General features: G+C 45.1%; 197 protein-coding genes and 1 pseudogene (2 of these 198 only partly in view). 111 read left to right on the top strand and 87 right to left on the bottom strand.

The window, feature by feature from the left end; genetic code table 11:
- Positions 1-1,063, bottom strand: the 5' portion of a protein-coding gene (locus AACU28_RS01240) for an alpha/beta hydrolase (protein ID WP_121602154.1). 35 nt of this gene lie to the left of the window's left edge; 1,063 of the gene's 1,098 nt are visible here — the first part of the coding sequence; its start codon is at positions 1,061-1,063; its stop codon lies off the left edge, out of view.
- 279 nt (positions 1,064-1,342) lie between these two features.
- Between AACU28_RS01240 and AACU28_RS01235 the strand changes: the two genes are divergently transcribed.
- The 9 genes from AACU28_RS01235 to AACU28_RS01195 all read left to right on the top strand — a co-directional run bounded on the left by AACU28_RS01235 (position 1,343) and on the right by AACU28_RS01195 (position 14,032).
- Positions 1,343-2,047 carry a response regulator gene (locus AACU28_RS01235; RefSeq protein WP_026012327.1) on the top strand — a complete coding sequence of 235 codons (705 nt, stop codon included), beginning with the start codon at positions 1,343-1,345 and terminating at the stop codon, positions 2,045-2,047.
- A gap of 36 nt (positions 2,048-2,083) precedes the next feature.
- Positions 2,084-3,403 (top strand): sensor histidine kinase, encoded by a 1,320-nt coding sequence (locus tag AACU28_RS01230; RefSeq protein ID WP_121602153.1) that lies wholly within the window; start codon positions 2,084-2,086, stop codon positions 3,401-3,403.
- Between the two features lie 135 nt (positions 3,404-3,538).
- Positions 3,539-3,814 (top strand): hypothetical protein, encoded by a 276-nt coding sequence (locus AACU28_RS01225; protein WP_004732471.1) that lies wholly within the window; start codon positions 3,539-3,541, stop codon positions 3,812-3,814.
- 564 nt (positions 3,815-4,378) lie between these two features.
- On the top strand, positions 4,379-6,763 hold the full coding sequence (locus tag AACU28_RS01220) for a M4 family metallopeptidase (protein WP_121602152.1): 2,385 nt from the start codon (positions 4,379-4,381) through the stop codon (positions 6,761-6,763).
- A gap of 152 nt (positions 6,764-6,915) precedes the next feature.
- Complete coding sequence (locus AACU28_RS01215) at positions 6,916-8,472, top strand: M28 family metallopeptidase (protein ID WP_121602151.1); 1,557 nt, start codon at positions 6,916-6,918, stop codon at positions 8,470-8,472.
- A 758-nt stretch (positions 8,473-9,230) separates the two neighbouring features.
- Positions 9,231-9,683: a methyl-accepting chemotaxis protein gene (locus tag AACU28_RS01210; protein WP_108085777.1), complete on the top strand. Its 453-nt coding sequence runs from the start codon at positions 9,231-9,233 to the stop codon at positions 9,681-9,683.
- Between the two features lie 200 nt (positions 9,684-9,883).
- Complete coding sequence (locus tag AACU28_RS01205; protein WP_121602150.1) at positions 9,884-12,481, top strand: hypothetical protein; 2,598 nt, start codon at positions 9,884-9,886, stop codon at positions 12,479-12,481.
- 12 nt (positions 12,482-12,493) lie between these two features.
- The gene (locus AACU28_RS01200; protein WP_121602149.1) at positions 12,494-13,243 is read left to right on the top strand and encodes an ADP-ribosyltransferase; all 750 of its coding nucleotides are present in this window, start codon (positions 12,494-12,496) and stop codon (positions 13,241-13,243) included.
- A gap of 15 nt (positions 13,244-13,258) precedes the next feature.
- The gene (locus AACU28_RS01195; protein WP_121602148.1) at positions 13,259-14,032 is read left to right on the top strand and encodes an ADP-ribosyltransferase; all 774 of its coding nucleotides are present in this window, start codon (positions 13,259-13,261) and stop codon (positions 14,030-14,032) included.
- Positions 14,033-14,179: 147 nt separating this feature from the next.
- Here AACU28_RS01195 and lhgO read toward each other — a convergent pair whose 3' ends face one another.
- The 4 genes and pseudogenes from lhgO to AACU28_RS01175 form a co-directional block, all read right to left on the bottom strand.
- The gene (gene lhgO / locus AACU28_RS01190; protein ID WP_102486893.1) at positions 14,180-15,397 is read right to left on the bottom strand and encodes an L-2-hydroxyglutarate oxidase; all 1,218 of its coding nucleotides are present in this window, start codon (positions 15,395-15,397) and stop codon (positions 14,180-14,182) included.
- Positions 15,398-15,423: 26 nt separating this feature from the next.
- The gene (locus AACU28_RS01185) at positions 15,424-17,601 is read right to left on the bottom strand and encodes a TRAP transporter permease (RefSeq protein ID WP_121602147.1); all 2,178 of its coding nucleotides are present in this window, start codon (positions 17,599-17,601) and stop codon (positions 15,424-15,426) included.
- Between the two features lie 152 nt (positions 17,602-17,753).
- On the bottom strand, positions 17,754-18,767 hold the full coding sequence (locus AACU28_RS01180) for a TAXI family TRAP transporter solute-binding subunit (protein ID WP_121602146.1): 1,014 nt from the start codon (positions 18,765-18,767) through the stop codon (positions 17,754-17,756).
- Between the two features lie 320 nt (positions 18,768-19,087).
- Positions 19,088-20,427, bottom strand: a pseudogene (locus tag AACU28_RS01175) (sigma-54-dependent transcriptional regulator).
- A 229-nt stretch (positions 20,428-20,656) separates the two neighbouring features.
- Between AACU28_RS01175 and AACU28_RS01170 the strand changes: the two are divergent.
- Complete coding sequence (locus tag AACU28_RS01170; RefSeq protein ID WP_121602145.1) at positions 20,657-22,720, top strand: ATP-binding protein; 2,064 nt, start codon at positions 20,657-20,659, stop codon at positions 22,718-22,720.
- A 120-nt stretch (positions 22,721-22,840) separates the two neighbouring features.
- Here AACU28_RS01170 and AACU28_RS01165 read toward each other — a convergent pair whose 3' ends face one another.
- From AACU28_RS01165 to AACU28_RS01140, 6 genes are all read right to left on the bottom strand, one after another.
- Positions 22,841-25,291, bottom strand: coding sequence for a family 20 glycosylhydrolase (locus AACU28_RS01165; protein ID WP_121602144.1), 2,451 nt, complete (start codon positions 25,289-25,291; stop codon positions 22,841-22,843).
- Positions 25,292-25,470: 179 nt separating this feature from the next.
- The gene (locus AACU28_RS01160) at positions 25,471-26,106 is read right to left on the bottom strand and encodes a bifunctional 4-hydroxy-2-oxoglutarate aldolase/2-dehydro-3-deoxy-phosphogluconate aldolase (RefSeq protein WP_121602143.1); all 636 of its coding nucleotides are present in this window, start codon (positions 26,104-26,106) and stop codon (positions 25,471-25,473) included.
- 19 nt (positions 26,107-26,125) lie between these two features.
- Positions 26,126-27,094 carry a sugar kinase gene (locus AACU28_RS01155; protein ID WP_121602142.1) on the bottom strand — a complete coding sequence of 323 codons (969 nt, stop codon included), beginning with the start codon at positions 27,092-27,094 and terminating at the stop codon, positions 26,126-26,128.
- A 129-nt stretch (positions 27,095-27,223) separates the two neighbouring features.
- Positions 27,224-28,738, bottom strand: coding sequence for a sodium:solute symporter family protein (locus AACU28_RS01150; protein WP_108175218.1), 1,515 nt, complete (start codon positions 28,736-28,738; stop codon positions 27,224-27,226).
- A gap of 205 nt (positions 28,739-28,943) precedes the next feature.
- The gene (locus AACU28_RS01145) at positions 28,944-29,336 is read right to left on the bottom strand and encodes a RidA family protein (RefSeq protein WP_004732497.1); all 393 of its coding nucleotides are present in this window, start codon (positions 29,334-29,336) and stop codon (positions 28,944-28,946) included.
- 139 nt (positions 29,337-29,475) lie between these two features.
- Positions 29,476-30,909, bottom strand: a complete 1,434-nt coding sequence (locus tag AACU28_RS01140; protein ID WP_108184968.1) for an N-acyl-D-amino-acid deacylase family protein — start codon at positions 30,907-30,909, stop codon at positions 29,476-29,478.
- A gap of 176 nt (positions 30,910-31,085) precedes the next feature.
- On the opposite strand from AACU28_RS01140, the gene AACU28_RS01135 reads away from it, so the two are divergent.
- Both AACU28_RS01135 and AACU28_RS01130 read left to right on the top strand, forming a co-directional pair.
- Positions 31,086-32,360 carry an amino acid deaminase gene (locus tag AACU28_RS01135; RefSeq protein ID WP_121602141.1) on the top strand — a complete coding sequence of 425 codons (1,275 nt, stop codon included), beginning with the start codon at positions 31,086-31,088 and terminating at the stop codon, positions 32,358-32,360.
- Positions 32,361-32,477: 117 nt separating this feature from the next.
- The gene (locus tag AACU28_RS01130; protein WP_017082877.1) at positions 32,478-33,341 is read left to right on the top strand and encodes a MurR/RpiR family transcriptional regulator; all 864 of its coding nucleotides are present in this window, start codon (positions 32,478-32,480) and stop codon (positions 33,339-33,341) included.
- On the opposite strand, the gene AACU28_RS01125 is transcribed toward AACU28_RS01130, so the two are convergent.
- Positions 33,338-33,877, bottom strand: coding sequence for a hydrolase (locus AACU28_RS01125; RefSeq protein WP_121602140.1), 540 nt, complete (start codon positions 33,875-33,877; stop codon positions 33,338-33,340). The genes AACU28_RS01130 and AACU28_RS01125 overlap by 4 nt on opposite strands.
- A gap of 364 nt (positions 33,878-34,241) precedes the next feature.
- On the opposite strand from AACU28_RS01125, the gene AACU28_RS01120 reads away from it, so the two are divergent.
- The 8 genes from AACU28_RS01120 to AACU28_RS01085 all read left to right on the top strand — a co-directional run bounded on the left by AACU28_RS01120 (position 34,242) and on the right by AACU28_RS01085 (position 42,168).
- Positions 34,242-34,817, top strand: coding sequence for a porin family protein (locus AACU28_RS01120; protein WP_370736660.1), 576 nt, complete (start codon positions 34,242-34,244; stop codon positions 34,815-34,817).
- A gap of 252 nt (positions 34,818-35,069) precedes the next feature.
- Positions 35,070-35,654, top strand: coding sequence for a porin family protein (locus tag AACU28_RS01115; RefSeq protein WP_121602139.1), 585 nt, complete (start codon positions 35,070-35,072; stop codon positions 35,652-35,654).
- Between the two features lie 232 nt (positions 35,655-35,886).
- Positions 35,887-37,509 (top strand): phosphoethanolamine transferase, encoded by a 1,623-nt coding sequence (locus AACU28_RS01110; RefSeq protein WP_102491273.1) that lies wholly within the window; start codon positions 35,887-35,889, stop codon positions 37,507-37,509.
- A gap of 328 nt (positions 37,510-37,837) precedes the next feature.
- Positions 37,838-38,773, top strand: coding sequence for a CorA family divalent cation transporter (locus AACU28_RS01105; RefSeq protein WP_102453981.1), 936 nt, complete (start codon positions 37,838-37,840; stop codon positions 38,771-38,773).
- Positions 38,773-39,348 (top strand): mechanosensitive ion channel family protein, encoded by a 576-nt coding sequence (locus tag AACU28_RS01100; protein WP_017078430.1) that lies wholly within the window; start codon positions 38,773-38,775, stop codon positions 39,346-39,348. Before AACU28_RS01105 ends, AACU28_RS01100 begins: the two co-directional genes overlap by 1 nt.
- 265 nt (positions 39,349-39,613) lie before the next feature.
- Positions 39,614-40,459, top strand: coding sequence for a GNAT family N-acetyltransferase (locus AACU28_RS01095; RefSeq protein ID WP_121602138.1), 846 nt, complete (start codon positions 39,614-39,616; stop codon positions 40,457-40,459).
- Between the two features lie 121 nt (positions 40,460-40,580).
- Positions 40,581-41,420 carry a helix-turn-helix domain-containing protein gene (locus tag AACU28_RS01090; protein WP_121602137.1) on the top strand — a complete coding sequence of 280 codons (840 nt, stop codon included), beginning with the start codon at positions 40,581-40,583 and terminating at the stop codon, positions 41,418-41,420.
- A 115-nt stretch (positions 41,421-41,535) separates the two neighbouring features.
- Positions 41,536-42,168, top strand: a complete 633-nt coding sequence (locus AACU28_RS01085) for an esterase/lipase family protein (protein WP_004732520.1) — start codon at positions 41,536-41,538, stop codon at positions 42,166-42,168.
- A gap of 196 nt (positions 42,169-42,364) precedes the next feature.
- On the opposite strand, the gene AACU28_RS01080 is transcribed toward AACU28_RS01085, so the two are convergent.
- On the bottom strand, positions 42,365-43,339 hold the full coding sequence (locus tag AACU28_RS01080; RefSeq protein WP_004732521.1) for an arginine deiminase-related protein: 975 nt from the start codon (positions 43,337-43,339) through the stop codon (positions 42,365-42,367).
- Between the two features lie 645 nt (positions 43,340-43,984).
- Between AACU28_RS01080 and AACU28_RS01075 the strand changes: the two genes are divergently transcribed.
- The gene (locus AACU28_RS01075; protein ID WP_017078427.1) at positions 43,985-45,835 is read left to right on the top strand and encodes an ABC transporter ATP-binding protein; all 1,851 of its coding nucleotides are present in this window, start codon (positions 43,985-43,987) and stop codon (positions 45,833-45,835) included.
- A gap of 297 nt (positions 45,836-46,132) precedes the next feature.
- Positions 46,133-46,837 carry a hypothetical protein gene (locus AACU28_RS01070; RefSeq protein ID WP_017078426.1) on the top strand — a complete coding sequence of 235 codons (705 nt, stop codon included), beginning with the start codon at positions 46,133-46,135 and terminating at the stop codon, positions 46,835-46,837.
- Between the two features lie 135 nt (positions 46,838-46,972).
- Here AACU28_RS01070 and AACU28_RS01065 read toward each other — a convergent pair whose 3' ends face one another.
- Positions 46,973-47,461, bottom strand: a complete 489-nt coding sequence (locus tag AACU28_RS01065) for an Lrp/AsnC family transcriptional regulator (protein ID WP_004732526.1) — start codon at positions 47,459-47,461, stop codon at positions 46,973-46,975.
- Between the two features lie 279 nt (positions 47,462-47,740).
- Here AACU28_RS01065 and AACU28_RS01060 point away from each other — a divergent pair, with 279 nt between their 5' ends.
- Positions 47,741-47,911, top strand: coding sequence for a hypothetical protein (locus tag AACU28_RS01060; protein WP_017078425.1), 171 nt, complete (start codon positions 47,741-47,743; stop codon positions 47,909-47,911).
- A gap of 615 nt (positions 47,912-48,526) precedes the next feature.
- Here the strand turns inward: AACU28_RS01060 and AACU28_RS01050 are convergent.
- From AACU28_RS01050 to AACU28_RS01025, 6 genes are all read right to left on the bottom strand, one after another.
- On the bottom strand, positions 48,527-49,381 hold the full coding sequence (locus AACU28_RS01050; RefSeq protein ID WP_017095828.1) for a nuclear transport factor 2 family protein: 855 nt from the start codon (positions 49,379-49,381) through the stop codon (positions 48,527-48,529).
- Positions 49,382-49,503: 122 nt separating this feature from the next.
- Positions 49,504-50,394, bottom strand: a complete 891-nt coding sequence (locus tag AACU28_RS01045; protein WP_102533911.1) for a helix-turn-helix domain-containing protein — start codon at positions 50,392-50,394, stop codon at positions 49,504-49,506.
- Between the two features lie 281 nt (positions 50,395-50,675).
- Positions 50,676-52,166, bottom strand: coding sequence for a sodium/proline symporter PutP (gene putP / locus AACU28_RS01040; RefSeq protein WP_026012326.1), 1,491 nt, complete (start codon positions 52,164-52,166; stop codon positions 50,676-50,678).
- Positions 52,167-52,352: 186 nt separating this feature from the next.
- Positions 52,353-53,057, bottom strand: coding sequence for a 1-pyrroline-5-carboxylate dehydrogenase (locus tag AACU28_RS01035; RefSeq protein ID WP_004732537.1), 705 nt, complete (start codon positions 53,055-53,057; stop codon positions 52,353-52,355).
- An 11-nt stretch (positions 53,058-53,068) separates the two neighbouring features.
- Positions 53,069-56,206: a bifunctional proline dehydrogenase/L-glutamate gamma-semialdehyde dehydrogenase PutA gene (gene putA, locus AACU28_RS01030; protein ID WP_065680944.1), complete on the bottom strand. Its 3,138-nt coding sequence runs from the start codon at positions 56,204-56,206 to the stop codon at positions 53,069-53,071.
- 181 nt (positions 56,207-56,387) lie between these two features.
- Positions 56,388-57,212 (bottom strand): AraC family transcriptional regulator, encoded by an 825-nt coding sequence (locus tag AACU28_RS01025; RefSeq protein WP_017075637.1) that lies wholly within the window; start codon positions 57,210-57,212, stop codon positions 56,388-56,390.
- 482 nt (positions 57,213-57,694) lie between these two features.
- On the opposite strand from AACU28_RS01025, the gene AACU28_RS01020 reads away from it, so the two are divergent.
- From AACU28_RS01020 to AACU28_RS01010, 3 genes are all read left to right on the top strand, one after another.
- Positions 57,695-58,798 carry a PEGA domain-containing protein gene (locus AACU28_RS01020; RefSeq protein WP_004732542.1) on the top strand — a complete coding sequence of 368 codons (1,104 nt, stop codon included), beginning with the start codon at positions 57,695-57,697 and terminating at the stop codon, positions 58,796-58,798.
- A 185-nt stretch (positions 58,799-58,983) separates the two neighbouring features.
- On the top strand, positions 58,984-60,813 hold the full coding sequence (locus AACU28_RS01015) for an SUMF1/EgtB/PvdO family nonheme iron enzyme (protein WP_121602136.1): 1,830 nt from the start codon (positions 58,984-58,986) through the stop codon (positions 60,811-60,813).
- Between the two features lie 439 nt (positions 60,814-61,252).
- Positions 61,253-61,975 (top strand): helix-turn-helix transcriptional regulator, encoded by a 723-nt coding sequence (locus AACU28_RS01010; protein WP_029405024.1) that lies wholly within the window; start codon positions 61,253-61,255, stop codon positions 61,973-61,975.
- 133 nt (positions 61,976-62,108) lie between these two features.
- Here AACU28_RS01010 and pdxH read toward each other — a convergent pair whose 3' ends face one another.
- Positions 62,109-62,744 carry a pyridoxamine 5'-phosphate oxidase gene (gene pdxH, locus AACU28_RS01005; protein WP_121602135.1) on the bottom strand — a complete coding sequence of 212 codons (636 nt, stop codon included), beginning with the start codon at positions 62,742-62,744 and terminating at the stop codon, positions 62,109-62,111.
- Positions 62,745-62,910: 166 nt separating this feature from the next.
- Here pdxH and AACU28_RS01000 point away from each other — a divergent pair, with 166 nt between their 5' ends.
- The 6 genes from AACU28_RS01000 (at position 62,911) to AACU28_RS00975 (ending at position 72,508) form a co-directional block, all read left to right on the top strand.
- Positions 62,911-64,833, top strand: a complete 1,923-nt coding sequence (locus AACU28_RS01000) for a sensor histidine kinase (RefSeq protein WP_121602768.1) — start codon at positions 62,911-62,913, stop codon at positions 64,831-64,833.
- Positions 64,834-64,931: 98 nt separating this feature from the next.
- Positions 64,932-66,227 (top strand): sigma-54-dependent transcriptional regulator, encoded by a 1,296-nt coding sequence (locus AACU28_RS00995; RefSeq protein ID WP_121602134.1) that lies wholly within the window; start codon positions 64,932-64,934, stop codon positions 66,225-66,227.
- Positions 66,228-66,339: 112 nt separating this feature from the next.
- On the top strand, positions 66,340-67,731 hold the full coding sequence (locus tag AACU28_RS00990) for an HlyD family type I secretion periplasmic adaptor subunit (RefSeq protein ID WP_004732554.1): 1,392 nt from the start codon (positions 66,340-66,342) through the stop codon (positions 67,729-67,731).
- A gap of 59 nt (positions 67,732-67,790) precedes the next feature.
- Entirely contained in the window at positions 67,791-68,459 is a 669-nt protein-coding gene (locus AACU28_RS00985; protein ID WP_183091168.1) for a transglutaminase-like cysteine peptidase, read from the top strand.
- A 5-nt stretch (positions 68,460-68,464) separates the two neighbouring features.
- On the top strand, positions 68,465-70,375 hold the full coding sequence (locus tag AACU28_RS00980) for a bifunctional diguanylate cyclase/phosphodiesterase (protein WP_102455539.1): 1,911 nt from the start codon (positions 68,465-68,467) through the stop codon (positions 70,373-70,375).
- A gap of 18 nt (positions 70,376-70,393) precedes the next feature.
- On the top strand, positions 70,394-72,508 hold the full coding sequence (locus tag AACU28_RS00975; RefSeq protein WP_017084947.1) for a type I secretion system permease/ATPase: 2,115 nt from the start codon (positions 70,394-70,396) through the stop codon (positions 72,506-72,508).
- A 149-nt stretch (positions 72,509-72,657) separates the two neighbouring features.
- On the opposite strand, the gene AACU28_RS00970 is transcribed toward AACU28_RS00975, so the two are convergent.
- The 4 genes from AACU28_RS00970 to AACU28_RS00955 all read right to left on the bottom strand — a co-directional run bounded on the left by AACU28_RS00970 (position 72,658) and on the right by AACU28_RS00955 (position 79,138).
- Positions 72,658-74,328 carry a DUF342 domain-containing protein gene (locus tag AACU28_RS00970; protein ID WP_121602133.1) on the bottom strand — a complete coding sequence of 557 codons (1,671 nt, stop codon included), beginning with the start codon at positions 74,326-74,328 and terminating at the stop codon, positions 72,658-72,660.
- Positions 74,329-74,747: 419 nt separating this feature from the next.
- Entirely contained in the window at positions 74,748-76,847 is a 2,100-nt protein-coding gene (locus tag AACU28_RS00965) for a GNAT family N-acetyltransferase (protein WP_121602132.1), read from the bottom strand.
- Positions 76,848-76,940: 93 nt separating this feature from the next.
- Positions 76,941-77,915 carry a ParB/RepB/Spo0J family partition protein gene (locus tag AACU28_RS00960; protein WP_004732564.1) on the bottom strand — a complete coding sequence of 325 codons (975 nt, stop codon included), beginning with the start codon at positions 77,913-77,915 and terminating at the stop codon, positions 76,941-76,943.
- 5 nt (positions 77,916-77,920) lie between these two features.
- Positions 77,921-79,138 carry a ParA family protein gene (locus AACU28_RS00955; protein WP_004732566.1) on the bottom strand — a complete coding sequence of 406 codons (1,218 nt, stop codon included), beginning with the start codon at positions 79,136-79,138 and terminating at the stop codon, positions 77,921-77,923.
- Positions 79,139-80,397: 1,259 nt separating this feature from the next.
- On the opposite strand from AACU28_RS00955, the gene AACU28_RS00950 reads away from it, so the two are divergent.
- A complete protein-coding gene (locus AACU28_RS00950; RefSeq protein ID WP_004732568.1) occupies positions 80,398-82,377 on the top strand; it encodes a replication initiator protein RctB domain-containing protein in 1,980 nt (659 codons plus the stop codon).
- A 445-nt stretch (positions 82,378-82,822) separates the two neighbouring features.
- Here the strand turns inward: AACU28_RS00950 and AACU28_RS00945 are convergent, their stop codons facing one another.
- The 3 genes from AACU28_RS00945 to AACU28_RS00935 are packed head-to-tail and all read right to left on the bottom strand — an operon-like array spanning position 82,823 to position 85,131.
- Positions 82,823-83,368, bottom strand: coding sequence for a transcriptional regulator (locus AACU28_RS00945; protein ID WP_102496281.1), 546 nt, complete (start codon positions 83,366-83,368; stop codon positions 82,823-82,825).
- The gene (locus AACU28_RS00940) at positions 83,365-84,297 is read right to left on the bottom strand and encodes an ATP-binding cassette domain-containing protein (RefSeq protein WP_121602131.1); all 933 of its coding nucleotides are present in this window, start codon (positions 84,295-84,297) and stop codon (positions 83,365-83,367) included. The genes AACU28_RS00945 and AACU28_RS00940 overlap by 4 nt, the downstream gene beginning before the upstream one ends.
- Before the next feature lie 9 nt (positions 84,298-84,306).
- Entirely contained in the window at positions 84,307-85,131 is an 825-nt protein-coding gene (locus AACU28_RS00935) for an ABC transporter ATP-binding protein (protein WP_108175208.1), read from the bottom strand.
- A 363-nt stretch (positions 85,132-85,494) separates the two neighbouring features.
- On the opposite strand from AACU28_RS00935, the gene AACU28_RS00930 reads away from it, so the two are divergent.
- Both AACU28_RS00930 and AACU28_RS00925 read left to right on the top strand, forming a co-directional pair.
- Positions 85,495-85,689 (top strand): PA3496 family putative envelope integrity protein, encoded by a 195-nt coding sequence (locus AACU28_RS00930; RefSeq protein ID WP_004732575.1) that lies wholly within the window; start codon positions 85,495-85,497, stop codon positions 85,687-85,689.
- Positions 85,690-85,954: 265 nt separating this feature from the next.
- Positions 85,955-86,440: an NADAR family protein gene (locus tag AACU28_RS00925; RefSeq protein ID WP_004732576.1), complete on the top strand. Its 486-nt coding sequence runs from the start codon at positions 85,955-85,957 to the stop codon at positions 86,438-86,440.
- A gap of 182 nt (positions 86,441-86,622) precedes the next feature.
- Here AACU28_RS00925 and AACU28_RS00920 read toward each other — a convergent pair whose 3' ends face one another.
- On the bottom strand, positions 86,623-87,381 hold the full coding sequence (locus AACU28_RS00920; RefSeq protein WP_004732578.1) for a substrate-binding periplasmic protein: 759 nt from the start codon (positions 87,379-87,381) through the stop codon (positions 86,623-86,625).
- Between the two features lie 88 nt (positions 87,382-87,469).
- Here AACU28_RS00920 and AACU28_RS00915 point away from each other — a divergent pair, with 88 nt between their 5' ends.
- Positions 87,470-89,899 (top strand): response regulator, encoded by a 2,430-nt coding sequence (locus tag AACU28_RS00915; RefSeq protein ID WP_121602130.1) that lies wholly within the window; start codon positions 87,470-87,472, stop codon positions 89,897-89,899.
- A 130-nt stretch (positions 89,900-90,029) separates the two neighbouring features.
- Here AACU28_RS00915 and AACU28_RS00910 read toward each other — a convergent pair whose 3' ends face one another.
- The gene (locus AACU28_RS00910; protein ID WP_004732583.1) at positions 90,030-90,758 is read right to left on the bottom strand and encodes a UTRA domain-containing protein; all 729 of its coding nucleotides are present in this window, start codon (positions 90,756-90,758) and stop codon (positions 90,030-90,032) included.
- A gap of 211 nt (positions 90,759-90,969) precedes the next feature.
- Here AACU28_RS00910 and AACU28_RS00905 point away from each other — a divergent pair, with 211 nt between their 5' ends.
- The 6 genes from AACU28_RS00905 (at position 90,970) to AACU28_RS00880 (ending at position 96,410) form a co-directional block, all read left to right on the top strand.
- A complete protein-coding gene (locus AACU28_RS00905) occupies positions 90,970-92,073 on the top strand; it encodes an ABC transporter substrate-binding protein (RefSeq protein ID WP_121602129.1) in 1,104 nt (367 codons plus the stop codon).
- Positions 92,074-92,134: 61 nt separating this feature from the next.
- Entirely contained in the window at positions 92,135-93,055 is a 921-nt protein-coding gene (locus AACU28_RS00900; RefSeq protein ID WP_121602128.1) for an alkaline phosphatase family protein, read from the top strand.
- Positions 93,052-93,945 (top strand): ABC transporter permease, encoded by an 894-nt coding sequence (locus tag AACU28_RS00895; protein ID WP_004732590.1) that lies wholly within the window; start codon positions 93,052-93,054, stop codon positions 93,943-93,945. The genes AACU28_RS00900 and AACU28_RS00895 overlap by 4 nt, the downstream gene beginning before the upstream one ends.
- Positions 93,945-94,730, top strand: coding sequence for an ABC transporter permease (locus AACU28_RS00890; RefSeq protein ID WP_121602127.1), 786 nt, complete (start codon positions 93,945-93,947; stop codon positions 94,728-94,730). The genes AACU28_RS00895 and AACU28_RS00890 overlap by 1 nt, the downstream gene beginning before the upstream one ends.
- Complete coding sequence (locus AACU28_RS00885; RefSeq protein ID WP_017094154.1) at positions 94,730-95,749, top strand: ABC transporter ATP-binding protein; 1,020 nt, start codon at positions 94,730-94,732, stop codon at positions 95,747-95,749. Before AACU28_RS00890 ends, AACU28_RS00885 begins: the two co-directional genes overlap by 1 nt.
- A 1-nt stretch (position 95,750) precedes the next feature.
- A complete protein-coding gene (locus AACU28_RS00880; RefSeq protein WP_121602126.1) occupies positions 95,751-96,410 on the top strand; it encodes an HAD family hydrolase in 660 nt (219 codons plus the stop codon).
- Positions 96,411-96,504: 94 nt separating this feature from the next.
- On the opposite strand, the gene AACU28_RS00875 is transcribed toward AACU28_RS00880, so the two are convergent.
- Complete coding sequence (locus tag AACU28_RS00875; RefSeq protein ID WP_121602125.1) at positions 96,505-96,687, bottom strand: hypothetical protein; 183 nt, start codon at positions 96,685-96,687, stop codon at positions 96,505-96,507.
- Positions 96,688-96,770: 83 nt separating this feature from the next.
- On the opposite strand from AACU28_RS00875, the gene hppD reads away from it, so the two are divergent.
- From hppD to maiA, 4 genes are read left to right on the top strand one after another with little or no spacing between them, the layout of a single operon-like run.
- Positions 96,771-97,844, top strand: coding sequence for a 4-hydroxyphenylpyruvate dioxygenase (hppD, locus tag AACU28_RS00870; RefSeq protein WP_054542003.1), 1,074 nt, complete (start codon positions 96,771-96,773; stop codon positions 97,842-97,844).
- A complete protein-coding gene (locus AACU28_RS00865; protein ID WP_076667470.1) occupies positions 97,837-98,997 on the top strand; it encodes a homogentisate 1,2-dioxygenase in 1,161 nt (386 codons plus the stop codon). Before hppD ends, AACU28_RS00865 begins: the two co-directional genes overlap by 8 nt.
- 9 nt (positions 98,998-99,006) lie before the next feature.
- The gene (locus tag AACU28_RS00860) at positions 99,007-100,044 is read left to right on the top strand and encodes a fumarylacetoacetate hydrolase family protein (RefSeq protein ID WP_121602124.1); all 1,038 of its coding nucleotides are present in this window, start codon (positions 99,007-99,009) and stop codon (positions 100,042-100,044) included.
- Positions 100,045-100,065: 21 nt separating this feature from the next.
- Positions 100,066-100,770 carry a maleylacetoacetate isomerase gene (maiA, locus tag AACU28_RS00855; RefSeq protein WP_121602123.1) on the top strand — a complete coding sequence of 235 codons (705 nt, stop codon included), beginning with the start codon at positions 100,066-100,068 and terminating at the stop codon, positions 100,768-100,770.
- Positions 100,771-101,005: 235 nt separating this feature from the next.
- On the opposite strand, the gene AACU28_RS00850 is transcribed toward maiA, so the two are convergent.
- A complete protein-coding gene (locus tag AACU28_RS00850; RefSeq protein WP_012601290.1) occupies positions 101,006-101,935 on the bottom strand; it encodes a carbamate kinase in 930 nt (309 codons plus the stop codon).
- A gap of 603 nt (positions 101,936-102,538) precedes the next feature.
- A complete protein-coding gene (locus AACU28_RS00845) occupies positions 102,539-104,590 on the bottom strand; it encodes an acetoacetate--CoA ligase (RefSeq protein ID WP_121602122.1) in 2,052 nt (683 codons plus the stop codon).
- A gap of 199 nt (positions 104,591-104,789) precedes the next feature.
- Between AACU28_RS00845 and phhA the strand changes: the two genes are divergently transcribed.
- The 6 genes from phhA to AACU28_RS00815 all read left to right on the top strand — a co-directional run bounded on the left by phhA (position 104,790) and on the right by AACU28_RS00815 (position 109,264).
- The gene (gene phhA, locus AACU28_RS00840; RefSeq protein WP_121602121.1) at positions 104,790-105,584 is read left to right on the top strand and encodes a phenylalanine 4-monooxygenase; all 795 of its coding nucleotides are present in this window, start codon (positions 104,790-104,792) and stop codon (positions 105,582-105,584) included.
- Positions 105,574-105,912, top strand: coding sequence for a 4a-hydroxytetrahydrobiopterin dehydratase (locus AACU28_RS00835; protein WP_121602120.1), 339 nt, complete (start codon positions 105,574-105,576; stop codon positions 105,910-105,912). Before phhA ends, AACU28_RS00835 begins: the two co-directional genes overlap by 11 nt.
- A gap of 143 nt (positions 105,913-106,055) precedes the next feature.
- Complete coding sequence (locus AACU28_RS00830; RefSeq protein ID WP_102454008.1) at positions 106,056-107,156, top strand: Fic family protein; 1,101 nt, start codon at positions 106,056-106,058, stop codon at positions 107,154-107,156.
- 166 nt (positions 107,157-107,322) lie between these two features.
- Positions 107,323-108,078: a hypothetical protein gene (locus AACU28_RS00825; protein ID WP_121602119.1), complete on the top strand. Its 756-nt coding sequence runs from the start codon at positions 107,323-107,325 to the stop codon at positions 108,076-108,078.
- A 163-nt stretch (positions 108,079-108,241) separates the two neighbouring features.
- On the top strand, positions 108,242-108,451 hold the full coding sequence (locus AACU28_RS00820; protein WP_004732615.1) for a DUF3283 family protein: 210 nt from the start codon (positions 108,242-108,244) through the stop codon (positions 108,449-108,451).
- A gap of 96 nt (positions 108,452-108,547) precedes the next feature.
- Positions 108,548-109,264, top strand: a complete 717-nt coding sequence (locus AACU28_RS00815; protein ID WP_004732617.1) for a YebC/PmpR family DNA-binding transcriptional regulator — start codon at positions 108,548-108,550, stop codon at positions 109,262-109,264.
- 178 nt (positions 109,265-109,442) lie between these two features.
- On the opposite strand, the gene AACU28_RS00810 is transcribed toward AACU28_RS00815, so the two are convergent.
- Positions 109,443-109,694, bottom strand: coding sequence for a DUF2798 domain-containing protein (locus AACU28_RS00810; protein ID WP_121602118.1), 252 nt, complete (start codon positions 109,692-109,694; stop codon positions 109,443-109,445).
- Between the two features lie 85 nt (positions 109,695-109,779).
- Here AACU28_RS00810 and AACU28_RS00805 point away from each other — a divergent pair, with 85 nt between their 5' ends.
- The 3 genes from AACU28_RS00805 (at position 109,780) to AACU28_RS00795 (ending at position 112,836) form a co-directional block, all read left to right on the top strand.
- Complete coding sequence (locus tag AACU28_RS00805; RefSeq protein ID WP_121602117.1) at positions 109,780-110,682, top strand: LysR family transcriptional regulator; 903 nt, start codon at positions 109,780-109,782, stop codon at positions 110,680-110,682.
- 12 nt (positions 110,683-110,694) lie between these two features.
- Positions 110,695-111,570, top strand: a complete 876-nt coding sequence (locus AACU28_RS00800; protein WP_121602116.1) for an NAD(P)-dependent oxidoreductase — start codon at positions 110,695-110,697, stop codon at positions 111,568-111,570.
- Between the two features lie 405 nt (positions 111,571-111,975).
- Positions 111,976-112,836, top strand: a complete 861-nt coding sequence (locus tag AACU28_RS00795) for an endonuclease/exonuclease/phosphatase family protein (RefSeq protein WP_102496256.1) — start codon at positions 111,976-111,978, stop codon at positions 112,834-112,836.
- A gap of 160 nt (positions 112,837-112,996) precedes the next feature.
- Here the strand turns inward: AACU28_RS00795 and AACU28_RS00790 are convergent, their stop codons facing one another.
- Complete coding sequence (locus AACU28_RS00790; protein WP_017082937.1) at positions 112,997-113,353, bottom strand: nuclear transport factor 2 family protein; 357 nt, start codon at positions 113,351-113,353, stop codon at positions 112,997-112,999.
- Between the two features lie 45 nt (positions 113,354-113,398).
- Complete coding sequence (locus AACU28_RS00785) at positions 113,399-114,310, bottom strand: DMT family transporter (protein WP_121602115.1); 912 nt, start codon at positions 114,308-114,310, stop codon at positions 113,399-113,401.
- A 103-nt stretch (positions 114,311-114,413) separates the two neighbouring features.
- On the opposite strand from AACU28_RS00785, the gene AACU28_RS00780 reads away from it, so the two are divergent.
- Together AACU28_RS00780 and leuA are read left to right on the top strand one after the other, a co-directional pair.
- On the top strand, positions 114,414-115,307 hold the full coding sequence (locus AACU28_RS00780) for a LysR family transcriptional regulator (RefSeq protein WP_121602114.1): 894 nt from the start codon (positions 114,414-114,416) through the stop codon (positions 115,305-115,307).
- Between the two features lie 278 nt (positions 115,308-115,585).
- Complete coding sequence (gene leuA, locus AACU28_RS00775; protein WP_121602113.1) at positions 115,586-117,268, top strand: 2-isopropylmalate synthase; 1,683 nt, start codon at positions 115,586-115,588, stop codon at positions 117,266-117,268.
- Here leuA and AACU28_RS00770 read toward each other — a convergent pair.
- Positions 117,265-118,041: an AraC family transcriptional regulator gene (locus tag AACU28_RS00770; protein WP_102496251.1), complete on the bottom strand. Its 777-nt coding sequence runs from the start codon at positions 118,039-118,041 to the stop codon at positions 117,265-117,267. The genes leuA and AACU28_RS00770 overlap by 4 nt on opposite strands.
- Before the next feature lie 288 nt (positions 118,042-118,329).
- Here AACU28_RS00770 and AACU28_RS00765 point away from each other — a divergent pair, with 288 nt between their 5' ends.
- The 12 genes from AACU28_RS00765 (at position 118,330) to rlmJ (ending at position 133,044) form a co-directional block, all read left to right on the top strand.
- Complete coding sequence (locus AACU28_RS00765) at positions 118,330-119,010, top strand: hypothetical protein (protein WP_121602112.1); 681 nt, start codon at positions 118,330-118,332, stop codon at positions 119,008-119,010.
- An 86-nt stretch (positions 119,011-119,096) separates the two neighbouring features.
- A complete protein-coding gene (locus AACU28_RS00760; RefSeq protein WP_108150024.1) occupies positions 119,097-119,795 on the top strand; it encodes an ABC transporter ATP-binding protein in 699 nt (232 codons plus the stop codon).
- A complete protein-coding gene (locus tag AACU28_RS00755; RefSeq protein ID WP_121602111.1) occupies positions 119,783-121,081 on the top strand; it encodes an ABC transporter permease in 1,299 nt (432 codons plus the stop codon). The genes AACU28_RS00760 and AACU28_RS00755 overlap by 13 nt, the downstream gene beginning before the upstream one ends.
- Positions 121,074-121,868, top strand: a complete 795-nt coding sequence (locus AACU28_RS00750; protein WP_108209225.1) for an outer membrane lipoprotein-sorting protein — start codon at positions 121,074-121,076, stop codon at positions 121,866-121,868. Before AACU28_RS00755 ends, AACU28_RS00750 begins: the two co-directional genes overlap by 8 nt.
- A 9-nt stretch (positions 121,869-121,877) precedes the next feature.
- The gene (locus AACU28_RS00745; RefSeq protein WP_121602110.1) at positions 121,878-123,170 is read left to right on the top strand and encodes a hypothetical protein; all 1,293 of its coding nucleotides are present in this window, start codon (positions 121,878-121,880) and stop codon (positions 123,168-123,170) included.
- On the top strand, positions 123,170-124,204 hold the full coding sequence (locus AACU28_RS00740; protein WP_121602109.1) for a sensor histidine kinase: 1,035 nt from the start codon (positions 123,170-123,172) through the stop codon (positions 124,202-124,204). The genes AACU28_RS00745 and AACU28_RS00740 overlap by 1 nt, the downstream gene beginning before the upstream one ends.
- Positions 124,205-124,276: 72 nt before the next feature.
- Positions 124,277-125,143: a LytR/AlgR family response regulator transcription factor gene (locus AACU28_RS00735; protein WP_121602108.1), complete on the top strand. Its 867-nt coding sequence runs from the start codon at positions 124,277-124,279 to the stop codon at positions 125,141-125,143.
- 237 nt (positions 125,144-125,380) lie between these two features.
- Complete coding sequence (locus tag AACU28_RS00730) at positions 125,381-128,161, top strand: M16 family metallopeptidase (RefSeq protein ID WP_121602107.1); 2,781 nt, start codon at positions 125,381-125,383, stop codon at positions 128,159-128,161.
- A gap of 285 nt (positions 128,162-128,446) precedes the next feature.
- Positions 128,447-128,929: a hypothetical protein gene (locus AACU28_RS00725; RefSeq protein ID WP_029405019.1), complete on the top strand. Its 483-nt coding sequence runs from the start codon at positions 128,447-128,449 to the stop codon at positions 128,927-128,929.
- Between the two features lie 272 nt (positions 128,930-129,201).
- Positions 129,202-131,001, top strand: a complete 1,800-nt coding sequence (gene secD / locus AACU28_RS00720; RefSeq protein ID WP_121602106.1) for a protein translocase subunit SecD — start codon at positions 129,202-129,204, stop codon at positions 130,999-131,001.
- A gap of 2 nt (positions 131,002-131,003) precedes the next feature.
- Positions 131,004-131,942: a protein translocase subunit SecF gene (secF, locus tag AACU28_RS00715; RefSeq protein WP_004732672.1), complete on the top strand. Its 939-nt coding sequence runs from the start codon at positions 131,004-131,006 to the stop codon at positions 131,940-131,942.
- Positions 131,943-132,177: 235 nt separating this feature from the next.
- Complete coding sequence (gene rlmJ / locus AACU28_RS00710) at positions 132,178-133,044, top strand: 23S rRNA (adenine(2030)-N(6))-methyltransferase RlmJ (RefSeq protein ID WP_102496244.1); 867 nt, start codon at positions 132,178-132,180, stop codon at positions 133,042-133,044.
- A 270-nt stretch (positions 133,045-133,314) separates the two neighbouring features.
- On the opposite strand, the gene AACU28_RS00705 is transcribed toward rlmJ, so the two are convergent.
- The 4 genes from AACU28_RS00705 to AACU28_RS00690 form a co-directional block, all read right to left on the bottom strand.
- On the bottom strand, positions 133,315-134,136 hold the full coding sequence (locus AACU28_RS00705; RefSeq protein WP_004732676.1) for an HNH endonuclease: 822 nt from the start codon (positions 134,134-134,136) through the stop codon (positions 133,315-133,317).
- A gap of 200 nt (positions 134,137-134,336) precedes the next feature.
- On the bottom strand, positions 134,337-135,425 hold the full coding sequence (locus tag AACU28_RS00700; protein ID WP_121602105.1) for an alkene reductase: 1,089 nt from the start codon (positions 135,423-135,425) through the stop codon (positions 134,337-134,339).
- Positions 135,426-135,509: 84 nt separating this feature from the next.
- Positions 135,510-136,748, bottom strand: coding sequence for an MFS transporter (locus AACU28_RS00695; protein WP_054541985.1), 1,239 nt, complete (start codon positions 136,746-136,748; stop codon positions 135,510-135,512).
- Between the two features lie 90 nt (positions 136,749-136,838).
- Positions 136,839-137,522 (bottom strand): SDR family oxidoreductase, encoded by a 684-nt coding sequence (locus AACU28_RS00690; protein ID WP_102441050.1) that lies wholly within the window; start codon positions 137,520-137,522, stop codon positions 136,839-136,841.
- Between the two features lie 173 nt (positions 137,523-137,695).
- Here AACU28_RS00690 and AACU28_RS00685 point away from each other — a divergent pair, with 173 nt between their 5' ends.
- Positions 137,696-138,625 (top strand): LysR family transcriptional regulator, encoded by a 930-nt coding sequence (locus AACU28_RS00685; RefSeq protein ID WP_121602104.1) that lies wholly within the window; start codon positions 137,696-137,698, stop codon positions 138,623-138,625.
- 132 nt (positions 138,626-138,757) lie between these two features.
- Here AACU28_RS00685 and AACU28_RS00680 read toward each other — a convergent pair whose 3' ends face one another.
- Both AACU28_RS00680 and AACU28_RS00675 read right to left on the bottom strand, forming a co-directional pair.
- Entirely contained in the window at positions 138,758-140,785 is a 2,028-nt protein-coding gene (locus AACU28_RS00680) for an alkyl sulfatase dimerization domain-containing protein (RefSeq protein ID WP_241909098.1), read from the bottom strand.
- Positions 140,786-141,022: 237 nt separating this feature from the next.
- On the bottom strand, positions 141,023-141,862 hold the full coding sequence (locus tag AACU28_RS00675) for a LysR family transcriptional regulator (protein ID WP_017091916.1): 840 nt from the start codon (positions 141,860-141,862) through the stop codon (positions 141,023-141,025).
- A 214-nt stretch (positions 141,863-142,076) separates the two neighbouring features.
- On the opposite strand from AACU28_RS00675, the gene AACU28_RS00670 reads away from it, so the two are divergent.
- From AACU28_RS00670 to AACU28_RS00660, 3 genes are all read left to right on the top strand, one after another.
- A complete protein-coding gene (locus AACU28_RS00670) occupies positions 142,077-142,469 on the top strand; it encodes a GFA family protein (protein ID WP_017077078.1) in 393 nt (130 codons plus the stop codon).
- 29 nt (positions 142,470-142,498) lie between these two features.
- On the top strand, positions 142,499-142,966 hold the full coding sequence (locus AACU28_RS00665) for an OsmC family protein (RefSeq protein ID WP_121602103.1): 468 nt from the start codon (positions 142,499-142,501) through the stop codon (positions 142,964-142,966).
- A 168-nt stretch (positions 142,967-143,134) separates the two neighbouring features.
- Complete coding sequence (locus tag AACU28_RS00660; protein ID WP_004732696.1) at positions 143,135-143,479, top strand: ribosome recycling factor family protein; 345 nt, start codon at positions 143,135-143,137, stop codon at positions 143,477-143,479.
- Positions 143,480-143,627: 148 nt separating this feature from the next.
- Here AACU28_RS00660 and AACU28_RS00655 read toward each other — a convergent pair whose 3' ends face one another.
- The 16 genes from AACU28_RS00655 to AACU28_RS00580 form a co-directional block, all read right to left on the bottom strand.
- Positions 143,628-143,867 (bottom strand): RNA recognition motif domain-containing protein, encoded by a 240-nt coding sequence (locus AACU28_RS00655; RefSeq protein WP_017084996.1) that lies wholly within the window; start codon positions 143,865-143,867, stop codon positions 143,628-143,630.
- A 112-nt stretch (positions 143,868-143,979) separates the two neighbouring features.
- A complete protein-coding gene (locus AACU28_RS00650) occupies positions 143,980-144,654 on the bottom strand; it encodes an SDR family NAD(P)-dependent oxidoreductase (protein WP_121602102.1) in 675 nt (224 codons plus the stop codon).
- Between the two features lie 246 nt (positions 144,655-144,900).
- The gene (locus tag AACU28_RS00645; protein ID WP_004732701.1) at positions 144,901-145,164 is read right to left on the bottom strand and encodes a hypothetical protein; all 264 of its coding nucleotides are present in this window, start codon (positions 145,162-145,164) and stop codon (positions 144,901-144,903) included.
- Positions 145,165-145,494: 330 nt separating this feature from the next.
- Positions 145,495-146,037, bottom strand: coding sequence for a DUF3833 domain-containing protein (locus AACU28_RS00640; RefSeq protein WP_017082957.1), 543 nt, complete (start codon positions 146,035-146,037; stop codon positions 145,495-145,497).
- Positions 146,034-146,621 carry a chalcone isomerase family protein gene (locus AACU28_RS00635; protein ID WP_121602101.1) on the bottom strand — a complete coding sequence of 196 codons (588 nt, stop codon included), beginning with the start codon at positions 146,619-146,621 and terminating at the stop codon, positions 146,034-146,036. The genes AACU28_RS00640 and AACU28_RS00635 overlap by 4 nt, the downstream gene beginning before the upstream one ends.
- A 3-nt stretch (positions 146,622-146,624) precedes the next feature.
- Positions 146,625-147,146 (bottom strand): DUF2878 domain-containing protein, encoded by a 522-nt coding sequence (locus AACU28_RS00630; RefSeq protein ID WP_121602100.1) that lies wholly within the window; start codon positions 147,144-147,146, stop codon positions 146,625-146,627.
- Entirely contained in the window at positions 147,124-148,404 is a 1,281-nt protein-coding gene (locus tag AACU28_RS00625) for an SAM-dependent methyltransferase (RefSeq protein WP_121602099.1), read from the bottom strand. The genes AACU28_RS00630 and AACU28_RS00625 overlap by 23 nt, the downstream gene beginning before the upstream one ends.
- A gap of 118 nt (positions 148,405-148,522) precedes the next feature.
- Positions 148,523-149,329, bottom strand: coding sequence for a DUF1365 domain-containing protein (locus AACU28_RS00620; RefSeq protein WP_017077069.1), 807 nt, complete (start codon positions 149,327-149,329; stop codon positions 148,523-148,525).
- A complete protein-coding gene (locus AACU28_RS00615) occupies positions 149,326-150,597 on the bottom strand; it encodes an NAD(P)/FAD-dependent oxidoreductase (RefSeq protein ID WP_121602098.1) in 1,272 nt (423 codons plus the stop codon). The genes AACU28_RS00620 and AACU28_RS00615 overlap by 4 nt, the downstream gene beginning before the upstream one ends.
- 2 nt (positions 150,598-150,599) lie before the next feature.
- Positions 150,600-151,331, bottom strand: a complete 732-nt coding sequence (locus tag AACU28_RS00610; protein WP_054546096.1) for an SDR family NAD(P)-dependent oxidoreductase — start codon at positions 151,329-151,331, stop codon at positions 150,600-150,602.
- Positions 151,331-151,762, bottom strand: a complete 432-nt coding sequence (locus AACU28_RS00605) for a nuclear transport factor 2 family protein (protein ID WP_009846086.1) — start codon at positions 151,760-151,762, stop codon at positions 151,331-151,333. The genes AACU28_RS00610 and AACU28_RS00605 overlap by 1 nt, the downstream gene beginning before the upstream one ends.
- A gap of 14 nt (positions 151,763-151,776) precedes the next feature.
- A complete protein-coding gene (gene phrB / locus AACU28_RS00600; RefSeq protein WP_121602097.1) occupies positions 151,777-153,222 on the bottom strand; it encodes a deoxyribodipyrimidine photo-lyase in 1,446 nt (481 codons plus the stop codon).
- Positions 153,219-154,166, bottom strand: a complete 948-nt coding sequence (locus tag AACU28_RS00595; protein WP_004732716.1) for a YbgA family protein — start codon at positions 154,164-154,166, stop codon at positions 153,219-153,221. The genes phrB and AACU28_RS00595 overlap by 4 nt, the downstream gene beginning before the upstream one ends.
- A 144-nt stretch (positions 154,167-154,310) precedes the next feature.
- Positions 154,311-155,021: a ChrR family anti-sigma-E factor gene (locus AACU28_RS00590; protein WP_121602096.1), complete on the bottom strand. Its 711-nt coding sequence runs from the start codon at positions 155,019-155,021 to the stop codon at positions 154,311-154,313.
- Positions 155,014-155,661 carry a sigma-70 family RNA polymerase sigma factor gene (locus AACU28_RS00585; RefSeq protein ID WP_017077063.1) on the bottom strand — a complete coding sequence of 216 codons (648 nt, stop codon included), beginning with the start codon at positions 155,659-155,661 and terminating at the stop codon, positions 155,014-155,016. Before AACU28_RS00585 ends, AACU28_RS00590 begins: the two co-directional genes overlap by 8 nt.
- Before the next feature lie 110 nt (positions 155,662-155,771).
- Positions 155,772-156,392: an LON peptidase substrate-binding domain-containing protein gene (locus AACU28_RS00580; protein WP_121602095.1), complete on the bottom strand. Its 621-nt coding sequence runs from the start codon at positions 156,390-156,392 to the stop codon at positions 155,772-155,774.
- A gap of 277 nt (positions 156,393-156,669) precedes the next feature.
- Between AACU28_RS00580 and AACU28_RS00575 the strand changes: the two genes are divergently transcribed.
- The gene (locus AACU28_RS00575) at positions 156,670-157,056 is read left to right on the top strand and encodes a tautomerase family protein (RefSeq protein ID WP_004732720.1); all 387 of its coding nucleotides are present in this window, start codon (positions 156,670-156,672) and stop codon (positions 157,054-157,056) included.
- Between the two features lie 140 nt (positions 157,057-157,196).
- Here AACU28_RS00575 and AACU28_RS00570 read toward each other — a convergent pair whose 3' ends face one another.
- Entirely contained in the window at positions 157,197-157,994 is a 798-nt protein-coding gene (locus tag AACU28_RS00570; protein WP_121602094.1) for a DUF4344 domain-containing metallopeptidase, read from the bottom strand.
- 428 nt (positions 157,995-158,422) lie between these two features.
- On the opposite strand from AACU28_RS00570, the gene AACU28_RS00565 reads away from it, so the two are divergent.
- Complete coding sequence (locus tag AACU28_RS00565; RefSeq protein WP_004732722.1) at positions 158,423-158,779, top strand: YibL family ribosome-associated protein; 357 nt, start codon at positions 158,423-158,425, stop codon at positions 158,777-158,779.
- A 316-nt stretch (positions 158,780-159,095) separates the two neighbouring features.
- A complete protein-coding gene (gltS, locus tag AACU28_RS00560; RefSeq protein WP_004732723.1) occupies positions 159,096-160,322 on the top strand; it encodes a sodium/glutamate symporter in 1,227 nt (408 codons plus the stop codon).
- Between the two features lie 98 nt (positions 160,323-160,420).
- Here gltS and norW read toward each other — a convergent pair whose 3' ends face one another.
- The 4 genes from norW to AACU28_RS00540 all read right to left on the bottom strand — a co-directional run bounded on the left by norW (position 160,421) and on the right by AACU28_RS00540 (position 165,260).
- Positions 160,421-161,590, bottom strand: a complete 1,170-nt coding sequence (gene norW / locus AACU28_RS00555; protein WP_121602093.1) for an NADH:flavorubredoxin reductase NorW — start codon at positions 161,588-161,590, stop codon at positions 160,421-160,423.
- A gap of 1 nt (position 161,591) precedes the next feature.
- Positions 161,592-163,097, bottom strand: a complete 1,506-nt coding sequence (norV, locus tag AACU28_RS00550) for an anaerobic nitric oxide reductase flavorubredoxin (RefSeq protein ID WP_102504372.1) — start codon at positions 163,095-163,097, stop codon at positions 161,592-161,594.
- A gap of 315 nt (positions 163,098-163,412) precedes the next feature.
- A complete protein-coding gene (locus AACU28_RS00545) occupies positions 163,413-164,069 on the bottom strand; it encodes an NAD(P)H-dependent oxidoreductase (protein WP_004732726.1) in 657 nt (218 codons plus the stop codon).
- A 324-nt stretch (positions 164,070-164,393) separates the two neighbouring features.
- Positions 164,394-165,260, bottom strand: coding sequence for a hypothetical protein (locus tag AACU28_RS00540; RefSeq protein ID WP_017077056.1), 867 nt, complete (start codon positions 165,258-165,260; stop codon positions 164,394-164,396).
- A gap of 570 nt (positions 165,261-165,830) precedes the next feature.
- Here AACU28_RS00540 and AACU28_RS00535 point away from each other — a divergent pair.
- The 3 genes from AACU28_RS00535 (at position 165,831) to AACU28_RS00525 (ending at position 169,641) form a co-directional block, all read left to right on the top strand.
- The gene (locus tag AACU28_RS00535; protein ID WP_102454051.1) at positions 165,831-167,723 is read left to right on the top strand and encodes a PTS mannitol transporter subunit IICBA; all 1,893 of its coding nucleotides are present in this window, start codon (positions 165,831-165,833) and stop codon (positions 167,721-167,723) included.
- Between the two features lie 182 nt (positions 167,724-167,905).
- Positions 167,906-169,054, top strand: coding sequence for a mannitol-1-phosphate 5-dehydrogenase (locus tag AACU28_RS00530; RefSeq protein ID WP_121602092.1), 1,149 nt, complete (start codon positions 167,906-167,908; stop codon positions 169,052-169,054).
- Between the two features lie 50 nt (positions 169,055-169,104).
- Positions 169,105-169,641 carry an MltR family transcriptional regulator gene (locus tag AACU28_RS00525; RefSeq protein ID WP_193835446.1) on the top strand — a complete coding sequence of 179 codons (537 nt, stop codon included), beginning with the start codon at positions 169,105-169,107 and terminating at the stop codon, positions 169,639-169,641.
- A gap of 264 nt (positions 169,642-169,905) precedes the next feature.
- On the opposite strand, the gene nagB is transcribed toward AACU28_RS00525, so the two are convergent.
- Complete coding sequence (gene nagB, locus AACU28_RS00520) at positions 169,906-170,706, bottom strand: glucosamine-6-phosphate deaminase (RefSeq protein ID WP_004732731.1); 801 nt, start codon at positions 170,704-170,706, stop codon at positions 169,906-169,908.
- 603 nt (positions 170,707-171,309) lie between these two features.
- Positions 171,310-171,663, bottom strand: coding sequence for a DUF413 domain-containing protein (locus AACU28_RS00515; protein ID WP_009846107.1), 354 nt, complete (start codon positions 171,661-171,663; stop codon positions 171,310-171,312).
- Between the two features lie 156 nt (positions 171,664-171,819).
- On the opposite strand from AACU28_RS00515, the gene AACU28_RS00510 reads away from it, so the two are divergent.
- Positions 171,820-172,710, top strand: a complete 891-nt coding sequence (locus tag AACU28_RS00510; RefSeq protein WP_004732733.1) for a LysR family transcriptional regulator — start codon at positions 171,820-171,822, stop codon at positions 172,708-172,710.
- 214 nt (positions 172,711-172,924) lie between these two features.
- Here AACU28_RS00510 and AACU28_RS00505 read toward each other — a convergent pair whose 3' ends face one another.
- Positions 172,925-173,128, bottom strand: coding sequence for a hypothetical protein (locus AACU28_RS00505; protein ID WP_004732734.1), 204 nt, complete (start codon positions 173,126-173,128; stop codon positions 172,925-172,927).
- 236 nt (positions 173,129-173,364) lie between these two features.
- Here AACU28_RS00505 and AACU28_RS00500 point away from each other — a divergent pair, with 236 nt between their 5' ends.
- From AACU28_RS00500 to AACU28_RS00490, 3 genes are all read left to right on the top strand, one after another.
- Positions 173,365-174,741 (top strand): AlkA N-terminal domain-containing protein, encoded by a 1,377-nt coding sequence (locus AACU28_RS00500; RefSeq protein WP_121602091.1) that lies wholly within the window; start codon positions 173,365-173,367, stop codon positions 174,739-174,741.
- Between the two features lie 64 nt (positions 174,742-174,805).
- The gene (locus AACU28_RS00495) at positions 174,806-175,288 is read left to right on the top strand and encodes a methylated-DNA--[protein]-cysteine S-methyltransferase (protein ID WP_102489209.1); all 483 of its coding nucleotides are present in this window, start codon (positions 174,806-174,808) and stop codon (positions 175,286-175,288) included.
- Positions 175,289-175,458: 170 nt separating this feature from the next.
- Positions 175,459-175,845: a hypothetical protein gene (locus AACU28_RS00490; protein ID WP_102489210.1), complete on the top strand. Its 387-nt coding sequence runs from the start codon at positions 175,459-175,461 to the stop codon at positions 175,843-175,845.
- Positions 175,846-175,859: 14 nt separating this feature from the next.
- Here the strand turns inward: AACU28_RS00490 and nhaD are convergent, their stop codons facing one another.
- The gene (gene nhaD, locus AACU28_RS00485; RefSeq protein WP_017085016.1) at positions 175,860-177,299 is read right to left on the bottom strand and encodes a sodium:proton antiporter NhaD; all 1,440 of its coding nucleotides are present in this window, start codon (positions 177,297-177,299) and stop codon (positions 175,860-175,862) included.
- 298 nt (positions 177,300-177,597) lie between these two features.
- Positions 177,598-177,774 (bottom strand): hypothetical protein, encoded by a 177-nt coding sequence (locus AACU28_RS00480; protein WP_004732739.1) that lies wholly within the window; start codon positions 177,772-177,774, stop codon positions 177,598-177,600.
- A gap of 529 nt (positions 177,775-178,303) precedes the next feature.
- Between AACU28_RS00480 and AACU28_RS00475 the strand changes: the two genes are divergently transcribed.
- From AACU28_RS00475 to AACU28_RS00460, 4 genes are all read left to right on the top strand, one after another.
- Positions 178,304-179,041: a nucleoside recognition domain-containing protein gene (locus AACU28_RS00475; RefSeq protein WP_017082976.1), complete on the top strand. Its 738-nt coding sequence runs from the start codon at positions 178,304-178,306 to the stop codon at positions 179,039-179,041.
- The gene (locus tag AACU28_RS00470; RefSeq protein WP_004737023.1) at positions 179,041-179,508 is read left to right on the top strand and encodes a YjiG family protein; all 468 of its coding nucleotides are present in this window, start codon (positions 179,041-179,043) and stop codon (positions 179,506-179,508) included. Before AACU28_RS00475 ends, AACU28_RS00470 begins: the two co-directional genes overlap by 1 nt.
- Positions 179,509-180,185: 677 nt before the next feature.
- The gene (locus tag AACU28_RS00465) at positions 180,186-180,572 is read left to right on the top strand and encodes an MAPEG family protein (protein WP_004732742.1); all 387 of its coding nucleotides are present in this window, start codon (positions 180,186-180,188) and stop codon (positions 180,570-180,572) included.
- Between the two features lie 8 nt (positions 180,573-180,580).
- The gene (locus AACU28_RS00460) at positions 180,581-181,111 is read left to right on the top strand and encodes a hypothetical protein (protein WP_017085018.1); all 531 of its coding nucleotides are present in this window, start codon (positions 180,581-180,583) and stop codon (positions 181,109-181,111) included.
- A gap of 33 nt (positions 181,112-181,144) precedes the next feature.
- Here the strand turns inward: AACU28_RS00460 and AACU28_RS00455 are convergent, their stop codons facing one another.
- Both AACU28_RS00455 and AACU28_RS00450 read right to left on the bottom strand, forming a co-directional pair.
- The gene (locus tag AACU28_RS00455; RefSeq protein ID WP_102489212.1) at positions 181,145-181,780 is read right to left on the bottom strand and encodes an START domain-containing protein; all 636 of its coding nucleotides are present in this window, start codon (positions 181,778-181,780) and stop codon (positions 181,145-181,147) included.
- Positions 181,781-182,040: 260 nt separating this feature from the next.
- Positions 182,041-182,517: a YHS domain-containing (seleno)protein gene (locus AACU28_RS00450; protein ID WP_017077045.1), complete on the bottom strand. Its 477-nt coding sequence runs from the start codon at positions 182,515-182,517 to the stop codon at positions 182,041-182,043.
- Between the two features lie 110 nt (positions 182,518-182,627).
- On the opposite strand from AACU28_RS00450, the gene AACU28_RS00445 reads away from it, so the two are divergent.
- A complete protein-coding gene (locus AACU28_RS00445) occupies positions 182,628-183,467 on the top strand; it encodes an AraC family transcriptional regulator (RefSeq protein ID WP_102489213.1) in 840 nt (279 codons plus the stop codon).
- A 231-nt stretch (positions 183,468-183,698) separates the two neighbouring features.
- A complete protein-coding gene (locus AACU28_RS00440; protein ID WP_121602090.1) occupies positions 183,699-184,577 on the top strand; it encodes a 6-pyruvoyl trahydropterin synthase family protein in 879 nt (292 codons plus the stop codon).
- Between the two features lie 116 nt (positions 184,578-184,693).
- Here the strand turns inward: AACU28_RS00440 and AACU28_RS00435 are convergent, their stop codons facing one another.
- Positions 184,694-185,734 carry an acyltransferase gene (locus AACU28_RS00435; RefSeq protein WP_121602089.1) on the bottom strand — a complete coding sequence of 347 codons (1,041 nt, stop codon included), beginning with the start codon at positions 185,732-185,734 and terminating at the stop codon, positions 184,694-184,696.
- A gap of 123 nt (positions 185,735-185,857) precedes the next feature.
- Positions 185,858-186,814, bottom strand: a complete 957-nt coding sequence (locus tag AACU28_RS00430; protein WP_121602088.1) for an AEC family transporter — start codon at positions 186,812-186,814, stop codon at positions 185,858-185,860.
- Between the two features lie 160 nt (positions 186,815-186,974).
- On the opposite strand from AACU28_RS00430, the gene AACU28_RS00425 reads away from it, so the two are divergent.
- A complete protein-coding gene (locus AACU28_RS00425) occupies positions 186,975-187,568 on the top strand; it encodes a TetR/AcrR family transcriptional regulator (protein ID WP_004732750.1) in 594 nt (197 codons plus the stop codon).
- A 193-nt stretch (positions 187,569-187,761) separates the two neighbouring features.
- On the top strand, positions 187,762-188,610 hold the full coding sequence (locus AACU28_RS00420; RefSeq protein ID WP_076648613.1) for an alpha/beta hydrolase: 849 nt from the start codon (positions 187,762-187,764) through the stop codon (positions 188,608-188,610).
- Positions 188,611-188,768: 158 nt separating this feature from the next.
- Here the strand turns inward: AACU28_RS00420 and AACU28_RS00415 are convergent, their stop codons facing one another.
- Together AACU28_RS00415 and AACU28_RS00410 are read right to left on the bottom strand one after the other, a co-directional pair.
- Complete coding sequence (locus tag AACU28_RS00415) at positions 188,769-191,303, bottom strand: glycosyl hydrolase family 18 protein (protein WP_121602087.1); 2,535 nt, start codon at positions 191,301-191,303, stop codon at positions 188,769-188,771.
- A 468-nt stretch (positions 191,304-191,771) separates the two neighbouring features.
- Positions 191,772-192,236 carry a DUF2850 domain-containing protein gene (locus tag AACU28_RS00410; RefSeq protein WP_004732753.1) on the bottom strand — a complete coding sequence of 155 codons (465 nt, stop codon included), beginning with the start codon at positions 192,234-192,236 and terminating at the stop codon, positions 191,772-191,774.
- A gap of 307 nt (positions 192,237-192,543) precedes the next feature.
- Here AACU28_RS00410 and ppnP point away from each other — a divergent pair, with 307 nt between their 5' ends.
- Positions 192,544-192,825 (top strand): pyrimidine/purine nucleoside phosphorylase, encoded by a 282-nt coding sequence (ppnP, locus tag AACU28_RS00405; protein WP_017089998.1) that lies wholly within the window; start codon positions 192,544-192,546, stop codon positions 192,823-192,825.
- 230 nt (positions 192,826-193,055) lie between these two features.
- On the opposite strand, the gene AACU28_RS00400 is transcribed toward ppnP, so the two are convergent.
- Positions 193,056-193,928 carry a pirin family protein gene (locus AACU28_RS00400; RefSeq protein ID WP_017085025.1) on the bottom strand — a complete coding sequence of 291 codons (873 nt, stop codon included), beginning with the start codon at positions 193,926-193,928 and terminating at the stop codon, positions 193,056-193,058.
- A gap of 177 nt (positions 193,929-194,105) precedes the next feature.
- Between AACU28_RS00400 and AACU28_RS00395 the strand changes: the two genes are divergently transcribed.
- Complete coding sequence (locus tag AACU28_RS00395) at positions 194,106-194,387, top strand: hypothetical protein (protein WP_029221923.1); 282 nt, start codon at positions 194,106-194,108, stop codon at positions 194,385-194,387.
- A gap of 28 nt (positions 194,388-194,415) precedes the next feature.
- Here AACU28_RS00395 and AACU28_RS00390 read toward each other — a convergent pair whose 3' ends face one another.
- On the bottom strand, positions 194,416-195,606 hold the full coding sequence (locus AACU28_RS00390; RefSeq protein WP_050546407.1) for a GGDEF domain-containing protein: 1,191 nt from the start codon (positions 195,604-195,606) through the stop codon (positions 194,416-194,418).
- A gap of 352 nt (positions 195,607-195,958) precedes the next feature.
- Between AACU28_RS00390 and AACU28_RS00385 the strand changes: the two genes are divergently transcribed.
- The 7 genes from AACU28_RS00385 (at position 195,959) to AACU28_RS00355 (ending at position 206,313) form a co-directional block, all read left to right on the top strand.
- Entirely contained in the window at positions 195,959-196,297 is a 339-nt protein-coding gene (locus AACU28_RS00385; protein ID WP_017082989.1) for a DUF1840 domain-containing protein, read from the top strand.
- A gap of 402 nt (positions 196,298-196,699) precedes the next feature.
- A complete protein-coding gene (gene uhpT / locus AACU28_RS00380; protein WP_004732760.1) occupies positions 196,700-198,094 on the top strand; it encodes a hexose-6-phosphate:phosphate antiporter in 1,395 nt (464 codons plus the stop codon).
- 147 nt (positions 198,095-198,241) lie between these two features.
- Complete coding sequence (uhpA, locus tag AACU28_RS00375) at positions 198,242-198,850, top strand: transcriptional regulator UhpA (RefSeq protein ID WP_102504386.1); 609 nt, start codon at positions 198,242-198,244, stop codon at positions 198,848-198,850.
- Positions 198,850-200,346, top strand: coding sequence for a signal transduction histidine-protein kinase/phosphatase UhpB (gene uhpB, locus AACU28_RS00370; protein ID WP_032545887.1), 1,497 nt, complete (start codon positions 198,850-198,852; stop codon positions 200,344-200,346). The genes uhpA and uhpB overlap by 1 nt, the downstream gene beginning before the upstream one ends.
- Before the next feature lie 8 nt (positions 200,347-200,354).
- Positions 200,355-201,695 (top strand): MFS transporter, encoded by a 1,341-nt coding sequence (locus AACU28_RS00365; RefSeq protein WP_102504387.1) that lies wholly within the window; start codon positions 200,355-200,357, stop codon positions 201,693-201,695.
- A gap of 294 nt (positions 201,696-201,989) precedes the next feature.
- Positions 201,990-203,195, top strand: coding sequence for a mannose-6-phosphate isomerase, class I (gene manA / locus AACU28_RS00360; RefSeq protein WP_121602086.1), 1,206 nt, complete (start codon positions 201,990-201,992; stop codon positions 203,193-203,195).
- 202 nt (positions 203,196-203,397) lie between these two features.
- Positions 203,398-206,313, top strand: coding sequence for an alkaline phosphatase family protein (locus tag AACU28_RS00355; protein ID WP_121602085.1), 2,916 nt, complete (start codon positions 203,398-203,400; stop codon positions 206,311-206,313).
- Positions 206,314-206,329: 16 nt separating this feature from the next.
- On the opposite strand, the gene AACU28_RS00350 is transcribed toward AACU28_RS00355, so the two are convergent.
- The 6 genes from AACU28_RS00350 to AACU28_RS00325 all read right to left on the bottom strand — a co-directional run bounded on the left by AACU28_RS00350 (position 206,330) and on the right by AACU28_RS00325 (position 210,822).
- Entirely contained in the window at positions 206,330-206,863 is a 534-nt protein-coding gene (locus AACU28_RS00350; protein WP_121602084.1) for a GNAT family N-acetyltransferase, read from the bottom strand.
- Between the two features lie 96 nt (positions 206,864-206,959).
- Complete coding sequence (locus tag AACU28_RS00345; RefSeq protein ID WP_010432560.1) at positions 206,960-207,217, bottom strand: YdcH family protein; 258 nt, start codon at positions 207,215-207,217, stop codon at positions 206,960-206,962.
- A gap of 201 nt (positions 207,218-207,418) precedes the next feature.
- Positions 207,419-208,408: an oxygen-dependent tRNA uridine(34) hydroxylase TrhO gene (trhO, locus tag AACU28_RS00340; protein WP_017082996.1), complete on the bottom strand. Its 990-nt coding sequence runs from the start codon at positions 208,406-208,408 to the stop codon at positions 207,419-207,421.
- 268 nt (positions 208,409-208,676) lie between these two features.
- Complete coding sequence (locus AACU28_RS00335; RefSeq protein WP_121602083.1) at positions 208,677-209,108, bottom strand: GNAT family N-acetyltransferase; 432 nt, start codon at positions 209,106-209,108, stop codon at positions 208,677-208,679.
- A gap of 75 nt (positions 209,109-209,183) precedes the next feature.
- On the bottom strand, positions 209,184-209,519 hold the full coding sequence (locus AACU28_RS00330) for a hypothetical protein (protein ID WP_017089988.1): 336 nt from the start codon (positions 209,517-209,519) through the stop codon (positions 209,184-209,186).
- Between the two features lie 154 nt (positions 209,520-209,673).
- Positions 209,674-210,822, bottom strand: coding sequence for an aminotransferase-like domain-containing protein (locus AACU28_RS00325; protein WP_017082999.1), 1,149 nt, complete (start codon positions 210,820-210,822; stop codon positions 209,674-209,676).
- 115 nt (positions 210,823-210,937) lie between these two features.
- On the opposite strand from AACU28_RS00325, the gene AACU28_RS00320 reads away from it, so the two are divergent.
- The 7 genes from AACU28_RS00320 to AACU28_RS00290 all read left to right on the top strand — a co-directional run bounded on the left by AACU28_RS00320 (position 210,938) and on the right by AACU28_RS00290 (position 218,898).
- On the top strand, positions 210,938-211,807 hold the full coding sequence (locus tag AACU28_RS00320; RefSeq protein WP_017085035.1) for an AraC family transcriptional regulator: 870 nt from the start codon (positions 210,938-210,940) through the stop codon (positions 211,805-211,807).
- A gap of 245 nt (positions 211,808-212,052) precedes the next feature.
- Positions 212,053-213,387 carry an MATE family efflux transporter gene (locus tag AACU28_RS00315; RefSeq protein WP_121602082.1) on the top strand — a complete coding sequence of 445 codons (1,335 nt, stop codon included), beginning with the start codon at positions 212,053-212,055 and terminating at the stop codon, positions 213,385-213,387.
- A gap of 201 nt (positions 213,388-213,588) precedes the next feature.
- Positions 213,589-214,347, top strand: a complete 759-nt coding sequence (locus AACU28_RS00310; protein ID WP_102447853.1) for an ATP-binding cassette domain-containing protein — start codon at positions 213,589-213,591, stop codon at positions 214,345-214,347.
- Positions 214,344-215,195, top strand: coding sequence for an ABC transporter ATP-binding protein (locus tag AACU28_RS00305; protein WP_017081293.1), 852 nt, complete (start codon positions 214,344-214,346; stop codon positions 215,193-215,195). The genes AACU28_RS00310 and AACU28_RS00305 overlap by 4 nt, the downstream gene beginning before the upstream one ends.
- Positions 215,196-215,242: 47 nt before the next feature.
- Positions 215,243-216,754: an ABC transporter substrate-binding protein gene (locus tag AACU28_RS00300; protein WP_121602081.1), complete on the top strand. Its 1,512-nt coding sequence runs from the start codon at positions 215,243-215,245 to the stop codon at positions 216,752-216,754.
- Between the two features lie 4 nt (positions 216,755-216,758).
- Positions 216,759-218,495 carry an ABC transporter permease subunit gene (locus AACU28_RS00295; protein WP_121602080.1) on the top strand — a complete coding sequence of 579 codons (1,737 nt, stop codon included), beginning with the start codon at positions 216,759-216,761 and terminating at the stop codon, positions 218,493-218,495.
- Positions 218,496-218,655: 160 nt separating this feature from the next.
- Entirely contained in the window at positions 218,656-218,898 is a 243-nt protein-coding gene (locus tag AACU28_RS00290; protein ID WP_102501619.1) for a hypothetical protein, read from the top strand.
- Positions 218,899-219,028: 130 nt separating this feature from the next.
- Here AACU28_RS00290 and AACU28_RS00285 read toward each other — a convergent pair whose 3' ends face one another.
- The 3 genes from AACU28_RS00285 to AACU28_RS00275 form a co-directional block, all read right to left on the bottom strand.
- Entirely contained in the window at positions 219,029-221,884 is a 2,856-nt protein-coding gene (locus AACU28_RS00285) for an FAD-binding and (Fe-S)-binding domain-containing protein (RefSeq protein ID WP_121602079.1), read from the bottom strand.
- A 171-nt stretch (positions 221,885-222,055) separates the two neighbouring features.
- Positions 222,056-223,195: an FMN-dependent L-lactate dehydrogenase LldD gene (gene lldD, locus AACU28_RS00280; RefSeq protein WP_121602078.1), complete on the bottom strand. Its 1,140-nt coding sequence runs from the start codon at positions 223,193-223,195 to the stop codon at positions 222,056-222,058.
- 313 nt (positions 223,196-223,508) lie between these two features.
- Positions 223,509-225,203, bottom strand: coding sequence for an L-lactate permease (locus AACU28_RS00275; protein WP_076648578.1), 1,695 nt, complete (start codon positions 225,201-225,203; stop codon positions 223,509-223,511).
- Between the two features lie 247 nt (positions 225,204-225,450).
- Here AACU28_RS00275 and AACU28_RS00270 point away from each other — a divergent pair, with 247 nt between their 5' ends.
- Entirely contained in the window at positions 225,451-226,368 is a 918-nt protein-coding gene (locus AACU28_RS00270) for a LysR family transcriptional regulator (RefSeq protein ID WP_017081288.1), read from the top strand.
- A gap of 11 nt (positions 226,369-226,379) precedes the next feature.
- On the top strand, positions 226,380-228,440 hold the full coding sequence (locus AACU28_RS00265) for a prolyl oligopeptidase family serine peptidase (protein WP_121602077.1): 2,061 nt from the start codon (positions 226,380-226,382) through the stop codon (positions 228,438-228,440).
- Between the two features lie 119 nt (positions 228,441-228,559).
- Here the strand turns inward: AACU28_RS00265 and AACU28_RS00260 are convergent, their stop codons facing one another.
- Positions 228,560-228,760, bottom strand: coding sequence for a hypothetical protein (locus tag AACU28_RS00260; RefSeq protein ID WP_121602076.1), 201 nt, complete (start codon positions 228,758-228,760; stop codon positions 228,560-228,562).
- Positions 228,761-228,813: 53 nt separating this feature from the next.
- Here AACU28_RS00260 and AACU28_RS00255 point away from each other — a divergent pair, with 53 nt between their 5' ends.
- Both AACU28_RS00255 and AACU28_RS00250 read left to right on the top strand, forming a co-directional pair.
- Positions 228,814-230,103: a carbohydrate porin gene (locus AACU28_RS00255; RefSeq protein ID WP_121602075.1), complete on the top strand. Its 1,290-nt coding sequence runs from the start codon at positions 228,814-228,816 to the stop codon at positions 230,101-230,103.
- Positions 230,104-230,333: 230 nt separating this feature from the next.
- Positions 230,334-230,686, top strand: the beginning of a protein-coding gene (locus AACU28_RS00250) for a methyl-accepting chemotaxis protein (RefSeq protein WP_121602074.1). The gene runs 1,666 nt beyond the window's last position; only the first 353 of its 2,019 coding nucleotides appear in the window; it begins with the start codon at positions 230,334-230,336; its stop codon lies beyond the right edge, outside the window.

Genomic DNA, 230,686 nt, shown 5'->3' with positions numbered 1-230,686 from the left:
AATCGGTCTTAGTCACCCAGTGTTCACCATCAGATGGCGCAGAGTCTAAAGTGAAGATGTAAAAATCAATCCCTGTATCTCCCATCACCTTCTTAAAATACGTCGCTTGCTTACGGTGGCTCTCCTCAGTATACGGGAAATCTTTTGCGGTCTTATCGCCCGTCCCCCAACTGTGCACGCCGATTTGTTTGTTTAATTCAATGGCCTGCTTGGTGTTAGAGCGCTGTAAGATACGTGGATTACCAGCAGCAAATAGATCGGTACCACCCGAGAAAACCGAACCCGTTGGGGTCACGATTGTCGTCATCTTGTTGTTCTTAATCATGCGCCCGGTGTACATATTGATATCATCGTCGGCACTGCCACCGATGTGGTTAGTGAACTTCAATGTCATCTCACTGCCTCGGTATAACTTTACGATATCAAAAAGCTGAGAATAGGTTGATGCACCCAGAGTCGAATTAATGCGCTCAACAGCGCCAGTCTCTTTAAGCACATCTCGGTAAAAAGCGTTGAAGGCAAACGAGGTGGTTATCGTTACCTTGTTCCCACTTTTAGTGTTGCTCAAAATCGTCGAACCCAGGCTCGTCACGTATTGCGACAACTCATTGTGGTATTCAAGCTTAACGGCTTTTGCACTGTTCGCTGTTGTTTGGATTAACGTGGTCTCATTAGAAACAGAGCGTAACGCGGAGCTGCAATCAAACACGTCCAAACCCTTGCTCTCGGTGTAGATACCACAGCTATCAAACCCTGCATCAGGAAAATACAGGTCAACGCTTTGACCTAAACTATCCGCAAGCCTCACCACTTTTTGCTTATCACTAATGTCTTCCGCAAACAGAATAGTTTCATACTGCACACCATCGTAAGTCAGCTCCATTGACTCTTGGACCTCTTGTCGCTCTTGATACAACTCGCCAAACTTAGCTGATGAAAACACGTAATCTGCCTTAGGTTTCACTTGTGCTTTAGTCGCCGCTTTGCTTGAGTTAGAGCTTGAATTACAGCCCGCTAATAGAACCAAAGGTAATGCCAGTAGCGTTTTTCTATAACTATTCATGTGATAATTCCCAAAATTGTTTGATGGGAAAATTCTATTATTTAAAGACAAAAACATCTGTCGTGCGAATGTATGAGAATGTATATCTTTTTGAACATTGTTTTTTATTTTCGCACAAATTAAAAATCATCATTGAACTGGCGTGGAAAGTGTTTAATCATTCATGTCAGGTATTTTACGTAAAGCATGCAAATTGGAGATGCCACAATAGCTAACCACTAGATAAGGCTCCCTCACGTAATCTCAATGATTGAAACGCACGACAAGGCTGATAATGGAATGACAAAACCTAAAATGATCATCGTGGAAGACGATTTAAAACTTCAGAAAATGCTGCAGGACTACTTTGTCACGCAGGATTTTGATGTCACCACGTTAGATGACGGTAGTGATGCTGCGAAAACGATCCTTGCCGAACAACCTGACATCGTGTTGTTGGATTTAATGCTCCCTGTAACCGATGGACTGACAATCTGCCGACAGACGCGTACACACTATAAAGGTAAAATCTTGATGCTCACCGCTAGCGATGACGACTTTGATCACGTCGCTGGTTTAGAGACAGGGGCTGATGACTATGTCACCAAGCCAATCAAACCAAGAGTTCTGCTGGCCAGAGTTCGCTCGTTATTACGCCGTCAAGACGCTAATACCACTTCAGTCGATGACTCAGACAACCTTCAGTTCGATCAACTGGTTCTGAAAAACACCTATAAGAAGTGTGAACTTTCAGGTGCCGTTTTATCACTCACTGACAGTGAATTTGACCTACTTTGGTTATTAGCGAGTAACCCTGATACGCCATTATCACGTGACTATTTGACGCAAACACTGCGCGGGATTGAGTACGACGGGATTGATCGAACCATTGATAACAAAGTGGTGCGCCTAAGAAAGATTCTTGGCGACGATCACGCACCAGCAGAGAAAATTCAGACCATTCGCGGTAAAGGCTATTTGTTTGTTTCAACCGCCTGGCACTAACCTCGCTCAATACGAGCGTAATGAAAGAGATCAATTATGCGACGTATCTATTTGGAGTCCTTGTTAGGGCTATTAGTTTGCTTTATGACCGGCCTTGTCGCCTACGAGATCTGTGTCTATCAGCTCAACACCGACTACGAATATGTACTGCAAGATTACGAAGCGACGGCCCACCAGCAACTGATAGAAAACATCGCTAAGAATCAAGGTCTTGAAGCCGCTCATCAAGCGATAAACCAGTTTGTAGAAACCACACGAAATAAACTGGTCACGTTCAGCCCAGACGATGAAATACCAGGCCCAGTTTCAGAATTTTTCAGTACCAACCCAAATACCTTTATCTTTCACGATGATGAACGTGACCTATGGTTTCGATTAGCCAGCAGTGGCGATACCTATCACTACCTACCCAACAGTGAAGCGTTCGTTAGGCAAAAGATAGAGCTAGAGGATGACCTCATTTGGTTGTTCTTTTTAGCAAGCTTTATCTTGTACGGCTTATGCCACCTGTTAATCATCTTCCGCCGAGTTAAAAAGCTTGAATCTGCCACTCTGCGTTTTGCTGAAGGGGATCTCTCCTCGCGAGCCGAGACTTCAAGCGGCATTGCGATTGGGTCACTGAACAAATCCTTCAACCTAATGGCCGACCGAATTCACCGCTTGATTGAGAGTAATCGCTCACTCACTAATGCCGTCGCCCATGAACTGCGCACGCCAATATTCCGTATTCAATGGCAAGCTGAAATGCTCAAAGACACCCAGCTAAACGAAGATCAAGAGAGAACGATTGAGAGTATTGTCGAAGACACAGAAGAAATGGAAAAAATGGTTGATGAGCTATTGTATTACGCCAAACTCGATAGCACTGACCTAGAAAACTTACAAAAACCATTAGAGATTCGAGATTTTCTCGACCACGCAATGGCGCGTTGGAACAAAGACACTCAGCTCAACATCGACCTATCGCTACCAGAGCAATCTAGCTCAATAATGGCGGATGAAACGCTACTTAACCGAGCACTAGATAACCTAGTGCGTAACGCAATGAAATTCGCACGCTCACAAGTGTCGATTGCAGCAAGCGTGCATCAAGATCAGCTACAAATCGCGGTACACGATGACGGTGATGGTGTGGCAAAGGAGCATCAAGCTCGCCTGTTTGAACCGTTTTACGTTGGCGACAAAGCGCGTAACAAAGCCAAGAGCGGTCATGGTTTAGGGCTGTCTATCGTTGAGAAGATCTGTGCTCAACACAACGCAACCGTGGAGGTAGGTCAGAGCCAAGCCTTAAAGGGTGCGGTATTCACCATTACCATTCAGCTGTGTAATGATTCAACTGACAAACCCATACAGTAACTACAAAACACCTCTGGAATAATGTTCAACATCGGTCGGGAGATGCTGTCTCCCATGAACTTATTGAATCTAGATAATCACGACACTGCTTTTGTGGCTTGCCATCTCGATTCCAATCATTCTTAAGGTATTTTTATGAAAAAGTTATTAGTTGTTTTAGGCATTGTTTCTCTAGCAGGTTGTTCAGGTATTAACCACAATGAAGAAGTTTACACAGCGCACGCTGAGAGCTTCAACATTGTAGGCTTCCAAGTTCCGGGCAACACTCAAGATCGTGCAATGGAATTGGTTCCTGAAGGCGCAACCGTCGATACCGTTACATCAACAAATTCTGATACGACCTCTGTTTTGGGTGTTATCAACCGTATTATTGGTATTGAATATGTTCAAGTTGGCGGTAAAAAGCAGTAATTCGCTTTAGTCGCAGACCATAGCTAAGTGTATTAGTTACGTACCTTTAATCAGTAGCCTGCACAAACTAAGTTAATCTAAGCCAGTGACCCGTCGCTGGCTTTTTTCATCCAGCAGTTTTTGTGCTCTGTGCCAAATAAAGCCCCATTTGGCTAACTCTCTTGTAACTAACAATTCAGAAAATAAGCCCCAAAATCGTCAATTTCTTATCAAAATTGCCTTTAAACTCGCTTAATAGTCTTTCGCTCAAAATGACACTTCCAAATCGTTGATCCTTCTATCAACCCAGAGCCCGCTAATTGAGGCACAGATCAATTTACCTAGAAATCTTAATTTCCAATAAAAAACAACACCTAATAAAATTGTCATGATTTTATAAATAAAACCTATGAGTGCGTTCAAAAATAAACAGAAACGATAACTATCTGTAAATACGAGAAATATAAGTTTCATGAATAAAAGAGATCATTGCCATGCTACTAATTAATCAGATCGAATGATGTAAATTCGTTGTGATAATTTTGTTACGTTTTCATGGATTTTACATGGAAAGAGAAAATAACAATGAAAATGAAAAAGCGTTTAGTTGCCGTTGCTATAGCGAGTGCTATGTCTTTATCAGTACATGCAAGTGAATCCGTTAACATCGATCAACCGATCAACTTTACTAGCTTTTCTGGGTTGAACGCTCAGTTAGGTGTCAGTAACGCCTCTAGCTTTAAGATGGTAAAGGAAGTTAACCTCAAAAAGCGTGGTATCTACAAAGTTAAGATCCAACAGAACATCTGGGGAACACCCGTTTGGGGGCATTACCTAAATGCCACCCAAAGTGTACAAGGTGGCGCACTTAAGTCTGTTCAAGGCAGCTACCTTAAAACGACGACCCTAGAGCGATCTTTTGTTAAGCCATCGATCAACAGCTCTCAAGCGGTTGAGCTTGCGAGTAAAGATCTCAAAGTTCAGGGCTTAACCAGCAAATCTTTAGACAACGTACAACATCAGCTGTTTATTTATCAGGGCGCCTCTAAGCAAGGAGCTGATAAACAAGGCATTGGCTCACAAGGTGCAGATAAAACACGCCTAGTCTACGTTGTCTCTTACCTTGTCGAGGGTAGCGAACAGCCGACTCGACCATTCACCATGCTAGACGCACACACCGGCGAAGTCATCGACCGTTGGGAAGGTATTGCTCACGCACAGATCGGTACAGGCCCCGGTGGCAACGAAAAAACAGGCATGTACGAATACGGCACCGACTACCACTACCTTGATGTGGTAGAAAATGGCACAGAGTGTGTGATGGAGTCTGAAAATGTCGTTACCGTTGACCTGAATGGTGCGACAGACGGCGACACCACTTACAGCTATGAATGTCCTCGTAACGAACATAAAGAAGTGAACGGAGCCTTCTCTCCACTCAACGATGCGCACTACTTCGGTAACATCGTATTCGACATGTATAAGAACTGGTTCGACACTGCGCCACTCTCTTTCAAACTCATGATGCGTGTTCACTACGGAAATAACTACGAGAACGCATTTTGGGACGGCAAGGCAATGACTTTTGGCGATGGTGAAAGCTTCTTCTATCCACTTGTTAGCCTAGATGTGTCAGCCCACGAAGTGAGCCACGGTTTCACTGAGCAAAACTCAGGTTTGGTTTACGCGAACCAATCCGGTGGTATGAACGAAGCTTTCTCTGATATGGCAGGTGAAGCTGCAGAATACTACATGAAAGGCACCAACGACTGGATGGTCGGCCGTAATATCTTTAAAGGCGACGGCGCTCTGCGTTACATGGACGATCCATCACGAGATGGTTCTTCAATCAACAACGCATCCGAGTACTACGATGGCTTGAATGTCCACTACAGTTCTGGTGTGTTCAACAAGGCCTTCTACCATCTTGCAACCACACAAGGCTGGGATACCAAAAAAGCGTTCGAGCTTTTCGTGCTATCCAACCAAATTTACTGGTCGGAAAACAGTGACTTCTGGCAAGGTGCTTGTGGCGTGAAAAACTCGGCAACCGACCTTGGCTACAATGCCGATGATGTTGTTTCTGCGTTCGGTCTGGTGGGTGTTACCCCATGTGCCGAGCCACCACTGCCGCCAGAACCGGAATATCAACGCCTTGAAAACGGTGTTGAAGCTGCGGTTGCTGGTGAAACCGGCTCAAAAACTTACTTCGATATCGAAGTACCAGAAGGCCAAGACAAGCTAACGATTGATCTTGCTGTCTCTACTGGTGACCCAGATATGTATGTCGGTCTAGATTATGCGCCAAGCTCTCAAGAGAATATCTGTAAGAGTGAAAGTGTAACCGATGAAGTGTGTGTGATTGAAAACCCAACGGCCGGTCGCTACACGGTGAACATTCTGGGTTACTCAGATTACGCAGGTGCAAATCTGAAAGCATCGTACGAATCAGGCAATGCTAACGTACCGCCAGTTTCTTCTTTCGAACACACCATTGTCGGCAAAGAAGTAGAACTGCGCAGCACAAGTTCGGACAGCGATGGTCAGATCGTCTCTTACCAATGGAACCTTGGCGATGGCAACACACAAACAGGTGAAGTGACTCGCTATACCTACGCTGAAGCTGGCGACTACGTGATTACCCTAACCGTGACTGACGATGCAGGCGTTGCAACATCAACAAGCAAATCTATTACGATTGAAGGTGACTCAGCGGAAGGCTTCCCACTAAAACTGAAGTTTGGTAACAAAAACCCGAATGGCAAAGCTCGCGTTAAGCTGGCATGGGATTACAACACCAACGACTACTTCGTGATTAAGCGTAATGGCAAAAATGTTGGTGCTACAGACTTCAACTCATACGTCGACAAGTTCCGTCACAACGGCACAGTAGATGTTGAGTACCAAGTATGTACCTCAAGCGATATCTGTTCAGAAACCAAGCACTACCGTTTCATTAAAACTCAATAATCGAAAGTAGATTCAGGGCTCCTTATGGGAGCCCTTTTCGCGATTGAGCTACTTGGCTAATGAGCTAATGAAACGCCTACATGAAAAAACCACGCATTACACAAAAATCACCCCCATCAACATAACAATACTCACCATAAAAAGGACGACAAATGGCTATTCAAAAAAGCATGCTAGCTTTGGCTGTACTCGGAGGTTCTTTAGCCTTAATCAACAGTACTTCGGCTTACGCATCACTAGGCATCACACCACCAGCGAACGAAGAAGTTTGGATCACCACCGATGCTGACGCACAGCATATAATGACTCAGCATGGCGCAACAGTTTACCCAAGCGTGACTGGAAACAAGCATTCCATCGTCGCGAAAATCAACCAGAAAGAGCTCGCTAAACTATCCAGCCACATGCACGAAGAAACTCACCGTTGTGGTGGCTACATGGTGCACGAAGACAAAGCAAGCGCACTCAAAGCCGCAGCAATGCCACTGACAATGAGCAGCTTCGAAAAGCCGGTGATCAGCCATCAAGATACGGTGAACGACCTACTCGCTCAGGTCGAGCCGAACAACATGGTCACGACCATCGAAAATCTAACCAACTTCACCAACCGTTTTTATACTACTTCTACTGGTGTCGCTGCTTCAGATTGGCTTTTAGAACGTTGGGAAACAGAAATTAAGGATGTGCCGTATGCGTCTGCACGCCAGATCACGCATGCCGAATATCCGCAAAAATCCGTTGAAGTGACACTGCTTGGCGCTAAATATCCTGAAGAGATCGTCGTTGTTGGTGGGCACCTTGATTCGACCGTTGGATCTTGGACAAGCGAAGGCACCATCTCACCGGGAGCCGATGATGATGCGTCTGGCATTGCAACGGTAACAGAGTCGCTTCGCCTGATGATCGCCAGCGGTATTCAACCAGATAAGACCATTAAGTTCTATGGTTATGCTGCAGAAGAAGTCGGGCTGCGTGGCTCACAAGATGTCGCCAACGCTTTAAGAGATGAGCAAGCAAACGTTGTATCGGTACTGCAATTGGACATGACCAACTACAACGGTTCAGCGCACGATATCACCTTCATCACAGACTATACCGACAGTAACCTCACCGCCTACTTAAGCGAGCTGATCGACACTTACGCTAGTGAGATCAGTTACGGTTTCGATGATTGTGGCTATGCCTGTTCTGACCACGCCTCTTGGCACAATGTTGGCTACCCAGCTGCCATGCCATTCGAGAGCATGTTCAATGATTACAACCCAAGTATTCATACCCAGCACGACACGCTTGAGAACTCCGACCCTACGGCGACACACGCGACCAAGTTCGCCAAACTAGCCATTGCTTACCTTGTCGAAACCAGCCTTGATTCACCCGTTGCTGGCCCTAAAGAGCTGCAAAATGGCGTGCCTGTTGAAGGACTTACTGCTGGATATGGTGAAGAGCAACTATTCACATTTACGATGGAAAGTGCAGGTCAGTTAACGGTAACATTAACAGGCCCTCGTAGTGGCGATGCCGACCTTTACGTGAAACACAACGGCACCGTATCGAAAGCGAGCTACGATTGCCGTCCATACCAGAACAGCAGCAACGAACAGTGTGTATTGAACAAACCAGCGGGTGAATTCAATATCATGGTGCGCGGCTACCGTAACTTTAACGATGTCACCATCGTCGCTAACTTTGTGCCGGGTTTGCAGTAACTAATCACTAGCAACTGGCAACCAACGAGCCTTGGTGGTAGGTTTCAATTGAGCATCCACTAGGTTTACTCGGCCAACCTATTGGCAAACCACTTAGGCAAAAAACATAACGCAGCTGAACTGGCTGCGTTTTTTGTTAGTGGCAACATAGATGTAGATGTAGATGTAGATGAAAATAGTTACTTCACCAAAAGCTAATTAAGCATCCCTAAATATAAATAAAAAGTTATATTTTAATTAAGTAATTAGCCCCCTTCCCCCAACACACCCACCTTATATTCAATTCTATAAATAACCAACACGAATAATAAAGCGGTCACTTATTTAGTTAATGCTTATTCTATTGCTCTCTAACCCGTTAAAAAATACCTAGCACCCAAATCCAAACGCCAATTTAAATATAATTTCACAAACGATCATTTAATTACTTATTTAACGAAGCTCAACATCATACCCATATAATAAAAGAGGGTAAATACTAGAAAAGGAGTAAGCAATAAGAAAGACATAGCCAACAAAAACAACAAGTAAGGCCAGAACAACAGCATAAAGAAGAACTGGTTCAATTAAATCCAGCACTCCACATAATCATAAAAACAGACAACCAATACATATAATAAATATTGCATATATCAAACGGATGTATATTATCTATAAATTATTCGAGTTTATACGTACATTTTATAAGTTTTGTTTTCAGTTCAACAGGGACAACCCTGAATTATACAAATCAAACACTACTTATATTGGGATTAGTTATGAGTAATAAACTAAAAAACATTATTTATTTTACGGGATTAACTGTCATTTTAATCATGACGACGAGCTTATTAAATTGGAAGAATTTAAAAAAATCGTCAACCGTAAGTAACAGAAAACCATTGGGGTACAAATTTAATGCCCCCATCGAAGCTGCACTCGCTGGTGTTCAAGGACTTGGCTTTGCCATCTTAGCCGATGAGGTTCGCCACCTCACTAACCGTACTCAACAAATTACCACCAAAGTTAAAGAAGTTACCACCTCACTTCAACACGAGGCCAGCAACTCAATCACCACTATTGAAGATATGAAGGCTCAAATAACCACCGCGACGGTCGAGCAAACGCTTGTCGCTGGAGAGATTAATCAGAGTCTTGCGGACATCCATCACAAGGCTCCCGTAAGCGGTAAGCACGTTCAAGATAAACGGTTAAAACCTGTGTTCATTTAACGCTAAGTAGGAGAAGCAGTTCCCCCTACTGACAACATCGAAGTTAAACAATCAAGCCACCTCTAAAGAGGCTTGATTCAACGATTTATCGCATCAACCAACAAACTAAATCCCTAGCGTTCTCTTTGCCATATTGGCAAGGAGAGGCTTTTTGCTTTCTAAAATAAGCAAATAACTCCACAAACAATAAGGATAACTCTATGAAATTAAATAGATTAGCGCTCATTTCGGCCATAATTTCATCTAGCGCCGGTGCTTTTGAAATCTGTAAGATCGGGGACGAATATAACGTCTTAGATAGTGAAGGCTTCCACCAAATCCGCAAAAAAAATTACGATGCATTTAGTGATGGCATTACCCCTGAAAACCTTTTCCCATCGGCGCCGGAACACATTATCGACTTAAAGCCATCTCTATCCGAAGTCAGTGATATTTTGCCAGAAACTGCCACATTACTGGATACAGGGCCAGCCTCGGCGATTGCAATTGAATCGGTAGAAGCGACACGATTAATGGAAACCTTGGGGCGTTCAACCAGTAGCCTGGCAAAAGGCGCGTTAGAAGCTTTGGGGCCAATTGGTGATGCAGTTGCGGTCGGCCTTTGGGCAAATGACGTGGCCAATAGCTTTCAGGACGAATCGCGCACCTCTTATGACAGGTTCGCCACCGTTATGGGGTTAGTCGATTGGTTTGGCGTATTAAAGCTTCCAGCCAGAGAAATAGATCGTCAAATATTGAGTAGCCGTTGGGATAGGGTTGCGGCGGGTGACCATTATAGTTATCGCGTTCATGATGACCTGATTACTCAGCAAGATCTAAGAGACAAAAACCATTGGGCTGAACTCGCATCCAAACAGCAGACCATGTTAAACGCGGTAGCACGAGGCTTCGCGACCGATCTTGCACTCAAATACCAACAGCATTATCAAGAAGTCGTTCAAGCTCAAACCATCATGGCAGAAGAGCTGATTACAGGTGTCGAGCATGAACTGCGCAAAACCCTCTTTAGCCAGCTTGCAATCGACCATCAAGGCTCTCTCCTTTTCGCATCAGACATTGCCTTAAGCTGTAACGAAGAAACCCAAGCATTGGCAGAGCTGTACCCTCAACAAGATGTTGAAGAAAACAATAACCGTCCACCAGCGGTGCCGTCAAAACGCCAAGCCAATCGAGCTCTTACCAAACTCCAACACTGCCAGCAGCAGCTATTGGATGAAGCTATTGCCAAACTGGATGCCTTACGAGCGGGACAAATTCCGGGCCTTGACCAAGCGGCTGTTGAGCAACTTTATACCCAGACGCTAGCGGCCAAGACGCAGATCATTGAAACCGCGGACAACCATGTCAATTTGCTCAAGAGTAAGCTGCAAAAAGAGATGTTTACACAAGGTGAAATCGCCGTTGAACAACTATTCAGTTCAGGCTCTGTAGACACCATGCATAACTTCTTCAAGGCGCAAGCGGAACGAAACGCTATCGACGAAATGACACGCAGCATTCTTGGCCGCCCTGCGAGCACACAAGAAATACGCAACAAAGAGATTGTTCTCCAAAGCGGTTACAGAAAGTGCGTCCGTATTGGTATTCTCGGAGGAGACCCGAATTTTCGCGGCTGTGTCGAATATGCTTGGATACCAGCGGAAACTCGCCCGTTTAATCCATCTGAAGATACGGTTATTGCGCAAATCTATCCGCCGAATAAAGAAGCGGTGAAGCGAGTTCTTTTCGATACGCTAAGCACCTTGATTGCCAATGGCTGGAACGCAGACAACGAGGAGCATTGGTTAGAGCAACAGATCTTGAACTTTTCTGCGCAGCAGCGCCTAAAACAACAAGCCGAATTCGATAAACAACAGGTTTATCACTGGTTACTGGACTCAAGCGCAATGCTTGAAGGTGAATGTGGTGGCGGTAGCGCATGTGCTGGGTGGAGCTTGTCTTACCTTCAAAAAGAGAATCTTTCACGACAAGCGTCGCTGCATTACATCAACAATTGGCACGCAAACTACTCAGGCAAAGGCGCCTATGTGCACTCAAAGCGCTATCAAAAGCTTGGTGGCTTAATTACCGCTGCGCTAGAAAGCGAATGGCAAGCTAAGAGAGCTGTCGAATTTTATAGCTTCACTTACCCAGGTAGCATTGATCTTCAAAAAAATGCACCACTAATTTATTCCGCACTGAAATCATCCTCACTGGATCTTGCTCATCTGGAAGGCAACACGCTGCAACTCGCGAAAGGGATCGTAAAAACTCGACTTGCGGAGGCGATAAGCGTTTCAGACAGCAACGGTATTGAGTGGCTACATTCGCAAGTGGGTCAATTCCAACGCTACACGTCAATCATCCACTCACAGCACATTTCTACAGGGCATTACGCTTCTGGATCAGAGGATGTTCCCGCTCTATTCTCTGAAATGCTACCCGCGCACCTAATGCGATACCTGATTTCAGACATTATCCCTGATAGCTATGATGCCCGTTTGGAGCGCTCAATTGAGGCACTGTTTAACCCAGCTTCAGAACTCAACCAAAAACTAGACAGCTTAAGCCGCACCAATGAAAGCTTTACCAATAAACCGGGTCGCAGCTGCTTGATCTACTATCCGCACCTTAAGAGCGCTCTTCTCAGTGTGGCTGAAGAAGAAAATCTGTACTGGCTTTCACCTATCTCAGAATGGTACGACGCAGTCACTCGACAACAACTTAATACGTTTCGTGCACTTCAGTCTGCCGTAATCAATCAGAGTACTTTCGGCATTCCTTGCGACTTAAGCCCAAACAGTTACCGATACCAATAAAGGACGACCACTATGAATACTCGTTTTTTATTACTTCTCTGTTGTTTGAGTTTTGCTAGCTTCTCTCAGCCCTTTGATTCCCTAAAACAACCGGGTCGCTCGCCAGAAGAAATTGCGAAGCTGGCACAAGACTTCAAAGACTGGTCAAACGCTTCAAATGGCTGGCGTCATACCCTAATGACATCCGCGGAGAAAGAAGCCATAGAGGACTTTTCCGTTTCTGGTTATCTGACCGCTAATGACTATCTACGGGCTGCCGAAACGTCGACTTGGGGAGTGGCAGGCGTCGATGCTCGACAATATATCCGCACGGTCAAATCTGCGCTCAATAAGCTGCCGAAATACAAAGGTATCGCCTACCGAGGTAGCTGGGTAAAACAATCGCTACTCAATCGAGTCGAAGTCGGAGATATCTTGATCGAGCCTGCTTTTACTTCGACGACGACCATTCCAGAGGTAGCACGACGTTTTACGGCTGCGCCACCAAGCTCACCAGGCCAATTAAAAAGAGTCGTCTTTGAGGTCAAGGTCAGTAAAGGGGGACACACCATAGCTGGGCTTTCGGAATACAGTAACGAGGCAGAGGTTTTGTTTGCTCCCAACGCCCACTTTCGAATTACGGAGATAGAACGAACTTCGGGCTCCACCTATATCGGAATTGAAACAATCAGTTCTTCCTCAATGAAAAGTGGAGGTACGTACAACCTCTTTTCAGGTGAAGAAGTAGAAATGCCATTTTGGCATTCTCTCATTTGCAAATAAGCCAAGGAGCTAACAATGAAAAAAATACTTTGGATGTTTTGTCTCTCTTTACTGGCAAGCTACTCCGCGTACGGAGAAGAGTTTGCCGAATTTAAAGGACGTTCACTCTCCCATGAAGCTCAGCAACAAATCGCTGACAACTTGATGGACTGGGCTACCACTCATCATGTCAACGCAGAAAAAAAGATGGTGCCAGAAGAGTATTCCGCAATCAAAAACTATGGCCGAGTGGATCACGACGTGGTCAATGAATACATGAGGGCGGGAGAACCTGAAGGGTATTTGTCAGAAATGTTTGGTCGTACATTAAAGTCGCGAGTCTTTCATATGCGGAATGTGATGAATAAATTACCCAACTACAAGGGTACCGTTTATCGAGGTTCATCAATCAAGAACTCGCTACTGGAAAAGCTCAACATCGGTGATATTCTGCATGAGAAGGCGTTTTTATCGACATCAACTCTACCAAGTGTTGCCAAGAACTTTTCGTCGGCTGGCGTTTACGAAGGCGCCTCTGCAGCTCAATTCAAAATTGAGTTAAAGTCAGCAGGTCGAGCGATCAATGCTTACACGTTCAAACCGGATGAAGCTGAAATACTCGCTAAACCCAACACTTACTATCGAGTAGAAGCGATTGAAAAAATATCGCCAAACAGAAACTACATCAAAATGAGAGAGGTTAAGAATCCTAGTCGTTATCTTAAAGCTGAACCCGATATCCATATATACGACAGCTTTAATGGTGAAGAAGTCTCCCTTCGAAATCGCAGTTCCCTCTACTGCCTGTAGCGTGATGCACCTGTCGATGGCGTAATGCACCAGTCTATAGCGTAATGCACCGTCTTCTTAGATTATGTTCTTAATGAACGATTAAATACAAAAAGACCATCATTATGATGGTCTTTTTTATTACTGATATTTGCTAATCTAGCGCTATTAACTGGCGGTTTTACGCATCACCTTGCCACAAATATACTCACCAATCGGCATTGCCGAAGTCGCTGCCGGCGATGGCGCGTTACATACATGCAAGCTTCTTGGGCTTTCGGCAAACAGAAAATCATGAACCAAGGTGCCATCTTTGAGTACCGCTTGGGCACGAATGCCTGCTGGGTAAGGTTTGAAATCTGACACCGTAATGCTCGGGCAATATTTGTTCACTAACTTTAGATAGCCCGGCTTCCACCACGAGTTCTTAAACTCGACCAAACCGGTTTTCAGATTATTCGCAGTCACCTTCCAAAAGCCCGCAAAACTCAGCATCTGCCAAGTGTCTTTGAAACTAAAGTTAAGCTTGCCATAGCCTTCTCGCTTCCAACCTTGAACTGCATTTGGCCCTACTGTTACGGAACCATCAATCATACGTGTTAAATGCACGCCCAAGAAAGGCAGTTCTGGGTCAGGGATCGGATAGATAAGGTGATTCACCACTTGGTTGTGTTTGGCGTCCAACTGATAATATTCACCGCGATATGGGACAATTTGGAAGTCGGTTTCAATGCCAAGCATGCTGGTCATTCTGTCGGCCATCAAACCAGAGCAAGTGATCAAGAATCGGCTGTTCAGTTGTAGAGTTTGACCATCGACTTTGCACGTTAACTGCACCTCATCCTCTTGCTCATCGGCCAAGATCACTTCCGTGCCTAGACTGAGCTTACCACCCGCTTCAACAAACTCTTGAGCCATCACTTCGGTGACTTTTTTGTAGTCGACGATACTGGTGGTTTTGACATAAATCGCGCCCAAGCCCGTGATGTTCGGCTCGGCAAGTTTCAGCTGCGCTTGATCCAAGAGGTCGACATCAATGTCGTTATCATGACAACGTTGATAGAGCGCGTTCATGCGCTCCACTTCCTGCTCATTGGTCGCGACCAACAGCTTGCCACAGTTTTCGACAGGGATATCGTGCTGACTGCAAAAGGCGATGGTGCGCTCTACGCCACGCTTACAAAAATCCGCCTTTAAACTGCCCGGAGCGTAGTAAACACCTGCGTGAATCACACCACTGTTATGACCCGTTTGGTGCTGCGCGAAGCCACGCTCCTTTTCGACTAAAAGGATGCTTTTATCAGGGTGAGCTTGCTGTAATTGCCATGCCGTCGACACACCAACAATGCCACCACCAACGATAATATAGTCGTATGTTGAGTTCATAATATTCCTACATTCAATCCTTTTAATTATAGGGAAGACGCGACAGTGTCAGGTTCGGTTTGAGGCAAAGATTCTTGCTCATCTTCTGATTCCTTTTTCACTTGATTAGCATCGTATTGACGAGCCGTGTGAATAAAGAGACCAACGAAAAGTGCAACGCACACTAGGCGAATCATGACTGAAATGTCAGGCCAAACCAATGCCACACCCAGCACGATTAACACTGCACGAGTCAGCAGATTAATTTTATTTTCTAGATAGCCTTCAATCGCAGCAACAAACGCGTAAGTACCAATAATAGCAAAACCACCCGTGACCAAAACCGAGGTCACATCCCAACTTACCAAGTTAGTGTAGGCAATCAACAATGGCACTAAGTACAAGCCTTTGGCGATCTTCCAAGCCATTAAACCGGTTCTCATCGGCGGCGTTTTAGCAATGGTCGCGGCGGCAAATGCGGTTAAACAAACCGGTGGAGTCACATTGCTGTCTTGCGATAACCAAAAGATGATCAAGTGTGCAGAAAGCAGCGCAAGGCTGATTGCTTCCAAGCCTAAGCTTTGCTCAAGTAGCGTTTCGACAAAATCAGCAGGGACTAACGCAATCATCTCTTTGGCTGTTTCAAGAGCCATAGGCGCATTCAGTAAGTCTAACTTGTCTGGTGCCGCCAACATGAAGATGGCTTTCGCCTGTTCAGGTAACTGACCTGAAACCAGCAAGTCGAGCAACTGGCTTTCAGCAATCAGTTTGTACAAAGCTGGAGCCGACAGAGTACCCAACACGATGTAAGCCGCGGTCACTGGTAAGCCCATGCCCAGAATCAAAGATGCCAGCGCGATTAAGGCTATCATCACCAACAAGTCGCCGTTCGCCCAGCTGTTGATCATCAATGAGAAGGTGTTACCAATTCCGGTCGTGCTGATCACGTTGATAACTAATCCAATACCCACCAACAACACCGCCGTGGTCGCCATGTTTTTTGCGCCTTGAGAAAGCGCTTCAATGATCGCCTTTGGACCCATCTTGTGATTTTTAGAGAACCATGAAGCCACGACGACAGACAGAATCGAGATACCCGCTGCGTAAGTCGGCGTGAAGCCCTTCACCAACAGAGTCACCAACACCGCTAATGGGATCAGGTTGTGCCAGCCCGACAGCAATACCTTCAATAGAGGTTCACAGCCAGAAGTGACTTTTTGCACGCCACTGCGTTTTGCTTCAATACGCACAAAAAATGCCACAGACAAAAAGTAGATAAGCGCAGGTAAGAAGGAAACCGCAATAATGTCGACATAAGGGATCTGGGTGTAAGACGCCATGATAAACGCCCCCGCACCCATCACTGGTGGCATCAACTGCCCGCCCGTCGATGCCGCCGCTTCAACACCGGCCGCGAAACGCGAAGGGAAACCTGCCTTTTGCATCAAAGGAATACTGATCACGCCCGTCGATACGGTATTTGCTACGCTCGAACCGGACACTGAACCCATTAAGCCTGAGCCAATTACCGCGATGAAGCCGGGGCCACCAATCACCTTGCCAGCCGCTGCGCGAGACACATCAATGATGTAATCACCGACACCCGAACGCACTAAGAATGCACCAAACAGGATAAACATAAAGACGAAGGTCCAGCTGATTCTTGAGATAGAACCGAACATCCCTTCTGATGAGTAAAAGCTTCGATAAAGAAGTGTTTCAAGGCTCAGACCCGGGAAGTGGAAGATGCCACTAGTCCATTGCCCCCACAGCACCACATAGCTCAAACACACTAAGATAAGCACCGGAATAAACCAGCCCATGGTGCGGCGAATCAGCTCAATAACGATGGCAATCGCCAAGATAGAGAAGAACCAATCACTGGCGATAAACTTCACGCCTCGCTCATACAAAGCATCTTCTGCAAAGGGGATATAGATAAGACAAGCCAGAGCCGCCAAAGCGATTCCGATATCGACCGCCAGAGCGATCTTGCTCTTTTTCAGCGAGATATGGGCGGGATACCAAAGTGCACAAATGATCGCAAAGCCAGCAAAGTGGGTCGCCGAGATCCAAAGCTCTGGCAAAGTAGATAAGGTGTTAAACCAAATGTGTAATAGGGAGAGGATTACTCCCATTGTCGTTATCGATTTGCCCACCCACGGAAAATCCGTTCGGGTCGGCAGTTCAAATTTTTTCAGTTCCTGCTGCAGCGAATCGCTCATAGAAAACTCCTGCTCTCCGCAGCAAACACGAAGAGAAAATCCATAAAGTAAGCAAGTGCACGAACACATTCTTGAGCGAACGTGCACCAAGCAATTAAGTCACGAAGGGTGTCTTTGTTTAACTAACGTAAACCGTCATTCGGCGAAAGCCGTTAGTTAACGATCAACTCAGAAGGGACATCGATGCCCACTTCTTGGTAGTAACGTGCAGCGCCCGGGTGAAGTGGAACAGGCAGACCTGCGATTCCCTTCTCGAGAGCCATTGCTTTGGTTGCTTTGTGGATACCTTGTAGGAAAGGTAGGTTTTCGTAGATCGCTTTAGTCAGCTGATAAACATCCTCTTCTGAGATGTCTTCACGAACCGCTAGGAAATTGGGTTGAGCAATAGTGGTAATCGGCTTATCAACACCTGGATAAGTGTTTGCAGGGATCTCATATTTAGTCCAAATGTTGTAATCGCCGTTCGCTTGTTTGATTTGCGCATCGGTAAATGACAGGATTTGAATGTCTTCACCCAAGGCTGCAAACGCTTGAGTTACCGCGCCAACAGGCACGCCAGCGGGCGTATTCATACCATCGATGGTACCATTTTGTAGTGCGCTGGCACTGCCGCCGTAACCCATAAAGGCGAGTTTAAATTGTTCTGGGTTAACCGACAGGCCTTGCATGATCTGGCGTCCTGAATTCTCTGTACCTGAGTTCTTCTTACCGATAGAGAATTTTTTGCCGTTTAGATTTTCTAAATCACTCATGGTGCCCGTTTCTGTCAGATCAGAACGCACAATAAAGTGTTCAACGTTTTGCCATAGCATAGAAACTGAACGCAGTTGTTTTTGACTGCCTGACTTCTCATATGGACCAAGCCCTTGCCACGCCCACGCGCCATACAAACCTTGCAGAATGGCAAACTGTGCTTCGTTCTCATTGAGAAGTTTCACGTTCTCGCCCGATCCTGCTGAGCTGATAGCCGCCAAAGAAAAGTGCTGCTTTGGCGCAAGCTTAACTTTACTCAATGTCGCTAAAGCCACACCCACTGGGTAGTAAGTACCACCCGTTGAGGCCGTCGCTAAAATGTAGCTGCGATCTTCTTGAGCTGAGGCATTGCTGATAAGGCCGATAGAGACCATTGCGATTGCTAAAGTTTTAACTAGCTTGTTGTATTTCATTATTACTCTCCATGTAGAGTTATTCACGTTATATTTTTGTTAACAACAATTGCTAGATAGCAAGCACAATGCCAATTTTCAAATATCTGTTTTTATTAGCTTTTATTTAAAAACCCACCTAAAACAAGCCATTTTTTGCTTATTTGACTACGAATCAATGAGCTATTTTTTGCTTATCCCAAGCAGCGAATAACATCGGTTTAAAGGTAGCCAAGTCACACTGTGTTACATTTACGTGATCAATGTTTATAAAATGATAAATATCTGATGAGCCATTTTTTGCTCATTGATTCAGACAGCATCTCTAATCTCATCATCAATTATGAATCGACATAATCGCTTCGGTTCAACGCATAACGCACCATCTTTTGGTTCAACGTTCGACGGGTAAATCCAAATCTTGCATCACATCATTGATGCGCCCTTGATAACGTACTAACGCATCATGAATCACTTTTCGCTCAAAGCTCTGTACTTGAACCGCCAACGGGATGCCCGCCGTTGTGGACTCTGTGACAGAGTTGGGGCGACACGCCAAAATATCGCCAACAGTCAGGCTTTCATCCAGTGCGAAACGAATCGCGACATTACGCAGTTCACGCACATTGCCCGGCCACGCATACGACAACAAGGCATAACGATCGGCCTCACTGGCAACTCGGGTTTCACTGTTCGCTTCTTGAGTGAAGTGTTCGAAAAGGATCAAAGCATCGTCTTCTCGTTCGCTAAGGGGAGGCAGATGCAGTTGGGCAACGTTCAAACGATAGAAAAGGTCTTGGCGAAAATCGGGGTGATTCAATAGATCGCTTTTCGAGGCAGAGACCACTCGCAGATCAACATGTTGTTGCTGATTACCACCCACGCGTTCGACAACATTATCTTGCAAGGTACGCAGCACTTTGACCTGCATCGACAGCGGCATACTCTCTATTTCATCAAGGAACACCGTGCCTTTGTCGGCAAATTCAAGCTTACCAATGCGTCGTTTGGCCGCACCAGTAAATGCTCCGGCTTCGTGTCCAAACAGCTCGCTTTCAAAGAGGTTTTCTGGAATCGCGCCACAATTTAGCGGCACAAACGGATGGGTTTTACGCAGGCTAAACTCATGCAGACAAGAGGCGACTAGTTCTTTACCGCAGCCGGTTTCACCATAAATGATCACATTGGTATCAATCGAGGCGACTTTTTGTATTTGCTCTCGCAATTCACACATCACTTTACTGCGCCCAATCAGCACCTGCTCAATACCCTTCAGGTTATCCAGATAGTTCTGACGACTGTTTCTGTCTTGGCCACTTTGATGTTTGTCGACCGCTTCCGATACCGTTTGAGACAAACGTTCTGGGTCGAATGGCTTTTCAATAAAGTCATACGCGCCTTGCTGTAATGCTTTCACCGCCATATCGACATCACCATGACCCGTGATCAAGATGACAGGCACCTCAGGTACTAACTGCTTAAATCGCGCAAGCAACTCAACGCCGTCTATATCAGGTAAACGAACGTCGGTGATGATGGTTTGGAAATCACCCTGCTCTACCGCGTTTAACGCATCTTGCCCAACCTCAAATGCGGTGACATCGAAGCCAGCTAATTGTAACCATTGGCTGGTTGCTTGACGCACAATTGCATCATCTTCAATCAAAGCTATACGCTGCATAGTTTGGTTCCGCTACTTACATCAGAATAATGTCGCCCACGGTATGTAAAAAATCCGCAGACGAAAAGGAGCTAGCTCCCACTTTGAATAACACTCCTTTAACAGTTTTCTAATGTTTGTTAGCTTCAACTTGTCTCACTCTCCATTCGCTTAAAAAGCAAACAGAAAACCTTGTCAAACCACTAGCTCAAAGAGGCAAGCCACTAATTTTAAAGGAATTTGTTCAGCAATGATGAATAACAATCGATATTGGTTGTTCCTATGTGCCTGTTTATTAATTGGTTTGGTTCAGGTAACCACCAAAAGTGGCATAAGCCAATGGAAGCTCGAACAAGCCCAGCGCTATGCCGAACAGCGCTTCCTCGGATACATTGCCGAAGCCAGACGTACCCTGAAACGCTTCTATTATCTGCCCTACCTAGTAACCAATGATGAAACCAGTGTGCGTTTCATTGATGGTGAAGCCCGCCTAGAAAGACGCATTAAGAAGCAGCTGATTCAATTGGATAAAGCCGCCAATACCAAGGGCTGGTATCTGCTTTCTGGCGAAGGTAATTTATTGGTATCGAGTGTCGAAAGAAGCAAGCTGAGCAAAAAGAACGCCAGCACGATTGTCTCTAAGATCCACCAGCAAGGTGGTGCGATTTCGGTAGTGACCAAAAATAAAGGCGTGACACCCGATTATTTTATTGCCGCGCCGGTTTATCGAGCCTCTGATGTGGTGGGTATTGTCGCGGTGCAAATCGATTTGTCATTGTTAACCGATCAATGGTTTGCCGATGGTGAAGCGATTCTGTTCCAGAACCCTCGCGATCAGTTCTTTCTCTCCAGTGATCACCGGCTGAGTGCCGACTGGTTCAATGACACATTCAATTCTCAGCCCACAGCGATAAAACGTGAGCTGTATGACCAAACCCATATTCGCGTGTGGCGACTGCAAGATAAAGACTACCTTATCCAATCCATCAAGTTAGATGACCTCAATTGGCGTTTAACCTACCTCACCCCATTAACCAGCCTCAACCAGACCACGAACTGGATCAGCTGGAGTGTGGCGGTTGGCTGTCTTTTCATTCTGCTGTTGCTGGTTATTCTTTATCAAAGACGTCAGAAAAAGCTCAGTAATCTGCGAATCCAAAAGCTTATCGAAGAGTCTGAGAAACGACTGTCTGGGATGATCAATAAAACCCATGTTGGGTTGATACTGATCGATAAACACGGTCGCATCCACGATATCAACCTGATGGCGAAGAACTACTTTTCCCTATCTGATTCAATGATCAGCAATATCAAGGCGTGGCAGTTATTTGAAGCCGGCAACCCGAATTCAACCAGCTTACAATTGCTCAAGAACTTGGAACAACACCAAGAACTGGCTGAGATCACCAGCGTCGAAACCATGGCGAGGCGCAGCGATGGCAGTTACTTCCCGGTGTTGTTCTCTATTAGTGCCTTTCCTTGGCATGCCACGACTTATTACCTGTGTACCGTGATTGATATCAGTAAACGTAAGAAAGCGGAGATCGCAGTTCAGGAAGCCAATAAAACGCTGCAACTGCGCGTCGAAGAGCGAACACAAGACCTCAAAGATGCGCAGCAAGAATTGGTGGAATCAAGCAAACTTGCCGCATTAGGGCGGATGTCGAGTGCGATCACTCATGAGCTAAATCAACCGCTTACTGGTCTAAAAACCCTGCTTTCAAGTAATCAATTGCTGATGGAAAGAGGCGAGACCAAGATGTTGAAAGCGAACATGGATCTCGTGATGTGCCTCATCGACAGAATGGCCAACATGACCAGTCAATTGAAGTCGTTCGCCTTTAAAAGACTTGAGAAGCCCTATCCAGTTTCACTCACCGAAGCACTGCAAGAAACCCTACGAATTCACCAAGCCGAATTAGACAACGTCGATATTCGCGTGCGTGTCGCCTCTAATGTTTCGATGGTGATGGGAGAAGAGGCACGACTTCGCCAAGTGCTTGGCAACCTAATCAGAAACGCTGTAGACGCTACGCAGAATCAAACACTCGCGACCATTGTTATCAGCGCACACACCGATCGACAACGTGTGATCATCAAGGTGCAAGATAATGGCTGTGGCGTGTCAGAAGACCAACTCGAAACCATTTTCGAACCCTTCCATACCAACAAAAAGATGGGCGAAGGTTTGGGTCTAGGCTTGGCAATCACAGCAAACAACGTGCGAGATATGCAAGGTACCTTGATAGCCAAGAACAACCCAGATCAAGGCATGACATTCACGTTAACGCTACAGAATAGTGATAGTGAGTAGTCGCTTACATTGGGCGAGGAATCGCACCCGATTGAGAAGCGAAAACTAAAAAACCGCCCACAGAGGGCGGTTTTGATTCATTTGTTAGCGTGTGACTTACTTCGTTAATCCGTTAACAGCTTACTCCGCTAACTGCTTCAACAAGAGCTCTGTCGGGCGAACAATCGCGATGATCGATTCGTCGTAGATCTTCGCTGATTCAGACAGTATCGCTTGATAGGCGTTCGCGTCTGATGCTCTAACTTTTTCACCCGCTTGTGCTTTAGCAATCAAGGTTAACGCCAAGTCTGCGACTTCCGCGGTTTTCTCAGCGACAATCACAGTTTCTACTGAGGACACATTGCCAGCGAAGACAGTTTTAGCCGCAAGTGCAGCCGCTTTTGCTTGATGATAATGCTGTGCAAGTTGCTCTAGTGCTTGTTGATTGCCTGTCGCGACTTCGTTGACCAAATCTTGCATCTCATACACCGCGTAGCTTTCCACTGGCAGTGCATCCACGAAGCGGTTTAAGCGCTCGTATTGGCTGTATAAAGTGCCCTTAGGTTCAGTAGAGTTCCACTTCTCCCAGTTGCGCGCGTAGTACTGTGCTGGCTCGGTGTACTTGGCAAGCACGCGTAGGTCGTGGATATCTTGGCCTTTTGCAATACGCTTCAACAACATGTCAGCATCCGCATGATGACGCAGCCCAACCGACACTTCAGACCAAGTATCCATCGCTTTCATACGTTTGTACATGCTGCGTTCGTCCGTCAATTCTGCATCAGACCAGAAGCGCTCTGCAATCGCATAGCTGCGTGGCCATAGGTAGTTTTCAACCGTGAGGCTGTCTTTATTCTCTAGCCACATGGTGATCTCGCCGCCCAAGATAAGCTCTTTTTCTTTATCCGTTAATTCTGCAGGGTAACCACCATTTGGTTCAGGAATCACGCTGCCTTCAACATCACTGCTCGCAATCACTTCACCTGTAGTTGGCCAACGCACATTACCGACCAATTGGTAACTGCCTTCGGCAAAACCCTTTTGATTCAAGTTTAGGTTGAACTCGGTGTACGACATGAAGTTATCGAAGTGACCAACAAAGGTTTTACCCGGCACATAATCAAGGATGTAAATCTCTTCACGAGACTTGCCGTTGTAATCACTGAATGCGCGGAAAGTGCCGTCTTTCGCTTCAATGATAGTCAGTGTTCCCTTACGTGGACCGCCTTTTGAACGTGGCTTCTCCCATTGATACGTGACGAACTTTTCGCCACTGTGCAGCTTATCGTCAACAGTAATGCCACTTGGCATTGGGTCATTGCGATAATGGTAGCTAGTCGGCTGAGGTTGATCTAGGTAATAACCCGTAGAAAGAATACCTGTGTAGCCCTCTTTAGCCGCACGACCAATGCTATCGTGCCCTTGCCAGCTTTGAATCACGATCGAAGTCGGCAGATCTTTATGCCAAATTTCATCCCAACCAGTCATCTTCTTACCACGCTCTTCGAGCATCTTCTCAACTTTTACATTGAGGTAAGACTGCAGACCACGCTCGCCATCGATATTGTTTTCTTCAATGAACTGTTGGTGCTTTTCACTGTTTTTCCACTGTGCATAATTCGGCTCATCGCCACCAATGTGGAAGTACTCATCAGGGAACAGCTCGGTCACTTCATCAAACACATCACCAAGCATCTCATAGACTTCTGGGTTCAGTGGATCCATGAGCGGTTCAAACACACCCCACCCTCTTTCTTGATCGTAGTTTTGCCCTTCACCACCCGACATCAAACGCGGGTAAGCGTGAGCCACGGCAGAAGAGTGCCCCGGAAGAGAGACCTCAGGGATAACACGGATACCAAGATTACGGGCGTATTCAACTAGGTAGCGAACTTGGTCTTTGGTGTAGTAATTACCATCAGCGGTTTCAGACCACAGACGCGGCCATGATTCGGTTTGAATACGAATGCCTTGATCGTCCCAGAAGTGCCAATGGAACACGTTCATCTTCGCCGACGCCATCGCATCTAGTTGACGAATCAACACATCGAATTCAATGAAGTGGCGTGACGTATCGTAAGAAACACCACGCCAGCGGAAGCGAGGCTCATCGACAATGGTTACGGCAGGAATATGGTAGCCAGTCGCTGTGGTTTCAACGAGCTGTAAAAGGGTTTCGATGCCGTGGATAGCGCCATATGGGCTTGGAGAACTCAGCGTGATTTGTTCACCCTGAGTGGTAATTTTGTAGGACTCTACAGAGTCGATGTTCTGTACTTCAGACTTTGGTGCTGCGTCGATATCTATGATCAGGTTCGCTTCGTCTGCACTACCAACCTGCCAATTTAGAATCGGCACACCCGTCTGGCGCTCAAGGCGATCAATAAAGCGTTTCGCCGTGTATTCAACGCGATCAGAATTAAAGCCTTTGATGTAAACCTTGAAGTTACCGTCGACCTTAACTTGCCCAGCTTGCAGCTCGACCGTTTGTGGGTACGGCATTAAATTTAGATCGGTATTTGGAGCCATTGCTAACGCCATTGGGGACACTACTGAACCTGAAATCAATAGGGATAATATAGTTTTTTTCATTATTAGTTTTCCTATATAAATATGGTTCTGTTTTGTTTATCGGAGACGATTCACAAAACAGAACCATCAGCCACTGCTGTTACTCGTTATCTCTGATTCGAAAGCTTGTTATCGCTAGTTCAAAAATTGTTGCAAGCTCAAAGCTTGTCACCTGTTAAAAAACGAATGAGCGCACAAGCTTATTGCTCGTTAACAAGAGCGACCGCTTCTCGAACCAATACCGCAATCTCGTCCCATTGCTCGTTTTCGATCATTTTTGGCGACACCATCCAAGTACCACCACAGCACACCACGCGATCCACTGCTAGGTAGTCATTCACGTTGTGTTTACCGATACCGCCCGTTGGCATTAAAGACACATCAACGTATGGCGCTAGCAGAGACTTCACCATGTTGATGCCACCAGACGCTTCTGCAGGGAAGAACTTCAAGAAGTTAAGGCCAAGCTCTAGCGCTTGCTCGACTTGGCTTGGATTGTTTACGCCCGAAACGATTGGCATACCGATTTCTTGGCAGCGTTTTACGGTGTTTGGATTCAGGCCCGGAGCCACGATGAATTCGCTGCCCGACTCTTTCGCAAGGTCGATCTGCGCTGGCGTTAATACTGTGCCGGCACCGATACACATCTCTGGGTACGCATCGCGCATCGCACGAATCGCGTCAGCTGCCGCTTCAGTACGAAATGTTACTTCAGCAACTGGCAGGCCGTTTTCTACCAACACTTTTGCCAGTGGAATTGCGTGCTCAACCTTGTTGATTTGGATAACAGGGATAACTTTGAATTGCTTAAGTGTGTTGATCATTTCTTGAGACATAATAATTCCGCTTTTTATTTTATTTTTTAATCAGTTGGCTCATAGCGCTCACGGGGATGATTGCGCCAGAGTATTGAATAACGATGGAAGCCAGTTGGTGGCCAAGTTCGGCTGCGTCGGTGGCGCTCTCGCCAGTAAGACGCGCAGCTAAATAACCCGCAGCGAATGAATCGCCCGCAGCGCAGGTGTCGACCACGTTAGAAACACGAGTCGCTGAGACATAATTCTCAACAATGTTGCCCTGTTCAACTTGAACAATCTTGCATGGCTCACAGCCACGTTTGATGACGATCTCTTGGCACCCCAAACGAAGGCAGCGTTGTTGAACGTTCTCTGAGTTACCCCAAACCAGCAGGTCGTCGTCTTCAGTAATCAAGGCGATGTCCACCAGCGGCAGTAACTTGGCGTACCAATGTTGAGCTTGTTCGGTGCTCCAAAGTTGCGGGCGATAGTTGTTATCAAAAATCACCTTGCCGCCTTGGTTTGAGAACACGCTAATGGCTTTGAATAAACGCTCGCGAGAGGCATCATCCAAGATCGCGATACTGATACCGCTGATGTAAACCGCGTCGACTTGCTTCTCTGTCAGAGCGATTTCAAGCTTATTCAGGTTGTCGGTTTGCTTGTTTAAGTTATCAATTTGAAAGTAAGATTTTACTGCCGCATCGTTGCGCCAGTAATGAAAGTGTCGCTCGCCTGTCTCGTCGGTTTCGACCATGTAGAGCCCAGGAAGCTTGTTCGCGATGCGTTCGACGAAATTGGTTTGAATACCTTCTAACTGCCAGCTATCAATCATATTTTGAGACAGTTCATCGCTACCAAGGCCCGTCGCGTAATGAACAGAGAGGTTTTGATGCTGGGTTAAGCGGGAAAGGTAAAGTGCGGTATTGAGCGTGTCACCGCCGAATTTTTTGGTTAATGGAGAGCCGCTGATTTCGACCATGCACTCGCCAAAGAACGCAATATTTAAGTTAGAAGATGCAGGCATAGCAGATCCTAAAATAGAGAGAGAAGTGGGGAAAAAGGCCCTACCGAGAAGCAGAGCCCGAGCTAGCTAAATCACTCCACAACGTGTTGTACTAACTTTGTTGTACTAACTTGCTGTGGAGCATTGAGATTAGCTTGTTTGATTTGCAGGACGTTGAGGTGCCGTTTCTTCTTCAAGTACGCCAGTCTCAGACATTTCCATCTCCATCAGAGCGCGCTCGTCATCAAGAATTGCTTTTGCCATTTCAGGTGTCACTTGGTTAGCCGGAGTACATAGGCTCACAATCACACCAGCCGTTAATGCCACTAGACAAGAAGGAATCACAGGGTTACCCCAGAAAGCCGTGTAGTCTGCATTTAGCATTACGACAAATGAAGCCACAGATGCACCCGCTAGCGTAGCAAGCGCACCTTGCCAGTTGTAACGTTTCCAGAATCGACCCAACATACCGCACACAAACATGCCCGACATTACGGTTGAAATCATTTTCGTGATGTAGCCAATGATGTCGTTTGACGTTAGTGCGAACAACAGTGCAAAACCAATCACCACAATCAGTGCCAAGCGAGAATAGTTCACCATTGACTCTTTGTTTGGTACGCGGCCCGTGAACATCACGTAAACATCACGAAGTAGGATAGAAACACCGGCTATCGCATCTGAGCTTGCGCTCGACATCGTTGCAGAAAGACCCGCGATAAGAACAATCATGCCAACGCCAACCGGAAGGACCGTTGCAGCTACGTAAGGGAACGAGTAGTTCGCGTTATCCAATGTTGGGTCAATGGCATGTGCTGCCATACCGATGATTGCAGGGATGATTGAGAAGAAAAGGTACAACACACCCGATGCAACAAATGAGCGACGAACGGTTGATACGTCTTTACCTGAGTAGATACGTTGGCGGAATGAAGGCGTCGCAAGAACACCCACACCAATAACCACAGCCAGAGAAACAGCAGGCAGAAGACCCAGTTTATCGATTGCTAAAAAGCTTGTAGCAGCAGGGTCCATTGCAGCGTAAAGGTTATCCATGCCGCCGATGTAATCAACTGACATTACCGCCATCAAGATGAAGCCAGCAAAAAGAATGATAGCTTGAATGGTATCGGTCCACACCACCGCCGTGTAACCACCGATCACCACATAAATAGTGAATGCTGCAGCAATAATGATTTTCGCTAGGTTGAGATCGATGTCTGCAATCCACGCTAAGTACATGCCGCCACCTAGAATGTGGGCGCCTAACCAACCAATTGAAGCAACAAAGATCAGTACACCTACAACGTTTTTCACGATGCGGTTAGCGCCAACATAATAAGCCAGCTCTTCACTCATGGTCATGAAGTTCAATTTACGAACCGGAGCAAACCAAAGTGCAAGTAATAGGATGCCTATCGCACCACCAATGCCGTACAGAGCACCTGCCCAGCCATTTGCGTAGCCGAAGCCAACCGCACCCATACTTGAACCCGTACCGACCATCGTCGCTACTGTTGTACCAAGTACTAAGAACATAGGTAGGCCACGGCCACCTAATAAGAAATCTTCGCCAGATTTTTGATTACGCGAGACAAACCAGCCTAACCAAATTAAAAATAATACGTACACGCCGAAGCCTGTAAGAAAAAGTGTGCTGTTCATTTGACACCTCTCAGTGAAATATTGAGTTCATTCCTGAACTTTATTTATGATTCATTCATTTTATATTTCATATAATTACTTTATTGATTTTATCTTTTTTAATTAAAGTAATTTTTATAAATGTAGGGTGAGAGTATTAAAGGATAATAACAGGGATGACTAACCCCTAATACTCTCTAAGTAGGTAATTGTGATTAGGTTATTACTATCCGCGATCGGCGCGGTAGCAAGTCACATCTACTTCAACCTTCACGTCTACAACTAAGTCGCAAACCATGCAGATACGGGCCGGTGGGTTAGCACCGAAAAACTCTTTGAATACCTTATTAAAAGATTGGAAGTAACGAGAATCCGTTAGCACAACCTTTACGTGCATTACGTCTTCTAGGCCGTAGCCCGCTTCAGTCATGATATCGACACAGTTTTGGATCGCTAGGCGAGACTGGTCAACAATGCCACCCTCAACCACTTCACCATCTGTCATCGGTGTCTGGCCAGAAACGTATAGGAAACCACCTGCTTCAGTTGCACGTGCAAATGGTAAATGTTGTCCGCCTGTACCTGTACCGCCTTCAACACCGTAACGTTTAATAGTCATTTTTTAACTCCACTTATTTATAGATAATATTGGATTTATAGATAACATTGGCTTTATAGATAAAACAGTTTCTATTCCAATATATTTAAATTAATTCGCCGTCTTTATAATTACCTGAATTTAATAAATAATTTAAACTCTAGTTTCGGTAAATAAAAACGCCTGAACGATTATTTCTTACTTTTCCTTGCTGGTAAGTTAACTCACCATTTACAAATACACTTTCTATTCCTTCAGCAACTGAAATAGGGTTTTCAAATGTTGCTGTGTCTTTAATATTCTTTGGATCAAATAAAACTAAATCGGCAAAGGCACCACAGCGAACTTCGCCTCGGCCCGCTAAGTTGTAACGCTGAGCCGACATTCCGGTCATCTTGTGAATCGCTTCGGGCAACGAGAACAGTTTTTCGTCTCGGCAGTAGTGACCTAGCACTTTCGGGAAGGTGCCCCACAATCTTGGGTGTGGATGCGGGTCATTAGGTAAACCGTCTGAACCAACCATGGTCAGTTTGTATTTCAATACGCGCTTTACGTCGTTCTCATCCATGCAGTGATACACCGCACCCGCTGGTTGAAGCGCTTTTGCTGCGTCCATCAGAGGTAGGTTCATTTCATCAGCAATCTGCTTCAGCGTTTTGCCTGCGTGTTCTGGTTTTGCTTCAGACCAAGTGATGAAAATGTCGAAATCGTCGGTAACTTGTTTCAAATCTAATGTCGAAGAGCTCGCAGAGTATGGGTAGCAGTCGCAAGACACATCTTGGTGCTCAGAGACCTTGTCCATCAAATCAAGCACTTCAACGGTTCTGCCCCAATTGCCCGCACCTGCACATTTAAGGTGAGAGATAACAACCGGCACTTTTGCGTATTGTCCTGTCTCAAACGCCTCTTCCATCGCGCTTAAGATCTCTTCAAATTCGGTACGCATATGCGTGGTATAGATGCCGCCGTGACCAGAAAGCACTTTCGCTAACTGCATCACTTCGTTGGCATTCGCTTGTTTCGCGCTGGCGTAAGCCAAACCCGAGCTCAAACCTAATGCTCCTTGCGCCATCGCCAAATCAAGGTTGGTTTGCATCGCTGCGATTTCGTCTTCGCTTGCAGTGCGCTGCAGGTCGTCCATCACTTGGTTGCGCAATGTGGTATGGCCGACTAACGCTGCAACGTTTACTGCAGGTTGAGCTTGCTCCACCGCTTGTGCATACGCGGCGAAAGTTGGGTATTTGAAATCAGCCTGAGCGCCTAAAAGATTCATTGGGTCAGGTGGATCGCCAGCCAAAACGGTTGGTGATGCGCTGATACCACAGTTACCAACAATCACGGTTGTGACACCTTGGCTGATCTTAGGCAGGCAGTCTGGGTAACGAATTACATTGGTATCGTCATGTGTGTGTACATCGATAAATCCAGGAGCCAATGCTAAGCCTGCTCCCTCAACCAACTGGCCACAATCTTCGTGATCGATTTGACCAATTTCGGCTATTTTTCCATCTCGGATTGCTACATCGGCACAAAACGATTGTTCGCCGGTGCCATCAAACACCTCTACATTTTTAATTATCGTATCGAACAACATTTTTCACTCTCTCAATCCACTGTGTTGATGGAGCTATATTAGAAATTCAGCCGATTATTTTCAGTGACAAAACACACATAATATTTTAATTTGTGTGATAGTTTCTACCACAAAACAGATTGTGGATATATTTAGACATTAAATAACAATAACTTAAATCATGTTAGGAATCAGCAATGAAACATAACCCTGCACATAAAGATGTTATAAAGTATCAAAAAGATAGTTTTATCTTGACTGAAAAAGGCCAAAAAGGGAGAGCAATATCACAATCTGAGAACGGTATTTACCGACTGGTTGATGAAGATATTTCGCTCCCGGTAGCAATTATCAAACAATCCGCCTTAACCAATAACCTGAATTGGATGCAATCATTCGCCGATCACCATCAGGTTAAATTGTCGCCACATGGCAAAACCTCCATGACACCTGCTTTTTTCCGCCAACAGCTAGAAAATGGCGCTTGGGGTATTACAGTAGCAACGCCTGCACAGGCAGAAGTTGCCGCTATGGCGGGTGCAAAACGAATCATCATGGCCAACCAATTGGTGGGTAAAACCAACATGGCGATCGTTGAACAGCTGATCAGTGAGTTTGATATCGACTTTTACTGTTGTGTGGATTCTTCGGTAAACGTGCAGCAACTTAACCAATATTTCTCTAATACAAAACAGACACTAAAAGTACTGATCGAATTTGGTGTACCGGGCGGTCGTTGTGGATGTCGTTCACCACAAGAAATTCTAGAACTGGCTCAAACCATCCAAGACACACCAACCCTTTCGCTGGCAGGTATTGAAGTGTACGAGGGTGTAATTCACGGTGACAATGCAGAACAAGACATTCGTACCTTCTTAAATCAGGCGCTCACTTCGGTCGAAAGCCTGGCATCAGATGGCCTAATTACAGGGCAACCTATCATCACGGGTGCCGGCTCTGCTTGGTACGATGTGGTTGCAGAATGTTTAGCAAACCTAACCGATTACTTGGCGATCATCCGCCCGGGTTGCTATGCCATTCACGACACAGGTATTTACCTAGACGCACAAAGCAAGGTGTTGCAACGTGCCCAAGTAAACCAAGGTTACGCGTGTGAATTGGGGGGTGATTTAGAATCGGCACTTGAGGTGTGGGCATATGTTATCTCTCGTCCGGAGCCAACCAAGTTAGTGGTTGGGCTAGGCAAGCGTGATGTGGCCTTTGATGCGGGTTTACCGATTGCCGAGCGCGGCTATCGCAATGGTGAAGCTATATCAGTGAAAGGCTTAACCTCTACTGCGGTGATGGATCAGCATACCTTTGTTGAAACTGACGGTTCTTCTGAGATTGAAGTGGGCGACATGATTGCTTTCTCCACCTCACATCCGTGTTTAACCTTCGACAAATGGCGCTACATTGCCATCAGCGATGACGACCATCAGGTAACAAACTGGGTGGAAACCTGTTTCTAAATCGAATTCTCGATAAGCTAGAATCAGCGAAACAATAAGATATACTAACGGGGCTAAGCTTTAGCGACCAATGACTAGGTATTAGCAAATAGCCCCATCAACAAAGGATCAGGATTCTTGAGTTTAGAAGTAGATATCATTTCACAGATAACGGAGCGTTTTCCCGTACTTCGTGATGCAGAGAAAAAAGTCGCCAAGCTGATCATGGATGACATTGATTTTGCTGCCAATGCCAGCATTACAGAACTTGCTGAAGGTGCTCAAGTGAGCGAAGCCACCATCACACGCTTTGCTAAAGCGATCGGTTGCAGCAACGTACGTGATATGAAGATTAAGTTGGCTCAGACGCTAACCGTTGGCCAGCGCTTTATCCTCGAACCTGTTGACCAAACGGGCTATCAAGGTATCTACGAATCGATCAAGCAGAGCCTAGACATCAACCGAACTCTGTTCAAAGAGCAAGACGTTGAAACTGCGGTGAGCTGGCTGCATAACGCCAGACAGATCATTGCTATCGGCATGGGCGGCGGTTCAACCATTGCTTCTCAAGAGCTGCAACATAGACTGTTTCGTTTGGGCTACCCAGTGGTGTCGTACAACGATGGCTTGATGTCACGTATGGTTGCTGCCACGGCCGATGCCAATGACGTGATGGTGATGATTTCAGCGACCGGTTTTACGCCAGTGATCACCGAAACGGCAGAGCTGGCCAAGCAATACGGACTTAAGATTATTGCGATTACCCCACAAGATACACCGCTAGCAAAAATTGCCGATATCTTGTTACCCATCAAGCATATGGAAACCGATTTCATCTACAAACCATCGGCTTCTCGTTACGCAATGTTGGCACTAGTAGATGTGCTTTCGATGGGGATTGCGGTCAATCATAAGAATCGTTCGCGCGACAAGCTGCGTCGTTTGAAGGTTGCGTTAGATTCCTACCGAGGCGGTGGCGACCGACAGCCTCTCGGTGATTAACGAATCAAGGATAGAATGAGCTTAAATTCACGCGCGCGGCAGTCCTTTACCAGTTCGTATAAGCTCATTTCCAATCCTGTGATTTCGATACCAGCATCCATTAGTCGACGGATTGCCAGATCCTTGTTGAGCGCCGTTCTTGAACTAATACAGTCGCCAACTACCTGAACCTTGTACCCAAGTTCCAACAACCCCATTGTGGTTTGATAAACACAAATGTGAGCCTCGATACCACACACTAACCAAGTATCCACGCCCTTGGCTTGCACCGCCTCAACAAACTTAGGCTCATCACACGCGTTGAAGGTAAATTTTGGTATCGGCTTAGCATCACTCAATAGGTCATTCAGTTCGTCGACCGTTGCACCTAGCTTCTCTGGGTTCTGCTCCAAACGAATAATTGGCAGCCCCAAAACCTGCGCTCCGTGAGCTAACTTTCCGCAATTAGCAATCAGCGTATCGCTCTCATCAACAAGGCGTGCGAGCTTGCCTTGTACGTCCACAACCACCAAACCTGTATTTGCTCGGTTTAACATCCAACTCTCCTTGTCATGATTAGAATCAGCGTACTGCTTTACTCTCAATAAACACCGCAATAAATACTACAATAGAACAAATTAAATATTTATTATGTTTTATTTTTCAATCAGTTATATAAACCCAATCTCACTTCAACTTTAAAAAACATCGTTTTATTTAGCAAATTTAACCATTTGTCAATATATGAATTTTATTTATAAACAATATAACCAACAAATATTTCGTTAGCTCTTGATAAATCAAGGGGCGCAGGTAATCACGTTATCAATGAAAAAATAGGTTTCATTTGTGAGGGTTTTATAAATCAATCATCAGCGATACCGTGATTTGCATCACAGGATGAGTAAACAAGGTATTATCATGAAAAAATCAGCATTAGCACTCGGCTTAATCGGTTTAGTTTCACTTCCAACTTTTGCAGCAGGTATCGATGGTGGCGCATACGTAGGTGGCGGACTTAGTGCCTATCAAGGTTCCGATACGGATGGAGCACCAAGTCTGGATTCAGACGGCATGGGCTACAACCTATACGGCGGTTACCAATTCAACCGTATCGTTGGTGTGGAACTTGGCTACAACGACTATGCAGATTACAAGAACAGCACAGACAAGCTTTCACCAACGTCTATCTCTGTATCAGCAAATGTCGGTTACACGTTCGACAACACCATTCGCCCATTTGTACTAGCAGGTTTAAGCTCAGTCGACCTCAATGCGAATAGCGGCGCTGGCTACAATGATGATAGCGGCACCGGCTTCCACTTTGGTGTTGGTGTTGAATACACGCCGGTTGAACACCTAACACTTCGCCTGATTTCTCAAGCTGACGCAGTAAGCGTAGAAGACTCTTATCAAATTAGTGGCTCTACGATCTCAACTGACGACCACACTCTAGCGTTCAACAGTGTGAGCTTCGGTGGTTCATACGACTTCTAATATACTCCCCAAACGACTAAGTCGTAAGTAAGTAGCTCAAATTCACTTTGCTACTCTGCCCTGTGATAAGGCAGCACAGTAAAGTGAATTTTTTGTATCTATGTAACGATTCAGCTTACAAAGCCATACAGTAATGAGCAAAAGACTCAGGGATAATTGTCACAACGGTCGAGAGGCGACGAGCCAACAACTAATAAAAATCGACAGTAACCGACAATCACATTTGAAGACATGACAGAGTGAGTAACAAAGATGAACAAGATAACGAAATCAGCATTAGCACTGGGTTTAATCAGCGCAGTTTCTCTTCCAGCTTTAGCCGCAGGTACTGACGGCGGTGCTTACATTGGTGGCGGTCTTGGCATATACCAAGATTCTGATACCGATGGTCAAGGCAGTTTAGATTCAGACGGTATGGGCTACAACCTATATGGTGGCTACCAGTTCAACCGTATCGTTGGTGTTGAGCTTGGCTACAACGATTACGCAGACTACAAAAAAGGTACAGAAAAAATGTCTCCAACATCTGTGTCTTTGTCAGCAAATCTTGGTTACACATTCGACAACACAATCCGCCCATTCGTTTTGGCTGGTTTAAGCTCTGTTGACCTAAACGCAAATAAGAGTGCTGGTTACGCTGATGACAGCGGTACTGGTTTCCACTTTGGTGTTGGTGTTGAATACACGCCAATCGAACACCTAACGCTACGCTTAATCTCGCAAGCGGATGCAGTAAGCGTAGACGACACGGTCCAATTTAAGAACTCTCAGATATCAGCTGGTGACCACACGCTTGCCTTCAACAGCATTAGCTTCGGTGGTTCATACAACTTCTAATGTGATTGAACCACATAGAATAAGCTGAACATACTAATTCACTTTGCTGTTCCACCTTGTCATGAAGGTCACTCAGTAAAGTGAATTTTTTGTATCTACACACCTTAGCGTCATTTCACTTTAGCCAGTTTATCGCTCAGCGCCTTCTATTTGAGCTTTATGCATTGATATTAGAGCTTTCTTGGTAGCGAGACTAAAATAAAGGGATAAGTGACACAGGAAGACAAGACCTATGAATCTACCACGCTTAAACATGTCGATAAACAAACTCCCTTTCGTTTTGGCAGTGTATTACCTGCTTGTCATTAACTTGCCTATCTCACGCGAACTGTTCAATATTCTTAGTGCCTCACAAGCCGAAAGCATTGGGTTTATCATCTCGATCCCATTTTTCTTTCTCGCCGCATTCAACTTTATCTTTCAAGTATTCAACTGGCCGATATTCGCCAAAGCTTTTTTTATCTTGTTACTACTTACTTCCTCTTTAGTCAGCTACAGCATGTTCAACTACGGCATTTTTGTAGACTATGGAATGATAGAAAACGTCTTCGAAACCAACAGCGGAGAGGCTGCTAGCTACCTAAGCAGCTATTCTATTTTATGGTTTGTTCTGATGGGAGGAGTCCCGTCACTGCTGCTTTTATTTACGGATCTTGAAAAAGAATCTTGGAAAGATTTTGCTATTTGGAAGGCGATTGGATTGCTCTCTTCGTTGATTGTCATAGCGATTATTGCTGGACTGTTTTACAAAGATTATGTGTCGATTGGTCGTAATAACTCTCATCTTAAAAAGATGATCATTCCGACCGAATACGTCGCTTCAACCGCAAAATACATCAACAATACTTACATCAAAGAACCGATTCCTTACCAAGAAATCGGCTTAGATGCGCAGCTAAAACCAGAAGCTAAACAAGCTGAAAAACCAACCTTATTGGTGTTTGTTCTTGGTGAAACAGCACGCGTATATAACTACCAATATTATGGCTATGAGAAAGAAACCAATGCTCATACCAAACCCTATAATCCGATCTTTTTCTCTGATGTTCAGTCATGCGGAACAGCCACTGCGGTTTCTGTGCCGTGTATGTTTTCTAACATGAATCGCAGCAACTACGATCGTGATAAAGCCTACAACCAAGATAACGTAGTCGACATTATGAACCGCGCGGGCATTCACTCTATCTGGCGAGAGCACGATGGTGGAGACAAGGCGGTCGCACATCGAATCAAAGAGATGACTCTCGTCGCCAAAGACAGCGACCCGCTGTGTAATAAAGATGTGTGCTATGACACAGCCATGCTAGAGAACTTCGAACAAGATACTCAAGATCTTAAACAAGATAGCATCATTTTCTATCATATCTCAGGATCTCACGGCCCAACGTACTTTGAGCGTTATCCAGAAGAACATAAGAAATTTACGCCTGATTGCCCTCGTGCAGATATTGAAAACTGCACCAAAGAGCAAGTGGTCAACACCTACGACAACACCATCTTGTACACAGATTTCTTTCTCTCACAGGCTATTCAAAAGCTAGAGAAACTCACCGATAAGTACAATGTCGCGCTGATGTACATTTCCGATCACGGAGAATCATTGGGAGAAAATGGCGTCTACTTACACGGCATGCCTTATTCATTGGCACCGAAAGAGCAAACCCATGTGCCTATGATCATGTGGATGTCTGATGGTTTCGCCGAGCAGAAAGGGATAAACCAGACCTGCTTAAGAAAGGCAGGCAAAGAACAGAGCTTCTCCCAAGACAACCTGTTCGACTCTTTACTCGGCCTAATGGATGTACAAACCAAAGAATATCGAGAGAACCAAGATATTTTTGCTGCGTGTCGGTAGTGTTTTTGCTTATGTAAACCATCGGAAAACTCGAGTTGCCTGAACAAGCTCTCCTCAACTTCCCCTAAAAAGAAAAGACCTCGGTCTTTTCTTTTTTTTCGTCGCTAACATGGAGCCAGAGTGCTAATTTATAACGACGAAACAATGAGCTACATTTAATAGACACAATAATGGAAGAGTCCGTCGTGCTCCAAAGACCAACTAGTCTTATTAGACTTTATCTCACTCACATCGCTCATTGAACTTACCACGATTAAGCTCAGTTCAATACGGCACCTGAATGGCGCCCCAATATCAATGTTTACGTCATATCATTAAGGACAAATGAATGGACGCTTTCATAATTTCAAGCTGGCAATTTTCTGAGGGTGTGGCACATGAACACACCACCAGCCCTGCCTCATTCGAGCAATCAACTTGGTATCACTGCCAAAGAGATGCTGACGGTTTGAGAGAATGGCTCCACAGTAATACGGTTCCAAATGCCATCATCGATTCATTACTCACCGATGACACCCGCCCTCGGTTCGAACAGTTTGGCCACGACTGTTTTTTGATGATTCTGCGAGGCATTAATCTAAACGAAGGTGCTAACCCTGACGACATGCTTAGCCTACGCATCTTATGGTACAAAGGCACTTTAATATCGACACGCAAAGTTCCTTCAAAAGCGGTCAGTAATCTGATATCTGATCTCAAACAAAACCAAGGCCCGACATCATTACCTGATGTATTACTGGGCATGATACGTGGAATCAACCACAGTATTTCAACCTTCCTAGTACCCGTCGAACTCTTGATTGACGAGTTAGAAGCTACATCCAATATCGACATAAGATCCATTAACGCTCTGCATTCAAGGCTACTTAGACTAAGGCGCTATTTGAAGCCACAGAAATACGTTTTTGAGGACTTAATGAGTGACCTGCCTGCACCATTGAGTAAGCACAACAGTCATATAAAGAACAGCCTTGATACCATCCTGAGAATTAATGAGTCTGTTGAGTTTTACATCGAACAAATTAATGTATTTTTAGCGAGCCTAAGTCAGCAACAAGCTGAAAAAATGAATAGAAATACGTACCTATTTTCTATCATTGCGGGTATTTTCCTCCCTGCTGGGTTTTTCACCGGTTTGCTGGGTGTCAATATTGCAGGAATACCCGGAACAGATAACCCAATAGCATTCCCACTATTTTGCGTTGGGCTGCTCGTGGTCATAGCGGCAGAGGTCATTATTTTGAAAAAATTGAGGTTTATTTAATGGTTGAGTTTTTGCAATCCAATATGTGGCTTAAACAAGTGGGTTTAGGCTTACTTCTTATCACTGTTTATTGGGTGATAAAACGCTTGGGGAAAAACTGGATAGAAACATTAGCGGAAAATAAGCGCGTCGAATTGAAGCGAAAGCAGTTCGTGATTAAGTGTTTCAATATCGTTCTGTTTCTACTCTTCATCGCTGTGTTTACGATTGTTCTTAACTTGGGTTTTGGTGATATTTCGCTGTTTTTATCATCCATATTTGCGGTGCTGGGTGTCGCTTTATTCGCGCAATGGTCGATTCTAAGTAACCTCACAGCCAGTGTACTAATATTTTTCGTATTCCCTTATCGCATTGGCGACAGAGTAAGAGTCGCGGAGAAAGACGAAGACATCAGCGGTGTGATCATCGATATCACCATGTTCCACGTTATTCTTCGACACAGTTCGGGTAACATCATCACCTACCCTAATAACCTGATCCTACAAAAAGGCGTGATAAAGGTATTAGTTGAGCCTGAGTTAAAGAGTGAAACTGTCGATACAAAACTCATCAAAGCTGAAGACTCAGGAAAGTAATGCGCCCTATTCAACGTCCCAATCAATAAGTTCAGCAGAGGGCAAAATATCTTGCCCTCTTTCAATTAACACCAGCTCTTCTGTTAACACCCACACACCTTTCAAAACTGTCGTTTTTATTCAATACCGGCCTCAAGCCGTCGCCTACAATTGCTGTTATTGAAACGTGGCTCAGCTAATCAATTATCTCATCGTCAATTGACGTACCTGAGAACAAGATGACGACCACGCACTCTACCGAATCAAAACAGCAGGAATTCAAGCGATGTTAGACATCAAAAAAATCTCAACACTTAGTGACCTAAGCGAACTTAAAACGGCTTACTTTACCGAATCAACAGCGCCACTTGATGGCATGTGGCATTTTGGCTTTGTGCTAATGTCTGACCATTTTGGTTTTTACGAAAACGGTAATCTTGTCGGTTATTGCGTATTGAATGGCGAAGGCTACTTACTTCAGTTCTACCTAGCACCAACAGCCAGCACTCATATTGAAAGCTTGTTCACCTTAATCATAGAGAACAACAGCTCTGTGATTGGTAATGTGAAAGGCGCATTCGTGAGCACCGCTGAACCACAATATTTATCACTGTGTGTCGACAACACAGAGTCATTTAAAGTGAATGCGATGATGTACCGCCAAAACTCTCAAGCCAGATCTGATTATGATTCAGACCACATTGAAGAGATAGAGATGAGCCTCGCGACAGAAGAACAACTGGAGCAGTTCGTTAAGTTTGCCTCATCAGCGATTGGCGCGCCAAAAGAGTGGCTCACCGGTTACTACGGTAATTTGATTGCCCGTCAAGAGCTATGGGGCTACTGGGAAAGTAACGACATTCTCGCTACTGGAGAGTGCCGTAAGTTCGATGAGCATCAAACACAGTTTGCCGACCTAGGTATGATTGTCGCACAACAAGAACGCGGTAAAGGCTTAGCGACGCGCGTTATTCACTTTCTAAAGCAACACGCTAATAGCCAAGGGTTAGAAGCTATGTGCTCTACAGAAAGCAGTAATATTGGCGCACAAAAGGCCATCACACGCGCTGGGTTATCATCAAAGCATCGTATCTTGCAGTTTGATTTTAGCGAATTAAAGGAAACTGATTAACCTTGATTCGGATTAACAAACATCAAGACTAAGTTCTAAAAATAGATACTGATAAAAACTGTCACCTCCAACGATATCCATATATAGTTGGAGGTAGCAGTCATCTGAAATAGAAGGTCTAATGATCAATTGGTTACAGTCTCCAAAATCCCCTGTAGTTGCTCAGTTCATTGATTGCTACTGGCTGATTGAAAAGACGCCCGACGCTCAAACTCATCAATTTCCGATACTCAATCCCGATCCATCGGCACACCTGATCTTATCGCCAAGCGAGCAGACATATCACTACACGATTGAGCAACAGGTCGATCAAGGCGTTGGTTGCCATCTACTGCTGCCACACCATAAAGCCATCGAATTGGACCACTCGCGGCCATTTATTCACTTGGGCATCAAATTCCATGTCGGTGCCTTGTATTCATTGGCTATCCCAGATAGTCCTCACCCTAGCTTAGACAGTGTTAGTCCAGTCGATCTCGCAGGTTTGCTAAACAACCCAAACGCCGATGCAACGCTACTGATCAAGCTCGCCCAAACCGATGTTGAGGCCTGCTGTCAGCAGTTAGATGATTTGCTACTTCCTTGGATATCGACAGGTAAAACGGATAGACACAGCGAACTGACACATAAGGTGTTGGGTGTGCTTGGTTCGACACCGATTGCAGAGCTTGGCGACAAGCTGTTTTGCTCGCAAAGAACATTGGAAAGAAGCTTCAACAAGGTAACAGGGCTGACATTAAAACAATGCGAATCGATGAACAAACTCGAAGCGATGTTGGAATACTTGTATAAGCGAAATTTGGATGACATCGACTGGATGGACGTCGCCTTTCAATTTGGGTTTAGCGACCAACCGCACCTGATTCGTTACCTAAAGAAGACCATCGGTCTAACACCCAATACTTACGCTAAACAAGGCGGTTTAACTATTGATGTGTATGGTGGAGTGAAATCGGACTAACCCACCCTTTACCCATCAAGCACTCTCTGTCTTTTGTGTCCCATTAGTAGCAAGTTTTATTGAGTTTAGATTTGCGACTAAATATACTGGGGATATCATCAGACGGAGGACAAAAATGAATAATAAAAACAAACATATAGTTTTAATTCATGGTCTATATATGCCTGCGTTGATCATGCAATATCTGGATAGAAACTTCAAAAAACGCGGCTTTACTACCCACAAGTTTGCCTACAACTCGCTGCGTTTCCCTTCGGCTGCTAAACGTCTCAATCGTTTCATTAATGCCCGTTTCGATGAGTACGATGAGGTCTACTTCTTTGGTCACTCACTCGGTGGCTTGCTGATTCGCCACTACTTTAAGTTCTACCAGCCCGACTTTGCAGACACCTGCATTATTACCGCAGGCACTCCGCACAATGGGGCAACCATCGCCAAAACGCTTTCGAATCATGGTCTTGGATTTATATTTGGTTCGAGCAAAATGATCTTAAGTGATGGCTTGGGTGACTACGATATTGATGTGCCGATTGGCGTGATTACAGGCACTTACGACGCCGGAGTTGGACGTATTGTACTGGGAAAAAATCCGGGGGATGGCACGGTAACACTCGAAGACGCAAACCTGAGAGGGGCAACGGATACTTACGCTCTCAAACTCAACCACACGGCGCTTGTCTACTCTAAGGAAGTCGTGGCACTGTCGGCTCAATTCATCGAACACAGAGCTTTTAAGGACGCTTCATAGCTTTTGTGTTAGCTGTTTTCCGTTAACTTTTGTGCGCGTTAGCTCGTGTATCTAGCTCTGGTTCTCTTATTACTGTTTTCTTACTTCTGGTAGACAGATACAGAGATAGATAAAAACAAAAATACCACTCTGCGATGAGAGTGGTATTCAAAAATTCAATGCTGGAAGTGAGTGCTTGTTATACTTTCTATACTTGTTACAGACGATTCACTCGCGTTGGTAAAAACACCTCACCCAACATGCATCGCACCGAACCACCACCAATGTCTTCAATCGTTTTCACGTTAAACGGTAGTAACTTTCCGTGTGTCGAAAGCTGAGCTAACTGAGCTGGAGAAAATGCATCGTAAGCCGACTGAGACATCGCGATTACTTTATCGCCATTCACGGTTTCCAATTGCAGAATGTTGCCGCAGAATCGGTTCATCTGATCGATCGAGATCGAGATAACTTGCTTGTCTTTGGCAAGAGATTTCACCACAAAGCGGCGTTCAAACTCAGGGATCACTTCATCACAGATCACGCAGAAGTTATCACCAATCGCCATCATCACATTGGTGTGGTAAATCGGCTGACCAGACGGTAACGCCGTTTGGAACGAAACCACGCGAGAATAACCAATACGCTTCGCATAATCTTCTAATACTTCACGGTCGCAACGCTGAGAAAGCGCAGCATAGATCGTCTTGTTGATGTGATCGATAACCATCACACCGGTGCTCTCTAGATAAGAACCTTGAGCAACGTACGACTCCATAGACTCACTGTGGTTAACAATGCGACCTGACGCTTCCAACACTTCAATAAGAGCAGTAGGCTTAACTTCATGCTGACGGTTTTCACAGGCCATAGGGAAAGTGAATAAACTTCCATCACTACAAGTACTGAACCAGTTGTTTGGGAACACTGCGTCAGGGGTTTCGACACCCAACTCTGGGTAATCAAACTCTACAACTTGCACACCTTCTTTACGCAACGAAGCCACCATAGCCTTAAATTCGGCCATCGTTTCTAGCTTCACCTCAGCTTCGGTCAGGTTGACTCTGTGCTGAAACTCGTTATCACGTGCTGTTTCTTCGTTAAATCGAAACTCTTTTGGCGGAACCATAACAACGCAATTGGCGTTTTGAACATTAGTAATATGAAGTGATTTTTTGTGTAGGTTTAACATCTCAACCGTCCCTATCTTTTATTTACCTCAGAATTGTAAACAACTTGTTACGACAAGATTCACTGAAAATAATAATGATTTGAATATTTATCCCAAACAATCACTGCAGATCTTAGATTAATCGGTAATTTTTACTGCGAGATAACAGCACATCAGAAAGAACCAACTGTATGCATATTCGTTAAGTCGCTTTATGGATAAATATTCCGATTTCATTTTCTCGCTCACCACGAGTTTTGGTTACAATTCAATCCATTTGACGTTAGGATTATCACCGTTGCATAACCATCAATTACGTTTGAAATAAGCTTAACTTTTCCTGTCTAATTCAATCTAAAATAAGCGTCATGAAAGACACTCTTTGGATCTTTCCTTCGTCACTTAAACAAAGTAATTAACTTTAAAACTAAGCATTAACGTTAAAACCAAGTGATTAAAGCTAAGTAATTAAAGCTAAGCGCTTAAACCAAGTACTTAGATAAGAGCTAGAACAACACCCATCGAATGACTCAATGCTTATAAGAACCCATGGGCGCTTATATAATTTCAAACTAAGACGGTAAAATTTCAAATCAAGACTATAAAAACAAAGCTGCACCAACGATGCAGTCGCTTATAGATGCACTAGTTTATAAAGGGAAATCTATGTACAAGAAATTTGAAGGCTTTACTGAAGCCTTTCCAAAGGGAGAGCCGATACAACCTCCTACTGGAATACTGGCATTCTGCCGCCATTACACTCGAGGTTTCGAAAAACCGTTGATCTTGCTCGGGTTGATGAGCATGACCATCGCGATCATCGAAGTCGCGCTGTTCGGCTACATGGGACAACTGGTTGACTGGCTATCAACAAGCAATCCCGAAACCTTCCTTGCTGATAATAAATCAACACTGATGGGGCTCGGCGTTCTACTGTTGGTCGTGATGCCAATCTTGATCAGCGTCTACTCGCTTTTGCTTCACCAAACTTTGCTGGGCAACTACCCAATGTCGATTCGTTGGTTAGCGCACCGCTACCTTTTGAAGCAAAGCTTGTCGTTCTATCAAGATGACTTTGCCGGACGTGTCGCCACCAAGGTGATGCAAACTTCGCTCGCAGTACGTGAAACCGTGACCAAAATGGTCGATGTATTCGTCTATGTGACGGTCTACTTTACGGCAATGTTATTCATACTCGCAGAATCAGATTGGCGCTTGATGGCTCCGATGCTGGTTTGGTTGTTCATTTACGTCAGCATTCAACTGCACTTCGTACCGAAACTCAAAGATGTGTCTTCTGAGCAAGCCGATGCTCGCTCGTTGATGACGGGTCGTATTGTGGATAGCTACACCAACATCGCAACGGTCAAACTGTTCTCACACAGCAAAAGAGAAACAGAATACGCCGAAGAAGGCATGGAAGGCTTCTTAGATACCGTCCATCGCCAAATGCGCTTAGTGACCGGCTTCAACATCTGCGTTGAGTTCGCTAACTACTTGTTGGTGTTCAGTATTGCCGGCATCTCTATCTACTTATGGCTAGACAACGCAATCACTGTTGGTGCAATTGCAATAGCGGTCAGCTTGGCTTTGCGTATTAACGGTATGTCGAAATGGATCATGTGGGAAATTGGTGGCTTGTTTGAAAACCTAGGCACCGTGATTGATGGCATTAAAACGCTGTCTAAGCCCATCGCTATTGAAGACAAAAAAGACGCTAAGCCTTTGGATGTGCCACAAGGTGGCATCAACTTCGATAACGTGAGCTTTAACTACGGCGAAAATAAGGGTGTGATTAACAACCTAAACCTCAACATCAAACCGGGTGAAAAAGTCGGCTTGGTTGGCCGTTCAGGTGCAGGTAAATCAACCTTAGTTAACTTGCTACTGCGTTTCCACGATGTAGAAAGCGGCCGCATCCTGATTGATGACCAAGTGATCTCAGATGTCACCCAAGACTCACTGCGCAGCAACATCGGCATGGTGACTCAAGACACCTCACTGCTTCATCGTTCAATCAAAGAGAACATCCTTTACGGTCGACCTGACGCGACAGATGAAGAAGTGTATGCCGCAACCCAACAAGCGCACGCGCACGAGTTCATTGAAACGCTCACCGACCCGTTTGGTAACATTGGTTACGATGCTCAAGTTGGTGAGAGAGGCGTTAAGCTTTCGGGTGGTCAGCGTCAACGTGTGGCTATCTCACGCGTACTTCTGAAGAATGCACCGCTGTTGGTTCTGGATGAAGCAACATCAGCACTTGATTCAGAAGTAGAAGCTGCAATTCAAGAAAGCTTAATAGAGTTGATGGAAGGTAAAACGGTTATTGCAATTGCACACCGTTTATCGACGATTGCAGCAATGGATCGCTTAATCGTACTCGACCAAGGCAATATCGTCGAAGAAGGCACTCACCAAGAGCTGATTACACAAAATGGCATCTATGCTCAATTGTGGAATCACCAGACCGGAGGCTTCATTGCCGATAATCTTGACCAAGCGTCGAGTGCTTAATTTATGTGCTACTTTAAAAGTGCGGCGTAATTCACACCAATTTGTTAATTAATGGTAAATTACACGTGGCAGAATGTTATGTCGTAATTATATAATGACATTAACACCAAAGACGCCTCGCTTGCGCGTTCTGGAATAAGGCTAGACTTCGAGGGGAGGCTAGCCTTTTTTATATCTGTTATTCTTCGCCCCTTTCTCATCTATTTTCGTCTGCCCCATAAACTTCATCGATCCTTTTGTTTTTTTCTTGGCGTTTTTTTCTTAAAATGCGCGCAGTATTCTTTCTAGAGATCAACCATGAACAAAAGTGTCTTAACTAACGTAATCGCGTTAGCACTGCTTGCTGGCGGCTATGCGACAGCAAACCAATACTTACTTTATGCAGGCCTATTCGCCTTTTCTGGTGCCATCACCAACTGGCTTGCGATTCACATGTTGTTCGAAAAAGTACCCGGCTTATACGGTTCTGGCGTTATTCCAGCACGCTTTGAAGAATTCAAGGCAGCCATCAAGCAATTGATGATGGAACAATTCTTTACCGAAGGTAATATCGACCGCTTCCTTAGCAGTGAGATGAGCGGTAAGTCGCTCAACCTAGAACCCGTGATTAAGAAGATCGATTTTAACCCTGCATTCGATTCGCTGGTGCATGTTATCGAGAACTCACAATTTGGTGGCATGTTAGCGATGGTTGGCGGAACTGAAGCACTACAGCCAATGAAAGCGCCATTCGTGGAGAAGATGCAAGAGTCTGTGATTGAAATCAGCAAGAGTGATTCTGTAAAAAATGCCATCAAGGATGAACTTGAATCGCCTGCAATGATGGATGAAATCAAAGAGAATATTGAAGCGATCATCGATCAGCGCTTGAATGAATTGACACCAAAGCTGGTTAAAGAGATGGTTCAAGCCATGATCAAGAAGCACCTTGGTTGGCTAGTGGTTTGGGGCGGTGTGTTTGGCGGTGTGATTGGCTTAATTTCTGCGGCAATTACGCTGTAAGCGGTTTATCTGTTCTCACTCTAACTGCTCTAACTTAATCTGATTGCCCTTTTCTCGGGCACTCAACAAAAAATGGAAGCTCACGAGCTTCCATTTTTTATATCTAAATAACCTTGGTAAAACGAAAGCAGGCCGCTATTTTAGGGTTGCTAATAGCTCAGGGTTCACACCAAAGCCCTTCTTATGCTCTTCAATCACCACTTCGCTGCGAGTCTGAATCACGCCCGGCAGTGTACCCAGCTTGGTTGCCATAAACGCTTGGTACGCCTTCATGTCTTTCACTCGAACCTTGATCATGGTGTCAAAATCACCCGACAGCGAATAACACTCTTCCACCTCAGGCATCATTTCAACCGCTTGGGCGAATTTATCGAAAATCGAGAAGCTGGTCTGGTCGAGACGAATATGGATAAAGACCTGGACATCGAGTCCCAGCTTTTCTGAACAGAGCTCGGCATGGTAGCCCGTTATGTAGCCTTCTTTCTCCAATCGCTTCAATCTATCAGAACAAGGGGACGTCGTTAGGTTGACCTGCTTTGCCAACTCAACAACAGGCAAACGCCCTTTCATATGCAGAATTCTTAGTATCTCTTTATCGATACGATCGAGTTGATGCTGAGACATAACATTCCTTAAACATTCTAAATTCCGCTCAGTATATTCCATACCACGAACAATCGAAGAAAACCTCGCTCACACATTTAAAAAACTAAATATGCCTTTAGTATTCACATCAAATATAAATCAATATGGAACGATAAGACCCCTTATAAATCAATCTTTGACTATTAACAAATTATTATAGAAATGACCCAGATAACAAATAAGTTGAGCCAGAAACGAAAGAAAGGATATAGGCCAAAGTGAATAATGGGATTATCAAAGAGAAAGGATAACTCTATTATGAAGACACAAGAACTCGCGTACAAACCATACGGTATTGGCTCATGGACACACGTAACGGTATCAAAAGATGTTGCTGAAGCACTCGCAAGTGAATACTCGAACTATGGATGGGAAGTGAAGATTGATGGCAACGCCATTGACACAAAACTTGCACTCAAAGCCGCATAGAAAGGAAAAAACCTCCATAAAGGAGGTTTTTTTATCTAGGTTGGTAAGCACTTACTATAAGTTAAGCCATTCCAACTTGGGGAACTGTACTTCCTGTTTCACAACGACAATTACACGTTCGACAGAAGTGCTGAGTTTCCATATCGTAATACAGGTTTCCACTAAATAGCTTTGACGTCCATTGCATCATACGGCCAGAGGTTGTCTCGGGCTCAGATTCACAACGTTTCATTATAGACTTATGTAGTGTTGTTTTTTTACATCCTTTGCAATAGAGATCAGGCATACCTTTGTCCTATAGGTCTTTAGTGGTTACTGACAATTGACACATCATGTCGAATTTGGTTGCACTATTCACCGAGCTAATCACAAAAGTGAGCGCCAAGTTCAAAAAATAGCCATTTTTCTCTTTCGTTTTTTGACATCAAACGCCATCAAGATCCTTCTTCTTCCATTTATCCTCCCTCGTTCATGCGGTTTCGATTTACATTGTAAAGCCCTATAGCGACAGTACTTCCCCCGTATTAGTCATCAAATTGATCGATAAAAAAACGGCACTTCCTCTGCGAAAGTACCGCTTAAGCAAACCATGTTTGGTTAAATTTAGCTCACAATTTAAAAGCCAAATTTACCATTGTCATTTTTCCACTCTGAACGAGCAGGAATAGTTTCAATGGTATCCCAGTGCTCTACGATTTTTCCGTTATCAACACGGAATAGATCATAAAAAGCAACGTGATTATTCATGAACTGGCCTTCACTGATCGACAACACAAAGTTACCTTGGCCTAAAATCTTATGGTTGGCGGTATAAACCATTGGCATACCCGCTTCTGCTAGCGCACCCAAAGCTTCACCCAAACCGCTTAGACCATCGGCTACTCCTGGGTTGTGCTGTAAGTAAGCACTGTCTTCATTATCGATATAGTTATTAATCTTCGCCATATCACCGCCGATCAGGATATCTTTAACGAAACCACTGACCAACTGCTTATTTTTGTCCGTTTGATCGAGATCTACGACTTTAGTCGCGCCATCTAATTGAGTTCGTCCACTTGCGTTTGGCTTGGCAATTTCTTGCAGGTTGTCCCAATGCTCAACTATCTGTCCATCTTCAAAGCGGAACACATCAAAGCCGACTTTCGGGCCAAAGAAGTTATATTCGGTATGAGCAACAACATAGTCGCCATCTTGAAATGAGCGCGTCACTTGCGCTTTCGCAGAGCCTTCTGGCAGCATTTGTAGCACTTCACCAAAGCCCGCTAAGCCATCGCCAACGGCTAGGTTATGTTGAATGTACTTTTCAGGGTTAATGTAGCTCACCGCTTTTGCGTCGCCCGTTTCAATACTCGAAATAACCGCTACCGCTTTTTCTTGAATTGACAGCTCTTGTGCAGTCGCAGTGGTTGCGAAAGTAGAAGCGCTAAATACGCTTGCCGCTAGTAATGTAGATTTAGTTATTGTTTTCATTTTTAAAGTCCTCTCGTTGGCTTGGAAACTATATTAATCAACGAGAGAGACTCACGGCAGAGTGGATTTAGGCAGAAAAATGGTAGATATCGAACCTTAGATGATTCATGCCGACCCATTCACTATTCAGAGAGGGAAGGCTTGGAATACTTCTTTTGAAACTCGCTAGGCGTCATTTGAGTATGATTTTTAAAGTACTTAACGAAATTACTGGCGTCTTCAAAACCAAAATCCGACGCCATTTTTTGAGACGTAATATTGGTTACCACCAGCTGACGCTTCATTTCTAAAACGGTAAAAGAATCGATGATTTGCTTGGCAGTTAACCCCGTTGCGACTTTGCACACTTGGTTTAACGTCTTGTAGGTGGTGTTAATTTGATTGGCGTACCAGTTTGCATCACGCACGCGCAGGTAGTTGTTTTGAAGAAGCTCAAAATAGCGGGCAAACTTAATGTTCTGCTGCAAGCTCAAGGCGTCTTGCTTCACTTCTGGTCGCAGGCGATGAAGAATCAGTGCTAGTGCTGAGAACAGGTACATCACAATCAAGGGATCGGATTCTGACTGTTTCAGTTCCGTCATAATTTGCTGTATGAGACTTCGCGTCCGATCTTGGTGGGACTCGTCTAGTGACAACAGTGCAGAATGTGCCTTGTTCAAATGAGTAGGCGTGTAGTTCGGCAACTTCATGTTAGCGTGAACGCTGTCTAAGAACGCTTGAGTAAACAAAACCGCAGTGCCTTGTGGCTTATTACTAAAATCAAAGGCGTGCACCTGCTCTCTTTGAATGAACAACACGCTCCCTTGGCTAAAAGGGTAGTCCTCAAAGTCGACCATGTGCGTGCCAGAGCCTTGCTCGATAAACAGAATCAAGAAAAAGCTGACACGATGTGGCAGTTGAGGGTCGTGATTAATATTGCTTTCTGAATAGAGCCGAGATAAGGGCACCAACTCCAGCTCAGCTTGCGCCGTTTTTTCATGGTTAAAGCCAATATTCGGGATTACTTGAGGCACTACTACCTTCCTATTCATTTACTCAACAGCTCTTAGCAAGAGTAATGTATCCCAGTGGGAACTGAAATGTTCCGAGCCTAGAAGTATGACTTAGCCAGCGTCACCAACAAGCTAAACATGCTTAATACTCTCAACTTGTCAGACGCAACAAAGGTCGAAAGGTCAAAGCATTGGGGTATAGTCAAAAAAATAGAGCCACCGAAGTGACTCTATTATTTTTATTTTTCAATTTCTTTTTAGCTAACGTTCTTTGCTAATTCACATCTGTTTTACAATGTAAATTAGTCTAGCTCAACTAGGTTCTTCTCGAACTCAGCGTGTTGCTTCTTAACTTCGTCTTCAGGTTCGCCAGTAATTAGGCTCACGATAACGATAGAAAGAGTCGATAGGATGATTCCCGGTACGATTTCGTACACATCGAACCAACCGCCCGTGAACTGCTTCCAAAGAACAATCGTAACACCACCAACCACGATACCCGCTAGAGCGCCGTTACGGTTCATACGAGGCCAGTAAAGGCTCAATACGATAGCTGGACCAAACGCAGCACCGAAACCAGCCCATGCGTAAGATACAAGGCCAAGAACTGAACTGTCCGGCGTCATCGCTAGCACAAGAGCAATCAGAGAAATTAGGATAACCGCGAAACGGCCAACACGAACAATCTCTTCTGACGTTGCGTCTTTCTTCAGAATTTGCTTGTACAAGTCTTCTGCCATTGCAGATGAAGAAACAAGAAGCTGTGAATCAGCAGTACTCATGATTGCCGCTAGGATTGCAGCAAGTAGGATACCGGCGATGACTGGGTGGAACATTGCGTTAACAAGAAGCATGAAGATCTTCTCGCCATCATCTAATTTAGGCGCGCCAGAGTTAGTCACGTAGATTAGACCAACAAGACCGACTAGCATTGCACCAACCATAGACAATGCAGTCCAGATAACCGCAATGCGGCGTGCTGTCACAAGATCTTTGTTTGAACGAGTTGCTTTAAAACGAGCCAAGATGTGTGGTTGACCGAAGTAACCCAAGCCCCATGCCGCTAGCGAGATGATCGCAATAGCAGACAGTGGCTCACCTTTCGCATCATTCCATAGCGTTAGAAGCTCTGGGTTGATGTTGTGCAGGTCGCTAGATAGCTGACCAAGGCCACCGTTCATTGCCGCGATTGGTACAATCAATAGCGCAGCAGACATTAGCAGGCCTTGAACTAAGTCAGTCCAAGATACCGCTAGGAAGCCACCAAACAGGGTGTACGAAACCACACATACCGTGCCGATGATTACCGCAGTTGTGTAATCTAGGCCGAATACCGTTTCAAACAATTTACCACCTGCTACCAAGCCTGAACTTGTGTAGAAAAGGAAGAATAAAAGGATAAAGAAAGCAGAAATTGTTTGGATCAGCTTAGAATTATCGTTGAAGCGACGAGATAGGAATTCAGGCAGCGTCAGTGATTCAGTCGTAATGCTGTAAGTACGTAGACGTTTTGCACTGATTAACCAGTTTGCCCAAGTACCAACAAGTAGGCCACCAGCAAGCCAAAATGCTTCAAAGCCAGCAGCGTAAGCGTAACCAGGCAGGCCAAGTAGCAACCAACCACTCATGTCTGATGCACCAGCAGAAAGTGCAGCAGGCCATGGGCCTAACGAACGACCACCTAGGAAGTAGTCAGTTGAGTTAGATGTACGTTTGTAAGCAATAACACCGATCGCTAGCATCATAATTAGATACGCAATGAACGTCGTCGTTATTGCAAAACTGTTTTCTATCATTTGATAGTCCTCATTTTGTAGAAAGCCTTCCATGCCTAATTCAATGCAAGGTACTCACCGTAAAGGCAAGCAAGTGCATTGAGTTAGGTATTGAGGCTCCAAAGCACTCAGGGAGTAAACCAAAAATGGGAAAACCCAAAAATGGAGAAAACCAAAAGTCTTTAGAGCCAATTTTACTGAAGGTTAGTGAGCTTCGCTTCCAAGTTCGAGCAAGGTCGCGTTACCGCCCACGGCTGTTATATTTATAGTTCGCGTACGCTCGGTAATGAAGCGCAGCGATAGGTGTGGATCATTGGCAACATTCATTGTCGCCAGATCCGTTTCAGCTACTAAACCGACGATTGCACCGTCACGCTTAGCAAGCTGTAAATTGATAGCTTGTGCCGTTTGTGAATTACCTACGTAACCCGCGCTTCGCACATCGCAAGACAACAACTGTTGAGCAGCGTCGTACGAGGCAACCTGCACCAGGTTGGTTGGTAGATTCGCTTGTTTCGCGGCATCTGCAATTAAGGTATTGAACTGCACGTCATCACTGCACAATTGAACGCTGTTACCTGCCAATAGTGCTGCAGTAATCATCGCTGTTGCGGTTTGCAGTGCGGGCACCTTCTCTTCGCAATCATCAACAATCACCAAAGCCACACCGCGGCCTGCGGCATACAACTCATTGGTTTCGCCCGTAGGACCTGCCATTAGGTGATGTTCAGAAAGCAGCGCAGACGCTTGCTCTAGATGATAAGTTGCCACTGCAGCCAAAGGCACAGATTGACTTTCGATCTCTGATTTCAGCGCAAGTACCTGAGCACTCTTGTAATCAAAGTCGGTAAGATTCCATTGTTCCCACGCTAGCAAAGCATCAGAAAAACCTGTCACTTGATGAACCATGATACTGCTCCTTATGCCTTGTCTTGTGATTGAGAGAAATGAACATCTGTAAAACGGTATAGGTAGTGAGGACCACCCGCTTTAGGGCCAGTACCTGACAAACCTTGGCCGCCGAATGGCTGAACCCCAACAACGGCGCCCACTTGGTCACGGTTGATGTAGCAGTTACCCACACGAACGTGTTTTTCGATCCAACGGTAAGTGGTCTCGTTACGGCTGTGGATACCCATAGTTAGGCCAAAGCCCGTTTGGTTAATTTGATCGACCACTTGCGTCAACTCACTCGCTTTGAAGCGAACAATGTGCAGCACAGGGCCAAACTGTTCCTCTTTCAAGCAGCTGATGTCATCGATTTCAAACGCACTTGGTGGAACAAAATCACCATGTTCACAATCACTACCTAGAGAAAGTTGAGCCACCTTCTTCTGGGTATTGGTCATGTTTTCTAAGTGCGCCAACAACTTCTGTTTCGCATTTTGGTCGATAACAGGGCCAACATCCGTTTTATGAAGATGTGGGATACCCACACTCAATTCGTCCATTGCACCGTGAATCAATGCAACCACGCGGTCTGCGATGTCTTCTTGAATGTAAAGCACACGCAGCGCAGAACAACGTTGACCTGCTGAAGCGAATGCAGAACGAATAACATCACGAACTACCTGTTCAGGCAGTGCGGTACTGTCGACGATCATCGCGTTCTGACCACCGGTTTCCGCAATAAACGGAACAGGCTTAGCGTTACGACTTGCCAATGAAACGTTGATGCGTTGTGCTGTTGGTGTTGAACCCGTAAAAGCAACGCCAGCAATTGCATCATGGCTGGTTAGTGCACTGCCGATCTCAGCGCCACGACCCGGTAGTAACTGAATGGTGCCAGCAGGGAAACCCGCTTCATTCATCAGTTCAACCGCGCGAGCTGCAATCAAGCTTGTTTGCTCGGCAGGCTTCGCCACAACCGTGTTACCCGCCACTAGTGCTGCAGTAATTTGGCCAAGGAAGATCGCTAGAGGGAAGTTCCAAGGGCTGATACAAACGAACACACCACGACCTTGTCGTGAAGCGATTCGTGTTTGGCCATCAAAACCTTTTAGTTCGAAACCTTGTAGGTTATCCGCTTGTTTTGCGTAGTAACGACAGAAGTCGACCGCTTCACGCACTTCATCAACGCTGTCGTGAATCGTCTTACCTGCTTCTTGATGACAAATTGCCACCAGCTCAGCAAGGTTGTCTTCCATCAGGTCAGCCAGCTTATCAAGCGCTGCCGCTTTGGTTTCAACTGAAGTTGCGTTCCAATCAGCAAATGCTGCATCTGCGCCAGTGATCGCTGCGGAAACATGATCAAGGTTAGCGAAAGCCACCTGACCGACATTAATACGACGATCATAAGGTGCAGTCACTTGCTCAACATTCTGATCAGCCTTGATCATGCTTTCGGCAAGAGATTCACCGTTGATCACAGGGCCCGCAGTCCATTGGTTGTTTAAGAAGCCTTTTACTTGCTCTTCAAACTGATGCGCTTCGCTTTCAATATCAATGTTCACACCGTAAGAGTTTTTACGCTCAGGGAATACCGCTGGAGGCAGAGGAATCTTAGTGTTGTGCAATGTATCGAACGCCAGAAGCATATCGACAGGGTGTTGAGTCAGCTCTGCTACAGGGCAACGTGCATCAACTAAACGGTGGACAAACGAGCTGTTTGCGCCGTTCTCTAGCAAGCGACGTACTAGGTATGGCAGTAAGTCTTTATGGCTACCAACCGGTGCGTAAATACGTACCGACTGTTGGTAAGCTTCCATCGCGTGGTTGTAAAGAGAATCACCCATGCCGTGTAAGCGTTGGAATTCAAAGTCTTTATGCTCTGTCATTACAGCGATAGCAGAAACTGTATGGGCATTGTGGCTCGCAAACTGCGGGAAGATATTGCCGCGAACACTTGGGCTCAATAGGTAACGCGCACAAGCAAGGTAAGCTACGTCTGTCGCTTCTTTACGAGTGTAAACTGGGTAATCAGTGAAACCAGCCTGCTGTGACCATTTGATTTCGCTGTCCCAGTACGCGCCCTTCACTAGGCGAAGCGGGATTAAATCACCCTGCTCTTTCGCTAGGCGGTTTAGCCATACTAGAACCGGTAGTGCACGCTTTGAGTAAGCTTGAATAACCAGACCAAATTTACCCCAACCTTTTACAAGGTCAGTGCGGTACAGTTTTTCGAATAATTTAAGAGAAAGCTCTAGGCGATCCGCTTCTTCAGCATCAATCGTAATCGCAACGTCTAGCTCTACTGCGCGGCGCAATAGCTGCTCTAACGTGTCGCAAAGTTCCGTCAATACGCGGTCTTCATTCGCCACTTCATAACGTGGGTGAAGCGCAGAAAGCTTGATAGAAACAGACGGTGCTGGGCTAGATTTTGAAGAGACGTATGTGTCTCGACCTACGGCTTCAATCGCCATTAGGTAATCTTTGAAGTATTTGTTTGCGTCTGCAGTAGTCAGTGCCGCTTCACCTAGCATGTCGTATGAGTAGGTAAAACCTTTGTCACGCATAGACTTACCGTTCTTTTGCGCTTCAGCAATGCTGCGGCCAAGAACGAATTGGTGACCCATCACCTTCATTGCTTGGTGCATCGCTTTACGAATCACCGGCTCAGAAAGCTTGTTCACTAAGCGATTAACGGCTTGACCCGCACTCTGCTCGTTAGATGAAAGTCCAACCACCTTGCCTGTTAGCATTAGGCCCCAAGTGGATGCGTTAACAAACACTGAGTCAGAATTCTTTAGATGAGATTTCCAATCCGCAACGCTGAGTTTGTCGCGAATCAGTGCATCAGCGGTTGCTGAATCAGGAATACGCATCAAGGCTTCCGCCAGACACATCAGCAAGATGCCCTCTTGAGTATCTAGACTGTATTCAAGCAACAGTGCATCGATCATCTGGATAGAAGTCTTATCCGCACGGATAGCTTCGATCAATGATGTCGTTTTGTCTGTGATTTGCTGCTTTTCAGACTCAGAAGGGGTAGCTAGCGGCAGAAGTTGCTCTAGCCATTGGGTTTCATCCACCATATATAATGGTGAGATAAGCGTCCAAAGATCAGCAAGCGACTGCTCGTTGAATTCTGGCTTTAACACATCAGTAGCTGTAAACATGCGTTTTCCTTAATCTCACACCCGAAAAGAGTTCGGGATCTCTACAATGGCTGCAGTGTATTTAGAGTATATAAGGATTACTTGTCAAAAACTCCGAGTTTTTTGCTAAAAACTCGCTTTATTAACAAAACAAACACAAGGTCACATATGAAACTTTAATATAATATGCCGTTTTGTTTTTTTATTTAACAGAAATTTGCTTTTTGTATTGAGATGGTGACATGCCTTGAAGGCGAGAAAAGGTGTGAGTAAAGGAGGATTGACCGGAAAAACCAGCAAGTTCTGCAACCTGTCCAAGGCTTAAATTACCTTGTTCGATAAGGCGTCGAGAGCGGTCGATACGCTTTCCTAAAACATATTGGTGAGGGGTAATGCCCATTTGATCTTTGAATAGCATGTGGAATTGGCTTTCGCCCAAGAACACACTGCCTGCAAGCTGCGCGACTGAGATCTTATTAGCCAAGTGTTGTTCGATGTAGCGATCCAACGACTCAAGATCGAAACGCGAATCTTTAATCGAGGTTTCAAATGCCGAGATGTGTCTTTGCATCAACGCAATCACCGTGTCATTACAAGCTCGACTCAACAACAGGTCATCAGGACTGGCCTGCATCTCTTGCACCAACATATGGATAAGCTTTTGAATTTGCGCATCTAATTGGAAGTAGACGTTCGATGATTCTAACTGGTTAATCTTCTCTAGCATCAGAGGGTCATCATCGGTTGGCATAGGCATGTTGAGTACGAGAATATCCGACTGACCAACCACTCCACCGAAAGCATGATCAGAGCGAGCCGTGACTACACAGCCTTGCCCTGGACCGACAAGATTACCTTTACCGCTCACTTCAAATTCCGCCTGACCTTTTAAACCAATGACTACCTGCGAATAATGGTGATCGTGACAATCCATATGCGAAGGCAAAGTAATGATCTCCGCAGGGCGAGGGCCAGTAAGGCTTAGCGGGGACAAGTCAAAGTTCGGAAAGGGTAACGGTTTAGGCATAACATCAAAATACTCAGGTCGACATAGTAAGAATAATACTCTGAAATCTACATAAGATGAATTTGTAAATGATCATGAGAGTCATTTCCTCACCTTAAACAAAAGATCATTATCGAGATCGTCTTGATCATGCCTCCGGAAAGATGATCAAGAGTGCACAAACTACGGGCATTGTAAAACCAATCGTTCCGGTGAGTTTAGGGGCTTCACAAGCAATCACACCGACAAGCAAACCATGCCACCAATAAATACTTTGTCGCCCCAACATAATGAATAAATTTTCTTATATAGCTCAAATAATTGGCGATAAACCTGCAAAAAGTGTATCCGAAGTACCGAAACTTGGCTTTTGAGTAGATTGGATAGCAATAAAACGGTATAAAGACGGGTACTGTGTTAATTGCTAATAACTAGTGACTCACAACTAGGAAGTAGACACTTTATTAACGAGCCAATTTTCAATCTACAAGTTGCAGGGACCTATGACTAACTTTCGAATTTCAGCGCTTTTACTCGCGCTATCCCCACTTTGGGTATCTGCATCGGTATCCGCTGAAGAACTGAATCAAGTCGATCCCGTTTCAGCTATCGATGCAAAGCTAACAGAGAAAAACTCAGATATTGAGCGTATTTCAGCAACCAAAGTATCGGCGACTGAAAACCTAAAACAACTTCAAAATAAGAACAGCAAGTTGTTACGCGAAGGTGAAGAACTTAAGGCAAAACGTAACAGAGCCAAGTCTGTACTCGACAAACAGTACAGTCGCTTGCTTGAAGATCCAGAAACGGATTTGGTCTCTTTCCAGAAAAGTTACCAAGACGCTTGGGCTGCGGTTAAAGAGAATCAATCGTCTCAGCTAGATAACGAACAAGCGATGAACGAGAGCGAAATTCACCTTTCTCAAATCAAGCAAAAGCAAGCTCGCCTAAATAATGAGCTGGCTAACTTGAGAGAGTCGAAAGTAGAAGCTCGCGTTAAACGTATTGCATCAGAACTTCGTGAAAGTGCCGTTCTTGAAACCAGCTACACCACCACATGTTCATCAACGATGACATTGGGTGAATGTACTGCTCAAGGTAAACACCTGACCAATCAAAAAGCGGTGAAAACGTTCAAGAGCCAATTACTTGAGCAGCTCACGGAAAGTTCATTAGCAAAACAGAACTTGCAAGGTGTTCAACTGAACATCCATGTTCAAGACAGCCAAGCGATCAAGAGTGGCTTTTCTGGTAACAACTCTTACTTCATGCAGATGCAGGCTCAGCTTCAAGCAAAACCTGAAGCGGTTGCAGCATGTAACTTATTGAACGTTTCAACGCGCTACTGTTTAACGGGCAGTGACGCGGCAGTCGTTAAGAAGAGTGACAAACAATGGGCTAACGTGACGGTACGTTCTGATCAGTACAATGACTCAGTGACCATCAACGGCATTAAGTATGGCAGCACCCCTCTTGAGGTTGCGCTACCAAGTGGTCGTCACCAAGTAACCATTTCAAAACAAGGTTACGAGTCTTACAACCGCACAGTTACCATCAACGGTAGCGACACTATTTGGGTTAAGCTTCTTCCTAGCAAGGAAAGCTAAGTCCAGTATGAATAGCTCAGCGCTCTAATTAATATAGCCGTGCCTATTTCACAAAGCTGAATGAATACTCGCCATTTTGTTGATAGTTATAAACTGTATGATCGTTATAAACAGTAGCTGCAGACGAAATGGCGTTTTCGTTTAGAATATTCGATTAACCTAAATTACGATTGAAGTAGCCCATCATGCGCCAAGGTCTTCCTACTCTATTATTTGCACTTGCTCCCTGCTTAATGACGCCAGCTGTTTTTGCTGAGGCAACACCACCAGCGATCGCGTCTTCTGTCACCGACATTGAAAGCTCACTTTTCGAAAAGCATGCCGACTTAACGGCTGTTGAGAAGAAATTGGCTGACAAACAAAACGAAGTCGACAATCAGGCGCAGAAAACGGCACGTCTAGCTGAGTTATCGGCTCAAGCAGAGCAAACACTCGCAAAGGCAAAAGCCAGCCTAGAGCAAGATTACTCGCGCATGATTGATGATCCCGATTTCGATATCTCGCCTGCTCAAAACCGCTTCCAAGACGCTTGGAAAACCGTAAAAGAGGGCAAGCTTGCGATTTCAGACTCAGAGCTGAAGCAACAAGGCTTGGTGATGGAGCTTGAGGCTATCCAAGCCGAGAAAGCAGCGGCAGAAGCTTCAATCGCTAATCTGAACCAAAATAAGCTAAGAGCAAGAGCTGAGCGACTCAGAAACGAGATCACTCAGACGGAAGAGCAAACCGTTAGCTTTACGAACCGTTGCAGCAGCGATATGACACTGGCGCAATGTTCAGACCAAACGGTGACCTTGGCACTTCAAAAAGCGGTAAAACAATTCCAGCACAGCCTGGTGGACAACGCGACCGAATCGAAAACAGTGAAAGAGCACCTTGCGTCTGCTTCATTGAATATTCACGTTCTGCAACACAAAGTGAAATCCTCGGGCTTCTCTGAAGATAACCGTTACCGAGCGGTGATTGCGGCGAACCTAGAAACTCGTCCAGATAAGAACACACCTTGTCGTCTACTTGGTATTCAGTCATCAAACTGTTTCACTCAAAGCGAGCAACAAGCCAACGACCAGCAAAAAGAAGTCGCTTGGGTTAACTTGGTGGTTCGTTCAAATCAATACAACGACAAGGTTTCTATCAACGGCGTGAACTATGGCAGCACACCCGTTGAAGTGATGTTACCAACAGGCCAGCACATGGTCACGATTGAGAAAGAAGGTTACCTTTCTTTCCACCAAGAGCTGAAGATAGCCCGCGATCACAACCTACGAGCCGTATTACAGGCCAAGCAGAACTCATTGAATGTCGGTACCAAGTTTGCAGACCCGATGGGAAACAACATTCAGAGCCCTGAAATGATTGTTGTCGGCTCAGGTCGCTACCTACTCGGTGAAAACAACGCACAACAAGTGACGATCAAACAGCCGTTTGCATTAGCCGCAACACCAACCCGTGTTCAAGACTTTAGAACATTTGTTGACAGCACTGGCTACCAAACAGACGCAGAGCTAATGAACACCTGCGATACATTCGTGAATGCAGAGATCACAACCGTTTCGGACAATGACTGGCAAAGCCCTGGCTTTAAACAAGCAGATAACTCACCCGTTGTATGTGTCAGCCAAAATGATGCAAAAGCGTATACTCGTTGGTTATCTCAGAATACCGGCTTCACTTACCGTTTACCTACACCACAAGAATGGGAAGCTGCAGCAAGAGCAGGTCAAGACACCAACTTCTGGTGGGGTAACGAGTTCCGCTCAGGTAAGGCCAACACTGGCTGGGCTGGTACGCCTTGGTCAAACGTTAGCACATCTCCAGTTAAATCATTCCTGCCAACACCAACAGGCTTCTACGACATGGTGGGTAACGTATGGGAATGGACAACCATTCAGAAAGGTTTAGCGAAAGGTGGCGCGTGGAGCTTCTCTCCAGAAGAAGCAAAAGTGTTTAACGAACTGTACGTACCGCCTTCAACGGCAGCGAACTATCTAGGATTCCGAGTCGTACGAGAGCTGTAGGCTTTCAATCACTGACTCAGCATCTCAAATATTTACTCTAGGTTCTCAATTATCACATTGAGCAGCATTTATAGGGGAATTCCCCCCTTATGCATAAGCATTCCTAGGAGTAGATTCGTCGATAGAGTAGTAAGTCACTCTGGGTATCAAATTGATGCCTCAGTTTAATTTACCTGACCCTCGTAAATTAAGCTGAAAATCTTCTACATGTCGACAAGGCATATCTTGTCTTTAGCCAGCCCCTCTTCAGGCTGGCTTTTTTTTGCCTGTTTATCACCCTTTCTGCCCACCTATTCCCCGTGATTGAAGCAGTTAGTCAACAATCTGTTTAACTGTCATTCACCCCCCTATTTTTCGAGCAGAGTACAAACTCTAATTGCCATTGCAGCGCTATAAGAAACTGATATTATTGCCATACCTCTGATTACGAGATGAAACCTTGCCAGATCCATTCAACTCCATACATCGTTCTTTATTTGAACAACTTCCAGGTTGCTGGGGCTGCAAAGATACTGATTCGGTCTTCGTGTACGCAAACCTTGCCTACAACAAACTGATTGGCTTAAAACCCGATGAGACTTGTACTGGTTTGACCGACTTCGACATGCCCAGTCAAACCATTGAGTGCGCGCAAGATTTCAGGGCTCAAGACAAACATGTGATGGATACACGCAGCACCCTTAAAATCCTCGATATTCACCCCTATCCAGACGGACGCTGGCACGCCCATATCTTTACCAAAACCCCTTGGCTTGATGATAACGACAATGTCCAAGGCACTATCTTCTATGGGCAAGAGCTCACTGATACTGCGATCTTAGAGGTCGGCCACTGGGTTTGTCAGGCAACAGGAGCGAAAGATAATCAAGCATCACTTGCGGGATCAGAGCCGCGCGTGTCTAAGCTGCAAAAGCGGCTGACTTCGCGAGAATCAGAGGTGTTGTTCTTACTGCTTTTCGGCAAGAAGCCTCAATACATTGCGTCTACGTTAGACATTTCAATCAAAACGGTCGAAGGTCATGTCGCGAGATTGAAACAGAAGTTCGATGCGCGCAGCAAAAGCCAATTAATTGAGTATGCACTGGACTCGGGCTTAGGCTCCGTGATCCCAGAAACTCTGCTCAATAAACAGATCTCCGTTGTGCTGCACAGTGATAAATGAGTTGAATGACCAACTCGTCGATGAATCTGGGAATGTACAGATAAAAAAATACCGCTGCTTGATGTTTCTAATCACCAAGTCAGCGGTATTTTTGTATGTTCTATTCGGTGTAAACCACTTAAGATCCATAAGCCTAAGGCGCTAGGCGATCAATATCCCAGCAGTTGTCTTGGCGTGAGAACAAGAAACGGTCATGCAAACGGTGTTCACCACCCTGCCAAAACTCAATGCTATCCACGCGAACTCGGAAGCCACCCCAGAAAGAGGGCACCGGAATCTCTCCTTTAGCAAACTTCTGTTTAAGCTCTAGATACTTACCTTCTAAAATGCCACGAGCAGAGATACGGCTACTCTGCTTACTTGCAATCGCAGCCAATTGGCTCTCTTTTGGGCGTGACGAGAAGTACTTCATGTTTTCCATTGCTGTCAGCTTTTCAGCGGTGCCAGTAATGTGAACTTGTCGCTCTAGAGGATGCCAAGGGAAATGCAGGCTTATCTTACTGTTGTGCTCAAGTTGGTGCGCTTTACGGCTACCTAAGTTGGTGTAAAAAACGAAACCGTCTTTATCAACATTCTTTAGCAAAACAATTCGTTGGAATGGCTGACCATTTTCATCAACCGTGGCAACTGTCATGGCAGTAGGGTCAGTCATCTTAGCTTCGATGGCTTGCTCTAACCATAGATTGAATTGCTCAATAGGGTCTGCGGCTAAGTCTTTACGTCTCAGTCCACCCTTAGCGTATTCACGACGAATATCTGTCAGTTCCATTTCGTTGCTCCTTTCAATTTTTTGTGATTTTGCGCTGTAATCCTTTGAAACACAAGTCTAAGCCATGGTTTTGTCTCACAGAAGGTGTTCGGTGTTAACAAGATCTCGGTACTCAATCAATCATATTGATAATCTTTATACAAACCGATTACACGCTGAGATCCAAGTGACCAAGATACTGCCTAACCTAATGACGCCCTTTGTTTTATTCTCATTGTTACTGGGAGCTTCAGGGCTGACTGCAACCCACTTTATGGCAGTACAATTCCAAGAAAAAATCGTCACTCAGCAACTCAATGAAGCGGCTAATAAAGCCAATCTACAAATCGATTCTGAACTGGATAAGTTCAAACAGATCCCGGATTTACTCAGCCATGACCCGCGTCTGCTCTCTTATTTTGACTCATCACCACAAACAGACAAGATTTCCGTCACTCAGCTCAATCAATTACTGTTTGAATGGTCAAACCAAAGCCAAGCTGACACCATCTATATTCATGACCCGAGCGGCACTGTAGTCGCTTCCAGTAATTACCAAAAGCCTCGTACTTTTGTGGGTGAGAACTTCTCGTTTCGTCCCTACTTTGCGTCTGCCATTCAAGGCAACAATACACAATATGTCGCGCTAGGCGCTCGCTCGAATGTACGCGGTTATTTTTTATCTTCACCACTGTATGTTGAGAATGACATTGTTGGTGTTATCACCGTAAAGGTGAGTTTAGAGAACCTCGAAAACATCCTAACCAGCGACGACTATGAAATCGTGGTACTCGACTCTAACCAAGTAGTCTTTCTATCGAGCCAAGCTCTATGGCTTTACCATTCATTGTTACCATTAACTCAGCAACAACAAACGGATATCGCACTTCAACGCCAATACGGTCAAAGCGAAATTTCGATCATCGAAGCCTTCCGTGCTTCAAGCTCTCAGTCAGAAGCTAGCAACGCCAATCAATCTAAGAACCTTCAATCCAATGAAATCCGAAAAGAGCTCACCGCTAACCTGCTATTCAAACTTGGTGCTTTTAATCTTTACCCTGCAACGGTCAGCAACAACCAGTACCAAGTCGTCGCCCTAAAAGAGACCAGAGCTGAGCTTATTAAAGTTTTGCAGATCGATGTCATCTTCGTGGTGATTTACAGCTTGGTGGTGCTCATCGCTTGGTCGTGGCGCCAGACTTATCTCGCGAAAGTGGCGTTGACCCGACTCAACCAAAACCTTGAGCAAACCGTTGATAAACGCACTCACTACTTGAAGCAATCCAATCAACAGCTGCAACAAACCCTTTTTCAATACCAAGAGTCGCAGTCGAAGTTGAAACAGACAGAACAAGAGCTGACACAAACCGCAAAATTAGCGGTACTCGGTGAGCTGTCAGCCAGCATTAACCACGAAATCAACCAACCACTTGCAGCGCTGCGAACATACAGTGAGAACAGCTTAAAGCTGCTTGAAATGGAACGGACTGACTTGGTCAAAAGCAATCTCGATAAAATGATTGCTTTGAATACCTCAATTACCGAGATCATCGCGCGTCTTAAAGTCTTCACTCGCAAGGTCACCAAGCAAGAACATCACGTCGCAAACCTGCATCAATCGATCAACAACGCGACCAGTATTCTTAGTGCGCTAATGATCAAACAAGGCATCACGCTAAGGTTAAGCACAGTGCCAGACGACATTAACATTGCGATTCACCCAACCGAGCTCGAACAAGTACTGGTTAACCTGATTCACAATGCGACTCAAGCGCTTCAACAGCAAGTTCTTGAACAGAAAGTCTTGCAGGAGCAACAAAACCTGGAAAACGTAGACCAACAGGCTAGCCCACAGGTAGGCATTGAATGGCAACTGCATCATGACTCTTGTCAGGTGATCATTTGGGATAACGGAATTGGCATGCAGGACGACAAATTAGAAAAATTGTTCGACCCGTTTTTTACCACTAAACCGGAAGGCTTAGGGCTTGGGCTCTCAATATCGAAACGGATTATTGAGGCGTATCACGGCACGATCAGCGCGAACCGATTAGAGCCTTCAGGCATGGTATTCTCGCTAAACATCCCGTTATATAACGATAAGGGCTGACGGGCCGTTGTTATTGTTGATTAGAAAACGAACGTTACATACTGCTCACCTGACATACAGCAAATCACATACTGTTAAGGACTCGACTTTTGCACTCTATGCCTAAACTCTATTTTGTCGACGATGAACCCGCAATCCGAGACTCCGTAGAACAAGCCATGCTCATTGAAGGCATCGATATCGTCTGCTTTCCTAATGCTATTGAGGCATTAAAGAAAATAGATACCGCGCAAGCTGGAATTGTCATCACCGATATTCACATGCCAGTGATGGATGGCATTCAATTGACACAAAAGTTGCTGAGCCAAAATCCTCATTTTCAGATCATCGTCCTTACTGGGCATGGTGACGTGCAAACCGCGGTGTCGGCAATGAAAGCTGGCGCTTACGATTTTCTGGAAAAGCCATTTGTGGTCGATGGCCTACTCACCGCGGTAAAAAAAGCCGCAGATAAACTCGCACTGGTTGAAGAGAACAACTTATTGCGTAAAGAGTTGGCGATGCAGAATCAGGTGGGACCAAAACTGATTGGTCAATCGCCATCCATGCAGGCATTACGCCGAGAACTGATCACTTTAGATACCCAAACTCACCCTCTTCTACTGTTTGTCGGCGATCTCGGGACAGGTAAAAGGGTCACGGCGCAGTACACGCACGATCTACACAGCCATCAATCAGCAGAACTTTGCCCTGTCGCTGCGTTCAATTTACCACGCAATGACCAAGCTACGTTTGATCAGTTTGTCGTGCAATTATTCAGAAAATATCAGGGCGGAACACTTTATATCCATGAAACAGAAGCATTAACTTCACAACAATGGCGCTGGTTGGCGGCTCTAAAACCCACTCTACTTCGTGAAAACTCATGCAAGACCAATGCAACTTGTATCATTATCGCAACCACAATAGTTCCAACTACAATTGTAGGTGAGTTCCGCCGATTTGATTTGCTAACCTTGGCGCAACGAACTGAAGATATTGGCTCCTTGTTTAAGCATTTTGCTCGTGGTGCGGCAAGTCGATATCAACTGCCGCCACCCGTCATTACAGAAAAAGAGATTCAACGACTCATTGCGACTCATTGGACGGAAAACATTCGTCAGCTTCGCCAACATGCCGAACTCAGAGTGCTGACTCAAATTAAGCAGCCGTCGCTCGACGGTGATACTGGTGAGCAAAGTGACGCGGATGTGCGTGACGTGAGCATTGAGGAGCAGCAACGGTCGTTGAACCAACGCACTGATAGCTTTGAACAAATTATCTTAATTGAGGCATTACATCGCCATCAAGGGCGTTTAAAAGAAGTGCAACAAGAGCTGAAAGTGTCGCGAAAGACACTGTATGACAAGCTGAGAAAGCACCAATTGGACAAAACAGATTTCAAGAACCGATAAGTCTTAAAAAATATATAAATTCAAAGATTTAAAGGAGCAAAATCTTAACATTTATCAAAAGTAAGAATACACTCAATAGGCTTGCACTTTTATTTAGCAAACAAGGACTGTCATGAGCCAGAAGAATTACAGCAAATTGAACGAAACCGAACTTGAGTACGTCGATGATAAAACAGCGGCACTACTACTCAATACGCCCACCAGTGCGCGTATTATGTTATGGGTGATCGTTCTGTTTTTTATTGCTGCTATTGGGTGGTCCGCTTGGGCTGAGATCGATAAAGTCACCGTTGGCCAAGGCAAAGTCATCCCCTCTTCCCAAATCCAAGTAGTGCAAAACCTTGAAGGCGGCCTCGTAAAAGAGATATTAGTAAGGGAAGGTCAACGCGTTCAAAAAGGTCAACAGCTGCTGTTGATCGATGACACTCGATTCCGTTCTGACTTCCGAGAGCGCGAACAACAAGTGGCAAACTTAACTGCCAGCGTGTTGATGCTTTCAGCTTCCTTTAACAGCGTGGTCATCAACGAAGAGTTCTCCGTCGAAAACTGGAAACAAAGTGTGTTACTCGACTACGGCAAACTCGCCTTTCCACCAAAGCTATACGAACTTCAACCTAAACTGGTTAATCGCCAAAAAGCCGAATATCGTCAAGACCTAAACAATTTAAGAAACCAACTTTCCGTTTTTGATCAACAAGTTGAACAGAAGCAACAAGACCTTGTTGAAATAAAATCGCGCGTCAATAACTTAAGACAAAGTTACAAATTCGCCCGCCAAGAGTTAGACATAACAAAGCCGCTTGCCGATGAAGGCGTTGTACCAAGAATTGAACTCCTCAAGCTTCAAAGACAAGTGAATGACACTCGCCGAGAAATGACCTCGAGCGAACTCAAAATCCCTCTCCTTCGTTCCGCAATCAAAGAATCTATGTTAAGCCGTATTGATGCTGCATTGAGCTTCCGCTCGGAACAACAAGAAAAACTGAACCAAGCACAAGACAAGCTCTCTGCAATGACCGAATCTTCGGTTGGCCTTGAAGACAGAGTAAACCGTACCATCGTGGTCTCTCCCGTAACGGGCACAGTCAAAACACTCGGTATTAATACCGTGGGTGGTGTTATTCAGCCGGGTATGGACATTGTTGAGATTGTACCGACTGAAGACTCGCTATTGGTTGAAGCTAAAATCGCTCCGCAAGATATCGCATTCCTACGCCCAGAACTGACCGCCATTGTTAAATTTAGTGCCTATGACTTCACAAAATATGGCGGTTTGGAAGGTGTGTTAGAACACATCAGCGCCGATACCACTCAAGATGAAGAAGGCAATAGCTTCTACATCGTGCGTGTACGTACCGATAAATACAGTTTTGGACACAACGAAGAGTTGCCGATCATTCCTGGTATGACAGCCTCTGTCGATATCATCACGGGCAAGAGAACCGTACTTGAGTACATGTTGAAGCCACTATTAAGCGCTCAAAACAACGCATTAAAAGAGTAAGGACGTTTGATGCTTGATAACGCCTTTCAATACACAGTGAACAGACAAGAGCAGAGGCTATGAAATCTCGGATTTCGTTATTGTTGCTGGTCCTCACCTCTTTTACCTCAGTCGCGCTCAACAAGAGCGACCAAAGGTGGATAGACGCGGTTACTGCAACCTACGGGGAAAGAGCCGGAAAACGAGTGACAACATGGCGCTCCAATATGACGTCGTACGAAGGGCTAAGTGAAACGGAAAAGCTTGATTCGGTAAACCGGTTCTTCAACCAAATGTACTTTGTCGATGACAACATACTATGGGGAAAGAATGACTACTGGGCGACACCACTGGAGTTTTTAGGCAGCAACGCCGGTGATTGCGAAGACTTCACTATTGCAAAATATTTCTCTTTACTTGAACTCGGCGTCCCAGATAAAAAATTACGATTGGTGTACGTAAAAGCACTTGAGTTAAACCAATTCCATATGGTGTTGGCGTACTACTCAACACCCAGTGCAGAACCACTAATTTTGGATAACTTAAACCCTGAAATAAAACGCGGTTCTAAACGCGGAGACCTGCGACCGATATACAGCTTCAATGGTAAAAACCTTTGGTTAATTAAGTCGGCAGCAGGCAGCGGTAAGCTGGCAGGGAAATCTTCAAGATTGAGCTTATGGAACGACCTACGTTCTCGTGAGCGCTCTCTCAATTTAAACAAACCCATTATCAATTACGATGAGTAGGTACAATGACTTTATATAAACAGCTTGTGGTCGGGATGGTTGCGGTATTCATACTGCTGATGACGTCAGTTTTTATGATCGAATTCAATACCACCCGTGGATACTTAGAGGAGCAGCAACGCTCTGAGGTAAGTAATACCATTAATACTGTTGGACTGGCTCTCGCCCCTTACCTAGAAGAAAAGGACAAGGTGGCAGTGGAGTCTGTTATCAACGCCCTATTTGATGGCAGTTCTTATTCCGTCGTGCGATTGATTTTCCTAGACACCGGAGATGACATTCTCCGTTCATACCCTGTAAAGCCAACCGGCGTACCAGAGTGGTTTACCAACCTAAATCTATTTGAGCCTGTTCATGACCGCCGCGTAATTACCAGTGGCTGGATGCAACTGGCAGAAGTCGAGATCGTAAGTCATCCAGGTCCTGCCTACGATCAACTTTGGCAAGCATTCATCCGCTTACTGAGCATCTTTGGCACGATCTTCTTGCTCGGTTTAGTGTCTATCTCTTGGATCCTTAAGCGTGCTTTACGCCCGCTCTCGTTGATCATTACTAAGATGGATCAGATCGCCAAGAATCAGTTTGGAGAACCACTGGCTCGTCCAAAGACAAAAGACCTCACCTTAGTTGTCGACGGTATCAACCACATGTCGACCCAAGTTGAACTAGCCTTTAAAAACCAAGCGAAAGAAGCTCAAAAGCTGCGTGAAAGAGCGTATATCGACCCTGTATCTCAGCTAGGCAACCGCGCTTACTACATGTCTCAGTTAACTCAATGGTTAGAAGAGTCGAGTTTAGGTGGCTTAGCCGTACTAAAAGCCGAATTTATTAGTGAAGAGTACGACGAAAAAGGCTATCAAGAAGGTGATGCCTTGGTTCATCAACTGGCTGAACAGCTGCAAGCTTCAATCTCATCGCCAGATATCACCATCGCCCGTATTTCTAGTGACGAATTCGGTTTCATCATGCCAAACATTGATGAAAGCGAACTTAAACTTGTTGCTGGCAGCATCGTAAACTGCATTCAAAACCTAGGTTCAGACCCAACAGGTACGGCGAATCCACACATCGCGCTAGGTGTTACATACAGCAACACGCGAAAAACCAGTACCGAAATTATGTCGTTGGTCGATAACGCACTCTCAAGTGCGAAGGCGAACCGTGAACTGACTTACGGCTACGTAACGGCAGACGATCATGGTGCTGTAATGGGCAAACAACAATGGCGTATGTTGGTTGAAGAAGCGATCATCAACGACCTTGTCACCTTCCGTCTGCAAGCTGCAAACAATAGCTTTGGCAAAACGTATCACCAAGAAGTGTTCTCTGCGATTGAAAAAGAGGGAGTTCGTTACGGTGCAAACCAATATCTATACGCACTAGAACAGTTAGAAATGAGCCACATTCTCGACCAATACGTTATCGAGAAGATGATTGAGAAACTAAATGCGAAAGAAGTCACGAGCCCCGTTGCTATCAATATTTCGCCAAGCAGTATTTCTCAGCCAAGCTTCATCCGCTGGATTGGTAAAACTCTTGAACACAATGCCTCAATTGCTCATCTGTTACATTTTGAGATTCCAGAAAATTGTTTCATCAATGTTCCGCACTACACGGCGCTGCTGTGTAACACCATTCGTAACGCTGACTCCGTATTCGGGGTTGATAACTACGGACGTAATTTCCAATCATTGGATTACATCAACGAGTACCGCCCAAGCTATGTGAAGTTGGATTACTTGTTTACGCACAACCTTGATGATGAAAAACAGAAATTCACCTTAACGTCGATCTCTAGAACCGCTCACAACCTAGGCATAACTACCATTGCGTCTCGAATAGAAACTCAGACTCAGCTAGATATCCTGTCTGATAACTACGTAGAAGTGTTCCAAGGCTTCATTGTTGATAAATAGTTGTAAGGGTTATATCGCATGCAAGATCCACTATTAAACTCACTGATCTACGTTAGTCGGTATTACGGGTTAGCTAACTCGCCCGAAGCGTTGATCAATGGGCTACCACTATCCGATGGAAAGCTAACCCCTTTCCTATTCCCTCGTTCTGCTGAACGAGCGGGGTTAGTGGCGAAAGAAAACCGTTCCGAGTTAGAAAGTATTCCTCACCTGATTCTGCCTGCTATTCTACTTCTCAAACAGGGCGAAGCATGTGTTCTAAATAGTATCGATTTAGAAAAACAAGAAGCAGAGATCATCACCGCAGAAAGCGGGATGGTGCCTATCGTCATTACAATCGATGAACTCAAAGAACAATTCATCGGCCGCTACTTCTTGGTAAAAAAACAATTCCGTTATGATGAACGTTCACCAGAGGTTCTAAAAACACGCAAAGGTCACTGGTTTTGGAGCACTATTTGGGAATCTAAAAACATCTATCGTGACGTGTTGATAGCATCCATTCTGATCAATATCTTCGCCATTGCCGCGCCAATGTTTACTCGTTTGGTGTACGACAAAGTAGTCCCCAACCTCGCCTTTGAAACCCTGTGGGTGTTGGCGAGTGGTATTTTCGTTGTCTTCCTGTTCGATCTGCTTCTCAAGTTAATGCGCAGTTACTTCATTGATGTCGCGGGGAAAAAATCCGATATCTTAATTTCCTCTAAATTGTTCAGTAAAGTTCTGGGTATTCGCATGGAAGCAAAGCCCGCCTCTGTTGGCGCTTTCGCGAAAAACCTGCAAGAATTTGAATCAATCCGTGAGTTCTTTACCTCAGCAACCATTGGCTCGTTAATCGACTTACCCTTCGCGCTGATGTTCTTGGCATTAATTTGGCTGATGGCCGGAAACCTTGTGTTTGTTCCTGTCGTCGGAGTGGTCATTTTGATCATCTATGCACTGTTAATCCAAGGGCCACTACGCCGTACGATTGAAGAAGGCTCTCGACTTGCTTCTCAGAAGTACGCGAACCTGATTGAGAGTTTGGCTGGGTTAGAGACCGTTAAATTATTCAGTGCGCAAAGTCAGTTCCAATTCCGTTGGGAAGAAGCGGTTGCGCACATGGCCAACTGGAATATCAAAAGTCGCCGCATCACCGACAGCATCCAAAACACCGCAGGCTTTGTTCAACAAAGTACCAATGTAGGTATGATCATTTTTGGTGTGTACCTCATCGCAGAAGGTGAACTCACTATGGGTGGCTTGATTGCCGCGACCATGTTGAGCGGCCGTGCAATTGGCCCTCTTGTTCAACTGTCTTTGCTTTCTACACGTTACAACCAAGCAAAGTCTTCGATGACCTTGATTGAACAAGTAATGTCGATGCCTGATGAACAGGAAGAAGGTAAGCGCTACATCCACCGTCCGATTATTCAAGGTCATATTGCGCTAGATAAAGTGACGTTCCACTACCCAGACTCGCCAGTCGCTTCGATTAGAGACCTGACCCTTAATATCAAACCCGGTGAAAAAGTGGCGATCATTGGCCGAATTGGTTCAGGCAAGACCACGCTAGAACGTTTGATTATGGGCCTATACAAGCCCACAGAAGGCCATGTGCGCATTGATGATACTGACATGGAACAACTGCATCATGTCGACGTACGACGCAATATAGGCTGTGTACCGCAAGACAGTAACCTGTTCTACGGCTCAGTAAGAGACAACATTACCTTAGGTCGCCCGTTGGTCGATGACCGTGATGTGATGGACGCAGCCAACCGTGCAGGCGTGACCGCTTTTACTCAGCAAGATCCAGCAGGCTTAGAACGCCAAGTGGGCGAAGGTGGTGCTTTGCTATCTGGTGGTCAACGTCAATCGATTGCCATAGCGAGAGCCTTCTTAGGACGTCCACCCGTGCTTTTGATGGATGAACCGACTAGTGCGATGGATAATCGCTCAGAGATGCACATCAAACATCAGCTCAACCAGTTATTGCCAAGCGAGACATTGATTCTTATCACCCACAAAACATCGATGTTGGATATTGTAGATAGAGTGATTGTGATGGAGAGAGGCAGCATTATTGCCGACGGCCCGAAAGCACAAGTTCTGTCAGACTTGAAGCAAGGCAAGGTAAGAGCAGCAAGTTAAAGCGCTCATGTGACTTAAAGAATCTAACTAAATCAATATCAGCGAAAGCAAAGGGGGAGCATCAGCTCCCCCTTTTTTTGTTTGTTCTAATGAGTAGAAAATAGCTCGAACCGCTCTATTCAGAGTCGGTCAATTTCAAAGTATTTCAATTACAACGAGATATCTTCTTGTTCCATTTTGAATGAACATTGAATCTCGTATTGGTTGAACGAGAAAACACTGCCGCCATGAGTTCGCTTGGTGGTGACTGTCTCATCACCAAATTGAATCGTCACTCGGGTATACACCTTTTCATGCGCCTCAACTGTGCACTCGGCAAGGTTGGTTTCAAACTCAGCTTCGAGTGTATCCAATTGCGACTTAGTATTTTCAATCGCGAGATTGTTCTTTTCTCGATGCTGCTCAATTTCTAGCGCTTGCTCTTCGCTGCGTTCCGCTTTTGGTCGCTTCTTAAATTCGAGCTCTTGGCGAATCACATCCATGGTCTGCTCTTGAGCGTGCTTATAAGTTTCTTTCAGCTCGGTTATCTTTTGTCGGTAACTATCGTAACGTGCAAATCCGTGTACCTTGGTTGCGGTATCTCCTTCTACACCTAAAAAGACACACTCCACTTTCCCACCGACTCTCGCTTCGCCGCCACTGAGCGTACCGTGCTTCTTCAAACTGTCCATCACGATAAGGTTGTTACCACAACGAATATCATTACTCATGCTGTGCACACCCAGTCGAAGGTCGGTGGAGGTTTGGAGTTCGGCGTTCTGCGCGTAGCTTGCTGTGATAGAACCTTTGCTAAACACCTTGCAGCTTTTCGGCTCACCCTCTTTAGTCGTATGACCGATAATCCCCTTCGCGACTTTTATGTCACCCTGAGCTTGGACTTCTGCCGATTCAATAAAGCCACCAACCGTGACACTTCCTGTCGCTTTAACGATCATTCCCGGTTCAATGTTCCCAGAGACAAAAACATTGCCTTTGAATTTAACGTGTCCGGTTGAAACATCTACGTTGCTAACACACAAGGCGTCATCTACTTCAATAGTTCTATCTTTGATTATGGGTAATCCAGGAAATGAAGCGAGTAATAAATTGGGGTCGTCAGGGGAGATGTAGGTGCCCTTTCCAGGCTTAATTAAACTGTCTTGTCCAGGAAGCGGTGGGATAATTCGACCTTGGACGGTAAAGCCAGCGATGCCTTTGGTCGCGGGAGTACGCTTCATTAAGTGATCATTTTGACCAACAGTAATGGTTTGCCCCAAGTCTCGCATATCAATCTTGCCTTCGTCTTTACTGCGAGGCTTCAAGACTTGGCGAGTAATGTCTTCAACCAAGGCGGCAAACTTAGCATCTTTGCCCTTTACTGGCTGCGTCCCTTTCGCGACGGGTTGAGTAAACTTTTCACCGGGTTTAAGCTTGTTACTCATCATCAGCACTTTTCTGAGCGCTAACTTATTAATTCCCTTTGTTATGTGGGCTTGGGCTAAACAGTGAATGATGTCGCTCCCGCGCAGTGCGTGTCCATGATGTGGTCCCGTCACCACCAGACTCGCGAGCATCTCGTCATCAGACAGTTCGACAGCAACGCTTGCGTTACGAACTTCGGCAATCAAGACTCCTTCGTAAGCTTCCCCTTTACCTTCTTTGGCAAGAGTGACGAAGCGCAACACCTCTTCTTCAAAAAGAAAATAGTTTGATGCGTCCAAAGCTTCCAAGGTTGGTGGCAACGTCGTGTTATCAAAGCTTGCTTCAACCACAAACCCCGACGGCAGACATGCCATCACTTGTTGCTTGTCTTCTGACAATGTAACAATGTTATCCCACATTCGAATTGAGTATCCCTAATGACTCAGTTGTTATTCAGTCTATATAATTCGTTCTGCGCTGAGTATCACATTATTAGAATAATCAGCGTCACATCACTTACTTTCGATTCTGCAAACATGACTCATAAATAAGACTTACACATTTTATGATCTACTTCGCCTTTACAAATACATAGGGAAATTTTTCAGAATATTTCGCGTGATTGAATGTCGATTCGATATTAGAGCAAGATAGTAAAGGCGAATAGCTTTAGAAGATTAAAGGCTGTTGTGGAGAGGTGGAACAGAAGTGATGAAGCTGGTAATCAGGGTAAAAACGGATTTCAATATGGAGCTTCAGTTTACAGTGTAAATCCAAGATTCTAATTTACACTGTAAATCTAATTTGTAACGGTCAATCTATTTAAATGATGGCTTGTCTATTTACACTGTAAATTTGCTAGCAAAACATCGACGTCTTTACGAAACTGAATCTCTGCTTGTTTGCGACCAACAAGATTAGACTGTTCAACACAAGTCCCCCACTCTTTCTGCTGAACGACCTTTGCGATGAGTAAGTCCGAAATACCTATGTTTCGACCGTTACCAAGTAGAATCAAGTTCAGTACGCTGAAGCTAATCGCATCGTAACTGTTGCCACCGTTCACGTAATTTCTAACTAACTGAGTTTCAAACTCGCTAACGGTATCGACACTCTTTGGCAGCAGTACGCGCACCATTTCGATTTCAAGTGAAACCAAGGAACCTGAAACAAGAAAGCAGTAGCTACGCTCGAAGTGAATTAGAGCTTGGTTAATCCAACTTTGGGAGTTTGAGGTAAGTGGCTTAACCATCAATACCGAGTGGCAGCCACTTGCCTGATCGCGCTGGTGGCCAATATGGACAGGTACAAAATCGTTATCACGCCAGAATGAAATCAACTCACTAGTCGCACCGAAGCTTGTCGCCAGATAATCCGCTTGGCTGGTTTGCTCTGATAACTTAGCCAACATCCAACCACCAATGCCCAAACCTTGATGAGGCGTTGAAACTGCAATGCGCATCACTCGAAGGCAGCGACTGGTCGCCGCTTCTGTGCAGCCAAGTTGGTTTGCCAGTAACACAGGTGCAAGGTGCCCTTGAGGCCTGCGTTTTCCAATTTGAATCTGAGCGATCAAATCTTTATCTAAACCACCCTCTTCAGTAACCAACATACAACCTAAGCATTCATCTTGCTTCCAGGCGGCGTACAAACGGATTGCTGAATTGTTGAGGAACTGCATTAAATCGTTGGGTGACGTCTGATAATGAGCATCGACAAGTAGAGAAAAACATCGTTGTAACTTGTGTGGATTAGCCAAGCAATCTGCTTTTGATAGTTCAACTAAATCTAATTGGTTGATTGTCTGATCAGAAAAGTTATCTAACTCATGAATCGCCGAGTCACTTAGCGACGCATCGCTACCAAGCAGGAAGCAATCAAACAACCAAGCTTCTAGTGGGTCGTTGTTGTTCCAACGAATCGGTTGTTCAAGCTTAAAGCCTTTCCAACCAGGGCGGTGTACCGAAAGCCAAGATTCAAACTTAATCCCAAACCCTCGTCCACTGCCCTCGTAACCGTGTACCGTGGTTGAAAAAACCATACGATGATAAATGCCGACCATGGACTTGAGCATAGGGATTGGAATAGCAGCCGCTTCATCAACCAATAGCAGGTCGCAATCAGGCTTAGATTTAAGTAAGTCATCCGGAGCTACGAATCTTAAACTTCCCCCTTGATGGCGAATGTGTGTAGCGTTAACCACTTCGATGACTTCGAGTCGCTGTATTGCATGGGAAAATACAGGCTCGATTGCTTTCACTGAAGGCGCAGTCACAATAATATCTAATCCATGACGTTCACCCAGAAGCTGTGCTGCGGCAATCCCCAATGTCGAGCTTTTACCGCGGCCTCTATCTGCGGTGAGAATCAAAGGACGTTTGCGATGCCCAGACAACACCTTTTTGACCAACTCAACTGCCACGTTTTGCTGTTCAAATCTATCCAATCCGATTTCAGCGTTTTGTTTTGGGGGGAATGCGTTACTCGCTTGAGTAACATCGCCAGCTTCATTAGTTTGCGAAACAGAAATAAGTTTATCGAAATGACCCTTTAACCAACGTTGGCCAAAGCCAGAACTCCTACCCTCTTCAGCTTCATTGACGTTTGGCGGCAACACCAACAACAAACCGCCACCCACTAACGATCCCAGTGCTGCACTGAAACCATTCGCGTCAAACTGCTCTCTAAAATCACAAACAAGAATCTGGCATTCACGCCCCAGAAGTTTCTGCCCCTTCTTGACCGGTGCATGCGTCACATCGTCGAATGGGACACCGCCAATCTGAAAAATGGATTTAACGTTCTTATCTTGAAGGAAGGTTGAAATAACCTTGTTTTGCCAATCGACATCACCGTTAAAAACCACGCCGTAACGGTGATCATTATGTTGAGCAACATCAGAAAGTGTATGCAGAAAAGTGTTGGTTGGGTTTGTCATAGTTAGCGTCCAGATTCATCTAAACACAGTTTATCACAGCCAAATAAAAAGCCGCATAAAGCGGCTTTAGAGGAGTAATGAAAAGTCGTCGACTTAGTCGAGCTTGGATTGAACGAAGGCGAGGATTTCTTCCATTGTTGCGTCATCCACTTTCTTAAGGTTCAACGCCAAGTTTGAACCCTTGCGGCTGTATGATGCGCGGCCCTTAATAAGCTCAACTTTTGGAGAAGCTTTCTTCGCTGGTGCTGGCGCCAATTCAAGAATCCAACCTTCCAAAGTTTCAGTAACGTCTTTAGTTAAACGCGTAACACCTTGTGCTTCGCTACGCTGCCATACAAAACCTTCAGAAGCATCACACTTAGTCAGTAATGTTTGCTGCTGTTCGCCAGTCAGGCCACCAAATTGTTTGTGTAGCTTAACAATGGTTGGGCGACCAAGATCGCTCACATTTGGGTAAGCTTGTAGCAGTTCAAGAGGCAAAGCCGCCGCTTTCAACGCGCCACTCACCAAAGCTTCACTGCACTGGAACATTTTCGCTAATGCTTTCTGGTCTTCAGCTTCGCCTTTATCTAGCTTCGCTTGCATCTCTTTACCCTTCTCATACAGAGAAAGCGGTTTATGAGCGTTGGCGACATCAGATAGGAACTTAGCGTGTTCGCCGTTGATGTTTTCAGCAACATAGATAAGGAACTCTTTGTCAGCCAAAATACACGACATACGACGACGGCTACCATCGAGAACTTCAATCTTACCGTCTTTGTTTTTACGACCAACCGCTGGGTATTGCTGGCCACGTTCTTTCAATGTTGTAAGAACATCAGAAAGCGCGTGCTCGTTTAAGAAAGATTGCTCACGAGCATTTTCTTCGAAAACAACCGTTTGAGTTGCTACGTCAGCCGCCGGGATTCGAACTAGTTCAAATGAAACCAATTCTTCGCCTGCAACCGAAAGCTCGATCACTTGAGCCTGTTCTTTAGCCGCTGTTTGAGCTTCTTGTGGCGTAGCTACGCGACGTTTGTTTGCTTTACCAAATAGCTTTGCATTTAAGTCAGATGTTTTAATTGCCATTCTTGTTATCCCTGATTAAGTGAAGGCCAGTTGCTATGTAATACACGCTCTAATTCTAGAGCACTTTTTTGTACTGCGTCTTGAGCGACAGCCAGAGTTTTCTTACCACCCTCAAAGTCGCTAACCGTTAGATCGAAAACCGTGCTGTAAGTATCTGCACAGGTTTCAAAAGCGCGGCTTCTTGGAATAGTGGCCATCATTACTTGGTCATTCAACAGGTAGTTCATCTCAGTTAATACTGATACCTGCTTCTTGTTGTCATCTTCAAACATGGTTGGCATTAGACGAACAAATTCGAGCCCTTTCCAGTCGTCCGGGAACATCTCATACACGGTTGGTAAGTGCTGGAAGAAGTTAACCGTTGAAGCCCAATCCAAACGCTTGGCTGCACATGGAATCAGAAGAGCGTTCGATGCGTACATTGCGTTCCACACTAGAGGGTCTACGTGCGGGCCGGTATCAATCATAATCACATCAAAATCATCAGCAATTTTGTCGATAAGCTTCTCTTTTAAAAGACGAACAATATCAAGTGACTGATCTTGAGATAGGCTTTGCCACGCTTCAGCGTTAAACATCGCGTCTTCTGGGAACGCCGAAATCGTCTTTAGATTCGGATACTGTGTTGGTAAAAGTACGTTCTTACGCAAGAATTCAAGGTCAACATCTTGGCCTTCTGGCACGTTGTCCAACATGATATCAACAGCAGAATAGATACTGTCGTGCTCTGCACCACTAATTTGTGGGTTCAAGAACAGACGCAAAGAACCTTGTGGATCCAAGTCAATTAAGCAGATACGGTAGCGCTTATCTAAGTTCAAAGACAGACAAGCCGCTAGGTGAACCGCTGTCATTGATTTACCCGTACCACCCTTTTGGTTCTGCACGTTAATAACCCATGGCTTATTGTCTACATGCTGCTTACGTTGATGGAACTTCGGCACTTCAGCTGCGTCCATCAGCATGTGAGCTTCAGTCAATGAAATCGAGTAATGATTGGCGTTGTTCTTTGTAAACTGATGACCATCCGCTTCAAGCTTGTTGATAGCCTCATCCAATTTTCGACGAGTTAAGCCCGAACGCGTCTCCATCATAGCTTTAGACATTGGAGGGAAATGTTCATCACTTCGCTCTTCCAAAATAATCTCAATTCGGTCAGCCTGAACTTGTTGAGTTTGTTCGGCTAGCTGATAGAGCTTATCAATCGTTTGTTCTCTTTTCATTGCCAGTTTCCGTAATGATTAACCTAGAACAAATTGTACAGCGATTAACAACAAACACAACAAAAACATGAACATACATTTATGAGTAAAATCACATAAAATAGACTGTATTTTTACAGTTTGATGAAAAATAGGCTTAGATGAACACAAAAACTTCTATTTTTATCACCGCTAACAGTGCTATTTCCGGTTTACATTTAAAATGTTACATCGTCACTTATTTACAATGTAAATGTAATTACAGCAAATAAACTTCGGAACGATTGAAATACAACCATAGATTACGGTTGGTGTGATTTGCATTCGAATTTGTCAGATTTTCAATAAAAAATAACCAAACAGACCAAATGGACTAAAAATTCAAAGTCGAAGTAAAAATCGAGTGTAATAAAACAAAAGAGAATTGGAACCTATCCGGAAGAATGATCATGGAGTACATCGACAGTTGGATAATTGATAAGGCCAAATTATGAAGCATGATCAAGGCCTAAACTCACCAATATTGATCGGAGTAAGTGCATGTTAGAAATGATCAACTCACGGAAAAATGATCAAGTAAATATCGTTCCGGAAGCATATAAATATAGAGCTAACTTACGGACAAATGCTTTTGTAATGGGGATTCAAGCTCTATAAGGCCTCATTGCTTGGAAATTCAATCGACACTGATTACAAATACAGAAACATGACAATTTCATGATCATGCTTCCTGATTTATGGTGTGTCGAGCTAAAAGCCCCCAACCAGTGATTATGGAACCAATACCGATTGAATTTTGAACGCCAAAGGGGAAGAACGATGTAAAAGGGGCATTACTTGATCATTGTTCCGATGAATTGGCTGTCAAAAATATCCACATAGGTGACTTAGGAGCCGCTTAATACAACTTGATCAATTACGGACTGTGGATAAGCTGTATAAGCATAATGATCATGCTTTCGAACCGATAATGATCATGCTTACAATGACTTAATGATCATCGTTCTGAAGTTCTGTGATCATGCTTTCTTTAATTTAATGATCATCGTTTCGAGTTCTTTATGATCATGCTTTCCAATTGGATTTTTTTTAACACTTACAATTCATACACTTAAAAGCAAACTCATAGCCAGATCATTAGATCACTTAATCATTTAAGATCATATTAATCAAAAAGATCAGTTATTTAAAAGCCAATAAATTCTCTTTATTTATGATCATTCTTTCTTTATCATTCAGGAACTATAGTGAAATTACGGTTAGTGTGATACGGATCAAAAATGAAACCAGAAGAGAAATTGTTAATTAAGGCACGAAGCCACAAAGATGGTCATTTATTTGAGGTATCTGAAACAGCCGTTGAATGGATAGAACAATATCAACACTTCAAAGGGGTCACCAAAAGCATCGTTGAGCTTCTTAACCTAATTTCACTACGTGGGTTTAGCAGCAAAGATGGATACGTCTCCACCACCGAGATTATTGAATCAACTGATGGTCAAGTGACTCGCGCCGCCTTGCAACAAAGGCTGAGAGCCGCTGTAAGTATTGGTCTGTTCAAACAAATCCCAGTTCGTTTTGAAGAAGGCCTTGCGGGTAAAACCATGTTGCATCGCTTTGTGAACCCAAACCAATTAATATCGGTTCTGGGTGCCACCAGTTTAGTGACAGAAAGCGTCAAGCAAAATGAAAAGCAGAAGCGTTCTAAAGCACTAGCTCAAACCAAAGTAAACAAGCGCTTACTGAATGAACACGGACTGAATACACCACCGACGATGAAAGACGAAGCGGATCAATTCATTGTTTCTCCAACCAATTGGGCGGGGATTATTGATCAAGCGTTGGCGCCACCTAGAACACGTAAGAGCTACCAGAAATCTATGGTTTCGATCTCTGGCACTCGAGCGGTGATCGAGACACGATCTTCTAAAAACATCATGACGGTTGACGATCTGATGACGCTGTTCGCGTTATTCACGCTTACTGTTCAATATCATGATCACCACCAAGATGATTATCATCTCGACGCGAAACACACCCCGAACAAAACACCACTCTACATCACTGATATTTTGTCTTTGCGTGGCAAGAAAGACAGCGGTCCTGCACGCGATTCGATCCGTGACAGTATTGATCGTATCGAATTTACGGATTTCCAACTGCACGAGCTCACGGGCCGTTGGCTTAGCGAGAACATGCCAGAAGGCTTCAAGAGTGATCGTTTCCGATTCTTAGCTAGAACCATTACGGCATCGGAAGAAGCGCCTACAGAGGGCTCTGATGGCGAAATTCGCATTAAACCGAACCTGTATATCCTTGTCTGGGAACCTTCGTTCTACGAAGAGCTCCTGACGCGTGATTATTTCTTCCTATTTCCGCCAGAAATCCTGAAACAACATACCTTGGTCTTCCAAATGTATTCGTACTTTAGAAGCCGTATGGCACGTCGCCACTCAGATTGTATGTTACTGAGCGAGCTGAACCAGAAGTTGGCTCGTAATATCGATTGGCGTCGCTTCTCGATGGATTTGATCCGCGAACTCAGAAAATTGGGCGAAGTAGGGGATCAAGAAGATACTTTCCTGGTGAATCTTTGGGGTTATCACTTGACGATCACGGCGTTGATCGAAAAAGGCAAAACCACCGATTATCAGGTTGATATCAAATGTAATGTCGAAGAGGTGTTGCGTTATTCAAGAGCGCGTACCACCAACGCCGGTAAGCGTAATATGGCCCCAACGTTACCGAACCCGCTGCGTAACGAGATGGTGTCTAAGCAGAAGCTGGAAGAGCTGTCTGAGATTATCGATGGTGAGTTTGAGCCCATTCAGCGTAAAGCTCCGTCGCCAAGAGGCAAATTGGGACGTCGAGTGAAGCAGCGTAAACACTCTGTTGAGATCAACGCTGATGAGATCATGATTACTCTCTCTAAATATACCTCCACAGAGGCTCTAGAACGCAGCATAACGGCTTTATCTGCTATGACCGGGCACTCACATGCCTCAATCAAAGAAGAGTGCTCAGAGCTCATTGAGAAGCTTGATTGGTTGAGAGTAGGGGAGGATGTTATCCCATACGAAACACTGAGTCGCTTAATTGAGCTGTACAACGACCGTGACAGCACCAGCAATCGACACCTGTCCATTGAACGTTTGATTTCTGGTTTGGCTGTGCGTCGTAAAGTGTGTAAACAAGTTCACGAAGGCCATTTAGACGAAAATGTGTTTCTGGCGCTCGATGAAATGGCGATTGGCCATTAATCACGAGGGCGTTTTGATCTTTCGAGCTGATTTTTGCAGTAGAAATCCCCAGTAGCAAGAAGCCCGTATTTACGGTCGATGAATGGATAGTTTGAATACATTAGGTGCTGATTAAAACCGCACCTAACGCTGACAAAGTTCTGACAATGTAACGCATCCAGTTGATTATTATTTATCCCGAATAGACAACCTTTGTCCTTTCTTATGATTAATAGATTGGCTCATATTTTGTTACATCATACTGAATAGATTTTTGCGAGTTCCTAAGGGACTCGCTTTTTTTTGCCTGAAATTCGTATAATTAATAAAATTCAATAACTTATATGTAAATCGTAACTGCTGACCCTGAAGCATGATCAAGGCTAGATCATGCTTTTCACGGATCCTATTTGTGAAGGGACTCTGCTTTGGTGTTTGATCGTTCAGGGTTAAATCGTGGAGTGGATCAGTGGCGTTGACGTAGAGCTGCACCTTGATCATCGTTCTGGTGTTGGCTTGCCATAAAACGCACATGCGATTCGATCAATTTTTCTGACTCTTCTTTCCAGCGCGGTTCTTGTTGTTGGTTAGTAAATTCCAAAGCCAGTACACATAAATGCTGGAGCCGCTGTGTGCACCACTCTTGCAAGTCAGGCTCTGATTTTGGGTTGCATGACACGGCCTGCAGCTTGCTATAGGCAAACATCAGGTATTGATAGGCCTTTTCTTGATTGTGCGAACCACCAGCCTCGTTTGAGAGCGATGATACGCTTGGTGCTGCAAACTTTGTCGATGTCGTCAGCGTTACGTCTTTATGTCGATAAAACGTAAAGATTCTCAGGCATCCGTCTAGCCAACATGCGATGCCTTTGCTCTGCTCATCCGTGATCAATGGCCCCCAGAGCGTGTCTGGAGGCGTTAAGATCAAAGGTTCTAACCGGTCCACTTGATCATGCTTTCGGTCTTTGTACCAATCTCCGATCCGCTCTAACCAAGTGTCTAGTTCATTCATACAACGTTATCCCACTGTTTTACAAAGTGATTATCAGAAACTTGCTTGATTTCATGCTGTATTTCACAGCTCTGCTCTCGAATTCGATCTGCGTTTATTGAATAGTTTGGCTCATTTTTGACGAGTTCGCCAAATGGCAGATCGGGATCGGGAACGGCAGAGATCAACAGTTTAGTGTACGGATGTTGTGGATTGGTTAAGATCGACTGTGTTGATCCCCATTCGACGATCTGCCCTTTGTACATTACCGCCGTCTCTTCTGCGATGTAGTGTGCCGTGGCGAGATCATGGGTTATGTACAAAAAGCCAATCCCCAACTCTTTCTTCATTTTTTGCATCAGGTTTAACACGCCAAGTCGTATTGAAACATCCAACATCGAGGTAGGTTCATCGGCAAGGATAACCTCTGCACCGACTGCGAGCGCTCTTGCTAGATTAACCCGCTGTCTTTGGCCACCACTGAGCTCATGAGGGTATTTGGCGAGAGTTTCAATGGGTAACTCCACCAGCGTTAATAACTCTTTGAGACGCTCTGTGAGAGCCTGTTTCGTGGCAACTTGCTTATGGATTTTAAGCGGGCGAGTTAAGTGGTGCTCAATGGTGTGAGTTGGATTAAGTGAGCCAAATGGGTCTTGAAATATCATTTGTACACGGCTGCGGTAATCCAAGATATCTTTGCGGCTTTTTAGGGTAGAGATGTCTCTGCCATTGAACAGTATCTCTCCCTCTGTCGGTGGGTAAACCTTGGTCATCAATCGGGCGCAGGTGCTTTTCCCGCAGCCTGATTCTCCAACCAGCGCCAATGTTTTACCGGCATGCAAATCAAAACTCACCCCATGCAGTGCTCTAAAGATCGCTTCTTTGCCAAATCCACCGCCGACGGTGAACTCTTTAACGAGGTTTTTCACTTGAAAAATAGGTTGTGACATGGAGCTCTCCTAGCACGTAGTCGCGTGCGCATGTTCGTGAATGTTAGGGAAAGAACTCCATAGCTTTTGGGTGTAGGAGTGCTGAGGGTTGTTACGAATCTCATAGGCTTGGTTGATTTCAACGATCTGGCCGTGGCGCATGATGGCAATGCGGTCACATAGCTGGCTCATTAGTGCCAGGTCATGGGTGATGAACAATATCGAAAACCCAAACTCTTCTCTGAGTTGGTGTATTTGCTGCAGAATTTCGCGTTGTACAACCACATCAAGCGCCGTTGTCGGCTCGTCCATGATGATCAATTTGGGATTGAGGGCGAGCGCGATGGCGATGACTAAGCGTTGACGCATCCCTCCGCTGAACTGATGCGGATATTCGGTGAGGCGGTTACGAGGAATGTTTACAAGGTCGAGGAGCTTCTCTGCGCGGTCTTTAGCTTGTTCGTTGGTCATTCCTTTGTGGTGACGTAAAACATCAGCGAACTGCTCTTCAATGGTCAGTACGGGATTGAGTGAGTTCATCGCACTTTGGAATACCATGGCGATTTCGCTCCAACGCAAGGTGTTCAAGTGGTCGTCAGATAAACCGAGCAGATCTTGCCCGTTGAACAGTATCTTCCCTCCAGAGAGGAAAGCAGGCGGCTTGTGTAAACGGTTAATGGCAAACGCGATGGTACTTTTTCCGCACCCTGATTCGCCAGCCAAACCAAAAATCTCGCCTTGGCCTATGCTAAAGCTTACGGATTTTACAGCATTAAAATCGCCGTCATCGGTGATGTAATCGACACATAGATTCTTCACTTCGAGAAGTGGTTTATCTGAATTTTCCCTAGACATGATAAATACTCAGTTATGATATTGATAACTATTATCATTAGCATGAAGTGAATTTAGTGAAAGCGATGAGCACAAAAAGAATGAAGTGCCTCGAAATTTATCTTGGGTTATTTCACGAAGTTTCAGTGGGGAAACAAGAAATGAGAACGGGGAAAATGAGAGGTGGATCAAACCACATTTCTTATGGGGAATCTTGTAAATGTAATTGCAGAAAATGGCTTTGGCAAAGTTTAAATGAGGCATTTATTAATTAGCTTTGTGAAGCGTCGGAATCATCACATTTCAGTACAGAATGTCTTAACAAGTGAAATAGCATTTGCTACAGATTACCTGTCCATTACATGGTGCTTTTCGGAGGAAAACATGTCCATTAATTCTATCAACCATGATGAAATGACAAATATTGCAAACAAGTGGGATGCTGAAGAAGAAGTATCTTTCAAGCCAGAAAAGAAAATGAAGTCCGCTGAAGCTCGTCGTCGTATTGAAGCTCTAAGAGAAATTAGAGAAAGCGGTTTTAGTCTGGAAGAAGCGAGGGAACTAGGTCTTATTCACTAAGGACCCCTATTGCATTTAAGAGGGTGGCGCACCGCCACCCTTTGATTTATATAACTTTTTAAAAGGGCTATGAGTTTTTTATAAGTAAACCATGTTCCTTGTCTCCCACCATTTAAATCCATTGTCCTGCCTTTAGATTACTTGTTCCCGACTAAAAACATGCTCATGGCATACTCTTGAACTAAGTTGTTTGACAGTAATATGCAACGCCACTAATTTTAAAGTTAAAGCAAAAATATGAGATGTCGTTGGTAAGGAGAAGGCTATGTCTAATTCTGTGGCGAAAGCCAAAGAAGTGCTGTTTTATGAACCTGAAGATCCAAACGGATACCTGTCAAATTTTGCAGCTTGTCCCATTAAGGTTAACGATCAAGTTTGGGCAACCAGCGAACATTATTATCAAGCGATGAAATTTGCTTCTGAAGCGTTACGCAATACTATTTTGGAAGCCAGTACCCCTGCTGAAGCGTTCTCTTTAAGTCGTGATTATGAAGACCAAGTTCGAGAAGATTGGTATGACATTCGTGTTGAAGTGATGCAGTTCATTGTGACTGAGAAGTTCAGACAGAACCCGCAGTTTGCGCTGTTTCTGACTAACACCGGAGATTCGGTGATCAAAGAGCATTCTCATAAAGACCATTTTTGGGGCGATGGTGGTGATGGAACTGGTGAGAACCGTTTAGGTGAAATTTTGATGGCGGTGCGACAACAGCTTCGTAATCAACAACTGCATTTGATTGCTTCGCACTAACCTATCGAGTACAAGTTCAAAGATAGTTTCCCTAAACGTTAAATTTTAAAGGCCGCTCTGCCATTTAGTCTTAAGCTAGACTAAGCAGAGCGGCCTTTTCGTTGCAAGTCGAGCTAAGGTGACTAAGAGTAGAAAAGTGCTCTACAACGTCAACTAGGCGCTATTACAGATAAACGAAGGATCTATAAGTACCCTTGCACGATGTCATCGAGCTGACCATCGTCTTTCATTTGGTCGAGACGTTGGTTGATGAAGCTTTGCAGCTTAGGATCCATCTCAGGGTCAAACGCCAAATGGATAGGGTAGTTATTGATCACTGAACCAAACTCTTGCATCTGGTAATCATCAATACTTAACTTTTGCTCGTTTAGGTTGTATTTGATTCTCGATTCCATCTCAACAAAAACGGTATCACCAGGCGTTCGGTTTAATACACGAAAAGCCGCGCTGTAATCTTTAACTCGAATCTCGTTGAGCTTACCTTGTTTGATGTAAGGCTCTAGGTTTGGATATTCGAACCCCACCAGCAAGACCACCGCTTTTCCGTCTAAATCGTCGATAGTATTGAACTCAAATGGTTCCTTACCGCTACTGAGTAACACGTGTTTTACATTGTAAATCGGATCTTTAGACAGGTTTACAGATTGGATATTTCCCCAACTAGGACTGCCGTAGGTTACCCAGTTTGGATTCTCTCTCGCGTCGAGCTTGTCAATCATGCGGTTGAAAGGGTAGGTGTGGTAATCGATCTCGTATTGGCTGTCATCAAATACGGCCTCAACAATATCCGAAACCATTCCTCTGTGAGATGACCCGTCAGTTTCGATCTGAAAAGGTTGCGCTTGGCTCGCAATAATGTAGTAGTGAACAGGTTCGCTTGCAAAAGCATAACTGCTTGAAAACAAACTGACTATGGATGCAAATATAAGATGTTTTTTCATAACCTTCCCTAGTTATTTGATGAATGACTACTATTATACTAGTTGAGTAATTGTAGTTTGCTAGGATAACAATAATGGTAATTTGTGTATGGTGACAAAAGGAAAACGCTATATTGGACTCTCCCGACAGTTGATCGGGACTATCATAGCAATCAGCACCCTATTCACAGTTATAGTGACAGGTCTAGGGTTGTATGTGGAGTACCAAAGTCGAGTTTCTTTTATCAGTTCTCAGATCGAACAGGTTAAGGCTGGCTATCTTTCGGGTTTAACGTCCAGTTTGTGGGTTGAAGATCGAGAGCAACTGTTTGTGCAAGCCGAAGGTATCTCCCGCCTACCCTCGGTTAGTTACCTTCTTATCGAAAGTCCAGATGAAAAAATTCTAGAATTAGGTCAAAAGACCTCAGGTCAGTCTTATTCCCAGTCTTGGGAAATGGTGCACCAGATGGGGGGGACAGATTTCCCATTAGCGACGCTCACGGTGCAATCTGATTTGAGCATGATCCTCAACGACTTTGAAGAACGAGTTCTACTATTGCTCGCCTTCGAAGCCGTCAAAATCTTCTTATTGTCTCTGGTTTGTTTAACGATCGTCTATCGTCTCGTGGTGAAACGCTTAATGACTATGTCTTCCCAGATCAACCAGCAACAGGTCGAAGACAACAAACCACGCTTCATAACGCCAACCGATTCTACTTACAGAGACGAGATCTCGACACTAGAGAGTAGCTATAACCAGTCGGTTGAACGTATTCGTCAACAATACCAAGAACTGGAAAAAGCCAAAGATGTCGCTGAGGTTGCCAACCGCAACAAAAGTGAATTTCTTGCCAACATGAGCCACGAGATCCGCACCCCGATGAATGGGATTATCGGACTGTCGTCTCTACTCTCTGAAATGGATATGCCGACAGAGCAAAAAGAGTATGTCGATATGCTCAATACCTCTTCGCTTACTCTACTCGACTTAATCAATGACATTCTTGATTACTCGAAGATAGAAGCGGGTCGTCTAGAACTGCAACAAGAACCAATGAAGATGATGGGTATTGCTGCCGATGTTGAATCGACGTTTAGAGTTAAAGCTGAACAGAAAGGGCTCAGATTCCAACTGGCGATTGATCCTAAGATCCCAACCATGGTGATTGGCGATGGCACTCAGCTAAGACAAGTACTGAATAACTTGGTCGGTAACGCCATCAAATTTACCGAGCATGGTCATGTCACACTCTCACTTCGCTTGGAAGAAGTCATAGAACCAGAACAAAAGCTCAGAGTGAAATTTGAGGTGACTGACAGCGGTATTGGTATTGCTGAAGACAAGCAACAATCGGTGTTCGATAAGTTTCAACAAGCCGACGGCAGCACCACCCGTATTTACGGAGGCACCGGGCTTGGTCTGACGATATGCGATAAGATCGTGACCTTGATGGGCAGCAAGCTTGAGCTAACCAGTGTCGTAGGCAAGGGGAGTACATTCTACTTTACCGCTGACTTTGACCCGAGCCTGGACGTTGACGAAAGCAATATCGATTTTAATAAAGTCTCGGTGCTTCTGGTTGATGATAGTCAGCTGAATATGCGTATTACCTCAACACAGCTTCAATCATTCGGCGTTAAGTCAGAGTGTTGTGAAACCGCCACCCAAGCGTTAGAGCTTGTTTCGGAGTCTGTGGCGAAGTCATCGCCTTATGATCTGGTGCTGATTGATAAAGTGATGCCGTCTATTGATGGATTCCAGTTAGCAAGAAGTTTGATTGAGCGTTTTGACAAAGCGTGTCCTAAGCTGGTGATGATCTCTGCCGACCCACGCAAGCAAGATGAAGCGCGCGCTAAACAAGTGGGTTTTGTTGCCTACATAGCTCGTCCTTATCAAGATAACCAACTTAAATGGACGTTGAGTGAAGTCCTCGCGAGAGCAGCGGATACCTCAAATTTTACCTATCCAAACAGAGGTGAGGTCGCGTTCAAAGACAATGAACCTGTACCATTAACTAAACCAACGGGTTCTGTTGAAGCTACACCAAAGGCTTCTGTCGCAACCACACAAACAGACAAACAAGCTCCAATCAAAGAAGAGCCAAAACCAGTGGCCGCTTCGTTTAGTGGCAAAGTCTTGGTCGTTGAAGACTCGCGAGTAAACCAGCAAGTTGCCAAGATGATGCTCAAGAAGCTTGGGTTTGAGGTTGATATTGCCGATAACGGGGAAATTGGTGTCGAGAAATTCCAGGCCAACGAATACGAGATGATTTTTATGGATTGCCAGATGCCGGTTCTCGACGGTTTCGAAGCGACTAAACAGATCCGAGCGCTCGAAGAAGGGTCTTCAAAGCACATCCCAATCGTTGCGCTGACGGCCAACGTCGTACAGCGAGACAAGCATTTGTGCTTCGATGTAGGTATGGATGAGTTTTTACCTAAGCCTGTTAACCAAGGGAAACTGAGAGAGATCGTAGCCAGTTTTTTATCTAAGGAAACCGATTCGACCAAAGAAGAAGATGAGCAAAAGATTGTTTAGTTAGTGCCTCATTAAACGTAACCGTTGAAAATAAAAACTCCGACTGAATCAGTCGGAGTTTTTGTATGTGCTCGCTTTTTCTTCCTAAGCCAAAGCTTAAACCTAGGCCTAGGCAAATGGTTACGTGACGCTAACCAATACTATCAATATGAATCACTACAGAATCGGGTCGCCAGTATTCCAACTCGCAATCCATTAGTTCACCGTCCTGTTTGTAGTTCACTCGGCAGATCTTAAGAACAGGCTGCCCCTCTGCCAAATTCAGCGCCTTGGCGACATGCGCAGGGGCAGAGGTGGGTATCACATCAAAGCGCGATCGTTGGGTCTCGTAGCCATACTTTTCTCGGTAGATGCCTGTCAGCGACATGGTGAGGTTTTCTGACAACACCTTCTCAAACAACGGCGCTTTTAAGACGTTTTCAACAAACAGCACCGCTCGGCCATCAATAAAGCGTAGTCGCTCAATCACGTGTATCGGCGTTATCTGTTCTATCTCTAATGCTTTGGCGTAATCGCCCGCGGCCATCTCTGTGCGGGTGCTCAGCAGCCTTGTTTCTGCAATACGATGTTGTTCGCGAATCATTTGATGAAAGTGAGAACGAGACAATGGGTTGTAGCGAATTCGTTCGGGTGACACATACCAGCCTCGACGCTCTTCTCTGTATATCAGACCTTCGGTTTCTAATGACACCAATGCATCTTTGAGCGTGATTCGTGTGGTGGAAAACAGCTCGCTAAGGTTTCTTTCTGATGGCAGTTTTTGCCCTTCAATGAAGATACCTGATTGAAGCTGCTCTCGAATACTCGCCTTAATTCTTCCTAACTGTGTCCCTGACTGCCCGGTGCCCAATGTTCTCATTACTGATCTAGTCCATAAGTTCGTGTGCTTAATAAGGTAAACCATGGAGTTAACAGGAATGTGACAGTAAACAATGGCTTATTGTCATATGAGTGAAATATAACTGCCACGTAAATGCACTCGAACTGTCAAATAACTTGCGGCAAACCGTCACATTCCGGCTATAGCATACAAAACGAACTTACTGACCTAGTCCAGAAGGATAGAGACAATGAAAACTTTGCTTAGCCGTTCAACTGTATCGCCAGCTAAATTAATCGGTTCACCTGCAAAATTGATAGGCGCAACGCTAATAACGGCAACACTTTCAATGCCAGCGATGGCGAAGGATACTGATCTTGAGTCACTGATTGAAGCCGCTCAAAAAGAGGGTGCAGTTTACAGTGTGGGTATGCCAGACAGTTGGGCAAACTGGAAAGGCACATGGACTGATCTGAAAGCAAACTACGGTTTGAAGCATCAGGATACCGATATGAGCTCGGCTCAGGAGATCTCGAAATTTGAAGCAGAGAAGAAAAACGCAACCGCTGATATTGGTGATGTGGGTTTCGCATTCGCACGTGTGGCAGTGAAGAAAAACGTCACTCAGCCATACAAACCAACCACTTGGAATGACATTCCAGACTGGGCAAAAGACAAAGATGGTCACTGGGCTCTGGCTTACACAGGTACTATCTCGTTCATTTCAAACAATAACCTTGTTGAAGATGCACCAAAATCTTGGAGTGACCTACTAGAAGGTGACTACAAAGTCACAGTCGGTGATGTCGGTGTAGCAGCACAAGCAAACAACGCAATTCTAGCGGCTGCATTTGCTAATGGTGGTGACGAGTCAAACCTAAAACCGGCGATTAAATTCTTTGGTGAGCTAGCGAAGCAAGGCCGCCTGTCTTACACCGACCCAAGCATCGCTAACCTTGAAAAAGGCGAAGTGGAAGTGGCAATCATGTGGGATTTCAACGCACTGAACTACCGCGACAAGATCGACCGTGAGCGCTTTACCGTCAGCATTCCACAAGATGGCTCAGTGATTTCTGGTTACACCACCATCATTAACAAATACGCACAAAACCCGAACGCGGCGAAGTTGGCTCGTGAATACATCTTCAGCGACCAAGGCCAAATCAACCTAGCAGAAGGTTACGCACGTCCAATCCGTAGCAACGTTACGCTGCCTCAATCAGTGCAAGACAAGCTGATCTCGAACGAGCAATACAGCAATGTTCACCCAGTGACTGACTTCTCAGCATGGGAAAAATCAGCACGTCGCCTGCCACGTCAATGGCAAGAAAGCGTATTGATTCACCAGCAATAACCCCGCTTAACACACCACCTTCAATAGGTGGCTTATAGAAACAAGCAATAGAGAATAGACCATGAGCAATAAGGTTATCCTTGTTGTTCTAGATGGACTGAACTATCAGGTAGCCCGTGATTGCATGGGCTACCTGAACGGTCTTCTAGAGCAAAGTGATATGTATGAGAAACAGGACGATTTGCAGACAAAACAGGGCGATTCGTACAATAACCAAGGCGATTTGCGTAATAAACAGAGCACTTCGCAGAGCACGCAAAAAAATAAGCTGCGCGCCACGCTTTACCCTGTGCAGTGCGAGCTGCCGTCTATGTCACGTCCACTGTATGAGTGCATTTTAACTGGGGTTCGCCCTGTCGAGAGTGGCATCGTCAACAACCAAATCGTGCGTTTGTCGAATCACGAGTCGGTATTTAGCTTGGCGAAGTCGCAGAACAAAGTGACGGCAGCTGCGGCTTACCATTGGGTGAGCGAGTTATATAACCGAGCGCCATTTGATGCTGTGCGTGACCGCTTTACCAACGATGAGACCATGAACATTCAACATGGCTGTTTCTACCACTGGGATCACTACCCAGATGAAGCCTTGTTCTTGGATGCCGAGCACCTGCGCGTGACTCATCAGCCTGATTTTTTACTGATTCACCCAATGAACATTGACGATATGGGACATAAGCATGGGTTGGATTCTCGCCAGTACCGCAATAGTGCACGTGGCGCGGATATCTACCTATCAAACTATCTTGAGAAATGGGTAGACGATGGTTATCAGGTGATCATCACCAGTGACCACGGCATGAACAATGACTTGTCTCATGGTGGCATTCTGCCTGAAGAGCGTGAAGTGCCTTTCTTTGTGATTGGCGATAAGTTTACACACCAAGAATGTTCAGTGAAACAGACTGATATCTGCGGCAGCGTCTGTCAGTTACTCAACCTTGAACACGATAAATCTTACACTCAGGAATTGTTGGCCCTATGAGCAGTTCTGTAATCACGCAGAGCGATGGCTCTGCGCTTAAACCCAAAACCAAATCTTTGTTTCAACGCTTCAAGCCCGCTTTGTGGCTTGCGCCTTTCGCGCTGTTCTTCTACCTGTTCCAACTGGCACCTATGGTTTGGGTGCTGATCAACAGCTTCTTCTATGACGATGAGCTCTCTCTCGAAAACTATTCTGAAATATTCGATTCTGCTTTCATGATGCAGGCTTTTGGCAACAGTTTATGGTTGTCGATTTGGTCGAGCATTGTTGGCTTGGCGATTGCGACTCTGTTGGTCTCTTCATTGCGCCGTGTTGATTCTAAAATCCGCGATGCGGTGATCGCGTTTACCAATATGAGCAGCAACTTCTCTGGTGTGCCTCTGTCGTTCGCCTTCATCATCATCTTGGGCACCAATGGTGCGATTACCTTATTGCTCAAGCAGTATGGATTGCTGGGTGATTTCGACCTTTACGGTAAGTGGGGCTTGCTGGCGATTTACATCTACTTCCAGATCCCATTGGCGGTGTTGTTGCTCTATCCAGCGTTTGATGCTCTGAGTGACGACTGGCAAGCAGCTTCGGCACTGCTTGGCGCGAAAACTTGGCAATACTGGACCAAAATAGCGCTGCCTGTGTTATCTCCGGCTTTGTTCGGCACCTTCATCATCTTGATTGCCAATGCGATTGGCGCCTATGCGAGCGTGTATGCCTTGACCTCGGGCAACTACAACGTGATTACGATTCGAATCGCGAGCTTGGTATCGGGCGACTTGTTCTTAGAACCAAACCTAGCCGCCGCAATTTCTGTGATTCTGATGGCGATGCTGGCCTTCATCACCGTGATTAACCAATGGCTGATCAGCAAAAGCTACGCAGGGAAGAGAAAGTAATGAATACCGTAAATACTCGCTTTCATAAAACGGTTGTCTATTCGATTGTCGGCATCATGATGATCCCGATCTTAGCGACCTTTATCTACTCGATCTCTTCTCGATGGGGCGCGACGATCCTGCCGGATGGCTTCACGTTAGATTGGTATATCAACCTGCTGACCGATCCTCGCTTCTTACAAGCCTTTGGTCGTTCGCTATTTATCTGTGTGGCGGCGCTGTCATTGAGTGTGGTGTTGGTTCTGCCTGCGATTTTCGTGGTGTTTTACTATTTTCCGAAGCTCGACAAGGTGATGAATATCCTGATCTTATTGCCATTTGCTGTGCCACCTGTGGTGTCGTCGGTTGGCTTGCTTCAGTTGTATGCCGATAGCGAAATATCACTGATTGGCACACCGTGGATCTTGATTGGTACTTATTTCACCATCGCGCTGCCATTCATGTACCGCGCGATTGCCAACAGCTTTGGAGCGATCAACCTGCACGACTTGATGGACGCTGCTCACCTGCTCGGTGCAAGCACCACCAAGGCGTTCTTGTTGATTATTCTGCCAAACCTTAAGAAAGGCTTAATGGCGTCGCTGTTCTTATCGTTTTCGTTCCTATTGGGCGAGTTCGTGTTTGCCAACATCTTGGTTGGCACACGCTACGAGACACTGCAAATCTACCTATACAATATGCGTCAAACCAGTGGCCACTTCACGTCAGCCCTTGTGATGACGTACTTCCTGTTTATTTTCTTACTGACTTGGTTGGCAAGTCGTTTCAGCCAGGGAACCAAATAATGAGTTATGTAAATGCGAAAAAACTCACCAAGCGCTTTGGTGACAACACGGTGTTTGAAGACATTGAATTCTCAATCGAGAAGGGTGAATTCATTACTCTGCTTGGCCCAAGTGGTTGCGGTAAATCGACTCTACTGCGCAGCTTGGCAGGCCTGAATCCTGTTGATGGTGGCGAAATCTGGGTTAATGGCGAAGAGATTACTCACCAAGTGCCGCAGCAGCGTGGCATCGGCATGGTGTTTCAATCTTATGCCCTGTTCCCGAATATGACGGTTGAGGGCAACATTGCGTTTGGCCTCAAGATGAAAAAGCTTGCTGCTGACGAGATTAAACGTGAAGTCGCGAAAGTGATTGGGCTGGTGGACTTAACGGGCAAAGAAAAGTTCTACCCGCATCAGCTATCAGGCGGTCAGCGTCAGCGTGTGGCTTTGGCAAGAGCCTTGGTGGTTAAGCCTCGTATATTATTACTCGATGAGCCGCTTTCAGCGCTGGATGCGAAGATCCGTAAACATCTGCGCCAACAGATCCGAGACATCCAAAAAGAGATGAACCTGACCACGATCTTCGTGACTCACGACCAAGAGGAAGCGATGATCATGTCTGACCGTATCTTCTTAATGAATAAAGGCGAGATCGTCCAAGCGGGTACACCCGAAGAGATCTACACTCAACCTGCCAATGAGTTCGTTGCTGGGTTCATGGGGCACTACAATCTGGTGCAAGCAAACAAGGCTAAGCAGTTGTTCAATATTGAAACCGAATGGAAAGTGGCGATTCGACCTGAATCTATCTATGTTAAGGAGCAAGGTCGACAGTACGGCGAGCATATATCTGCGCCAAAAACGGGCACCATTCGTAACCATCAGCTTTTGGGTAACGTGATTCGCTACCAAGTGGACGTTGATGAGTGTGAATTAACGGTCGACCTACTTAACCGCTCCTCTGAACGACTGTTGGCAAACGGCAGCCAACTTGAACTCCTGTTTAACCTTAACGAAATTCAACCTGTGAGAGCCTAAGATGTTCAAACCTTTGTATGTATTTGATATGGATGAAACGCTGATCAATGCCGATGCAGCGATGCTTTGGAATGAGTTCTTGGTTGAAAAGGGCATTGCCACAGCGCCCAACTTTATTGAAGAAGATAAGCGCTTAATGGGCTTGTATTCGGAAGGCAAACTGAACATGGAAGATTACCTCACGTTTTCCATGCAGCCTTTGGCCGATATGCCAAAAGAGCAAGTCACCGCATTGGTGGAAGAGTGTGTTGAACAGCATATTTTGCCTAGACAGTTCAAGCAGTCGAAACCTTTGATTGAGCAGCTTGAGAATGATGATATCGACATGTTGATCATCTCTGCCAGCGTCACTTTCCTAGTAGAAGCGGTCGGTCGTAAGATTGGCATTGAGAATGCACTCGGTATCGACTTGATTGAAAACCAAGGCCGTTTTACTTCTCAAATATCAGGTGTGCCAAGCTACCGTGAAGGTAAAGTCACCCGTTTAAAAGAGTGGTTAGACAATCAAGAAACTAACTACTCAGACATTCACTTTTATACGGATTCAATCAACGACTTACCTTTGTGTGATCACGCTGATTTTGCCTATTTGGTAAACCCATGCCCGCGTTTGAAAGCACTGGCTGATCAACCGAATTGGTCGATCCTCGACTGGGATTAAACAGAATCTTACCTTCGAATTAGGTTCGCTCTAGAACTCATCAAGCCGCTGACTACAGCGGCTTTTTTGCATCATCAGTCTAATGTTCGATTTATTACCTTAGCTGACAAAAGGACACATGTAACAATTCAATAACATCTATTACTCTGCTGTAAATCAAACCACCATCTTTCAATCCCTTGATAGCACTCACTTTCTTGTCTTGATGGTTTGTGTGTAACAAATATTTTACAAATTGACAGGGTTTCATCGAAATTGTCCATTTTCCTCCACCCATTCCATTATCTCGGCTTGTGGGCCAAATTTAATTAAGGACAAAAAACACACAACACAAAACCAATAGGTACAAGGAGAAAGTTCATGGTGGATACATACAACCCGCTTGGCACGGATGGATTCGAGTTTGTTGAATACACGGCCGTTGACCACAAGGGAATTGAGCAACTTAAAGCGCTGTTTGTGTCACTTGGTTTTGCTGAGATCGCCAAGCACCGTTCAAAAGAGGCTTGGCTGTATCGACAAGGTGACATCAACTTTATCGTCAATGAACAGCCTCACAGCCAAGCGGAAGCGTTCGCTAAAGTGCATGGGCCATCGGTATGTGGCATGGCGTTTCGTGTCAACGAAGCAACGGCGGCAATGGAGCAAGCGTTTAAGGGCGGCGGTGAAGAGTACAAAACAGAAATAGGGCCGATGGAACTGAGCATTCCTGCCATTTACGGCATCGGTGAAAGCCTGCTCTATTTTGTGGATCGTTATGGCAAGCAGAGCATCTACGACGTCGACTTCCGGTTCTATGACGATGCGGAACAGCGCATGGCCGAAGCCAATGTTGGTTTGTATGAAATCGACCACCTCACGCACAACGTGAAGCAAGGCAATATGGATGTATGGTCTGGGTTCTATGAGCGTCTTGGTAACTTCCGCGAGATTCGCTACTTCGACATCGAAGGCAAGCTGACAGGCCTTGTGAGCCGCGCCATGACCTCACCGTGTGGCAAAATCCGAATCCCTATCAATGAGTCTTCCGACGACAAATCACAAATCGAAGAGTTTATTCGCGAATACAACGGCGAAGGTATCCAACACATCGCACTCGCCACCGATGACATCTACAAAACCGTGAAGACTCTGCGTGATCGCGGCATGGACTTTATGCCAACCCCAGATACCTACTACGAGAAAGTTGACGATCGTGTAAAAGGCCACGGTGAAGACACCGAACTGCTGCGAGACCTACGCGTTCTGATTGATGGCGCACCGACCAAAGATGGCATCTTGCTGCAAATTTTCACACAGACGGTAATTGGGCCTGTGTTCTTTGAAATCATTCAGCGCAAAGGCAACGAAGGCTTTGGTGAAGGTAACTTCAAGGCGCTGTTTGAATCGATTGAAGAGGACCAGATTCGTCGAGGAGTATTAGACGATGCATAAATGGATCTCGTTTCCTCATCGGGAGGGTGTGTGTTCTAAACAAGCGCACGCCGACTTCCCCGAAGAGGCAATCTATGAGCGAGAAGCCGGCCGAAGTGGATTCTTCGGCCCTGCTGCTCACTTTCATCACCAACACGCCCCAACAGGTTGGTCGGAGTGGGAGGGCGATTTACGTCCTCGCGCTTTTGATTTTACGCTGGTGGAGAAAGCTAGCCAGATAACGCCTTGGGCTGTGCCTCATCTTTTGCACAATGCGGACTGCAAAATTCGTGTGTGGCGCATGGATGAGAAGATGGATTTCTTGGTGCGTAATTCCGACGGTGATGAGCTGCTGTTCATTCATCAAGGCAGCGCCGATCTCTATTGTGACTATGGTCATCTAGCGGTGAGTGAAGGGGATTACGTGATGATCCCGCGCTCGACCAACTGGCGTTTAGAGCCAAGCGAGCCGATGTTTATCTTGATGATTGAGAACACAGACGCGGCTTACTCCTTGCCAGAGAAAGGCATGGTTGGCAATCACGCGGTGTTTGATCCTGCTGTGCTCGACATCCCTTCTATCAATGATCAATTCCGCGCTCAGTATTCAGAAAACCAGACTCAGGTTCAGGTGAAGCGCCACGACAAAGTCAGCGTGATCACCTATCCGTTCAATCCATTGGATGCGATTGGTTGGCATGGCGACTTAGCGGTGGTGAAAGTGAATTGGCGCGATATTAGACCGCTGATGTCACATCGCTACCACTTGCCACCTTCTGCGCACACTACGTTTGTTGGCGCAGGCTTTGTAGTGTGCACCTTTGTACCACGCCCGATTGAGAGCGATCCCGGTGCATTGAAAGTGCCGTTCTACCACAACAATGATGACTACGACGAAGTGTTGTTCTATCACGCTGGTGACTTCTTCAGTCGCGACAATATTGAAGCGGGCATGGTGACTTTCCACCCAGCGGGCTTCACGCATGGGCCCCACCCAAAAGCCTTCAAGGCGGGTCAGGCACACAAGAAGAAGTTTACCGATGAAGTGGCGGTGATGATTGATACTCGCCATGCGCTGCAGTTCTCTGATGAACTCGATAGCGTTGAGAACAAAGAATATGTCTACAGTTGGCAAGACTCTGGTTTGAAAGAAATGGCTGACGATAAGAAATAAGGGACAAGGATGAAATTAGCAACCAAGAAAAATGGCACTCGCGATGGTCTATTGATGGTCGTGAGCAAAGATCTCAAACAATGTGTGGCTGCCACTGAAATCTTCCATGTGATGCACCTTGCACCCACCATGCAGGTGGCTTTGGATAACTGGGACAGCGTGGCTTCTCAGTTAGAAGAGTTATACACCTCGTTAAACAACGGGCATGTGACTGGCAGTGAAGTCTTTGCATCTCAGTACTGTGAATCACCTCTGCCACGCGCATATCAATGGGCCGATGGCAGTGCATATGTCAACCACGTTGAGTTGGTGCGTAAGGCTCGTGGTGCTGAAATGCCAGAAAGCTTCTGGGTCGATCCATTAATGTATCAAGGCGGCTCTGACGCGTTTATCGGCCCTCGTGACAACATCGAATTTGCCAGCGATGAGTGGGGTATCGATTTCGAAGGAGAAGTCGCGATTGTGACCGGTGACGTCCCTATGGGCGCAAGTGCTAAACAGGCGCACGAGTCGATTCGATTACTGATGTTGGTGAACGATGTGTCGCTGCGCGGCTTGATTCCGGCAGAGCTAGCGAAAGGCTTTGGTTTCTTCCAGTCTAAGCCTTCTTCGGCGTTCTCCCCGGTCGCAGTCACACCTGACGAGCTTGGCGAACAGTGGAAAGGCAGCAAGGTACATTTACCGCTGATATCGACCTACAACGACCAGCCTTTTGGTTGTCCGAATGCCGGTATAGATATGACTTTCAATTTTGCAGAGTTGGTTGTGCATGCAGCTAAAACTCGACCATTATCGGCGGGCGCGATCATAGGTTCAGGCACGGTTTCTAATAAACAAGGCACTGACCATGGCACCTCGATTTCTGAAGGTGGTGTGGGATATTCATGTATTGCTGAAGTACGCATGATAGAGACGATTCGTGATGGTAAACCGTCGACTCAATTCATGTCGTTTGGCGACTCGATCAAGCTTGAGATGTTTGATGCAGCAGGTCATTCTATTTTTGGCGCGATAGACCAAAAAGTGAGCCAGTATCGAGCGATATAATCCACGTAATAGGATTTCTGTATGAGCGAGTGCGTCGTGAACAAGAACATTATACTTTACGGTTACTGGCGCTCGTCCGCAGCCTATCGAGTGCGTATTGGGTTGAACCTAAAGCAACTTAACTATGAATCTAAATCGGTGCATTTGGTACGTAATGGCGGCGAGCAGCATGACCCACAATATCGCGATCTCAATGCCAGTGAACTAGTGCCTGTGCTGGTGGATGGTGACGTTCAACTCAATCAGTCACTGGCTATTCTTCAATATCTTGATGAGCACTATTTTTGTGAGAGCAGCCCAGACACCTCGCTGATTCCTGAGCAAACACCACTGCGCTATCAAGCACTGGCGATGGCTCAGGATATTGCGATGGAAATTCATCCTCTTAATAACCTGCGCGTGTTGCAATATTTGGAGAGAGAATTATCTTGCGAACAAGAGGTGAAAATGGATTGGCTTCACTATTGGATGAGCCAAGGTTTCTGTGCTCTAGAAGAGAAGTTGGCAAAGCACAGAAAAGCACATGGCGACTCGATGTATAGCCTCACGGATTCACCATGCATTGTCGATATCTGCTTGGTGCCGCAGGTGTATAACGCGCTGCGCTTTGGCGTTGATATGTCACCTTATCCGCTGATTAACTCGATAGTCGAAGCGTGTAACCAGTTGCCCGCTTTTATTGAGGCGATGCCAGAGAACCAAGCGGATGCGAATGCACCGATGTGAACGTATTGAATTCTTTTCAATGAACTGGAAACGTTATTTGGATTAAATCACGTTATAATTACGATTTGGTATATTTAAAGATATTATGTATTCATTATTTTCAGGTTTAATTTCCAATTTTATGAATATTTATCTCATCTAGTATTAAACGGTCCGAATAAAATAAGCCTCATTATTATTAAATAAGAGGCCTGTTTAATGGATTTATATTAGTGATGGTTATCTCTCGATAACTTTAGTAATAAACAATACCTTCGCCTTTTGTAATCAGAGTACCAGCTTCATTGGTAATTATTTTATCTAAATCAAATAATGAACCAATCGCCGCATTACCCAATCCAGCTTCAACGAACTTACAAACGGCATCAATTTTTGGGCCCATAGAACCAGCAGGGAATGAAAATTCTGCTAAACCAGCAGGTGTTGCTTGCTTCATTTCTGCTTGGTCTTCTTTACCATAGTTACGGAAAATTGAACCATCGGTTAAGATAATAAATAGGTCAGCATGGATTTTTTCAGCCAGTAATTCAGCCGTAAGATCTTTGTCAATGACGCACTCTACGCCAGTACTCTTACCCTGTTCAATACTCACGGGAACACCGCCGCCGCCACAAGCGATAACAAGATTTTCTGTATCTAGAAGAGTTTCAATTTGCTGAATTTCAACAATACTTTTTGGCATAGGAGAAGGCACAACGCGTCGGTAGTACTCGCCATCAGCTTTAAATTGCATTGTGCTTTGAGCCATTAACTCTTTGGCTCGTTGCTCTGTATATACAGGGCCAACAAATTTAGTCGGGTTAGCAAACGCAGGGTCTTTTTTGCATACTTCAGTTTGCGTGACTAGCGTCGCTACGTCTAATTCAGGGTCAATGTTTCTTAGCTCTTGTTGTAACATGTAGCCCACCATGCCACAGGTTTGAGAGCCGAGTACATCCATTGGGTATGGGGTCGTCTCTGGCGAATATTCGCTATAAGCCGCGTTTTGTTCCATCAACAAGCCTACTTGTGGGCCATTACCATGAACGATAACAATCTCATGCTCGCGTGCGATTGCAGCAATACTCGCCGCTGATTTGATTATATTTTCACGTTGGTTCTCAGCCGTTAATGCTTGGCCTCTTGCTAAAAGAGCGTTACCGCCTAAAGCTAATACTATGCGCATGATAATGTCTCCGATCATTTAATAATGATTTTATTTTACGTAGGGATTAACCGCTTGTTTCTAATTAAATTCAAGCTTATTAATAACAATGACTAGGTTTTTAATTACTCTTAAGTAATTAACATGCCGAGATAGTATGGGAAAATAACCGTCCTAAATGTGATAGCTATCAAATTATTATTTCACTAGAAATGGAGCTGTGGAAATGGGAGTTATTGCAATTCGATTAAATATCCATAAGCTTGGATATAATCCAGAGGTGGACTCTTTTTTTGTATAAATGATTCTTCTTTAGTGAATATTATCTCAGGCTATAAAATGATTAATTTTTTATTTTTGTTTTAAATATGACGTTCAGATCGCATTAAGATCTTTAGAAAAGGCACGAAGCCAAACTGATGAGAGGGTTCATGAGCTTAAAGAGTAGTTTAGATTCGGTTTTTATTGGCCAATCAAGGGCTGCTTAAAGTGTTCAGTGTTTAATGCTTCTCCCGTTGCTTGCTTCACTCAGTCATCGGTTTTCAATCGGCTGCCTTTACTTCAGATGTTATCTGACAGCCAAGTGAAAAGTGGAGATAGCTTGCTACGTTCTAGACCTAATCGCTAGAGCGAAACAACGCGCTTTATCTCTTCCAAGACCTCGGCTTTAGCGATAGCCCCGAGGTTTTCTACACTCTTACCATTGATGACCTGTTTCACTGCCAGCTCCACCAGTTTGCCAGAGCGTGTTTTTGGCACATCGCTGATCGCAAATATCTGGCTTGGCACGTGTCTTGGTGAACAAGAGGATTTGAGTTTGCTTTTGATGGCTGTCAGTAACTCATCATCTAGATCCACACCTTGTTGTAGTTGAACAAACAGCCATATCTGTTCGTTGCGGTCGATGTCCTTACCGACTGCGATAGAATCAACTATGCCGTCAATGGTGTTCACTTGTTGATAGATCTCAGCGGTACCAATTCGCACGCCACCAGGGTTGAGTGTGGTGTCGCCTCGCCCGTAGAACAGGTAGCCGCCATGTTCGCTCTGTGAGACTTCATCACCGTGATGCCACACATTATCGAATCTATCCCAATAAGTGCTGTGATAGCGCTCTCCGGTGTCATTCCAGAAGCCAACAGGGAAGTTGGGTAGGGAGTTTGTACACACCAGTTCGCCGCGTTCGTGATTGACCTTTTGACCAGACGAATTGAACACCTTGATGTCGACTCCAAGCCCTGCTTGTTGGCACTCACCGCGATACACAGGCGAGATTGGGTTACCCAAAACAAAGCAGCCACAAATATCCGTGCCACCAGAAATGGACGCTAAATGCAGGTCTTGTTTGATGTGCATGTAGACGTAATCGAACTGCTCTGGGTAGAGCACTGAACCGGTCGAGCACAGTGTTCTTAATTTAGGAAGGTTGTGACTGTCGATCGGTGAGAGTTCCGCTTTCTCAATCGCTTCTAGGTACTTGGCTGAGGTGCCAAATGTCGATACATCAGCTCGCTGCGCTAAATCCCACAGAACGTTAGGTTGCGGATAAACTGGGCTGCCATCAAAGATGACCAAACAAGCCCCGCTGGCGAGTGCAGAGACGTGCCAGTTCCACATCATCCAACCACAAGTGGTGTAGTAGAACACGCGATCTCTCGGTTTAATATCGCAATGAAGCTGATGCTCTTTTAGGTGGTTAATGATGGTGCCGCCAACAGAATGCACAATACATTTTGGCTTGCCTGTCGTACCGGAAGAGTAGAGCACGAACAGAGGCTCATTGAAGCCGACACGAGTAAATCGAAGAGGTTGTGGCTGATAATTATTGGTGATGCTGTGCCAGCTTAGATTCGATACATCGTGTTCAACTTTGTTTTTCTTTAAATCGTTCTTCTCTAAACCGCTCTTCTCTAAATCATTGTTCGGTTTCAAGTAACTGATCTGACACACCTGTTTTAATTCGTTTAAGTGTTCGATGATTTCACGGTTCTTGTCCGTCATGTCGAACGTTTTGCCATTGAAGGTGTAACCATCGCAGGTGAACAGTACCTTGGGTTTCACTTGGCCAAATCGCTCAATCACACTCTCGACGCCAAAGTCAGGTGAGGTTGATGTCCAAATCGCCCCCAAGCTGGTGGTCGCTAGCATTGCGACCACGGTTTGTGGCAGATAAGGGGTATAAGCGGCAACTACATCACCTTGCTCCAAGCCACAATCCAGGAGCCACTGTTGAACACTAGAGACTTCCTCACAAAGGGTTTGCCATGTGTAGCTTTGTTGCTCGCCACGTTCATTCTCAAACCAAATCGCAAGCTCGTTTGGCAACGTTTTTGATGAATGCAGCAAGTTTTCTGCGTAGTTAACTTGAGCATTCGGAAACCACACCGCATCGCGATTTGATTTCGGCTGCTGCCAGCGGCTCTCACCTTGAGTTTTGATGCGCTCGCCTTGTGCTTTATTAATACAGTCTTGCGAGCCGACCATTCCACAAAACTGCCACACGTTCTGCCAAAACGACTCGGGATGTTCCACAGACCATTGATGAAGCTCCGCGTAGTTTTTCAATTCCCGCTCGAGTACGCCCTGCTGATCGAGGCTATCCATAAATCGGGTTACGTTGGCGTGTGCGATACGCTGGTCGCTAGGTTGCCAAATTGGCTTATTGCTCTCGTGCATTCCTTTACCTTTAACAAAAAGTTAACGATTTCAGTCTGGTATTTAGGTTTTACAAAGTCAAAAGATCAGCAAAATAAGGTGTTGCCGGAATTGTGTAAATAAAATGTTACACGATCGCTTGTTTCGAAAAATCGCGCAAATTGGCGGATATAAGGAGTGGAGATAGGCTTAAAGGGAGACATTCGAAAGGAGGTGTGTAATGACTCAATATCATTCTAAGCCCGTGAGCCAAGAGGGATGGGTTGAGTGGAGCCTCGAAGAAGACGCCATTTGGCACGACTTAGTGAAAAGGCAACTGGACGTCATTAATGACCGCGCATGCGATGCCTATTTACACGGTTTGACCCTGCTGGATTTGCCATTAGACAGAGTTCCCCAGCTTCCAGAGGTAAACAAAGTGCTAATGGAAACAACAGGTTGGCAGGTACAGCCTGTGCCTGCGTTGATCGATTTCGATCGTTTCTTTGATTTGCTCGCCAATAAGAAATTCCCAGTGGCGACATTTCTGAGAACGCGAGATGAGTTCGATTACTTACAAGAACCTGATTTCTTTCATGAAATTTTCGGCCATTGTGCCATGCTGACCAATGCCGATTTTGCGACATTCACTGAGCATTACGGAAAACTAGGCCAAGCAGCCACACCTAAACAACGCGCGTATCTTGCCCGTTTGTATTGGTTTACGGTCGAGTTCGGTTTAGTAAAAGAAGGTGATAGGCTGAAAATCTATGGCGGCGGCATTCTTTCATCTCCGGCGGAAACCATGTATGCGTTGGGAGGGGGTTTGGCCGTTCGTGAGAGGTTCGATCTGCAAACGGTTTTGAGAACCCCTTATCGCATCGACATCATACAACCGAAATATTATGTGATTGATGAGCTGTCTGAGCTATTTAAAATCAGTCAGGAAAACCTAGTACAGCAAGCTGATCTCGCGATAGACGAGGGATTACTACCACCACTTTTTGAACCCAAGGAACCAACACATGTTGAATGAACAAAAATGCGAAGCCTGCAGTATCGACGCGATTGCCCTAAGTAAAGACGAGCAACAGTCTTTGCTGTTGGAGTTGTCTGACTGGCAAATCATCGAAAGAGACGGCATCCCACAGCTTGAGAAGGTGTTCAAGTTTAGGAACTATAAACAAGCATGGGCATTCAGCAATAAAGTGTCAGAGTTGGCAGAAGAAGAATTCCATCACCCTTCGATCTTATTGGAGTGGGGCAAAGTCACCGTCACTTGGTGGAGCCACTCAATCAAAGGCCTACACAAAAACGACTTCATCTGCGCCTCACGCTGCGATGTGTTCTCGGAGAGTGAATAGTCCTTCTGGGCTGGGGAAGGACTTCTCCAGCCTCAATGATTTGAATACCCCATTATTCGACTCATTTTATGATTTGAATAATGAGCTTAAACAGCTCATAATATGATTTGAATAAGTGATACTTTCGCATCATGGGGCGTAATATGTGGATTTGGCAGCAAGATAATTGGCCAAACTTTGTTTGGGATAATCAGAGAATAGGCGTGAGGTTAAGAGAAGTACGGCTTAATCAGGGCATCCTATTAGGCAAGATAACCTCTCAATCCGCAGACCAAACGCAAACAATGCTCGATACTTTGCTAGCGAACATTGTCCACTCCAGTGCGATAGAGGGAGAAAAGCTAAATGCCTTCTCTGTTCGTTCTTCTTTAGCTAACAAACTTGGCGTGAGCGAAGAGCGACCTTTTCCTACGACAGAACAAACTGATGGCTTAGCCGAAATTATGTTGGATGCCGTGCAGAACCTCACTGAGCCATTAGCGCTTGATAGGATTTTGCATTGGCACGATAGGCTGTTTCCTCAAGGTTACACCATGTTTAACCCTGTAATCGGAGGTCAGCTAAGAGGTGATACTCCCATGCAAGTGGTATCGGGAAGAATTGACCGTCCGACCGTACATTTTGAAGCACCTAGCCGAGACATTCTTGATGCTGAGTTAGATGCGTTTATCACATGGTTCAATGATTCACTTACCGACGCTACACTCGATCCCTTACTTAGAGCTGCGATAACTCACCTTTGGTTTATCACCTTACACCCGTTAGATGATGGTAATGGTCGTATTACTCGATTGTTGACTGACTTGGCGTTAGCACAGGCCGAGCAGCAGTCGGTACGTTTCTATGCGATGTCGGTGGGGATTCTCGCTAACCGCAAGCATTACTACGAGATATTGGAGCGAACCCAGAAAGGTGGACTCGATATTAGCGAATGGTTGATGTGGTTCTTAGATACGTTAGACGAGACGTTTACAGGCGTTTTCGCTGAGGTTGATCAAACCGTTTATAAGACTAACTATTGGCGAAGTATCGACCAAACTAAGCTTACAACAGAGCAAGTAAAAGTACTGAATAGGATGCTCGATGGTGATTTTTCTGAAGGTATCAATGCCAGCCACTATCAGAAAGTAGCAAAGGTGAGCAGTGCCACTGCAACACGTCATTTGAACGCTTTGATTGAGCATGGCTGCTTAGTCAAATCTGGTTCTGGCGGACGAAGCACCCGCTATCTATTGCCGAAGTAGATCTATACACCCATTCCTATACTTAAAAGCTGCCAATGTTCAGACTGAATGTTGGCAGCTTTTTGTTGATAATGTATTAAAGTCCAAGCTATAAACGCTTTACATTTCATTGTCTAAGTTATTATGATTATTGAATTTTTAGTAATTTAAAATCTAAGGGGTTGAGGTGAAACTTTTGTCACTGCTAGACGTTCAGTTTAATCCACATAGAAGCTTTATAGCGCTTCCAATTGTTTGGATTGTTACATTAGCGATTATAATTACATCTTCTATTTGTGCATTTTTGATAGTGGTACATACTCCCTTACGTTGGGATTTATCCGCAGCGGGTTTTAATAATTTCGTTTCAGTCTTTCGTTTTCCTCTTGGAATTTTGGCTCTAATTATACCAATCATTGCATTGTTGGCTGCTAACCACAGATCTGAACAAACGAAAGAGCAGATAAGGGTAACAAATCAACAAAATACGTTCTCAAATCATTACAAGCATCTAGAGGAATTTAAAAAATATGTGGATATCTTGCAGCTAGATGATTTTGATGACGTACTGCTTCGTAAGCTACATAAAAAGATGTTTCCACGGTCACTTAACGGGGAGATGAGTCTAGATCTTAATGTGGCAGTCCAATTTACTCGCTCATGTAATAATATAATCGATACACTTAACAAAGATTCAAGCCTTATGGGGTGCACCCAAGCTTTGAATGAATGTAACTATATTTATAACGACTTACACTTAAGGAACTCATTTAAATTGCCAGAAGTTAGTAAAGCCGTTGCGTTAAAAATCATCGACAAACAGTTGTCTTTAATATATTCAGTGCTTATGTTTGCACACGATTGTCATGAGTCGGTTGAAGTTTCATATCGTAAAGCGCGAATTGAAGTGAATAAAGCACTACAGCTTAAACACGCTAGCTGATGGAGTGTTCTAACTAAACGCACTTTCCCAAAGTAGCTTGACCTGCATCAGCGACTTGCTGCTTTCTCGTCCTACAACCCCCACTATTGCTCATAGTATTGGTTTTATGAGGCTGCTCTATGATATATTTCTCGACCAAGCGTATTACAGACGAAGGCTAATAATGTCTATCAACCTTTCACTCCTTCCACCCAGTGAGAAAAATAAAATCGAACTGGATAAGCAAGCATCGTTTCTTGTATGGAAACTGAAGCAAGCGAAATGTGGCCCTGAAGCCATTGTTGAAGAAGCAATGAAGCTAGGTGATCCAGAAGAAAAGGCTTGGTTTGATCAGTCTGTTGAAAAATACAAACGAGTAATGGGTGTCGCATAAACGCAGACAAACCTTACCCAGCAAAGCTGTTGAATTGAAATGACGCAGTAATTTGCTAGAATTTGCACCGTTAATTGAATCAGAGAGAAGATCCCGATGGGAAGAAGTTTTGAAGTGCGCAAGGCCTCAATGGCGAAAACTGCAGGCGCAAAAATTAAAGTTTATTCTAAATACGGTAAAGAGATTTACGTACTGGCTAAGAACGGTAGCTCTGACCCAGACATGAACTTACCTCTTAAGCACCTGATTGCTAAAGCGAAGAAAGACCAAGTACCCGCTCACGTTATCGACAAAGCGATCGATAAAGCGAACGGCGGCGGCGGTGAAGACTTCCAACCAGCTCGTTACGAAGGTTTTGGCCCAGGTGGCACAAGCGTAATCGTTGACTGTCTAACTGACAACGGTAACCGTACTTTCCAAGACGTTCGCCAATGTTTCGTTAAAACTGGCGCGAAAATTGGTGTTGAAGGTACTGTTTCTCACATGTTCGCTCACCAAGCTGTATTCCAGTTTGCTGGTGAAGATGACGAGATCATCCTAGAAACGCTAATGATGGAAGACGTAGACGTGACTGACGTTGAGCTAGAAGACGGTGTTATCACTGTATTCGCTCCAACGACTGAGTTCTTCAAAACGAAGACTGCATTACACACTGCGTTCCCTGAGCTAACGCTAGACGTTGAGGAAATCACTTTCGTTCCTCAAACAACTACGCCAGTAGCTGAAGAAGATTCTGAGAAGTTCCAGAAGTTCTTAGACATGCTTGACGACTGTGATGACGTTCAGCAGGTTTACCACAACGCTGAGCTGTAATATCAATCAATAATTGATAGCTTTGCTCTTGTGAGTAGAATGTAGAATACAAAAAACCGAGCCTAGTGCTCGGTTTTTTTATGGGCGTAATTCAGACGTTTATCTGTGAACATAGCTTTTTGATCGTAGATCTTTGATGGCAGCACTTAGGTCATAGCTCCTGAACATTAGCCCTTGATCATCGTTCCGTGATCTCTGATACGCAAAGCGTTCTCGGGCGACAAATCCATGCTGAGAGTTTTCTGATCAAAGGGAGCACGGTGAGGTTGAGCGTGATGGCACACGGCCAAGCAATCAAAAAGCTTTGCAGCCAGGTTGGCGGCCATTCGTGGCTGAATCCCATTTTGTAGCCAGAAATTAACCCAGACATGATAGTCGCCATGGTTAGGGAGGATAAAATCGCGGTTACCCAAAATTGTTTGTTGTTCATATTATGTTTCTCCCGTGATTTTCTGTTGTTGATGAGATAAGGTTACTCCTATCCATTAATGAGAAAAATAGGCACATATAGAAGTATGAATTCCATATTTGGAAACATTGATGATCTGTTCTTATTCTGTGCAGTAGTTGAAGAGGGCTCTTTGCTATCGGCCTCGAAACGGCTGCAACTGCCTGTGTCGACCATGTCGCGTCGGTTAACCGCATTGGAAGAGCGCCTCAATATCCGACTTTTAGAAAAGAAAGGTCGTGAGCTGGTGGCCACCAAAGACGGTGAGGCGGCCTTTTCTGCACTGAGCAGTGGCATGGAGTCGATTCATCACGGCTTTAATAGCTTGCTGGAAGAGCGTGACGCTATCCAAGGCAAGATAAAGCTCGCTGTGCCTCATAACTTCTACAGTGGCTTTCTACGGTCGACGGTAGAGCAATTCCTCACTCAATACCCGAACGTTCAGCTCGACCTTACCCTGAGCCAACAACAGCTTATTCCACAGACCGATCGTGACTTACTGATCACGTTTAAGATCTCGGATATGGAAGGCATGATTGCTCGACCGCTGTTTAAAGCCAAACACGGGTTTTATGCGAGCCCAGAATACTTAGATTCGCGTGCAGCAATAGAAAAGCCGGACGACCTAGAGCTGCAAGATTGGATTAACGTCGATGATGTGTTTGATATGCCGCTCTACAAATCCGACCGCTTAGAGCAGATGATCACGATTAAACCTAAGTTCATCGTCAACGATATTCATGCGGTGGCGGCCGCAGCGCAAAAAGGCTTGGGGCTCGCTTCATTGCCTTTTCGTCATGTATCCCCAGAGATGAATCTGATTCAAGTGCTCCCTGAGTACCATCGGGGTGATCGCCAAGCGTATTTAGTGTACAAAGAAAGAAAATATCAGCCAAAGGCTTTGACCCTGCTTATTGATGCATTGATTGAGAGTGTTCGATCTTTTCATAGCGATGACTTGGTCAAATAAAAGGAGAAACAAATGAAAGTAAGTTTTATCGGGCTAGGCGTTATGGGCTTCCCAATGGCAGGCCACCTAGTCAAAGCCGGTTTTGAAGTAACGGTATTTAACCGCACTCACAGCAAAGCGCTAGACTGGGCTGATAAACACCAAGGTAAAGCGGCAGAATCTGTGGATGAGTGTGTCGCGGAAGCTGACGTGGTATTAGTTTGTGTGGGCAACGATGACGATGTACGCAGCATGACAACCAGCGAAACAGGCGCACTGGCAGCAATGAAGCCAAACGCGATTCTTGTCGACCACACCACAACGTCTGCAGTTCTGTCTGAAGAGCTTGAAATAGCAGCTAAGCAATCGGGTGTTCGCTTTATGGATGCACCAGTGTCTGGTGGCCAAGCAGGCGCAGAAAACGGCGTGTTAACCATCATGTGTGGTGGCGAACAAGCGCTATTCAACGACCTCCAACCTGTATTCGAAGCTTACGGAAAATCGTCAGTTCTGATGGGTAAAGTCGGCCAAGGCCAACGCGCGAAAATGGTTAACCAGATCTGCATTGCAGGCGTACTGAATGGCCTTTCTGAAGGCTTGGTACTTGCTGAAAAATCAGGTTTGGATATCCCAACTCTGGTTGATTGCCTTAAAAACGGCGCTGCTGGTTCATGGCAGATGGAAAACCGTGCCACCACAATGGCGCAAGACAAATTCGACTTCGGTTTCGCCATTGATTGGATGATCAAAGACTTAGGTTTCTGCTTAGATGAAGCTGAGCGCCAAGGCATCCAACTTCCATTGACGGAAAAGACCAACAACGCCTATAAGACACTGTCTGCTGAAGGACAAGGCCGCATGGATACATCAGTATTGATGAAAGCCGTAGTTGAAGAGACGAAGAAGTAGAAAGATCGAAGTAATAGAAACTTCGTTTAGATAATTAAAAATAGCCGCTCACTAGCGGCTATTGTTGTTTGTGTGAACTTAGGAATACAGTGAAAGTGTTTGTTTAAAACTCACTAAATAATATCAATTAGGATAATTCACACAAAAAAAAATGATAGAGAAAATAAGTAAGTTACTGATTTAATAAACGATATTTTTTTGGTTCGGTGGTTTGTAGGCATTTTTACAAACGTAAACTCAAATTAGACTTGAGGTATAGCCTTATTTTTGATGTAAATTGTAACAATTTGTGATCTACAGCGTTTTACCTTTAGAATATTGCGATTCATATCACGACATTAGCACATATTTCGGATCAATAATTTACCTCTAAAAATAACCACTTAGTAAATAAAAGAGCGTGATATGAAATATAAAAGCTTGCTACTACCTCTATCCTTAGTCATTTCAGCAACAGCAATGGCTGGAGGACACCGTGAACCTTATCAAGCCCAAACCGATTTGATTGATAAAACTTTTACTGAGCAACAGGCTCCAACAATACGAGTGGCCACATTCAATATGGCAGCCGCTCGAGTATCATCATTGACCGAAATTGCTAAAGCGATTAAAGCGCTTAATGCAGATGTTGTAGCAATTCAAGAAGTTGATGTATTAACAGACCGAAGCGGAAACGTCGATCAGCCTAAAAAGTTGGCCGAACTGACAGGGCTCAATATTGAATTTGGTCGTGCCATCGATTTTGATGGTGGCCAGTATGGTCTTGCCATAGCCTCGAAGTATCCTATCTTAAAAACTGAAGTCACCCAGCTTCCTTCAGGTAATCGTGAGCAACGTATTGTATTCGAAGCGCATATCGACGTTCCTGGCTTTAATGCACCGATAACAGTGTTCAATGCTCATTTAGATACGAAAGAAGATCCAACAATGCGAGTGGGGCAAGTTCGAGAGCTGAACGATACTGCAATTGATACACGTGGCATCAAAATTTTGCTTGGCGACATGAATGATGTTCCTGAATCTGTGACTTATCGAGAGCTTTCTCGATACTGGAACAATATTACTGACCAGAATGTCGATTTTCGCAGTTGGCCAGCCGGTAATCCTGAAATTCAAGTGGATTACGTCATGACCAGCAAAGCGCAAGTTTGGAAAATCAAAGAGATAACTGTACCGAAAAATAATACACAGTATGCTGACACTAATTGGCCTGCGGTTACAGATCACCTTCCTATTGTTGTCGAAATGAAAATGCTCGAACAATAATCTATCCAGTTTAAATTTGTTTAAGTCACTACTCTATCTTAGGTTAGGTAGTGACTTATTTTTCCTACTCTACTGTTTTGAATTGCAAGCCCTATCATCCTACGGGGCTGTTATTACGGTGAGAATCTCCAAGAATAAAAAATATCTTGGATAAGAATTCTTACAATTCAGAGACATCCGCAAAGATTTTATATTGATGTATCAACCCCTGCTTAAAAGATAAGAAAGTCGCGAACTTAGCGGCATGCGCGCTGCCATTTAGGCGCACGTAATCCACCTGACCCTCACACGCAACCGTATCATCGTTTACGTAGATCCCAGAAAACGTATGTGTCATTGATTCAATTGATCCAAAGAACGCTGCGTTGACCGCTTCGACCGCTGGCTTTCCTACTACTGGTGCGGCGTTCGAAAAATGAAACGACACGTCATCATGCAGTAGTGCCATTAGGGCGTAGACATCCTTTTGGTCGACGATTTGATATAGATGTTTTGTCTGTTCGATTAATGGTGACATAGCAATTGCTCCTTTGAATTTGAACTAATTTGGATTTGAACGAGATTAAGATCTAGCGTGATTAAATAAGTACAGGCTTATCAGCAATAGTATTACGGCTGCGATCAATTGCAGCGTTAATGGCTCGCCATACCACGTGATCCCAATGGAAACGCCGACGACGGTCACCACATTTCCCACTTGGCTAAAGCCCAGCCCATCGGTGATTCGCTGAAAACGAAACGTCAGTAAGTAACTGAGTGCTGATAAGCTTGCCATGAGCGCGAGTACGCCAGCTCCGTTTGGAATGAATTCACCATCGACCGCATGAGTAAACGGAAGCCATATCATGCTCTGTAGTGTCAGCATGCCAGCGGCTAGAACTATTGGATTGGCAAGAGGGGGGAACGCGCGACTGCGATAGACATTGCCAGCAGCCAAAAATATGGGTACGAGTAGCGCAATGGCCAGCGCTGACCAAGGGGATGAAGTGTTCATTTGTGGTGACAAAGTCACAGAGAGTGCGGCAACAACCCCAACCATGATCCCGAGTACTTTTCGCCAGGTTAACGAGGAGCCTTGGAAAGGTAAGGTGAATAACAAGGTAAAGATGGGCGACAAAGTGACGAGTACACTGAACGTACTGGTATTGAGAGATTGTAGGGCATAGGTTGACGCCAGATTAGGGATGGCGACGCCCAGTAAACCAGCCCAAAGATAATAACGGTAATGCACCAATGCCGTTCGGTTGAGCTGACCTTGTATTACCAATAACGTCATCAACAATAAAGCTGCACCTGCCATCGGTATAATCGCGACATCAATCGGTGGAATGCCAATGGTCACAGCATATTTGGCTAACGCAAAATTCACGGCGACAAGACTGCCAATGCTGACCACGTATAGCGGAGACTGGAATTGCCGACCGATACCATTAACGTGCCTTTTTTCCGCTTCCGGTTTTATCAATGATTTCATGTCTTACTCTATTGTTGAAGTCGATGAAATCAGCATAAAAGACCTAGATTGATTAGAGAATAGGCTCTACACTCTCCACACTGTATCCAAATTGGCGACAATCATGCAGCACTTAGACGCTATTCCCTATTTCCTTGCGGTGGTAAAACAATCGAGCTTTGCGGGCGCAGCGCGTGAACTGGGCGTGTCACGTTCGGCGGTCAACAAGCGGGTGATCCAACTAGAGTCGAGTCTTGGAGTGCGTTTGCTGCATCGTACTACGCGCCAAGTATCGCTTACTGAATCGGGTGAGCAGTTTTATGATCACCTCACCAAAGCCAATTATTGGCTGCAAAAAGCTGAAGATGCAGCAACCAGTCAGCAAAATCAGGCAATTGGCACATTGCGGGTTAGTGCACCAATGTCTTTTGGTCGTCTGATATTGGCCCCTCTCATCCCACAATTTCTTAAACGCTACCCTCATATTCACATCGACATGACGATGGACGATGGTTACGTCGATATTGTCGAAGGAGGATATGACGTTGCGATTCGAGCTGGGGATTTAAATGACTCGAGTTTAGTGGCGAAGCGGTTAACCAGCGTCCGTAGCGTTATCTGCGTCTCGCCTACGTATTTTGATGAGAATGGTTTGTCGATCCCAACCGAGATCTGCGAACTCAGTGCACACAACGCTTTGCTCTATCGTCATACATCTGAGAGCGCCGAGTGGTTTTTTGGTCACCAAGATCAGGTGACCAGCGTTGTAGTGAAAGGCAATTACCGAGTCAACAACAGCGAAGCATTACTGTGTGCGACCATGGCAGGGCTTGGGATCGCTAGGCTTCCCGACTTTATTGCTAATGCACCCATTCAGTCTGGGGAATTGCTCCCCTTGCTACCTAGCTATCTGATGCCAGAGAAGAATGTCTATGCATTGTTTCCTGAGCGAGATCCAATGCCACTCAAACTGCGATTGTTTATCGATTTCCTTGCAGATTCGCTCAATGATCGTTGAAAGTTTACGAAGTTGATAAGAGGCTTGAGGCGTACCTAGCCTTTTTATCTTTTCACTACTTGTGGTTTTTCCTCCACTCACGCCCTCGTTCAGGTGATCAAATATTTAGGCTTCTACTTAGATGAAACTGGGTGTTAAGGCTGGGTGGATACGTTGACTTGTTTATCCAAAACTCGACGATTGTCCAAAACTCGACGATTGTCGTCAACTTCTAGTCAGATATCATTCACACATTCTTCTAGCATGAATTTTTCTTTTCAGAAAAGGACAAATTAACAATGTTAGAAATGCCATCAGAAAAATACCGAACAGCACATGTGATCAGCTTCGCACAGAGATCTTGGCCATCACAGGTATTAGACAAAGCTCCTCGTTGGTGCTCTACCGATTTACGAGATGGGAACCAATCTTTATCTAACCCAATGAATATTGATAAGAAGTTAGAGCTTTTTAAACATTTAGTTGAATGTGGGTTCAAGGAGATTGAAGTTGCATTTCCATCTGCATCACAAACAGATTTTGATTTTGTCCGATGTCTGATCGAGAACGAATTAATTCCTGATGATGTTACTCTTCAAGTGATTACACAATCTAGGTCGGACTTGATTGAGCGAACGATCGATTGTCTTAAAGGTGCTTCCAAGGCGATAGTCCACTTATACAACGCGACAGCCCCATCTTTTAGAGAAATTGTTTTTTCTCAGGATAGACAATCTACTTTAGATCTCGCGGTGAGTGGAGCTAAACAAATTAAAAGGTTGTGTGAGGAAAATCCTGAAACTCTATGGACTCTTGAGTATTCACCAGAGACATTTAATTTTACTGAGTCTGACTTTGCGCTTCAAATTTGTGAAGCAGTAGCATTTGAGTGGCAGCCAAGTAAAGCTCGGCAGCTTATCATTAACTTGCCGACAACTGTTGAACGTAATACTCCTAATGTTTTTGCAGACCAGATAGAGCACTTTATAAATACATTTCATTCATTAGAGAACGTTACTATTAGTGTTCACCCTCATAATGATCGAGGTACAGGTGTTGCTAGCGCAGAACTTGCCATGTTAGCAGGAGCAACTAGGGTCGAAGGCTGTTTATTCGGAAATGGTGAGAGAACAGGAAATGTTGACTTGGTTACTCTCGCATTAAACTTTTATTCACAAGGTATTGACCCGAAATTGCGCTTTTCAGATATTCGACGCACGGTTGAACTCGTTGAACAATGTAATGAGCTTCCTGTTCATCCACGTCACCCATATGCTGGAAGATTAGTTTTTACTGCCTTTTCGGGGTCTCATCAAGACGCAATAAAAAAAGGGTTTGCTTTGTATAATTCTAAACAAAAGAAGCTCTGGGATATCCCTTACTTGCCAGTAGATCCCTTAGATTTGGGTTGCAATTATGAAGAAATTATTCGAGTGAATAGTCAATCAGGCAAGAGTGGGGCTGCGTGGTTACTACAAGAAAACCATGGGCTGATGCTTCCTAAAATGCTCCAAGCCGATTTAAGCAGGAGAGTGAAAAGTCATACCGATAAATCGGGGTGTGAAATTAATCTTTCGGAGTTATGGTTACTGTTCAGAGAATCTTATGGCTTAGTAAATAATCCCGCCATAAGTTTGCAGAAATATCACAGTCAAACAATGGATTATGGCCAAAAAATCGAAGTCCAGATTCACCACAACAGTAAAGAGATAATATGCGTTGGTTCTGGAAATGGCCTGATGTCTGCATTACTTAATGGGTTAATTGACCAGTATGGTTTACAGGTAAACATAATTGATTACCACGAGCATACTCTCGGTTCACAAACTCAGAGTAAAGCGGCGAGTTATGTTCAGTTACAGTCTGATGTTTCGAACGTAAGTTTCTTTGGCGCCGCAATTGAAGAAGATGCAACAAAAGCCTCTCTGCAAGCTTTGTTGAATGCCTATTCTCATCTCGTACAGACTAACTGCGCAGTTTAATCCTGCTCAACTGAATGTACCTTTGGATAATATTCACTAGGAGACAGCCCAGTTCGACTTTTAAACATCGAGCTAAATGCACTAGGGCTGTCATACCCAATCGCCAATGCAGTATCTAAAACACTACATCCGCTAGCTAAAAGTTCAGACGCATGAAGTAATCGTCTTTGACGCAGCCATTCAGTAAACGTTATGCCTAGTTCTTGTTGAAATTTTCTAGAAATAGTTCTTTCACTTTGACCTAAATACTTAGCAGCATCTGAAGCTGTCCACGGGTGTGAAATACGTTCAGATATATTTTTACAGAGCATAATCAACGCTTCGGTTCTTGGGGTGGGGACATTGAAATCAATGGGGTTTAGTAAACGCAATTCATCAAGTATCAGTTCAAATATTCGCTCTTCTCGTGTTCCTGCTATCCGAATATCAGGTAGAGATACGGCCTCAACAATTAGACTGGTAAGTAATGACGACACATTCGATAACACACAGATATTAGGAAGGTCTGCCCTGGCTATGGGATCAACAAATAGAGTGCGAACTTGAACGTCACCTGTAATTTTTAGACTATGTGGAATTCCAGCAGGTATCCACAGCCCTTGATTAGTCGTCACAACCCAGGAATTTGATGGCGTATCCACGCGAATAACACCGCTTAAAGCATGTAAAAGCTGAGCGCACTGATGAGTGTGGGGTAGTTCGACATCCCCATGAGAATATTTGTGTGCGTAGGCAAGTATTGGTGGGAACAAAGTTTCGTCACAAAATTTCATAAATACTCAAATATGTCCGATGAGTTATGCCGAAATAAAAATTAATGTATCGAACTTACCCATAATTCTCCAGAAGAAAGATAAGCTTCGTTTTTGGTCGGGATTTTATTGGGTATGGATAGCTTCTGTATCTACTCATATATTCTTTCGCTAATCGAGCTCTTGTTCCCCACTCACACCGCCTCTCAACCATTCACGCCTTGTTATTACCATTCGTCGCATTGATAAAACGGCATGACATATTCTAGTTAACCTTTCAACGTCAACATTTGAAAGGGATTAGAAATCATGACTACTTCACACTCATTTAATTCAGGCTCTACCACTTCTTTGCTTAAGCGTTCATTACTGATTGTACTTGTTTCATTCGCACCCACTTTGGCGCAGGCTAACCCAAGTTCAGACGTTCTTGATATCTACAATCAAGCCGCGCAAGGCAATGAAGATCTGGTTGAGGTGGCTTACGAACGCCTGAATGACACGTTACAACAAGATGGTGCTACGCCACTGACTTTAGTTTATTTAGGAAGCACAGAAACCCTGATGGGGCGTGATGCGTTCTTACCTTGGAACAAGATGAAGTATGTGGAGAAAGGCTTATCAACCATTGATAAATCACTGGTGCTGCTTAAAGACGAAGACCAACCGATTCATGAGCAACCTCGTGTTCAAGGGCTGCCAGATTCTTACCTAACTCGCGCAATGGCCGCCGTTACTTACACCTCTCTGCCAGACATGTTTAACCATTTCGATCGTGGTTATGACCTGTTCCTCTCGTTACTTGCGGAAGATGATTTCCAGCAACAACATTTCGCTGCAACCTCGTGGATTTACCGTTATGCCATTACCGCATCGATTCGTGCTGAAGACTTCGAGCAAGCGCAGGTGTGGCTTGAAAAAATGGAAAGTACCGATGCTGGCAACATCGAGACCATGACGGCGAAAGCCCTAATAGCGAAAGCCAAATAACAGCTGCGAATGCTAAATAGCGTTTTACTAAAGCTAATTAACAACAGCGAACGCTTAAAAATTATGGGTCAGCGGAGGACAAAGGAATGATTGAATTTAAAGATATCGGCAAAGCATATGTCACGGGCGGTCAACGTGTTGATGCATTAAACGGGGTCGATGGACATATCCAACGTGGTGAAATGGTGGCGTTATGTGGGCCATCAGGTTCTGGCAAAAGCACACTTTTGAATATTTTGGGTTTGTTGGATATGGACTATCGAGGGCAGATCAACATTGATGGCCAGCCGTATCCGACAGAGCAAATCGCCGCTGCACGTTTTCGTCGTCAGTCGTTGGGTTTTGTCTTTCAGCGCTTCAATCTAGTTCCTGTGATGACAGCGCTTGAAAACGTCGCTTATCCATTGATGTTGAACCAATGCTCTAAGCAAGAACAGCAGACCAGAGCACAAGACATGTTAGAGCGTGTTGGGCTAGGGGATTACGTTCATCACCGCCCAGACAATCTTTCAGGCGGTCAGCAGCAACGTGTCGCAATAGCCAGAGCACTGATCCACAACCCAAGTTTGGTGATTGCCGATGAACCGACCGCCAGCCTAGACAGCCACACCGCCAACCTTGTGATCGACATTATGAAAGAGCTCGGCCACGAAATGGGCACCACCTTTATTGTCGCAACGCACGACCCAAGAATGGCGCAGCGCTGCGATCGAGTAATTGAACTTATCGACGGACAACTGGCTCCACAAGCTGTAACTACGGAGGCGATCTCATGGGCAAGTTAACACAAAGAATGAGCACGTTTTTACTTCTAACTTCGGTGCGTTTGGCGTGGCTTAATTTATTAAGAAATGGTCGCCGCAGTCTGCTTTCGGTATTGATTATCGCCATTGCGGTATTTGCGCTGACGTCGGCAGGAGGTTACGGGCTTTACACCTACGAATCTTTGAGAGAATCGACCGCTCGAGATACTGGTCATCTTACTTTGAGCACGCCGGGCTATTTTGAACAAGACGAAGACATGCCGCTGAGCAATGGTCTGGACAACGTTCAAGCGCTAACCAAGAGCATTATTGGCGATAGTGACGTGCGTGGTGTGCAGCCGCGAGTCTATTTCAGCGGTTTGGTGTCTAACGGCAGTAAGTCGACCATCTTTATGGGAACGGGTGTTAATGAGCGAGAGTTCGACATGAAAGGTCCATTCCTTGATGTGCGCAGCGGGCAAACCCTGTCGGATGTGAAATCCCCAAGATACGACAGTCAAGAGCCACAAGTAATGCTGGGAACTGACCTTGCTCGCAACCTCAAAGTTGCGGTTGGTGATTGGGTTACACTGCTTGCGACTACTAGTGATGGCGCTTTGAATGCCTTTGATTTTAAGGTGCAGGGCATCTACTCGACTGGGGTACCTGAGCTAGACAAACGTCAGTTATATGTACACATCACCACCGCACAAGAGCTTTTGGCCTCAGACAAAGTCAGTACCTTGTCGGTGTTCCTATTTGAAACAAGCAAGACCTCGACCGTTCAACAGCGCATCCAAACTGCTTTAGATCGAAATAGCGCTAGCCAAAACGATCAAGGCACAGAGATCGAGATCACCCCATGGCAAGATCGCGCGTTTTTCTACACCAAGGTTAAAGATCTTTACGACCGTATCTTCGGCATCATGGGCGCAGTGATGGCGTTGGTGGTGTTTGTGTCGCTGTTTAATACTATGACCATGTCGGTGACGGAACGCACTCGTGAAATTGGCACCTTGTCGGCACTCGGCAGTTACCCTTCTGAAATCGTGGCAGGCTTCTTAAAAGAGGCGGGATTGCTGGCGGTGATTGGCAGTGTGATCGGTGCGTTAGTGAGTGGTTTAGTGTCGCTGTTATTACTGGTGGTTGATATACAGATGCCACCACCTCCGGGTCGAACCGAGGGTTACCCACTCAACATTTACTTCTCATTGGAATTAGTTGGTTACGCCACTTTAGGTGTGCTGACGATATGTTTGTTGGCTGCTTATTTCTCTGCACGAAAAGGTGTGAATAAGCCAATCACGGAGGCGCTGGTTTATGTCTAAATTAACTCGTTCATTCAATACCTTGGCTTTAGCGTTGGGCTCTGTTTTGGCTTTGGTTCTAGCATCGACGCCAAGCTGGGCAGTTGATTCACAACAAGTCACAGAGATGATCGCCAAGGCGGATAGTTACCGGTTGAACAGCGCACAAGCGTCTAAGGTAGTGTCTTTGGTGGCGTTGTATCAAGACGAGCAACTGGACAAAACCCGTGAATACAACGTCTATACAAGACCAAACCGAGAGTCGTTGGTGGTGTTCAAGTCGGCGGTCGAGGCTGGTCAAAAGATGCTGATGATAGAAGATAATTATTGGCTGTTGATGCCGAAATCTCGCCGACCAATTCGTATCACACCGATGCAAAAACTGTTGGGTGAAGCCTCGGTTGGGGACATCTCGACGCTGACGTGGAGCGAAGACTACCAAGGGGAGTGGGTTGCCGAACAACAGGTTGAGATGCTGACTGGCGAGACACTCGATACCCATCACCTAAAGCTCGCGGCGAAAACCAAGGGTGCCAGCTATCAATCGATTGATCTGTGGTTAACGGCAGACCGAGCGTTTCCAGTTAAAGCGGATATGTATCTGCGTTCAGGAAAATTGGCGAAACAAGCTTGGTTTACCGAAGGCGTGCGAGATGGATTACCAACCGTTGTGTCGATGACCTTGCTCGATAAGATTCAGCCAAGCAAGAAAACCGTGATTGAGTATCGCGAAGTGATTGAACAAAGCTTGGAAGACAAATATTACAACCCTGCCTACCTATCGCGTAACAGCGTGTCTGGTCTGTAGGTGGACGTCATGAAAGCTTCCAATCGCCGATTCCACATAAAGTTTTCAATCGCTACTTTGCTTGCCTTGTCTTGTGTGAGTAACACAATTCAAGCGGACGATCTGAGCTTGGCGTGGGATTGGCAACTCAGTGCAGAAGCCGTTGAATCGCGAGAGTCGCCATTCAGCCCCTTACCATCTGATAATCGTCAGTCATTCAATGGCTTGCTGGATCTTGAGGTTGGATATGGCAATTGGCTTGGTCTGTTCGCAGTGAAAGCCAACGATATTCTAAGCAATAACCCTCAACAACAAGACGCGAGCTTTGAGTCTGAATTCATTGTGCGTGAGTTGTTTTGGCAAGGGGGCGTTGAGCTGTCGAATTCATTAATCGGCGACCATTACCTCGATGTCACGCTTGGCAAGGTTCGTTTGGATTGGGGCGTGGGTTATGGCTATCGACCGTTAGACATCATCAAGCCTTATCGACAAAACCCGGTGGGCATTGTCGCAGAAGAGGGCGCGGGTGTGGCCTCGGCGTCACTGTTCGATATGACAGGAGAATGGACACTGCTTTACAGTGATTCGTCATGGACTTCTCAAGACGTAAATGAATTCGAAAAACAGAATCAGCAACAAGGCTTTGGGGTACGTCGTTACAATCTAGTGGGCGATCACGAATATCAATGGGTCGCTTATTATGACGATGTACGCCACGGCTTGCTTGGTGCGAGTTTAGTGTCTGTGTTGAACCTCGCTTGGGAGTTTCATGGCTCGGTGGTCTATCAACGACAAAGCCTTGGCTACAGTCAGCCTGATTCAATGCTTAAACCGGTTTATCTTGAAGAGCAGGGCGAGGCTTATCAAGCGTTGGCAGGATTAACATGGGCCAATGACACCGGCCACAATGTGGTGTTGGAATACTGGTTTGATAGCCGAGCGTGGAGTCATTCTGAGTGGCAAAACGCGATAGAAAGTGCAGAGTCTTTGTCGGTTAATGCGACGGCAGCATCACTGGCCGGTTCTTATGCGCAAGGCTATCAGCACGCCAATTTGGTTCAACACAACATCATGTTTCACTGGTCTTTGGATTCGACACATGGCTGGCTTGAAGATATCACGCCGACATTTGATGTGATGTTGTCTCCTCAAGACGGCGGCTTTATTGCGACCCAGTGGCTCAACTATCAGGCGTTAGATAATGGCCATTCATCGTTGGATTTGGAACTTGCTGCACGCTTTCTAGGCGGTAAAAGTGATTCTGCTTACGCCAACTTACCCGATAGTCATATGATTCTTTTAAATATCAAAGGACGATTTTAATGAACACTTCTTCAAACAGTCAGTTTTCATGGATTAAGAGCTTCACGCTGACCACTTTGTTTTGTTTTATCATTGCCGTCACCACTCAAACTATTTGGGGTGGCGACCTTGTGGTTAACCTCGCGATAAGCTTTGGTTTTGGTTACAGCGCGGTAGGTTCTTCTTTCATCTTGGTTAAGTTGTTTAAGAGAACATCCAGAACGCTTGAAGTGGGTATCTCAATGGTGTTCGCGATGACTTTTGGTACCTTGAACGCCCACTATTGGTTGAACGGATATTTCGGGGCCAATATCTCGGACCTTAAATCCGTAGTCTTGCTCGGTGTGATCTTCTGTTCGGTTTGCTATTACTACTTCTATACACGAGAGCAACAACTACGCGCCGATAACGAATTGGAAGTGGCCAAGCGTCGTCAGGCCGATCAAGAAAAGGTTGTGGTGCTAAGCCAGCTGAAGCAACTGCAAAGCCAAATTGAACCGCACTTCTTGTTCAACACACTTGCGACCATCAATGTGTTGATTGAGAGTGACAGCGCGAAAGCCAAGTTGATGCTCGAAAAACTCACCGACTTATTGCGTGTGACTTTGAAAAATAGCCGCACTGAGCAATCGACAATCGCACAAGAGGTCGACTTGTTAGACGCTTATCTTAATATTCAGAAGATACGCTTGGGGGGGCGCTTAACGTTCTCGATTGAAACACACGAGATTAGTGACTTGCAGGTGATTCCGCCGTTCTTGATTCAACCCTTGGTCGAGAACGCACTCACGCACGGTATCGAACCCAAAGCCGCGGGTGGCCAAGTGAATATTCGTATTACTCAACAAGCCGAGCAGTTGAAGATTGAAGTGTCAGATAATGGCGCTGGGTTGAAAACGCATTCTGCGAATACGGGTCACGGTGTTGGGTTAAGCAATATTCGTCAAAGAATCGAAACCCTTTATGGTGATAAGGCGAGCCTCACGATTACTGAACACGCTGAAGGCGGGGTAGTCTCGACGATCTTGTTACCGCTGACTGACGCAGCCGCCTAGAATTACAGACCAGAAAGCACAGAACAGTGACGGAAAATAGACGATTTACAGTGTGAATTTAAAGGATTAACTATGAATAACCCAGCAATACAGCCGAGCGTAACGGCGATTATCGCAGATGATGAAGCACTGTTAAGGCATCACCTAGATAAGAGTTTGGCTGAGGTTTGGCCGGAGCTAGAAATCGTCAGTAAGGCACAAAACGGTTTGGAGGCAATGCAGAGTATTCAGCAGCTTAAGCCCGATGTGGCTTTTCTCGATATTCGTATGCCAGAGCTGGATGGAATCTCGCTGGCGAAGCAACTCAACAAGCTAGATTCACCGCCATTGATTGTGTTTATTACGGCTTATGACGAATACGCGGTCAAAGCCTTTGAGCACAATGCGATGGATTACCTGCTGAAACCCATCAACGAAGAGCGCTTACTGGCGACATGCCAGAAGGTGCAAGCGCGTTTGTCGAGCAACCAAGCGCAAACAGGTAGCACTCCGGAACAGCCCGATATCACGGCGTTAATGGCTCAGCTTCAACAGTTATCACAATCGTCTTCCCAACAAACGCAGCCTCCTTATCTATCGCAGCCCCTTTATCAACAGCAGAAGAAACATCTAACGTGGCTCAAGGCTAGCGTTGGAGAAGACATTCACCTAATCGCCGTCGATGATGTTGCTTACTTCAAAGCGGAAGACAAGTACGTGTCGATATTCAAAAAAGGCCAAGGCGGTTTGCTAGAGGAGTTTATTCTTCGCGTGTCGCTAAAAGAGTTGATCGCCCAGCTTAACCCAGATGAGTTTTGGCAGATCCATCGCTCGGTGGTGGTTAAAGTGTCGGCCATTGATAAGGTGAAGAAAGGGCTCTCAGGCCAGATGTCGGCGTATGTTTCTGGAGAAAAGTTACCGATCAGCCGTGCTTCGCAAGCGCTCTTTAAGGGTATGTAGCGAACAAGCTTAAAGGTATGTAGCCATTGATTTTAAAAGGATGCAGTTAACGAGTTTAAATGGATGTATTAGGCTCTATCAAAACGCTGCTTTAAACGAGTACAGCCGATCTTACATAACGTATAGTGATTTATAAAATAAAGATCTAGATCACAAAGATACTCATCCGGTTCAATATTAAATAATAATCGTTAACTCAATCTGTATATTGTCGATGAATGACATTAAGAGGTTGTTATGAAAACATATTATTTAGCGACGGCTCTATGCCTCACCTTAGTTGGCTGTAGCTCAACATCAAAAACTACCGAAACGCCAATCCAGCCGGATCCGGCATGGACATCAGGCCAACTAGAAAATGGCCTTACCTACCATGTTTATCCAGATCATGAAGAATCCGTATCTGTTCGTTTAGTCGTGCACGCGGGTTCGTTCCAAGAGACTGACCAACAAGAAGGTTATGCGCACTTTTTGGAGCACATGGCATTCAATGGCAGTAAAAATTTCTCTCAAAATGACGTGATTCGCTTATTCGAAGATGCAGGCGCTAGCTTTGGTGCTGATATCAATGCCTACACTTCTTACCAAGAAACTGTGTATCAATTAGATTTACCTGACAATGTCCAATTACAGTCTGCCCTGACGTGGATGCGAGACATTGGTGATGCTCTGGACCTATCAAGTTCAGAAGTCGAAAAAGAGAAAGGTGTGATTCTTGGTGAGTTCCGTTATGCACGCTTAGACGACAAGCCATTCGCAGAACAGTTTTTAGACCACTTCATTGAGGGTGGCCAGTATGAAGGCCAAGATGCACTTGGTACTAAAGAGTCTGTACTCAGCGCGACTTCCCAAGGGCTAAATAACTTTTATCAGACTTGGTATCAACCTCAGAACGTTGAGGTGATTGTCTCCGGTGACATTGACACAAAAACCGTCATTCCATTAATTGAACAGAAGTTTTCAGATTGGCAGCGAGGACAAACTCCCAAGCCAGTAAAACAAAGAATTACCACCTTTAATGAAGGTGACTATATTGAGTATGCAGAATCGGAAGCGCCAAGTATCTCTTTGATGATCAACCGAGGGGCAAGTGCGGTAGACACTCGCGCGCAACAGCATCAACTTTGGCTTGATGAGACAGTACAGCAACTGATCAGGCAGCGACTTAATACCAAGTTCAATGATGCGGCTTTGCCAACTCAATGGATAAGTTCCAAACATTATTCTATGGAATATCAGCGCTATTCATTGGTGGATGTTGGCTTTCCTGTCGGCGCTCGTGAGGTGGCTCAAAAGGAGCTAATCGCCACATTGGCATCTCTGCGTGATTATGGCGTCTCTGAAAATGAGATAATTAGCGAACAGCATTATTATCAAGACTTACTCGATAATGTTGAGATCGATTGGGACAATATGGACAGCGTACAGCACGCTAACCAGAAAGCGACGGCTTTAGTGAACGAACAAATCGTGCAATCACAACGAGACTATGAAGCGAGCCTTGAAGAGTTTGTCGCAAATCTCGATCTTGATGTGATTAATGCCAATATTAAGGCTTTGCTTTCTAGCGACTATTTCGTAGTGGTTGGTATGAATGAAAGTGAAGATAAAGTTGCGGTTACCCAAGCCATCGAGAGCTTGAAAGCAACTTATAGCGAAAAGGGTGCCAAACCGTTGTTTTCGGTGACCAGCAGTGCTTTTGCTGTTCCTAGTTCGCAAGGCGATATTGAGTTAGTGGAACAGATGTATGTAGACCCATATGTTCAAAAGTGGACGCTTAGCAATGGTATCGATATGTGGTATATGCGTGACTATCTTGCAGGCGATGACATAGGTATTTATTACACAAGCTTAGGTGGTATGGCAGCACTCGATCCTAAGTTATATCCAGCGTCAGAGTTAGCTCTTGCTGCTATCGGTAGAAGTGGTGTTGGCAGTTTTTCAGGAACGGAGCTTAATGCGCATTTGGATCGTGAAGATATTCAGGTTTATCCGTTTATCGATTTTACTCACCATGGCGTCGAATTTAAGCTTACCAGTAATGGCTTAGCGGAAACTTTTGCTGCACTCAACGCGATCGTTACATCAGTCAAGGTATCGCCAGAGCAACTGGAGGCGGTTAAGCAAGAATTCATTCAAAATCGAGATTCTTACTTAGCAAGCCCTACTGGTCAGTTCGGATATGCAATGAACCAAAATACCTATCAAGCGGACAGTGATCATGTGTTGCTCGATAGTAAAAGTGTGGAAACGGTTTCTGTTGAAGAGATAAAGAGCGTCCATCAGCAGTTGTTTGGTCAATTCCGAAATAATCAGCTGGTTATTGTGGGCGACATTGATCCAAGTGAATTGAAACCTCTGGTTCGCCAGTACTTGGCTTCTATTCCATTGGAAAAAGCCGTTGTGCCTGACTTTAACGTCGCGTACAAGCACCCATCTAAAGCGCGTATTGATTTGTCGGTCAACACGGCTAATAGCACTGAGTACATGCTAAGAGTCATTGCGGAGCCTTCCGAGCAAACTGGAATAGTAAGAGGGCAAACGGCGAAAGATATCTTTATGGAAGACATGCTGCAACGCCTGCTTGTTACTCGTTTAGACGCGTACATACGTGAAGATTTAAGTCTAGATTACTCACCTTATGCTTACTGTGTATCGCAAGATGGTGATACAAGCCATGACTGGTTTATTGGTGCGCTGATCGACCCTAAAAATGCCGATAAGATAGAGGTCGCGATTGATAAAGTGATTGGAGACCTTCTGAAGGGCGTATCAAATGATGAGATTAGAGCGGCAGGCAAGCAACTAGAAGCGGACTTTACGCCTTTAGATACTAGTGTTGTTGATCAAGCATGGTTCGTGTCTCGTTATCTTTTGCACGACTATGGTGTAGAAGCCTTGTTTAACGTGAAAGCGACGGTTAACTCAATTTCTCGTGAAGATATGAATCAACTTGTCCAACGCATCTTTGGTGAAAATAGCCGTAAGGTTAAGAACATCATGCGTCCTAAAGCCTAAAGCCTAAAGCCTAAAGCAGACAGAAACACTTAACCCAAAGCCAAGCGCGCATCGCTTGGCTTTCTTGTTTTTACACCATTCATAATATCTATGCACCAAGCTTTGTTGCGCTCTTTTTGAGGTATATAAATCTAAATTCCGTGAGTGCCTAATCGGTTGCATCGTATCATTTTCTAAAAAAATGTTTTAAATCAAGACAGCGTTTCATTTGTATTGTAGATTGACGATCTACGAGAATGTTGTTTGGATATTAGATTGCTTAAATTAGGTACCCGATTAGTCTTAATGTTGTTTTTACTGAGCTTTGGCTTAGTGAATTCTAACGGCTATTCGTTTCCTTCTAAGCCATTTCAAATATACTCGGCTCAAGAGCAATCTTCACTGAATGAACAATCTTCCTCGATAAAACAGTGTAAACAAGCCGCTACGGATAACCCGTCGAGCTACTTCGAGTGCAACAAAGCTCAGTTTGGCACCGATCCTTCTGGTGACAGTTCCAACTATCACGACACTGAGTCGAGCCTCCAAGCTGCAAACTTCAGACGTATGCTCAGTAACGAGCAAGAAAGCGTGGCCGATCTTGAGCCTGCTTATCATCTACTGATTGACTTCTCTCCCCCCTCAATACTGGCTTCCCTGCTCTTCAACACGCCGTTGTTGGATTCCAAGCTGCACTGGACCAGTATTGTGAGTTCTCCGTCTTCCCGGCTTTCGGGGTGGAAAGAGGGCAACATTCAATACTCGCATTTCCGAGAACTTCTTAGCTAATCGTTTGACCCTAAATTGGTCGTATCGATGGTCGCCTCGCGCCCGTTGAACTCGCCAATTAACCAAGACAAACATAGCGACATCAGCTTTAGCATCACTACCGTTCAATCAGCTTGTTCTGGTTTCAGCTATCGATCGTGTTCGCAAAACATTAGTTATACCAATCGCAGTAAATAACTGGTCAACCTAGCTGGTTAAAACGCTCGTTCACTGTTTTTTTTCGATGCTATTTTTGAGCTCGTATTTACGGTGATTGGTAAAAAGAAGAGATCTTGACTGTGAAAAAACGCATTCCAAGAAAACAAATCAACCACTATTCAAAGTGGAAATACGCGGTGCTTATCGCCACCATTATCATCATGGTTCTGAGTGCTTTACCTTCTTGGTATGGCGAGAATGCATCGGTTCAAATCAGCAATCGCTCTGAGCAGACAATCGATGCGACTCAAATTACTCAATACCTTGCGAGCGAAGGCATTCAAGCCAAATCTGCATTTCAAAAAGACAAACGTTTAGTCGTGATCTTAGAAGACGCTGAACAACAAGCGAAAGCCAAAGAGGTGCTGAATGAGCGCCTATTGGATAACGCGACCGTTGCGTTAGCGATGGAGCCAGCAGCACCAAAATGGTTGACTGACATGGGTTTTGCGCCGATTCAGTTAGGCCTTGATTTACGTGGTGGTGTGCAGTTCTTATTAGAAGTGGATATGGAGCCGGTTTATCACGCGCAAGCTCAAGCGATGGTCGACGAGATCACCAGCGAAGTGCGTTACGCGCGCGGTAAAGTGGTGAACAACCAAGTTCAGTTTGATTTCCGTACCGACGCCGATTTCGAAAAAGCACAGAAGCTGATTCGTCAAGAGTTCCCACAATGGCAACGTGACCGTTCAGATAAATCGCTAACGTTAACTCAGTCTGAAGAAGAACAAAGAACGCTACGTAACCTAACGGTTCAACAAAACCTGCAGATCATGCGCAGCCGTATTGAAGAGCTAGGCATCACTGAGGCATCGATTCAACGCCAAGGTGAAAGCCGTATCCGTATCGAGTTGCCGGGTGTACAAGACCCTGCTGCAGCAAAAGACGTGATTGGTGCAACGGCATCATTGGCGTTCTATTCGGTGTACGACAATGCCACTCGCAGTACTCAAACCCTAAAAGATTCAGACGGCAACCGTGTGGTCGTCGACCGCAAGGCTGTGTTGAGTGGCGAACACATTATTGATGCTCGCAGTGGCATTGGTGAGATGGGCAGTGCAGAAGTCAACATTACGCTAGATTCTTCTGGTGGTAAGAAAATGTCTGAGTTCTCACGTCATAACATCGGTAAGCCAATGGCAACGGTGTACAGCGAGTACAGCCGTGATAGAGCAGGCAACAGCAAGCAAGACAGTGAAGTGATTAGTGTGGCAAACATCCAATCTCAACTGGGTAGCCGCTTCAGAATCACAGGCGCTGGCAGTTTGGCAGACGCACAAGAGCTTGCGTTACTGTTGCGTGCGGGGTCATTGACTGCGCCTGTGACCATCATTGAAGAACGTACTATTGGCCCATCTTTGGGTGCTGAAAATGTAACTAACGGCTTTGCTGCTTTAGCACTTGGTCTTGGCCTTACGCTAACGTTTATGGCGCTATGGTACCGCCGCTTAGGTTGGGTCGCGAACTGTGCATTGGTGGTTAACATGACCACATTGTTTGGTTTGATTGCGCTGCTACCGGGTGCGGTATTAACTCTGCCGGGTATTGCGGGTCTAGTACTGACCGTTGGTATGGCGGTGGACACTAACGTGCTTATCTTCGAGCGTATTCGAGACAAGATGAAAGAAGGACGCAGCTTTGCCAGCTCTATCGATCGTGGTTTCGATAGCGCATTCTCGTCAATTTTCGATGCTAACGTCACCACCATGATCGTTGCTGTGGCTCTATATACCATTGGTAATGGACCGATTCAGGGCTTCGCTCTGACACTGGGCTTAGGTCTTCTAACCAGTATGTTTACGGGTATTTTTGCTTCACGAGCAATCATCAATTTGGTTTGGGGGCGTGACCAACGCCACGATGTAAGGATTTAAGCATGAGTACTTCAAAAATGACTATTTCAGACCGCTATTTTTCAAATAGCAATATGACTCGCCTTCGTAAGGTGATGTCTGTGATTTCTATTGTGCTGTTCATGAGCTCTGTGATGCTGGTGGCAGTGAAAGGTTTTAACTGGGGTTTGGACTTTACTGGCGGTGTGGTTGCCGAGGTTCAACTCTCTGATCAAGTAACCAAAGATGCGTTAAAAACCAAGCTCGACACTGCTTTCCAGCAAGACGTTCAAGTGGTCGGCATGGCAGAGCAAGATCGCTGGACTATTCGTTACAGCCAACTGACAGACGCTCCACAGCCAAACTTAGTGGATGCTTTGTCATCGGTAAGTGACCAAGTAAAAGTGCTTAACAGCAGCGTGGTTGGGCCTCAAGTGGGTCAAGACATGGTTGACCAAGGTGGCTTGGCGGTATTGGTGTGTTTCCTAATGATCATGCTGTACCTGAGTGTACGGTTTGAATGGCGTTTGGCACTCGGTGCGCTTGCCGCGATCATCTATGACGTGACGCTTATCTTGGGTCTTTTCGCTTTTACTCAGTTTGAGTTCAACCTGACCGTATTGGCGGCCGTGCTAGCGATTCTCGGTTACTCATTGAATGACTCGATCATCATCGCCGACCGTGTACGCGAAATGCTGCGCGGCAATCCAAACGGTGATACTGATAACCTGCTCAACGAATCGGTTAAAGCGACCTTCTCACGCACCATGGTGACTTCAGGAACAACGCTAATTACCGTATCAGCGCTTTGGCTACTGGGTGGCGCTGCGCTGCAAGGATTTGCTATTGCACTCGTTGTCGGCATTGTCAGCGGTACGTGGTCTTCAGTGTCTGTCGGCATAACACTGCCTAAGCTACTTGGCCTACAGCCTTGTCACTACCAAGTGAAAGCGCCAGTAGAAGTTGAGGGTGAGTACCCTTAGTCAAGCTAAGCTAGCTTATGCACGGTAGGCCGATTTACTTACGCTATTAACCTAAACCAATAATGAAAGCCCTTGAACTGACTTAGCCCCCTAAGTAAGTTCAGGGGCTTTATTTTTTATAAGAGTCAACTGGTTAGAGAAAAGAGAGCCTATTTCAAAAAACGATGGATTGAGCAGGCAAGCCCTCATGATATGAAGTATGTTTAGATGACGTTAGTAGAAATGAGGCAAGGGAATGGAATATCGACATCAATGTCATGTAGGCGACCATGGTGATGCACTGAAGCATCCAGTATTGAGTGCACTTGTTCAGTCATTAATGCAGCAGCATTCAGGCCTCAACGTTATCGACACGCACTCAGGTACAGGGTGTTATGACCTCACCACCGCACCAAGTAATCATGCCGGTGAGTTTGCTGAAGGGGTCGGGTACTTGTGGCGCAATAAGGCTTATCTTCCTCCGGCATTCGCTTCTTTTATGTCGGTACTGGAATACTACAATCCGAATCAACTTATCTCTTTGTATCCGGGTTCTGCCGCCATCACTTACCAACAAGGTCGCAGCCAAGATAGTTTCTATTTTTCAGACATTCAGCAAGATGAAGCTGATTTACTGCAAACCAATATTGAGAAGTTACAATGTAACCTAGATATTTCAAGCAAGCTTACGATTAGCGCAGGTGATGGGCTTAAAGCGTTACCTGATGACGTTGCTAAACATGACAACCACCATTTGATTGTTATCGACCCACCCTATGAAACCGATTCAGAATATCTCGCGGTGATTGATGCCTTAGTTAAGGCGTATCAGCAATCTGAGAAGGTATCTGCACTAATTTGGTACCCGCTCTACACAGATGACAAGAGCTCACTGATTTTGAACCACTGTGTGACCGCAGTGAAAGATGGTTTGCTGCCAAGTCCGATTAAGTCGGAGCTTCGCCTTCGTGATCCTAAGGGGGATGATCGCCTGATCGGTAGTGGTTTACTGTTGTTCAATCCACCACAAGGCATTGCTGGAACGGTCGCGGATACGCTTGATTATTTACACAGCCAACTCGCGACTAACGGTGAAGGGTATTGGCAAATGAGAAGTCTATAAATCTGATTTCTATGGATTTTATGATGATTTTCTAGACGCCGTTCACTAAATCACTGTTATTTATGTGGTTTAAATTGACCAAACGCTAACTTTTATCGATTGATTAATTGCAGTGAATCATTTAAAAATAGAATATCAATGCGCACAAGTGCATAATGGCTCATAAGTTAAATAATTAATCTTAAGATTAAACTAGATTGTGGTTTACCCCCTAAACTGCATAAGGCTCGCACTAGTCATGCGAGCCTTTCTTTTGCCTGTCGGAAATTTTTACAACAGTTGCTCTTCAATCTTTAGTGCTTTCTCGATGAGTTTTGCATTGAAATCGGCAGCTCCCACTGAGTAGTGCGCTTCACGATGACAAGTCGGACAAAGTGCAATCACATTTTCGGGGCAATCAGCGCCGCCATCAGCTAACCGTGTCAGGTGATGCACTTCTAGGTAAGGGCCTGACTTGGTCTCAAAAGGTGAGGGTACTCCACAACCTTCACAGATACCATTTGCCCTCTTTTTTGCGTAGAGCTTAATGGCTTCACTACGATACTTCACGTGAGTGAGTTGTTCTTTAGGGTCAGCTTGAAGTGGCGTTGAAGCTAAAGCGATGTCTCGTAATTGCTTCAAGGATTTACTTTTAGTTGGTTTCGTTAGATATGAAGCTTTTGGTGTTTGAATGGTATTGCTGACACTTTGTGGGACGATATCTAGATGGAAAACTATTGCATCACGAAGTTGATCGTTCTTGTCGGGGCGTTGCTCAATGTGATGACAGATGTAGTTGCAAACTCCGACGAATCTAACAAAACCAGTTGAGACAGATTCAAACAAGAGAATCTCTTTAAGGTTGTTTTGGTGTTTAAAGATGGCCAAGTTTCCTTTAACCATTTTCATATCACCTTCTTGGCCTTCTCCTGTATATCGGAAAGTGCCGTCTGCACTAAAACCATCAGAGTAGCCAAATTCTTCACCAGCATCGCTAGTGAAGATAAATACATATGGGTGGGCTGCAGGCGTAGCTATACCACCATATTGCTGACCTTTGTAGCGACCGTGTATATCTGTGCGTCGATTGTAAACCTGTCCTACGTTGAACAATGGAGAGTCCTCGTTTCAATTCTAATTATTATTGATATTTTTATAATTTAAATTTGATTTAAAGTTCAAATATAACAGTGGTTTAGGTCAAAATATGCAAGTGAATTTTTGAGTGTGAAAAGGTATCGAATCGGTCACGTTTCTAAAGAGGCAAGCCTGCAGGACTCATGCAGGCTTGGTGTTTATTTAATGTTTTACCACTACAACGCTGGGTAATCGATATAGCCTTTTTCGTTGCCGCCAAACAGAGTGGCGCCGTCGAGATCGGATAGTTCGCTGCCGTTTTGTAGGCGTGAAACGAGATCTGGGTTAGCAACGAATGGGCGACCGAATGCGACAAGGTCGGCGTAGCCTTTGCTTAACACTTCTTCGGCGCGTTCTGGTGTGTAACTGCCAGCGACGATGATGGTGTTAGAGAATAGCTCTCTTAGCTCTAAACGGAAGCTTTCAGGTATCACAGGTGCGTCATCCCAATCTGCTTCTGATAGATGCAGGTAAGCGATGTCGCGTGCTTGTAGCGCCTTTGAAGCTTCTAAAATCGTTGGCACGATGTCTGGGCAGTTCATGTCTTTGAAGGTGATGAACGGAGCTAAACGAACACCCACCTTATCGGCACCAATCGCATCAATCACTGCATCCACCACTTCGATTAGAAAACGAAGTCGGTTCTCGCGGCTGCCTCCATAGTTGTCGGTGCGCTTATTTGAATTGGTTCTTAGGAACTGATCGATGAGGTAGCCATTACCACCGTGGATTTCCACTCCGTTGAACCCTGCCTCGACAGCTTTTTTCGCTGAGTTAGCAAAATCTTGAACAACACGATCGATATCGGCTTGGGTCATCTCTCTTGGTTGGATGCAATCCACCATGTTGCCGTTACCATTTTCATCAGAGATCCAAACCTGCGTTTCTATGGGTGCCAGTGCAGAAGGTGCAATCGGCAACTCGCCTTTTTGAAAGGTAGGGTGTGATACTCGGCCTACGTGCCATAGTTGGCAGAATATCGCAGCGCCTTGCTCTTTTGCTGCTGTGGTGACTGATTTCCAACCTTCGATTTGCGCATCGGTATAAACGCCGGGTGTGAATGAGTAACCTTGAGAGTCATCTGAAATTTGTGTGGCTTCAGTGATGATTAGCCCTGCACTTGCTCGTTGTTGGTAATAAGTCGCCATCATGTCGTTTGGCACGTTTCCAGGTTGGCTAGTGCGAGCGCGTGTCATGGGTGCCATAACGACACGGTTTTGCAGCTCTAGGCCTTTCAGTTCTGATGTTTCGAATAACTTGTTCATGATCTCTACCTTTATGAATTTTTAGTGCTGTGCCAATTCCAGTTTGATAATGAATTGGCACTTTGAAGTTACGGAGTTCTTAAATTATTTAGCTTCTGTGGGTGCAAATATTGAGTTGCTTTGTGGTTTCTCTTTTCGGTTAGCTTTAGCGATTAAGAACAAGCCGACGATAGGAACCACAACGGCTGCGAACGGAATCATTCCTGCGCCTAGTTGGCTGTCGAGTACCATGCCGCCAAGGAATCCACCAAAGGCATTGGCTAAGTTAAACGCTGATATATTCGCAGTTGCTGCTAGCTCTTGCCCTTCGCCACCGTGGTTCATTACTCGAAGTTGCATGGCAGGGACGTTTGCAAATGATGCAATACCAAAGACAAATGCGGCTGCAACGAAGAGGATTTTGTTGTCTACCACAAGGCCAACTACCACCAATGACACGATCATTGCGATAGCCCAAAACATTGAAGCTTTGCCTAGGTTTTTATCTGAAGAGCGTCCGCCCAAGGTGTTACCGATGATTAAGCCAACACCCACAATCACTAAGATCCAAGTCACTGATTCTTGACTGTAACCTGTGATGTGCATGGCGATTGGCGCAAGGTAGCCGTAAAGCGTCATGAAGCCAGACCAAGCAAAAGCGGTGATTGCTAAGCTGATCAGTAACATTGGATTTTTGAATGCTAGAAGCTGAGTTTTGATGTCTTTCGCTTCACTGTGACCGGTCGATTTAATCGAAGTCAGAATGGCAAGCATCGCGATAGTGCCAAGTGCTGCCACGGTAAAGAAAGTAGTGTGCCAGCCGAATTGCAAGCTGACCCATGTACCAGCTGGAACGCCAAGAACGTTAGCGAGTGTTAAGCCTGCGAACATTTGGCCAACGGCACGACCTGCCATTTTTTCAGACACTAAGTTGGTTGCAACAACCGCACCGATACCATAAAAAGGGCCTTGCACTAAGCCTGCGATAACACGGCTGGCAAGTAGAAGTGGGTAGCTAGGAGCAAGGGCTGATAAGACATTACCGATGATGAACAGTGCCATTAAGCCAATCAGCACCATCTTCTTGTTAAAACGTGCAAGGTAGATGGTTAAGATCGGGCCGCCGATAACGATAGCCAACGCGTAAGCACTGATAAGGTAGCCAGCTTGGCCTTCTGTGATTGAAAGTGATGTGGCGATCTGTGGAAGAATGCCTGCGATAACAAACTCAGCCGTGCCGATTGCAAATGCAGCGAGTGTCAGTATCCAAACTTGGAATGGAATCTTTTCTTTATGGGTAGTTTCTTTATGGATAGTTTCTTGGTTGACGGTTTCTTGTTTCATGATGATCTACCTATGTAAATTCTTGTTTGTTAGGACGTGAGATACACGCCCTAACGATTGTTCTTTATGTCTTTGCTTCTTTGCGGAGTGTTAGCCGAGTAGAGCGCCGCCATCGATATCGATGATTGACCCAGTGACGTATGGGTTATTAATTGCGAACAGGTAACCCATGGCTATCTCTGAAGGCTCGCCAACCTTACCTGCGGGTAGGTTGTTTTTGGCGTTGTCGTACATGTTTGCACGAGCGGAATCGTCCATGTTTTTGTAGGCTTCCGTCATGGTTAAACCCGGGCTAACGGCATTGACTCGAATGGGTGATAGCTCTTTCGCCAGTATTTTGGTTACGCTTTCTAGTGCGGCGTTGATGGCGGTTTTTACGTAAGTACCAGCAACAACTTTGCGTGACAACATACCAGTTGTGAAGGTGATAGAGCCGTTTGGCGTCATGTAGCGTGCGGCATGTTTGGCTACGTTTAAGCTGCCCCAAAACTTAGTGTCAAAAGCTGTCTTAGCGTTTGCGGTTGCTACGTCTGTTACTTTTCCTGCGGGAGCGGATGAGCCAGCCGTTACGATTAAGTGGTCAAACACGCCAATCGATTCGAAGTATTCACAAATCGACTTTTCATCGGTGATATCAACGCCTGTGTGTCGGCTGGCAATATGTACCGTGTTGTTCTCGTTTCTTAGTTGCATCGCTAGTGCTTTGCCGATACCTGATGTGCCACCAATGATGACGAAAGTGTGTTTCTCTTGTTTAGTCGATTCGTTAGTCATGCTCTGAATTCCTGCGTTGTTCTGTTGATGTTTGCCATTATATTTATTCGACTAAATTTGATAATTGGTTAAAATATAAATTCATTATTCGGTTAATCTGAATAGTGTGACTGGGTATTCAAATCGAGCATTAAGATCGAGAAGTAAGACGAAGAGGTGAAAGCGAGAATCGTATGGATAAGTTTTCAGATATGGCGATGTTCGTGAGCATTGTTAAGCATCACGGGTTAGCAGCGGCGGGGCGAGAGTTAGGGCTTTCTCCTGCGACCATGACAGCAAGGTTGCAGGCACTTGAAGAACGATATGGTGTGAAATTGCTGAACCGAAGCACAAGACATGTGTCTTTGACCGACTCTGGCGAGCTGTATCACAAGGCATGTTTGGAGATTTTAGACAACGTCAGTGAGGCCGAAAACCTGATTCAAAATGGCGTAAAAGAAGTCAAAGGCTCGCTAAAAATCGCCGCGCCAAAAGACATCGGAAAGCAGTACATTCTTCCTATTCTTTCGGAGTTTTGCCGGCAGTATCCGGATGTTATTCCTTACCTGTACTTGAACGATAACCTCTCGAACATTGCTGAATCTGGCATGGATATCGTGATTCGTTATGGTGAACTGGTCGACAGCAGTTTGATATCCAGACGCTTATCACCAAGCCGACGTGTGTTGTGCGCTTCTCCTGAATATCTTGCTAAACATGGAACACCGTTAACACCACAAGATTTGGTCGAACACGACTGTTTAGCCATGCTGCGTAGTAATGAAGAGCTCAAGACATGGCACTTCCAAGACAATGATATGAAGAAGTCGGTGACGGTTGTGCCGAAGCGATTTTCAGACGATGGCGAAGTGATTCGCTACTGGGCATTAAAAGGTGAGGGCATTGCGCTTAAATCGGTGTTGGATGTGCAAGATGACATCAATAACCAACGCCTTGTGACTCTGCTTAATGGCTACATGAAAAACTTCAATACCGCGATGTCGGTGTCGAGCGCCGACTTGAATGTGGTGTACATCAGCAAGAAATATCAGCCGAAGCGTATCCGACTGTTTTTGGATTTTCTGTTTGAGCGGTTTGGCGATTACGTCAGCTCGAGTCGTTAATTTCCGAGTTAAACAAGTAAAAGAAATACAACGATGGCAACCGCTAACGCCCTTGGGATAAAAGTATCTTTGTCTATCATGGACACCTCTTATCGTGCCTCAAATGAATGAGGCACGGGTTATTTATTGGGGTTAACGAAGGTGTAGGTAGAACGGAGAGAAGGTATCAATCACATCAACCAAACGTTGAAGTTGCTTGATATCGCCCTTGGTTGCTTTCGCTGTTGATTCTTCAACATTGATGTCTTTGACTAAGAACAAGTGAACAAGGTCTTGTTTTGACATATCGACGGTGAGATCGGCGCTCTCAGAGCTAAAACCATTGTCGACAGCCATTGTGCGGTTAGACACGTTGACAAGGTATGGGCTTCCATCCACAACAAGGTTGATGACGTGCGTCTCGTTGGTGTTCAATTGCTCGGCTATTAGGCGAGTTGGAATCAGTGACATCACATCATCGGTTGGTGCCTCAACGAACTTGCTGGCATCGCCAAAAAAGTTCATTGTATCGAGTACGCCATCTAGTTCTCCGCGAAGCTCTGCTGCACCTGTGAGTGCCCAGTGACGCCAACCCGGGGTCGATTGTTCCCAACCCCAACGCTCTAGCGCAACGGCTTTTTGTCCACGAGCATACATATCGTTGTGATCGACTCGGATAACATGCGTTAGGATCTGCATCGCTTCACCGTACTGTTGTTTTTCGATCATGCGATCCGCAGCCTTTCTAATGGCGTCTGAGCCACCCATCATATCAACGTAAAGTTGCGCCATGTCTTTGTGTGCAGGCTTCGCAAGCTCACTGGCATCACCATTGAACCAACCAACATTACCCGCATAGATATTGGCAACATTTTGATATTCTGAGCCACGCAACGGGCGAAGGTAGTCGTGATCTTTGAGTTCTTCAGGTAGACGGATACTGTCCGAAAGCTCATGCATGGTATAGCCTTTGTTGATATGGCGAACCGTTTGATCTTGCATGTAGCGCAGTGAATCCGCGTAGGCTTTCATAACATCTTCAACACGCTCTTGGCTTACTGCAGAACGGCCGTGGTGTAGGGAAAGCGTTTTTGGCTGATAGCGGCGCATACGGTCTATAGAGTCTGCCCATTCAAGGCCGTCACGGTACTCGGTACCACGAATGGTGTAGAGGTTTGGAATGGTTTCACCTTGAATGGTATCGCCACCGACCATGTCTCCCGTTTCATGTACATAGAGTGCAACACCATCTGGCGCTTCGCCTGGGGTGTGGAAAAACTCCAATGTAAGGCCATCTACCTTCATGATCATCAGATCGTCGACTAAGATATTTGGCGCGAAGAAGGATTTGTTTTGTGATTGCATCACGATGTCTGCTGGGTAGCCAACACCTTGGTTTACCCCTTTATCGTAGTCATTGTTATGAGGGATAAAGGCACCAAATGCATACGCGGTTCGAATCGACTGTTGATTAAGATAAATGCCAGACTCTTCATTCATTTTCTTCTGGAAATCAACATGAGCGATGACATTAATTTTGCCAGATTCGAAGTCTTCACGCGTTGCTAGCCCTTCGGTTCCTGCCCATTGATCTGGGTGGTGGTGAGTATAGAAAATCGTATGAACCTCACGCTCGTCTCCAGTTGCGTCACGGTAAGCCGACAGCATGGCTTCACCGGTTTCAGCCGTTGAACCAGCGTCGATAATGATCAGTCCTTTGTCACCCTGAAGGAAGGTGATCGAAGCTCCCTCAAAGCCAAATGCGTTGTACATGCGGTCTGATAGCTTAAAGATCACAGGGTTGGTCATTGCTTCTTCCATCGCTGCTAACTCTGGATGAATTTTGCCTTCTTGCAGCGCCTTTTCCATGTTTTCTTTGTTGTATTCCGGCGTGAATAGAGGTTCACCTCGCCAGATTATTTCTGGGAATGACCCCGCTAGTTTTGTCGAGGCATTTTCAAATAAAGGGAAGTAACTTTGCTGCTCAGCAGACATGGTTGGAGAGAGAAACTCAATGCCATTAGCAAACGGGTCATAGTTATTAGAAAGCACAACATCGTACTCGCTCATATCGAATGAGTGGTCATGGTCGCCGTGAGTTAAACGCTCTGATGCGTGATGAGAGTGAGCCATCACATTGCAAGACGCTAAGATTGAGAGAGCAATAATGGTTTTTTTCATAGTGTTACCCTGGTTCTGTATTTCGTATGAATCAGACTCAGAATCCATCCTGTTTCGTCGTTCTTCAAAAGTTGAAGGATACGAGGGTGTGTAATAGGCCTCGTTGATGACGATATCTTAGGCAGTTTTTAAGCGGCGAACCATTGGGTAGTAACTATAAAGCACATAGATTTTATCTATGTAATTTGGTTTATTTTGCCTTTATTTACGAATTATCATTGCTTGCATAGTTTTTGTTTATTTCTTGGAAGGTGGCGTTAGATGCTTTTTGATGTGTTCTCGAACTTGAGCATGTCGCTGATCTTGAATACTGCGTTTGTGATAAATCATTTTCATTTCGTAGTTACGCAACGCAAATGGTGGTTCGAGGACTTTTAGCCCTAGCTCTTCTGCTAAATTAAACATGGACTCACTGACAATGCACACCGCGTCAGAGTTACGAGCGTTCAGCAGTAGATTCGATTGACCGGAAACTTCTCGAACCACGTTACGCTCAAATGCTTCTTCAGTTCGGGTTTCTAGTGCGCTTACATTTTTGTCTTTTAGGCGCAGCATGATGTGCTCGGCGTTTTTGAACTGCTCAAGGGAGATGGTATCGCCAATCGTTGGGTGGTCTTTACGACACGCAAGTGCGAGCTTTTGGGAGCCGATCGATTCGACAATAAAGGAGTGATCAGTAACAGAGATGTCGTCGACAACAATATCCACCTCTCCGGTTCTTAGTTTGTCCAAAATGCTGTATTCGATGGCGGGAGTTTCAACAAAGTAGACGCCTTCATAGCCAGGGAGTGCCTGCATGATCACTTCTGGGCAGCAGATTTTTAGCTTTCTCTCTTCTTTAAATACTGAGTCGAGCCGACCTAATATTTCTCGGCATTGCTCAGCAAGATAATGCGCATCTTCTGTCGGCTGAATTGAACGACTGGTGCGATAAAACATGATCTTTCCGCTCTGCTCTTCAAAGTTTTTGATCGCGGCGGTCATTGATGGCTGAGTCATATTCATATGTTCTGCTGCCTTAGAAATACTCTTGAAGTCATAGGCTGCGAGAAAGTGTTTAATCAGATTGAGATTCATATAGGTGTGCTCTGTAGAAAGAGATTAAATAGTTTGAATACGACTCAGTGATCGTTGTGTCGATGATGGTAGAGTCAGTGGTGCCGAGATTTAGCTTAAATTATGTGTTGAAAACATGCGCTATATATTTGTTGGAAAACACATTTTTTTACCAAAATAACAAATCAGGATATGATGGGCAAAAAGTAACCAGTAACCAGAACAAGGAGTGCTCATGAAACAGGTCGGAGATACGGTTATCAAACCTTTTCATAAGGCAACCTGCCATTGCGGTGCGGTTGAATTAGAGCTCAGCTTACCTAACGGGATAGAAAAACCACGTCGTTGTGATTGTTCTATTTGCCGTCGTAGAGGGGCGATTGTGGGCTCTGTGGCGCTGGATGGTATCAAGATCCTCAAAGGTGCGGAGCATCTTAAGCTTTATCAATTCAATACCAACACCGCGAAGCATTACTTCTGCTCAAACTGCGGTATCTATACTCATCACCAACGCCGCTCAAGCCCAAATGAATACGGTTTTAACATCGGCTGTTTGGAAGGGGTGAACCCTTTTGATATTGGTGATGTGGTGACCAACGATGGCGTTAATCACCCTGCTGATCGCTAAGTCGTTACACAATATAAAAGGAATTAATTATGTCTGAATATGGAGCGGTCATTCGCTGGCAAAAAGCGGAAGATGAAGCCTTTAGCGACAACCAATACAGTCGCGGTCATACGTGGGAGTTCGATGGTGGTATCACTGTGCCAGCTTCATCTTCTCCTCATGTTGTGCCACTGCCGTTTTCGGTGGAAGCGAACGTTGACCCGGAAGAAGCCTTTATCGCGGCACTTTCTAGCTGCCATATGCTGACGTTTTTGGGCATTGCTGCAAAGCAGAAGTACGTGATCGACTCTTATGTCGATGATGCCGTCGGTGTGCTGGAAGAAGATGAATCAGGCCGCTCGTCTGTCACTAAGGTGACTCTGCGACCTGACATTGTGTTTTCGGGCATTAAGATACCAACTGCTAAACAACTCGACAAACTGCATCATTTGGCGCACAAAAACTGCTTTATCGCGAACTCGGTCAAGACTGAAATTGTGGTAGAAACTAAAGCGTAAACAACACACGTTAACATCGAAAAACCGCGAGGCTGCTTAGTGCATCACTGGCGGTTTTTTTATGTCTGTGTAATCCTACGTACGGTTTTATTGAGTGACAGTTAGAAAGTACTGAGAGATAGGTAGCGATCTCTTGAATGGTAGGAATAGATTGGTTAGCAGAGTGTTATGTTTAGCGTCCCACTGAATAGTTTTGTACATCGTGTGAGTGATAAAAGCCAAGTGATGGCGCATGCTGCAGAATGTGGATGCCAGTTGAAGCGAGTTCGTCGTTCGCGCAATTGGCTGTTGGTCGCTCAAGAGCATCAACTCGTTGAATTTAAAACGATGTTAACTCACGAAAAAGACGGTTGGATAGCAATCGCAATCGACAAAGTGCTGCCTAAACCTGTGGTGTGTTTGGCATCTCTGTTGGCCGCGACACCCTCCATGACCGTCGCTCAACTGGTGATGGAATCTGGATGTTCAATGGCCGAAGCAAGGCGTGCCATTGATGAACATGAAGGGCTGTAGGCGTATTCGAATCGTGTGAAAAGAGAATCGCGAGCAGCAAAAAGCCCGTAACGATATTACGTTTTTCAGCGCAATATCGTTACGGGCTTTATCATCTGTGCTTGTGCTGCTTAAGCTAAGCCATGTGGCTTATAAAGCGTTTACTCGATTAAGAGTTAGCTACTTTTACACGAATCGTGTTGCTGCCAAGCTTTGACAAGTTCAGCTTGTTTAGTGCCGCTTTAGCTTCTTCGTGCTCTGGCATTTCAACAAATGCAAAGCCTTTAGATTCGCCAGTTTCTTGGTCTAAAACTAGGCTGCACTCTTTTACTGAGCCGAACTCAGAAAATAGAACACGGATGTCTTGCTCTGCAGTAGAGCGCGATAGGTTACGAACTAGAAGTTTCATAATAAACCTTGAATATGAATTTACGCTGAGCATTGTCGCACACTTTCGTGCTCACCCTCACAAATAATTAGCGGAATAGCTCGGTTTACCTGTTCGCTGCTCTCATTAGCCGTTAACCGCGGTTTATCGTGATATCTGACACATATCCATGCTCGGTACTGGTTAACGCCTGCTGCAGCATTTGAGCGGCTTCTTGTGCGGTCATAAAGCTTGAGGTATCCATTGCTTTGCCGCTGGTTCCCCAAAACTCGGTTGCCATCCCACCGGGGTAAACTGCAACGATCTTCATCGGGTGACCTTTGAGCTCCAACCTGACCGATTCGATAAAGCCCTTAACGGCCCATTTGGCTGCGCAGTAAGTAGACTCTTCTGCTTTAGCGCCTTGAGCCGCGGTCGACATCACAACAGCAATGGTGACGGGTTGATCCTTGTAACGCTGAACAAGCTCGCGAATCAAAAAGATGGAAGACTCGATGTTGTTTTTCAGCATGTCGCTGATGGCGGCGGGATCTTGTTGTTCAATTTTACCGAAGTATCCACTGCCTGCGCTATGAACCACCAGCTTTGGTGTTTCAGGCAACGCATCCAATAACTCACTCACTGATTGTGGATCGCACAAGTCACAGGCTTGGCTAACAGTATTCGCTGGCAGATTTTTCGCTAATTCAGCTAAACGTTGGTAGCTGCGGCCAGTGATCATTAAGCGCTGGCGGCTGTTCGATGTGTTCGCATATTGCTTGGCTAAAGCTGCGCCTAAACCGCTGCTTGATCCGGTGATTAAAATCATGGTGACTCGGAATTGTTGAATTGAATCGAGATAGTAAGGCTTTGAATATCTGTTTGCTGAGATCTAAGACCAAGATGCAGAGATCCATGAGTAAGATCGATAAAACAGAGGTTTGAGAAAGTCGTAGGAAGATAGGAAGATAGGAAGATAGGAAGATAACAAGAAAAGCAGAAAGGAAAAAATGCCTAAAGGTAAAGCGCGTAAAGGTAAAAGCGCCGGCATAGAGCCAGCGCTTTTGAAATCAGATTACTCTTCGTCGAACTGTTTGGTCGTGAATGAGTCTTCGATTCTGTTGAGTTCTTCTTGATCTTTCACTCGCTGTTCTTCTTGGCGAATGACTTTCGCTTCATTGAAGCGTTTCTTTTCCGACTTAGTCAGAAATTTTACAGCTTTCTTGTTGGTCAGTGCGTAAGCAACTACGTCTTCGCCTTTTTCTCTGCGGTCGTTTACACGTTGTGAGAAACGTTCATTGTCGCGAGCTTTACGCTCCGCTGAGGTCAACTTGCTCATGCTTTAAAGCCTTTTCAATTATTCATGGTAGGGAATCTACGCTTAGCGAAACAATGGGGAAGTGCTCTGAATTGGTGGAACTGTGTATCACATCCGCTCAACTGAGTTTAGCCCATTTGTATGCTGGTGGCGCATCTTAGCACAAAGGCTTGAGCATGCAGGTATGCTATTCGAGGGATTAAACAGAACAACCCACAATTTTCTGTTGTGGGTTGAGATTGCATTGTGGGCTGAAATTGTTTGCGGGCTGAGATTATATGGTGGGCTGAAAGTGTCTTTCGGGGTAACGGTTACCGTTGATGAAAATGGGAACAGGAAAGAGCGGTTAAATTAAATCTTCTCGATATATAAGATCACTTCGCCTACTTTAAACCCAAATTTAGACATCTCAGTTTTGTTGAACAAGCGTTTGTCGTCCATCAAGAACATCCAGTCGTCTAATACGACTTCATAGGTGCTGCCGTCGACTTCGATTTCTAAGTCATATTTCCAATACAGAGCAGAACCTAGAGTCTCGCCATAAGCGGTACCGACTACATCATTAGCGGTGCCTGAATAGGTGTTTTCACCGGTTTTTATCAGGTTCCAAACGCGTGTTGAGCGCTCGCCATCAGCAAAAGAGAACCACTCTTTGATTTCTCCTTTATCACCGTCCCAAGTCGCGACAAGCTTAGCGTCAAAACGGCGTAGTAGGTTACCAGAACGGTCGAGTACCATGCCGTATGCCATTAGCTCGCCGTTGAAAAAGGTTTCAAGCTTGAGCTCTGGCGTAGTGTCTACGTGGTTTTCTAAACTTGCAGAGCCACAACCCGCTAGCCAAGTGAGTGAAAACAGTGCCAAAGCAAATTTTATTATTGTTGTTTTTGGATTCATTTGTTCAAACCTAATAGTTGTTTGCGTAGACCTGGCTCAGATGTGTTCTCAGATAACCAAATCGCGAGAAAGGCTTCACCAAATTGCTTGTCTTGGATGGTGCCGATGGGTTGCTCATCGAAATAGAAGCGACTTACGTTGTCTTCAGCAACTCGGATAGTCAGCGTGCTGCCTTCCTCAACGTTGGGCCACATTGCGTATAAAGGCTTCAACCAACGTTGGATATTGTTACTGGAGTAACCAAGTTTGCTCCACTGGTCTTTGGTTGCGTCTACAAGGTCCTTGCTGTCAATTGCTCGGTAGTACTCAAGTTTCAAAGCACGCTCAGAGTTAGATGGTGTGGTGTAGAACTCTGCAGAATACAAAGTCCAAAATAAGTAACTCATCTCACCTTGGCCACGCTTGTTTAAATCATCGACAGCAGAAGCGTTGGCATTCCCGGTAAAAAGGAGTGCTGCGCAAATGAGGGTTAGGGTGACTAAGCTAAATAGTCGGTTTCTTGATTGCTCGCTTGTTTGAGTGCGAACGCGACTAACATCGCTCTCAGATTTGAACGCTTGCGTAGGGTTGCGTGGAAAAGCCATAAGTCACCTCGTTGTTGCCATTTTGGGTTGTACTAAGTTGGAGTAAGCGGCCACCAGTAAGGGCAACAAAATCCCCCAACTTATTGCAAGGGCAGCTAACACCGATGCGTCTGGCCAAGTAGTCAGAAGGGCGCCTGCTTTGATGCCTCCCCAATAACTACTAGTACCTGCTACGAACCCTATGACAAACAAGATCACTTTCGAGCATTTTAAAAGCCAATTTAGGCTGTGGTTAAAACTGATTAAGAACATGATCCACAGGCAGACTAGCCACACTGGGAACCAAGATTGATTTGCAATTTCAGAGTCGACGGCAAACACGCCGAAGTGAAGTAAGAGGCTATCAAGCAATAGCCCCAGTGGTAATAAAATGAGTATTTTCAGATCGCTACTGCGAGTAGGAGAGAGAAGGAAGTGAGCGGCCACAATCAGTGGTGCCACGAACGGGGCTTGCGCGGTAAAGAATGCGCTGCAAACCCAGGTCGCTTGAAACAGAACGAGATTAATAATCCAAAACCGTTTCATCTTTTACTCCAAAGTAACGAGGTTTTCGAGCAACTAAGTGATGAGTACTGATCACGCGCTCTTTGAATGCACCTTCACAGTAGCAGAAGTAGAAGATCCACAAGCGCTTAAACTCTTCTGAATAGCCGAGAGACTCTAACTCTTCCCAACTGTTTTCAAAGGCAACATTCCAATCATTAAGCGTTCGAGCGTAGTGCAGGCCAATGTCATCGATTTCTTGTACAACAAGGTCTGTACTGGTCGCGAGGTGTTGGGTCATCACTGAGACCGAAGGTAGGCAACCGCCTGGGAAAATGTACTTCTGAATAAAGTCGACGCCTTTGCGGTATTTGTCATAACGACTGTCGGCGATGGTGATTGCTTGAATCAGCATTTTGCCTGATGGTTTCAACAGTGAAGAACATTTCTCAAAGAAGGTCTGTAGATATTCATGGCCGACCGCCTCAATCATCTCGATAGAGACCAACTTGTCATACTCACCAGTGAGGTTACGATAATCCTCTTTAAGCAAGGTGATTTTGTCGGTTAAGCCAAGCGCTTTTACTCTCTGTTCTGCAAGCGCGTGTTGGGCATCTGAGATTGTGGTAGTGGTGACATGGCATCCGTAGTGTTGCGCCATGAATATAGCTAAGCCACCCCAGCCTGTGCCTATCTCGACCACGTTATCGTTCTCTGACAACTCTAATCGCTCACAGATGGTTTTCATTTTGTTTTGCTGAGCTTTGGATAGTGTTTTTGCTTCTTCGCTGTAGATAGCGGAAGAGTATTGCATCGAGCTATCTAGGAAGCGCTCGTACAGTTCGTTGCCAATATCGTAGTGAGCAAGAATATTTCGCTTAGATCCCTGTTCTGTGTTGGCATTCTTACGACGCAGCAATAGGTTTTTGATGCGAGAAATCCATTGTGTTTTATCGTCAAGCTCGTCGAGTTGAGATTGATTTCGAGCCATTATTTGAATCACTTTGGTGAGATCTGGGCTTGTCCATTTGCCGTCAATGTAGGCCTCAGATGCGCCAATACTGCCGTCAATCACGACATCTCTAAAAAAGGTTGCATCGTGAATCACGATTCGACCTTTCAAGTCGGCTTCTCGATCGCCGAACACCGAATGCTGGTCGCGCTCAATAATCTCAAGCGTCGCGAATTGCAGGCTTTCTAGAACCTTAAAGATTAAAGCTCGATATTTACAGTTGCTTGAAACAGCAACGGCTTTAGCTTGTTGTTCAATGTTGTTGTTTTGTTTGGCAAGCTGTTCCATGTAAACCTCGCTGATAACTCATTCTAATATTTTGTGCCAACTAAGCTGGGTTGTGCCCCTTGGTTGGAGCGAACCCAAGCTTAGGTCGAGTTCTATTATTTAGTTGCTGTGAAGACACTTAAGATGTTGAGTCTGGATGCCCCACAAACGGTACTTTCTTCAGGAATAATTTGAGAGCCTGATAATAAATGCCCATCACGACTTTTATCGTCATCGCCGGAATCTTGAATACCGTTCGTCTAATGTTTGTCTTGGTTACTGACTGTTTCGTCAAGGCCAGTGTCGCATCGAAAAGCTTGTCGTCTCGGCGGCTTTCGATGTGGACCAAGGTGCGTTTCGCTGGTGGCTTAATCTTCCAAAAATAAGTCATGTTCAAATCCATGAACGGCGAAACGTGAAACTCTTTCTTAACCTTTAATTCTTGGTGCATGTCGATCAGGTAGTAATGTCGTTGGCGCCAAGGCGTGTTACTCACTTCTGCCAACATGTACTTACAATCTCCTGTTTCGTCGTAACAGAAGAAACAGTTGATTGGACTGAAGTAGATACCTAAACAGCGGCACTGAGCCAGCATCGTCACACGGTTTGAATCAGACCAAACCCCACCAAGTTTTTGCACTTTGGAAGCTATACGTTGTTTAAGTGATTTTGGTTCATCCGTGGTGGCATTTTCTTTTTTTTCAGCGAGATAATCCGATTCGACAAAGCGAATCGGGTTGTACCATCGAGTTCCGAACAGCGCACTACGCGCTGTGGTTTGGGGCAGTTCATCAAGATCCAACCCCATCATATACAGCTGATAGCTGAACTCATGTGTGATGTCGCCAAAGCGGCGGTGTCTGACGTTGCCCCAATAGATACCGCTGAGCTCTTCACTCTTTTCGGATGCGATCTCCATTTCGGATGCCAGGGTTTGACTGTTCATAGCGCTGAACTCGTACTCAAATCTAAACCGAAGCGTTTGGTCACATCGAGTGCACTGTGGACGCCATCTTCATGGAAGCCGTTGTACCAGTACGCGCCGGCGAAGTGAGTCTGGTTTTTGCCACAGATCTGTTCGCGCTTGTGCTGAGCCTCTACTGTGTTCGAGTTAAGTACCGGGTGATGATAAATAAAGCTGCGAATGATTTTTTCTGGGTCGATGGCTTCGCTCTGATTCAAGGTGACACAGAAGGTGTCTTGGCTTTCGATGCCTTGCAGAATGTTCATGTTGTAAGTCACACAGGCAGGTCGTTTACTGTCGCCATCCAACATGTAGTTCCAACTTGCCCATGCAAGCTTTCTGTCTGGTAACAATCGGGTATCAGTGTGCAGAACCACTTCATTGCGGCTGTATGGGATCTCGCCTAGAACCTGTTGCTCTTGCTCGGTCGCATCGCCGAGTAAACGTAACGCTTGGTCTGAGTGACAAGCAAATATCACTTCGTCGAAGTCTTGTGTAGCGCCATCTTCAAATTCAATCGTGACGCCCGTTTCTTGACGAGTCACTTGTTTGATCGATGTGTTCAAAGCGACGGATTTGTTCAAACCTGAAAGGATAATTTCAACGTAAGAGCGCGACCCTTTAGGAATTACATACCATTGTGGACGGTTCGCGATGTCGAGTAGCCCGTGGTTGTAGAAGAATTGAATGAAGAATTTAAGCTCAAATTCTTCCATTTCCTCTAAGCTTGTCGACCAAATTGCTGCGCCCATCGGTAGGATGTAATGCTGGCTGAAAAAGTCGGAAAACTGGTTTTCACGTAGGAAGTTGCCCAAGGTAACATCCGGTGTGAACTCGTTACTTTCAAATTGAGCCTTACATAGTTTGTTGAACTTGAGAATGTCAGAGACTAAAGACCAAAATTGAGGTTTGAAAATATTACTTCGTTGAGCAAACAGAGAGTTGATGCTGTGACCGTTGTATTCGAATTTAGTCGTGGTGTTGTGGACGCTGAAACTCATCTCAGTCGGTTGCCTTTCGACACCGAGTTGTTCTAGAAGCTGATTGAAATTCGGGTAGGTTCGATCGTTGAATACGATGAAACCTGTATCTATCGAAAACGCCGAGCCTTGATGTTCAATATCAACGGTGGCGGTGTGGCCCCCAACATAATCGTTCTTTTCGAATACGGTCACGTCGTGGTGCTTATCTAATATGTGTGCGCAAGTGAGTCCAGAGATACCGGACCCAATAATGGCGATTTTCTTCATTGTTATACCATCCTTGAAGCGAGTTTTTGCCAAACTGGAGTTGGAAGCATTCTTAGTAGCTTCATCAACATGATGAATCGTCTTGGGAAATCGATTTCACTCTTTCCTTGAGCGATACCATTTACGATTCGCTGAGTTGCGGCCTCACTACTAATAATCATAGGCATAGAGAAAGTATTTCGCTCGGTTAATGGCGTTTCAACAAAGCCTGGGTGCACAATTGAGACATGAATATTGTGCTCGGCCAGATCAACCGACAGTGTTCTGCCTAAGTAGGTGAGGGCTGCCTTTGAAGCGCCATAAGCCTCGGCTCTTGGCAAAGGTAAAAAGCTGGCGCTGGAACTTACTAAAACCAAACGGCCGCCGGGCTTGATGTTTTTTAACCAGGCTTTAAGGGCGTAGCCAATTGAAATTAGATTGATGTTTATGACGCGCTCGAAAAGCTCAGCATCAAAATTCACTGGGTCGTTGATGTATTCACAATCACCCGCATTTAAAATCAGCAGATCGAGCGGCTTGTCTTGGTCGAGTTCTGGGAAGTTGTGGTAATCGGTCAGATCGAAACAGAGCGGCGTAATGGATGAATGCGCGATGTCTGTCTCGTGAGAATCAACCAAGGCTTGCAGTTTGTCTGGGTTACGGCCACAAGCAATCACCTGATGCCCTTGTTGAGCGTAATCGATAGCGAGTGATTGGCCGATACCTGAGGTCGCGCCTGTGATCATAATACGCATTATTGGCTCGCTCTCTTTTTGATGGATTTGATGGCGCAGCCCAGAACTGGAATGTGTTCGTACAACATAGAGCCGACATCAAGATAGTCTCTGTGATAAACCACTTGACCGTCGAGCATCTTAAGGTGGCTGTGTCCTTGTACTTCGATTGGCTTTTGACCGTTCAGCTGCTTATGAGAAAATTGCATCGTCCAATACACCGAAGCTTCGTCGTTCACTTCGAAAGTGTGTTCGATATGAAAGTAACAGCTCGTTACCTGGGTGTAGAGGTTCTCGAAGTAGTGCGTAAGCGCCGAAATACCGCTGACATGATGCAGCGGGTCTTGGAATTCAATATCAGGGTGATAAACCGTCTTAAGCACGTCGAAATTGTCGGTTCCGAGTTCTCGATACATGTTGAGAAAGTTATCAAGCCATAGAGAGTTATCCATAATATTCACTCTAATTATTTGAAGAAGGCTAAGGCTCTCAATCGTGCTTCTTTGTGCTCAACGATGGGTTGCCAGTATTCGCTGTCTATTCCGTTTTTAGCGATAAAGTCATGTGGGAAGTGCACATGCTTATCTGGGATATTTTGCAGCTCTGGTATGTACTTACGAATAAAAATTCCTTTTGGATCAAACTTTTCACTCTGGGTGATTGGATTGAAAATTCGAAAGTAAGGTTGAGCATCACAGCCAGTACTTGAAGCCCATTGCCAACCGCCATTATTCGCACTGAAATCACCATCGATAAGGTGCGACATAAAGAAACGCTCACCCCAACGCCAATCGATCAGCAGGTGCTTGGTTAGGAAGCTTGCCACCACCATTCTTAGCCTGTTGTGCATCCAGCCTGTCTCAACTAATTGACGCATTGCTGCATCAACCAATGGATATCCGGTTTTTCCTTCGCACCACGCCTTGAAGCTAGGGTTGTCGTGATACCAATCTAAGCCGTTGTATTTCTGCTGAAAGTTCGCACCTTTAACCAGTTTAGGATGATGGAACATCAAATGCTTATAAAAATCTCGCCAAATCAATTCATTAAGCCAAGAAAAGGCTGGCAGTTGTGTGTCAAACAACAAATCGGGTTGTTGCTGAATCAACTGAATCGCTAACCAACGTGGGCTTACAGCGCCAATCGCCAAATAGGGGGATAGTCCAGACGTGCCTTTTATCGAGGGAATGTCTCTAAGGCGAGAATAGTCATTAACTTTATTGCTTAAGAAATTGGGAATCACGCTCTCAAGCACGTCTTGGCTTAGTGGCCAACGGCTTGAATCAACACGCGGAAAGTCAAAATCGTAGTCAGCGGAGATTCTTAAGGCTTTTGAGTCGTCAGAAAGTTGTGATTGTGGACGCTGAGTTTGTTGAAGCGGTGTTTGTTGAAGCTTAGCGGGCGCGACAGGTGCTGGGCTGCAAATGATACCTTTCACCTGAACTTCTTTTAACCATGCGTTTTTGAAAGGTGTGAACACCTTGAACATCTCACCTTGTTTATTCAGCACGCTACCTAATGGCAGAATCGTATCGCAGTCGGTTATTTTCAGCTTTATACCACTAGCGATTAAGCGTTTGTCACGTAACTGCTCGTCTACTTCAGGCTCAGAATTAGCGTAAACACACGTCGCATCAAGCTGTTTGTAAAGATGAGTGAGTTGTACTGCTTGGTCGTCAAAATCGCGGGCTTTGAGGTGCAAAAGATCGATCCCAAATTCAGCGAGTTGGGATTCAAGTTGCTGCAGGTGACGATAGATTAAGTCGGCTTTGATTGGCGCAAGGTGGTGTTGCTGCCATTGCTGTGGCGTTGAAATGAAAACGGCGGTCGTCACACCGTTTTCAACTGCCGCGACGAGCGCTGGGTTATCGTGAATCCTCAGGTCTCGTCTTATCCATAGAATGTCGCTCAATATCCGTATCTCAGCTTAAGTTCTTGTGGGTGCGGGTTTAGGTAAACTTGTGATTCAAGGTACTCGTTTGGGTATTCCATCAAGTAGTGGTTAATCAGTGTTAGTGGAACTAACAGAGGAACTAGCCCTTCTCTGAATGATGAAATCTGATTGGTAAGCTCTTGCTTGTGCGCGCTACTCAATTGTTTCTTAAAGTAACCTTGCAAATGATGCAGAGTATTGGCGTGGCTACCACGGTTCGCGTGGTGAGATAATGCCGTCATCAAGCCTTCAATATATTGTTTTGCCAACTCATCGATTTCAAGCTCGTTGCTTGCTAATAATTTCCCAAGTTTCTTATAGCCTTCAATGTGGTGACACATTACCAGGTACTTGTGAGCGCTGTGGAATTGAATCAGCTTGTGTTTAGTTACGCCTTCGTCAACAAGGTTGAGCCACTTTTGATAAGTGAAGACACGTGTCATGAAGTTTTCGCGTAAAATAGGGTCATTGAGGCGACCATTTTCTTCAACAGGAAGTAATGGGTTGCCTTCCATCACTTGTTTGGTGAACAAGCCAACGCCTGTCGATTCAGAGCCACGCCCATGGTGGTGGTAAATTTTTACTCGCTCCATGCCACAGGTTGGGCTTTTCTGACACACAATAAAGCCAGCGATGTGTTGGTTGTTCATTGAATAATTTTGACCGAACTCGATCAGTTCATCGGTGACATCGCCAGAACCATCTGGGCGAGAAACATGGATGATGTCGTCTAACATTCTTGTCTGACGGATGGTTGGTCGAGGCGTTGGAAGACCAATGCCCATCTCTGGGCAAACAGGTTCCAACTCTACGTAATCTGCAAGATCGTCGGTGCAGAAGCGCGAACGTTTATGACCAGTATCGAACCGAACTTTATGACCGGCGACACATGCACTAATGCCTATTTTTATTTTTTTATCCATTGGTCAATTCCTTACGCTCATTGCTCGTTGTTATTCTTATATTGTGTGTTTTGTTGCTTATTAAACATTACTTTAGTTCGGTTTTTACTTTGCTTACTAGCCAACTCTATGAGTCTTGTGACGTACCCGGTAAATCTTTTCCATCTAATAAATGTATTTACCCAGTGGGTTGAATAACTGGCTCACACCTTTCGTGAAGTAAAGCGCATCACTTGAAACAGTTAAACACACACAACCTTCTTTGGTGGCTGGTTGATGGGTGTGGTCACCATCTAACCAGATGAAGTCGCCTTTGTTGTAGACGCCCATTTCGTCTTCGAAACTGCCTTCTAAAAGAAGCGTAATCTCAAAGCCTTTGTGGGTGTGGCAAGGCACTTGTCCATCTTTGTCGATGTGCAGCAAGCTGGTGTGATGAGCTTCGTCATCAAAATCGAGTCGCGCTCGCGAAATTTTGCCTAAGTTCATCCAGTCTTTTCTCGCCACTGAGTTCAACGCGCGAGGAATAGTGAACGTGGTGTCTGCAACCGTAACTTGCTGAACTTCGGGTGTCACTTCGATAGCTTGAGATGAATCAGCAGTGATTTGAGCAATCGCATCAAAATCAAACTCCCCATCATCGGATAGGAACGCATCCATTTCGCTGTCAGAAAGTTGAAGCCCTGAGGTATCACTTTCAAAGGCGGATGTATCGCTTTCAAAGACTGAGTCAGCAGCTTGCGCCGTCAGCATGCCTACTTGTTGTTGGCAGTATTCACACAGCTCTACATGGCTAGAGACAATCAAAGAAACTGAGTCTGCGAGTGTGCCATCGACAAAATCTTTCAAAATTGCGGCATTTGGGTGATGTTTAATCATGATCTTGTTCCCCCATGTGAACCTTAAGTTTGGCTAAAGCGAGTCTTAGACGTGATTTCACGGTTCCAAGTGGGACGCCAAGTTGTTGAGCGAGTTGCTCTTGTGACAACTCCTGAAAGTAAACGCCTTTGACGATCGTTTTCTGAGCCAAAGGCAACTTCTCTATTTGAGTCATTACATGGCGGCTCATCAAATGATCACCAAACGGTAATTCATCGCTTTGAGATTCCGCGACCATTGCATCTATTGGCCAAATGTCGTCAGCGATGGTTTGCTCTGCTTTAGCTTTTACCTTTCGTAGCATGTCGAAAGCAGCGTTTCGCATCACGGTGTAGACCCAAGTAGTCCCAGCGCCTTTCTCTTCGTTGTAGAGATGCGCTTTCTTCCAAACGTTAGTCATCGTGTCTTGAACTAGCTCGTTTGCAGCAGCTTCACTGCCCAACTTGCTGATTCCAAAACGCTTGATCTTAGGTGCGAAGAACTTGAACAAACAGGTGAAGGCTTGTTTGTCTCGGTCTGAACCAACCAAAATCAACCAGCTTGAGAGCTCTGTAGGTACCTTATTTTCATTAGGTAGTTTGTTGTCGGGGATAATGACATGCTCCTTGCCGTTCCCTGAACTTCTGCTTTCGACTTGCATAGTACTTAACCATCATGCGAATTTGAGTGGCACTACGTGAAAGGAGAAGGTCGGGATCACTTTAATTTAAATTAATTTCCACTATACAAAATTATAGTGAAGAAAAGTGCTTATTGCCCCGTAATGATTTGATTCAAAAAAGGAACTAAAGAAGGAAAGCTAGCGGGTTCGGTAAATTCTGTTTTCTTTTCCAATGGGATAGGCATCATTTCGAGTAATCGCGCACAGATCCATCGTGGGCTTTCGAAGTCTGGAGTGGGGTAGAGCGTTCTGATTGAATCGTGGTCTCGAAACAGCTGTACTAAGAATGCAGTAAATACGTTCGGTACTTTGCATTCTAGATCTGGCCAATGAGCTAATAACCTGAATTGGCTTTTTATCAGGTCATCGTCGTCTCGAAATGATCCGTGAAGCTGCACCAGTTGTTGACCTTCGACATCGATTTCCAAAATTTGGTCGTCAGACATGTTGAAATCAACGATGGACACTTTGGTTCCCCAAGAACTGAGATGTTCAGAGTTGGTGCTGTCTTGGGTGGCAATAATGAACCCATCTCCTTGGGCCGCATGTGCAACCATAGCAAGATATTTTGGTTCAAAGATGCGTAGCCTCTGACGACCTCCGGGCAGAAGAAATATCGGAAGGGGAAATACGGCGAGCTCGAGAGAAGACTCTACGAGTGTCTCTGGTTCGGCGTCTGTCCGTGTGGTCTGGCTCGATGAATTCGGCACATAGCACTCCTTAGTTCAAATGTAATTTGAGAAGATATACGCGGAGTCGGTGGTGTTCGATCAATTGATTGTGGCTGTTGTTATTGGGTGATGAGCTACAGACACGAGCCAAAGCAGATGATTTTTTGTTGCACATGCTCATAAATTCATTGTTTTTACCTTCTTTCATACGCGTCATTAGGTAATATATGTACGAATAGTAAGCGGATGGGTAGTCGCCAGACGATGCTTCTATCTAACCTTCTTCTTTACCTGACATCGCATCAAAGGAATGGTCATGATTGTTATATATGGTATCAAAGAGTGCTTGAATCCAATTAAGTTGCAGCTCTCTAATGTGCTGCAACAGTGCTTAAACAGTGAAATGGGTTTACCCGATGACAAGCGAGCGCATCGATTTGTACCATTGGAGCGGGATGATTTCTTTTATCCTGAAGGAAGAACAGAAGCCTATACCGTTATAGAGATCAATATGATGGAAGGTCGAGCGGTCAACACCAAGAAGCGCTTAATTAAGAAGATATTTTCTGAGATAGAGAAGCAGTTAGCTATCTCTCCTATTGATATCGAAATAACCATCAAGGAACAACCTGCACACTGTTGGGGATTTCGAGGCATGACCGGTGATGAAGCGCAAGACCTGAAGTATAAAGTGAAGGTCTAAGGACTAAGTTCTAAGGTCTAAGGTCTCAGGACTAAGATATGTTCCACTTCAAACATTGGATTTATAGATTACTGAGAGCGGCTTTAGAAAAACACTAAGCCGCTTGTTATTGAAGAAGACCAATCGAGAAAGTTAAACCATTAGCTCTCGTCGTTCTCTTTTAGGTAACGGTGCCAGTTGGCATTGATGACATCAAAGTGCTCCACACAGAACTCTTTCCTATCTTTCAAATAGTCGTTCTCCACTTCATTGAGCAAGTTCTTGTAGGCATCAGGATCGCTGCCATACACCAAGCATAACGTGGAGAAGTAACGCTGTAGATCAAAACTGTGCTCATCAATGTATTCACCCAAGTCGTAATACTCAGGGCGGTCTTCTGATTCGAAAGCGAACATGTCAGCGGCGCTGATTGCGGCATCACCTCCATGTTCTACATAGTTAAGTAAAAGCACGGTCGCGAGGTTATCAACGGCATCTTCCTCTTTGCCCAGTATGGCAATATTCTGGTCTTCGATATAAGCGTGCCCAGCTTCGTGCAGTAGAGTATGAAGTAAGGTATCGATAGCACCAGTTTGCGCGGTCTTTCCATACTCTTTTTCGTATTGATTCTTTTCAAAGTAATTAAGCGACTCAGAGTAGAAGCTATACGGGATAAGCACTTGATGCGTTTGTGGATCGTAGAGTGGACCTTCTTCCCCGCCGTATTGAATGGTTAATGGCTTTTCAAACATGAAGAGTTGGTTTGACAGGTCAATCACAGTGTCATTGACGCCACTGTTTTGAATTTCACGTTTGAGCTGCTCTTCTTCAGTATTTTGTGGTGAAGAGAACTCAACGATCAGGTTATTTTGGGTTGTTTGTTCACTAGATGCATAAGTTGCGGCAAACGCTGAGCTAAGGGCTAGGCTGTAGGTCAGTGTTCGTTTCAATAATGTCATCGGCTATCCTTGTGATTATGCTGCGATTCAGGCTCGGTGTTAAGGTGATCCCCCTAAGTCATGTAACTCAAGTTACGCGATCCAAGTTATGTACCTTACGCTGTTTAAGCTGTTTAAGCTGTTTAAGCTGTTTAAGCTGTTTAAGTTAATTGAGTTAATTGAGTTAATTAAGTTATTTACGGTGGTTAGATTACAAGTTTAGACTGAATTTTGAAGCATCGAGGACAGCAATTTTTGAAGTCGACACTGGCTGATTAATGAGTGACCCGCTTTGAGGTTTGGGTACAAAGAATTGGCGATCTGAATGACCAGCGTTGATGTGATTCGTTTCTGTTGGTAATTGATAGATAAATTTCGGTTCAAGTGAACCCTTGTGCTATACTCCGCGCCCCAATCCGAATTGGCTTGTTAAATCTTAGGAAATTATTATGAGTGTTAAAAACGAACTTCAACAAATTAACAACCGTCTAGACAAGTGTCGCAACAAGTTAGCGGCTGCTAAAACTCGTAATGATCGTCCTGTTGTTCGTCAATTTGAAGACGAGATTAAGAAGCTAACCAAGAAAATTGCTCAGTTGAAACACAAAGAAAGCTTCGATGTAAATCAAGAGCGTAAGTCTTTGGTTGATATGCCATTTAGCCGTGAGATTACAAAAGCTGAGCAAGCGGATATGGGTAAACTTAAGAAGTCTGTAAAAGGGCTCGTAATTGTTCACCCAATGACGAAGATCGGTAAAGAGCTTCGCATTGAGGTTATGACTGGTTACGCACCGAAAAAATTCTAATTACCAGTGATGGTGATGAAAGAGGAGCTAGTAATAGCTCCTTTTTGCTTTTTTAGGTATTAAAAAAGCAGAGTCAGCGGCAAGGATACTCACGCCGTTATCAACTTTTTGGAGGTGATTGTTGTCACAAATCCTTTTATCTCCTATAAAAGTTAACGTGTCACTAACATGGCACTAAGTGAACGCAGTAATGTGTTCGCTTTTCGAATCTACAATTTCTCTCCAGTTTGTATAAATATAGGTAGAGCAGCACAGATAATTACAGATAAAACTAGACTCATTAAGGAAGATGAGAACGTAAAAAAATAGAGGTTATATGAATCAATTAATTTCAATTGGACCACTAGAATCCTTCCTAATCGCGATTAGTGTTTTGTTTCTAGGTCATTTCGTCAATGCAAAGCTTCCGGTTCTCAAAAAGTACAATATTCCAGAGCCCATTGTCGGCGGCTTGATTGTCGCTTTTGCTATTACAGCCCTGCACTTTAACGGCCTTGATCTTGAGTTTTCCTTGCCCCTGCAGAACACGTTTATGTTGATGTTCTTTGCAACGGTCGGCCTTGCGGCTAACTACACGCAGCTGATAAAAGGTGGTGCTAAGGTATTCCTATTCTTAGGGGTGGCTTCGGTTTACATCATTATCCAAAACGGTGTGGGTGTAACACTTGCGACGGCACTAGGCCTTGAACCCTTAATGGGTTTGATTGCTGGATCTATCACGCTTTCGGGTGGTCACGGCACGGGCGCAGCTTGGTCTCAAACTTTTTCAGACACGTTTGGCATTGCCAATACTCTAGAAATCGCGATGGCTTCAGCGACGTTTGGTTTGATTATCGGTGGTATTATCGGTAGCCCAGTAGCACAAAAGCTGATTGATAAAAACCAGCTTGAATCTGAGTACGGCACTGGCACACAAACCCACGAGCGTTTTCCTGAACTTGTTACTTACAACGAGTATGAAGAAGACAAAGTAACAGCGAAGAAGGTGATTGAAGTATTGTTCATTCTTCTTATCTGTATCTCGGGGGCGAAATACCTAGAAGAGTGGGTGGCGACTTTTGAAATTTCTTGGTTGATGATTCCTGACTTCGTTTACGCGTTGTTTATCGGTGTGTTCATCACTAACGTTTTTGAAGTGACTAAGCTGCATAAAACCGACAGTGAAACGGTCGATATTCTTGGTACGGTGTCATTGTCACTGTTCCTAGCGATGGCGCTAATGAGCCTTAAGCTTTGGAATATCTTTGACCTTGCGATTCCGTTCTTGGTTATCCTTGCGGTTCAGGCTGTGGTGTTGGGTATCTTCTCTTACTTTGTGACGTTCAAAGTAATGGGTTCTAACTACGACGCAGCGGTTATGGCGGGTGGTCACTGTGGTTTCGGCCTAGGTGCAACACCAACAGCGGTAATGAATATGGGTTCTTTGGTGAACCGATTCGGCCCGTCGCCACAAGCCTTCATGGTTGTGCCAATCGTTGGTGCCTTCTTTATCGATATCGTTAACCTGATCATCCTTCAAGGTTACATCTCGTTTATCGGTTAATGTTCGCCTGTGCTTAAATGCGATGAGCTCATCGCACTAAGATGAATACAAGAAAGCCAGTCTGTTGACTGGCTTTTTTGTATTAGCGCCTCTAGAACTTATGCGGGTGAGCTTGCTTGTAGCTCTTTAAGAAGAGGGAATGCGGCTTTTATGTGCTCTCCTGTGACAATGAATCCAACCAACTGGTTATCTTCATTGAAGCCTTTGGCGACAATGCCTTTAGGATCGAATCGAGTTTCCCAGCTCTGAGCAGTGTGAATATCGCGCCCTGCGAGCTGAATAGGATAACTCGGTGTTTTCACCTTGGTGATCATATGAGGCAAGCTGAGCTTTGCTTCGCCCACTTTGATCTCTCCTTTATCCTTAGTCAGCTGCTTCGCCAACACGTTTGCAGACAAAATAGCGGGCTGCAAATAGGCCATCACACGACCTTCAATTTCAGCGCAATCACCAATCGCATACACATTGTTGGCGCTGGTTTGTAAGGTTTCATCGACCACAATTCCTCTGTTTACCTCTAATCCCGCTTGGGTAGCTAAAGCCGTGTTTGGCCTTAATCCTGCTGCAGCAATCACGGTATCTGCTCGTATTAGCCGAGAAGAAGTGGTTTGTAGCCTAACTCCATCGGGCTGGTAAGTCGCTCGACAAATCGCAGAGTCGGTTTCGACGGTAACCCCCGCTTTTGTCAGTTCCCTTTCCAATTCAAGCGAAACGAAAGGTGGCACAAGGCTATTCAACAGATAACTTGCGGGTTCGATAATCGTGACATCTTTGCCCGCAGTTTGAAGATCGAACGCGAGCTCGACCCCAATCAAGCCTCCACCCATTACGGTGATGCGCTGAGCGTCATCGATCTGAGCTTTGTGTTTCTCGAACTCTTCCAAACTATTTAACGTAATGGTCGCGCTGCGTTTAAGTCCTTCCGCTGGTGGTATAAAAGGCGTCGAGCCCGTTGCTAATACCAACTTCGAATAATGGATAGTTTGTCCATCAACACGAACACACTGCTGCTTGGTATCGATTTCGCTGACTAAAGCCTTGGTTTTGACGACTACGTTGTACTGCTCAGCCAATTGTTGAGCGTTATTAACGGCTAAGGCTTGTGGTGTTTGAGCTTGGCTGAATACGTGTGAAAGATTCGGCTTACTGTACTCAACCCCTGCATCTGCCGTGATCATGGTTATCGCGATATCTTGGTCAATTTTACGTACCATCTTTATGGTTTGTAGGGCGGCGAAACCACCACCCACAATCACAATGTTCGACATGTTACTTCTCCACAAATACTTCTTTGCCTAAATGGCATTCTGGGCAAAGGAAGTCATCCGGCACTTGTGCCCAAGGTGTTCCTGGTTCAACGCCTTGGTAGGGTTCACCCAATTGTGGGTCGTACACCCATTCACACACTGTGCAACGCCAGCAAGTGCAGTCTGCAGTGTGTACTGACTTATCTTGAGCTACTTCTGTTTCCTGCTCTGTCGTGTCTTTGAGCTCGGCAGTGGTGTTTGCCGGTGCTGGTGTGGCTTCAAGCGGTGCAACATTGCGTGATACTTGCTTTGGTGCGCTGACTTCGTCTGGGTTCACACGCCAAACCTCGGCCAGTGTCATGCCGTAATCAATACATTGACGAAGTGCGTCTGTATCTGGTTTCCAGTGGATGTGCTGAGGTGCGCTCACCTCGAAGTTGGCTTCACGTAAGCGAGCATCGATGCGTTTTACTGCGCCGCCAGTCCAACCTGAAGATCCAAATGCTGCGGCTCTTTTTCCTGCAAAGCGCAGGCCGTGTATTTCTTCAAGTAGCGCGGCGATTTGCGGCATCATCACGTTGTTCATGGTCGATGAGCCAACAAGCACACCCTTTGAGCGGAAGACATTGGCAAGGATGTCATTCTTGTCGTGCTTAGAAATATTGAACACCTTGATTGCCGTTTCTGGGCTGCCTTTACGGATACCTTTTGCGATTGCGTCAGCCATCATGCGAGTGTTGTTGGACATGGTGTCGTAGACAATCGTGATGCGATCTTCTTTGTAGGCTTTAGACCACTCGTAGTATTGCTCAACAATTTGCGTCGCGTTGTCGCGCCAAATACAGCCATGAGAAGTAGCGATAACATCGATTGGCACGCCTAAACTCAGGACTTCTTCTATCTTCGCTTTCACCAAAGGCGCGAAAGGCGTCAGGATGTTTGAGAAGTAACGCAGACATTGGTCATGCAGCTCTACTTGGTCTAGTTGGTCATTGAATAGGTTCTCGTCGCAGTAGTGTTGGCCGAAAGCATCGTTACTAAACAGGATTTCATCACCGGTTAGGTAAGTCGCCATTGAGTCTGGCCAGTGCAGCATTTTCATCTCTACAAAGATCAGTTGTTTTCCGTTACCGACATCAAGAGTGTCACCGGTTTTGACGGTTCTGAAGTTCCAGTCTGGTTGGTGGTGGTGACCAACGATGGAGTTCACTCCAGCTTCCGTACAGTAAACTGGCGTGTTCGGAATTTTAGCCAGTAGCGCAGAGAGGGCGCCTGAGTGATCTTCTTCTGCATGCTGACAAATGATGTAGTCGATCTCGTTGATGTCGATTTCCATCTCTAGGTTTGCAAGGAATTGTTCAGTAAAGCGATGATCGACAGTATCGACAAGCACTGTCTTCTCTTCACGGATCAGATACGAGTTATAGCTCGTACCTTTGTTCATGTGGTATTCCTTACCGTGGAAGTGCTCGGTTTCCCAATCGTGGACGCCGACCCAATGAACATTTGATTTAACGTGAATAGTCATAATGATAATACCTTATTTAAATATCTAAGGCTCTCATTGCACTAGTTGCGCCATGTTTTTAAGTGTTTGTTTTTATGTAGTTTGTTTGGTTTTTAATCGCCAAGATGTGTCTTTATGACATTGTAATTCGTGTAATCAAAATAGACTCAATGTGTCTTTTTGACTGGGTTGTTGATGGTTGATGGTTAATAGTTGGTAATTGCTTGGATAAATAACAGATACAAAAAAGGCCAGACGAGAGTCTGGCCAAATAAGGCAGTGCGATTTGTTTGTTTTAGCTATTACAGCGTAGTGACTGTTATAGCTTAGTAGCTGTTATAACGTAGTAACCACTTCATCAAGCGCTAGACGCGCTTTTGGTTTACCGTGGTTGTAGTCTTCGCCGTCTTTGTGGTAGCCGATAGCCAGTGCTACATCAACAACGTGACCTTCCAGTTCGTCAGCAAACTCTTCGCCGATCATAGCGGCATCTACGCCTTCCATCGGTGTTGATGCAATACCAAGACGAGCCAGTGTGTGCATTGTATTACCTAGTGCGATGTACACTTGAGACTTAGTCCAGTTACCGTTGAAACCCGTTTCGTCTGTGTTCATTTCTGCGAATGCGTAAGCACCTAAGAATTGCTCGTACATTTCAGCAGGTAGGTGACCAGAACTTACTTCTGTATCAGCACGCTTCGCGAATTTCTCTTTAGTGTATTTAGGATCGTGAGCAAACAGGATCGTGTGTGACGCTTCTTTCGCATGTGGTTGGTTAAACTGGAACATGTTCTCGAAAGTATTGTGGAAACGTTGTTTTGCTGCGTCGCTCTCAATGATGATGAATTTCCAAGGCTGAGAGTTGATAGAAGAAGCTGATAAACGAAGTGCTTCTTTGATTACTTCCATGTCTTCCGCAGAGATGCGTTTGTCGGCATCGTATTTTTTAGCTGTGTAACGAGTGTTTAGATCAGTAATGATTGGATGAGTCATGTTGAATCCTAATATCTATCAATAATAAATGTTGTAGGGTTTTATGTTCGGTAACGTCAACAATAAACGGATAACGCATTTAGGCAGTATCTCTATCAAAATCGTTGCTAGAACCGTCAATTTCTAAAAGACCTAGTGCTTAAATGGCTATCGAACATGTCCCCATAAATCGAGTATCTGCGGTAGCTCAAGTCGATGGGTGTAAGATAATAGAAGAATGGCTTGGGAAAAATAGCGAACACATCAAATCACTATGGTTGGTAATGTCCATAATAATTTAATTAGTGTGATCTGGATGTGTGTTGGTTTTCGACAATCAGCCAGTTAGTACGCTTTTATTCCATATTGGCGTAATAAAGAGGGAAGTACGCTGTCGAGGTTTGGGATATCTTCAGGGTTAAGTTCAATCAAGCTAAAACCGTGCTCTTGGTAAATTTTCTTGGTCGCATTTCGTTTGTCTTCTTCTATAGGGCCTGAATCTGTTCCCCAGAACTGAATGTATACCTTGCCGCTTGGCAGGTAGAAATCGCTCATTACTTCTTTTGAGATCGGCAGCGGACGTTCGTACGCATGAACCACTCCCGCCATATAAAGCCAGTTATCGATGATCAGCTCTCCCTTTGAACGAACATAATGCCCATCTAAGCTTCGGTGCTTCGCTTCAAATTTTTGACGAAAACTGGAAAATGACACATCAGTAGAGTGGCTTTCAGCATCATGCCCTAGGAATTCAACAACAGACTGCTTCAAACGTTTATTGCGAACCAGTGAGTCGTGCCATACCACGAATAAGTTTTGAGTCGCTTTATCTTCTCTTTGTTCACCACCGGCTTTTAAGCCTGTAGAGGTGACATGCCAGCCGTCGTCTTCTTTTGTTATCCAGCCAAGCTCATTGAGCAATAAGTTGATTTTCTTTGCGCTGAGTTGAAAGGCACCGCCGAGCTGAGTGGCGGTCAATGTGTTTCCTGAGAATGAATCCAAATCGATAAGCAGTTTCTCTGGCCAGACAATAAAGACACCGAACTTCTTATGTTCGACATATTCCCCACCAAAGCTTTCTCCTCGCTCTGTAAGAACCCAGCGCTCTTGTGAGCGCACGATATAACCCGCTGTTTTTAGATCGCTAAATAAAGTTTTAGCTTCTATGCCTTTTTGTTTAGCGAGTGCGGATGTGGAAATTTTGTCTGACATAGTCTTTTCTCAAATAGCAGAGTGATCCGCTGATGGGTGTTGGAGAGATACATGATGTGATAGCACTGGTGAATACCATATCACATCTACTAATGCCAACTGCAGCTCACTGGTCTATGTTTTTAGTAGAAAGTCATGTCTGGTTTTGATTTTGTGGGAAATGTGGTTATTTTTGTAATTAAATTACACAATTAGCGATTTTGCTCATCTGGGTGCATATTTTCTATACGTGACACGATGTTCTTTTATACGGTTTATATAGATCTTAGATGCTATATTTTATTAAGTGTGATTTTGATCACTATTTATTTTTAAGTATTACAAAATAAAGTGTGATCTAGATCTTGTGTTAATGATATTTATTCTCATTGATTTGGCTTTGTAATTTAAATTCATGGTGTTTTTGTGATCTAAAGTGCTCTTGTTAACCCTAAAGTGTTTTTCGTGTGTGATGGTTGTCACGAAAGTTGGGCTAAGGTGCATTTTGGAAATGTTGTGATACATTTTAATCGACTTTTGAGTACACACTTTCGGTCATTTGACCAACCAATACATTACGGGGTTCTACCTATGTTATCACCAGAAGCAAAGATTAAGGTTCAAAACTTTGGTCGTTTCTTATCCAATATGGTAATGCCAAACATCGGCGCATTTATTGCGTGGGGTTTCATTACTGCACTATTCATCCCAACCGGTTGGTGGCCTAACGAAACGTTAGCATCAATGGTTGGCCCTATGATTACTTACTTACTGCCACTATTGATTGGTTACACCGGTGGTAAAATGGTTGGTGGTGACCGCGGTGCGGTAGTGGGTGCCATCACGACAATGGGTGTTATCGTTGGTACTGATATCCCAATGTTCATGGGTGCAATGATTGTGGGTCCACTAGGTGGTATCGCAATTAAGAAATTCGATGAAGCTGTTCACGGTAAAGTGAAGAGTGGTTTCGAAATGCTAGTGAACAACTTCTCTGCGGGTATCATCGGCATGATCTGTGCGATCATCGCGTTCATCGTGATTGGTCCTGCGGTTAAGATTCTATCTGGCGGACTTGCTGCTGGCGTAAACGCAATGGTAGAAGCAGGTGCATTACCTCTAGCATCTATTTTTGTTGAACCTGCGAAAATTCTATTCCTAAATAACGCAATCAACCACGGTATCTTCTCTCCACTAGGTATCCAGCAATCCGAAGAGATTGGTCGTTCAATCTTCTTCTTAATCGAAGCAAACCCAGGTCCGGGTCTTGGTCTTCTGCTTGCTTACATGGTGTTTGGTAAAGGTAGCGCGAAGCAGTCTGCTGCTGGTGCATCTATCATCCACTTCCTAGGTGGTATCCACGAAATTTACTTCCCTTACGTTCTAATGAACCCACGTCTAATCCTTGCTGTAATTGCAGGTGGTATGGCGGGTGTATTCACTAACGTAGTGTTCGATTCTGGCCTTATCTCTCCAGCATCACCAGGTTCTATCTTCGCTATCTTGTTGATGACACCTAAAGGCTCTTACATCGGTGTTGTACTTTCTGTAATCGCTGCAACGGCTGTGTCTTTCATCGTAGCTTCAATCCTACTTAAGACTTCAGCTCAAGGTGATGACGAAGACTCACTAGAAAAAGCGTCTGCACAGATGAAAGACATGAAAGCGTCTTCTAAAGGTGCAGCATCAGGCGCTGATGTAAACCTAGCGGATGTTAAAGCTGTTTATGTAGCGTGTGATGCGGGTATGGGTTCAAGTGCAATGGGTGCTGGTCTACTTCGTAAAAAAGTAGCAACAGCTGGCCTAGACATTGAAGTGACCAACTACGCAATCAACAACCTACCGGCTGATTCGCAAATCGTTATTACGCATAAAGACCTAACAGACCGTGCTCGTAGCACTGTGCCAGGTGCGATGCATATGTCTCTAAGCAACTTCCTAGACGGCGGCGTATACGACCAACTAGTTGCTGAGCTTGTCGATGCTCAAAGTGGTGAAGCGAAAGTAGAAGCTCCGGCGCCTGCTGCAGCTGCAGCACAAGAAGGCAACAAGCTTGCACTTACTGACGACAGCATCTTCCTTGGCCTAAAAGCGACTCAGAAAGAAGACGCAATCAAGTTTGCTGGCGAACAATTAGTAAAACTTGGCAACGTATCACCGGAATACGTAGACGGCATGTTTGCTCGTGAAGAGCTTGTGTCTACTTACCTAGGTGAGTCTATCGCTGTGCCACACGGCACAATCGAAGCGAAACAATATGTACAAAAAACCGGCATTGTTTTCTGTCAGTACCCTGAAGGTATTCAGTGGGGCGAAGATGAAGATGATATCGCGAAGATGGTTATCGGTATTGCCGCACAAGGCGATGAGCACAACATGGTGCTGATGGCTATTACCAATTCACTCGATGATGAAGAAGCTGTGGAATGCTTACAGAACACAACAAACCCTGCTGATGTTCTACGTATTCTCAACGGAAACTAAAAAGCTCTAGTCAAGCTCCTGAGTGAAGGAGGCCAGTATCCCCCTACTGGCCTCATTTCGGTCTCAATCTTTCTTACAAGATTCAGTCTGAATAGCTTACTGCTTAATGCCTAGGGCACATCGTCAAGGTATGTTGTTGAGCCGTTAGCTATCTAGATTCAAATATTTATAAGGTCAAAATTATGAAAGCGTTACATTTTGGTGCAGGTAATATCGGTCGTGGTTTCATTGGTAAGCTTCTTTCTGATGCAGGTATGAAGGTTACGTTTGCTGACGTAAATGAAACGGTTGTAAATGCGTTAATTGAACGCCAAGAATACCCAGTTAAGATTGTTGGCGAAGAGTGTGTTGTCGAAATGGTTAAGAACGTGACAGCAGTAAACTCAGCGACAAGCGCTGTAGTAGATTGCATCGCTGAGTCTGATCTTGTGACGACAGCCGTTGGCCCTACTGTTCTTAAAATCATCTCTAAATCTATCGCTCAAGGCATTGAAAAGCGTGCAGCAGCAAACAACACGGCACCAATGAACATTATCGCGGCAGAGAACATGGTTCGCGGTACTAGCCAATTAAAAGCAGCAGTGTTAGAGCACCTTTCTGATGAAATGAAAGCCTTTACTGAAGAGCACATTGGCTTTGTAGATTCAGCGGTCGACCGTATTGTTCCACCGGCAGAAGCGGGCGAAACAGATCCTCTAGCCGTAACCGTTGAAACGTTCAGCGAGTGGATCGTAGATCAAACACAATTTAAGGGTGAGATTCCAAACATCCCAGGTATGGAATGCACTGACAACCTAATGGCTTTCGTTGAGCGTAAATTGTTCACGCTAAATACGGGTCACTTGGTAACGGCATACCTTGGTGTGCTTGCAGGTCACGAGACAATCAAAGACTCTATCGAAGATGACGTAATCCGAGCTGAAGTAACAGCAACGATGGAAGAGAGTGGTGCGGTTCTAATTCAGCGTTACGGCTTTGATCCAGAAGCTCACGCTGCCTACATCCAAAAGATTCTTGGTCGTTTTGCTAACCCGTTCCTACGTGATGAAGTAGACCGTGTTGGCCGTCAGCCAATTCGTAAACTGAGCCCACAAGACCGCCTAGTTAAGCCTTTGAATGGCACATTAGAGTACGGCCTACCGAATGTTCACTTAGTAAAAGCAATCGCAGCTGCGTTCCATTACAAGAATGAAGACGACCCACAAGCGGTTGAACTTCAAGCAATGTTCGCAGAAAAAGGGTTTGCTGAGACATTAGCGCATTATTCTGAGCTGAATAGTGACTCAGAAGTTGTTAAACTAGCGGAAGAAGCTTATCTAGCATTGAAATGATAAACCATCAAAGTGCCACACCAGTGGCACTTTCTTATTGTCGAGCCGTTATGCCAATACAAACTAGCCACGAAACTGAATTACTCGAAGCCCTATCTGAAGCTGAGAGCGCTAGCGCCTGTCTAATGGCGGCTTACGATGCATTGGACGACACGGTAGATGCCGTATTAAAAAACATTTTCAAGAAAGACGACACGGCAATTAAATTTGTTGTTGAACCACTTCTCAACAGTGGCGGTCCGTTGGGCGAGATTATGATCCGCGCTAAGCTGCTATTAGGGCTTGGTGTGATCAGTAAAGAGCTCTACGATGATTTAGAGATTTTCGTTACCTTGAAAGAGTGGGCGAAAATACAGGGTGAAGACACCAGTTTCACAGAAGTCGACGTTATATTTGAGCTCAACAAGGTGCAGGCGATTCAACGCATAATGCCTATCGAATATGACTCGGAGATGGTGGAAACCATGTCGGGCCCAATGCTTCAAATGTTCTTGGGTCGACACAATCAGAAAGTGAAGTCGACGATCGTTTTGGCGATCACTGACATTATCACGACCTTATGCCGAGATAACGCACTGAGTTCTTAGTTCTAGTTTGCAGTTCTGCTTATCTTGTTTCACATCCTACATATCTTGTAGCTGTTCGTTCGTTTCAATCCAAAGCTTAAAATGATGGCGGTTTCTCTCGTTGGGGAAATCGCTTTGTTGTTTTTGTGTCTATCAAAAACTCTCGACACTTTCCCCCGCTTATCAAATACAAAAGTAGCAGGTACAAAAAAAGCCACACTCAGTGGCTTTTTCTATTCAAGACGCTCTTTCTATTAAAAACGCCTTTTTATTCAAGACAATCGATTATAGGTCTTGGATGTTCTCAGCTTCTAGCTCTTGGAAGTAGCGTAGAGTCTTAACTTTTAGCTCTTGTTGAGCTGGCTCATCAGCAACGATGATAGCTTTACGGTGCATCTGTAGAGCGGTAACAGTCCACATGTGGTTTACAGAACCTTCGATAGCCATTTGAAGCGCTTGCGCTTTGTTGTGGCCTAGAGAAAGGATCATTACTTCTTCAGAATCTAGAAGAGTAGCAACACCGATAGTTAGTGCGTATTTAGGAACTTGGTTGATGTCGCCATCGAAGAAACGAGAGTTCGCGATACGAGTGTCTTCAGTCAACGTTTTGATACGAGTGCGTGAAGATAGAGAAGAACCTGGCTCATTGAATGCGATGTGACCGTCGATGCCTACGCCGCCCATGAACAGGTTGATTTTGCCGTATGAACGGATTTTCTCTTCGTATGCTGCACAGTGAGCATCGATGTCTTCAGCTTTTCCGTCTAGCAGGTTGATGTTTTCTGCTTGGATATCAACGTGGTTGAAAAAGTTCTCGTGCATGAATGTGCGGTAAGACTCTGGGTGGTTAGGGTCGATACCAACGTACTCATCCATGTTGAATGTTACAACGTGCTTGAAGCTTACTTCGCCAGCTTTGTGTAGCTCAATTAGCGCAGCGTAAGTAGTTAGAGGTGTGCTACCAGTAGGAAGACCTAGTACAAATGGACGCTCAGCAGTAGGAGCGAATTTGTTGATAGAATCTGCGATGTGACGAGCAGCCCATTTACCTACTTTAGCTTTGTTGCTTAATGGAATAAGTCTCATTGATTTTGCCCCTAGAAATAAAATTTTATAGTGTTCTGAAACATTAATTCGCATTATAAAATAAGTTATTAAATTCCGCTATTGTTTTAGGTCAAGTTTTTGCTTTTTTCGTCGTATCTGTGACTAGAACTCTCAAATTTGCACAATTATTGTATGGATATTTGGTAGCGTTAAACAAGATTAATACGTTTGTCATATATCGTCCGGTGGGTTTGATTCAGGGTCTGAAAGGCCAACAAACTTTGTTGAGTGGATGAGTGGATGAGTGGATGAGTGGATGAGTGGATGAGTGGATGAGTGGTTGGATGGGTGGTCAGGAGTGCAATGGACGTATGATCAAAGAGTGATGCTTATGTGGTACTGCCGTGCAAAAAAGAGGAGAAAAAGTGAGGAAGTATCACCGACAGGCGTGAATGAGCATGGGTATATTTAAGAATAGTGATTATTCAAAGCTATCACTATGAATTTTCTATAAATATTGGTAAAACTGGACAGGTTGGCTAAACTTACTAATTACGAAGAAGATGCGTGTTTGTTTTAAGTTGCCGCTAATATGCTATGAAAAAAGCCCAAAGTGATTAGGTATCACTTTGAGCAGTTTTACTAATCTTCTAACACTAACTCTCTTTCGTATTCTTCCCTAGGCACTTCACCGCGTTTGCAGCCGTTTAGGGTATGAAAGCGACGGCGTCCACGAGCCAGTTGAATGTACTTCAACCAAACACGGTCTAACTTGGACTTAGCCTTATGAGGGTGAGCCAATACTTTGATGAAATGTCTTTCTTCAGCATTGGTCGGTGTTAGTTCACCAGTCTCAAGTGCAAGCATAGTGTCGCCAAACAAGGTTAGGATTTCTTCTTCTGAAAGAGTAAAATCACCTGACTTAGCGAACCCTCGTGGGAATTTAATGGTGTCATAAAAACGTTTTTTTCCGTGTCGGAATTCGGTCTCAGACATATCAGCCTCAGTAATGTGGTTAGATAGAAATTAGTGTTTATTGCTCACGCGAAAATATTGTTAAAAGGCTAAAATAGGAAACAAAACGTTTTTGCCTTTACGATAAACAATCCTAGATCGGCTAGTTAGCAGATTTATTACAGAGATGTATTTTTGATGGATGTGAAAGTATTTAGAACCTTTCTTGAGGTTGCAAGGGTGCGCCACTTTGGGCGCGCAGCTGAAAACTTGTATTTAACACAAGCAGCGGTGAGTGCGCGGATCAAACAGCTTGAAGGCTATTTTGATACTCAGCTCTTCATTCGTGACCGTAATAACATCAAGCTTACCTCTTCCGGTGAGCGTTTGATTGGTTATGCTGAAGTGATGGTATCCACTTTACAACAAGCCAAGTTTGAGCTGTCGTTAGAGAGTGGAAAAGCCTTGCAGTTAACACTAGGTGGCACTCCGAATATTTGGGATGCGTATCTGCAAAACTGTTTAAGCGTAGTGACCGATTCGTTTGGTGGTTATGGCTTTATGGCTGAGGTGATGGGGCGCGAGCAACTGAACCGTAATTTGCTAGAGCGAACCTTAGATATGGCTTTCGCCTTCGATCAAATTAAAGCGGAAGAGCTGAACTGTAAAAAAGTCGCTGATTTGGTTTTGGTGTTGGTATCAACGCAGCAAGATGATCTGGAATCTGTGTTCCAACATAAGTATGTGTATGTCGATTGGGGAACGCGCTTCGGTTCAGAACACGCAGAACGTCACCCTAAAGTTCCAGCTCCGTATTTACGTACCTCTACGGCTCGTATTGCCCTCGATTTCATTTTAGAGAAAGGTGGCAGTGCCTATTTACCTGTTTCTATGGTTGAACCTTTTATCGATTCGGGTCAGCTGCATAAGGTGAAAGGGGTAGAAGATTGGTATCGCCCAATTTATCTCAGCTACCGTAAAAGCAGTACCTCGGTTGATGCGATCATGCAGGTCGAGAAACTGGTTAACGAGATTGATCCATCGACCGCTTATACGTTGCAACAAGCCGCTGAACAAGCACCAGAGTAACGGCATTCGCGGTAAGCAACGGCTTTGTTGATTAGATTCAATAAAAAATGGCTCCTAACTAATTGTATAGTTAGGAGCCATTTTCGTTTTAAACCAGAGATGATCTTCATTGCCAAATCAGAGATAACCCTAACTCGGATAAATCAGTTTAAGCCTGGTATGCGTAACCTTTTTTAAAAGCCCTATCACTTCAAAGCACTATTCTTCGAAAATTCTAGAGATTCATTAGATTCTCAATAGACTCTTCAAGAGAGTGTGACAGGTATGAATGGATTTGATTGCCATCCGTTGCGTCAATCTCAATTTTAGAAATCCCCTTACTCGCTTCGTCTTCAAGAAAGCTGAGAGACTGCTCTACTGATTGACTGGTGAGAACCTGTTGGTTTGATAAAACAATACGACACGTGTGAAGAACCATAGCCTTTTCCTTTTTATATTCGACAGGTCTCTGCATCTTAGTGTGCTAAGTACCTATCGTTGACGTTGTGAGAAGAGTTTCTTCTCAAGGTTAAATTTAGTCGAATTGCGTAAAAAGAAAACCCTTTTTTGTGATTTATCTAACCTTCAGTTCCGAAAGTGGCTAGCGACAATGACAGTTCACGGTAAACTTTTAGGTATCGGAGTAAAAGTTATGGCAAATGGGAAGAGCACAGCATGTCGAGAAATATTCATCACAACAGTACGTTAACGAGTGAGCAGTGCCATTTGGCTCGATATGCGCGAGACGCTCGCTTTGATGGGATGTTTTTTACGGCGGTAAAAACCACCGGAATTTTTTGTCGTCCGATTTGCCCAGCAAGCCCGCCCAAAGAAGAAAATGTCGAGTATTTTTCTCATCAAGCTCAAGCCTTGAAGGCTGGGTATCGCCCATGCTTACGTTGCCGGCCAGACAGCGCACCTTTTTCTCCAGCTTGGAAAGGTGTTGAAACGACTTTCTTGCGTGCTTTACAGTTGATTGATCATGGTGCGCTGAACTCAGGGTCAATCGTCGACCTTGCCACTCGATTAGGTATTTCCGACCGTTATTTACGAACCTTATTCGACAATTACATCGGCGTGTCGCCGAAGCAATATAGCCTTTATAGCCAATTGATGTTTGCCAAACAGTTGCTGCACACCAGTAGCATGAGCATTACCGATGTTGGCTTTGCGAGTGGTTTTAATAGTACGCGTCGTTTCAATGATGCCTTTCTAAAAGAGCTGCAGCTCTCGCCAAGCCAAATCCGACGAACAAAGCTAAGTGAAAACCTGAGCAATCATATTCAGCTAGTCTTTCATGGGCCTTTAGATTGGAACCACTTGTTGGGTTTTTATCGACGAAGAATGATTGAGGGCTTAGAAGACGTTGGCGAAGATTATTACAAACGCACAGTGAATGTTAATGGGTCAAAGGGTTGGTTCAAGGCCACCTTGGCCAAAGAGAACCGCTTAGATATTGAATTTGAGTTGGACGATATAAGCCAGTTAAGAAGCTTGATTGCTAACATTCGACGCATGTTCGACCTTGATGTCGATATTGCCAAGGTCGAGGCCTTCTTTACAACCATTGACCCCAACTTAGTGGCTAAGAGTGGCATCCGCATTCCTGGCGTGTGGAGTGCTTGGGAAGCCGGAGTTAGGGCGATTCTAGGGCAGCAAGTTTCGGTAACCGCGGCGATTGGGCAGCTTAACTTATTGGTGAAAGAGCTTTCTGATGAACATGAGAATGTTTGCTTCCCAACACCGAAACAGATAGCGGAGGCTGATGTCAGCTTCTTAAGAATGCCGGGAAGCCGTAAAGAGACCTTAAAGCGTTTTGCCGAATACATGGTCGACAATGAAGCTGAGCACCCTTCTAAGTGGATTGAGCTAAAGGGCATTGGGCCTTGGACGATTCAATACGCACTGCTTCGTGGGTTAAGCGAACCTAACCACCTGTTGGTTGGTGATTTGGTGGTGAAGAAGTTCATTGAGCATCGACCTGCCATTAATGCAGAGAGCGTTTCGCCTTGGGGAAGTTACGCCACGTTCCATTGTTGGAATCAGTCTTAATAGAAAGAGCACCCACAAACATCTGCAACCCACAAACATATGCAATAGCAGGCTAGGAGATATTATGGCTAACCGATTTACTTATTATGAGAGCCCATTGGGCACCGTGACTTTACAGGCGAACGATGAAGGGCTGCTCGGCCTTTGGTTTGAAACATACACCACCAAGCCAGAACAGTTAGGCGTTCAAGATGATGGCTTTCCGATCTTTGAATTGGTCACCGATCAGCTCAATCGTTATTTTGCTGGTGAATCAATCCAGTTTTCTGTGCCGATCGCCGCAAAAGGCACTCCGTTTCAGCAGTCGGTTTGGCAGGCTCTTACTACCATTCCTTATGGAGAAACATGGAGCTATGCACAATTGGCCGACGCGATTGGTAACCCCAAAGCGGTGCGAGCCGTGGGTTTAGCGAATGGAAAAAATCCGGTGTCAGTGATTGTGCCGTGTCACCGTGTGATTGGTAAAAATGGCAAGCTGACCGGGTATGCGGGTGGTGTAGAACGTAAACAGCGCTTATTGGTGATAGAGGGAAGAGAGCAAGACTAGCAAGCGATTTAGCAATGAGCCTGTCGAGATGCAGACCGAGGATCACGTATCACTCATGGTGAAAACTAGTGGTTCTTAAAATGTGACTTTGCATTAAAATCAACGCTTTCTGGAAAATATCGATTTGGTTGCATATTCTTTGACTATGTTCTCTAGGCAAGGATGCCCAAATGAATAGATTCCCCTTACTTATATCTGGCTGCAGCTCTGTATTATTGCTTACCGGTTGTTTAACTGATACCAGCCGACCTTTCGAGCTTCCACAGCTTGCTCTGTTCAAAGGTATGTATGAGAACGCAGATAATGACAGTTATCTACTTTTTGAATCCGGGCAAGTGACTTATCAAACAGCGGATAAGTCCGTTACTCGAACCTATCGTGTTGATGATGACTTGATCACCATTGAGTTCAATTCTGGAAGCAGTCGAACTGACTCTAGACTAGTGATGCGCATTCAACAACAGGGCGAGATGCTAACTTGCAACCAATGCCCAGCGATACAATTGAGTAACGTCTGGACACTTGTTGAGAAGCCTTTGAAAGACAGTTCGAATTAGAAAAGATCTCCGAATTAGAAAAGATCGCCATTCAGCCATAGGTGAGCGGCGATACTGACGGCATAGCCAATCATGATCACTGGCATCCATTTCAGATGTCCAAAGAAGGTGTATTTTCCATGCGCTGCCCCCATCAATGCCACACCTGCTGCACTGCCTATAGATAACAAGCTACCACCGACACCTGCGGTTAAGGTGATCAGTAGCCAGTTGCCCATCGACATTTGGGGTTCCATGGATAACACGGCAAACATCACCGGAATGTTATCGACAATAGCCGATAAGATCCCCACCATGACGTTGGCCCAAATTGGATCCCATTGGCTATACATCACGCCCGAGGCTAACTCCAAGTATCCAAGTAAACTCAAGCCACCGACACACATTACGACACCGTAGAAGAACAGCAATGTGTCCCATTCGGCATGCGAAACTCTTCGAAATACATCGAATGGTACAACAGACCCCAGTCGTTTCAGGGCGCCTTCATCGTTATTGGCGATCGCCACCGCTTTTTTCTTCGCGAGTGAGTTGGGTAAAGTCTTACGTAAGTAATAACCAAAGAACTGCAGGTAGGCGAGCCCCATCATCATCCCCATCACAGGAGGGAAGTGGAGTACGGCATGGAAAGCAACTGCGGTCGCTATTGTCATGATGAACAAAAATACGATTCGTCTTGCACCACGTTTTAATTCAACGTGTTGATGAACCGTGTCGGGCTGAGTCGTGGGTACAAAATAAGACATGATCAACGCAGGGACGAGGTAATTCATCACCGAAGGGATAAACAAAGGAATGAACTCACTAAAACTCACATAACCAGCCTGCCATACCATGAGCGTTGTGATGTCGCCGAATGGACTGAACGCGCCGCCAGCATTGGCGGCTATCACGATATTCACACAAGCGAGATTAACGAATTTAGGGTTAGAGCCTGCAACCTTGAGAACAACGGCACACATCAATAGAGCTGTCGTAAGGTTGTCGGCAATCGGCGAGATAAAGAAGGCCAGAATACCGGTTATCCAGAACAGAGAGCGGAAATTGAAGCCTTTACCTACCATCCACGCTTGCAGCGCATCAAACAGTCTTCTCTCTTCCATAGCACTAATGTATGTCATGGCGACGAGCAGAAAGAGTAATAGCTCGGCATATTCCAGCAGGTTGTGTTCGAGCGCTTGTTTCGCTACCTCAGTGAGGTTGTGTTCTTGGTAGGTGAAGCCAATGATGATCCAGATCAGGCCCGCAGCAAGTAAAACCGGCTTGGATTTTCGGAGCTTTAGGTATTCTTCCATCATCACAACGATGTAAGCGACAACGAAAATAGTCAGCGATAGGTAGCCAGCAAATGAACTGGTTAGCTTAAGTGGCTCTCCCAACTGAGAAGTGGCAGCGCCTGCTACCGTAGAAAAAAATAATAAAGAGAGAACAGCAGAAAGCTGGATACCTAACATGGATTACGCTCCGAAGTTAATAAGTTATTAACACGGGTAAAAGCGTAGACCTAAATAACCATGTGCAGTGTGATAGATATCTTAATAATTCAATAGATTATATAGAAAACAGTAGATCGGGTGAAAACGTGAGGTCACAGTGAAAGCCGTCGATTATAGGAACCCATCGTTCATAGGAAAACGGTCGATCATCGGCAACTCGTCAATCATAGAGAAATAGAGAAATAGAGATTATAGAGGTTAGGGAAAAAGCCCTACCGGGTTTAGTACCGATAGAGCTTATTCGCCATTGCCAATATTATGCAGCATTGAGATCAAACGTCAGTGTTTGTTCTGCGGCACATACTTCAACAGGCCAGCCGTAGGATTGATATTCCAGCGCAAGTTTGTCCGCTACTGCGCGAGATACCGTTGCAGTGATCCACATGCCTTTGCCCATTACTTGATATTTAAGCGTTCTCATTTCCATCATCATCACCACCGTTCTCCTTCGATATTGGCAGCGCGAAGTCTATAGCACCTCTAAGGGCTGAAATTTCGAATTAAGCTCAAATTCTTTATAAAATGGCTCACGGTTTAGCCATGGTTCAAAACTCGACCAACAATAGGTAAACGATTGCATTTTAGAAGCGTAACCACGATTTAAGCCGCTGTATTATAATCGAATTAAAATTGAACAAAAAAAGCATGTAAGAGATCACTTACATCATTATCAGAGATCAGACTAGGTAAAAACCTGTCATTTGAAACCTTATTTGTGTGGTGATTGTGTGCGTTTTTGGTTGCGCTGTTGAAGCGAATTTTGTTTAGTTTTGTATGTGAAATATTCTAATTATTTTAGCGTATACCTCTGCTTTTAAATCTAAATCACAGTTTTATATGTTGCTGTGGTTCTTTTGTTTAAACCGATACGCTATTTGATTTTGGTCATTAACCTATTGCTCATTAGTTTGCACTATCTATACGTGTTCTGTTCCACATAAACGAGATGTATAGAGGTCCTTATGACTAATCCAACTAAAACCGATCGTAAAGTTACGATCGGCAGCTATATCGCACTCGCATTCGCGATTGTGTTCTTTTCAGGCTTAATGCAGTCCAATGAATGGTATGGAGTGCTCGATTTTACAACGCTCAACGGTTCATTTGGTAAGGTCGCTTACGATGTCAGTGAAACGGCCGATGGTATCCAAGCGGCAACAACGTCACTGCGTGGTAAAGGCGGTAGTGGTGCTCGCGACGGTTTCATTTTTGCTTTGACACTTATTCCGACCGTGATGTTTGCACTGGGTATGATCAACGTACTTGAGCACTACGGTGCACTGGACGCGGCTCGTAAACTACTGACACCTCTGCTTCGCCCTCTAATGGGTATTCCGGGTAACTCAGGCTTGGCACTGATTGCTTCTTTGCAAAGTACCGATGCGGGTGCAGCGATGACGAGGCAGCTGAAAGATGAAGGGCATCTGACTAAGCGTGAAACCGATGTCTTCACCATGTTCCAGTTTACGGCGGGCGCGGCGATCGTTAACTTTTTCTCTTCAGGTGCGGTTCTGTTCACTCTAACGGCGATGGATGGTTCTTTGGCGGTAACATCGTCAATTGGTTTGGCTGTGGCTGTGATGTTCATCTTCAAGTTTGTCGGTGCGAACCTGTTCCGTATTTACCTCAACATTACTGAAGGCAAAGAAGACAAACCAAAATCAGACAAAGAACAAAAACTGGAAGAGGAAGTAGCATAATGAGCGAAGTTAAAGCAAAGAAACCAATGGTTACTGATATTTTCGTTGAAGGTGCTAAGAAAGGCTGGGTTATTGCGACTACCTCTACGGTACCGAATGTTCTGATGGCGTTTGTGATCATCAAGGCATTGCAGATCACCGGTGCGCTGGATTTGATGGGCAGTGTTTTTGCTCCAATCATGGCGGTATTTGGTTTACCTGGTGAAGCGGCAGCAGTATTGATTGGTGCGTGGATGTCGATGGGTGGTGCTGTGGGTGTGGTTATCACGCTGTTTGACCAAGGCATTCTGAACGGCAACCATATCGCTATCTTGGCGCCAGCTATCTACTTGATGGGCTCTCAGGTGCAATACATGGGTCGTATTATGGGACCAATTGGTACTGAAGGTCGTTATATCCCGGTGATGATCGCAATTTCGGTATTGAATGCCTTTGGTGCAATGTTCTTGATGAACATTATTTTGTAACGTGACTTTTAACGGTTAGCTACTTTTAACGGTTAGCTACTATTAACGGTTAGCTGCTATTAACGGTTAGCTGCTAACAGCTTTTAGACGTTACAAAAAAGGAAACCCCGTTTGGCTTTCACCAAACGGGGTCTATTCTTTTCGTAGCCATCCTGCTACTGCGCGTTACTTATCTTTCAATAGGTAACTGGTGCTCCCTGCATCGTTCCTTGACGTGGCTAAATCCTTTAACCTATCCAATTCATCGCCTTCCTAGCGGTGTCCTTGCTAACTCATCATCCTGACAAGCGACTCTATCCTAGAGCAAAACTTCCTTGCTGATAACTCATCCTAAGCCATCAAATCTTCATCCAGAAGATACCTAATCCGTTAGGCTTTTTCCTGTTCCTGCCAACTCCCTGTCGACATGTGTATTAAACACTGCAGAGGCTTTACTCACAATCCACCTCAAGAAATAAATGTACTCACTAGCCGAAAGAAATATGCGTGGATTCATACAAAACAAGGGGTTGGGTTTGTATTTTAGGAATTTTCTGCGAAGCTTGATTGTGATCTCTTACGTTCGGTGTGAGAGATCTCTTACAAGTGCTCGGGCGTGATTATCATTTTATCTTGGCGGTTAATGTCGAAAAGATAGAAAAGAACACTGAGTTAAGACAAAACAATAGGGAAATATGATGGTTACAGCACTTTACGCAGCTCTGCTGACAGTCGTAATGATTTGGTTGGCGATTGAAGTTATTAAGCAAAGACGAATCAATCTTGTTGCTCATGCCGATGGCGGTGTTGAGTCGTTACAGATAGCACGTTCGGCACAAAGTAACGCGATGGATTACATCCCAATCACGGTGATTTTGATGGGGTTGCTAGAGATGAATGGGGCTGGTGTGTGGCTTATTCATGTCATTGGTGTGGCGTTTATTCTGGGGCGAGTGATTCACGCTAAAGGGATCTTAGCGAAGAATTTCAAAGGCAGAAAAGTGGGTATGGTGTTAACGCTTATCTGCATGATCTCCTTGATTGTCCTAAACTTAGCTTACCTACCTTTTGATAAAATGTTCTAGGGAGCATTATGGCATTGCGCCTTCCTCCTGCTTGGGCGATTGTCCTTGCAGGGCTAATACTCAACATCATGGCGATTGTCATGTCGAGCTTGGTGTTGGACAAAATTGAAGCGGAGAAATCGGAATACAACGATCGTAAATACGGCAATGTGTATTCTATACAACTGTCCTGGAATACGATCGAAACCTTAGAGCGTAAGCGTGAAGCGATTCTGATTCACCTTGATAAGCTATCCCCAGAAATCGCTCAACCTGCCACTGTTCTTGATGAAGCGCTTCGCGGACAACTTCGAAGCTGGGTGAGTGACGAGGTGCCGGCCATCTCGTTGGCTAACTTACCTAAGCTTATGATGCTGATAAACAATGCCCAAGAAGCGCAACGATCACGTATTGATGACTACTATTTGGATAATCTGACCTTGGTTGAGTTGATCCAAAGGCTTGATGAGAAAATGGCTTTCTATAAGAACATCGCCCTGTTTCTTCAGGTGTTTGGTTTAGCGCTTATCTTAGCTCGCGATCTAGCAAGAAGACCTTAGTCTTTAACCTTATTGACCTATTTACTTGTACCGCTAACGAGACTCACTTGGCAGGTTGGGGTGCTGCTGGCCTTGGTATTTTGGTAGCTGTTCTTTCAGCCCCTTAAACGTGCTCAGCGCACTGCCTATCGATAACTTATTCATCAACCAATTGGGCAAAATACCCCCTGCGTTCGCATATGCGGTGTAGGTGATGTAAGTATTGCCATTAGTGAGCGGTTGCAGCGTCCAAAGTGCGTCCACATCGTAAATTCGAATATACCCCGACTCTTTCGCCAAATAGTTAGAGGCATCTTTAATCGACAAGACAAACTGCTCATCCTCAATGCTGTATTTTGAGTAGGTCACCATATCGCGATCTCTAGCAGGCCAAGGCGCTTTGAATTGGGTATAGACGATGTTTTCTGCCTCAGATATCTGCATCAAGACACGGCTTTGCGACACATTGTCTATCCAGTTTGGCACGTTCTCGCTGTCTTCCAGCAACAGTAAAAAACCGGAATAAGTGGTGGGCGTTTGCATTTGTGCTCGTATCTCTACTAAGCCTTCACTGTGAGGTCTCTTATCAATGATGATGCCGTCTTCACTTTTGACGAACTGCCATGGGTTGGCATAAGTCAGTGTTGATAAGGCGCAGAGCCCAAGTGCAAAAATCCTAGGTAATATCATTATTCTTCCATAAAAAGAAAAGCTTATCTTCTAGGAGTATAGAATAGAAATGGGTTTGATTCGTGCTAAAGGCTGACGGGTTTTCCCTGATTTGAGCTGCGCATCGCTATTTATTGTGGTGATGCCAATAGCTGGAGGCTTATTAAGATTTGGAACGTCGAAATGAAAACGGAAGCGTTCGGTCGCTTCCATTTTTATTAATGGGCAATGGATAAAGGTTAAAGTTACTAGGCTAAAACTTGTAGGTTAAAGCTTATAGACTAAAGCTTATAGGCTTCTACGGTTTTGATTGTCGTCCAGTTGCTGTTGGCGTCTTGGATGAACTCTTGCGTATCTTCCAACCATCGTTTTTGTACAGATTTGTCTAAGTTCAGATACAGCTTTCCATCTTCGACTTTCCATGCGTTAGGGTCGGTCTCAAATTTCTTACCCATAGCCACACCAAAGGCACAATAGCCACCGTATTGAGGCGCATAAGCTTCAGGATTGGTGCGGAACTGATCTCGGTTGTCACTGTTTGCGAACTGATAAATAGCGTTCTTATAAGTAGCAGTGAATTCTGATGAACCTTGAACGGCACCAGCATCAGTAAAGTAAGCCACTGGGTCATAGCCTTTGATCGCGATGTCATTGCTATCAACGCTCATGTCGATGTCTGCTGCCATCAGTGAAAAGCTGGTTCCTAGTAACGCGGCCAATAGAGTGATTTTTTGACTGGTCGATTTCATGTGTGACATATCAAGTTCCTTGTCAGTGTTGGTTATCTTGTTTGAAATAATTTAGCCCACTCGTCCGGTCTATAGAGGGACAAAAGAACTTAAAAGTAAGCGAATCGTTCGGAGGATGCATGGATCTGCTTTCACAACTAATGGAACACTTCTCAATACGTACCGGTGTTTTCTATTCTGGCAATTTGTGCGGAGTGTCGTCATTTAAGCCGCAACAGGGTAAAGAAGGGCATCTTCATGTATTGAGCGCGGGTGAGTTGACCTTGTCTAGTGCGCACACGGAGTACAGGCAACTGTCACAGCCCTGCATTGTTTACCTTCCAAATAGCACACCACATGTGATTGAAGGTGTGGGAGACGGTGCTGAGGTCGTGTGTGCGAATGTCGAATATCGTTCAGGGCAGATGAATCCTTTATTGTCTGCTCTGCCTGACGTGATAGTGATTCCGTTTTCGGATGCACCTAACTTAATGCCAGTGATAGAGGTGCTGTTTCGAGAGTCGGGGCAAGCATCTTCAGGACAACAATCGTCAGGGCAACAATATCTAATGGATAAGTTGAGTGACGCCTTGATGGCTTTGATTTTTCGTCATCTCATTGAACAGCAGCAAATTGATCAAGGGGTATTCTCAGCCCTAGCACATCCACGATTGGCTTCGGTGGTTACGGCCGTTCACCTACTGCCTGCTCGTCATTTTTCGATTGCGGAAATGGCGTCACTGGCCGCGATGTCTCGAACTCAGTTTATTGAAGCGTTCAAACGAGAAGTCGGTGAGACGCCCGGAGATTATGTGCAAAAGTGGCGAGTCTCAGTGGCTCAATCCCTGTTATTGCAAAATAAGCCCATCAACTGGGTCGCTGATGAAGTGGGTTACAGCAGCTATTCGGGATTTTCACGCGCTTTTCAGCATGTTGCTGGGGTGTCACCGCGCCTTTGGCTAAAGCAAAATGTATCGTGAAACGCTCGGCAACCTTACCCAAGATATGGCTATTCGCATCGGGCTGGTCTATGTTTTAGCGGAAATTGTGCAGAGTTTGTTCTTTTCTCAAAAGAGGGTCTAAAAAGGTGGACTTTTTAAGCTTGTCGTAACATCCTGCTCGTCCTATTTTATCTAGACACCAATGAGACGAAGTGCCTGCTGGACATTATTCAGCCTCCCGTATCTCATTAAAGTATTAAGGAGTTCAACTTGAACCTATTTGTAAGAGACCTTACCGTTATCGATTCTTCATACATCTGTGAACACAGAGGGGTCGTAGGAGATAGTTGGATTTTAGATGTCACCATGTCTGGTGAACTTAATGAAATGAGCATGGTGCTGGATTTTAGTAAGGTCAAAAAGCAGATCAAACAGCTTGTCGATGAGCACGTTGATCACCGTTTGCTGCTGCCAATGCAAAGCGCTGCAATTGTTCTTCAAGCGAGCAAAGCGGGCTACTCTAAGGTTGATGTGTTGCGTGGTGACAAGAGTCTTCATCTACATTGCCCTGATGAAGCATATTGCCTGATTGATGCAGAAGCGATCACCATCGAGAGTGTGACCGCACACGTTTACAATATCCTTCGCGATAACCTACCAAGTAACGTCACCGGGTTAGAGATCACCCTTCGTCATGAGAACATTAATGGCGCGTTCTACCACTATACACATGGTTTGAAAAAGCATGATGGTAATTGCCAACGCATCGCCCATGGCCACCGTTCTCCAGTCGAAATCTCGGTTGATGGTCAGCGTGACGAGCAACGCGAACAAGCATTTGCTCAGCGTTGGGAAGACATCTATTTAGGCTCTAAAGAAGACCAAGTTTCAGTTTCATCACTTAACCTGAGTGAACACGCGCAAAGCGTTAATGATGAAAGTCACTATGGCTTTCGCTACACCGCACCTCAAGGCGAATTTGAGCTAGCGATTGCTAAGAGTGAAACAGAAATCTTGCCGACGGATACCACGGTGGAATTACTGGCAGGCTATATTGCGGATCAAGTTGAGCCTAGCCTAGCAGAGAGCCAATCACTACAAATCGTCGCTTATGAAGGTGTTGGCAAGGGCGCAATGGCGTTCCGATAACACTTCAACGAGTGATACAGTCTCGTTACTGACATGATGAAATAAAGGCAAGATAATCCGTTATCTTGCCTTTATTTTTTGTGGCTCTTTAAAACTGATTTAGCGGATAGTTTTAGCTAGCGAAGTAGCACGCGTCGCAGTGGCGTTTTTTCGATCCCAACGACCAACAAGAAACTCAGAATAAAGGTACCGAAGAATACGATGCTATCTTTGGCTAATTCGGTGATGCCCAGTATGCCGCAGACATTGAACAGCACGATAATGATCAGCAAATGGCACACGTAAATACCCAGCATACGATTCGAAATGGCACGAACCCAAGTGTAGTTACCCATGTTTGGATTAGCCAAAAGCCACATAAGCACGCCCATCCCCCATAGCGCCGTGCCAAACAAGAAATCATTCATGTTGAATCCGATGTCGAACGTGGTGAGCCATGCCGCCTCAGCAAAGTGAATCAACATGCCTAACGCTAATAACCCCAACGCTTTAGTTGACGACACCTTCCATTGATTCTGACGAATAAGGAAACCTAAGGTCACCATTAACGTGCCAAAGAACGGGCCATTACGCGTGAAGAAGGGTGCTTCTAATCCGGTTAGCGTTGCGTAGCTTCCTGCCAAAACACCATAGCCATAGAGTGCAATAGCGATCGGTAATAGAAGTTTGTTGAGCTTCAACTCAACCAATAAAGCGATGATCAACACTGCGCAAACAAGGGCTGGAATGAACCACAAATGCACCAGACCTCCCTCTAAGAATGAGTTAAGAGGAGTGCTCATTAAGAAACCCCAATAGCCTTCACGTTCACCTAGATAGCCAAACTCTTCTACCTTCGCGAGATTGAATGGCATCACTAAGCAAATGATGCTCCATGCCAACCAAACTTTAAGCAGTGGTTTGGAGTAGTTGATGAAGGTTGTCCAAGGCGATGCAGCCAACTTAGGCTGAATAAGATAGCCAGAAACCAGGAAGAACAGAGGGACCGCAAAACGAGCGGTTTGGTTGAGCACATAACCGATCCAAGGCACTTCATCTATTTGCCAATAAGTGAGTGCCATTTGGCCGTGTAAACCAATGATCGCCAAGATAGCAATCACTCGGCCTAACTCGATACTGGCGATGTGTTGTGAAGGCGTATGTTGAACGGAAGACATATCAGATCTCTTAGTAAAATTTTTACGAAATCTAGCAGCCTTTCTGCCCAATCAGTTAGTCCTAAATCAAGGCTTATGACCTTTATTTCAGGGCTTATGTCGGTTTTTTGAAGCCTGTCGCAGCTATATTAAACCCATTGCGGTGAGTGCAAAAATACCTAGTGTGCAAGTGATAAGAGAAACAACGGTCGTGAGCGCGATGATGTTAGCCGCCAAGGTTGAATTCCCTCCCATCGCACGAGCCATAACATAGCTCGCTGCTGCCGTTGGTGCTGCGCTCATCAAAAAGATAAGCCCGAGGTCGAGCCCTTCAAACCCTAAGTACCCAGCAGCCAATGCAATCAGTAACGGTGAGGCAATTAACTTGTAGCTAGAGGCGAACCACGTCGACAACTTTTCTTGTTTGAGCGAGCTAATATCCAGCGACCCGCCAGTACAGAGCAGGGCTAAAGGTAATGTCATATTGGCAAAGTATTGCCCAGCGTCAGCCACCATTTTTGGAATAGGAATTGAAAGCGCATAGAAGACGACCGCTAAGAAAATAGCGATGATCAACGGGTTTTTGGTGATGGACTTGACGATGACTTTAATGGCTTTAGCGCCAGTGTCTTTGCCTTTGGGGGTCAGTGCAATCACGGCTTGAATGTTATACAGCACGGTTAGGGATGCGACATAGATAGCAGCCAATGCCACGCCTTGGTTGCCATAGATATTAGCCACATAGGCGAGGCCGATGATCGCGGTATTAGCGCGGAATCCACCTTGGACAATCACACCTTGATCTTTCGAACCTTTGAATACCAATTTGGTTGAGAAAATCGTGAATAAGAAAAAGATAAAGTTAGCGATGACGCCAAACGCCACTAATGCGCTACTGGCTGAAAAGTTGTGATTCGATTGAACAATGCTTAGAAATAGCATCGCGGGTAGAGTGACTTGAAATACGACCTTAGATGCGACATCAATGAAATTGTCATTGATTAAGCCGATTCGCTTGAGCATCACACCGAGAAACAGCATTAAACAGATAGGGCCTGTTACTGACGCCGAAAACGCAAACTGTTCCCAAAGTGTGTTCATTCTTTTTCCTTTGTTAGTCGATTTCAATTTCCTTTGAATACTGTCGCATTTTTCCACAATTCTTTGATAATACAAAATGAATACCAAGGGTTAAGTAAAAAACTTGAAAAAAAGTACGAACGTGCTAAAAATAAAGCATCAGATTTATTATTGGTGAATAATGAGCAAAGGAAAGATAACCAAAGAGTATATTTTGAGCCATGCATTTGCACTTGCGAGTGAGAATGGTCTTGAAAGTTTGACGATTGGCGAATTAGCCAAGCAGTGTGGTATGTCTAAGAGTGGATTGTTTGCGCACTTCAACTCTAAAGAGAACCTGCAACTCTCTGTACTCGAATATTCCAACGCCATATTCACTGAAAGAGTCATCATTCCGGCGAGAGAGTTGGGCGACGGTGATATTGAAGCCAAGCTGAAACAACTGCTCGATAACTGGCTGGGCTGGAACCACTCGTTCCAAGGCAGCTGCATGTTTATTGATGCTTGGAAAGATGCAGGCAGCGAAACCTCTGTGATTCAGAAGGCACTGCAGAAAACCATTTCAGTGTGGATTGATTACTTGACGATTCAGGTAGCAAAAGCGGTTGAGAGCAAACAGTTCAGGGCTGATTTAGACCCTAAGCAGGCAACTTTTGAGTTATATGGTCTGTATTTAAGTGCGAACTTGTTTTACTCATTGCGAGGGCAGCAAGCGAGCCATACTCATTTTTGGAGTGGTGTTGAGCGCTTGGTCGCTAGCTGGAAAGCGGTTTAATACATACAGCAGGTTAACTCGCAAATCATGTGAGTCTTGCTGAGGTAAGGTTTACAACAAAATTTTAGAGAAGTGGTGGTAAGCGATGATAAATCGCAGTAGCGCCATTTTTTATATCAATAAATAGCACGGTCGTTCGATTTTTAGGGCCGAGCTCGATCCGCCAATAATGATGGCGATACAAGGAACGGTCATGAGTGACAAAATCTATTTCAATACATCGAACAAATTCAGCTTCAAGCGTAGCTTGATTGGCGCTACAACCAATCTGCACTACATTTTAGCGCCGAGTCATGCAAAGAAAACGGCACGTAAACTGCTGCTCACTCCGATGCGTACCGAGCAGAAAAATGCCGATCCTCAAGGGCTTATTAAGAGTGAAATCAAAGGTCGTGATGGCGTTTTGAAAACTTACTCTTTGGGTACGGGGCCCGTTTGGGTACTGACCCATGGTTGGTCTGGCACCGCGAGTCAATTCTTTCCTTTAATGGAACACATCGCTGCTAAAGGTTTTACCGCAATGGCTTACGATCATCCTGCTCATGGTGGCAGCGATGGCGTACATGGTCATATCCCTGCATTTGTGAACGGTTTGGAAGCTGTTCTAGATTCGGTGGGGGAAGTGGCAGGTTTGGTCGGTCACAGTATGGGTACCGCTTCTGCGTTGGAGTGTAAGCACGTTAAACTAGAAAACAAACCTTTGTTGCTCATTGCACCTGTGTTGGATTATCTAGAAAACCTATTTGGTAGCGTTGCGCGTTCTGGTTACTCAATGAAGTTGTTTGAGGCGGTCGTGGGCGAAGTGGAAGAGCAGTTTAACTACCCAATTCAGTCTGTTGATCCCTATGGAAAGCTAGCGCTTCGTGAATCTCAAACGATCATTGTTCATGACGAGCAAGACAAGTTTACTAAGTTTGATGTGTCTCAGCGTGCTGCTAATGAAATGGGTCGCGTTACCTTGATTGCGACTCAAGGACAGGGTCACGGGCGAGTGATGAAGTGCCCACAAGTATTCGAGAGCTTTGATAACTTGATTGGCTAAGTCTAACGAGCGCAAGTCAGTAGAACGCCAGTAAAAAGATCGTAAGCTAAAAGCTCAGAAAACATAAATAAAAAGGCCAACCAGACAGTATCTGGTTGGCCTTTGTTTTAGGGATTTAGTTGATGCTTAGTCAGTATTTAACTAAGCACTATTTTTAGTTAGCAGCTTGCAGGACCGATCTCTTTCCACACGCCCCACTGGCCTGTCGTTGTTGGATCTTCACCTGTTGTCCACCATTTCGCTTCCCAAACCTTACCGCCTTGAGTTACTTGGTCGCCGCCAGTGTAGACCGCACTTGAATCCCAAGCGTTAGTACACGTACCGCCGCCTGTGGTTTTCTTAAGAACGTTCACTGAAGTAGCCGCTACCGATGTATCAGTGCCATCGCTGACCGTTACAGAGAAGTTCAGCGTTGTATCTTGCGTGTATTCCGCCGCGACAAAGCTCACTGAAGAACCTTGAACCGTTGCATCAACACCAGCAGGTACATCCCAGGTGAAGGTTAATGTGTCTTGGTCAGCATCGCTCGAAGCCGAAGCATCAACCACTACAACATCACCTGCACTTACTTCAGCCGGAGCCGAAACAACCGCGACCGGAGCTGTGTTTACTGGACCTGTGTCTTTAGGGCTTACTGTTACAACCACGGTGTCAGTTGAAGTAGCACCTTCGTTGTCAGTTACCGTTAGGCTGAACGTGAGTACTTCTTGTTGAGCAACTTCAACCACATCGAAGCTTGCAACAGCTGTATTAGCGTTGGCTAGCGTGACCGCTGCACCGCTTACTTGTGACCAAGCGTAGCTCGCAATCGTGCCGTCGCTGTCTTTTGAAGCGCTACCGTCTAGAGAAACAGAAGCTGGGCCTTCAACCGATTGGTCTGCGCCCGCTGCTGCGGTTGGTTTACGGTTTACAGGATCTGTTGTTCCGCCCGCTAGGCCTTCATGCATTGCGTTGAGGATGTCGCCGTTATCTGCATCAATCTCCCAAGAGAATAGACCCGCAAGGCCAAGGCTACGAACGTACGCGCCTTTTGCTTTTACTGAGCGGTCATCATCAAATGTGATCAGCTTGCCCGAAGTACGGTTCCAAACGTAAGGCGCTTCTGCCATTTCGTCGTAACCATACTCAAAGCCGTTGATGCCTTGGTTGTTTGCACCAAGCATGTTCGCTTTAATGCCTTTGTAGTCAATAACGCCATCTTCCCATACGCCTTGAGCAGAGCTGCCGGTCAGTTTGCCATTACCTACGCCAGTCATTGGGTCAGTAGGATCGGTGAGTGATGAAGGTAATACGCCTTCCCAACCACGACCGTACATCGCTGTACCAACAACAAGTTTGTTCGCAGGAACACCTTGCTCAAGTAACAGTTGGATGCCGTTGTCTGTGGTGTAAGCAGGGCCAGTGTACTGTTCGCCATTTTCATCAAGCCCTGTGCCATCACATTGACCAGGACGCATGAAGTTACCGCAGTTTAGTGCTGTTTGGTGACCTAACACGTTGTTCCAACCGCCGTAGAAGTCGTAAGTCATTGCGAAGATGTAATCCATGTATTGGATAGCATCGCCGTAGTTCACGTCTTCAATCTTATCGTGACCAACGCCGATCGCTGATGTTAGCTCGTAAGTACGGCCGTTCTCAGCTTCTAGCTCATCTAACATAACGCGCAGCTCTGCCATCAATGCAATGTAAGCAGGGCCGTCATTTACAGGGTCACCAAGATCGGGAGCAGCACCGCCTCCACCTGGGAATTCCCAGTCAATATCGACACCATCGTAGAATTTCCATGTATTTAGGAACTTCTTAACCGATGCAACGAACGTGTCGCGGTTCGCTTTTGTAGTGAAATCGAAGAACGGGTCAGACAGTGTCCAACCACCAATTGATGGGATGATTTTCAAGTCTGGATTGCGCTGTTTTAGCGCCATCATCATTGCGTAGTTACCTTTGATAGGTGAGCTGTATTCGTGACCAGCTTGCGGGAAACTCTTTTGGAAAGCTGCCCAAGGGTCATGAATCACCACTTCGTAATCGTTTACACCCTGACAGGCTGTCATGAGTGCGTTGTAGCTGTTGCCGCCTACCGATTTTACTGATTCATTAGGACCACAAATTGGGATGAAGCCATAAAGGATATGGGTCAAGTTATCAGCGGGTAGGTTATCAACCGTGTAATCACGACCATAGATGCCCCATTCCACAAAGTAAGTACCTACTACCGTATTTGGGTCTGTGTTGTATGACTTGTTATTCGGGTCAACATTCATTGCAAGTGGTGCTAAGTGTGAACCATCGGTATCTGCAATCGTGATCTGAGCGGGAGCACTCTTGGCGCAGCCTGTTTCGTCACACGCCTCGATTTCCATCTGAAATAAGCCGCCTTGGCCGTATTCGAATGAAGCTGTAGTTTGGCTACCAGTAATAGGGCCAGTGGCCACTTTAACGCCATCGAAGTAGATGTTGTACGTGTTTCCTGACGTTCCGCTCCATTGGTTGAACTTGACGTCGACCTTTGCTTTGTCGTGATATTTAACCATCTGGTTGTAGCCAGAAGTGGTTTCCATCGCGAGTTCAATTTTAGAAAACTGCAGGTTGTTGGAACCGTACATGTCGATGCTAGGTGCTGTTGGAGCAGCTAATGCTGTACCAGATAGCGCTAGAGCAATGCTTGCCGCACAGGTATTAATACGAATCATACTTTTTCTCTCATTCCTTGAAGGTTACGAGAACCAAATGGCCCCATAAACGGCTCCAGTCAGTTTTGAAGGAGCTTCCCAGTCAGTATTCGAGAGAGTTTTAATTTTATAACTGAAAATAAATCCGTTTTCGATGGACAACTAAAAAATAGTATTTCGTTACAATTCTGTTGCTTAATGAGTGAGAGGCTGAGTCCATGTTTTATAAAATAAAACACCCTTCAGAAGTAAAATCTCATAAGTGAAAATCCACGACATGAAGTTATGAAAAGATGCGACAAACGATAAGAAAATATCGCAAGTTGAAGCAGTATCACAAAGCGAAGTGTGTTGGGTGAGCGGCGCAGATCGGTAGGTAAATATGAAAGTAGTGATACGGAGAATACTTTTTACGGAGAAGACTATTATTTAGATGACTGTTATTTAGACGACTGTTATTTAGACGACTGAAGAAGACTGAGAAGGGGATTATCTTTTGAATTGCTCGGCTAAGGAAGCGCGTCTTTGTTGCATCACACTGTGGGTATCACCAGCTGCAGTATCCTCGTAGCCTTCTTTAATAAATTGCTGAGATGGTACGCTTGGCTCTAGTCGTTTCAAGCGAGGAGAATCGTAAGTACCACTGATGGTGTAGACGGTGGTTCCAGAACCTGTGCTAATCGTGACAATCTTGCCATCAAAATCAAACGAGGTAGCAATGAGGCGATGATTCATCATTACACCATTATCTGAAAGTGTCAGGGTATCAGTATTGTAAGGTGGTGCCGCAATCTCTATCCATGTGCCATAGACATTGCTTGGGCTGACAGATTGTTGGTGGGCTTGGTAAGCAAAATAGCCCGCGGTGAGGGCAATCATAAAGCCAGCTAATAGGAAGCTGTAGAGTAACGAGTTGGCAAATAAATCTCTGCTTTTGATCGACTTTTTTGCCATTATCTCTTCATTTTCCCACTGATATTATTTTAGATTCTATTAACTAAAACCTTAGTTTGCAAAAATTGTTATAAGAGTTAGAAGCAGGATCGAATGTTCCAATAAATTTGGTTGCGTTGGCGATTTTTTGCCTGATTCCTTGGTATTTACGTTATCAATGAAAGCGAATTCAAGAAATGCCTAAGCTATGCGTATTTATTTCTTGTAGGACAGTCTTGAATTGGTTAAAACAATTATCACCTAGATTTACGCATAGGCTCATTCGCTGAGTCCAATAATTGCAATTTTGAGATAACAAGGAAGTACAATGATTAAAGAAAACACATACTTTGAAGGTGGCGTTAAGTCGTTAGCGTTTAACCAAGCAGGCGCTGATGTGAGTGTTGGTGTGATGGCAGCTGGCGAATACACATTCGGTACTGCGGCTCCAGAAAAGATGACCGTTGTTAAAGGTGCTTTAATTGTAAAGCGTGTTGGTGATGATGACTGGACGACATACCAATCTGGTGAGTCCTTTGACGTTGCGGGTGATTCTTCATTCGACCTACAGGTAAAAGAAGCGACAGCTTACCTGTGTGAATATCTGTAACTCGCTCTAAATTCGTTTAATTAGGGCACCGTTGGTCTCTGACTTAATAGAAAAAAACCACGCTCTAGGAGCGTGGTTAAATAAGTGATAGTAACCGGCAGTGGATAGTGTCACTTGTTTTTGCAGTCATCAAATGGATGACCAAATCGTTGTTCGTTGCAAAATCTCTTCAATCTTCAATCTTCAATTCTCGATTCAAAATTCAAAGCTCAAAAACAGACATTGGTAAATCAGTAAGTCTCAAATACGCCGTTGTTGTAATCCTGAATCGTTTGTTCAATCTCTTCCATTGAATTCATGACGAACGGACCATAGTGCACAACAGGTTCATTAATCGGTTCACCAGAAAAAACCAGTACACCTGAATCTTCTAAGCTGTCTAAAGAAAGCCAGTCAGCTTTGGTGAGAAGGGCAAGCTGACCTTGCTTGATCACTTTGTCGCCGATCTTAATGCTGCCTCGGTACACATAAGTCATGGCATTGTGATTAACATTAGTCCCTAACGTCACTTTTTGCCCAGAATGAGAGCGCCAATCCGCAACGCTTAATGGCACACCTGTCTTTTGCAATGGACCTTGCGCTCGTAAAGCCTCTGAATCATCGTCAGTTTGGTTATGCAGTTCAAACCCACCGGCTATCACTCTCAATAAACCACGTTGTTCGCTTTGGTGTTCTGTAATGCTTTCACTCTGGAAGTCGTGATATTGCGCGGGCAGCATTTTGTGTGACGCAGGTTGATTTATCCAAACCTGAAAGCCATGCAGTGCGCCTTCTTCCATCATTGGCATTTCGCTGTGAATAACACCACGACCTGCGGCCATCCACTGCGCGCCACCGCTGCGTAGCTCTCCAACATTCCCCATGTGGTCTTTGTGTTGGAAGTGACCTTGGAGCATGTAAGTGAGCGTTTCTATCCCACGGTGAGGGTGTGGAGGAAAGCCTCCAACATAGTCTTTGCTTTCATCCGACTTAAGTTCATCAATCATCAAAAATGGAGAGAAACGCGTGTTATTGAAGCCAGCGAGTCTTTGGATTTTGACGCCATCACCATCGGAGGTGGCATGTGCTGCAATCACATGATCTACTGTTCTTACACTCGTCATTTTGAAATCCTCATAAACTTGAATAGCTGTAGTTTATGTAATTCGATTTAAAAAGAAGATGGCATAGCGTTGAGTGACTTATTCGAAAATTTTGAACAGGTAACAATAATTTTGAACAGGTAACAATATGAAATTATGTCTATACTCAATATAGAGTAGACCGCCAAGGAGGCCGCTATGGCAGTACAGCAAAAACATGGCGAAAGGCAAGGTCGGATGGGCTTTGATAACGATTTTACAACGGAGCAAGGGCAGCGTTTTACCGAGGTTGCGAACAGCGCGGTTAAACGTCGCGTAAAAAAACGTGCGATTGAAGCACCGTTTATTCAGTCGGCTAAGCAAGCTGCTTTTAAAACGGTAGTGAGACCTAGAGGCAATAACCCAAACCGAACACGACAAGTCGTATGGATGATTGTGATCGGGTTAGTGAGCCTATGGCTTATGTATATGGCAGGTTAGTGCGTTTAGCAGTCAGCGATATTAATGGTTAACGTTGACGCGTTTTTAACAGCGTAACATTGTTCCCTTCGACTTTTGCTTCAAGACAATCTTCAAGCTCAGATGAATCCGATTCTGAGAAGGTTAGGTTCGTCGGTAGTTCTTCGATCAATGTCGATACTGGATTGTCGTGATAATAAGCGTATCGGTTTTTTCCTGAATGCTTGGCAACATACATCGCTTTATCTGCACATCTCGTCAGTTCATGTAGCTCTTGAGCATCTTGCGGATACAAAGACACCCCAACACTGAGCGTCAATTCCTTGATTCTCTCGTTTGTCTGGCAACCACTTTCGAATAACCCACAAATCCTATCTAAAATACCGTCTAGATCTTTACGAGTAGGTACATCATAGAGCATCAAAACAAACTCGTCGCCAGCAAAGCGCGCAATCGAATAGTCGTATTCATGGCTTTTTCTGTCTCTGGTTCGAATGTTGTTACTCAAGCGATTGGCAAAGTGCTGTAAGACACTGTCTCCTACGTCGTGCCCGTAGCTGTCGTTAATGCCTTTAAAGTCGTCAATATCTAAAAAGACCAATGCCGTAAGTGATCGCTCACTATCCACTGTCGCAAGCTTTTCCACCGCCCAGCGCTCAAAGCTCCAACGGTTTGCCAATCCGGTAAGTTGGTCTCTGTAGGCGAGATCTTCAATGCCTTCTTTATAAAGACGTTGGATATAACTGACGGCTTTTGTGTAGTAATAAGCGGATGTGTGACACACCAAGCTCATGGTAAACAGGCTAAGAATAAATCGGTGTGTGCTGTTAAATGGCAAAGAAAAGTTGTTGGGCATCGCCGTAATTAAGGTGCTGATAAACAGGCAAAATGAGGTGCTGAAGATAATGCCAATTCTGAAATCGTTAATGAAAATGACGGCTGCCAGAATCGGATAGAGCCAAAGTATCCGGTCGGGAATCGCGTGACTGTACAAGAATAGGATAACCCCTTGTACTAGAAGAACGCCACTCAGAATCAATTCGGAATATTCAGGGTTAATGACTTTTCTTACGTAAAATGCATTGGAGATAGCGATCAGTGCAAAACACAATTCGAAAACCGACAGTGTGTAATGTTGGCCTTGGAAGTAAGCCCAAGTGTAGAAAATGAATAACGCAGCGGCAGTCAGTGAAAAGGAGTGGACAATTTTTTGCTTGCGGGTGGATCGTATGTCCGCCATTTCTTCTAGGTGTCTGCCGACCAGCCTTTTCATGTGATTTGTGCCAAAGATTTTGATAATGGAGTTAATAGTAGATTAAATAATAAGCTACGCAGAGGTTTAGATGGCTATTTAGTGTGATTGTTATCAAGGTTTTATATTAAAAAGTAATCAACCAATAATAAATAGTGATGTGTATCACTGACGGCGCAAGCTTGTCCGAGCGTGAGGATAATCAAGGTTCGATTTGGCAAAAGCGATTTAGTTATTATCTACTTGCTTTCCAATGATTTACTCAACATAGTTTGTATATAGCTAAATGCTTGTAGATAGCTAAATGTTTATATATACCTAAATTTGATAGAGGCTCATTATGTTAATTACCTTTAGTTGCAAGGCTCATGCTAGCGTCACTATGTTTGGTGAAGTCGGTCTTCAGTTCATTAAGATGCTTGGACATAGTGGCGCGATCCCAGGAGCCATTGATGCTCCAGACGTTCCTCAAGCTCTGGATAATTTACGTACTGCGATCGCCGCAGAGCAGAGCAAACCAGTCGAGCAAGAAAATGCTGATGACGACAATGAAGAAGAGGTTGTTGAAGCGCCTGTCAATATCGGTAGCCGAGCTTTTCCGTTGGTTGAACTGTTGAAAGCTGCTATCAAAGAAGAGTGCGAAGTTATGTGGGAAGACGGCAGCGGTAAACGACTGTAGTTCGATTCGCGCAAAACGTAACAAGCCTATCGAATCTATTTTAATAGGAATGAATGTTGAGCCAGTATTGATCATGTCATGGAGTTTGATGGTGATGAATCGACACTGGCGCTTTTTTTAGGCGAAGTGTTTCGCTTGTGTCTGTTCGTTTACAAAGTTCATCAGCCTTGAAATGAGTTACTTTTGTTATCGTAATATCAATACATAACAGACCGTAAACAAAGTGATGCTGTTCACGCTTTCTTGACTCCCAATTCTGAACTAGGAATTTTTCCTAGTTATTCTAAGACCCTCTCTCATGCGGTCGATTTTTAGACTCCTTATTATTTCACGGTCAACTAACAAAGAATGCATGGTCGCAATTATGCCGTGCAGACCTCATAAATAATAAGAGAGTTCACAATGTTAAAGTTCCTAGATCAGGTTCGAAAACCGACACTGGATCTTCCGGTCGAAACCAGAAGAAAAATGTGGTTTAAACCCTTCCTACAATCTTACCTAGTCGTGTTCATTGGTTATCTAACCATGTATTTGATCCGTAAGAACTTCAATGTCGCGCAAAACGACATGATTTCTACTTATGGGTTATCAATGACGGATCTAGGTCTTATCGGTCTTGGTTTCTCAATTACTTATGGTATTGGTAAAACCGTCGTTTCCTATTACGCCGATGGTAAAAATACCAAACAGTTCCTGCCATTCATGCTTGTCCTTTCTGGTATTGCCATGTTGGGCTTCAGCTTCAGTATGGGTGGCGGCAGCGCTAGCTTATTCATGATGGTTGCCTTCTACGCATTGAGTGGTTTTTTCCAAAGTACGGGTGGCCCTTCAAGTTACTCAACGATCACTAAATGGACGCCTCGTAACAAGCGTGGTTCATATTTAGGTCTTTGGAATATGTCACATAACGTGGGTGGTGCGGGTGCAGCTGGTGTTGCTCTGTTTGGCGCAAACTACCTATTTGATGGCAACGTAATTGGCATGTTTGTTTTCCCATCTATCATCGCGATTGTGGTTGGTTTCATTGGTATGCGCTTTGGTAACGACTCTCCAGAAGCATACGGCTTAGGTACGGTTGAAGAGTTGTTTGATGAAGAAATTAGCGAAGAAGATACTATCGCTGAAGAAAATCAAATGACCAAGAAAGAGATCTTTGTTGAATACATTCTAAAAAACAAAGTGATCTGGTTACTCTGCTTCGCGAATATCTTTTTATACATTGTTCGTATCGGTATCGATCAATGGTCTACCGTTTACGCGTATCAAGAGCTAGGTCTATCAAAGGAAACGGCGATTTCAGGTTTCACTCTGTTTGAAGTCGGTGCTCTGGTTGGCACATTGATGTGGGGTTATTTATCAGACCTTGCGAACGGACGTCGTGCTTTAGTTGCTTGTGTATCGCTTGGATTGATTATTGTCTCTCTAGAGTTCTACCAAAATGCAACGAGTGAGTTCATGTACCTAGCGTCACTATTCGTACTGGGCTTCCTAGTGTTCGGTCCTCAACTGTTGATTGGTGTTGCTGCGGTAGGTTTTGTACCTAAGAAAGCAATCAGTGTTGCTGACGGCGTGAAAGGCACATTTGCTTACCTAATTGGTGACAGCTTTGCCAAACTTGGCCTAGGTATGATTGCGGATGGAACGCCAATTTTTGGCTTAACGGGTTGGAAAGGGACATTCGCAGCACTCGATACGTCAGCTGCCATTTGTATCGTGTTATTGCTATTCGTTGCGGTTGCGGAAGAGAAGAAAATTCGTCACGCGAAGAAGATGCACCTAGCGGCTCAAAACGCGTAATTATTATCACGTGCTTTATTTGATTAAAGCACGTGAGATCATACCAATCGCTAGTTCGATTCAGTATCATCTCTATCAATAAACTTAATATTAAATAGCTCCTGTCGGGGCTATTTTTCTTTCTTACTCTTAATTCTGGTTAATATCATGATTAATGTTGCGCTTGTTGATGACCACGTCATTGTTCGTTCGGGCTTTGCTCAATTACTCAGTCTTGAAACTGATATTACGGTCGTGGGTGAATTTAACTCTGCGGCAGAAGCGCGCCTCGGATTGCCAAGTTGTCACCCTGATGTCGTTATCTTGGATATTTCAATGCAGGATGAAAGTGGCTTGAGCTTATTGGAAGAAATTCCATCAGGCATTGCCAGCATCATGTTGAGCGTACATGACTCTCCGGCAATGGTTGAGAAGTCATTAGAGTTAGGAGCTAAAGGCTACCTCAGTAAGCGCTGTAGCCCAGATGAGTTAATCCAAGCCGTATATACGAGCGCAAATGGTGGCTGTTATCTCACGCCCGATATCGCTATAAAGCTTGCGACACCAATGAAGAATAAAGCCTCTTTAAACCAACTCACCCGCCGAGAAAGCGAAGTGTGTCAGTTATTGGCAACAGGGCTCGATGTGAAATCTATCGCCGTTGAGCTAGGGGTTAGTCATAAAACGGTGCATGTACACCGTGCCAATGCGATGGACAAACTCAATGTTAAGAACAACGTTGAGTTAGCTAAATTGTTCACTCAAGATCAGTACTAATGCGCTCCTATCTAGCCACTTCACTATGTGGGGTTTTTATGGCTGGCTGTGCATGGTTTTGTTTATGGGTTATTGCCTTCTATTTTATTAATGACCCTGAGTTAGCCATTCTGCTTTTCCCATTCTCACTTCGATTGGGAATGACGCTGCACACTCGCACTCACTATTGGCCTGCTATCTATATTGCAGAGTGGGGACTTGCGATCGCGTTAGCGTTATTGCTTGATGAACCCCAATGGCTGACCATACTAGTCGCCAGTGGATTAAGTATTCCTGCCACTCTATTTGCCAAGCGTTATTACTATGGTGATCAAAATCGTCACTTGTTAGTGATGGCGAGCTTAATCATGGTTACCGCATTAATTAACGTTGCCGTGGTGGGTTCTCATGTTCCAGCCGTTTACATGGTGTGGTTAGCGAGTATCACGGGTGGATTGATGCTGGTACCTATGTGTTATCTGGTCTGGAACTATCTATTCCAAAATAAGTGGGCGCCACTGAGCTCTTACTTAATCCATAATGTTGTAGAGTTCAAAATCCGTCACATCGCTTTATACAGTGTGTTGCTAGTGGCCAGTATTTTGATACAAACCAGCTTGCCTGATGAACTAAGGCGCTTCGCCCCATTTTGTATGGCGATCCCTATTATCTTGCTGGCCGTACGTTACGGATGGCAAGGCGCTTTACTGGCGACCTTGTTAAACAGTGTTGCGCTGATTGCTGCTCATAGCGGAACGTCCAAACTCGAAATTACCGACTTACTCTTGTCTCTATCGGCTCAAACTATTACCGGTATATTGCTGGGCCTTGCGGTTCAAAAGCAGAAAGATCTCAACTCCAAATTGCGAAGCGAGCTTTCCAGAAACCAAAACCTTTCACGCCAGCTAATAACAGCTGAAGAGTCGGTTCGTCGTGATATTGCGCGTGAGCTGCATGATGAAATTGGCCAAAACATCACGGCAATTCGTACGCAGGCAAGCATTATTAAACGTGTCGATGCGGCTGAGATGAGCGTTCGCTGTGCGGGGACGATTGAGTCATTGTCTTTGAATGTTTATGACACCACCAAACGCCTACTTACAAAACTAAGACCTAAGATGTTGGACGATCTTGACCTAAAAGATTCCGTGGAACAGCTTATTCGAGAGATGGAGTTTTCGGATCACGGCGTTGATATCCAGTTAAATTGGCAAGGTGATTACTCGTGTTTGAGTGACACGCTCAAGGTCACTATCTTCAGGCTGTGCCAAGAATCTCTAAACAATGCCTCTAAATACGCCAACGCGAGCGAAATCAGAATTGAACTGATTCTAGATGATCAGGCTTATCTTCGGATCTCAGACAATGGCGTTGGTTTTACAGCGCAAGACCTTCTCAAGGGAATGGGGGTTCGTGGTATGCAAGAGCGAGTTCAGGCGCTCGGTGGCAAGATGACAATCAACGCTAATGGCTCATCTTCGGGTACCAATATCAGCGTTACATTACCTAAAGTGTGAGAACGAATATGTTTGGATTTCTGCGCTCAACAATGTCAAAGAGTGATGCTCTAACTGATGATGAGGTCAATCAGAGTTATCGCTACTGGCGCCTCCACATCATGATAGGTATGTATGTCGGCTATGCAGGTTTTTACTTCACTCGTAAAACCTTTAATTATGCCGCGCCAGCCATGATCACCGACCTTGGTTTGGATAAAGGCGATATCGGCTTAATTGGCACGCTCTTTTATCTTTCTTATGGCTTATCGAAATTTATATCAGGCACGATATCGGATCGTTCAAACCCTCGTTACTTCATGGGGCTTGGCCTAATCGCGACTGGTCTGATAAACATCGCGTTTGGCTTTTCGAGTTCGTTAGCGGCTTTCATCTCGCTTTGGGTACTGAATGCGTGGTTCCAAGGTTGGGGCTGGCCATCGTGTTCCAAGTTATTGACGACTTGGTATTCTCGCTCCGAAAGAGGCTTTCGCTGGGCTATATGGAATACAGCACACAACGTTGGTGGGGCGCTCATTCCTATTCTCGTGGGTTATCTAACGCTGCAATTCAGTTGGCGAGCTGGGTTTATCTGGCCGGGGGTGATTGGTGTATTTATCGGTCTTATCGTTTGCTGGCGCTTACGTGACAAGCCCACCACCATGGGACTCCCGACGGTAGGGAAGTGGCGCAGTGACCACCTAGAGTTGGCGCAAGAGAACCATGGACAAGGGTTAAGCTATCGAGAAATATTGAAAACCTATGTGTTCAGCAATAAGTACATTTGGTTGCTCGCCTTTAGCTATGTGCTGGTTTACATCGTAAGAACGGCGGTCAACGACTGGGGTAACTTATACCTAACCGAAGAACACAATTACAGTTTGATAAACGCCAACGCTGCCTTGTCTCTGTTTGAGATTGGCGGTTTCGTTGGTTCACTTGTTGCTGGGTGGGGCTCGGATAGGCTGTTTGGTGGCAACCGCGGTCCAATGAATATTTTGTTTGCCATCGGCATATTTCTTTCAGTTTCTGCATTGTGGTTGATGCCTTTAACCAATTTTGTGTTTCAAGCGGCTGGGCTGTTTTGTGTCGGATTTTTTGTTTTTGGTCCTCAAATGCTTATTGGCATGGCGGCGGCAGAATGCTCGCACAAAGACTCTGCTGGGGCGGCGACAGGTTTTGTTGGCTTGTTTGCTTACATGGGTGCAGCACTTTCTGGTTACCCATTAGCGCTCGTTCTAGAAACTTATGGCTGGAGTGGATTCTTCATTACCATCTCGACTTGTGCTGCGGTCATCGGGTTGCTGCTACTGCCTTTCTTACAAGCTCAATCACCTCAGAAAAGTGCAGAGGCTCGCTCTGGCTTTTAAGGACCCTTCCCGATAACAAGATAGTTGCTGGTGTTTGTATTGTTGCTTGCATCGCTATTGCAACCAGTGCGATACAAGCCGCTATCTTATTCTCAGCGCTTTCTACACGTAGCATTCAAATGTGACTCTTTTCACGATTTTCATCGATCTCACCTGTTTCTAAGAATTTTTCCTATTGCGTCTAAGACCTCATCTCATGTGGGTTCTAGCTGCTCTCTGTAGTCTTTCTAATTATTTACGTTATTAGAATCAGCTCTCTGAATTGTGTTCAAAGGGCTCACTACGGAAAACGCCATGTCACTCAGCCACTTCTCAGAACACTCATTTTTCCCAATGGAAAACACCATCCAAAATTATGCATGGGGGAGCATTTCTTCGATACGTGAGCTGTTTGGCTTTAAGAATGAGTCACAAGAGCCGCAAGCGGAAGTTTGGATGGGAGCGCATCCAAAAGGTTGCTCAATGGTTAAGCTTGACCAGCACTTGGTGCCTCTCTCTGAGCTGATTAACAAGAATAAACCGGCTTATTTATCTATTGATATTGCGCAGGAGTTCGGTGAGCTGCCGTTCTTGTTTAAGATCTTGGCTGCAGAAAAAGCGTTGTCTGTTCAGGTTCACCCAAACAAGCGCCAAGCTGAAATTGGCTTTGCGAGAGAGGAACAGGCAAGCATTCCTCTGACCGCAGGGCATCGTAATTACAAAGACTCGAACCACAAACCTGAATTGGTTTACGCGATCACTGAATACCAAGCGATGAATGGCTTTCGAGAATTCGATGAAATATTAGGTCTGTTCAGAAAGTTGGATTCGAGCGAGCTGGCTGGTTTGGTTGAAGAGTTTGGCAACCACCTTGATTCTCTAGGCTTAGAAGCGTTTTTTCGTGATCTGTTAACTCTAGATGACCAACGTAAACACCGTGCATTAGAGCAACTTCTGACTTATGCAGCATCTCATCAAGACCAAGCTGAGTTTGCTTTGGTTACTGAGCTTAGCCAGCAATACCCGAACGATATCGGTCTGTTTTGTGTTCTTCTGCTTAACTTGATCACACTGAAGCCAGGTGAAGCTATGTATTTGAATGCGAACACTCCGCATGCTTACATTAAGGGAACCGGGCTTGAGATTATGGCAAATTCAGACAACGTGCTCCGAGCCGGTTTAACGCCAAAACACATTGATGTCGCTGAGTTAGTCGCCTGCACAAAATTCACGCCAATTCCGTTCGAACGCTTGTTGTTGGCGCCCTCAAAACTGGGGCAATGTGATAACTATGATATTCCTGTCAGTGATTTTGATTTCAATATCTTTCATCGCCCTCATCAAGAAGAAGTCATCACAAGCGGTGCTGAAATTTTAATGGCGATAGACGATGATTTAACGTTAATGAGTCAGAAAGGTGAGCATTTAACCCTTACTAAAGGGCAATCGGTATTTATTCCAGCCTATATTGGCCATTACGAATTGAGCAGTAACGGCCGAGTGGCCAGAGCGTTTAATTAGGGGAATAGCTGTCGTCTAACATTAGAAAGCTTTCGGGCTTTGGGTATGCGGTAAAGTCGTAGAGATATTAGTAAGAATGAACATTTCATAACAATAAGAGCTCTTCGAATCAGAAAACAAACGTTTTCATAGGTTGACTAATAAATGCAAACTGAAACAATAAGTCGTATTTATAGAAGTGTGTTGATCTAAAGGAAATTTGATGAGCTCTTATTCTCACGTTCGCAGTTACGCCAGTTTATTCAGTGTCTTATCGTTGGCGGTTGCGTCAGCTCCGAGTGCCGCTGATATATCAACAACGCCCGTCATTGGTGGCGTTTTTAGCTCCAGTGAAGTGTTGAAAAATGAGGTGCTTTCAAGCCTAAGTTATTCTGCCAAACTCACTCGTGATGCAGCTCTTTTCACGATTGGTGGCGTTACATTAGATGCGTATATTCTCGCTCTCCCTTTAGATGTCAAAACAAAAGCCAGAGTCGTTGCTCAGTTATCTAACCCGACGTACTCAATTCCTCTGGGTTATTTTCTCTATAGTTATTACGACCGCTATTCAGGCTTGGGCAGTGAAGATGTGTTCAAATCTTACTTGTCGACGGTTTATGATAAGCAGGCGCTAAAGGGCTTTGAACATAGCCTCTATCATGTTGGAGATAAGCCGACCTCAGAGCATCACGAGCCAGATACCTCGACTGAAGCAACGGGACATCATGAAGGCATTCGTATCGATGAACAGTTCATTGCCAACATGGTGGTTATCTACGATGCGTTATTCGAAATTGGTGTTTGGCAGGATATGGACACGCTCCCTGCGAATTACACATACTTAACTAATAGCCCTGAAGATCTAGCGATCATCGCTCAGATTCAACCGATCATCGTTGATTTGATCGGTAAAGCGGCATTGGGAATGGATGACGGCGACATGAAGTCTGCAATGTTGGCGATTGCAGAAGATGGCAAGCCAGAAAACGCCGATAAGCCGAACAATAAAGCGCAAGCCCTCACCATCACGCTCATCGATTTTGTACGCTTAAATTTGCTCAAAGCTTACCGACAATTTGTGTTTAAAGAAGAACGCGCAGCAGCACTCGATGATTGGATGCAGCAAGCGTTCAGTGACCAGCCTGACGCGCTCATTCAATTCTTAGATTCCCAACAACACAAACGTTTTGCGGTCCAAGTGACAGTCGATGGTTTACAGCAAGGATTACTTGAGGGGTTGGTCGATGAAGATTCACCTTTCATCTCGGTTGCTTATCAGAATCATAAAAACCGAGCGCAATATAAACCTCAGCTAGAAAAAGTGATTGAACCTGAACATCAACAGCAGGTGAGGTTCATGGAAGTTCTGTCTGAACAAACCTACCGTGATCCGAATTATCTTCCGTTCTTCAAAAATCTCTATCAAGAGCATCGGGACAATATTAGCCGAGTGGGGATCTCTTCAACTCCCACAATCAGCGTACGTAACCTACCTATCATTAAAACGGGCGCGAAAGTATCGGGGCAAGGTGGTACGGGTATCCCTAATTTCCACTTTGTTGACCGAGAGATCGACCGAGCGTATTACTTCTTCGGTAATGATGCCCTACAGCTGGATGTGTTGATGGCAAACAACAAGGTTCAGACCATGTTTGATCGCCTTGATTACCTCAAAACGCTGAACTGCAACGCTCAATATGATTGGAATGCTCACACCACTTACGACGGCTTAGTAAACCTAGGTTTGGGTGAGTCACTGCGTGATTATGGTGAGAAACGTTGTTTGAAAGAGCTTCAAGAACGTTCAGAAGTCGAAGTGGTTTTGCAAGAAAAGCGTCAAGCCTTGATTGAAGATATTGAAGCGTATCAGTCTATATCTGGCTTTGATTTTTTCACTAAGTTTTCAAAGAGAGCTCAGGTTAAACAGTCGATCACTCAGTTTGCCGAGTTAGATGGGAAAGGGATGCCAGACTACACCTTGGTGTATAACCCATGGCCGGATCACTTCGCGCACTTTACCGGCCCTTTTAGTGACGAAATTCTGATGCCGACTGGAGAGCTTAACCGACTGGACTATTGGATTCGCCAGATTGAAGCGACCTACCGCAGTGCCGGCGTTTACGATAAAACGCTATGGGGCATGGCTGGGGATCATGGTTTAACGCCGGTGTTCTACGCGCTCAATCCCGAAAAGCAGGTATTTGAAGGCTTACAAGCAGAGCTAGAGTATCCAATTGTGGTTAAGAAGATATCTTCAGACGAGGGGGAGGGGCCTAAAATCACCAATGCGCTAAGCTACCCAAGCTCGAAGGAATTGGATGTGGTGGTTGCCTCGACGGCTGGTGGTAACTTCATGATGGATTTCTTTAATTCGGCTCAAGGGTGGCAGGTTCAGCCTGTTTACCAAGAACTCACGCAGTGGTCTCCGATTGCAGCGTCAGCTGGTCAGAATATCGACATCATTAATCAGATAGCGCAACGCTTGCCTGAAAGTCTTGATTATATGGTCGTAAGAGAAAGCACATGTGATCAACAACGTTGCGCTGTTCGTGTGATTGGCAATCGTGATTTAAAACGGGTCGATGAATTGATCACACGTGAAGGTGACAAGCTTTTCTATGAGTCATTGGAAGACAATCGAGCGCCGATTTTGCTCAATACGCAAAGGTTAAATCCATACCTAGCATCGCCAAGCGAAGCTGATTTTTCACAATATTCTCAATTGGTCGACAAGTGTATTAACCGAGCGGTTAAAGCGGTTGTGACAACGTGGTGTAGCAGTGCTGAGTGGACTTCATTGACGCAGCCAACACTTCGACCAGATTCAGTGAATCAACTGGCTAATATCTACCTTGAAGATAGGGCTGGCACGGTTAACTTGTTCCCTAAAGCGGGAATCGGCTACAACACCAAGGTGCCGGGTCGTCATGCTGGTGAGGATTACTTAGAGAAAGATGCTTTCATCGGATTCTGGGGAGCGCCAATTGGCGATAACTCTCAGCAATTGAAAATTGAAGCTAACGGATCTTTAGCGCCAACGCTGTTTGAGTATTTGACCGGAGAACCTGTGGTCGAAGGCGAGAACGGTTGGGGTTTTCCGTCGTTGATTGAGAAATTAGATATTTCAAGCGCGCGCTAAAGTTAATGCTCTCTACCTAGCATCTGAATAGATTATCTCTGTTAGCTAGGTTGAGAGCCATCCCCACAAAATCATCATCTCCTTCATCAACAACTCGGTAGCCAAGTGACTGATAAAAGCTAATGGCGCGAGTGTTACTTCTAAAGCTCGATAGAGTGACTTGGCTTCGTTGCTCTTCCATGGCTCTCTTATGTATGAGAGTCATGACTTCCTTACCAAGCGTATGGCCTTGATATTGAGGGAGAATGATCAGCAGATGAATATGGTAGGCGTTGTCATAAGGCTTAAAGCAGGCGAGTCCTACTCTTTTATTTTCGCGATATACCCAATGAAACCAAGATGGATGGTATTCGTTTAAAAGTCGTTGGTGTTGGAAGTCGTCATCCCAGCCGAAAACGTCATCTACGTGTATGAATATACCTTGTTTCACACACGCAAATAGTTCTTCGAATTCAGAATTTGAAACGAGCTGGAATTGTATATTTTCTTCTTGTCTTGCCACAGTGTCCGCTTCCTTATCAAACGCCTTTGAATAAGCAAACAGTAACATAATTGAAGAAGCCTAATTAGCTTAGATTTGCGATGTGATGAAACCAAAAAGCCATGCGTGGTGCATGGCTTAGAATAAAGTATTGGATTGATTTTTCTATACGATCTTAAGTGCGTGGTGGCGCGTGAGTTGTTTGTGTAGCGAGTCTTTTAGCGCCATGCGTTCAACTTTGAGGTTGTGCATGCTGTCGTCATCGATAGGGCTGCCAGAGATTTCTAGCTGACGGATGTCGTAGTCGAGTTGGTGGTACTTCTGCATGTCTGCTTTGAATTTTTCGTCGTCGTGGTTGAGCTGAACAATGTCTAATTTAAGATCTGGGAAATCTAAGATAAAGGCATGGTTTTCATTGAGCATTGGCACTTCCTCTCTAGTCGGATTATTAACAGTATAGAAGCAATTTATCGAAAGAAATGTGGTTCAAAACACAAAGCCGTAAAGCGATCAAAAAAGGGCTCAAACTCGAGGAATCATCTTCGAACTTGCGCCCTTTTGTATGTATATAGCTAACTATTTATCGTTACATGTTTAGAACTATGTGTGTTGAAAGCAGAAAGCTTACTTCGCTTTCTTACCAGAGCGTTGCTGCTCTTTGTGTGCTAGCTTTTCTTTCTTACGTTGATCGATAAGGTGAGCGGCTTCGCCACCTACGTGGGTTTCGCCACGAGCATTCGACAGTTGAACTTGCTTTTCACGTTCGCGGAAACGGGCTTTCTGCTCGTCGCTGTGCTTATCAATACACTTAGGGCAGCTTACGCCTTTCTCGAAGTGCTCAGAGGCTTTGTCTTCGTCAGTGATTGGCAGACGACACGCGTTACACACATCGTAACCGCTCTTCTCTAGCTGGTGGTTAACTGCAACACGACCATCAAATACGTAGCAGTCGCCTTCCCACATGCTCTCTTCTTCTGGTACTTCTTCTAGGTACTTAAGAATGCCGCCTTCAAGGTGGTAAACCTCATCAAAGCCTTGCTCTTTCATGTAGGCTGTTGATTTTTCGCAACGAATACCGCCAGTACAGAACATCGCGACTTTTTTGTGTTTCTTAGGATCGAGATTTTCTTCAACGTATTGAGGGAATTCACGGAAGGTTTCTGTGTTTGGGTTTACAGCATTTTTGAATGTACCGATATCGACTTCGTAGTCGTTGCGAGTATCAACCAGAATCACATCAGGATCAGAAATCAGAGCGTTCCATTCGTTTGGTTTCACGTAAGTGCCGACAACGTGGCGTGGGTCGATACCCTCAACGCCCATGGTTACGATCTCTTTCTTAAGCTTAACTTTGGTGCGGTTGAATGGTTGTTCTTCGTTGAACGACTCTTTGTAAACAACATCAGCCAAACGAGAATCTTGTTTGAACCATTTAAGAAGAGCGTCGATAGATTCGCGCTTACCTGCAACGGTGCCGTTGATACCTTCACTCGCAAGTAGCAAAGTACCGCGGATTTGGTTGGCTTCTAACACGTCAGTGAGTGGCTGGCGAATTTCTTGGTAATCATCAAGTGCTACGAATTTATACAGAGCACATACAACATATTGAGACATGGTTTTTCCTTTCTGCGAGCTGGAACGTAAATCCAGAGCGGTTGCCTTTTATGATACATACTGAGTTTGATTTACTCAGGTTTGCCCATATTGGCTTATTAAAATCCGCCGCAGTATAACCAAGCCAAGGAAGGACAAAAACCAACCAAAAGTAGGGCTATTTAGCATTGTTATTAGTATGGTTTTAGGTGTGTGGAAATGGTAGCTATCTGATAAGCAGTTTTAGCTCAGATAAGTAGTGATATCTTGTTGTTTATTGAATATTTGGCTACGAACTTATGTTGTATCTCATTTCAATGAGCTGGTGTTCCCCGACGATTTCTACTTCACGAATGAACTCAAAGCCAAACTTCTCATAGTAATTCTTTAGGTATTGATGGGCGTGGATTTCAATTACTTTAGCACCATGTTCAGAGGCATGTTTTAGAAGTGCCATAACAATTTCAGATGCGATACCAGATCCTCGATAAGGCTGTAGAACAGCAACACGCGCCATAGTTGAGCGTCCTGATTCATCAATGTGCAAGCGTGCAGTCGCGACTAAATTATCTTCATCGGTGATCAGTGCATGATGTGATACTGGGTCTAACCCATCAAGATCTAATACCTGTGGGATACCTTGTTCAACAACGAATACTTGATGACGAATGGACTGTGCTTTCGTTATCAATTCTGGGTTGTTACCAATCACCAATTCCATTTCATTGCTCCATGCTGCTAACGAATGTTTTGAAAATACCCTATTTGTGAGGGGCTGTACGTTTGTAACTTGTCCTTAAACTAAGGCTTTTGAATAGCTGCTTGTCTCTATATCAATGATCTCTACGGTCAGCGAAGCATTGGATAGTGGAAGAGTTAGTAATTGATCCAAAATGGACTTGGAGAGCATCGTTTTAATGCTTTCGTTACGCCCAGACAAAATACGCACAGAGACATGCACGAAGTCTTCTTTTACTTCACCAGTTTGGTAATGCTGGTAGGCAAGGCTGCGTACTTTGATGTCTTCTCCTGTTGGTGAGAACAACTGAGATTCCATCGCGCCGAGAAACACTTTCTGATTGATTTGTTGACCATCAATAGTGGATGAGTGTTCGATAATACAATGAGGCAAAGTGAAGTCCTTTCTGTGTTTTATAGCGACCTAAAATTAAGGCCAATGTGACTCTCTTGTTGAGAATTACATTGGCCCTTAATGCTAATTCGTTGCGGCTTTCTCGGCAATAAGCCGATCAGGCTATCACCAAAGCGGTCAGTATCGTCAGCGATTACGCTTGGTTCAGTACTTCCGCTAAGCGTTTCACCGCTTCTGTTAATTCTTCTGGGTTGGCGTTGGTGAAGTTTAAGCGCAGTGCAGCTTTAGCTTCATCAGCCTTTGGATAGAATACAGGGCTTGGTACAACCGCGACGCCATTCGATAGCAGAGTTTTAGCCAGTTCAAAGGTGTCACACTCTGGGATTTCAACCCAAATGAACATCCCGCCATCTACGGCTTTTAACACGCAATCTGCAGGCAGTTGTTTTTCTAGTTCTGAGAACAGCACCTCATAACGAGACTTGTACAGTGTGCGAATGTTTTCCATATGTACGTTGAAGTCTTCATGTTTTAGAAGACCGACAAGCAGCGCTTGCATGGGTACACTTGAGTGTAAGTCAGCGCCTTGCTTCACTTTGATCAGTGGCTCAAGGTAGCTGCGTTTGCCTGTTACCGCGCCAATACGTAGGCCTGGCGATGCAATCTTAGAGAATGAACGAAGAACGATAGAGTTATCAGGGCAGAACGAAGAAACCAATGGCAGTTCCGTACCAGTGAAACGTAGCTCACGGTATGGCGCATCTTCAATGAAGGCTACGTTGTATTTGATACACAGCTCAGCCACTTTTTGACGAGTTTCTGTTGCCCAGCACACGCCGGTTGGGTTGTGGAAATCAGGCACGGCATAGAACATTTTTGGCGCTTGCTCGGCAAAGCATGTTTCCAGTTCATCTAGGTTCGGGCCAAATTCAGTTTGAGACACGGTTGCAATGTTTGCTTGAACTAGGCCAAACACCTGCATCGCACCTAGGTAGCTTGGCGCTTCCATCACAACCACATCACCCGGGTCAACATACGCACGCGCAATCAAATCCAAACCTTGCTGAGAACCGGTACAGATCATGGCCGTGTGAGATTCTGGCAATTGGTAGCTTTGTGTTAGGTGATCAAGCAACGGGCCATAACCGGCGGTCGAACCGTATTGGAAAACTTCAGGCATGTTCGCTAGGTTTTCTAGCGTAGGCTTCATTAAATCGATAGGGAATGTTTTCGCATCGGGTAAACCACCGGCCAACGAAATAACATTAGGATCGCTTGCGGCTGCGAGGATCTCTCGAATGTATGAAGATTGAATCTGTTGTAATGACTGTGCGATTTCCATGTGTTGTGTCTCGTCGTTTATCGTTTTTATTCTATCGCTTGATATTACACGGCAATTGTAAAAACTGGCGTGTCCGTTTATGCTCTTAAACATGTCCATTTATGCTATTTGAACGATGTCACGACAACACATATCCCGAATCAATGATGTTTTGTTCCATATTCACCAAGACATCAGTCAGCCTTTGTCGGCAAAAGCGCTCTCTGAGATTGCTGCGTATTCAGAGCAACACTTTCATCGCACGTTCAAAAGTGTGGTTGGGGAATCGTTGCATCAATACATTCGACGCACTCGAATGGAGTATGCGGCCAATCAATTAATGTTCGATACCAGCTCGTCTGTGGTTGAGATCGCCCATAAATGTGGCTTTAGCTCTGTGTCTTCGTTTAGCCGAGCATTTAAAGCGACCTTTAATATGTCGCCAGGAGAATGGCGTAAGCATGATTTACAGATCGCAGAAAAACCCTATTTGAAAGATCCCGAAGTGGCGGCAGGCTATTTGAATGTGTCGCAGCGGGAGTTGCCGGAACCTAAAATTGTTGAAGTATCAGACCGAATGGCAGCTTATGTTCGACATACTGGCTATAACCGATCCATTCGCAATGCTTGGTTGATATTGAAAGCGTGGGCGAATTCAGAACAGCGTGATTTTTCGAGTCAATTTGGTTTGCATCACTCAAACCCTGCTTGGGTTGAAATGGATCAGTGTCGTTATGTAGCGTGCATCGCGATTGATGAGCCGATCAAGTATCGAAGTGTCGTGAACCAGATGGTGATTCCAGGCGGTTTGCATGCCGTATTTCGACTTAATGGTCGTTATGGTGAGCTGCTACCACAGATCAGTATGGTATTGGAAAAATGGTTGCCGGCTTCTGGTTTCAAACAGCGTTCGACTCCTGCGTATGTGCATTATCATCGGAACCACTTTCTCAATAGTGATGAAGTGTTTGAGCTTGATTTCTACCTCCCTGTGAGTTTTTACTGAGTCTTTATCAGGCTAACTAATGAATTGGATCGGTAATTCGTTTTGTTGTGTTTTTTCGAGCGTGGCTTTACTTATTTGTTGTGGCTAATTTGCTCACTCAATGGCTGAAAGGCATCTTATGTTGATGATGTAATGAAGAGAAAGCTTGTTGATAATTTACCTCAGTAATTGATGACAACGTACGGATTAAGCGATAGCATTCCGTTCTAATTGCAAATAATTCTTAATATCACTCGCTAGAATATATGACCATTACCCATAAAGATTATCTTAAAATAGCCTTCCCCTTCATCATCTCTACGGTGACACAGCCTTTGTTAGGTGCGGTGGATACTGCTGTTATCGGCCAACTTGGCATTGCTGAATTGATTGGTGGCGTGGCGATCGGCACCATCATTATGAACACCATGTATTGGCTGTTTGGTTTTTTCCGTGTTAGTACCACGGGACAAAGTGCGATGGCACTGGGCAAAGGGAATCGTTCTGATTTAGCGGGCAGCTTGATGCGTCCATTTGTGTTGTCTGGTTTGGTAGGTTTGATCTTTATAGTGATACAACCACTCATCTGGCAAGGCGCGATGTGGGTGATAGAACCTGAAGCGAAAGTGGCTGAGCACGCGCATATCTACTTCAGTATTTTGATTTATGGTGCACCTTTTGTACTGCTCAACTACACCATTATTGGTTGGTTAATGGGGCAGGCGAAAGCTAAAGAAGTTCTTTACACACAAGTGTTTGGTAACGTGTTGAACATTGTATTGGATGCGGTGTTTGTACTTTATTTCGACTTGGGTGTTGCGGGTGTGGCCTACGCAAGTTTGATTGCACAAGTCACCACCTTCGCTATTGGTATGACACTGGTGATTAAGAGCAGCAATATCTCGATCTCTGAGTTCCTACAAGGTTCGAAGATGACCAAGAAAGACCTATCGACAATCATCTCTTCAAATACCGATCTCTTACTTCGTACCATCTGTATTTTAGTTTTCTTCAACATGATGGCGCGTACTGGTTCTAAACTGGGTGCCGATGTTCTGGCTGCTAACGCGATCTTGATGCAGGTGACCTTCATTGTCAGTTACATGTTTGACGGCATTGCCAATGCATCGAGTGTGTTCGCGGGTAAAGCGGTAGGTCAGAAAAACCCTTCAATGTTGAATCGTGTATTAAGACTTAACTTCCAATGGACGGCGAGCTTTATTGCCGCACTGACCTTCCTCACCTTGGTATTCAAAGACAGCATTGTTTTCTTGTTTACCGATATCCCAACGCTTGTCGCTCTATATCAAGAGATGGCTCCGTGGTTGATTGTGTTCCCGCTGGTGTCTGGCTTTGGCTTAACGGTTTACGGCATTTTTACGGGAACGGGTACCACGCGTCCGGTTAGGGACTCTAGCATAGCTACTTTGTTGGTTTTCTTAGCGGCACAGGCATTATCAATCGATATGTGGGGCAATCATGGTTTGTGGTTGGCGTTTACCTTGTTTTATCTTGGACGTATTGCATTCTTGTATCCGTTCATCGCACAAGTTAAGCAGAAATGTCTTCCAACAGAAGGTGCATCCGCGGCGTGTCATTAGGTTAGAAACACAATCGTTATTGCCAGTACTTTTGAAAGCGCCAGACAGCATTATGCTAAGGGCGCTTTTTTTATCTAATGACCTAGTAAAAATGGTCAATCAAACAGCCAATAAAATGCGATACGGTTCAATGTTCGCTTTTCATCATGTAGGCTTAATGATAGAGTTGTTATGTTATAACATCCATTTATGAGTATCTGCGTGAACGCCCCACTTCTGTCTGTTGACCAATTAACGATCAAAACCTCTTCGAGAACACTTTTTCAAGATATTCATTTCGATGTATATCGAGGTGAGCTGTTGGCGATCATGGGTCCATCAGGCATTGGCAAGTCGATGCTTTCACGCGCGATTGCGGGGTTTCTGCCAGATACGGTTGAGGTTGAAGGCCATATTTCTCTTTCTGGCGATGCCGTGTGTGGCTTGCCTATGTTGCAAAGAACCGCAGCACAGCGCCCCGCAGTTATCTTTCAAGATGCGCTTCAAGCATTAAATCCTCTGGTTTCCATTGAAGGTCAACTCAGTTTGGCATTGACGGGGACGCGCACTAAGCTTAAATCACAAGACAAGATCAAACTCACTGAATTGTTAGTGCAGCTTGGATTTCCTAACCCTGAAACCATATTGCCGTTATATCCGAGCCAAATTTCGGGAGGGCAACGTCAACGGATTTGTATTGCGATTGGCTTGCTGAGTAACGCCGATCTCATCATCGCCGATGAACCAACCAGCGCGTTAGATCCGGTGACAGAGCAAGAGATACTTAAGCTGATTCGAGACAATGTTAAACAGCGACAAATCGGTGGTTTGTTGATCACGCATGACCTGCACAGCGCATTAGCGTGTGACAAATTGTTGGTCATCGATGATGGTGGAGTGGTGGCTTACGGCGCACCAAAACATGCGCTTGAATCAAGTTCTCACGCTTTCTGTTGTTCATTGAGAGACTTAATCGAATGAGCCCGACCTTACCACTAAATTCAGAAGTCTCGCCGTTAATGCCAGTGATAGATTCAGAAACACAAACACCGATCGAGATTAAGTTCGAGAATGTCGGTGTGCACTATTACTCAGTGCCAAGTTGGCTGGGTGGTAAGGCGTTCAAAGCGCTACAGAACATCGACCTCAATGTTGAAGACAAAAGCTTAGCCATTGTTGGCCGTTCTGGTGCCGGAAAATCGACACTGATTGAGCTGTTATTTGGCCTAAAATCACCGACTGTTGGCCGAATCAGCCTATTTGGCCATTCGCTGCCGATTCGCAATAGCAAAACGCAAGCAACGGTGTGTCGCTTGATCCAGTTGGTACCACAAGAACCTCATACCAGTCTCAACCCTTACTATACCGTTCGACAGATCTTAGCCGAACCGCTAAGCAACTTAGACGTTTCTGGTAATCATGAAAGCATTATTGAAGAGACGCTATTGGACGTGGGCTTACCTGCCACTTTGTTATCACTGAAACCGAATCAACTTTCTACAGGCCAAGCTCAACGTGTGGCTATCGCTCGGGCTCTTGTCGTTAGACCCGCAGTGTTGGTGGCCGATGAGCCGACTGCTAGCCTTGATCCTGTGAACCGTCAAAGGTTGCTGGATTTACTTAACTCACTGAAAAATAAGCGCGACATGCGAATCGTTTTGGTGACGCATGATCTCGGTGCGGCAAAGGCGCTTTGTGAAGAAATTCTGGTTCTTGACCATGGCGAGATGGTGGAGCATGGACCGACACCTCAAGTGATGAGCACACCTGCTCACCCTGCGACTCAGTTGCTGATCGAATCTCAGCCACTTTCGAAATCTACTTGTTAAACACAACCTTATTTATTACGAAACACAGCTTACAGAGAAAAATAACTATGCGTTTTAATTCAATCAAACTGGCTTGCGCGCTTGCGTTGGCTCTGCCTTTGACGGGCTGTTTTGACTCTCAACCTGAGTCGAGCGATGCCGCAGTCAAATCTGAAATCCGTGTTGCGATGATGCAACCACCAAGAACGGGCCTATCGCCTCTTTCTGATGATGCATTCAAGCTATCGCGTTGGAGCACGGCTGAAACGCTAGTGAACCTGAGCCCAACTTCAGAAGCTGAGCCAATGCTGGCAACGGATTGGAAACATCTTGATCCACTGACTTGGCAGTTCACTATTCGACAAGGTGTTAAATTCCACGATGGCTCTACGTTAACCGCAGAATCCGTAGTGAACTCTTTGCAGAAAGCGCTTGAGGCGGCACCTAAGCCACGCATTCTAGATGGTGTCGATCTCGAAGTGAAAGCGATGGACAACTACCGCGTAGAGATCAAAACCAGCTTTGATGACCCTCTTTTACCAAGCCGTTTATCAAGCCCTCAATTAGCGATTCTTGCAGCAAGTGCTTACCAAGAAGATGGCCGTGTTAGCCCAATGGGTGCAGGTACAGGTCCGTTTGAGTTGACTGAAATTAACGGTACAACCAGTGCGAAACTGAAACGTTTTGATGGCTACTGGGGTGAAAAAGCGCAAGTCGAATCTGTGATTGCAGAATACGTTCCTAACGGTTTTGCTCGTGCTGCAGCTCTAAGAACCGGCACAGCAGACATCGTTGAAGCAGTGCCCGTTTCACAAATCGCGACCATTGATCCGAACCTACTTTATGAAGTGGCAATGCCTCGTACCAATACGCTTTACCTAAACAACAAGTCAGGCGTATTCAGCGGTATTAACTTGCGTAAGGTAGCGGCGGCTGCGGTAGACCGTGAGCAAATCGTGAATACCGTTTATGAAAACCACGCGGATATCGCACAAGGTCTATTAGGTCCTGCTCTTGCTTGGGCTGAGCCGATTCGACCTGAAGGTCAGGCAATCGACAAGACTCTAAAAGCGAACGGCGAAAGTATCGTTATCGGTACCTTTACTGACCGTGCTGAGCTTCCAGAAGTGGCAGCGCTACTTAAACAGCAACTTGAAGCGGCTGGTTTCAAGGTTGAGCTGGATATCCGTGAATACGCTCAGATTGAAAACGACGCGCTATCAGGAAAGTTCGATGCGTTCATCCTTTCTCGTGCAACCGTTTTAGATTCGGGTGACCCAGTGGCTTACATGATGAGTGACTTTGGCTGTAAGGGTTCATTCAATCTTGGTCAATTCTGTTCTCAAGAAGTAGACCAAGCACTGACTCACGCTGATTTGCAACCACTAGGTGCACTACGTCAGCAAGCGATCATCGAAGCTGAGCAAAAAATCTTGAACGACTTCGCGGCTATCCCGCTGCTTCACGAACGTGTGATTCAAGGTGAAAGCGAGCGCGTGAGCAATGTGGTTCGTGACCCAAGTGAGCGCCGTTTAGTTGACCAAACTACACAGATCAAACAAGCGAAACAGGCTAACTAAATAGATGCTATCTGCTGAGACTCTGCGTCGAACCTTATTTCTCTTGACGCCTTGGTTATCAAGAATCGCCTCACTGATTGTGGTGGTGATTCTTGTTGGCTTGATGCCTGACATTGCAGGCATCGACCCAAGCCAATCCATTCTGCGTGCGAGGGCGGGGCAACAACATCTGCTTACGCCTGAAGCTTTAGCAGCGGTACGCGCTGATCTTCAGCTTGACCGTTCGGCGAGCGAGCGCCTGATCGACTGGATAGGAAGTGCTTTTTCGGGTGACCTAGGTAAATCATGGATTGATGGTTCTTCGGTTGCATTAGGCATTCAAAAGACAGCGTCTACGTCCCTGTTTTTGATGTCTAGCGCATTGGTGATGACTTTCGTGCTGTGCGGTGCAGGCTTGCTTGCTACTTTGCGCAGTTGGAAGAAGGGCAAACTAGGGCAGAGTTACAGTAGTTTAAGCACCGTATTAATATCCTTGCCAGAGTATGTGGTGGCTTCGGTATTAATACTGGTGTTCTCAATCTGGTTAGGTTGGCTACCACCGTATGGTTGGCAAGGCTGGCAAGATATCTGGCTACCGAGTTTAGCGCTCGCACTGCCCGCCAGTGGCCTATTTAGTCGCCTACTCAGAGACAGTTTACAACGCGTTCTCAATGAGCCTTGGGTGATTACTTGGCTCAGTGCCAACGTTCACTCTAACCAAATTATTCGCTTTGCGCTGAAAAGAGCGCTGAGCAGCCTGATCCCACAAATCGCGATGATCGTGATTGGTTTGACTGGTGGCGCGGTCGCGGTTGAGCTTATCTTCTCGATTCCGGGTATCGGGCGCATGATCTTAGGCGCAGCTAAGGCGCAAGATTTGCCGATGCTGCAGGGCGGCTTATTGGTATTGCTGCTGTTTTCAATTGCCGTGAGCAGCATGAGCTTGTTTGTTCAACAGCTGATTCTGGGTCACAGTCTGAAAAGCGGTAAGCTCATTAGTAGCCACTCTTCGTTTCGTTTTACCCAGAATCGAGCTAAACGTGTCACTGCTTTTGCGATCTTTTCTTTCCTCATTGCAATTGTAGTTTGGGCGGCATTTCGTGACCCATACACCAGTCAGTTTACTCGCCTAGCAGACCCTAGTTGGCAAGCGCCTTTGGGTGCGGATGGCATTGGCCGAGACTTACTGGCGAGAATCGGTTCGGGCATGGTCTCGACCTTCCAAGCGGGTATCTTGGCAACGTTTTTGAGCTTGGTGACGGGCATCATCATGGGCTTCAACACCCGCTTTAGCCAAGGTCTTATCGAGATCACTAAGGGTATTCCTTACATCATTGCTGGCCTGTTGGTTGCTGGCTTAACGGGCATGAATCCGAACAGCGCATTAATCGCGATTGTATTGGTGTCGTGGGCGCCGTTAGCCGCCCACTGCTCAAGCTTGATCGTAGAAGCCAAGGCTCAACCATATACGCACCTCGCGCCATTGTGGGGAACTAGCAAGTTGAGAATCTTCCGCTTCTATCTGATTCCTTATGTATTGCCACCTTTGCTAAGACACGCGTTGTTGAGGCTACCAGTGATTACATTGAGCCTGACCTCACTTAGCTTCATCGGCTTAGGTGCGAAACCGCCTGCACCGGAATGGGGTTTGATGATTGCAGAAAACTTGCCCTACATTGAACGCGCGCCATTAGCAGTCATGGGGCCAATCGTTGGACTGATTCTGTTAGGTGCGGCAATTAACATGATGTTTGATGATTAACGAAAAAGTGCAGGTTGCTTAAGTTATCGATGAGCTATTCGATTGAGTGTTCGATTTGCTTTTTATGTTGTAACCTTGAGCCTGTTTTTTAGAATTGGCTTTCGGATCGGTTGTCGATCGGTTTTTGGCTTAGTTAAGTGTTCAGCGTTAAGGATTCAACATGTATCTCGTTTTGTATTGCCACAATATTGGTATGACCGACTTTTCCTTTTTTGAAACGGAAGACTTTGACAAAGAAGAGGGCTATATCGTGCGAGGTAAATGGCCGAATGAGAAAGCGTTTCGTGATTATTTAACTAAAGAGTTTGGTGACATGAATGAGTTCCAAGTGATCGACTTAATCGCCAAAGGTGCAGAAGCAGAACACTACTCGCCAGAAGAGTTGATACGCCTAGCTCAGTAGCCGTTAGCTCATCAATATCTAGCTCGGTAATACGTTTTAAATCGAATAAAGAAATGGCAGCCTGATTGGGCTGCCATTTTTCGTTTTAGGTTTAAGCTAATTGCTCGATACCTTAAGTGGGGAGGCTCCGCTATTGCGCGACTTCGTCCACCAAGTACAAGATTGATTGATACGGAATGCCACTGTGATGTGACAAACCGATCTCACAGGTTCGACTGTTACTGAAGCCACGAGTACAGTTGCTCGGCACTTGATCTTTGAGTGGGTGTATCGCAGCCTCGTTCAGCTCTGGCGTAGTAAAACCTTTATCACCCGCCCAACCACAACACTGAATATGTTCAGGAACGATGACCTCTTCGGTACACGCTTTAGCAAGGCTCAACATCGCGCCTTCCAAACCCATTCGACGAGAGCTACAAGTCACATGCAGCATCACGGTTTCTTGCAGCGGCTCAAGTGTCAGGTGCTCAAGCAAGTATTGGTTCACAAACCCTGTCGGCTCTAATACCTCTAACGGTTTGGTGAACTGTTCAATACTGCGTTTAGCACATGGGCTAGTATCCATTAATACGGGGTATTCACCCTGACGACTGGCTTGCCACAACACTTCTTCGAGCTGTTGCGCTTTAGATTGGGCTAAATCGGTCATCCCTTTGCTGTCGTAAGGCATGCCACAACATTGGTCGTCTAGCTTCTTCGGAAGAATAACCTCAAATCCAGCTTTGTTAAGCAAAGACATGGTCACTTCAGTTAGAGGACGCTGGTCGCCCGCATCGCTTTGTTGTCCCATGGTGCGACTTGCACAGGAAGGGAGGTAAACCACCTTCTTATGATTGCTTGAGGATTCTGCCGTCACTGGTGATGAGACTAGCGAGTGGCTATTGGATTGTGGCATCTCAGGCATCCAAACCGGCGTTGCACCTTTAGTTATTGAGCGCAAGCCGTTGGTTAGCTTGCCGACAGTATTTGCGCCTAATACTTTGCTCGCCACTTGGTTGGTTTTGAGGCCAGCCTTGGTAAGTTTTGTGGTGGTCGAGAAATGATCCGCTGTCCACTTAGCGATGGGCGTAAATTTCTCGTACTTGGCAATACGAAGCTTCTTAATCAAATCACCGGTGTTGATTCCGACTGGGCAACGCTCGGCACACAGGCCAGTTGCCGCGCAGGTATCAATGCCTTGGTATTCGAAGGTCTTCTCTAGCTCACTTGCTTCTATCTCTTCGCCCGCAGCTCGGCGGCGTTGCAGTTCTCGGTACAGAACAATGCGTTGGCGTGGTGATAGAGTCAGCGTACGAGACGGACAAACAGGCTCACAGAAGCCACACTCGATACAGCGGTCGACAAGGTCGTCAGCAGCAGGCATTGGCTTCAAATTGGTGATGTGTGAATTTGGATTGTCGTTGATGATAACGCCGGGGTTAAGCAGCCTTTCTGGGTCAAACAGCGCTTTGATCTGTTGCATCAAGGCGTAGCCGTCTTTACCCCATTCCAATTCCACATAAGGCGCCATGTTACGACCAGTACCATGCTCTGCTTTCAGAGAACCTTGGTATTTCACCGCAACCAGTTCGGCAACGTCATCCATGAAACCGCCGTAGCGATCGATTTCTATTTGGCTGTCGAAGCCTTGAGTGAATACAAAGTGCAGGTTGCCTTCGAGGGCGTGACCAAAAATGATCGCTTCGCTGTATTCGTATTTATCGAACAACTCTTGCAGCTCTCGAATACCATTCGCTAGGTTTTCGACAGGGAAAGCCACGTCTTCAATGATAACGGTAGTGCCAACTTCACGAACGGCTCCAACCGCAGGGAACATGCCTTTTCGAATGCCCCACAGAGTTGCGACTGTCTTTGGATCGGAAGTGAAAGGCACCGATTCAACAATCGTGTAATCAGCTAATGCATCCAAAATTGATTTACATTGTACATCTAAGTCCGGCTGGGAGCTGGCGTGTGACTCAACCAAAATCGCTGCCGCTTCTAAATCTAAGCTTGGCATAAATGCAGGCATACCTGGTTTATCCGCCACTGAGCGCAGCGCTCTGCCGTCCATCAATTCAACTGCAGCAACTGGCGTTTTTGATAGCGTAGTAACGGCTTTACTGGCTTGTTCGATGTCGGCAAACACCAACAGAGCCGAAGCTTTGTTCGGGTATTCGATCACCGTGTTGTAGGTAATCTCAGCAATGAAGCCTAGTGTGCCTTCTGAGCCAATCATCAGATGTTTGATGATTTCAATTGGGTCGTGGTAATCAACCAAAGCATTCAGCGCGTAGCCAGTGGTGTTTTTGAGACGGTATTTGTGGCGGATTCTGTCTGCAAGTTCTTGGTTTGAAGCTGTCTGTTGATGTAACTCAACAATGCCTTCAAACAGTTTTTTGTGCGATTGCTTGAATGCCTTAACACTTGCGGTATCAGCTGTATCAAGCAGAGAGCCGTCACTCAATACGATTTTCATGCTCTCGACGGTGCGATACGAGTTTTGCGCAGTACCACAACACATGCCACTGGCGTTGTTCGCAGCAATACCACCGATTTTACAGGTATTGATAGAGGCTGGATCTGGGCCGATTTTACGTTGGAAAGGGGCGAGGTATTTGTTGGCATCAGCACCAATCACACCCGGTTGAAGGATGATCTGATTGCCGTTGTCGACAATTTCATGGCCACGCCAGTCGTCGGTCAGTGTAATGAGTACCGAGTCTGAAACGGCTTGCCCTGAAAGGCTGGTGCCCGCAGCGCGAAAGGTAAAATGAATGCCCAGCTCGCGACAGCTTTGAATGGTGAATATCACTTCGTCTAAGTTCTTGAGCCTTAGAACCATTTTCGGCACCAAGCGATAGAAACTCGCATCGGTGCCGTAAGCTAATCGCTTTGCCTCTTGAGTGACAATGCGTTCTGTTTCTATTTTTTGAGCCAGTATCGCTTCAAGCTGCTGATAAGCTTGTGCGTCTATTACTCGCTCATGGGATGTGGTTGTCTCCATCTTTGCTTCCTTGTGCTTCTTATTTGGCACTGATTTGTTTTTTTATTTTTATTTTCCAGTGCTTAAACGGTGTCACAACGGCAGTGGAATTGCTGTGACACCGATTGAATTTCAGTCTAAGTAGACCAAAGCATTACTCCGAATCCGAATCCGAACCTAAGTCGTTGAGGTTTAATCTAGCCCCACCAGAGAATCACGAGTTAAGTCTTTGATTGTCTTGGCGCCAGTTAGAGTCATCGCAACGCGCATTTCTTTGTCGTAAAGGTCGAGTAGGTTCTCAACACCTGCTTGTCCCTGCGCTGCTAACGCGTAAACGAAAGAGCGACCAAGCAAGGTGCAGTCTGCGCCCATCGCCATCATACGAACCACATCTAAGCCAGTACGAATGCCAGAGTCGACCAGAATCTTGGTGTCGCCTTTTACTGCGTCTGCAATTGCAGGCAGTGCTTTAGCACTCGATAGAACACCATCCAGCTGACGGCCGCCGTGGTTTGAAACTACGATACCGTCTGCACCAAATCTTACGGCGTCTTTTGCATCTTCTTCATCAAGAATGCCTTTGATGACCATCGGGCCGTCCCAGAAGTCACGGATCCACTCTAGGTCTTTCCATGAAATCGACGGGTCGAAGTTGTCACCCAACCAACCGATGTAGTCTTCTAGTTTGGTTGGAGAACCGCGATAAGTAGAAATGTTGCCAAGATCGTGTGGTTTACCCAAAAGGCCAACATCAACTGCCCAGCTAGGATGACGCATAGATTGGAATACACGACGTATTGCTGCATTCGGACCACTCATTCCTGAGTGCATGTCACGGTAGCGAGCACCGGGTACAGGCATATCTACAGTAAATACAAGCGTTGTTACGCCAGCCGCTTTTGCACGTTCCAATACGTTCTTCATGAAGCCACGATCTTTTAGCACGTAAAGTTGGAACCACATTGGGCGCTCAATCTTAGGTCCGACTTCTTCGATCGGGCATACCGATACGGTCGACATCGTAAAAGGGATGCCTTTGTTGTCGGCGGCTTTTGCAGCTTGGACTTCGCCACGTCGTGCGTACATGCCTGTTAGGCCAACCGGAGCTAATGCAATCGGCATCGCCAGCTTTTCGCCGAACAATTCGGTTTCCAAATTTAGGTCCGACATGTCATTGAGGACACGCTGCTTGAGCGCGATCTCTGCAAGATCGGCCGTGTTGCGGCGTAGGGTATGTTCTCCGTAAGAACCGCCGTCAATGTAGTGGAAAAGAAACGGTGGTAATTTCGCTTTTGCTGCGGCGCGGTAATCAGTCGATGCGGATATGATCATAATTTCAGTCCTAAATTCTTGGGATGTTGCCCTTCTCTGAGAGCTTGGCTTGGGCTGCTTTAATTCTTGAAAAGTAAGCGTTTGTTGTTTCTTAATCGGTGAAGCAACTCATCGATAAATAAAATAACCAGTGAAGCAATTAATCTATGAGGCAAATAAACAGTGAAACAGATAAGCAATAAAATGGCGTTAATACTCGGGGGTGTTGATGTGTTTTAGTATCCATTCCGAAACTCATCAACTGTCTTATTAGACGGTGTTGCAGTCGGGGAATTGAGTATTAACGCCAAGTGCTTTTGTAACGACTTATGGTTTACATAAGTGCGTCTGTCATTTTGAAGCCGTAGATAACCACTAGGCCGATGATTCCTGTCATCACCAAGTAGTAGAACGTTGGGATGATTGTCTTACGTAGTGTTGCGCCTTCACGTCCTAGCAAACCTACGGTCGCAGATGCGGCTACCACGTTGTGAATCGCAATCATGTTACCTGCTGCTGCACCCACCGCTTGTAGAGCAACAACCACGGCACTAGAGATAGACAGAGTTTGTGCTACTTCGAATTGGAACTGGCTGAACATCATGTTTGAAACGGTGTTCGAACCTGCAATGAAGGCACCTAAGGCACCAACCGTGGCACTTAACGCTGGGAATGCGCTGCCGACTAGGTCAGCTGCAAAGTTTGCAGTGGTTACTGGCATACTTGCTAAATCAGCGCCGTTCACACCTGAGTTAATGAAGATACGAACCATTGGGATGGTGAACACCAACACAAAGCCAGCGCCTATTAGAGTCTTGCTCGACTCACCAAAAGCTTTAGCCAGTGGTGTTGCGCTGCGTGATTGCATTAGAACAGCAACCAGTGCGACGAAGACCAAGATACCGCCAGGTAGATACAGAGGCTGAATCGCTGTGCTTACGCCTGTCTCGCCAAGGATGTTGCTGAAAGAAAGGCTAACGCTCTTAAGTAGGCCTTTGAACTCAGGGCTCACACGGCTAGCGACTAGAGTGACAGCGAGCAGAACATAAGGTGCCCATGCCATCGCCATGCTCATTTTTTTATGGTTTTGGTTGTTGTCATCAAGGTCGATTTTCAAAGAGCCTAGCCATTCTGCTGGCCACTTGTCTTCGCTTTCGAAATCCCATTTTGATTTAGGGACTAGGAAGCCACGTTTTGCTGCTGTTACAACAATAGCAAGGCCAACCAAACCACCAATCAGTGATGGGAACTCAGCTCCGAGGAAAACACCCGTTAGTGCGTAAGGAATGGTGAAAGCGGCACCTGCGAATAGTGCGAATGGCAGGATATCAAGACCTTCAGTCCAGCTTTTGTTCTTACCGAAGAAGCGAGTCAGCATCATTGCCATCAATACAGGAATCATCACACCAACGCAGGCGTGGATGATTGCAACACTTGATGTGATCTGTTGTAGGTAAGCATCCCATGTTGAACCATTGGCAATCAGGCTTTCACCGATGTTGTGCGTATCCAAACCTTTGTTTACGCCAACAATGATAGGTGTACCCACCGCGCCGAACGATACCGGCGTAGATTGAATCATCATGCCCATCAGTACCGCAGCTAACGCTGGGAAGCCAATTGCAACCAATAACGGAGCGGCGATTGCAGCGGGTGTGCCGAAGCCAGACGCACCTTCAATGAATGAACCAAAACACCAAGCGATGATGATCGCTTGCACACGACGGTCTGCTGATATGTCAGTAAAGCCGTTGCGGATGGTGGTGATAGCTCCGGTGTGTTTCAAAGTGTTTAATAAGAAGATGGCGCCAAACACAATCCAGAGAACCGACACGGTAATGCCGAAGCCTTGGAATACTGAAGCCAGCACGCGAGTGCTAGACATATCCCATGCGAATAGGGCGATAGCAACGGTTAACGCAAATGCCACGGGCATCGCTTTTTTTGCAGGCCAGTTAAGGCCAACCAGCAGAATCGCTGCAACAACTATTGGCGAAAAGGCCAATAATGCTAGTAGAGTTTCACTCATGGGTACTTCCTCGTACTTGTTTTCAAACGTTCATGTTTGAAGTGAATAACACGTCATTAGTTTTGTAGGTGTAATCTGAATCTCGAGGATTCAATTGTTGTAATTAGAGTCGCTTTATTTGTAACCGATGTGATTGCAAAAGCTGTTTTTGTAATTGTTTTGTTAATTTGGCGTGAATTTACCCCTTTATTTTTTATTGATATAGGGAAATAATGAAAATAATTAATTCCAAAATTGGCATAATCAAATGCGAGCAGACGATTTGATCCTATTTTCACAGGTAGTAGAGCTGGGCAGTTTTAGTAAGGTGGCAGAGCAAAATAACCTTACAAATTCGGTAGTTAGTAAGAGAATTGCGCGTTTGGAAGAAGAGATTGGCGTGCAGCTATTATATCGAACCACGCGTAAATTGACGCTTACCGAGGCGGGTAAGGCAATGTTACACGGAGCCAAAAATGTGAAGCAGGCGGCTCAAGAGGCTATGGATGCAGTTTCAGGCTTTGGTGAAAATGTTAGTGGTCATATCAAAATGTCAGTGCCTACTATCTCTGGAGATTTGATTCTGGCAGACGCTGTTGCCGAGTTTTGTAATATGCACCCAGGTTTAACGGTCGATATGTCTCTTAACAATCGCTTTGTGGATCTGGTTGATGATGGTCTCGACTTAGTGATTAGAACCGGCTACTTGGAAGACTCCAGCTTAATTGCCCGTCATATCTTGGACTCTCAATGGGTGGTATGTGCTTCTCCGTCTTATATCGCCAAGAATGGTAAGCCGATGCAGCCCAAGGATTTGGTTGAGCACAATTGTCTGCAATACGCTTATCAAACAACGGGTGCCAGTGAGTGGCAATTTCTGCATAGTAAAGATGGCTTTACTGATAACGATAAATACATAGTGCGCGTCTCGGGCTCTTTTTCTACCGATAATGCGACGGCATTACGAAAAGCCGCTTTGGGCGGTCATGGGGTCGCGTATGTACCGCGCTGTCTGGTTTATCACGACATTCGTAACGGACAGCTGGTGGATATCTTCCCTGACTTAGTCGGCAAAAAACTGGGCATCTATGCAGTGTACCCGTTCACTCGTCAGCCACCGAACAAGATTAAGTTATTGATTGAACACATCAGAACGCGTTACCTGACGATTTCACATTATTTTTAATAAGGATCACGATGAGCTATTTAAAAGAGTATCAATATCCAGTCACCAACAAACAGATCGTCAGCGATGACTATTTTGATCACATAGTTGAAGACCCTTATCGCTGGTTAGAAGACGACAGAAGCGACGAAACCGCGCAGTGGGTGGCGAGCCAAAATGAAGTCACGTTCAGTTACCTTGCTCAAATTCCGTATCGCGATGATCTGCGAGAGCGATTAGCGAAAGCGCAAGACTACAAAAAGAGCTCGCAACCGTTTGTGCGCGGAGATTACACCTATTTCTATAAGAATGATGGCCTGCAAAATCACAGCATTCTCTATCGTCACAAAGAAGGGCAACAAGAAGAAATTTTCCTAGATCCGAACACTTTCTCGGAAGATGGCACTACATCACTGGGTTCGGTGTCGTTTTCTAAAGATTACAGCCTAGTGGCGTACAGTATTTCAGAGGGTGGTAGCGACTGGCGCAAGATCTTTGTGATTGATACCGAGACTAAACAGCAGCTTGAAGCCGAAATCACAGACGCTAAATTTACCGGTATTTCTTGGTTAGGTAATCGCGGCTTTTATTACTCTAGTTACGACAAGCCAGACGGCAGCCAGCTTTCTGCACGTACCGAACAGCACAAACTTTACTTCCATGAGTTGGGTACAGAGCAAGCCAACGACAAAGTGGTTTTTGGTGAGAATAACGCCGAGCAGCACCGCTATGTGTCGGGTTACACCACCGAAGACGACCGTTACTTGACCATTCTAGGGCGAGAGTCGACATCGGGTAACAGACTGTTCTATATCGATTTAGGTTCAGAGGAACAATCGCTGAACACGCTGATTGATCATGTGGATAGCGACACTTATCTCATCGATAACCAAGATGAGACCTTCATTCTATACACCAATCTCGATGCGCCTAATGGCAAGGTCGTGAGCTTTGATACTAGCAGTCAACAGTGGCTCGATATCATTCCTGAAAAGCCACAGCCGTTAGATATCAGCACTGGTGGTGGTTACTTGTTTGCTCATTACATGGTCGATGTGGTGTCTAAGATTGAGCAGCTGGATTACCAAGGTAGCCTAGTTCGTGAAATTCATTTACCCGGGCTAGGAACGGCTAGTGGTTTGGGTGGTAAAAAAGAGCAAACCCAGCTTCATTACACCTTTACCAACTATGTAACGTCGCCAACGATTTTCTCTTTTGATGTTGAATCTGGAAGCTCTGAAATCTACCAACGCTCTGAGTCTCCGTTTGAGTCGGATCAATTTGAGTCTAAACAAGTCTTCTATACCTCGAAGGATGGCACCAAGGTTCCGATGCTTATCTCTTACAAGAAGGGATTAGTGTTAGACGGCAATAATCCAACCATGTTGTACGCCTATGGTGGCTTTAACGTTAGCCTAACGCCTTCTTTCTCGGGCACTGTGGGCAGTTGGCTAGAACTGGGTGGTGTGTATGCAGTGCCGAACTTACGTGGTGGTGGCGAATACGGTAAGGCGTGGCACAAAGCGGGTACACAACAACAAAAACAGAATGTATTTGATGACTTCATTGCTGCTGCGGAGTTCTTAATCGAAGAAAACTACACGTGCAGCGATAAGTTAGCGATTCGCGGCGGTTCTAACGGCGGTTTGTTGGTAGGCGCTTGCATGACACAAAGGCCTGAGCTGTTCCAAGTGGCTTTGCCTGCGGTTGGGGTTTTGGACATGTTGCGTTACCACACATTCACGTCTGGCGAAGGCTGGGCGTACGATTACGGCACGTCAGCGCAAAATAAAGAGATGTTCGAATACCTGCTGGGTTACTCTCCGGTTCATAACGTTGTACGAGGTGTCGATTACCCAGCAACACTGGTTACGACCGCTGATCACGACGACCGCGTGGTACCTGCTCACTCTTATAAGTTCATCTCAGAGCTGCAAGATAAGCATGAAGGCGGTGCGCCCGTGATGATTCGTATCGATGTTAATGCGGGCCATGGTGCTGGAATGCCGCTGAGTAAAGCGATCAATCTTACTGCTGATATCTACGCATTTACCCTGTTCAATATGGGAATAGAGTCCCTAGATTCAATCTAGAAAATACTTAATTTTAGATAACTGGGTATTTGACTCAGACCAAAAAGCCTCAAAATCTGCCTTAGATCTTGAGGTTTTTCATATATATGAAAACCAATCAAATTCACACCTCGTTCTCTTTACTTTTCGGCACCCTTTTCCGTGATAGCCGCCACCATTACTGATGAAATGAAAGCGATTTCAAGCTGATATTTTACGCATTTTTTACTATAACCTGTTGATATTAAATCAGTAGTTTTCGTCATGGATTTTCTAAAAGTTTCATGGCATTTAAGCTGATTTATCAGTGTGAACAGCGACCAACTTTTCAACTCTTTCATTGCTTAATATTTCCCTGTTCGATGAAAACTCAAAAAAATAATAGGGAAATACAATGCAAAAATTTAAGCTTTTGCCAATAACAGTCGCAGTGGCGGCATCGCTTGCTTCACTCTCTTCTTTTGCTGCTGATACTAATATCGAAGCATTAGAAAAACGAATCCAAGAGTTAGAATCTAAGGTTGTGGATATTGATTATGTCAACGATCAACAGCCTGCTGTCCTAACTGCAGAAACTAAGGTGCCAGAAGGCATCGTCTTCTCTGGTTATGCTCGTTACGGCGCTCACTACAAGAGCGGTGATGAGCGTTACGTAGACATCGGTACAACAGGTCGTTCTGTCGGTCGTTTGGGTAACGAAGCCAATGGTGGTGAGGTTCAGTTAGCTAAGCTTTTCCAAGCTGACAACGGTGCGATTTGGGACGTCGTATTCATGGCTGACCACTGGGAAGCAGACGCTTGGGCTGACGACGGCGGCCTGAGTATGAAAAAAATGTACGCAGGTGTAACTAATGTATTTGAAAGCCAACCAGAACTTTATATGTGGGCTGGTCGCGACTTCCATCAACGTCCGCAACAAGGTTTGAATGATTACTTTTGGATGACACACGATGGTCAAGGCGCTGGTTTTAACAACCTAGATTTCGGCGGCGCGAAGCTAGATATGGGCTTTGTAGGCCAAGTAAAAGGCGGCCTCGTAAATGACAACGGTCGATACGCAATTACTTCTAAACTTCACTCAATTAACGCGGGTATCGGTCAACTAGACCTATATGCAAACTATGGTTTTGCTTCAGATGAAGCAGACTCAGACGTAGCGGGTGATCCAAAAGTCAGTGATGAAACGGCTTACTTGGTAGGTGCAACATTAGGCTTGGGTGAGTCTAACAAGTTGGTTGTTAAGTACGGTGACGGTGCCGATTCATCGGTATATGACCTTAAAGGTGATTACCAGACTTTGTATGCAAGTGTTGAGGGTAGCTACGCGGCATCTGAACAGTTCATCATCGATTACTTAGTGTCTTACAAAGACAATTCTGGCTCAGACTTAGATCGCGAGAATACTGAATACGCGGGTATCGTTCGTCCACAGTACCAATGGGATGATGTTCATTCTACTTGGTTAGAAGCGGGCTACGGCATGGTTGATTATGATGACGACGGTGAAGAGAACGCGTGGAAAGTAACGCTGTCTCAAAATGTTTCTCTAGGTGGCTTACCTTGGAGCCGTCCAATGCTGCGCTTCTACACAACTGTGGGTGATGTAGAAACGAAAGGCAACACAGTGAAGACAACCAATGTTGATACATTGTCGTTCGGCGCAATGTTTGAAGCTTGGTGGTAATCACAGGTATAGAAAGCGCTGCTCTTTGAATTTGGCATATTTTCAAGGAGCCATACTTTCGAATATCCATGCTTTTTAAGAGCATACGTTGAAATACCTATGCTTTTAAAGAGTAAGTAATACTGTCCATTTTAGCCCTAAAGGCAGATTGATTAGGGCACGTTTCAATTAACTCCATTCTTGGGCACATTTTTGTGCCCTTTTTTTCGCCACTAGATCAAGGAATAACGATGAGACTTTCTTCCATCGTGTCTCGAGTTTATTTAGGTTTCTTCACGCTGATCGTAATCATGCTTGGTAGCGCATGGTTGAGTATTAGCAGTAACAAGAACATAACCACACATATCGAAACCATAACCCAACAAGCCACCCCTTTAATGATCCAATCCTCCACGCTCACCATTCGTTTTTTGGACATTAATCGCAGCACTACTCCTTATTTATCCGCCAACTACATTGATGAGCTCGAACCGCTGAAACAAACCGTCGTGAGTAACATCGCGCAATATCAGCAGCAGTTAAATTGGTTTGATGGCAAGGCTGAATCGGGCTCACCACTTGAACCCATACTCCAAAATATTGA

Source organism: Vibrio sp. SBT000027 (assembly GCF_963894355.1).
GTDB classification, from domain to species: Bacteria; Pseudomonadota; Gammaproteobacteria; order Enterobacterales; family Vibrionaceae; genus Vibrio; species Vibrio splendidus.
The sequence above is the reverse complement of the archived record's forward strand: the minus strand, read 5'-3'. Positions and strand labels throughout refer to the sequence as shown.

Bases quoted from the DNA above. Each gene is read 5' to 3' on its own strand.
- AACU28_RS00615 (WP_121602098.1), bottom strand. From the start codon at position 150,597: ATGAAGAAAATCGCCATTATTGGGTCCGGTATCTCTGGACTCACTTGC.
- AACU28_RS00695 (WP_054541985.1), bottom strand. From the start codon at position 136,748: ATGAAACAAGAAACCGTCAACCAAGAAACTATCCATAAAGAAACTACC.
- AACU28_RS01145 (WP_004732497.1), bottom strand. From the start codon at position 29,336: ATGACTATTAAACGTTACGGTGTTGAAGGCGGTACAGGTACAGGCGGA.
- AACU28_RS01095 (WP_121602138.1), top strand. From the start codon at position 39,614: ATGTTAGACATCAAAAAAATCTCAACACTTAGTGACCTAAGCGAACTT.
- AACU28_RS00430 (WP_121602088.1), bottom strand. From the start codon at position 186,814: ATGAACACACTTTGGGAACAGTTTGCGTTTTCGGCGTCAGTAACAGGC.
- AACU28_RS00845 (WP_121602122.1), bottom strand. From the start codon at position 104,590: ATGCACGAGAGCAATAAGCCAATTTGGCAACCTAGCGACCAGCGTATC.
- AACU28_RS00895 (WP_004732590.1), top strand. From the start codon at position 93,052: ATGAGCAGTTCTGTAATCACGCAGAGCGATGGCTCTGCGCTTAAACCC.
- AACU28_RS00670 (WP_017077078.1), top strand. From the start codon at position 142,077: ATGAAACAGGTCGGAGATACGGTTATCAAACCTTTTCATAAGGCAACC.
- AACU28_RS00745 (WP_121602110.1), top strand. From the start codon at position 121,878: ATGAAAGCTTCCAATCGCCGATTCCACATAAAGTTTTCAATCGCTACT.
- AACU28_RS00770 (WP_102496251.1), bottom strand. From the start codon at position 118,041: ATGAAATTTTGTGACGAAACTTTGTTCCCACCAATACTTGCCTACGCA.
- AACU28_RS00810 (WP_121602118.1), bottom strand. From the start codon at position 109,694: ATGAACAACAAACAATTTTGGGTAACCGCGATTTTATCCTCCCTAACC.
- AACU28_RS00565 (WP_004732722.1), top strand. From the start codon at position 158,423: ATGAGTGTTAAAAACGAACTTCAACAAATTAACAACCGTCTAGACAAG.
- AACU28_RS00300 (WP_121602081.1), top strand. From the start codon at position 215,243: ATGCGTTTTAATTCAATCAAACTGGCTTGCGCGCTTGCGTTGGCTCTG.
- uhpT (WP_004732760.1), top strand. From the start codon at position 196,700: ATGTTAAAGTTCCTAGATCAGGTTCGAAAACCGACACTGGATCTTCCG.
- AACU28_RS00690 (WP_102441050.1), bottom strand. From the start codon at position 137,522: ATGACTAACGAATCGACTAAACAAGAGAAACACACTTTCGTCATCATT.
- AACU28_RS00505 (WP_004732734.1), bottom strand. From the start codon at position 173,128: ATGGTTCTTCACACGTGTCGTATTGTTTTATCAAACCAACAGGTTCTC.
- AACU28_RS00355 (WP_121602085.1), top strand. From the start codon at position 203,398: ATGAGCTCTTATTCTCACGTTCGCAGTTACGCCAGTTTATTCAGTGTC.
- AACU28_RS00515 (WP_009846107.1), bottom strand. From the start codon at position 171,663: ATGTCTGAGACCGAATTCCGACACGGAAAAAAACGTTTTTATGACACC.
- AACU28_RS01100 (WP_017078430.1), top strand. From the start codon at position 38,773: ATGGTTGAGTTTTTGCAATCCAATATGTGGCTTAAACAAGTGGGTTTA.
- phhA (WP_121602121.1), top strand. From the start codon at position 104,790: ATGACTCAATATCATTCTAAGCCCGTGAGCCAAGAGGGATGGGTTGAG.
- AACU28_RS00945 (WP_102496281.1), bottom strand. From the start codon at position 83,368: ATGAATGAACTAGACACTTGGTTAGAGCGGATCGGAGATTGGTACAAA.
- AACU28_RS01025 (WP_017075637.1), bottom strand. From the start codon at position 57,212: ATGCCTAAACCGTTACCCTTTCCGAACTTTGACTTGTCCCCGCTAAGC.
- AACU28_RS00605 (WP_009846086.1), bottom strand. From the start codon at position 151,762: ATGGATAACTCTCTATGGCTTGATAACTTTCTCAACATGTATCGAGAA.
- AACU28_RS00975 (WP_017084947.1), top strand. From the start codon at position 70,394: ATGCAAGATCCACTATTAAACTCACTGATCTACGTTAGTCGGTATTAC.
- AACU28_RS00890 (WP_121602127.1), top strand. From the start codon at position 93,945: ATGAATACCGTAAATACTCGCTTTCATAAAACGGTTGTCTATTCGATT.
- AACU28_RS00830 (WP_102454008.1), top strand. From the start codon at position 106,056: ATGTGGATTTGGCAGCAAGATAATTGGCCAAACTTTGTTTGGGATAAT.
- AACU28_RS01090 (WP_121602137.1), top strand. From the start codon at position 40,581: ATGATCAATTGGTTACAGTCTCCAAAATCCCCTGTAGTTGCTCAGTTC.
- AACU28_RS01110 (WP_102491273.1), top strand. From the start codon at position 35,887: ATGAATCTACCACGCTTAAACATGTCGATAAACAAACTCCCTTTCGTT.
- AACU28_RS01220 (WP_121602152.1), top strand. From the start codon at position 4,379: ATGAAAATGAAAAAGCGTTTAGTTGCCGTTGCTATAGCGAGTGCTATG.
- AACU28_RS00925 (WP_004732576.1), top strand. From the start codon at position 85,955: ATGTCTAATTCTGTGGCGAAAGCCAAAGAAGTGCTGTTTTATGAACCT.
- gltS (WP_004732723.1), top strand. From the start codon at position 159,096: ATGAATCAATTAATTTCAATTGGACCACTAGAATCCTTCCTAATCGCG.
- AACU28_RS00940 (WP_121602131.1), bottom strand. From the start codon at position 84,297: ATGTCACAACCTATTTTTCAAGTGAAAAACCTCGTTAAAGAGTTCACC.
- AACU28_RS01180 (WP_121602146.1), bottom strand. From the start codon at position 18,767: ATGAAATACAACAAGCTAGTTAAAACTTTAGCAATCGCAATGGTCTCT.
- AACU28_RS01230 (WP_121602153.1), top strand. From the start codon at position 2,084: ATGCGACGTATCTATTTGGAGTCCTTGTTAGGGCTATTAGTTTGCTTT.
- AACU28_RS00680 (WP_241909098.1), bottom strand. From the start codon at position 140,785: ATGAAAAAAACCATTATTGCTCTCTCAATCTTAGCGTCTTGCAATGTG.
- AACU28_RS00850 (WP_012601290.1), bottom strand. From the start codon at position 101,935: ATGCGCATAGTATTAGCTTTAGGCGGTAACGCTCTTTTAGCAAGAGGC.
- AACU28_RS00785 (WP_121602115.1), bottom strand. From the start codon at position 114,310: ATGAAATCATTGATAAAACCGGAAGCGGAAAAAAGGCACGTTAATGGT.
- ppnP (WP_017089998.1), top strand. From the start codon at position 192,544: ATGATTAAAGAAAACACATACTTTGAAGGTGGCGTTAAGTCGTTAGCG.
- AACU28_RS00765 (WP_121602112.1), top strand. From the start codon at position 118,330: ATGACTACTTCACACTCATTTAATTCAGGCTCTACCACTTCTTTGCTT.
- AACU28_RS00335 (WP_121602083.1), bottom strand. From the start codon at position 209,108: ATGGAATTGGTGATTGGTAACAACCCAGAATTGATAACGAAAGCACAG.
- AACU28_RS01085 (WP_004732520.1), top strand. From the start codon at position 41,536: ATGAATAATAAAAACAAACATATAGTTTTAATTCATGGTCTATATATG.
- AACU28_RS00425 (WP_004732750.1), top strand. From the start codon at position 186,975: ATGAGCAAAGGAAAGATAACCAAAGAGTATATTTTGAGCCATGCATTT.
- AACU28_RS00880 (WP_121602126.1), top strand. From the start codon at position 95,751: ATGTTCAAACCTTTGTATGTATTTGATATGGATGAAACGCTGATCAAT.
- AACU28_RS00420 (WP_076648613.1), top strand. From the start codon at position 187,762: ATGAGTGACAAAATCTATTTCAATACATCGAACAAATTCAGCTTCAAG.
- AACU28_RS00510 (WP_004732733.1), top strand. From the start codon at position 171,820: ATGGATGTGAAAGTATTTAGAACCTTTCTTGAGGTTGCAAGGGTGCGC.
- AACU28_RS00780 (WP_121602114.1), top strand. From the start codon at position 114,414: ATGCAGCACTTAGACGCTATTCCCTATTTCCTTGCGGTGGTAAAACAA.
- AACU28_RS00265 (WP_121602077.1), top strand. From the start codon at position 226,380: ATGAGCTATTTAAAAGAGTATCAATATCCAGTCACCAACAAACAGATC.
- AACU28_RS01160 (WP_121602143.1), bottom strand. From the start codon at position 26,106: ATGTCTCAAGAAATGATCAACACACTTAAGCAATTCAAAGTTATCCCT.
- rlmJ (WP_102496244.1), top strand. From the start codon at position 132,178: ATGGAATATCGACATCAATGTCATGTAGGCGACCATGGTGATGCACTG.
- AACU28_RS00960 (WP_004732564.1), bottom strand. From the start codon at position 77,915: ATGGCAATTAAAACATCTGACTTAAATGCAAAGCTATTTGGTAAAGCA.
- AACU28_RS00595 (WP_004732716.1), bottom strand. From the start codon at position 154,166: ATGGATAAAAAAATAAAAATAGGCATTAGTGCATGTGTCGCCGGTCAT.
- AACU28_RS00910 (WP_004732583.1), bottom strand. From the start codon at position 90,758: ATGAGAACATTGGGCACCGGGCAGTCAGGGACACAGTTAGGAAGAATT.
- AACU28_RS00790 (WP_017082937.1), bottom strand. From the start codon at position 113,353: ATGTCACCATTAATCGAACAGACAAAACATCTATATCAAATCGTCGAC.
- AACU28_RS00630 (WP_121602100.1), bottom strand. From the start codon at position 147,146: ATGAAACGGTTTTGGATTATTAATCTCGTTCTGTTTCAAGCGACCTGG.
- AACU28_RS01210 (WP_108085777.1), top strand. From the start codon at position 9,231: ATGAGTAATAAACTAAAAAACATTATTTATTTTACGGGATTAACTGTC.
- AACU28_RS01035 (WP_004732537.1), bottom strand. From the start codon at position 53,057: ATGGTTCATCAAGTGACAGGTTTTTCTGATGCTTTGCTAGCGTGGGAA.
- AACU28_RS00725 (WP_029405019.1), top strand. From the start codon at position 128,447: ATGTTGTTTTTACTGAGCTTTGGCTTAGTGAATTCTAACGGCTATTCG.
- AACU28_RS01185 (WP_121602147.1), bottom strand. From the start codon at position 17,601: ATGAGCGATTCGCTGCAGCAGGAACTGAAAAAATTTGAACTGCCGACC.
- AACU28_RS00260 (WP_121602076.1), bottom strand. From the start codon at position 228,760: ATGAAAGAGTTGAAAAGTTGGTCGCTGTTCACACTGATAAATCAGCTT.
- AACU28_RS00700 (WP_121602105.1), bottom strand. From the start codon at position 135,425: ATGAACAAGTTATTCGAAACATCAGAACTGAAAGGCCTAGAGCTGCAA.
- AACU28_RS00270 (WP_017081288.1), top strand. From the start codon at position 225,451: ATGCGAGCAGACGATTTGATCCTATTTTCACAGGTAGTAGAGCTGGGC.
- AACU28_RS00345 (WP_010432560.1), bottom strand. From the start codon at position 207,217: ATGCTCAATGAAAACCATGCCTTTATCTTAGATTTCCCAGATCTTAAA.
- AACU28_RS00530 (WP_121602092.1), top strand. From the start codon at position 167,906: ATGAAAGCGTTACATTTTGGTGCAGGTAATATCGGTCGTGGTTTCATT.
- manA (WP_121602086.1), top strand. From the start codon at position 201,990: ATGTCACTCAGCCACTTCTCAGAACACTCATTTTTCCCAATGGAAAAC.
- AACU28_RS00395 (WP_029221923.1), top strand. From the start codon at position 194,106: ATGGCAGTACAGCAAAAACATGGCGAAAGGCAAGGTCGGATGGGCTTT.
- AACU28_RS01080 (WP_004732521.1), bottom strand. From the start codon at position 43,339: ATGTTAAACCTACACAAAAAATCACTTCATATTACTAATGTTCAAAAC.
- AACU28_RS00665 (WP_121602103.1), top strand. From the start codon at position 142,499: ATGTCTGAATATGGAGCGGTCATTCGCTGGCAAAAAGCGGAAGATGAA.
- AACU28_RS00885 (WP_017094154.1), top strand. From the start codon at position 94,730: ATGAGTTATGTAAATGCGAAAAAACTCACCAAGCGCTTTGGTGACAAC.
- AACU28_RS01235 (WP_026012327.1), top strand. From the start codon at position 1,343: ATGACAAAACCTAAAATGATCATCGTGGAAGACGATTTAAAACTTCAG.
- AACU28_RS01070 (WP_017078426.1), top strand. From the start codon at position 46,133: ATGAACAAAAGTGTCTTAACTAACGTAATCGCGTTAGCACTGCTTGCT.
- AACU28_RS00860 (WP_121602124.1), top strand. From the start codon at position 99,007: ATGAAATTAGCAACCAAGAAAAATGGCACTCGCGATGGTCTATTGATG.
- AACU28_RS01120 (WP_370736660.1), top strand. From the start codon at position 34,242: ATGAAAAAATCAGCATTAGCACTCGGCTTAATCGGTTTAGTTTCACTT.
- AACU28_RS01165 (WP_121602144.1), bottom strand. From the start codon at position 25,291: ATGAAAAAAACTATATTATCCCTATTGATTTCAGGTTCAGTAGTGTCC.
- AACU28_RS01075 (WP_017078427.1), top strand. From the start codon at position 43,985: ATGTACAAGAAATTTGAAGGCTTTACTGAAGCCTTTCCAAAGGGAGAG.
- AACU28_RS00660 (WP_004732696.1), top strand. From the start codon at position 143,135: ATGTTTAGCGTCCCACTGAATAGTTTTGTACATCGTGTGAGTGATAAA.
- AACU28_RS00610 (WP_054546096.1), bottom strand. From the start codon at position 151,331: ATGCGTATTATGATCACAGGCGCGACCTCAGGTATCGGCCAATCACTC.
- norW (WP_121602093.1), bottom strand. From the start codon at position 161,590: ATGTCGAACATTGTGATTGTGGGTGGTGGTTTCGCCGCCCTACAAACC.
- AACU28_RS00495 (WP_102489209.1), top strand. From the start codon at position 174,806: ATGGCTAACCGATTTACTTATTATGAGAGCCCATTGGGCACCGTGACT.
- putA (WP_065680944.1), bottom strand. From the start codon at position 56,206: ATGTTTACAGCTACTGATGTGTTAAAGCCAGAATTCAACGAGCAGTCG.
- AACU28_RS01215 (WP_121602151.1), top strand. From the start codon at position 6,916: ATGGCTATTCAAAAAAGCATGCTAGCTTTGGCTGTACTCGGAGGTTCT.
- AACU28_RS00740 (WP_121602109.1), top strand. From the start codon at position 123,170: ATGAACACTTCTTCAAACAGTCAGTTTTCATGGATTAAGAGCTTCACG.
- AACU28_RS00255 (WP_121602075.1), top strand. From the start codon at position 228,814: ATGCAAAAATTTAAGCTTTTGCCAATAACAGTCGCAGTGGCGGCATCG.
- AACU28_RS00410 (WP_004732753.1), bottom strand. From the start codon at position 192,236: ATGGCAAAAAAGTCGATCAAAAGCAGAGATTTATTTGCCAACTCGTTA.
- AACU28_RS00735 (WP_121602108.1), top strand. From the start codon at position 124,277: ATGAATAACCCAGCAATACAGCCGAGCGTAACGGCGATTATCGCAGAT.
- AACU28_RS00750 (WP_108209225.1), top strand. From the start codon at position 121,074: ATGTCTAAATTAACTCGTTCATTCAATACCTTGGCTTTAGCGTTGGGC.
- AACU28_RS01015 (WP_121602136.1), top strand. From the start codon at position 58,984: ATGCGCCAAGGTCTTCCTACTCTATTATTTGCACTTGCTCCCTGCTTA.
- uhpB (WP_032545887.1), top strand. From the start codon at position 198,850: ATGCGCTCCTATCTAGCCACTTCACTATGTGGGGTTTTTATGGCTGGC.
- AACU28_RS00445 (WP_102489213.1), top strand. From the start codon at position 182,628: ATGGATCTGCTTTCACAACTAATGGAACACTTCTCAATACGTACCGGT.
- AACU28_RS00620 (WP_017077069.1), bottom strand. From the start codon at position 149,329: ATGAACAGTCAAACCCTGGCATCCGAAATGGAGATCGCATCCGAAAAG.
- leuA (WP_121602113.1), top strand. From the start codon at position 115,586: ATGTTAGAAATGCCATCAGAAAAATACCGAACAGCACATGTGATCAGC.
- trhO (WP_017082996.1), bottom strand. From the start codon at position 208,408: ATGTCTCAATATGTTGTATGTGCTCTGTATAAATTCGTAGCACTTGAT.
- AACU28_RS00900 (WP_121602128.1), top strand. From the start codon at position 92,135: ATGAGCAATAAGGTTATCCTTGTTGTTCTAGATGGACTGAACTATCAG.
- AACU28_RS00950 (WP_004732568.1), top strand. From the start codon at position 80,398: ATGAAACCAGAAGAGAAATTGTTAATTAAGGCACGAAGCCACAAAGAT.
- AACU28_RS00905 (WP_121602129.1), top strand. From the start codon at position 90,970: ATGAAAACTTTGCTTAGCCGTTCAACTGTATCGCCAGCTAAATTAATC.
- AACU28_RS00875 (WP_121602125.1), bottom strand. From the start codon at position 96,687: ATGGGTGGAGGAAAATGGACAATTTCGATGAAACCCTGTCAATTTGTA.
- lhgO (WP_102486893.1), bottom strand. From the start codon at position 15,397: ATGAACTCAACATACGACTATATTATCGTTGGTGGTGGCATTGTTGGT.
- AACU28_RS00935 (WP_108175208.1), bottom strand. From the start codon at position 85,131: ATGTCTAGGGAAAATTCAGATAAACCACTTCTCGAAGTGAAGAATCTA.
- AACU28_RS00470 (WP_004737023.1), top strand. From the start codon at position 179,041: ATGAGCGAAGTTAAAGCAAAGAAACCAATGGTTACTGATATTTTCGTT.
- AACU28_RS01125 (WP_121602140.1), bottom strand. From the start codon at position 33,877: ATGTTAAACCGAGCAAATACAGGTTTGGTGGTTGTGGACGTACAAGGC.
- AACU28_RS00455 (WP_102489212.1), bottom strand. From the start codon at position 181,780: ATGATATTACCTAGGATTTTTGCACTTGGGCTCTGCGCCTTATCAACA.
- AACU28_RS00915 (WP_121602130.1), top strand. From the start codon at position 87,470: ATGGTGACAAAAGGAAAACGCTATATTGGACTCTCCCGACAGTTGATC.
- AACU28_RS00590 (WP_121602096.1), bottom strand. From the start codon at position 155,021: ATGATTAAACATCACCCAAATGCCGCAATTTTGAAAGATTTTGTCGAT.
- secF (WP_004732672.1), top strand. From the start codon at position 131,004: ATGAGTACTTCAAAAATGACTATTTCAGACCGCTATTTTTCAAATAGC.
- AACU28_RS00645 (WP_004732701.1), bottom strand. From the start codon at position 145,164: ATGAGCAAGTTGACCTCAGCGGAGCGTAAAGCTCGCGACAATGAACGT.
- AACU28_RS00350 (WP_121602084.1), bottom strand. From the start codon at position 206,863: ATGTTACTGTTTGCTTATTCAAAGGCGTTTGATAAGGAAGCGGACACT.
- AACU28_RS00540 (WP_017077056.1), bottom strand. From the start codon at position 165,260: ATGTCAGACAAAATTTCCACATCCGCACTCGCTAAACAAAAAGGCATA.
- AACU28_RS00490 (WP_102489210.1), top strand. From the start codon at position 175,459: ATGAATAGATTCCCCTTACTTATATCTGGCTGCAGCTCTGTATTATTG.
- AACU28_RS00475 (WP_017082976.1), top strand. From the start codon at position 178,304: ATGACTAATCCAACTAAAACCGATCGTAAAGTTACGATCGGCAGCTAT.
- AACU28_RS01115 (WP_121602139.1), top strand. From the start codon at position 35,070: ATGAACAAGATAACGAAATCAGCATTAGCACTGGGTTTAATCAGCGCA.
- AACU28_RS00955 (WP_004732566.1), bottom strand. From the start codon at position 79,138: ATGAAAAGAGAACAAACGATTGATAAGCTCTATCAGCTAGCCGAACAA.
- AACU28_RS01225 (WP_004732471.1), top strand. From the start codon at position 3,539: ATGAAAAAGTTATTAGTTGTTTTAGGCATTGTTTCTCTAGCAGGTTGT.
- AACU28_RS00640 (WP_017082957.1), bottom strand. From the start codon at position 146,037: ATGAATCCAAAAACAACAATAATAAAATTTGCTTTGGCACTGTTTTCA.
- AACU28_RS00675 (WP_017091916.1), bottom strand. From the start codon at position 141,862: ATGAATCTCAATCTGATTAAACACTTTCTCGCAGCCTATGACTTCAAG.
- uhpA (WP_102504386.1), top strand. From the start codon at position 198,242: ATGATTAATGTTGCGCTTGTTGATGACCACGTCATTGTTCGTTCGGGC.
- AACU28_RS01150 (WP_108175218.1), bottom strand. From the start codon at position 28,738: ATGAACAGCACACTTTTTCTTACAGGCTTCGGCGTGTACGTATTATTT.
- hppD (WP_054542003.1), top strand. From the start codon at position 96,771: ATGGTGGATACATACAACCCGCTTGGCACGGATGGATTCGAGTTTGTT.
- AACU28_RS01105 (WP_102453981.1), top strand. From the start codon at position 37,838: ATGGACGCTTTCATAATTTCAAGCTGGCAATTTTCTGAGGGTGTGGCA.
- AACU28_RS01200 (WP_121602149.1), top strand. From the start codon at position 12,494: ATGAATACTCGTTTTTTATTACTTCTCTGTTGTTTGAGTTTTGCTAGC.
- lldD (WP_121602078.1), bottom strand. From the start codon at position 223,195: ATGATCATATCCGCATCGACTGATTACCGCGCCGCAGCAAAAGCGAAA.
- nhaD (WP_017085016.1), bottom strand. From the start codon at position 177,299: ATGTTAGGTATCCAGCTTTCTGCTGTTCTCTCTTTATTATTTTTTTCT.
- AACU28_RS01205 (WP_121602150.1), top strand. From the start codon at position 9,884: ATGAAATTAAATAGATTAGCGCTCATTTCGGCCATAATTTCATCTAGC.
- AACU28_RS00450 (WP_017077045.1), bottom strand. From the start codon at position 182,517: ATGTCACACATGAAATCGACCAGTCAAAAAATCACTCTATTGGCCGCG.
- AACU28_RS00815 (WP_004732617.1), top strand. From the start codon at position 108,548: ATGGGAAGAAGTTTTGAAGTGCGCAAGGCCTCAATGGCGAAAACTGCA.
- AACU28_RS01065 (WP_004732526.1), bottom strand. From the start codon at position 47,461: ATGTCTCAGCATCAACTCGATCGTATCGATAAAGAGATACTAAGAATT.
- AACU28_RS00465 (WP_004732742.1), top strand. From the start codon at position 180,186: ATGGTTACAGCACTTTACGCAGCTCTGCTGACAGTCGTAATGATTTGG.
- AACU28_RS00730 (WP_121602107.1), top strand. From the start codon at position 125,381: ATGAAAACATATTATTTAGCGACGGCTCTATGCCTCACCTTAGTTGGC.
- AACU28_RS00385 (WP_017082989.1), top strand. From the start codon at position 195,959: ATGTTAATTACCTTTAGTTGCAAGGCTCATGCTAGCGTCACTATGTTT.
- AACU28_RS00575 (WP_004732720.1), top strand. From the start codon at position 156,670: ATGATTGTTATATATGGTATCAAAGAGTGCTTGAATCCAATTAAGTTG.
- AACU28_RS00320 (WP_017085035.1), top strand. From the start codon at position 210,938: ATGTCACGACAACACATATCCCGAATCAATGATGTTTTGTTCCATATT.
- nagB (WP_004732731.1), bottom strand. From the start codon at position 170,706: ATGAGACTTATTCCATTAAGCAACAAAGCTAAAGTAGGTAAATGGGCT.
- AACU28_RS00655 (WP_017084996.1), bottom strand. From the start codon at position 143,867: ATGAAACTTCTAGTTCGTAACCTATCGCGCTCTACTGCAGAGCAAGAC.
- AACU28_RS00820 (WP_004732615.1), top strand. From the start codon at position 108,242: ATGTCTATCAACCTTTCACTCCTTCCACCCAGTGAGAAAAATAAAATC.
- AACU28_RS00570 (WP_121602094.1), bottom strand. From the start codon at position 157,994: ATGACATTATTGAAACGAACACTGACCTACAGCCTAGCCCTTAGCTCA.
- AACU28_RS00755 (WP_121602111.1), top strand. From the start codon at position 119,783: ATGGGCAAGTTAACACAAAGAATGAGCACGTTTTTACTTCTAACTTCG.
- AACU28_RS00285 (WP_121602079.1), bottom strand. From the start codon at position 221,884: ATGGAGACAACCACATCCCATGAGCGAGTAATAGACGCACAAGCTTAT.
- maiA (WP_121602123.1), top strand. From the start codon at position 100,066: ATGAGCGAGTGCGTCGTGAACAAGAACATTATACTTTACGGTTACTGG.
- AACU28_RS00995 (WP_121602134.1), top strand. From the start codon at position 64,932: ATGCCTAAACTCTATTTTGTCGACGATGAACCCGCAATCCGAGACTCC.
- AACU28_RS00685 (WP_121602104.1), top strand. From the start codon at position 137,696: ATGGATAAGTTTTCAGATATGGCGATGTTCGTGAGCATTGTTAAGCAT.
- AACU28_RS01170 (WP_121602145.1), top strand. From the start codon at position 20,657: ATGATGAATAACAATCGATATTGGTTGTTCCTATGTGCCTGTTTATTA.
- AACU28_RS00635 (WP_121602101.1), bottom strand. From the start codon at position 146,621: ATGGCTTTTCCACGCAACCCTACGCAAGCGTTCAAATCTGAGAGCGAT.
- AACU28_RS00305 (WP_017081293.1), top strand. From the start codon at position 214,344: ATGAGCCCGACCTTACCACTAAATTCAGAAGTCTCGCCGTTAATGCCA.
- AACU28_RS00415 (WP_121602087.1), bottom strand. From the start codon at position 191,303: ATGATTCGTATTAATACCTGTGCGGCAAGCATTGCTCTAGCGCTATCT.
- AACU28_RS00365 (WP_102504387.1), top strand. From the start codon at position 200,355: ATGTTTGGATTTCTGCGCTCAACAATGTCAAAGAGTGATGCTCTAACT.
- AACU28_RS00535 (WP_102454051.1), top strand. From the start codon at position 165,831: ATGTTATCACCAGAAGCAAAGATTAAGGTTCAAAACTTTGGTCGTTTC.
- AACU28_RS00970 (WP_121602133.1), bottom strand. From the start codon at position 74,328: ATGTGGGATAACATTGTTACATTGTCAGAAGACAAGCAACAAGTGATG.
- AACU28_RS00865 (WP_076667470.1), top strand. From the start codon at position 97,837: ATGCATAAATGGATCTCGTTTCCTCATCGGGAGGGTGTGTGTTCTAAA.
- AACU28_RS00985 (WP_183091168.1), top strand. From the start codon at position 67,791: ATGAAATCTCGGATTTCGTTATTGTTGCTGGTCCTCACCTCTTTTACC.
- AACU28_RS00585 (WP_017077063.1), bottom strand. From the start codon at position 155,661: ATGCAAGTCGAAAGCAGAAGTTCAGGGAACGGCAAGGAGCATGTCATT.
- AACU28_RS00990 (WP_004732554.1), top strand. From the start codon at position 66,340: ATGAGCCAGAAGAATTACAGCAAATTGAACGAAACCGAACTTGAGTAC.
- norV (WP_102504372.1), bottom strand. From the start codon at position 163,097: ATGACTATTCACGTTAAATCAAATGTTCATTGGGTCGGCGTCCACGAT.
- AACU28_RS00930 (WP_004732575.1), top strand. From the start codon at position 85,495: ATGTCCATTAATTCTATCAACCATGATGAAATGACAAATATTGCAAAC.
- AACU28_RS00545 (WP_004732726.1), bottom strand. From the start codon at position 164,069: ATGACTCATCCAATCATTACTGATCTAAACACTCGTTACACAGCTAAA.
- AACU28_RS00435 (WP_121602089.1), bottom strand. From the start codon at position 185,734: ATGTCTTCCGTTCAACATACGCCTTCACAACACATCGCCAGTATCGAG.
- AACU28_RS00460 (WP_017085018.1), top strand. From the start codon at position 180,581: ATGGCATTGCGCCTTCCTCCTGCTTGGGCGATTGTCCTTGCAGGGCTA.
- AACU28_RS01140 (WP_108184968.1), bottom strand. From the start codon at position 30,909: ATGTTGTTCGATACGATAATTAAAAATGTAGAGGTGTTTGATGGCACC.
- AACU28_RS00275 (WP_076648578.1), bottom strand. From the start codon at position 225,203: ATGAGTGAAACTCTACTAGCATTATTGGCCTTTTCGCCAATAGTTGTT.
- AACU28_RS01020 (WP_004732542.1), top strand. From the start codon at position 57,695: ATGACTAACTTTCGAATTTCAGCGCTTTTACTCGCGCTATCCCCACTT.
- AACU28_RS01135 (WP_121602141.1), top strand. From the start codon at position 31,086: ATGAAACATAACCCTGCACATAAAGATGTTATAAAGTATCAAAAAGAT.
- AACU28_RS00480 (WP_004732739.1), bottom strand. From the start codon at position 177,774: ATGATGATGGAAATGAGAACGCTTAAATATCAAGTAATGGGCAAAGGC.
- AACU28_RS00760 (WP_108150024.1), top strand. From the start codon at position 119,097: ATGATTGAATTTAAAGATATCGGCAAAGCATATGTCACGGGCGGTCAA.
- AACU28_RS00805 (WP_121602117.1), top strand. From the start codon at position 109,780: ATGAATTCCATATTTGGAAACATTGATGATCTGTTCTTATTCTGTGCA.
- AACU28_RS00965 (WP_121602132.1), bottom strand. From the start codon at position 76,847: ATGACAAACCCAACCAACACTTTTCTGCATACACTTTCTGATGTTGCT.
- AACU28_RS00650 (WP_121602102.1), bottom strand. From the start codon at position 144,654: ATGATTTTAATCACCGGATCAAGCAGCGGTTTAGGCGCAGCTTTAGCC.
- AACU28_RS00290 (WP_102501619.1), top strand. From the start codon at position 218,656: ATGTATCTCGTTTTGTATTGCCACAATATTGGTATGACCGACTTTTCC.
- AACU28_RS01195 (WP_121602148.1), top strand. From the start codon at position 13,259: ATGAAAAAAATACTTTGGATGTTTTGTCTCTCTTTACTGGCAAGCTAC.
- AACU28_RS01060 (WP_017078425.1), top strand. From the start codon at position 47,741: ATGAAGACACAAGAACTCGCGTACAAACCATACGGTATTGGCTCATGG.
- AACU28_RS00400 (WP_017085025.1), bottom strand. From the start codon at position 193,928: ATGACGAGTGTAAGAACAGTAGATCATGTGATTGCAGCACATGCCACC.
- AACU28_RS00525 (WP_193835446.1), top strand. From the start codon at position 169,105: ATGCCAATACAAACTAGCCACGAAACTGAATTACTCGAAGCCCTATCT.
- pdxH (WP_121602135.1), bottom strand. From the start codon at position 62,744: ATGGAACTGACAGATATTCGTCGTGAATACGCTAAGGGTGGACTGAGA.
- AACU28_RS01155 (WP_121602142.1), bottom strand. From the start codon at position 27,094: ATGCCTGCATCTTCTAACTTAAATATTGCGTTCTTTGGCGAGTGCATG.
- AACU28_RS00800 (WP_121602116.1), top strand. From the start codon at position 110,695: ATGAAAGTAAGTTTTATCGGGCTAGGCGTTATGGGCTTCCCAATGGCA.
- AACU28_RS00625 (WP_121602099.1), bottom strand. From the start codon at position 148,404: ATGGAACAGCTTGCCAAACAAAACAACAACATTGAACAACAAGCTAAA.
- AACU28_RS00795 (WP_102496256.1), top strand. From the start codon at position 111,976: ATGAAATATAAAAGCTTGCTACTACCTCTATCCTTAGTCATTTCAGCA.
- AACU28_RS00325 (WP_017082999.1), bottom strand. From the start codon at position 210,822: ATGGAAATCGCACAGTCATTACAACAGATTCAATCTTCATACATTCGA.
- AACU28_RS00980 (WP_102455539.1), top strand. From the start codon at position 68,465: ATGACTTTATATAAACAGCTTGTGGTCGGGATGGTTGCGGTATTCATA.
- AACU28_RS01050 (WP_017095828.1), bottom strand. From the start codon at position 49,381: ATGAAAACAATAACTAAATCTACATTACTAGCGGCAAGCGTATTTAGC.
- AACU28_RS00390 (WP_050546407.1), bottom strand. From the start codon at position 195,606: ATGGCGGACATACGATCCACCCGCAAGCAAAAAATTGTCCACTCCTTT.
- AACU28_RS00295 (WP_121602080.1), top strand. From the start codon at position 216,759: ATGCTATCTGCTGAGACTCTGCGTCGAACCTTATTTCTCTTGACGCCT.
- AACU28_RS00835 (WP_121602120.1), top strand. From the start codon at position 105,574: ATGTTGAATGAACAAAAATGCGAAGCCTGCAGTATCGACGCGATTGCC.
- AACU28_RS00500 (WP_121602091.1), top strand. From the start codon at position 173,365: ATGTCGAGAAATATTCATCACAACAGTACGTTAACGAGTGAGCAGTGC.
- AACU28_RS00920 (WP_004732578.1), bottom strand. From the start codon at position 87,381: ATGAAAAAACATCTTATATTTGCATCCATAGTCAGTTTGTTTTCAAGC.
- AACU28_RS00315 (WP_121602082.1), top strand. From the start codon at position 212,053: ATGACCATTACCCATAAAGATTATCTTAAAATAGCCTTCCCCTTCATC.